We start from the raw sequence: 169,860 nt of genomic DNA, 5'->3' as shown, positions 1-169,860 counted from the left end.
GAGGTCATCATAAATAGCAAGCAACACAACTCGCTTTGGATAATATAAATTATCAAAGCAAATTTAATAATGACGAAACATTAGACGTTTTAATTAAGATAAAATAAAGCGTCGTAAAAGTTCAATCACTGCCACTTATATCTTATATAACTTAAAATTTGGTAAGCTTTACGAAGAAGGGAATATTAAAACTTATGAAAATTCAATTATCATTAGAACAAATGATTAATTAAATTTACCATATAAATAAGAAGTGCAATGGTGTTAGGTGATCGCGATCAAGTTTTATTTTTATCGCATATTACTCTTCAGGTAAATAAGAGAGTTGTAATAAATTGCAAATACCTTAATTTAATTAGCCTTGCGGTCAATTTAGAATAGTTACTCCACAATAAATTGAAAGGAAATCACACTCTGTGATTCCCTTTTATTTTCGAGTGCAAAGAACCAATGCTTTTCGTTAACTAAAAACGCAAACGATTCGCACTATTGCAGTTTCTCTATCCCCATATTGAACAGTGCAAAGCTATAAATATCTGCATTTGTCTCGATTATTTTACGCGTTGGTGTGCCAGCACCATGTCCTGCATTGGTTTCGATGCGAATCAAGGTCGGATTTGAACCCGCCTGTTTTGACTGCAACTCAGCAGCAAATTTGTAAGAGTGAGCAGGAACAACACGATCATCATGATCACCCGTTGTAATCAATGTTGCTGGGTATTCCACCCCTGCTTTTACATTGTGCACTGGCGAATAACCTTTCAGATATTGGAACATCTCTTTACTTTGCTCTGCCGTACCGTAGTCATACGCCCAACCAGCACCTGCGGTAAAAGTATGATAACGCAGCATGTCCAGTACGCCGACTGCTGGCAGCGCCACTTTAAACAGCTCTGGACGTTGCGTCATAACTGCCCCCACTAACAAGCCACCATTCGATCCACCGTTAATGGCTAACTTGTTTGATGACGTTACCTTTTCATCAATTAGAAATTCAGCCGCCGCAATAAAGTCATCAAACACATTTTGCTTTTGCATTTGAATGCCAGCGTTGTGCCACTCTTTACCATACTCCCCACCGCCACGAATGTTCGCTACCGCGTAAACACCACCAAGCTCCAACCAAGCCGCACGTGTCGGGTTAAAAGATGGTGTGAGGCTGATGTTGAAACCACCATAACCATATAGGATGGTTGGTGCACTGCCGTCCATCGGTGTCCCTTTTTTATAGGTGATGATCATCGGCACTTTTGTTCCGTCTTTTGAGGTGTAAAACACCTGGCGAGAGTCATACAAAGCTGGATCAAATGGCGCTTTAGATTTGTAGTACACCTCGCTATCACCATCTTTGATGTTCAGACGATACGTAGTGCTTGGCATCTTGTAGTTGGTGAAAGAATAGTAGACTTCGGTTTCATCTTTTTTACCCGAGAAACCGTATGCGCTGCCAATATCAGGCAATTTGATTTCTCGGATGAGTTTGCCGTTCATGTCGTATTGCTTCACCATCGAGATCGCATCAACAATATAACTCGCAAACAAATTGCCACCCGCGGTAGAAACGCGTAACACATTCTTTGTTTCAGGAATCAAATCTTTCCAGTTTTTGGGCTGCGGCTGACTCGCATCCACCGTCACGACGCGTTTGTTCGGCGCGTTAAGGTTCGTAACCAAGTACAGCTTCGTGCCTTGGTTGTCTATCACCCAAGTATCAGAACTGGTGTTATCTAAAATGGTTTTAAGCGGGCTGTTTGGCTTACTCAGATCTTTAAAGAACAGTTTGTTACCCGATGTCGATACGCTGGCTGAGATAAACAAGTAGCGTTCATCATCTGACGTATAGCCGCCAACATAACGGTATTTCTCTTCCTCAAAGCCGCCGAAAATCAGCTGGTCTTCACTTTGCTTCGTTCCAAGTTTATGAAAGTAGAGCTTGTGTTGATCTGTCTTCGCGGAAAGTTCACTCCCCTTTGGCTTGTCATAACTCGAGTAATAGAAACCTTGATTGCCGAGCCAACTGATGCCGCTGAACTTAATATCCACCAGCGTTTCACCGACTGGCTTTTTGGTTTCTGTGTCTAACACAATGACTTTGCGCCAATCGCTACCGCCTTCCGAAATGCTGTATGCGACCAAAGAACCGTCTCGTGAAAAGCTCACTCCCGCTAACGATGTGGTGCCATCCTCACTAAAAGTATTTGGATCGAGGAAAATTTCTGCGTCACCATCACCTAACTGCCGATAAAGCACATCTTGGTTTTGTAACCCGTCATTTTTGTAGAAATAAGTGAACTTACCCTCTTTGAACGGTTGGCTTTGCTTTTCGTAGTCCATGAGCTTAGTGATGCGCTCTTCAATCTGCTCGCGGTAAGGGATTTTCGACAGATAATCAAACGTCACTGCATTTTGTGCCTTCACCCATTCTGCGGTTTCTAGGCTGAGATCGTCTTCCAACCAGCGATAAGGATCACTCACTTTTGTACCAAAGTAGTCATCGACAACATCCACTTTTTGTGTGATTGGATACGTGATGGCTTTCGGGGTTACTTGTTCAACCGACGACTGCGCCGCTTCATTTGCATGCGCCACAGACAACACACTTCCGAGTGCGAGAGCCGTTGCTAATGTTAGGGTGTTCTTTTTCATGAAATTCCTTTTTATTTTTCTGTTGTCTTTTTGTGCAATACATCAGAACTCTACTATATATCGACAAAATGAATCTAATTTCATTAAACGAGTTGTGAAAGCCATCCTAACTCCCTCATTTCCTGCCAATTCTACATACCGGTAAGTGGCGGTGTAGAGCTTGGGAGCAATACTTAAGAGCTACGATGGCGTTTACCCTCTTTCGTCTAACTCAGTTCGATTTGACGCAAAATCCCAGACTCAGAAGCGAAATCTTGGTCGTGACTAATCAGAACAAATCCACCTTTGTATGCATTTAACGCCTGACTAAGCATTATTTTTGACTCGAGATCGAGATGGTTATCTGGTTCATCAAGCAGCAGCAAAGGCTGGGAGTGTTGATGGCTGACGATCAGCATTGCGAGCTTCATCTTCTCGCCACCGCTTAGTACGCATCCCAACCGAAACACAGCGTCTCGACGAAAACCGATCCCTGCCAGTAAGGTTCTCGCTTCACTTTCCGTCATCTCTTGGCAGGTCTCCATTACGTTCTCAAGTAACGAAAGATTTGGATTCACTGCGCCAAAGTGTTGGTCGAGATAATACAAGGGTGTATTCACTTGCAGCTCACCACTCAGCAACGACAACTCGCCAAGCAACGTCTTTAACAAGGTTGACTTTCCGCAGCCATTTTTCCCTTTGAGATGGACTTTATCGTTCGCAAAAATCTGCAAAGTGATAGGAGTAGAATCCCCAAAAGGCAATATACCTTCTTGTACCGACAACACTTTTCGCGAACGGTTCGGATTATCTGCAAGATAAAGCTTTTGCGCTTTGAGCTGCTCATGTCGCGATAGCAACGCCTGTTCTTTGGCTTGTAAATGCGCTTGTCTGAGTTGCTCATTCTTATTGCGATTTGAGGCGCTGGCGGTCGCGCTATCCTTTTTTCCATCAAGCAAAATTTTGGGCTGACTGCCGTCTTTGCGCAGTTTGTTCCCTTGCGCGGCGCGTTGGTCTGCTTTTTCGCGATTTTTCTGGGCTTGCTCGGCTAATCGTTTTTTCTGTTTATCGACTTGCGCTAACTGCCTTTCGACCGCTTGTAACTCAGTGCGTTTTTGCTCGGCATACACATCGTAATTTCCACCAAAAACCTGTAAGCCTAGGCCCGAGAGTTCCCAAATTTCCTCCATTGCTCGCAGCAGCTCACGATCGTGACTGATGAGTAAAATCGCGCCACCGAAATGCCTCATAGACTCTATCAGCCATTGTTTCGCCTCGGTATCGAGGTGATTGGATGGCTCATCGAGAATCAAAAGCTCCGCTTCGTTTTCAAACAATTGCCATAACTGCAAACGCGCCAACTGCCCCCCGCTGAGCCGAGCACAAGAGAAATCAGGGTCTTGCGGCAAGCCCATCGCAGCAAGCTGCTGTTTGAGTTTCGGTTCAATATCCCACTGTTCGCCAACCAGTTCGAACCAATGATCAGAAACATCACCTTGTTCAATCTGCTTTAAAGCATGCAAGACCGAGTCTGTTCCCAGAAACTGGGCGATCGATTGCTGACCTGAAAGCAAATCAGACGGCTGCTGGCGATACATCATGAAAGAAGAGGGAGAAGTCACAACACCGCTGGCAGGCTGAGTTTCGCCCGCCAAGATGGAAGCCAAAAGCGACTTACCGATGCCATTGCGCCCAACCAAACCAACACGTCGTTTAGTCATGGAACAAGAAATAGACTGGAATAGCGTCTCGCCATTATCAAACTGATGGCTAACATTAAAAGCTTGTAAAACTGGCATAATTTGCCTCCTGTATGACAGGGACAACAGCCGTAGCTATGATTTGAGATTGCAACAAAACGCGTGCACAAACGCATTAAGCTCTATGTAAAGCTCGACGATAAACGTCAAATCAAAAATTTGTCTTGTTGCAAAGAAATATCGGAAAGTGAGCTACGCCTACTAACCCTGCAGATCCAAAAAATCAGTAAAAAATATGGATGACAGGTTTAGTTCTTCATGTTGGCGTAATCTCCTAGAGAAATGATTTGCGAAGTTTAGCGGGTTTTCTGACTAAAAAGCAAGCAGCATTATTTATCAAAACTTTGAACGATTTCGAGATCTTATCTACACAAATTTTGCCCAAGCCATACTATGCTTACAGTAAAGCTAATCCACATAAGGGCGTGGTAATGAAATACAAACATATCCTTGTTGCACTCGAACTGTCCGATGAAAGCACAGTTCTGATCGACAGAGCCGTAGCGATGGCTAACTATCTCGACTCCGATATTTCATTCATCCATATTGATGGAACTCACGGGGAAATTTATCGTGAGCTCGTAGACATTAAAGAGAACCCAGACCAAAGGCCGCTGAATGAGCACTCTATGGAATGTTTGAGAACATTCAGTGAGTACATGGATTATCCACTCAAACACTTCTTCGTGGGTACTGGTGATTTAGCCGATAAGCTCGAAATTACCATCAAAGAGCAAGAAGTGGACTTGCTGATTTGTGGCCATCACCAAGATTTCTGGAGCAAAATCATTTCCTACTCAAGACATCTTATCAACAAGTCACCAGTCGATATTTTAGTCGTTCCTATTCATGATTAATTAGAATTTGACGCTTGCCAAAACCACCAACTTATTTGGTGGTTTTTTATTGATATTGAAACAGCTTAAGCACTTTTCCAAGCTAGCTTGACGGCCATTTATGAGTTACATTTTCTAACCAACCTGCGCTCCTACCGGGCATGGTTATTTAGATAGCAAGGATCCTTATGGCGAATAAAAAAGTATTAATTCTCTTTGCTCATCCTTCCCAGCATCGTTCAGAAGTGAATACTCCACTTTTCAAAGAAGCTCAAAAAATTGAAGGCGTGACATGTGTTGATCTCTATGGTGAATACCCTCGTTTCGATATCAATATCGACCGTGAACAACAACGCTTGCGTGAGCATGATGTAGTGGTTTTTCAATTCCCACTATATTGGTATTCAACCCCAGCAATTTTAAAAGAGTGGCAAGATCTGGTTTTGGAGTATGGCTTTGCTTACGGCACTGAAGGAACCGAACTACAAGGTAAAACCATGCTGTGCGTACTTTCGGCCGGCGGCAAGGAAGAAGCCTATAAAGCCGAAGGCTACAACCATTTTACGATTCGGGAACTGCTCGCTCCTATTGAGCAAATGTCAGCGCTCACGGGTATGCACTACATTGCGCCTCTTGCTTTGTTCGGCGCACGTACTGCCGAAGAAGAAGGACGAATTCCCCGTCATGTCGAACGGTACAAAAGCCTGCTAACAGCATTAGTCGAAGATAGACTGGATGTTGAAGCAGCTGCGTCATTAATCAAACTCAACAGCGCACTTCCGAAGCTCATCAAGGAGGCTTCATGACAGGGATATTCTTACAAGCCTTCGTGTATTTGATTGCCGCTGTAATTGCGGTACCACTTGCCAAGCGTTTAGGGCTCGGTTCCGTTTTAGGTTACCTCATCGCTGGTGTGGTAATTGGTCCAATTATCGGTTTAGTCGGTGAAGAAACAACGACAATTCAGCACTTTGCCGAATTTGGCGTGGTGATGATGCTATTCCTAGTGGGGTTAGAGCTAGAGCCTAAAATGCTCTGGTCAATGCGAAATCGTTTAATGGGCTTAGGCGGCCTTCAAGTTGGCGGTACCATCGCGGCGATTATGGGTATTGCCCTGTACTTTGAGCAGCCTTGGACCATTGCCTTAGCCATCGGCTTGATTTTCGCCCTTTCTTCTACCGCGATTGTTTTGCAAACTTTTAGCGAAAAAGGGTTAACGAAGACAGAAGGTGGACAAAACGCGTTCTCTGTTTTGCTTTTCCAAGATATCGCTGTTATCCCGATGTTGGCCTTTATTCCGTTGCTGGCCCTGCCAGAGTTAGTCGAACAAGCACAAAATGCCGTTCAAACTGCTGCGCAGCATCATGACGATTTAAACCTCGTGGCCGATTTACCGGGCTGGGCGTACGGAATCGTGATCACAGCATCGATTGCGATTGTCGTCGTTGGTGGACACTTTTTAAGTCGACCTCTGTTGAGCTATGTTGCTAGCTCTGGGCTGCGTGAGATTTTTACCGCCACCGCATTGATGCTGGTGATCGGCATCGCAGCACTGATGAGTTTAGTTGGCTTATCTCCTGCCTTAGGAACCTTCTTGGCTGGCGTTGTATTGGCGAACAGCGAATTCCGTCACGAGCTAGAGTCCAATATCGAACCATTTAAAGGGTTGTTGCTGGGTCTGTTCTTCATCACCGTCGGAGCTGGGATCAATTTCTCGGTTCTATTTGGTGACTTCTGGTTGATCATGGCACTGACCATTGGCGTGATGGTATTAAAGGCCTTGGTGCTGTTTATTCTCGCGCTGATATTTAGAGTGAAAGGCAGCAACCGCTGGCTGTTTACCTTAAGCTTGGCTCAAGCGGGTGAATTTGGTTTTGTGTTGCTAAGCTTCTCTGTGCAAAACCACGTCATTCCGTTTGAACTCTCGCAAACGCTTGCGCTGGTTGTTGCTATCTCAATGTTCTTAACGCCAGGTTTGTTCATTCTATTTGACAAATTAATACTGCCGCGTTTTGAAACTCAATCAAACGAAAGGGAAAGCGATACGATTGAAGAAAAAGGCACAGTAATCATCGCTGGTATCGGCCGTTTTGGTCAGATTGTTAACCGCTTGCTTGTTTCTAATGGTGTAACAACAGTGGTGCTCGATCACCAAGCTAACCAAGTCGATAACATGCGCCAGATTGGCACTCGCGCTTATTTCGGCGATGCGACTCGACCAGATATGCTGCACACTGCAGGCATCGAGCATGCGGCTGCGTTGGTCGTCGCAATTGATAACCAAGAATCGAGTGTGGAGCTGGTGAAGTACGTCAAACACACGTACCCCAAAGTAACGGTGATCGCACGCGCCTTTGACCGTGGTCACGGCTATCTTTTGCGTCAAGCTGGGGCTGATATTATTGAATCGGAAACCTACCATTCCGCATTGGAGATGGGCGGTCACACGATGAAAGCACTCGGTATTCATCCCTTCTTTGTTGAGCAGCAAAAAGCGACATACAAGCGTGTTGAAGCACGCAAGTCCGAGCTACTCTACAAAGCTTGGGAAGATGATTCTGAAGGCGAACGTTATGACAACAATTTCCGACAACTGTTTATTCAGTTAGAGGAAAAAATGGCGGAAGAGATGCAAAAAGATCGCCATGACAAACTCTCGCGCTCAGAACGTGGTTGGACGCCACCGCCGAAAGGTTACGCCGATGACTTCAATGAAGATAACGTTCAAGAACTAACACCGCCGAGAGAAGAGCCGCTCTGACGGTAACTTGCTCAATATTAAAAACCTCCCGCTTGGGAGGTTTTTCTTTTTCAGTACAGAGCCACATGCCGTGCAGGATAAAATGATCTTCTCACGAGATTACATAAGATCATTCATTAAAATCTCATACTCTTCGTTTGCTTCTTCCACTAAGTGAGAAAGCTCTAACGCATCAGTAACTGCAAGATTGAACTGCCACGGAGTTGTGTCTTCTTTACCACAGATTCGAGTTTCACACCCACGGCTCTCAAAAGACAAATCATCAAACTCTGTGGTATGGCGCTCTTGAAGTTCTACAATCTCAACTTCTAATTTACCGACAGGGTTAACTTTAACGTGAGCATGTAAATCTGAACTGTTAGACAAACAATAATCTCTATGAACCGCAATCATGGCCGCCTCCTTGGTCTGCCAACTGACAACTCACCCATGAGTGTAGACGAGGGAGTTTGAACGTGGGGTGAAATAATAATGAAGATTGATCTGTCTCATTGGAGTAGACAATTATTGTTGTGCTGGTATGAGCCGGTATGAATCTCATCTGATTTAAATCGTTCCTAGATCACAAGAGTTGGCATTTACCGAGACTTTCCCTATTATCGAAACAAATTTACTGTAGTCATTCTTTAGAGGTCAGTATGGAGCTTGAAGCCGTCGCTAAAGCACTAAAAGAGTTAGGGCATCCTACTCGTTTAAGTATTTACAAAGAAGTTGTCAAAGCGGGATACAAAGGTATCGCGGTAGGCGGCGTACAAGAAAAGCTTGGCATTCCTGCATCCACTCTCTCTCATCATATTTCTAGTCTAGCCTCAGCCGGGCTTCTCACCCAACGTCGTGAGGGGCGAACCCTTTTTTGCGTTGCAGAGTACCAATGTTTAGATGATGTGATCGGCTTTTTAAAGGCTGAATGTTGCGTTAATGAGTGCTCATAACCTCATAGCAGAGGCGAAAGACTTCGGTTTTACATTAGACTTTACCCGTTCTTTGAATGACCGCCGACAAACATAAACACCGAGCTCGCTAAGCTCGGTGTTTTATTTTTTAGTTTTCGACGAGCAACATTGAGGCTTTAGGTGGCACAATTAACTTACCGTCAGATGGAACGTCCTGATCCGTCATCAAATCCACCCAGTCGCCATCCATTTTCAATGCCAAAGACTGCTGACGCTGCGATTTATTAAGCACGACAATGCCTTTGCTCCCTCGCTTAAATACCAGTATATCATCGTTACCTTCAAGAACACTCATCGACTCGCCATGCGTCATATTATGGAATTGGATCATTTTCGCCATTCGCGGATCGTTCCATGCGCCTTGCCATCTTGGCTTGCCATTTTTATCTGTAATACCGCTAGTGTTTAAGTCGGTATAAACCAATGGCACACCACCATCGCGGCCTAGAATGTAGGCATAAGCTAACCATTCGTTTTCCTCATCCATGATCAGATCAAGAAAAACGTCATTGTTAGGAATGTCATGCGTGACAACAAATGTAATGGCGCGACCAGGCGAAAGGGCCTGACCGAAACAGTATGGGTCAATCAACGACTTGAAACTGCCCTTTTTAGCAAACGCCTTAAAAATGGTCGAGAACAACGGGAAATCGTAAGCGCCTAAGCGAGTTTCCTGTAAATACGGCTCAAGAAACAACTGATACTCTTCTTCCGTCGCACCGCCATCGGTAATAATTTCGCCAAATATATGCACATCGCGCGTGATGTCGTCTGTCCAAACACGTTTAAGATGCTCTAACGTCATGTGTTTCGCGGCATCAATACGAAAACCTTTCACACCAATGGCTTTCAGTGCTTTTAGGTAAGCGCGTTGCTGCTCAACGACATGGTCACAAACACGGAGGGTTGGCAAGCCAGGATCGGTTGGTCCACCTGTGATGCGTCCATTTTGTACCTGCCATTTATCTTTCCAGTCTTTAATACCGAACGCTTCAACAAAGTCCTCTTCATCAAAAAGCGGTTGAGATAAGTCGCCAAATAACGTTAGCGACTGATATTTCTGTTTGTTTTGTTGGTATTCCTCCAAGACCTCTTGCCTTGGGTATTGGAGGTCTCGGCGAAGGTGGGCCTCATTTGCCATATGGTTAAACACCACGTCAGCGTAAACCCACACGCCAACTTGCTCCAGTTCACGAACCATACGGATAAAGTCTTTGGTATCACCCAACGCATTGTCGATGACACGGTAATCTTGAGGTTGATAGCGCTGCCACCAGCGATCATCGTGGGCGCTTTTCATTGGTGGCGAAACCAACACGGAGCCGTAACCTAGCTCGTGGATTTCTTTTGCTCGTTGGGCAATGTCAGCATACTTCCAATCAAACGCATGTAAGATAACATTCGCACCGAATGATTGTATTTCCTGTGAGCCACTCATGTTGTTCTCCTACTCGTTTTCACTCACGATTACTTGTTTGCATTTTTTTGTGAATGAATTCAATAGTCGAAATTATAAGAGCTATTCATCAGACGCCCTCACCCTTTTCGCCCTAACTCAAGGCTGAAAATGAAGGCGTAGTGACTCCTCCATTGCCCAAGTAGAAACGGTTCTGGACGTAAACGAGTAGATGACATTCAAGCACACCGCACACAAAACACACTAAGTCATTGTTTTGTATTGAAAAAGATTACATTCAAAATATATGAAAGAAAATGCCCGGGTACGCCCTAAAGGAGGCCAAAGACTAAAAACAGCCAAACCACTCTATTGAGTAACTAATTTTTAATAAAGTGAAACTGGCAGGTGGATCACGTTTGGCGCGTATTCAAAATAGCCCCCTTCTGCGTATCCCACCTTAAAACATGGAAGATTACCGTTTGTATCTATCCCGAAATGACTTCAAAATGCGGAACTTAGCTTATGCCTATTGGTATGAATTACCTTGGAGGGTAATCATGAATATCAAAGAGTTTTCTAGCCTCGTCGGCTTGTCTGCTCATACACTTCGATACTATGAAAAAATTGGCTTACTTAAACATGTCCATAGAAACGCGAGTGGGCATCGAGTGTATAGTGCGAAAGATCTAAGCTGGATTAGCTTCGTAAAGCGATTAAAAGAAACTGCAATGCCACTTGAAGAGATTCTGGAATATGCAAAATTAAGGGAAGTCGGCTCAGAGTCTGTACGACAACGCCAAGCCTTGCTAGAGCAACACCAAGAAAACCTCAAGCTCCACATTGAACAGCAGCAAAAGCACTTAACGGCTCTAGAAGAAAAAATTGCCTTGTATAAAAGCGGAAAAGTTCGTTGACTTAGAGTTAACTCTAACGATTAAGGTATGTTTGCATTTATTCACTAGGAACATATCAATGGAACAATTACGCTTTAACAAAGGATTAGAACTACTCTCTCACATTGATGGCGACGCTGGTCATAACGTCATCGAAAGCTTACAAGATATTTGCCCAGATTTAGCTCAGTACACCATTGAGTATCCGTTTGGCGATATTTATGCTCGTCCAGGCTTAGACCTAAAATCGAGAGAAATCGCAACCGTCGCCGCGCTAACGGCAATGGGGAATTGTTCGCCACAACTGAAAGTACATCTCAATGCAGCACTGAATGTAGGCTGCAGCGAGGCTGAAATTAAAGAAGTCATCTTACAGATGTCCGTCTACGCAGGGTTTCCAGCGGCATTAAACGGCATGTTTGCCTTCAAAGAAGTGCTGGCGGAAAGAGCAGAGTAATCACGACGTTGAAATCAATTTAAAGGCAATTAAAAACGGCCCTTGGGGATCGGGCCGTGATTTAAACAACGAGTGAATTAGCGCTCAGGGGTTTCAAGCAGTTTAACCGCGCAATCTACCGCGTTGTTAATGCCTTGACTACTCTCCAACTTGCCTGAACTTGCGGGACCAAGGGCACAAGAATACAAAGCCAGCTGCTTATCGAACGGCAGATCCAACTGTTCATATAGATTTTGTCGGATTCTTGCATGTTGTTCTGGTTCTTGGTTAGCAAGGCTAATCAACGTTTCATAAATAAGCGTTTTCATGTCATTCCCTTTTCACTTTATTGCACGGGGTGCATATATATTGTATCCGTTTGGAAAGCACAAATCAGAAGCTAGGTCACAGAACGCGTCGCTAAAAAAGTTTATGCGCGCGGTAAATTGTAATACAGACCTAAAGCCGTTTAGAAAAAGAGCAAAGGATAACTCGATAAATCAGCCGATTAACTGGCATTCGCCGCTGTTTGATCACAATGGCATCCGATACAAACAAAAACGCCGCTCTATGAGCGACGTTTTTTATCTCGATTTCAGCTAATCGAGCATGTTTTAGTTGAAGTGCACTAACATTTCAACGTCATCACCTTGTTCTGGTGCTTGAAGAGAGAAGTGCACATAGCCCGCTTCAGTAACAGGAATCGCAAGGTATTCGTTGCTACCTGCATAGTTGGACACGTACTCGTGTTGCTCAACCGTAGGCCAATGCTCCCTACTCGCGTATAGGTCGACATTACCTGTTTGAGAGTGAGCCGTTAGCCATACACGAACCTCTTCAACACCTTCAGGTACATGCACTGCCGCATAACGCTGCTTGTGAACGGTCAGCATTTTTGCTTCACCAGACTCTAATACCACCGGTGCCAAATCGTCTTGCACTTGTGTTGGCGGTGTTTGCGCTTCAACGTCTAAAGCAGCCACAAGATTCACTGAGTCATAGTTATCACGGCCAGTTAAACTGATGTAGTAACGACCTGCTTTCACGTAACCATCCTGCTCTGGCTCAAATACAATCTCTTCATTGCTGCCATCGCCATACTGGCTCATTTCAAAGTCGTAGTAATGCGCAACTTTGTTGTAGCTCATGTAAAGATCCGCATCCCCCGCACCTTCAATAGATACATTAAAGCGAACGGTGTTGGCTGGTACGTCAACGTAGAACAGTTTTTCGCTATACGCTTCGCCACTGAGTTGAAGGCTTTGGTTCGCCGTCAATTCAGTCACTTGTGCTTCAGGTTCTGTTGGCTCTTCTGGGTCAGTACCTGGTTGCTCTGGCTCCACTTCTAACGTATCCAACCAGCGCTCAAACTCTGCGTCATATTGTTGACCTAATGTCGTCACCTGTTGCGCCCACTGTTCAAACTGACCAGTGCGCGACAACGCCAACAAGCTTTCTACGTCTTGCGGATGATTTTCTAGCATGAATCGAACGGCCAAGTAACCCCAACGATAGATACGATTAGTATCGTGAGAATATGTGGTATCAAACACAGTTGAAAGGCTCAGTTTACCGCCTGCAATCAGTTCGATCGCCGCTTGGTAGCCTTGTTTGTAATGCATGTATTCAGCAAAACCTTCCAGCCACCACACGATATGACCGTGGGCTAAGTTATCACTGAACGAGCCGTACTGGTTAAATCGCGCGTCCAAATAGTGCGTGTACTCATGCTCTAGATTCAAGATCGATAAATCTTCGCCATTCGCATAGCGATAAGCCACGAAACGGGCGGTATTGTCCGCTTTTGATGGATTCCCTTCAAGGTACTGACCACCGTTGTCCGTTGTATTACCAAACAGGAACGAAGAATAATCAACGTAGCTGTCGTTACTAGCAAACACCGCCACCTCAACACGATCATTCAAGTCATCAGCGACAGGTTGATTGCCCGTATTCACCACTTGATGGAAGTCGGCTTCTTTCGCAGCCAGTACTTCACACGCTTTCGCAGCTTGAGCATCGGTTAGATCTTCAGAGCGAATGATGGCAGGTCCCTGACACTCAAAACGATTTGGCATCACGCGCGCTGCTAGATCTTGCTTCGCTTGGTCTAGGTCCAGACCGTTTAAGCCTTCAGGAGCGTAGTAGCTCATCATCTCTACGGCAGCAAGCCACAGTTTGTCATGCTCACTGCCCAATGGGTAACGCTGCATCACTTGTTGCATCACAACCAAGGCTTTGCGTTTGGTCTCCTGATCTGGGCTCGCAAGCAAACGACCAGTTTCACGTAATGCATTGAAAACAATAAAGCTCGCATCCGTATCCAATGCCCAAGCGTTATCAGATGCGAATCTCGCTAATGTATCAATATGGTGAGTATTGTTTGCCATGTAGCGGTAGAACTCATCGTTTGCTACATGACCTGCCATAGAACGGAACAGGTTGTTTAAACCATCGACCCATTGCGTGTCCTGCGCGGTTTCACGGTTAAAGTGCATCAACGCGGCCATCATGCTATCCATGGTCAGCGGCAACTGCTTCACGTTATCAACCATCAAAGTCAAGCTCTTCATTGCGCCAACTTGTTCACGGCCTTGATCCAAAGCATGAGGGTTGTTAAGGAATAGGTTCGTCGACTGAGCAAAACGCTGACTCAATGCTTCTGAAAACTCAGGTGTACCTGTGCCAGCATTGTAACGAACGTAGTATGCAGCACGAATAAACTCGCCCAGATTTTCTAGAACACGAGCTTGCTCTGCTTCTCCACGATAGCGGGCAATTTCTTGATCCAACGCGACTTGGATACGGCTTAAGCTCGCTTCGCTGTAAATATCGTTCAGCGTTGCGGAAGGAGCTGAAAACCAAGCGTGGTAGCAATCATACTCAGCACCAGAAACGGCAGCAGCCAAGTCTCTCGATTGTTGTAAATCAGCAACAGCGCACTGGTTTTGTGCAAAAGAGAAGCTAGACACACTCGCTAGCATACAAGCAAGCGCCAAACGATGGCGCGGGAAAAAACGGATATGAGACATAACAACACTCATTGATTATTAACATACATTGAGTGGGGGTTTATATTCTTTACAGCTCAAACAGTGAAATCAGTGTCATAAAATATATGAAATCGCTCCCAAAAATAGGCTTTTTACTCTAAATTTATGGGATCAATCCCAACCCAAGATTTCTCACAATTATCAATAAAAACATTAATTTACCTTTTTCTAAATAACGACTTTATGAGGAAAATTGCCCTTAAACGCCCCTCTTAACTCTTCCAGATAGAGTTCACGACAATCAAAGGTTCTAAATTAAATTTTGATGCTTGATACCATCTATTTTTATTTGTGACTCATTACCAATAAGTCATCGAGTGCATATAAAAAGGTTGGCATTAATGGTAAATTCTCCGCCAAATCAAACACATTTACTCCTCGAGTCATTGATGAGTGAATAAAGCAGATATTTGGCTAGGGATAATACATGTCACTTTGGGGATTTTTGGGAGCGGGGATTGCCTACTTCATGACAACGTTTGCCTTTGTTTTTGGCGGCATTTTTTTGTTATGTGCTGAAGGTAATACATTAAGAGAAACAAAGCGCCAATCATCAATAATGTCCGGGGTTATTGCTTGTACTATTGGAACTTGGGTGCTTGCTTTTGGTGTTTACGTTTACGGTTACTTTTGGGATAACTCTTCTCACTATTATTTTTATTTGCTCGCTCCATGGGGACTTGCCATTTTTGGGGTAAAACTTCGTAACCGCTGGGTTAAGCAATACGCGCGTGTAAAACACGCAAAAGAAGAACAGTGGCAAAAGCGCTGGCGAGAATTATTAGGGGAAGATACTGAAGATCTTCCACCATATACACATGATTACGAGCTCTACTCGGGCATTTGGCAAGCCAATGAAGCGCTCCGAGAACAGTGTTTTGCAGCCCTTCCTCACGGGAAAGCAGTCTACGAGAGAGTGAAAGCCTTCCAAACGATGGCCTCCCCCGCTGGTGACATAAACAATCAAGTTTTGCTGAGTAAACTCGATCAACTAGAGGATGAAATCATTCAAGTTCTTGAGCAACACTCGCAAAAGAAAGTAAGCATTGAAACTGGCGCAGGTACTTTACGCAAAGAGTCAAAACGCAATTTTTATCACCATGAGAATAGCCCAACAGAAGAGCAACTGTACGACTCAATCAACCTCCAACATGATTTGGATCGAGAGCTACGCAACATTATCTATGATCGGCTCGGTTACGATGGCGAAGATGAGTACTTTTTCCTCCAAGCGCCACTCGAAGAGCTTACCGAGAATGAAACCGCAATCAACTGGATGCTCTGGGGTTTAGTAAGCGACCATTTTGCTGTTGACCCATACCAAACGGCGTTGGATCTCAGCCTAATGAATGCGGAACCAAGATGGGGCCAAAATGAACGGTTTGTAATGATTACGGCTCAATAAACGCAAGTACTAAGTCTAACTTTAATACAACCTATTCTGAGACCACCCTCGCGTTGGTTAACTTAGCCAATAAGCCGCCAACACGATCACGCATTTCACGTCTGTCCACAATCATATCTAATGCACCATGTGCCAATAAAAACTCACTTCTTTGAAACTCGTCTGGTAGCTTTTCACGTACCGTTTGTTCAATAACACGCCTTCCCGCAAAGCCGATGCTTGCTTTAGGCTCACCAATATTGATGTCTCCCAACATGGCTAAACTCGCCGAGACACCACCATAAGTTTGGTCCGTCAATACTGAGATATAGGGTAATCTGTGCTCAGATAAGTGGTTTAACGCGGCGCTGGTTTTTGACATTTGCATTAGTGCTACCAAAGACTCTTGCATGCGCGCCCCTCCGCAAGCAGAAAAACACACTAGCCCAGATTTTGTATTAATCGCAGTTTCAACGGCGCGGACAAATTTCTCGCCAACCACCGCCCCCATTGAGCCAGCCATGAAAGAGAATTCAAACGCACAGGCTACAACAGGCAAGCCTAGTAACTTCCCCTGCATCACAACCAAGGCATCTTTTTCTCCAGTCGTTTTCTGCGCGATGGCAATTCGCTCTTTATATCGCTTTAAGTCTTTAAAACCCAAAATATCCTGCGGTTCCAACTCACTTGCCAACTCTTGCTGTGTTCCATGATCCAGAAAAGCGTTCAACCTTTGACGTGCAGCCATTTTCATGTGATGAGAGCACCTAGGACATACTTCCAAATTCTCTTTTAATGCCGCGCGATAAAGTATTTGTTCACATTCAGGGCATTTTGTCCAAACGCCCTCAGGAATAGACGCTTTGCGCGAACCTATTATATTTTTATTCTCAAATAACCTTTCTAGCCAACTCATGAGTACCTCATTATTTATCACCTCGTAGCAGGACATCTGCATCGTTTGCCCGCTCTGACTTTTAAATAAAATTGTATGCTACTCAGTATGAGGATAAAGTGGGATATGCTGGCTTGATAATCCAATAAAGTGGGACAATAGAATGTTTGATGACGTCGACCAAATCTGGTTAAAAAGTTTTCACTGTGTGTATGAAAACAACAGCTTTAAGCGAGCCGCTGAGTGTTTGAATATACCAACATCGAATGTCAGCCGACATATTGCCCTGCTTGAAGAAAAGTTAAACATCAGGTTGTTCAATAGAACGACAAGGCGAATGACGCCTACCGAAGCTGGAGAAGAGCTCTATAGCAGCACTCGTCCATTATTAGAACAACTCAACAACGCGCTAGAAACCGTGACTCGCCACTCGCACACCGTAACAGGAGAGCTACGTATTCTTATGCCAGACACACCTATACTGACCAAAGCGGTTGTCACCTTTTGCACGCAATACCCTTCAATCTCTTTGTCTTGCGATACAACGCTAAACCCAAAAGATGAGGTTATTGATAGCTTTGATGTCATTTTGAGTTTTCATAGAGGGACTTTGTCTGACAGCAATTGGGTAGCAAGGGAAATAAAACGCTGGCCCAGTGCTATTTTGGCTGCGCCTCAACTGCTTAATAAGTGCGGCCGTCCTTACAAAATCACGGATTTAAATCATGTTCCCTGTATCACGACACTTACCGCAGTAAATGGTGCTCCCTGGGTGTTTAAAAACCCCGACGGAGGTCATATTACGCAAACAGTACAATCATCATTCAAAGTAAACAGTGGCCATCTCGCTAAATCTGGCGCGTTATCAGGGCTTGGATACGCAATACTTCCAATAGAATCATGCAAAGATGAGATCGAGAGCGGCAAGCTTGAAGTCATCCCTCTAGAATACGAACCTGAAGATTTAGTGCTTTATGCGCTTTACTCTTCTAGAAAGCACTTAGCCAAGAAAATCTCTATGTTTGTTGAGCACTTAAAACAACACGCGAAACTTAACGCCTAGTTAATCACTAATCATTTATCCCAATAACTATAAAAACTGGCATAGTAGAGCAATTCGACATGCGATTTTCTCAAATAAAAAAGCCAGCAATCGAGATTTACTGGCTTTTGCAAAAGGATTTCCGTTGGCGTTTAAATTCTAAACGCTCCTACGTGACGATCGAGAGTTCTCGATAATTCCGCAAGTTGTTGACTTGATTCTTCCAATTGCTCACTCGCCGTTAGCGCGTTTTTCACGGAGTGACTGACGGTATCCATATTCATGTTAATTTCATTTGCTACCGTCGATTGCTGTTCTGTTGCCGTTGCCACTTGAGTATTGATATCCAAAATAGTGGTCACTTGATCTGCAATTGCCTCTAGTGCTTGTCGAGCGAGCTCCGTTTCTGCAGTGCCTTCTTCAATTAGGGTTCTACTATTACTCATTGAATTAACCGCACTTTGGGCTTCGGTTTGCAACTGATGGATCATATTGTCAATTTCATCAGTGGACTGAGCCGTTTTAGTTGCAAGATTACGGACCTCGTCTGCCACTACGGCGAAACCTCGTCCGGCATCACCGGCGCGCGCTGCTTCAATAGCGGCATTTAACGCTAGTAGATTAGTTTGCTCAGAGATCCCTCTAATGACTTCGAGAATACTACCAATCGACTGAGTGTTGTCCGCAAGGCTTACGATAATATTGGAAGTACTGTTCATCTCGTTTTCAAGATTCGTCATCGCCGTCTTGGTGCGTTCTAACGTCTTGTAGCCATCTTGAGTTTCATTACTTGCCGTACTCGCAGCACTCGCTGCACCAGCAGCATTTGACGCAATTTCGTTGACGGTCGCGATCATTTCGTTCATAGACGTGACAACCAGCATGGTTTGCTCATTCTGCTCCTGCCCTCTTGCAAGCGCTTGTTGAGATTGTCCACGCAGCGCGACAGCGGAATCATTCAGATCCACACCAGTATTTACAACTTGTGTAATGATTTCATGTACCTTGCCAACAAACACGTTGAACGCCGAAGAAATTTGTGCGACTTCGTCATTACCTTTTGCTGGTAAACGAACCGTTAAGTCTCCGTCACCTTTCGAGATGTCTTGCAACGCCTCCTTAAGCGCAGAGAGCGGTCGCATCAGCTTGTTGAGTAGCAGCGATAGAGCCAACACACACAGAACGAAGATCACCACCATGGAAATCAGTTGGGAAGTAATAATTCCATTCGTCGCTTGGCTTACCTCTGTAATAGGAATACCAATATCAAACGTGCCGTACAACTGACCATTCACGTAGATCGGCGCCATGATATCAAACACCCACACTTTCTGGACATCGGCATACCACTTTGAATACTGTTGTACCCCCTTGGTTGCACCTTCAACGGTGTAGTTATCATTGTAGGTTTTATTTAGCTTTTGCTTATCACTGTGAGCAACCGCCGTCACATTGCGATCAATTACGACTGCATAGCTTACGTCTGAACGTTGTTTCAAACCCTCAACGAGCGATTGTAAGTCTTGCATTGGGTTGGCTGAGTTCTCCAAAATATAACTTGCATTTCCTGCTAAAAACTCAGCTTGAACTTGGGATTTGTTTAAGATGATGTCATCGATTTTCTGACTCGAAATTAGGTACGTTGATGCCATACTTGCTACAACAGCAATACCAAACATGGCGCAAACGGCTAATAAGATGATTCTTTTCATTTTAATTGTCTCGGTACAATTCAATGTGATGCTCACGACAGAGCGTTAAGCCTTTCGCCTCTTATAACCAACACAAACTATATTTTTAGCCTGTCTGGCAAAGCTAGACGTAACTTTGTAGCCACTGTATCTGCCTGATTACCGATAACTTTAGAATGAAGGAAGAAAAGTCTTCAAAACGTCACATTTCTACGAGGTTTGGCTGAAAGACAAGAGAGCAATCGCTAACTTAAAGTAAGCGGCCACACTAGCATCGAGTGTTAAAGAAAGAGTTCTAGTTAGAGCCTTGAAAATATAAATAAGCGAGCGCTTCGACCTATATTCTTACAATTCTCCTTTGCTCAATTAAGTTAATTCTATTCCAAACTCTTTGATAACGATGGTCACAATGAAGAAACAAACGATTGAAATAATGACGAAAATTCCCAAAGAGAACCAAAACGAATATCGGCTCAGTAAGAAAGGAAAAACTAGAAACATCGGCAATGTAGGCAGTACATACCAAAAAGTATAAAACGCGTGGTTCGCGAGCTTTTCCTGACCTTGCCCTTCAATATACATCCAAATCAAAGCTAAAATAGTGACCGTCGGGAGCGCTGCAATCAGCGCTCCCGCTTTATCACTTCTCTTGGCAACTTCAGATATCAGCACCACTATTCCTGCGGTTAACGCGCACTTAGTAATCATCCACAACATGAAAGAGCTACCTTTAATAAACAAAAAAGCGACGTAATAATTACAACAGAGCTTAGCTCATTAACGTCGTAAACCCGTGCATGCCCATATACATACCAACGGCACTAATCAAGATCCCCGATAGATAAGGTGCACGACGAGCCACATCGTTCAAACCACCCCACTTCGATGTTGCTTTTTGAACGCCCACTGCCGCGACAACACCAACCGCAACTAAAGTTAACGCTAGACCAATACTGAACGACACCACCAAGGTTGCACCAAGTGTCATGGCTCTAATCCATGTCGCGTACAACCAGAGATCAAAAGAAGCTCAATACCCGTGTCAGCAAAATACAGGGTCAGGTGAATGGTCTTAAAAAATGCTGGAAGCAGAACATGAGTGCCAAGATGTGTTGCAACAAATCGCTGCAATTCGAGGGGCTGTAAATGGCTTAATGAAAGAGGTGATCAAAGGCCATCTCATCGAACACGTCGTATTGGAGGAAGAATTAGAAAAGCGTGAAGCTGATATGGAAGTTGTACTTAAAGTGTTGGACTCCTATATCAAATAACACGATTTCACTAATTTTTTGAAGTGCCATTATCGATTGTCATTAAAATAGATAACGCAAGTCCTAAGGCGATAATTTGCAAATGCCTCGCTCGATATCCAATACATAAACATTATTTTTATAAGACTCGAGTCGCAGCGAACACATTGTCTGCATAGTAAACTCCATGCATTTAAACTGTACATGGAGGTTACTATGCCTGGTGCTTTCGCACATATCACAGCGGTAAATGAAGCTTCTGCTAATAATGCATTGATGAAGTTAAACATACCTCAAGAAGCAAAAAAGGCTTTAGCTCAAAATAAACGGTATTTAGAGCTCGGTTGTGTGAGCCCCGACTATCCTTACCTTGCTCTAATGGATTCTGCGCAAAATAAGTGGGCAGATAAAATGCATTACAACCACGTTGGTAAGCTAATTGATGCTCTTATTCAGCAGGTAAAGGCCGCAGATAACGAACACTTTGAAAAAACCTTCTCATGGTTATGTGGCTTTGTAGCACATGTGGCAACCGATATTACTCTTCATCCTGTTGTTGAATTAAAAGTGGGCCCTTACGCAGAAAACGCCCAGCACCACAGAATTTGCGAAATGCACCAAGATGCTTATATTTGGCCATCCAGGATGCAACTCGGAAGTATTGGCCTTGCAGATAGAGTCAGAGAAAACATCGGCAGTTGTGTGGACCAGAGTAACAACAACCTAATAGATCCAGTTATTCGTACTATTTGGTCTAGTGCCCTTTCAGCTACTTACCCTGAATATGCTAAAGAATGCGAACCTGACGTAAACGTCTGGCACGAAGGATTTCAATCCGTTGTGGATAATGCTGAGGAGTCGCATCGCTTATTTCCCTGGGCGAGGCATGTGGCTTCCAAACTAGGGTTAACTTACCCGCTTCCAAACGAAGTTGACTCTACTTATATTCAGGATTTAGAAACGCCAGATGGTATTAAGCACTACGATGAAATTTTTGATAAGGCGATTAAGACAATCCAAATATTTTGGGAAAAGCTGGCAGCTTCCATTTATGAAAACCAAGATACTGGCTTTTTTGAAAATTGGAATTTAGACACTGGTCGAAATGAAAACGGACAGCTTAGTGCTTGGAGAAATCTATGAAGCTAATCATCGTTATCACCCTTCTTCTCTCATTGACTTCTTGCGCTAACAAATCTCAATATTCTGAAGAAGTCATGTTTGATATGGCCTCGATTTTAAAAGATGTAGCCCAAGCTGTTGACGGTGAGCTCAAGTTTGGAGAAACAGCAGGACTAACAGAAAAAGAAATCTTCGAAAATGCGATGTCAGCTAATCCAGCTCAAATCACCAAACTCTCACAGTTAGCTATCGATGGAAACATTTCTAATTATCGAATTCTTTCAGAGTTTCAAGGTAATAATGCAGTTATGTTGATATGTGACGGAGATATAGCATTAATGGAAGATGCAGGTTGCAACTCAGAATTTGATAAGATCTATTGGGACTCTCCAAAACCTTACTCATGCCAAATCAAACTTGATGCGGCAGCTCTTTGTACTGATTAACAGTAGGGAAAATAGAGGAAATTTATGAGTAATACATGGCTTTAACTTATGCCTGTCATGTATTACTCACAATATGCAGAAACAGGTAATATTTAAAAAGCTCAAGCTTACCTGTAAGAAATCACTACGTTCTGTAAAGCACTTTTACAACATGCCAGCCGAACTTGGTTTTGACTAGATGTGGCGTCAGAACCTCGCCAGAAAAGCACACTTTGTCGAACTGAGGTACCATTTGACCACGGCGGAACTCACCAAGATCACCACCGCGCTTACCTGACGGGCAAGTGGAATACTTCTTCGCTAGTGTCTGAAACTTTGCGCCTTTTTTCAGTTGCTTGATAATGTCTTCTGCTTGCTCTTTGTGCTTCACAAGAATATGTAATGCGGCTGCTGTATTTGCCATTGATCTATCTCTCACTATTCTGGTCGCGCAAGTGTACCCAATCCCTTTTAACACGCCAAACATTTCTTGTTTATACCTAGGCGGCTTCAAGGTTCAAATACATGGGACTATAAAACTTTCGGCATAACAAGATTAAAATACAACCAAGTTTTGCTCAGTTAATCACTATTCTTTAAGAGATTGTCTAAAAAGCTCACATTTGTCTCTCCGATGGTTGAAGCCTTCGTCTGATAAGATTAGATTAGACACAATTCGGTGGTATTTATAAGGTTATTTCATGGCAAAAGTCGTTAGTAAAGCGAATCAATCTCAGGGCATGTTGATGTTCAAACTCACCCTGCAACAGAGTTTCGCGATAGGCACGCTAAAAGTCCGTGAAATCGTTCCGTATATGCCAACCACGAAGATCCCTTACTCGCATCATCACGTCATTGGCACCGTTACAATACGTAACTTAACAGTGCCTGTGATCGACATGTCAGCGGCTGTCGGCTTTCGTCCTATCAGTGAAGAAGAATACAAGAATTGCTACTTGATCGTGACAGACTGTTTGCGAACCGTGGTCGCCTTTATGGTTCGTAGTATTGAGAAGATCATTGAATGCGATTGGAAAGCCATTGAAACCCCACCAGCGAGCGCTGGGAAAAATATTTTCGTAACAGGTATTACTCGCTACGAAGACAAAACGGTTCAGATGCTGGATGTAGAACTGCTGCTTTCCAAAATTTATCCGCAATACGAAAACTCAAAGATCCCGATGCTGACAGATGTTGAACGTGAGCGCCTAAAAGCATTAAGCATTCTTTTGGTGGATGACTCTTCCATCGCTCGTAAACAGCTGTGCGATGCTCTTGATAGTATCAATATCGGATACCAAATTTGTAAAAATGGTTTAGACGCATTAGAACTGATGAAAAGCGAGGCTGAGGCTCATCGACCAATCGATATTTTGGTCAGTGATATTGAGATGCCAGGGCTTGACGGCTACGAGTTAGCATTCGAAGTACAAAATGACTCCGCTCTTAATCACTCATACCGCATTTTGCATACGTCGTTATCGAGCGAAATCTGTGTAGACAGAGCTCACCAAGTTGGCGCACACGAGGCGCTTGAGAAGTTCAATGCTGGTGAGCTGATTGAAGCCATGCTGCGCGGTGCAAAAGAACTAGAAGCCAAAGCTATGGCTTCTTAACTCTTAACTAAACAGCCAAGAAGCAAATTGTCGAATATGGGTGTTTTGCGGCCATTTTTTCGCGCAGAAGCTTTGATGTTCGCAGCTGCTAGTTTCTCAGGTCACTTCTTTGGCATCGAGTAACTACGAGATACAAACTCTGTCTCTTCGACTTGATTGATGTGATTAATATAAGAAGTCAAGCTATAAAGTACATTCGCCAATAAGTTCGCGTAACGAAATAGAATAGGGGCAGGTTGTTTCTTACCTGCATGTTCGATCGCAACTAATGCTCGTACCGTTTTTTTAGCTTGGCAACGGCACAAATGCAATTGACTGGATGCTGGGTGCCCTCCAGGTAGAACGAAACCTTTGAATCCACCATCAATGCGTTGCTTAAGTAATTCATAATCTGCCTTTAGCTCTTCAACTTCCGCTTCTGTAATCGCTAGCTTTCCGCGAACCGAACCATTTAGGTGATAAACATTAGGCTGCATTCTTGTCAGTATATCGCGGCTAAACTCGTCCAGATCCATCGCAAGAACTAAACCAATACGACTACAAAGTTCATCTGCCGTGATTTCAAAGTCACAAACCGGACTGTCCTCGTAAATAAAGGGATAGCAAATCTCGCTCAATTCCTTGCTCACAGGCTTCATGCTTTTGTTCCAATATAAAAAAGGGAGCCAGTATAACCTAACTCCCCTTATGCGTTCATTATTCCGAATGCTCGATATTTACATGACCGATTTACAATCAAGCACTTTCGATTTTCTTGTGACCTTCTTGAAGGTGAACAAAGTCCACTAAATCGTCGCCAGAGACTTGATACGCTTGACCAAAGCCTTTCACAAATAGCCCCGATTCTGGCTTTAAGTTAAACAACACGAAATCCTCTAGTTGGCTGAGACCATCAATAATCTCACCAAAACGCTCTTTCATTTGTCCAACAACTTGGTGCCACATCTCCGTGTCACGCTCAACCACATTTGCCACAGCATCAAAAGTTAAGCGCTTACGAGCAAACAACTGCTTTGAAGATTCTTCATCTTCGATCATCATCAAAGAAACGTTTGGATTTTCTAGAAGGTTACGAGCATGACGAGCGATTTTAGAAATGAGTACGAAGTAGCCTTCCTGATTTTGGACATAAGGCGCGTAGCTTACATTAGGGCGAGCTTCTGCATCGACAGTTGCAAGCTGAAGCGTACGACGCTCCTGACGAAACTCTTTGATCTCTGGCCCTAAACGACCTTGCAAACGCTCTTGTTTAACTTGTTGATCCATATTGATACCTGACTTTACTAATTAGTATTCGAGTTGAGCCTCGATTATGTTTGTGATTACTTTTTCAATTCGGCTTGCAGGGCGCGGAATGCCGTGACTTGATCTTCAAGTAGCTCGCGCTTTTCGTTACGGCCTAAATAAACTTTGAAAATATTGCTTCCGCACTCAGAGAAAAAGCCAAAATAGTGACTCTCTCTGCCCATAAACGGTTTGCTGACCAATGCAACATTTTTAACATTATCTAGCTTCAAGTGACCGTGTAGCTCACCTTCTCTGCCCATTAAATTGTAATAGCCACGCGCTACTTTTCCCTTTGGGAATGGCGCTTTGACTTCAAAAATAGAGCCAAAAGAGTGAACAATAGTCGTCACTGGGCCGAAGCCAACCAAACCTTCTAGAATGCTTTGTGCTTGCGCTCCTGGAGCGATGGCCACCATTTCCTGCGGCAAAGCCGCAACAACCTCAAATTCAGAAATACCGAGACGTTCTGCCATCGCTGCTGGCAATAATTGCGGTTCTTGCTCTAGTAATGCTTCAACTTGTTGTTTGATTGATTCCATATGTTTTCCGTCTTTTTTCAATTTTTTCATTAATTATTGGATACTTTCGGTACGGTTTCGTTCATCTCTGACGTAAGTACCTGAATACAACCTTGAGCCAATGAAACAGCCCAGAAACTACCAGCAAGAGTAAGAAGTAGGCTGCGTTCATGCAGTTCCACTAAACCTTTTTGCTGCCACACTTTAAATAGGGGCATTAAAAATCCGAACGTGTCCTCCCCCATAAACGATGGCAGTTGGTTTGCCTGAACGATACCGCGATCAAACCCGGATTTGAGTGCAGCAAATAGTGGCTCTAGAGGGCTTTGCTTCATCATCATAGCGATGGTGCTTTGCCCTTCTTTGATGGCTTTAATATAGGTCGCCAATGTGCGATGTTGCATCATTCCGTAACCACCGATATTACCTCCAGCGCCACAGCCAATTGGCAGTACCTCTGCATATGTCTTGGCTAAACTGTTGTATAAACTACGTTCACGGTTATCGATTGCCCAATGGTTCACACTCAGTTGCTTCATATGGTGTTTGGCCATAAAGTTCACACCGAGCTCATACATGCCTGCTTTTTCTGGCGTGGTAGCTGGTGGGGGGATTTTTCCTTTTTCTACAAGGTTAAGCATGGGTGCTGAACCACCGACTACCAACTGATATAAGTCCAACCCGTGTGCGCCAGTCGAGAGAAAATCATTTAAATCTTGCTCTAACACTTCTTTGGTTTGATAAGGCAAGCCGTAGAGTAAATCGATAATGACAGGAATTTTGTCATCGTTGGCAATCTCGCTAACTCGCTTGAGCACATCTTCTCTATCATCTAACCGTTTCGCGCTGCGACGCACTTGTGTATTAAAACTTTGCACACCAAAAGAGAAACGATTAAATCCACCGTCGAGAGCGCCTTGGTATAGCTCATCAGAAAAACGGTTGATGCGACCTTCTAAGGTGATTTCACAATCCGCAGCCAAAGGAAAGTGCTCATGAATCGCCTGACCTAACACGCGAACCTGTGCTGGAGACAGATCCGTTGGCGTTCCACCACCGATATACACAGCATGGAAAATACCGTTTTGTGTCCAAGGCAATGCAGCTTTCTCCTTGAGCTCCTGCATCAGTGCGTCAAAGTACTCATCAACCAGTGCGCGGCTCGCAGCATTTTGAAAGAAGTTACAAAAGGTGCAACGTACGCGACAAAATGGAACGTGAATATAAAGACAACGTTTATTGGTCGCTTTAACCGAGTTAGCGGTAACGCTTGAAAAAATCGCCTGCTGCTGAGGTGGAGGTGCAGGCACGCTCGCTCCGCCAGCGTGTGCCGAATGTTTCTTAACAAAGGCAAATCGCAATGGGTCAGGGCTATCGCTTCCCAACACTGATTCGTCAAATTTATCGATATCGACGCTCATATATACTCGCTTAGCTCCCACCATATAAGGGGTAGAGGCTGGTCTTTAAAAATCTGCAAGAATCATAATTTGAGCGTAATGATAATGCAATTGATAATTGATCTTATTTCGGTTGTGAGTAATAATCTGCTCAAGTTTTCATAGTTTCCCGAGATATTCCGTGAACGTACAAAGATATGTCATTGCAGGAGGTGCTTCCCTTGCCATCCATGCCGCACTTCTTTTTGCTTCTCAAGAAACGAAAGTGTTCGCGATGCCTGCTGGAAATCCAGCAAGTTCGGTAAGTTTAAACCTTGTATCGGCACCACCACCTACCGTCGAAAAATCCACGCCAGAAAATGTGGCGCCACCAAAAGAGCCGCAGCCTCAGGAGCAGCCTGAGCCAGAAAAGAAGATCGTAAAGAAACAGGTCGTTAAGAAAGACGCTGTTAAGAAAGAGGTAGTGAAGAAAAAAACAGAGCCGATTAAACAATCTAAGCCTAAGACGGTGGAACCAGCCAAAGCCGTAACAAAACAAGAGAATCAGCCCGAAGCCAAACCGAAGAAAAAAACGGAACCGGCGAAGAAAGAGATGGTCGCTCAGCAAACCGCGCCAGCGAGCCAATCCAAAGGGGCAACGTCTCAACCTATTTTGGTCGACAAACCAACGTTTGTGAATCAACCAACTCAGCCTCGCTACCCAAGATCTGCACAAAGACGCGGTATCGAAGGCGTAGCCTTATATGAAATATGGCTCGATGAAAATGGCAATCAAATTAAACAGGTTTTGATTGAGTCTTCCGGCACAGAATCGCTGGACGCCTCAGCTCTTCGTGCCATCAAACAGTGGCAATTTACACCACATATTTCGGGCGGGCTAAAAGTGGCTCACCGAGTACAAGTACCTGTTCGTTTTAAGTTGGATGGATAATGGAACAACTACAAGAATTACAAACTCAACTTGGCCTAATGACATGGCCTTTGATCATTTGCTCAGCCCTCACCGTCATGATCATTACCGAGCGGTTATTCCACGTTTTGATTAGCCTTGGCGTCGGGAAACGAGCCATTCGCCAAAAGCTCATTGGATTGGACCCAACGAATGGAAACGATCTTGAGACGCTTGCAGAAGAATTGTCGCATAAGCGACCGCTCCTTTATCGTGGCGTTGCCATGTTGCTTGCCCATCACTCTTTCTCAAAGTCTCTAAGAGAAGATGCCGCAGGCATTTGGCTGCAAGAAAAACGTCATCAGCTGCATTCTGGCCTTCGCTTACTGACGTTGATTGGCGTCATCAGCCCTTTGATTGGTTTGCTTGGTACGGTACTTGGCTTAATTGAGATGTTCAAAGGCATCGCTGTCTCAACGGGGAATATCACCCCGAATGATTTGGCAGACGGTCTAGGTTTGGCCATGCGAACTACTGCAGCAGGCCTTATTATCGCCCTTCCTGCGATTTCAGGAGCACAAATCATTGGTTTGTGGGCGGATCGTGTGATCGCCAAACTCGAACACACATTAAACTATGTCAACTTATGGCTTGAAGGTATCTCTCTGCAACACGTGTCGCCAGACAATTCAACATTAGCAGTGCGCTCTTCTGCAAAGGTCGAGGCAGAAGCACAATGATTAAAACGCCACAAGACAACACTCGTAACGACTTAACTCCTGATTTAACACCGCTGTTGGACATCATTTTTATCGTAATGGTTTTCCTGATGTTAACTGCAGCGGTCAAGCTCGATTCATTAGATGTCAATTTACCGAGTACAGAATCTCAGGCCGTTGCAAATGTCGATAAGCAATCCATCACGGTAAATATTCTCAAAGACGAGCCTTACTGGGCCATTAACGGCAAGACATACATCGATTGGGACAACTTTACCCTCGCGCTGCTAGAAGAGAGTAAATCAAGCGATAAACCGATTGTGATTGGAGCAGAAAAAACCGCGAACATTCAGTCGCTAGTTCAACTTCTCGGCTTTTTACAAGAAAACGGAATTCAGGCAACTCAGTTACTCACTGAAGAGCCATCATAAAAATAAGTAAGATAGAGATCCTTTCAAAATGAAGAACACACGTGCCACCATTCATGCTGTTGTTACGGCAGCCATTTCCCTACTTGCGAGTAGCCAACTTTTTGCCAATGAAACACCATCATCAGAGCGTGTTGTTAGTGCAGGCAGTGCCGTCACTGAACTGTTGCTTGAACTCGACGCCAAAGATAGCTTGGTTGCTATCGACGTAACCAGTCAGTTACCAAAAGGCATGGAGCTGCCTAAAGTAGGCTACCATCGCCGCCTTTCAGCAGAAGGGTTGCTCGCCTTACGTCCGACAAAAGTCATTGGCTCTGATGAGATGGGACCGAAAACGGCATTGAACCAATTAAAATCGGCGGGGGTAGATGTAGAAATCGTCAATACCGATGCCAACGTTGAGGGCCTTTACCAACGTATCGATCAAATTGCGAACCTTATGAATCGCCAGGCTAAAGCGGAAGATTTAAAGCAAGATGTGAAAGCACAAGTTCAAGCACTCAATGCAAATCAACCTGCTCAAGCTCAGAAAAAGAAAGTACTGTTTCTACTCATCCATGAAGGTCGACCTGCGAACGTTGCAGGATCAGAAACCACCCCCGATGCAATTATCCAGCTAGCAGGCGGACAAAACCCAGCTGCTGACCAGCTGTCTTCTTACAAGCCTTTATCCACAGAAGCCATGGTAGAGATGCAGCCTGACGTTATTCTCGTTAGCGGTCGCAGCTATGAAACGCTGGGCGGTGCCGATGCGATTTTAAAAGCAATGCCACTTCTCGCCGCAACACCTGCGGGAATGAATAAAAATATCATCACGATTGACGGTCACGCCCTTGTTGGTGGTTTGGGTCTTAAAAGCCTTGCAGAAGCCGAGCGTCTGAATGCGCTGCTTTACCCATAGAGACATGACATGTTGTTAAGACGTATCTCCCTTTCAACGACGTTATCAGTACTTAGTGGCTTTTTAGCATTTGTTGCTATCGCCTCTATTACAGTAGGTCCAATGAGCATTAGTTTCACTGACAGTTTGCGTAGCCTAACAGGAAGCAGTTCTGATCTCGCTCCTCACATTCAGTTGGTGATTAATGAGATCCGATTGCCTCGCACCATTTTGTGTATGTTCATCGGCGCCATTTTGGCAATTTGTGGTGTGGTTATGCAGGGCTTGTTCCGTAACCCATTAGCCGAGCCTGGTATCATTGGTGTATCTGCTGGGGCAGCACTTGGCGGTGCGTTCGCTATTGTTGTATTTGCTGAGTTTAGCCAAAACTATCCGCAACTGATGAACTTAGCTGCGCTGCCTCTTTTTGCTTTCCTAGGTGGTGCGTTGACGACCATTCTCGTTTATAAACTCGGCACAAGTAAATTTGGTACCTCAGTTACGATTATGTTGTTAGCTGGTGTCGCCATCAGCGCGCTTTCAGGAGCGGCGATCGGTTATATGAACTTTATCGCTGATGATCAGATGCTACGAGATCTGACACTTTGGTCCATGGGCTCATTAGCTGGCGCAAATTGGTCGGGGATAGGCCTATCCGCTGTCACGCTGGTCGTCCTATCATTCTGGTTCCAGAAAAAATCGATGGCGCTAAATGCTCTGCTGCTAGGGGAATCAGAAGCAAGACACTTGGGAGTTCCAGTCCAAAAACTCAAAAGACAGCTTATTTTGCTCTCTGCATTGGGGGTTGGTATTACGGTGAGTATTAGTGGTGCAATTGGTTTTATTGGGCTCGTGATTCCTCACTTAGGACGCATGCTAGCAGGCCCCGACCATAGAACGCTACTGCCAATCTCTGCACTCATGGGAGCGCTGCTTCTTACCGCTGCTGATATGTTTGCTCGTATTGCCGTGGCACCAGCAGAATTACCCGTCGGTATCGTGACCGCCTTGATCGGTGCGCCCTTCTTCATCTACTTATTGTTCCAGCAGAAAGGGAAGATTTTGTAATGAACCAGATCGTTTTATCGGGTAAAAACATTTCGATGAAATTTGGCAAGCGCGTTGTTCTCGATGACATCAATATTGATATCCGAGCTGGTGAAGTGACCGCCCTACTCGGCCCCAACGGTGCGGGCAAAAGTACTTTGCTCAAGCTTCTGTGTGGTGAAATCTCTTCAAATCATGACATCGCCTACTTCGGTAAACAAAAGCATGATTGGGAGCCTGAAAAAAGCGCAAAACACATTGCGATGCTTCCACAGCACAGTACGTTGACCTTCCCATTTTTAGCCAGAGAAGTGGTCGAATTAGGCGCGATTCCGCTATCGCTGTCCAATAAAGAAACCACTAAGTTAGCTTTACATTACATGAAACAAACCGATGTACTGCATTTGGCAGAAAGCCTCTATCCATCTTTATCTGGTGGCGAAAAGCAACGATTACATCTAGCACGCGTGATGACACAGCTACACCAATCTGGCGAGGAACGAATCTTGATGCTTGATGAGCCAACCTCTGCGTTAGATCTCGCCCACCAACACAACACGTTAAAGATTGCTCGTGAGGCCGCGAAAATACAGAACGCCGCAGTCGTTGTCGTGTTGCATGACTTGAATTTAGCCTCCCAGTACGCAGACCGACTTGTACTTTTGCATAAGGGAAAACTGGTTTGTGATGACACACCATGGAATGCACTGACGCCAGAGCGCATTGAGCACGTTTATGGCTACCGCTCCATCGTGACAAAACATCCAACTTTAGACTTTCCTCAAGTTCACGCCGCCGCTTAGCGTGTCTCTCTTCTGAGCCGTCTCTTCTGCTTTCCAAACGACAAAGGCCCGCAATAATCATATTGCGGGCCTTTGCTTTGATATTTAATCGAATCTTGGGCTCAAAAGAGCGGCGAGAAAATTACTTTGTTCTGCCTTGGCTTTACAACCAAAGCAGCAAACAAGTGTTCATCTAGCGCTCTCAATTGCTATTACTTACTCATTTGGATCAATGAACGACCAATCAACCACTCGAGCTCTTTGTCACCACCTGCGCCAAACTGGCTTTCAACCATTTTGTATAAACGGTCAATACCGTTAGCAGCAAATTCTTGCGCATTTTCGGCCGTGACAATGTGATGGAATAGCAGTCGTAAAATCGCGAGGAACTCAGCATCTTCCAGTGCTTTAATCCAACTTTGTGAAAATGCACTTAGCCCTTTATCAAACTCTAGGTGTTCAATAAACATTTTAAAGATACGGCCATCCAGTGCGGCGGTGAAGTCCGTTTTCTTAGGGAAGTGATGGCTAATACCGGTACGAGATATACCTGTCTGCTGACTTAGAGTCGTGTACGACATTTTGTCGTAACCTAGTCTTAGTAGCTGATCAACAACGGCATCCATGATCTTTTGGATAGTGATTTCGGTATCTTCTTTACTACGCTTTGGCATATTTTAAGCTCTTCTCTTTGTAAATCCATCTAACTCACTATTAAATGAGGCCAGAATGAAATCATTCTTAGCATTATACCCAAGTTGCCCAAGGCACTTCGTTAAGCGAAACCTAAAAATTGAACCGCTAACACCTGCGCATTAAGGCCATTTGGATATATGTACTGCAACTACTTAATATAAAGTTAAGTTCCAAATCATAACGTCTTTACAGTGCGTAATGTGCAATTTGCAGTTATGTTTTTGTCAATACATGCTACTCAAAATAAGGCGAAAAGTTAGTCTCATCAAAACCTTGCGCCATTTATTCATCGAAACTATTCAAAGACCAAGAATGATAATTATTAAAAATAATCAATCAAGAAATAGTCTTATAAATTGTCCATTAGTTCAACTGGGCTGAGCGAAATCTCGTCACTATGTTCGTTAATTGATTTTAAATGTTGATATATATCACATTAACGTTCTTGATGATTTAGTAATCCAATCTTTAACCCTTACTTAACAAGCGCCTATTCTGTTCTTTTTTTATTCAAAACTCGTCATTTTTGTAGATACAGATCAAATACCTGATAGAATACCCTTAGTATTTACAAGAGGATTCGTTATGAGTGTCGAATTAGAAAAAAACCAAGTATGTGAAGCTTGCGGCTGCGCGGGCGAGATTGGCTTCATCATCAAAGAAGGTGACGAAGTTGCCGACGTAACGGTTTTCGCACAGACAAAAACAGAGCTAGAGTCTGAACTACAAAAATACATTGAGCTCGCTAAATCAGTATGTGCTGATGTTGAATACAATGTTTCTGAAATAACAGAAGAGTCAAACCAAGCGACGGCTCGATTCAAATTTGAAGTAAGTGCTGAAAAGCTTATCTTTGAATTAAAAACTCGCTCAATCGCGCGTTAATGGAAAAAGCGAGCTCTGTGCTCGCTTTTTTATTTTTCCGTTATCCTAATATTAAACAGACCGTTTTTTGGCGTTTATTTATCTTTTTTGAATACCACCCACTTTAACGAACCATTCGTTTCAAAATCGTTCTCAGCTGTACACATCAGTAATACACCCTCAACATTAATCACGGCTCCGGTGGTGTAGGCTTTATCATCGTAGTAACAGATACGCTGACCTACCTTGCCGTCAGCGACCACCAGCGCTTTGCTTTCTGGCGTACTGTATGATTTAGCAAAAGCGGCCCCAGATAGTAGTACTACTACAGCACCAGCGGCAAAAATAGACACTCTTTTTAACTTCATGAAAATCTCCCTCAGACGCTCATGATACTAACAAGGACGCTTGTTCAGTTCTTGGCAGAATCTCATATTCTTCATATCTCTACTGATATTTTTCTCACATTTACTTTTAAATAAACTATATAATCAATCACTTAATCATTCCCTAACTTGCACACTGAAGCAACTCGGCATCGTGAGAGCGTGTATGCTTTCAGATAAAGCCCTAATTTGAAGTTCTTGGGCTAAAAATCAAAAACTGTTAACAAAGTATGCATAATGAGTCTATTTAAGTATAAGATGAGCACTTAAGATCTCTATGTTTAACTAAGTCTCTGGCTATGCGTTTTGTTTCCCTTTTCCTTACCTTGATGCTGCTCTGCTTCCCATCTTTCGCATATGAGCTAGATTACTACTCTAAGTTTGGTCACACCGATAATTACGGTAATCTTGATCTACGAAACAAACCTTACACCCAATTACCTTCTGGGTTAGTGGTCAAAGGCAACTTAAATATCTCGCAAACCCCGATCAAAAAGCTGCCTAAAGGGCTTGATGTTGGAGGCAGTTTGGAAGCAACCAACAGCGCACTCAAAACCATTCGCTCAGGTACAAAGATAAAAGGTTATGCGAACCTACTGGGTAGTAAGATCGAAAGCTGGCCTAGGGGCATCAAACTCGGCGGTTATCTGAACTTGACGGATACACCATTAAAAACGCTCCCAGCTAAACTTCGAGTCAAAGGCGATTTAAGTGTTATTCGCACTCCTATCTCTGCTCTTCCTGAAGGATTGGTGGTTGATGGTAACCTTTATATAGGAGGATCAGCGCTACAAGTATTTCCAGACACGATGACGGTGAAAGGGAATATCTTTTTAGGTGGTAACAAGATCACCAAGTGGCCTAGCAATTTAACCCTTGGCGGGGCCGTTGCTCCTTAAAAAGCAAACAAGAAAAAACCCCGGAAAACCGAGGCTTTAAGGCGTTCATAATCCATCAAGTTCAGCGATGAATACTACTCTTGATTGTTCACTGGGTTGGCATAGCTCGCCACCAAATAAGGTCTTGCCCCTTCAGGTAACTGCTCCAATTTATCCGCAAGATGACGTTTCACCGCCTCTGTGATGATGCTCGAATCTTCACGTCCAGCAGCTAACAAGTTGATTGGGTACAACTTGTAGTTATTGTGAATTTGGCGATCGATTTCACCGGCAAGAGATTCTGGCGTTTCAAACTCTTGCTCAATCACATCACCAAACGCGACATGCACACGGCCTTTATAACCAATGATGCCCTGAATGATGCTTTCGATATCTTCAAATTCACCTTTTTCATAACGGCCATTTTCTGCTTTTTCGTACAGCTCTTTTGCTTTGGCAATGTCACATGGATCATTTTCATAGGCAATCGAGACAGGAACGATTTTCAAAGAACGCGTGTATTCACCAAAGCTGATCTTCTGCTTGCGGCCTTCAACATGGAACATTTTTAAAATCGCAGGATCAGTAAAGTCGTTTCCATCTTTAGCACGACCTTCCTTTTGGGCAATCCAAATTGAATTACCGGTATCAAGCGAGTGTTTAATGTAGCTCGACAGTTGTCCTAATGCTTTCATCATTTCTCTAGGCGCCTTAGCAGAGCGCTTAACGATGAAGCTTTTATTGAGTCGCATTAATTCTGTCGCACATGGCTTCTTCAGCAGGTTGTCACCAATCGCAATACGAACTGTACGGTGCCCACTTTGGTACAAGCCATAGTTTACTAGCGCAGGGTCCATCGCAATATCACGGTGGTTAGAAACGAATAAGTACGACGTGTTTTTATCCAGCTTATCCAAACCAGAAAAAGTGACGCCATCCGTTGTCTTATTCAATGTATCTTTCAGATACTTCTTCACTTCAATCTGAATCGCTTCTACTGAATCAAGCTTGCTCCATTTAGCTTTCAGGTAGATGCGCAGGATCGGGCTCATTAGCGTTTTAAACCACGCTGCTTTATTAGCAAAGCGATGATCGAGAATAGCAGTGATAAATTCATCATCTTGGATTAGACGATCCAGCGCTGCTGGAATTTCTTCGTCATTGTAAGGACGAATTTCAATATAAGGATCGGTATTGGCAGTCATTGTTCATTACATATCAAAAAAAGCTGGCACATTTTACGCATAGTTTTGCTGACAAGCAGCATTTCAACCCATACTTTTAACATGGTCATACCAGTTAGGCTACAATTTCTCATGCTAAAAAATTCTCTCAGCTGGTTGGAATCGTATAGGTTTAACGTTACCCTTAGCGCCAAAAAACACTGGTACTCATAATGAACTACGCAATTGAATTTCACGACGCTAAATACCCCTTTCTTGAAGTAGCTGCGCGCAAAAAAGCACTGAAGCACAGTCTACTGTCTGTCGTAGAAGGGTTAGCCGTCATTAAATTGGGTAAGCAGGAGTATGCCATTGAACCAGGCCAATATTTTTGGATTCCTCAAGGATGTTTGAGCTCCCTCACCTTTTTACCTAATTCTCGTGTATATCGTTGTGATTTTTCTGTGCGTTTAAATGATGACTTCTCACAACAAGCAGGTTTTGTGAAACCTTCACCGCTGCTAAAAGCCCTCGTCGAGAAACTAGCAACAACAGCCGAGCGCTCAGATCTGCAAACCGATCTACTGACGGTAGTAAGACATGAAGTATTGACTCTCTCTCCGAAACTAGCGCACTCAACGTTAACAAAAACCATCAATCAGTGGACGCCTGGTTGTGACATGGACATTTCTAAGGAGCTGTGCTTGGTACTGACACTCCGTGAAGCAAGAAAAATGAAGCTGTCGGGAAAGAAAAAAGAGCAGATTGTCGATACGCTTTTTGCGGGTAACACAGAAGAATATGAGCAACTTTGCTTTTTGGTCTTTGGAGAAGCGCTATAACTCGCATTCTAACGAGCCATCTTTTCAGTATTACGCAGAGTGACGCGCGCAGAAAATAGAGACTCAGATAAAAATAAAAAGGGCGTACATGGATGATGTACGCCCTTTTTATTTTCGCTCAAGGTGACTAGAAGGGAACTTCAATCTGCATCATCCAGTCAGCGTCGTAATATTCGTGCCAACGATAATCAAATCGCATTCTTGGCTGTCCGTCGGATTTATCACCAAAACCCACGCTGAACATCAGGCCATGACTACGGAGCCACTCTTCTGTGTCCATTTTGCTCTCTTCGTCTCGGAGCTCTTCCGGCATCCAAAAACCAAGCCCAAAATAATTCTTTTCTAGATTTTGGGTTAGGAGTGGTGTGTCTTCCGGCTTAATCGCCCACTCTTCCCAATAGTTTTCTGTTGGCCCTTCGAATTTCGCTTCCGCAGCATACCAAATCAACGCATCCGTACTTAATACGCCAATGGAATCTAAAATTTCTTCACAGATAGGAAGGGTGTTATCTTCAAACACAACAGAACGATCAGAAAAATAGTTACACGCAGAATGAGCTTGTGTGACCACAAGCAGCGCACATGCACTAAATACGGCTAATCTGACCATGAAAATCTGACCTCTCAGTTCCCAGATAATGTTTCTTTGTATAAGCCTTTGTTAAGCAACAATTCACAGACGGACGGGGTTGTGTAGGCGTTTATATCTTCACCCGTAACCAATGCGTTACGTATATCCGTGCTTCTGACTTTTACTTTTTCAGGGCACGCCATAACAGTCCAACGTTCCATAATCTCTTCTGCTCTACTAAATTTAGCAAATTTGAAGAAATTATCAGGACCTATGACAAAAGTTATATCGGCTGTTGGGTAGATTTCTTGAATTTTTTCTAACAACGCATAGGTTGTCACACTTTGTCCGGGTTGGTACAAAGCTTGCTCTGCATCAGAACGCCGAACATTAGAAAGCCCCATATCTTTGATGAATGCATCAACCATTTTGCACCGAGTTGGGTAATCGAGCATATTCTTGCCCCAAGCGTGTGCAATGCTAGGTTCAAGTAGCACAAGGTCAAAGTGGCTCAATGACTCAATAACACTTTTGTGCCCTAAACTAGGTGGGTTAAATGCACTACCAAAAATGGCGATTTTTTTCATATCCGGTGATTACCTGGTTGAAGAGAGTTTTCTAATCTGATGATTTCGGTATGATACTACTAATCTTTACAGCTTTTGACCCTAAAGTCGTGTTTATCAGTCTCAATTGCATGGTTTATCACCATTTGATCAAGCGGGCTTTGGTGTCTGAAATATTTGCAGGAAAAGGAACCCTAAATGGAACAATCCATCCGTGATGAAATGCGTGTACTCCCTTCAATTGATCCGCATTTTGAAATTGAACGCCGTATTGCTTTTATTAAGCGTAAGCTACAAGAAGCAGGTTGTAAGTCACTGGTGCTTGGCATTAGTGGCGGTGTTGACTCAACCACGTTAGGTCGCCTTGCCCAGCTTGCAGTAGAACAATTGAATGCGGAATCTGGTACTGACAAATATCAGTTTATCGCAGTACGTCTGCCTTACGGTGAGCAAAAAGATGAAGATGAAGCGCAACTGGCACTCTCTTTCATCAAGCCAACACACTCTGTGTCTGTGAACATTAAAGATGGTGTTGACGGTTTGCATGCGGCGACTGATACCGCGTTGCAAGGGACGGGCCTGCTTCCGACTGAAGCCGACAAAATTGATTTCGTAAAAGGTAACGTAAAAGCGCGAGCTCGTATGATTGCACAATATGAAATCGCTGGTTACGTTGGCGGCTTAGTATTGGGAACAGACCACTCAGCAGAGAACATCACCGGTTTTTACACTAAGTTTGGTGACGGCGCGTGCGACCTTGCCCCTCTATTTGGTTTAAGCAAGCGTCAAGTTCGCGAGTTGGCTGCAACATTAGGCGCACCAGAACTACTTGTTAAGAAAGTACCAACGGCAGATCTAGAAGAACTAGAGCCGCAAAAAGCAGATGAAGATGCTCTGAACTTAACTTATGAACAGATCGATGACTTCTTAGAAGGCAAACCCGTTCCACAGCAAGTGAGTGATCGTCTGGTAGCGATTTACAAAGCAACGCAGCACAAACGTCAGCCAATCCCAACGATTTACGACTAAGCGATATTTTCCGTTCCCTTTAAAACTCAAAACGCTGCTAAAATTAGCAGCGTTTTTATTGAGAAGCGGGGAGCCTTCTCGCTTAGTTTGTTACCGTCACGTCCGTCTCTGGAACAGCACAACACGCCAATACGGTTCCTATCGCACGTTCCTCATCTGTCAACGCAGGCACGTCCGGATGATGCACTTGACCCGACGTAAGCTGAACCTTACACGCGCCGCATAAGCCAGCACGACAGCTATTGCTAACAACCTTTCCTGCGTCTTCAAGCTGATCTAACAACGTTTTCTGATTATTCCCTACAACTTTCGCCCCATTAAAATCGATCGCTATGCTCTTCTCTGGTCTTGAAGTGACTGAAGATACTCCAAACGCTTCTTGATGGTAGTTTTCTTCTGGCAGCCCTTTTCTTAGTAGGAGATTTTTCGCTTTCTCCATAAAACCATCAGGACCACACACAAACACTTGGCGCTGTTCAACATCTTTGATTTGCTTAATGTGTGACAAACTTAAACGCCCTTTTAACCCAAACCAATCAACGGCAGGCTGCGTCAAGCAGATTTTCACTTCTAACCCCGGGTGCTTACGCTTTAACTGCTCCAACTCTGAGCGACAAGGAATATCATTTTCGGTACGACATTGATGGTAGAAAACCACGTTCTCCAACTGATTGTGATCCGCTAAGAAACGTACCATCGATAGCATTGGTGTTACTCCACTGCCTGCAGAGAGTAAGAGCAGAGGCTGCGCTTCATGCGTTTTTAGGTGGAACTGGCCATCAGGTTGTTCTGCCTCTAAAACATCACCGACTTGTAAATTGTCTAAGAGCGAATTAGAGACTCTTCCACCAGCAATACGCTTAACAGAAATAGCATAGCGACCCGGACGAGAGGGGCTGGATGATAAGGTATAACGTCGACCCACGTTCTTACCATCAATATTCACTTCTATTGGCAGGTGTTGTCCTGGCAAGTAATTAGGCAAAGAACCTTTGTTTGGCTCTAACCATAAGGTCACGAAGTCTTGGGCGATTTCCTCACGCTCAACACATGTTAACGTCATGCGCACTGGCGAGTTATCCGCGTAAAACTCCGGTTCTTTATACTCCAATACTTCAACTTTATCGCCTTGACGAATAATGCCCTCATTTCGCGCGACAAGATTCTGACCAAAGAACACACCACCGACATCATTTGCACGGAACTGTTGTAAGGTTTTAAGTGGCTCCTTGCTCTCTCGGAACGTGCCTCTTTGAGTATTCACCGTAGTCAGGATACAGCGCTCGCAAGGTTTGAGAGACTCAAACTCTACCTCACCGATTCGTATGCGCTTCCATGAATCTTCTTCAAACGGCTTGGTATCAGAGACCACTAAGTTAGTACGGAACTGATCCATAGAGTGTTGCTCAGAGCTTCTTCGGTTCAGTTCATCAAGGGAAGCCTGGCTGATCACTAACACCGGATAACCATCGGCAAAGCTAACGTTTTGTCCTAGCTTTTCGCGAACACGATTCGATTGCTCACCACTAAACAACAACTCAACACGTTGACCCAATACACGACTAAACCAATCATCTGCATCATCTGTGGTGGTATATGCAGTAAAGGTGTCTTTCCAAACTGTTGCTGGCGTTTCCTGCATTTTAAAGTCTTGATAACGGATTTTAAGCGGCTCCATCCCCAAACTGCTAAACACAACCCCATCGGATAATAAGGCGGACTTAATGGTTACCATTTGCGGATACTTTCGCGCAGTGATCATCGAGCCATCAGCTTTCGCAATCATAAAACGACGATCGAAGCTCAATCCTTGCTTCTCAACCCATACGGATGACAGCGATAATCCGCCAACTGACTTAACCGGAAAAACATTAATTTGGGATAAAACGGGTTGCGACATGGCCTTCTTCCTACGGGTGTTTTTTATTTGTTGCGGTATTGTATACTCAAATCACATTAAGTTGCAGAGTCTACTGCCTCTTCATCCATCGCAACTTTCTCGAAACCATATTCTTATAAATTTGGTTTTAGTGACAAGTATTTACTACACTCAATATTCGCGTTTTTTAACACCGTTCTGACCAAATACCGTTTGATAAAGTGTGATACGGCACACATAATTCATCTGAGTTATCACTGCCCCCATTTATTGATTTGGAGCTTAATTATGGATACAAGAAAACTGGTTCTGATTTTGTTATGTATCTTTCTTCCGCCTGTCGCGGTGTTTATGGAGAAAGGTCTAAATAAAGACTTTTTGATTAACCTAATATTGACGTGTTTCTTCTTTCTGCCGGGTACGATCCACGCGCTTTGGTTAACAATGAAGTAATCACTTACACTCTCACTCTGTAGAAAAGTGAAAAATGGGATGAAATGTGAGGGCAATTCCTCTATCATCCTGTCGCCTAAGCGCAAGCGTTTGCTCAAAAGCAAATACGGCGCTTGGGCTCCAATCAGACAACTTTTCAATGGTGGGAGCAATTAATGACAACACTGACAATCACTCGTCCTGACGACTGGCACGTTCACTTACGCGATGGGGAAGTTCTTAAAGACACCGTTCGCGACATCAGCCGCTACAATGGCCGTGCGCTGATCATGCCAAATACCGTCCCACCAGTTACTACAACTGAGCTCGCCCTAGCCTACCGTGACCGAATTCTAAAAGAGCAACATGGCGAACAGTTTGAACCTTTGATGGCGCTTTACCTCACAGACAACACCACACCAGATGAAATACGTAAGGCTAAAGCCACCGGAAACATTGTTGCTGCCAAGCTTTATCCTGCTGGAGCTACCACAAACTCAGATTCCGGTGTGACCAATGCGAAGAACATTTACCACGTTCTCGAAGCGATGGAAGAAGTCGGAATGTTACTTTTGGTTCATGGCGAAGTAACACATCACGATGTTGATATCTTCGACCGAGAGAAAGAATTCCTTGATACTGTCCTCGCTCCTATCGTCAATGACTTCCCTAATCTTAAAATCGTTCTAGAACACATCACTACCGCCGACGCAGCAAACTTCGTTAATAACGCCTCAGATAACGTAGCTGCTACCATCACTGCTCACCATCTTCTTTTCAACCGTAACCATATGCTTGTGGGTGGTATTAAACCTCATTTCTACTGTTTGCCAATTCTTAAGCGCGGAACCCACCAGCAAGCGCTGATCGAAGCAGCAACTAGTGGTAGCAAGAAGTTTTTCCTAGGTACAGACTCGGCACCACATGCGAAAGGGGCAAAAGAGTCCGCTTGCGGTTGTGCTGGTTCTTACACTGCACACGCAGCGCTAGAGCTTTATGCAGAAGTATTCGAGAATGAAGGCAAGCTGGAAAACTTGGAAGCGTTTTCAAGCTTCAATGGTCCTGATTTTTACGGCATTGCGCGCAACACAGATACGGTAACGTTAGAAAAATCCGCTTGGGATGTGCCGGAAACGATGCCATTTGGCAATGATATCGTTGTGCCTATTCGAGCAAATGAACAAATTGAGTGGAAAGTGAAGTAACCACTTTACTGACGTTCCATCCATAAAAGAGGGTCATGCCTTTCTGTGAAAAGAAGTCATGACCCTTGTTGTTCTTGTCTTGCTTTGGGCTGTGATTACTAGTGGCCGCGAATTTTTTCTACAGCAGCCCACACAGCAACCACAATCAACCCCGCCACAAAGCCGATAATGCCGTTAAGCAAAATAGGCAGAATCGCTGTAGCAACCGAATGACCACTAAAGTTCATAATAATCGGCTCTACAAAGTGATGAATGGCAGGTACGTTGTGCACTACAATCCCCCCGCCGACTAAAAACATCGCGGCAGTTCCCACAATCGTTAACAACTTCATCAGCTTTGGTGCAAAAGCAACTAAAGCACTGCCGACTTTCGCCATCCAGCCCTTACCTTTTGAGCGAATTTCAAGGTAGAAGCCCAAGTCATCCAATTTCACGATGCCTGCTACTAAGCCATAAACACCAATGGTCATGATGACTGCAATTAAGCTCACCACTAAGATTTGCGTCACAAGGCTCGCCCCAGTCACGGTACCCAACGCAATCACAATGATTTCCGCTGAAAGAATAAAGTCCGTTCGAATCGCACCAGCAACTTTGCGTTTTTCATACTCTTCTATCGACTCGCCAGTATTAACTAACTCTTCTTTTTCTTCGTGCGGATGCGAGTGAGAGAATACTTTCTCAAGCACCTTTTCTGCCCCTTCAAAGCAGAGAAACAAGCCGCCAATTAGCAATAGTGGCATGATAAGCCATGGAATAATCGCGCTAATTAGCAATGCTGAAGGAACTAAAATCAATTTGTTTTTGAACGAGCCTTTCGCAACCGCCCAAACCACTGGAATTTCTCGCTCAGATGCAACACCAGACACTTGTTGAGCGTTTAACGCTAGGTCATCACCCAACACACCAGCGGTTTTCTTTGCCGCCATTTTCGACATTAAGGCGACATCGTCGAGTACCGTGGCAATATCATCCAACAGTGTGAGTAAACTTGCTCCAGCCATTTTTTGTCTCTTATATGAAATTGAGTAAGTAACAAAATGTAACACCAATAAATCACTCATCAAAGTGATGATTTTGCAAAGAATACTATGCCAAATGGTGTTTTATATTGCCGTTAAGATAAGACAGGTCTAGTCTTGTGGTACCTTTCTGCAGTCAAAAGAAAAAGTATAGATGAAAAGTGGATACATTTACCCAATCGGTACCCCTGGCCAACCTTGGAGCGAAGAGGAACGTAAAGCTTGGTTAGCAACGCAAGAAGTAAAACGTAGCTACCAAGATGAAGTCGTCAGTAAAATCGATGCCCTACGCGAGCGTTTTGATGTTGAACAATATGGTGCGCTCTCATACAACGAGGCACGTTTCCCTCTGTTTTGTATCAAAACATGCAATTGGGATTCAACGAAGCCTGTTGTTTTGGTCACAGGTGGCGTGCACGGTTACGAGACGAGTGGTGTACATGGCGCTTTAAAGTTTGTAGAAACAGAAGCAGAGCGCTACGCAGAGCATTTCAATATTGTCGTTGCACCTTGCGTGAGCCCTTGGGGTTACGAGGTGATCAACCGCTGGAACCCAAACGCGATTGATCCAAACCGCTCTTTCTATAAGGATAGCCCTGCCGAAGAATCTGCCAACCTCATGAAGCTCGTTGCGACATTAGGCGATGTATTAATGCACATTGATTTGCACGAGACGACAGACTCCGATGAAACAGAGTTCCGTCCTGCGCTTGCCGCTCGTGATGGCATTGAGTACATCGAGGGCATGATCCCAGACGGTTTTTACACAGTTGGAGATAGTGAAAACCCTCAACCCGAGTTTCAACAAGCGGTGATTGAATCGGTTGCGAAAGTGACTCACATTGCACCTGCAGATGAAAATGGCGAAATCATTGGTTCACCAGTCGTACAGTTTGGCGTTATCAACTACCCAATGGTGAAGCTGGGTCTGTGTGGCGGCGTAACAAATTGCGTTTACGGCACGACAACGGAAGTGTACCCAGACAGCCCAACGGTGACCGACGAAGAGTGCAACGATGCGCAAGTTGCAGCCGTGGTCGGTGGTCTGAATTACGTTCTGGCTCAGTTATAATAAGCGGTTCTTATATTGCTCCGGTGTCATGCCGGAGTATTTCTTGAACATTGCGATAAAAGGGCTAGCTTGGTTATAACCTAACGTCAACGCGACTTCCTTTACGGTCTGCCCTTTACGCAGCAACTCCATAGAATGTAAATATCGCACACGTAAGCGCCACTCAGTAAAGCTCATGCCCAACTCACTCTGGCAATGTCTCGCTAACGTGCGTTCTGTGGTATGCACTTTTGTCGCCCACTCCGCCAAACTGATCTCATCCGTCGGCGATTCTTCTACTGCTTTTAAAATCGGTTCAAGATACTTATTGTCGGTTGTCGGTAAAAAGTGATGTTCGACTTCTTGCTTTGCAAGCTGGTCCAATAACACTTGTACCAATCGCTTGTCTTCATCACTTTGCGCCACGTTAATGTCTCGTTGACGAAAGTCCTCAATAATGGACGACACAATTGGAGTCACTTTGATCAGACTCGTTTTGGTAGGAAAGTGCGCCGTCAATTCAGGGGCAATGTTCAAAGAACAATATTCGATAGGTTTACGGTTGTAACTAGTATGACGGATACCAGCAGGAACCCAAATTGCAAGATGCGGAGGCGCTAGAAATCTTGTATCTTCTGCATCCATCTCTAGGATCCCACCGCTGATCAGCTGCACTTGCCCCCAAGGATGGCTATGAATTCGCGTTTCTGTATTAGAGAGAAAGGCTTCAAAATTCATAAATACATCCGATGGTGCGCGGTCGATTGATAATGAGGGATGAAGATTTCTGGCGCTCTTTTTCAAAATTGTCTTCCTATCGCTTACGATGTCTTTTAAGAGATACTTTTTATTATAAAGACCTGCCAGACTAGCGCCATCAATAATTGTGCTATAGGGTTCTCATGATTTATTTACTTCCGTTTTTCACCGTTATGATTTGGGGTGGTAACTCAATTGTGAATAAGATGGCAGCAAGCGCCATTGAACCAAGTGCGATGAGTTTCTATCGTTGGTTTGTCGCAATGGTACTTCTAGCTCCATTTTGTCTGCCTGCGATCATCAAACAACGACACATTATTCGACCTTACTTAACTAAGCTGGCATTTCTTGCGTTACTTGGCATGGTGCTCAACCAATCACTTGGCTACTACGCTGGTTTAACGACAACGGCTTCCAACATGGCACTGATTACCTCTTTGGTTCCTTTGATCAGTGTGTTTTTAAGTGTTCCTCTGTTAGGCAAGTCTGTATCAATGTTAAGTATCGTCGGTGGTGTGATTTCGCTCGGCGGCTTGGCGTTTATGCTTGGTCATGGTGATATCACCTACTTTTTACATCAAGACATGACCCAAGGTGATAGCCTTATGCTGATTGCAGCCATGGTATACGCGGCTTACTGCGTGCTGCTAAAACGCTGGAAGATGCCTTTCAGTAGTTTGACTCTGGTTTACATGCAAGGCTTCTTCTCGGTTGTGATGCTTACACCACTCTGGCTCTCTAGTGAGCAACTGTTACCAAGCCAAGGCGCGCTACCATTAATCGCCTATGCTGGCATTGCGGCTTCCATTTTTGCGCCGTTAATGTGGGTGAAAGCGATTGATTCAATTGGCGCTGATTCAAGTGCCATGTTCATGAACTTAATGCCCGTGGTTTCTGTCGTACTTGCTTCAACGTTGATTGGTGAGAAAATTTACGCTTACCACATTATTGGCGGGCTGTTAGTCATCTCTGGCGTTATCCTGTCGCAAATAAAAATACGACACAGAAAGCCATTGCCCAATTCTGAGATTGCCTCCACCGCCAATTAATCCCAGTTCCCCAAGCCACAGAGCTACGCTGTGGCTTGTCACTTCCAGCGTTCGAATAAAAGTTAATATTTTGTTTCATTCGCTATTCCCGAAAATTCATCTTACTGCTAAATTGGGAAAACAATAACCCATCAAGGAAAGACAGATGAGCAGTGGTCAAAGAGACATTACCCTTCGCTTTTTAGCAGAACCCAGTGACGTCAATTTCGGCGGAAAAGTGCACGGCGGCGCCGTAATGAAATGGATCGACTTAGCAGCCTACGCCTGCTCTGCAGCGTGGAGTGGCAAATATTGCATTACTGCATACGCAGGTGGTATTCGTTTTGTTGCGCCGATTCATGTCGGCAACTTAGTCGAAGTTAGTGCGAAAGTCATTTATACCGGACGAAGCTCAATGCACATCGCGATTGACGTGCAAGCCAGTGACCCAAAGCAAATGAAAAACAGACTCACCACCCACTGTATCGTTATTATGGTTGCTGTAGATGAGAACGGAAAACCAACCGACGTGCCGAAATGGGTTCCAGAATCTGATGAAGATAAAGCCTTGGAACAATCCGCTATCCGCCTTATGAACATGCGCAAAGAAATCGGGGAAGAGATGGAAGCGCACGTAAAGTATCTCAAGTAACCTACATCCGTTAAGAACGCTATTGACTACCTCAACGTTACTTATATCCAGAGTGTGGAGCAACATCATGGTTTTGCCATTTGCTTCACACTCGGCCTCCTCTGTCATAAATCCTTCACCTAGCTTTGCTTAAATCCATCCACTATTTTGGAGTTGGATAGAGTTTGGATCTTGAGACTAAAAGAAACGACCTTAAGTGAAGAGACGTTGACCAATTTAAAAGCGGTCGAGTACCAGTGGGTAAGAACCATGTACGTCGAGGGGTATAACGAAACAGAAATTAACCATTACATTCAAACCTGCTTTGGCGGTGATGTCACCTTTGCAAATTTATTTCGTCGCGTCGCACTACAGCAAGAAAGCTTATACACGCTGCTTCAATACGTTGGATGTGCCCCCTCCAGTCGAGAGTTTTAATCCTTACCTACCTCAATTTTACTGATACCTGAACTCAGGTTATTTATGTGAAGTGCTACGCAGGGCATTATTCAAGCCCTGTGTAATCCATTTCAAAGCCGCTAATCTTTACCTGCTTATTGAACAACTGTATTTAACAGGTATAAAAAAACCTGAGTCTAAACTCAGGTTATGGTTACAAAAACTGTTAGTGATTGAATCGTAAGGAACTAAGCTAACAGCCAGCTATGCGTAACGCCAATAAAAGCCAAGATATTACTGATCGGCGGCCAAACCAAAATTGTAATATCCATGCTACGTATAAGGGCGACCATGTGGTCGCCCTTTTCTAGTTATTCTTATCAATCTCAGACCACAAGAGATTATCCTTTCACACCACCAGCGGTTAGACCACCAACCAACCAGCGTTGAGCAAGTAAGAATACGGCAGTGATTGGCACTGCTGAAAGTACAGCAGCTGCTGCAAAGTCACCCCACAAGTAGTTTTGTGGATATAGGTATTGCTGCATACCCACTGCAAGTGTGTACGAGTCTACATCAGAAAGTAGTAGTGATGCTACAGGAACTTCACCAATTACCATGATGAACGACAAGATGAATACTACCGCTAGGATTGGCACAGACAATGGAAGCAATACCAAACGGAATGCTTGCCATGGTGTCGCACCATCCAGTGCCGCCGCTTCTTCTAACGAAGAGTCAATACTTTCGAAGTAGCCTTTAATCGTCCAAACGTGCAGGGCGATACCCCCTAAGTAAGCGAAGATCAGACCGCCGTGCGTGTTGAGACCAAGGAATGGGATGTACTGACCCAATTTGTCGAACAACGCGTATAGAGCAACCAATGCCAATACCGCAGGGAACATTTGGAAGATCATCATCGCTTTTAGGATGGTGTTCTTACCTTTGAACTTCATACGAGCAAACGCATAAGCTGATGTGGTTGATAGCGCCACGATTAGGATTGCAGAAATACCACCCACTTTTACTGAGTTCCACAGCCATGTCATGACTGGGAATGGTGGCGGTGTAACTGTACCGTCTGGGTTAGTCACCGAGAAACCTAATGCCAATTTCCAGTGATCAAGCGTTGGGTTGTCTGGGATCAGGCTACCCGTTGCAAAGTTACCTTCACGGAATGAAATCGCGATGATCATCAGTAAAGGGAAAATAATCAGTGCCAAGAATGCCCACATCGCAATATGAGTAGCCCAAACACGATACTTTAATGACTTACCTTGTACCATTGCCATTGTAATTTCTCCTTAGTCCTGAGCTACTTTAGTTACGCGTAGGTTGATAAGTGCCAATGCGCCAACCAATAGGAAGATAAGTGTTGCTACTGCACTTGCTAGACCGAAGTCTTGACCGCCCGCACCTTCGAATGCGATTCGGTAGGTGTAACTTACCAATAGGTCTGTGTAACCCGCAGGTTCTGACGTACCAATCATGTTTGGACCACCGCCTGTCAACAACTGGATAAGCACGAAGTTGTTGAAGTTGAAGGCAAAGCTCGCAATCAACAGTGGTGTTAACGGCTTCAACATCATTGGTAGCGTGATACGAGTAAAGTTAGTAATAAAGTTCGCACCATCAATTGCTGACGCTTCATATAAATCATCAGGAATCGCTTTTAGTAGACCCATACATAGAATCATCATGTAAGGGAAACCAAGCCACGTGTTCACAATCAGAATCATGGTTTTCGCCATGAATGGGTCTGAGAACCAAGCTGGGCTAATACCGAACAAACCTTCCAGAAGCATGTTGATCTCACCAAAGCTTTGGTTAAACAAACCTTTAAAGATCAAGATAGAAATAAACGCCGGTACCGCATAAGGCAGAATCAGTAAGAGTCGGTAAACCGAGCGGCCTTTTAATGCTTCCCACTGAACAACACTTGCTAGAACAAGACCAATTACAAGCGTAAATAGTACGGTGAGTGCCGAGAACACAATCGTCCAGATAAAGATACTGATAAACGGCTCTTTGATACCATCATCTTTCCACACACGCTCAAAGTTGTGCGTGCCAATATTCACCACAAAGCCAGGAGACACTGTGCTACCAACAAACTGACCGTTTTCATCGACAGGTTGGTAGTAACCTACTTCCATATTTGGACGTAACGTCTCTTCAGTACGATTGTTGTAAAGCATTTCACCGTCTTCTTGCAGCGTGTACAAAGGCACAACTGCCGCAAACTTACGTAACCCGCTCATACGGATGTCTTCACCGCTCGGCAGATGCAAATCAACACTGCTCAACGTATTACGGCTCTTAACAATCGTCTTGATTGATTCTTTCTCGCCCGTAGCTTCTTCAATTGGCGACAGGTCAAGATCCGATGCTGAAAGGCTATCTAGTTGAAAAGTGGGCGTAGCAAGTAGCTCACCATCTTTTTCAACCACAAGCTGATGTCCTTGATCCGTTTTATATAAAGTGAACGGGTAGCTATCACCACTTTGATAAGTTCTGTCCAATAGTACGCTCTGCGCACGATCAAAAGAGAGTTGGTTTTTCGCGCTGTAGTTGGTAAACGCCAAACCTATGGTGTACGCCAGAGGGAAAAGAATGAAAAGGATCATCCCTGCGATACCAGGGTAGATGTAACGGTGTGCGTACGTCTTTTTACTACCAAAGATGAACAACGCTAAAGCGGTAAGAATGATCGTAAGTAGTGCAAACGCAATCTCACCGCGTGAATACATAAGGATTGTTGCGTAGCCATTGATAATGCCGACTGTGCCTAAAAGTGACCATTTCATGAACACTTTTTTGCTGCTCGGAAGGCTGGCTTCTGGTGCTGTCATAGCATTTGTACCTTGAACTGACTGCATAGGGAACCTGCTAGCGAATATAGAATAAATATAGAAAAGTAAGGAGGAGTTGCCCCCTCCTTAAAAAGGTCTTACTTAATTATTTAGTCATTTGTTTTTCTGCGTCTGCCAATGCTGCATCGACAGTTTGACGACCATCAACTACGTTGATGATTGCGTTCTTAGCCGCGCCCCAGAATGCGTTCATTTGAGGAATGTTTGGCATAATTTCGCCGTTCATCGCGTTGTCCATTGTCGCAGCAATACGAGTATCTGAATCTAGTTCACGTTGGAACGAGTTAAGCGCTACCGCACCTAGAGGCTTATCGTTGTTAACCATACGTAGGCCGTCGTTTGTTAGTAGGTAGTTCTCAATGAACTCAACCGCTAGGTCTTTGTTTGGAGACGCAGTGCTGATACCAGCCGTTAGAACACCAACGAATGGCTTAGAAGATTGACCTTGGAACTTAGGTAGCGTAGTCACGCCGTAGTTAACGCCAGACTTCTCGATGTTGCCCCAAGACCATGGACCGTTGATCGTCATCGCTGTCTTACCTTGGTTGAATGCAGACTCAGATACTGAGTAGTCCATATCTGCAGAGATCACGCCTTTGTCTACCAAGCCTTTTACGAAGCTCATTGCGTCTTTAACGCCTTCTTTCGCGATACCAGCGTCTTTAATATCGTAACCTTCAGAAGTGTATTTGAACGCGTAGCCGCCATCAGCAGCCATTAGTGGCCAAGTGAAGTACGGTTCTTTTAGGTTCCACATGATTGCAGACTTGCCGTCTTTTTTAAGTTTTGCATCTAGCGCTGCAACTTCTTCCCAAGACTTCGGTGGGTTTGGAACTAGGTCTTTGTTGTAGATTAGAGATAGAGACTCAACCGCAACTGGGTAGCCAATCAGTTTGCCGTCGTAACGTACAGCATCCCAAGCGAAATCAACAATACCTTCTTGAATGTTCTTAGAAGGTTTAATTTCTGCTAGCAGGCCAGCTTCTGCGTAACCACCGAAACGGTCGTGAGCCCAGAATACGATGTCAGGACCGTCACCAGTCGCTGCAGTTTGAGGGAATTTGTCTTGAAGGCCATCTGGGTGAGCCACTGTCACTTTAATGCCAGTGTCTTCTTCGAATTTTTTACCAACTTCAGCAAGGCCGTTGTAACCTTTGTCGCCGTTGATCCAGATAGTAAGTTGTCCTTCTTCGATGGCAGCATTAGCACCAAAAGAACCCAAAGCAACAAGAGTACCTAGTGCTACAGCGCTTAACTTTTTCATGTTCGTATCCTTTTTATATTTTTGATGTAGGGCTAGTCCATTGAGGTTCAGCCGTATTTCGACATATATCATCTGAAATAATCCAATATGTCTCATCCTCCTAATCCCTACGCCCTTACAATTATGACGTATTTTCGTGATCTAAATCGCCAAGGGTAAGAGACTCAAATCACAAAACGGATACTTCCTGTGATCGGTTTCAACTTTAGGTGGTGCAATAATGTGATTTCCGACCAACTGCTTTATTCCTCCTCCTTTTTTACTCCTCCCTACCTACTCCCCCTACAATTATTTCTATTAGGAGGATGTCGCACCTCGCACAATCTTACAAACTTCAGTCATCCAAGAGTGGATGGTAAGAACCCTTTCCCAGCAGTGCCTACGTATTAGGAAAAAGATTTGCTGGTTTTGCATTGCCAGACGAGTGGAATGTCATTATTGGTGTTGTTTGTGGTAATTATTTCACGGGGGAGACAACACGAATAATGTGGGGGAGAGAAACTCGTACTTGGCTATGATGGGTAGCACTTCTATTCAGGACATTTTATTGAAGTGCTACCCTACTTTTCTTACCAACCGCAATAACTTACCGATTCCTACTGTTACTGCTCGCTAGATAATTCATATAATGATGAGCGGTGAATAATAAAAAATTGATCGAGGACGAGCTACATGGCGAGTGTCACGTTAAAAAATGTTTGTAAAGCGTATGGCGACGTACTGATTTCTAAGAACGTAGACCTAACAATCAACGAAGGTGAATTTGTTGTTTTCGTAGGTCCATCAGGTTGTGGTAAATCTACCCTTTTACGTTGTATTGCCGGTCTTGAAGACATTACTTCAGGTGATTTGTATATTGGTGACCAGCGCATGAATGACGTCGAACCATCCAAACGTGGTGTTGGTATGGTATTCCAGTCTTACGCTCTTTACCCACACCTTAACTTATATGACAACATGTCATTTGGCTTAAAATTAGCAAAAGCAGACAAAGCAGAAATCGACAAACGTGTTGAGCAAGCTGCAGAAATTCTACAATTGGGCCACTTACTTGAACGCCAACCAAAAGCGCTTTCAGGTGGTCAGCGTCAACGTGTGGCTATCGGTCGAACACTGGTATCGCAACCTAATGTATTCCTTCTGGATGAACCACTATCAAACTTGGATGCCGCACTGCGTGTAAACATGCGTGCGCAAATCACTAAGCTACAACGTCAACTTGGTTGTACCATGATCTACGTAACGCACGATCAGGTAGAAGCAATGACAATGGCAGATAAAATCGTTGTACTAGACGGCGGTTATGTATCGCAAGTTGGTAAGCCGCTTGAGCTTTACCATTACCCACAAAACCGCTTTGTAGCAGGCTTTATCGGTTCTCCGAAAATGAACTTCATGAGCGTATTCATTGATGAAGTAGAAGCAGAGCGCGTCAAAGTTCAACTATCTAATGGCGTATCTTTCTGGATTCCAGTGGATGGCACGACGGTTAACCGTGGCGACCGCATGTCTTTAGGCATTCGCCCTGAGCACCTATTATCCGCTTCTGATGCTGATGCAAGCATTCACGGTGAAGTGATGATTGTTGAGAAGCTCGGTAACGAAACTCAAGTATACCTAAACCTAGAAGGTGCGGACGCGGACGTTATTTTCCGTCAGCCTGACACGCTCGCAGTCGATACCGGCGATAAAATCGAGATTGGTATTCCAGCACACCGTTGTCACCTGTTCCACAGTGATGGTCGTGCATGCCGCCGCCTATACAAAGAAAACGGCGTAGAAGTCGAATAATTCATTCGTCCTGATTCACAATAAATCCCTCTCACTTGAGAGGGATTTTTTTTATCCTAATAAATATCAGTAATTCGATACTAAATCATTAATCGTTAAAGAATAAGATCACCCGTTTCTTCTACCTTTACATAAACCATTGTCTTTGTACTGATACTTCATTTTTAATACTTTTCCTCATCCCTCATGAGTAAGTACCAGCTTTTTCCTAACCCGCCAAACTTAGCCAAAGGTCTAAATTTCATTCTTATTTCCACTTACCTCAACAACGCAAATTTTTACACTTATCAACGAAATTACACGTGACAAAAAACTCAGAAGCATTCAACAGAATGCTCTGTTCACCAACTACTAATAACGCTCACGACACGGCAATTGGGGGAGACACCCAAGGGCGGTAGCGTGTAAGAAGGGAAACTGAGTCATGAAACAAAAAGGACTTATCCGCTCTCACGAGATGGAGTTCGCTTTTTTATATCGCATCTCAGATCTTGCTGTCATCGTCTCTTTTATGCTGCTTTTAGTGTTCAAAGACATGAATACTGCGATGGGGAAAGATTACGTCATACTGGCTTTTGTTGGAGGCATCTCCTTTCTATTTATGGCAGAAAGCGGCAATCTGTACCGCTCTTGGCGAACCAGTTCGTTTAAAGAGCAGATGATTATTGTCTGTGTTGCCTGGGCAGTAACTTCCGCGCTTATCTTTATTGTTCTGTATTTTTCGGAAGTCTATGACTTATTTGATAACACTATTCTGGCATTGTGGTTTGCGATTACGCCCGCTCTACTTTTGGCATGGCGAGTGACATTCCGTACCGGATTAGCCTATTTAAGAAAAAAAGGATTCAACACTCGTACTGCAATAATCATCGGCCAAACTCCTCACGGCATTACCCTCGCTAATGAAATTCAAAACCACACTGAACACGGTGTACTTTTTGATGGCTTTTACGATGAGCGTTCTTCCGACAGATTGCCAAATTCTGCTTACCCTATTAAAGGGGCAGTTGACCACGCTCTTGAGCGAGCCAAGAAAGGAGAAGTGGATTACGTCTATATCGCAATGCCAATGCACGCAAAAGAACGTATTGCATCGCTTCTTAACCAATTCTCAGACACCACCGCAAATACGTATCTGATTCCTGACTTCTTTACCTATAACCTTTTGCATTCTCGTTGGGCGCAAATCGGCCAAGTTCAAACGCTCAGCGTATTTGATACGCCATTTGCTGGAATTTCTTCCTGGGTAAAACGGTTTGAAGACATCTTGTTTTCGAGCATTATTTTAGCCTTGATCTCTCCAGTCCTGCTCACCATTGCGATTGGCATTAAGCTGACCTCTAAAGGTCCGGTCATTTTTAAACAGCATCGTTACGGCCTCGATGGACGCAAGATTGAAGTCTGGAAATTCCGTTCAATGACCACTATGGATCAAGGCCCTCACGTGAAACAGGCGACAAAGAACGACCCACGCATTACGCCTTTTGGTGGTTTTCTGCGTCGCACCTCTTTGGACGAACTGCCTCAATTTATCAATGTACTGCAAGGGACCATGTCTATTGTTGGTCCACGCCCTCATGCCGTGGCGCACAATGAAGAGTATCGCCAGATTGTTGACCGATACATGCTACGTCACAAAGTAAAACCAGGCATTACTGGCTGGGCGCAAATTAATGGCTATCGCGGCGAAACCGACACCTTAGAAAAAATGGAAAAGAGAGTCGAATTTGATTTGGATTACATCCACCACTGGTCGGTTTGGATGGACATCAAAATCATCTTCATGACCGTTTTCAAAGGGTTCACTGGTGCTAACGCTTACTAAGGTTGAGATTATGAAGAAACTGACAATGGCAATAGCATTGAGTCTGTTTTCAACTGGCTTACTCGCAGAACCGATGGCTTACCAAACCGAGTCTGGCATTGAGTTTATTCCCCTCGTAAGAACTTTCTACGAGGGCGATGACAACATCAACAAAGCGGAGGAATCCGGCAATGTAGAATCGGTCAATATTTGGGGTATAGAGCCAAGCTTATTAGCACGTATAGAAAGGAATCGCTATCGCGCAGATATTTTGTACAAGTTGAAAGCAGGTTTTTCATCCGATGACCGCAACGACTTCGACGATCATACCTTTCAGTTTTCCAACTTTTTTGAGTTCAATCATCGTCATCGTTTAGTGGTTGATTATCGTTTTCGCGCCCAGCATGAAATTAGAGGGGAAGACATTACCGAAGGTAATGGTAGCGCAATAGACTCACCAATTGAGTTCAACCGTAACGATATCAAAACCAATTATGTCTTTGGCTCTAACGGTGCAAAAGGCAGACTCGAATTCGGTTTAGGCTACAGTGATAAAACCTATCAAAACTACCGTGACGGATTACCTGGGCGCCCAAACGCTAAAACGAAATACAACGATTTTCGAGCTCCCAATGCACACTTGGAATTCTATTTAAGGGCGACGCCAAGAACCTATTGGTTGGTTGGGACAAAACAAATAGTAACCGACTATCAGCACCGAAATTCTGCGCAGCCTTCCAAAGATAATAACACCAGTTTCTATTACACCGGTGCCGAATGGGAAGTCACAGGAAAAACCAAAGGCATCGCTCGACTCGGTTATCAAATCAAAGATTTTGACAGCGCTCAACGAGATACATTTAAAGGCTTCAGTTGGGATATCGGCTTTGAATGGCTGCCTCAAGAACAAACTCTAGTCAGCGTGAAAACCACTCAAGCGGCAGTTAACCCAGATCAAGATGGCGATTACAACCTACAAACTCGTTATCGACTGAACCTCAAGCACGATTGGAATAGTTACCTTGCAACTCGCTTAGGTGCTATTTATCAACAAGATGACTATACGGGGATCACCAGAAACGACGATCGCTACACCCTATCTTTTGGTATCGATTATCAAATTAAACGCTGGATACAGCTGCAAGCCGACTGGCAATACCAAGATAAAACCTCTAACCGACCAGGTTATAGCTTTGAACAAAACATTTGGACTTTAAGCGCACAGTTTTCTCTGTAACAAGGATTATTAATGAAGTCATTCATCACATTCATGAGCGTCGCGTTATTGCTATTTAGCACCTTGGTAAACGCTGACTCAAACGAAGAAGATTACTTACTCGACACGGGCGATACCATTTCCGTACAGGTCTACGGTGAAGAAGATCTTACGATTAAAAATATTCTAATAACGTCAGATGGCTATTTTGATTATCCCTACCTTGGCCGAATCAAAGCAATCAAAAAAACGCCGAAACAACTCAAGTACGAAATAGAAACGGGCTTAAAAGGCGATTATCTCATCAACCCAAAAGTGATGGTCACCATCAATAACTTTCGTCTGTTTTACGTCAATGGCGAAGTCAGGAAACCAGGTGGATTTGAATATCGACCAGGATTAACTATCGAAAAGGCCATCGCTTTAGCTGGTGGCTTGACCGACCGAGCCTCACGCAAAGGCATTAACCTCACCAAACATAAAACGGGTCAAACGATAGAGGGTGTCAGTATGCACCGCAACGTTGAGCCTGGTGACATTGTATTTATCGACCAGAGCTTCTTTTAAGTGACAGGGAATCAAATGAACGGGACTCATCCAAATAATCTCCAGATGAACAAAGTAGAACTGATTCGTTTTGGTCATCACTTTAAAGCGATTAAAAAGAATTGGCTAAGCATCGCAGCTTTCACGCTTCTGTTTTCATTAACTTGTACTTGGTATATCTACTCCAAAGCATCGATATACCAAGCTACAGCAACGCTACTCATCCAAGAAGAGCAAAAAAGCGCCCTTTCAATCGAGGAAGTATATGGCGTCGACACGACAAAAAAAGAGTACTTTCAAACGCAAATCGCTATTTTAAAATCGAATCATATTGCAGATAAGGTCATTAGAGAGCTGAACCTAACTCAACTACCGGAGTTCACACGCTCAGGTGGATTAAATCAAAAGATCGACCAAATAAAGTCGATCCCTTTTGTTCAAGACCTACTGAATGTGGCACCAAGCCCAAAAGAAACCGCCCAATTTTCAGAGTCCTATTATCAGGCACTTCAAGCTTTCAGAAGTAAACTCGATATTGAGCCAGTACGTAACACCCAATTAGTCAGAATTCGCTTTCGTTCTACCGATCCTAAGCTTGCTACGACAATCGCTAACGCGGTCGGCCAAGCCTACATTGACGCAAATTTTGAAGCCAAATTGGTCGTTACACAAAATGCGGCTACTTGGTTGACAAATAACTCACAAAAATTGGAGGAGCGATTACGTAACTCTGAGCAAGCGCTGCAAGAGTTCTTGTTAAAAGAAGGGTTGATCGATATAAACGGTATTGATGAAATTTACGCAAATGAGCTAGAAGAACTCACTCGCAAGCTAAATGTCGCTGTCAATAAGCGCATTGAAGCGCAGACGTTAATCCAACTGTTAAAACGTAAATCCTCACAAAGTTTAGACAGCTTGCTGTCAATTGATGAATTCGCTAATCAAGCGCAGATCCGCGACCTCAAATTATCAGAAGCCCAGGCAGCCAAAAATCTCTCTGAGCTGGCACAGCGCTACGGCCCCAAGCATGACCGAATGATTCAGGCAAAAGCGCAGCTTGCTGAAATTCAAGCAAGAACCCAGCAACTCATTCGTGACATTTCCTTCAGCAAGCAACAAGACCTTCTTGCTGCAAAAGCGCAAGAGGACATGCTTAGAGCAGAACTCGATAACAAAAAGTCTGACTTCCAATCGTTAGGGTCACAAAAAGCGCGTTATGAACAGTTAAAACGCGAGGTTGAATCCAATAAGGCACTCTATGAAGCGTTCTTAAATCGTGAGAAAGAGACCAACGCCACCAGCGACTACAAAAATGTCACTGCGCGTTTTACTGACAAAGCCATCATCCCTCTATTTCCGGTAGCACCGCAACGAATCAAACTGGTAGTGATTGCCACCTTTTTTGGCTTTGCCATTGCTTGCGCTCTAGTCATCATCTTAGAAACGATGCGAGAAGTTATCCGAAGCACAGCCGATGTGCAGGAAAAACTTGGTGTTACGTGTTTAGGTGTGATTCCTATGGTCAAAAAACGCAATTTGCGTAAAAACGGCGTCAGTTATACCGCGTATTTAGATGATGAAGAAAAGCTATTTAGTGAAGCTTGCCGCTCCGTCAGAACCTCGCTTCTGCTCAGACTAACCAACACGAAGCAAAAGATATTGCCCTTTACTTCTGCCATTCCAGAAGAAGGAAAAACATCGACCAGTATCAATATGGCGGTGTCGTTTTCAAAAATGGAAAAGGTATTGATCATCGACTGCGATTTACGCCGACCTTCCATCGCAAAACGGTTTGGTATTGCTGAATCAAGCCCAGGCTTAACGCATATCCTGACTATGGATACGCCAATCAAAGATTGTGTTACACATATAGAAGAAGCCAACTTAGATGTATTACCGGCAGGCCTAATTCCGCCAAACCCACAGGAACTGCTAGCTTCTGAACGCTTTAAAAAGTTGCTCGAACATTTTCAAAATAAGTATGACCGGATCATTATCGATACACCGCCCCTACTGTCAGTGAGTGATGCACTTATTCTTGGTCAGTATGCCAATGGTCTGATTACCGTCATTCGCTCAGAATCGACAAAATCATCACTGGTTAACCTTGCGCTATCTAAACAAATACAACACTCAGTTCCATCTCTTGGCGTCTTAATCACACAAGCCAAGACTAAGGAAGGAGAAACGCTTTATGTCCAGAAATACGCCTACTAACTCAAACGCATCTTGGTACCAAACGTTGAAAAGCCAAGAACAACCGGTATTGATCTATCAAATGGGCAAAGTAGGTTCGAGTGCATTAGAACATTCCATTCCTAACTCGGTTCACTTGCACGATCTCATGACTGTCGATGCGAAAAAACAGATATCCCCTGTCAGAGCGCAATTGCATAAACCTCAGATCAACGCGTTAAAGCGACGACTCAAGCGCATAGCGATGAGCCGTATGTTAAGGCGCAAGAAAAAAGTTCGAATAATCTCACTGGTGCGTGAACCGATCGGACGAAATGTTTCAATGTTCTTTCAAGCACTTCCGTTTTGGATGGCGGACAAATACCTAAAAGATGATAGCGCAATCCGTACCGAACGTCCGCAGTTACTCCAAGAGGCATTTGATAAGCACATGAATCATCAATATGCGCTGCAGTGGTTTGACAACGAAATCAAACAACTAACAGGGATTGATGTGTTTAACGAACCTTTTAATCACGAAGTAGGCTATCAAACATACCACAACAACAACTTCTCACTGTTGGTCATTCGAAGTGACAAGCTAGCGAAGGCTAACTCCGCAGTTGAAGACTTTTTAGGTTACCCCGTGGATGTTGTCTATGAAAATCAATCAGACAACAAATGGTACTCGCCACTAATGAAAGAATTCAAAACGCAATTTCAACCTACGCCCGAGTATGTTGAAGAAATGCTGAATTCTAAATTGACGAAGCACTTTTTCTCAAATGCAGAAATCACCGACCTTAAACAGCAATATCTGACCAATTAATCATGAAAACCAAGATTCTACATATTATTAATGATCTTTCTCAGAACGGCGGTGCTCAGAAGTTCTTAGTCGACCTTGTTTTAGAACATAAGCCTGAATACGAAATCAAAATTTTGGTCTTATGTGATGAAAATGATTACTTACCAACGCTATCCGCCCAAGGGATAGAGTGTTTTAACTGGCGCACTTTGTCATTGAGTGAGAAATACTGTTTGCTACGTTGGCCGCATGTCGTTCACGGGCACCTCTACCCTTCCATTTATCTGGCGCTATTGGCGGTAGGTAAAAAACGAATCCAGACTGAGCACTGCTCTTACAACCGTCGACGTGACTATCCGTTGTTTAAGTTCATGGAATATGTCTTGTATTGGGGCCACGACTTGACGGTCAGTATTAGTGAAAAAGTACAAGATGAACTGGTGAAGTTCATGCCTCGCTACCAACATAAATATCACGTGGTGCACAATGGCGTTGATTTAAAAAGGTTTCCTATGATGCCGAAGAGCGCCAGCCACCTGATCGACAAACCAATCATCAAGATTGGCATGGTGGGCCGACTTCACCAACATAAAGATCATGAAACTCTTATCCAAGCACTTGTCCATTTACCGAGACGATACGAGCTCCATCTTGCTGGAGATGGCGAAAAAAAATCGTCACTGCAAGCGTTGGCAACAAAGCTCAACGTCACGCAACGTGTTCACTTTCATGGGGTAGTTTCTGATGTTCCAGCGTTTTTGAACGACATGGACATTTACGTGCAATCATCGCATGTCGAAGGCTTTGGCTTGGCGGCGGTTGAGGCCATGGCAGCAGGCTTACCCATATTATCATCGGACGTACCCGGTTTGGATGACGTCACCGGACGTGCCGAATATTTATTTCAGGTTGGTAACTCAAATGAGCTGAGCCAGAAAGTGCTCCAGCTGTGTGAAAGTGTTGAGCGGTATGACGCTGCAAGTCAATACTCAGTCAATAGGGCCTCTCTCTACACCATCGATAAATTTCGTGAAGGTTACTATGGAATCTACCAGCAGCTTTGCGCCAACAAATAGTTCCGCGCCATCGAGCCACCGAGCCTCATGGTTTGCGGCATGCCTACTGGCATTATTCTTTATTCCCATGAAGTTTCGTGCTGGAGGAGTTGCACTAGCACCTTCAGACATCGTAAGTCTTTTGTCCATTGGTTTTACAGCGTTAGTGGTATTGGAAGGAAAAGCTGGAAAACTCATGCATCCCTGTATGGGGTTCCTTGTACTGTTCACTGGATATGTGTTCTTAAATGGCCTGCTAAATCGCGTCCCCTTAATGCCGCTAGTTATAGAAACCGTGCAATGGCTGGCGATTCTCTGCTTGCTTAGCCTAATGTACGCCTATGGCATGTTTGATGATGAATGGGTAATGGTTTATTTCACTTATCTGCTGTTTTTCATCTGTACGCTCGTTGCCTTATGGCACTTTGCTCAAGACTATCAAAGCGGGTTTAAGTTACTCGGGGTAAGTAAATACGGGTTCGGTGTACTTTGCTCACTACTGTACCTTTATCGGGATAAAATTCGCGCTTTCCACCTTTTGATGCTCGTTGCTTTGGTATTACTGGTGTTGTCGCAAGAAAGAAAAGCACTACTTGGTTTTTGTCTGCTTTTCTTCTTTGACCAGCTGCTCGTAAAAAACCTGATGAGAAAATCGCTTAATGAAACGTATACGTGGACCATTTTATTGGCCTTAAGCTTCATTGTGCTTACTGCCGTCACAACCACACTCTACGTTGGGTTTGAAACGCTAGCGGACACATTGGAAATAACCCAAGAAGACGTGTTATTTGCCAACCAAAGTGAAGCCCGCTGGGTATCGAATCTTCATAGAAAGCTATTACTTGCCAATGGGCTAGATATTTTACTTCAACACCCTATTTTAGGTGTCGGCGCGAAGATGCTGCCCAACTTTATGATCAGTTACTTTAACTATGATGAGCTGGCGATCTACACCCACAACTTTGTGTTAGATACCGCAATTGAATACGGGTTGCTCGGTATCGCCCTATTATTTGGTGGTTATTTTCTTTTTATTCGCTTTTGCTTCCGTAGTCTCAATGACAACAGGAAAAGCCTCTTACTCGCGATATACGCCCTCATCATGGTGTTCTTCGTTGCGGTAAATACCACCATCATTTTAATACTCTTATTACCCGTCATGATAAGCATGAGCCGCGAGTCAACGGTCAACACCATTGCTCATACTTTTCCGGTAAACCATCACCACGAATTTGAATAATCAAGGATAGGATAGATGAAGTATTCAATCTCTCGACAATTTGAAAAGAACCGAGAACTCCAAGCTGACAATTTTGTTTTAGTTTACCAAATGGGCAAAGTTGGCTCATCGTCAATTGAGCACACGCTGGGAGAAAGAAATATCCCGAGCTATCACATCCACACCTTTGATGATCACGAAGAATTTCACATGTATCACAATAAAAAAGACGTGAGTAAATTTTTCGATTTCAAAAACCGTGCGCTCTACCGCTTAGTGCTCAAGCAACGAAAACGTATCTTACAAAAACGCGAACAGATCAAAATCGTCACACTGGTCCGTGATCCAATCGCAACTGTCTTTTCTCGTTTCTTTCAAGACCTCCATTTGCAATTTATCGAAGGCAAAAAGAATGATGCAATTCACCGAGATATGGCAGTCACGTATCAGCACCTCGAACATTGTTTCGATAACTATATCAATCTCAACTATTTTGCGAACTGGTTCGACAACGAGTTAAAACGTAACTTCAATATCGATGTGATGCGTCAAGAACTGGACAATACTCAACCTTTCTTCACATTCAAGAACGAGCAAGCCAACGTCATGCTAATCAAATGCGAAAAGCTCAGCTCTCTCGATAAAGAAATTGGTGAATTTCTCGGGCTGCAAGACTTCGTGCTGAAAAACAGCAATGAAGCGAAAAACAAGTGGTACTCCAATATCCACCAGCACTTTAAGCATCACTACGACTTTTCAAAGCTGTTCTATATGTACGATCTTCCCTTATATCGCCACGTTTATTCAGAACAAGAACGTGATGCTTTCAAGCATAAATGGATGCAGACATCAGGAACAAAATCATCATGAAAAAAGTGCTCCATATTACAGAAGCCTTCGGAGGTGGCGTTCAAACAGCCCTCTATAGTTATGCTCACTCCTCTCGAGATGAGCCCTATCAACATTTCTTGCTAGCCAGAGCTCGAGAAAACGACTTAACCAATGAGAACAACCATCATATTTTCACACAGACCAAATGGGTGGAAGGCGGTTTACTTCAATTTGTTCGCGATGCAAACCACATGATTGCATCACTTGCGCCTGACGTTGTGCATTTGCACTCGAGTAAAGCGGGATTTCTCGGGCGATTTCTAAAACTTGGCAAGGCGCGCTTGGTTTATACGCCGCACTGTTATGCTTTCGAACGTGAAGATATCTCCGAATTCGCGCGCCAGCTCTATAGAGTGCTAGAGAAAGTAAAACTAAGCAAAATTGATGTGGTGGCAGGCTGTAGCCAACGAGAATGTGACCTGGCGATTAGCATTGGCGCGAAACGTACTGAACTGCTCAACAACTACGTGTCCTATCAAAGTGAAGAGCGTTTATTGCGAAACAGACAAGAAGCGCTGCGACTTGTTGTGCTTGGTCGTGTCGCGCCCCAAAAGGATCCGCAATTTCTCATCGACACATTGCAACACCTTAATCGGTATGCGCTTAACCGCCCGATAGAGATCACGTGGATAGGTGGCGGTGAGCACGTACTCGAACAGAAATTACGTACTGAAAATGTGGATGTAACGGGTATGCTGCCTCGCGATGAGGTAGTAGAAAAGCTCAAGAGTTCAGACCTTTACTTACATACTGCAGCATGGGAAGGGATGCCGTTAACTATTCTAGAAGCAGCCAAATTACATCTTCCTATGGTGATTCGAACTATCGGCGCGACCAAAGATCTCAACTACCCCTTTTTAGCGCTAACACCTGAAGAAATGGCCAAGCAAATCGCGCACTGTGTCAATCATTATGATGAAATTGACTTTTGCCAATATACAACAACGTTAAACGACGCCTTCAGTGAAGAAAAACAGCGCCTCGCTCTCAATAATATTTACGGTTAAATGCCTCTATGTTTCACACTGTTCAACAAAAATTACTGTTGATGCCCAGCGGTAAAAAAAGCTTGCTATCTACTGGATTGAAAACCGCAATCACGCGTGTGTTGAGTGCGCTATTTGCTTTTTTACTGACACTGATTGTATCGAAGGCCAGTGACGCTTCGACTTCCGGTCAATTTTTCTTTTTATTCAACCTAGTCTCACTACTCGCAATCGTTTCTCAGCTAGGTTTTGATGTCTCATTAGTTCGCTACAATGCGATCGCCTTTAACAACAAAGAGACACTTCAACAAAGCCATAACTATAAAACAGCACTTTATCGAAGTATGGCGTTTTGCTTGCTAGCCATTGCCGTTTTGTTGGCAGGATTAAATCTGTTTCCTGAACAGCTAAACCAGACCCAATCGCCAATGCATGCGATTACTTTAGGCTTGTTCTGCATACCGTTTTTGGTGCTTGCACAAACCAACAGTCGGGTGCTTCAAGCATGTAGAAAAGTCGTATCATCTCTGTTTGCTTTGCAGCTTGGTGTAAGCATGTTGATGGTCATTTTTGTCTTTGCCCTAGACTATATCGGTCAGCAAAATATCAACAATCTGATGACCGCACTGCTTTTAGCGAGCATAGGTGTCGCGGTCATATCCAGTGCTAATTGGCTGGGCTCAGATCAATATCAAACATCGGCTTTCGTACCAAACAAAAAAATGGTCGCTTCTGCCAAGCAAGTCTGGATTGGCAGTATCTTCACGAACGTCCTTCAATGGGGAAGCCTTGTCATTGCGGGCTTTTTTATCTCAACAGCGGAACTCGGTTTATTAGCTGCAGCTCAACGTACATCACTACTGATTGGCTTTGTGCTGATTACCATTAACTTTGTGGTCGCCCCTATGTTTGCCTCTCTCTACAAAGAACGCCAAATGATCAAACTGCAAAACCTGAGCCGTTTAGCTTGCCGAGCCAACGTTGGTTTGGCCATTGTGCCCGTAATTATTTGCACTCTATTCCCAGAGTTTGTGATGCGGTTTTTTGGTGAAGAGTTTCTTGCTGCTGCGCCACTGTTAGTCGTCCTGTCTTTAGGGCAGTTAGTCAATGTTGCGACTGGCTCTGTAGGGTTTTTATTACTCATGAGCGGTCACGAAAGAACCATGAAATACATTACAATTTCCTCCGGCACAATCTCTATCTGCTTGCTCATTGCGCTTTGCCAAACGTTCGGTGTTATTGGTGCAGCATGGGCGATGGCAATTGGCATGGCAATTCAGAATCTAGCAGCGTTGTACTTTGTAAAACGTTACTTAGGCTTCTTTCCAATAGGTTAATTATGGTTTCAATACTGACACGGATAAGTTTTGTTTTCGTTCTGACGCTTACGGCTTCACTCTCTTTGTGGAAAAGCTCTGACTTACACCATGCCACTTACCTGCAAATGGAAACCTACTTAGGTGGATCGAGTACGCTTCACTTTACTTTCAGTTTATTGATCGGCTTTTTATCGGTCTTCACCTTCCCCTCTTTGGTAAGCTCAAGTAAAGCCGACGTCTTTGGCATCCGCCTTTTGCTACTGCTGTTGGCTATCGTTTCAATGGAAGAAATAAGCCAACTTTTTATTCCAAGTCGCTCATTTAGTTTTGATGATCTCAGTACCAACTGGATAGGCATTATCTCGGGTTACTTTAGTGCCAAGTTGATTCGCGTCCTGCGCACTCGCTCGTTCTCTTGAAATAAGCACCTCAAGGTTATTTGGGTATATAATTACGCCAAACAATCAGACTAACGAGTACATCATGTCATCCCACCCAACCAAGATTACCTTTTTTGAATTCTTAACCCCGTTGATCACATCAGGCAAAAAAACGATTACGATTCGAGATGAATCAGAAAGTCACTACGTTCCAAATACAGAAGTCGAAGTTTTTACCTTAGAAACGGATCGTAAAGTCTGCGATATCAAGATACGTTCTGTAGAGCCACTTAACTTTGAAGATATCAATGAGTTTCATGCTGAACAAGAAGCCATCGAACTACCAAAACTCAAGCAGTTAATTCGAGAAATCTACCCAAACACCGATACGCTATTTGTGATTGAGTACGAGCTAATCAAATAACCTACAACAAACACTAGACGACTGGTCTAATTCATTCTATAGTACGCTTCATGAACGCAAAGACGAACGACACACGCCAACATATTCTCGACGTCGGATACGAGTTAATCGTAAACCGAGGGTTTACGAGTGTTGGCCTTTCAGAGCTTTTAAAAAAGGCCGCGGTGCCGAAAGGCTCGTTTTATCATTACTTCAAATCCAAAGAACAATTTGGTGAAGCGATGATTCAAGACTACTTTACTAAGTATTTTGAGCGTTTAAACGCACGCTTTACCAACACCGATCTGAATGGCTACCAACGCCTAATGAGCTACTTTGAAGAAATGGTCAAAGTAGAAGACGACGTATGTAATGCGAACAAATGTTTGTTGGTCAAGTTAAGTGCAGAAGTCTCCGATCTCTCAGAGTCCATGCGCCTAGCGTTACGCCAAGGTGCTGACAAAACCATTCAAGCAATGGCGGATTGCATTGACGTAGGCATTCAAGATGGCTCTATCCCAAATGGTGACAGTGCTTTATTGGCAAGGCAGATATACTACCTTTGGAACGGCGCAAGCTTGCTGAACAAACTGTATCAAGATCAGGCAGCATTAACGCAAAGTCTGACCTATACTCAACATCTACTGCAAAACACGCGAACTTGCCCATAGTAGGTAGCGTAAAAGTAAGATGAACACCCTACATGTGTTTCACAGTTGGTAATAACTCCTGTGATAGCACAATACACTTTCCCGCTCTATGAGCGGGATATTTTGAAATCAAAACTAGACGACCGGTCTAATCAATAAGTGAGATAAATATGACTAACGCAACAAATCGCAGAATCGTACTCGCGTCACGTCCCCATGGTGCACCAACAAAAGAAAACTTTCGTCTAGAAGAAGTGGCGAAACCGACTCCTCAAGATGGTGAGATGCTACTGAGAACCGTTTATTTATCTCTCGACCCATACATGCGCGGTCGCATGAGCGATGCCGAGTCATACGCCGATCCTGTTGCGGTTGATGACGTAATGATCGCTGGCACAGTTTGTCAGGTAGAAGCATCGAACCACCCAGATTATGAAGCGGGTGAATGGGTTCTTGCATACACTGTTGGCTGGCAAGACTACGCCATCTCAACTGGTGAGATGGTGATTAAACTTGGCAAAGAACCACAAAACCCTTCATACGCTCTAGGTGTTGCTGGCATGCCAGGTTTTACCGCGTATATGGGCTTGCTCGATATCGGTCAGCCAAAACCAGGTGAAACCATTGTGGTAGCAGCCGCGACGGGCCCTGTGGGAGCGACTGTTGGTCAAATTGGCAAAATCAAAGGTTGCCGAGTTGTTGGTATTGCAGGCGGAGAAGAAAAGTGCCGTTACGCCAAAGAAGTCCTTGGCTTCGATGAATGTATTGATCACAAAGCTGACGACTTTGCAGAACAGTTGAAAAACGCCTGTGATCAAGGTATCGATGTTTACTTCGAAAACGTAGGTGGCAAAGTATTCGAAGCTGTAATGCCACTTCTGAATACCAGCGCACGTATCCCACTTTGTGGTTTGATTTCTCAATACAACGCAACAGAACTGCCTCAAGGTACCGACCATCTTCCATTATTAATGGGTAAGCTGCTGACTAAACGAATCAAGGTGCAAGGCTTCATCATTTTTGATGACTACGGACATCGTTACGGTGAATTTGCGCAAGATATTAATCAATGGTTGGCAGAAGGAAAGATCCAATACCGTGAACATCTAGTACAAGGACTGGAGAATGCACCAGAAGCATTTATCGGTCTGTTGGAAGGTAAGAACTTCGGCAAGCTTGTAGTACAGATTAACGACCCATTATAAGGAAGGGATAAATAAATGATTAAACTTCACCATCTCAATCAGTCTCGCTCAAAGCGCATCATTTGGTTACTTGAAGAGCTAAATGTGGATTACGAAATCGTGCCTTATGTTCGTGACAAAGTGACCTTCATGGCACCGCCTGAGCTAAAGAGCGTTCATCCGCTCGGTAAATCGCCCCTGCTTGAAGATGATGGCGAGTTCATCATTGAATCTGGCGCGATGACCGAATATTTGATTGAGAAGTACAGTGATGGTGCGTTGGCTCCTGAGCGTGGGACGAAGGCGCACACTGAGTACCTACAATGGATGCATTTTGCTGAAAGTTCCGCAATCTTACCAATGTTGTTAAAAATCTTTATTAGCAAAGAGCCAAACGAAACTCAATTTCTATCAGGCTATGCTGACAAAGAAGCGATGAACGTTCTGGGTTACTTCGAGCAATCGCTAGAAGGCAAAACTTACCTAGTAGAAGAACGTTTAACTGGCGCAGACATCATGATGTCATTTATTGTCGAGCTCGTGCATAAGTTCGGTTTGGCTGGTCACTTCCCGAATATTGAGCGTTATGGAAAACAACTCGCAACGCATCCAGCGTTTGAAAAAGCTGAGCAAATTGAAGTGAAGTACTCCTAATCATTCCGCCCCTTTGATGTTCAATAAAGCGATATCAAAGGGGCGATTTCCGACGTTAGCCTTGTCAACAAAGCGCAATTCATGCAAATGCCTGCGTGCTCTTTTTACCCTTTTCGCCAATACGTTAATAAACCAATCATAAAAATCAGCTAAGAATCTGATTCTAAGTTATTTTTCATCATCGTTCCCACCTATTGAATTGATAAGCAGTATCAGTTTTTGCGTCCAGCTTTTCCGTAATAATCTTCTCTTCAGTTGCTAAGGTATTGATCCCTGGAGGGGAAGAAAAATGACAAATAAGAAATTAACCACCGCCGCAGGCTGTCCTGTCGCCCATAATCAAAATGTGATGACTGCAGGTCCTCGTGGTCCCCAACTACTGCAAGACGTTTGGTTCCTTGAAAAACTGGCACACTTTGATCGTGAAGTGATTCCTGAGCGTCGTATGCACGCCAAAGGCTCAGGCGCTTACGGCACTTTTACTGTGACTCACGACATCACCAAATACACGCGCGCGAAGATCTTCTCGGAGATTGGTAAAGAGACCGAGCTATTTGCTCGCTTTACCACCGTTGCGGGTGAGCGCGGTGCCGCCGATGCAGAGCGCGACATCCGTGGTTTTGCGCTAAAGTTTTACACCGAAGAAGGCAACTGGGACTTGGTTGGTAACAACACGCCCGTATTTTTCTTACGTGACCCGTTGAAGTTCCCTGACCTCAACCACGCGGTGAAACGCGATCCACGCACCAACATGCGCAGCTCGACAAACAACTGGGATTTTTGGACATCGCTGCCAGAAGCGTTCCATCAAGTTACGATCGTTATGAGTGATCGCGGTATTCCTGCGTCTTACCGTCATATGCACGGCTTCGGTAGCCACACATTCAGCTTTATCAACGCAGAAAACGAGCGTTACTGGGTGAAATTCCACTTTAAAACTCAGCAAGGCATCAAAAACCTGACTGACCAAGAAGCAGAAGCGATCGTAGGTAAAGACCGCGAAAGCCATCACCGTGACCTTTACGAAGCGATTGAGCGTCAAGACTTCCCTAAATGGAAGATGTACGTACAGATCATGCCTGAGCTAGAAGCGGATGAAGTGAACTTTAACCCGTTCGATCTAACAAAAGTATGGTCACAAAAAGATTATCCATTGATCGCAGTAGGCGAGTTTGAACTGAACCGTAACCCAGAAAACTTCTATGCGGAAGTTGAGCAATCCGCGTTTAACCCGGCAGCTATCGTTCCTGGAATTGGCTTCTCGCCAGACAAAATGCTGCAAGGCCGTCTGTTTGCATACGGAGACGCGCAGCGTTACCGCCTAGGTGTAAACCATCACCAAATTCCAGTTAACGCGCCTCGTTGTCCGGTACACAGCTACCATCGTGACGGCGCAATGCGAGTTGACGGTAACTTCGGTTCAACACTGGGTTACGAGCCAAACTACAAACAAGAGTGGGCAGAGCAGCCTGATTATTCAGAGCCACCATTGCGAATTAGCGGCCATGCTGACCATTACGACCATCGTGTTGATGAGGATTACTTTAGCCAAGCAGGTGACCTATTCCGTCTTATGAGCGAAGAACAGCGTCAAACTCTATTCGACAACACCACTCGTGCAATGGATGGTGTGCCAGACTTCATCAAAGAACGTCACGTTAACCACGCCTACCAAGCGGACGAAGCTTACGGCAAAGGCCTTGAGATTGCGCTAGGCTTAAACAAGTAAACGGACACTGCACCAGCAAATGCTGTGATAAGAAGACATAAAAAAGGAGGTGCCCCAAAGCACCTCCTCATTCAAGTTCGTTAATCACACACTAATGTTCAAGGGGAACGATCATGATCAACTTAAATTTCTTCAAGCTCTTTGATACCAAAGAACTGTTTATCTACTACTGATTCTTAGCGACGGCTTTAATCAGAACAGATGTATCCATGCGACCTAAACCATCGCGTTGAAGGTCAGCGTATTGCTCATCCACTTTCTTAGTCAGTGGGAGCTCTAGACCCACTCGCTCTGCTTCTTGCAGACAGAAGCCTAAGTCTTTGCGCATCCAATCAATCGCGAAGCCAAAATCAAACTGATCTTCCGCCATCGTCTTGGCGCGGTTTTCAATTTGCCATGACCCTGCAGCACCGTGCTTGAGTGTTTCAACTACTTGTTCAATATCCAAACCGGATTTCTGCGCGAGTAACAACGCTTCGCTCAAGCCTTGAAGCACGCCACCAATACAGATTTGGTTTACCATCTTACAACGTTGACCCTGACCGTTTTCACCCAGTAGCGTCATCTGCTTCGCGTACACATCCATCGCTGGAGACACACGGTCAAAAATGCTTTGTTCACCACCACACATGATGGTTAGAACACCATTTTCTGCGCCTGCTTGACCACCAGAAACTGGCGCATCAATGAAGTGATTACCATACTTAGCACACGCTTCAGCCAGCTCAACCGCTAGGTCTGCAGAAGTCGTCGTGTGATCGACTAACACTGCATCCGCTTTCAAACCGACCAGAATGCCTTCTTCACCGTAAACAACGCTACGAACGTCATCATCATTACCCACGCAGGTAAAAACGATGTCACAGCCTTCTGCAGCTTCTCGCGGTGTCTCACACGCAATGCCGTTGTATTCTGCAGCCCATTTATCAGCCTTGGCTTTAGTGCGGTTGTATACTTTGGTTTCATACCCCGCTTTGCTCAAATAGCCCGCCATTGGGTAACCCATAACACCCAAACCAATAAATGCTACTCGTTGTTTTTCCATTGCACGCTTCCCTTAGTTCACCTGACTGAAATGTTTTGTAACATGCTACTAAAGAATTGAAAACATTACTCGTGATTTATCCTTCACTCGCGGCACAAATAAAAGCGAACCGCGATGTCGGAGTAAATACCAAAAGCATTCATCAGGGTCATCGAGGAAACATTTCTCAGAAGTAAAATGTTAAGACACTCTACGAGCTTGCAACAAAGCCGTGGCGTTTAACATGGCATCCTTGGTACTGACATCCAAGACTTGGATTTTTCGAAAACGTTCCGGTTCTTTAATCGCCACATCGTGAGCAAAAATCACAAACTTGGCTTTCTCGATGTCTTTCTCGGTAATTCGGTTGATGACGCCATTCGCGCCTTGGGTTTCGACTTTAATCTTAATGCCGAGTGCACACGCTGCTTTTTCCAATGACTTAGCCGCTAAGAACGTATGCGCCACACCTGATGGACAAGATGTGACCGCCAAAACATCCGCCTCACCTTCGCCTTGAACGGAGCCATATACTTGAGAATGACCAGTGTAACTCTCATCTTCGGTGACGGTTTTCTTTAGTGCAATCACGATCAACGCCGTGGTAACAGAGCCCGCAATCGTGCCGATGATGTAACCAATTTTTCCATCCACAACAGGGAGAACAATCCAACCGCCCCACGGTGCATGGTTCATTACGTGGAACATAAAGCCAATCACGTTACCGACGATGCCACCCGCCACAATAGCTGGTAACACTCGCGCAGGGTCACCAGCGGCAAAAGGAATCGCACCTTCGCTAATACCGATCATCCCCATAATACCTGCGGCTTTCCCCGCTTCGCGTTCATCTCGCTTGAATTTACTCGGCGCCAAAAACGTGGCTAGTGCCATACCCAATGGCGGCGTACAAATCGCAATACCGACCCCGCCCATCAACCATGGTTGCGTGTTCACTTGGGTTTGAGCAAACAACGTCGCCACTTTGTTAATTGGGCCACCCATATCAAACGCGGTCATTGCCCCAAGCACGGTACCGAGCATCACTTTGCCTGAGCCCGCCATGCCCGTCAGCACCTCGTTCATGGTGGTCATTGCGCTGGCAATCGGAGCACCTATCACCCACATCACCGCACCGCAAGTAACAAACGTACCGACTAGCGGATAAATAAAAATCGAGCCAAGCGAACTCATGCTGTCTGGTAGCTGAATTTTCTTTAAGAGCCAAACGACAAAGCCAGCAAAAAAGCCGACCACAATCGCACCTAAAAAACCCGTATTGTAATGACTGACCGCAATCCAAGATCCAATCATACCCGGCGCAAGGCCCGGCTTGTCGGCAATGGAATAAGCAATGTAACCGCCAAGAACGGCAGTAAACAATGTCAGGCCAGCAATCCCCATTTGGGCAATATCGGCCAGAATGCCCTCTTGTGGCACACCACCGTGACCAGAGATCATCACCGACAACGACAACAACACACCGCCCGCAACGATAAACGGGATCATGTGGGATGTGCCAAACAGCAAGTGCTCTTTAATGCGGCCAAGTTTTTGCGCCCAAGGGCTCAGAGGTTCTGATGCAAATTCTAAAGAAGTTGGGAGAAATTCATTGGATTGGGTTTGAATATCAATCAACATCTCAAGCGCTTCTTCTCGCGATTGAGCCTGTTTGAGCTTTTCAACAAAGCCGTCTTCGATAATTTTGGTGGAAATTTGTGCCAATACTTCAATGTGATGATGATCATCACCATCTGGAGACGCCAGCATGAAAAACACATCGGACAGCTCGCCATCTTCGGCGCCATAATCAATCCCACTGCGGCTGATCCCGACCGCGACAGCCGGTTTCGCTACAGCATCACTTTTGGCATGAGGGATCGCAATGCCATCATCAAATCCTGTGTTACCGATCTCTTCTCGTTTCCAGATATCTGCCAAGAACTGGCTTTGACTATTGAGCTTGCCGGCGGCCTCTAGCATCTCGACCAGCTCTTTGAGCGCTTCATCTTTGGTTTGAGCTTTTAGATCTAAACATATCGTTTCCAGCTCAATTAGGTTTGTGATGTCCATTGTTTTACCTTCCAATATTCACGCTCGAATATATACCCAAGTGAGTTTGAGATACAGGATCCCCTGGCTCGTATGCGTTCCTACTCATTTTATTTGGGCATAGATTAACCAGTGCCTACCCTTTGATATATAGGACTAAAAGTGCATTAACTGGATTAATGTAACATGAGATTCAAACTGTGATAGAACTCTTGCGTTAATCCAGCTCAAATCAATTCAATCTGCGGTTGCTGTGTTAATATCCACAAAAAATAAAATGGATAGAACATGAAAATCGTAGCGGTGACAGCATGCCCTACAGGCATCGCTCATACTTATATGGCGGCAGATGCACTAATGAAAGCTGCGCCAAAACATAACGTGCAAATTAAAGTAGAAACGCAAGGTGCGATGGGGATAGAAAATCAGCTCACTCCTCACGATATCGCTCAAGCGGATCGGGTTTTGATCGTGTCGGATATTGAGATAGAACAACCAGGCCGATTCGAAGGGACGCGCAAAATTCAAATCCCCATTGAAGAGGTTTTGCTGAACGTCGACAAAGTATTCCTCGTCCACTGCCGCGACTAAATTTGCAGATGAACGAATACCAAATCACCTTTTTCGTCGATAATGCAAATGCCAGTGCGCACCTTGCTCAGCCACTCAATCGAGTGGCAAAGAAGTTCAAAAGTACCTTACATATCATTAATGTAACGCAAAACCGTGTTGCGGAACTCACCAAGTCCGTGGCGATTTTGCAAGCAGGTCTACAACAAGGTGATTTGTGTCAAATCACAGCGATTGGCATTGACGCAGAGCTGGCCTGCTTCGTCATCAAAGACATGATTGCTGAGCACTTTACTGTGGTGGGATCTCATATCAACTATGAGTTTTCTAGCCAACTGGCCGAGCGTTTACCACAAATTTGCCCACCTTGTGAAATCAAATGGCACTACGCCAAAGCGCATACCGAGCTCACCAAGTTTGAATGCCTTAAAGGATTAGCTCAGCTGATCCACCCCATTCATCCCGACGAACTGATTCTTGCTTTTATTAAACGCGAAGAACGCTCATCAACTTGCGTGACTCCGGGGATCGCTCTACCACACGTGATGTTTTCAGGTGTTGACCATATTTCTATTGCTGTTATTGCGAATGAAAAGTCGATGGATTGGGCTTCGAAGATGGGTGATGTTCATCTGGCTATAGCACTGGTGATGCCAGAAAGGCCGACCCGAGAACAGATCATTGCTGCTACTAACCTCACAAGAAATCTGCTTACCGATCAAATGGCGGAACGCCTACTACTAACAAAAAGCAGCGTCGACTTACAGGCGCTGCTGATGTACGCCATGTCGAGGCTGCTCGCCTAAACTTTTCTATGATTTACGCACTCTGACTGAAGGCTTAAATCGAACCACGATATTCCGTCGGCGTTCTGCCTGTGCGGTTCTTAAATACTCGACAGAAATAGTTCACGTCTTTAAATCCACAGCGCACTGACACGTCATTGAGTTTGAAGTTGTATTTCTTGAGCATAAACTTCGCACGATCCACGCGTACCCAAGTAATGTAGTCTGCCAAGGTCATGTGCCCCTGCTGACGGAACAAGCGCGACAAATGGTTCGAGGAAATACTGAATCTCGACGCAATGCTGTCACGTGTGATTGGGCGATGGAAGTTCTCTTGAATGTAGATACAAATCCCTTGATAGAGATCTTGCACACGGCTATGTGATTGCTGCTCGACTGGTGCATCCAACATCGTCTTCGCGTATTGCAGTAATGCTTGCAGTAAAAGCTCATCCATTGGTTTTTTAGTATTCTCACGAGCCAGTGAGCTCAACGCTTCTAAGATGTTATCTATCGCAAATCCTGAGCGTGTTTGGATGCTATGCTTTTGAATATCGTAAAAGTTTGCCTCACCTTTGTGTTTGCTCACCAAACTTAACCCAAGTTGTCGACGCCCAAACAAAATACTTAACACTGAGCAATTGGTATCCCAGTCTGGTTTATTCCAACAGTTAGGTGCAATAAATATCGCGTCGCCTTTTTTAGCAACGATGTGCGTTACTTTTCGATCATGACTTTCCATTTCATTAATATATTCCCCATCCAGAACTAACTCTAGGCGAGGGAAATTAACTTGATAGCTAAATTCAGGCGGCGTATGAAAATCTCCTGCAAACCAAATATTATGAAATGGCTCTCTTTCATTTAATACCGCTGAAATTAAATCATGAAAAATCATTGTCTCACACTCTATATATGCATCAATGATGCTATTTACTATAGATATACACCGGACTGGACTTTTGTGCTATTGAGCAAAATCACACTTCCATTTTAATGTTACAAAAATCCAGTTAACGCATCAAATTTCCAGTAACAAAAACTCTATCAACAACACTCAATCCCTTTTCAAATGGGAGCAAAGCCACATTTCACTTATCGTTTAGCTTCTTATCCATCATGTCACAGATATGCAGCTAGATTTGTCCAGTGAACGATCTAAATCACACTATAGTTAGTCGGTTACAATCCTCCAGTAAATGCATTTTTTCTTCACTACAGTCTTTTTATCAGTAATTTAAAAATACCCCTGAAATAAAAATTATATTTATAGGGGTTCGACAATGATCACCAAACTAATAAATGAAGACTTAATTAATCTTGATCTTAAAGCGTCTTCAAAAGAAGACGTATTTAAAGAACTGGTTGCCGTTCTTCATGCCCAAGGTCGTATTTCTGACCAAACACAATTTCTTGCAGATATAAAAGCACGTGAAGAATTAGGAAATACTGGATTTGAAGATGGCGTGGCAATTCCACACGCGAAAAGCGCCGCTGTGATTGAACCGGCGGTTGTGATCGGCGTAAGCAAATCAGGTATCGAGTACGGCGCGGAAGACGGTTTGCCTTCAAAGCTGTTCTTCATGATAGCTTCTCCAGACGGTGGCGATAACCACCACATCGAAGTACTTGCAGAGCTGTCTTCAAAACTGATTGAAGATGGTTTCATCGATGCGTTCTTAGGCGCAACAAACAGCCAAGACGCACTGGCGCTCCTTCTTGCTAAAGAAGAACCGCAACCAGTGACAGATGCTCCAGCGAACCAAGGTTTCATCGTTGGTGTTACCGGTTGTCCTGCGGGCGTTGCGCACACCTACTTAGCAGCAGAAGCGCTAGAGAAAGGCGCCGCGGCAATGGGTTACGAAATCAAGGTTGAAACGAACGGTTCAATCGGTGTGAAAAACAGTCCAACCGCAGAAGAAATCGAGCGTGCAGATGCCATCATCGTGGCATGTGACAAGCAAGTTGACATGAACCGCTTCGCGGGCAAACGCGTGGTTAAAACCAACGTAAAAGCCCCAATCCGCGATGCTCAAGGACTGATTAATGAAGCGTTAAACGCACCGACCTACCAAGCTGAGTCCAATGGCAATACGCCAGCGTCGGTTGCAAACAAAGCCTCTCAGGCTCGCTCTGACCTTTACCGCTACTTGATGAATGGCGTATCACACATGATCCCATTCGTTGTCACGGGTGGTCTGTTGATTGCCCTTGCTCTTGCAGTCGGTGGTCAGCCAAGTGAAGCGGGTATGGCGATTCCTGAAGGCAGCATGTGGAACCAAATCCTCAACGTCGGTGTGGTTGCCTTTACGCTGATGATCCCAATCCTTGCCGGTTACATTGCTTACGCGATTGCTGATCGCCCAGCTCTAGCTCCTGGCTTGATCGGTGGTTGGATTGCAAATAATGGTTCTTTCTATGGCGCAGACGCTGGTACAGGCTTTATCGGTGCCATCATCGCCGGTCTGCTTGTGGGTTACTTCGTGAAGTGGATTACGTCGATTAACTACCACAAATTCATCCAACCTTTGGTGCCAATCATGATCGCACCAATCACAGGTTCGCTATTCATCGCTGGTCTATTCATCTTCGTTATCGGCGCGCCAATCGCAAGCCTAATGGACGGTTTGACTGCGCTACTCACTAGCATGAGTACAGGTAACGTCGTTCTACTGGGTATCGTACTTGGTGGTATGGCTGGCTTCGATATGGGTGGTCCATTCAACAAGGTCGCATTCCTATTCTCTGTGGGCATGATTGCGAGCGGTCAAACTCAATTTATGGGTGCGATGGCGTGTGCAATCCCTGTTGCTCCTCTAGGCATGGCACTGGCAACGGCGCTTGGTCGTAAGTTCGACCTGTTCGAAGAATCAGAAACCGAAGCAGGTAAAGCAGCAGGTGCAATGGGTCTGGTTGGTATCTCTGAGGGTGCTATTCCATTCGCGGCGCAAGATCCAATGTCAGTGATTCCTGCAAACGTACTTGGCTCAATGGTGGCGGCAGTAATGGCGTTCTCATTCGGCATCACCAACAGCGTTGCTCACGGCGGTCCAGTTGTCGCTCTACTTGGCGCGATGAACCACCCAGTCCTTGCTCTGATTTGTATGGCAGCTGGCGCAACGGTTACCGCAGTAACGTGTGTAACGTTGAAGAAAGTGCGTAAAGCAAAAATGATGCAAGCAGCCGCTTAATCACCCCAACCCCAAATGGCTCCTATGGCTTGGGCAATGTCGCCTAAGCCATGATTTTCTCGCATGGTGACACTCTATGTCTGATTTAACGATGTCCGATACACAAACGATTCAAACTCAAGCTAAGCATCTGGTGTTTTTCCTGATGAACAACGTGATTCAAAACTACGCTTGGGGCAGTACTACTTCTGTTAACCAACTGTTTGGCATTGAAAACCCAACGGGCGAACCACAAGCCGAAGTATGGATGGGCGCGCATCCAAACGGTTGCTCAGTGGTGATGGTAAACGACGAGGAGACCAAACTCTCTTCACTGATTGCTCTAGACATGAATGCTTTTCTGAGTGAAGAAGTCGCAAACCGTTTTGGTGAACTTCCATACCTGTTTAAAGTACTTGCTGCTGAGAAAGCGCTGTCGATTCAGGTGCACCCAAACAAGCAACAAGCAGAACTGGGTTTTGCACTGGAAGAAAAACAAGGCATTCCCCTAACCGCTGCAAACCGTAACTACAAAGATCCAAACCACAAACCAGAATTGGTTTACGCGCTAACCGAATACCAAGCGATGAATGGCTTCCGCCCAACAAGTGAAATCATCAGCTTCTTCTCTGAGCTGGCGATTCCTGAGCTGCAAAGCTTGGTGGATGACCTTATCGACAATCAAACTTCCAAAGGCTTGGCGAGCTTCTTCTCCGGTCTATTGTCACTGGAAGGCGAACAGAAAGAGATGGCGTTGACGGTGCTATTGGCACAAGCTCGCATCACCGACTTACCTCTGTTCAACCTGATCTTGGAGTTAGAAGCGCAATACCCGGGCGACATTGGTTTGTTTGCGCCCTTGCTACTCAACGTCATCACGCTGAAACCAGGCGAAGCGATGTTCTTGAATGCAGAAACGCCACACGCGTACTTGAAAGGTATGGGGCTTGAGATCATGGCGAACTCAGACAACGTGCTACGTGCCGGTTTAACGCCGAAGTATATGGACGTAAAAGAACTCGTTGCATGCACACGCTTCGAAGAAAAGCCATTCGACACCCTACTGCTTGCGCCAATCGAAAACGACGACATGTTGGAATACCCAATTCCCGTCGACGATTTCAAATTCGCGATTGTAAAACAAGCCAACCAACGAACGCTTGATGTAAGAACCGCAGAAATCCTGTTGCCGCTAGATTCCCCGCTCGTGATTACACACGCAAATGGTGAAACGTGTGTTGTAGATAAAGGACAATCGGTTTTCATCCCAGCTTATTCCAAGCAGTACACCTTGAATTGTAAAGGTCGTGTCGCACGGGCTTACAGTTAATATCGCTGATTAAGTTTGCATGTCGTTACTGCCAATAAGCAAAAAAGAGCAGAGAAACGTCTCTGCTCTTTTACTTAATATGCGCTTTTCCCGATAAATTCACGCAATAATCAAATTGTCTAGAAAGGTTTACTGCTTAGCGTGGAACATCGCTTGTCCACTTTTATCTTTATTCGACCAAAAGTTAATATTGAACTGTGCATCATCGCTCATTTCAATACGATGCCAATACTGTGGCGGGCTTGTCGCGAACTGACCTGCGTTGATCACGACGACCATTTCAGGCTCTGTCGCGAATTCATCTGCAAAACCATAATAGGTGACTTGCCCCTCCATTACACATAACTGCCCAAACACGCCTTCGGCTGTGTTGTGATGAGTTAGAAGAGCTGGAGGCACACTGCCTTTGGTAAAAAATGGCGTCGAACGTTGAACCGTCCAGTCTTTCGGAATACGAAGATGTGACATGGTTATACCCTCTTTGAATATAAAATTGTGCTGCTTGAAGCGAGTTACGATTGCGCGACTTGAGACAGTTCACGCAGTAACGGAAAAGCCTGAGCCACTTGCTCACCCGTCACAACAAACCCTGTCAATATGCTTTGTTCATTTTCAGCTTTTGCCACGATGCCAGATTGAGAAATCTGCACATTCCAATTAGCGACAGCACTGAAGTCCCCGGCAAGCTGAATTGGGTAACTCGGCGTTTTGACTTTTACTACCATTGGCGGCAACTTCAATTGCGCTTCCTGTCCAAGCAACTGCTTACCTAAAACATTAGCGCTCAACACGATTGGCTGAAGGTATGGAAGCATACGCCCTTGTATCTCGGCGCAATCGCCCAGAGCGAATACATTGTTCGCAGAAGTCTGCAGCTTAGCGTCGACAGCAATGCCTTTCCCAACCTCTAATCCACAAGCGTTCGCTAATTGAGTGTTTGAACGCAAGCCAGCGGCAGAAATCACTACATCAATCTCGCTCACTTCACCGCTGTTCAAAGTCGCTACCAACGAATCGGCGGTACGATTCACCTCAACAACCCCATTTCCCAACGCCAGTTGAATGCCTTGCTGCTTAAGTTGGATTTCCAGAGGCAACGCCACAAACTCAGGAATAAGATTGGCAAGCAAGCGTTGGTTTGATTCAACCACCGTAACGGCTTTGCCGCTGCTCGCAATATCCATTGCAATCTCAACGCCAATCAAACCACCACCGATAACCATTACGCGCTTTGCTTGACTGATTCGCTCTTCTGCGAGCTGATACTCTTGTAACGAATTGAGCGTTAGGACATCGCCAGAAGCATCACCTCGCATTGGAGGAACAAAAGCTTTTGCACCCGTTGCAAAAACCAGTTTGGAGTACGCATAAACTTGTCCATCTGCTACCACTTGTTGGGCTTGCGTATCCACACTCTCAATTTTAGTGTGGGTTAATAACTCGATATGATGCTCTTGAGCAAACGCTTCTCCCGTTTTTACCACCAGATCCCTCGCGGTCTGTTTTCTACTGAACACATGGCTCAAATCGGGCTTGTTATACTCCGCACCGTCATCAGCGGTGAATACTTGAATTGACACCTGTGCATCCATTCGACGCACAGTTTTAACCAGTTGATAGGCCGCAAAGCCACTGCCTATGATTACAATTGGTGCTTGCATCACAGCTCCTTACCCCTTGAACTCAACAAATACATCTTTACCCAAGTGACACTCAGGGCAAAGGAAGTAGTCCGGAACGTCTGACCACGTGGTACCCGGTTCAATTCCTTGATTAGGCTCCCCCTGAGCAGGGTCATACACCCAGTTACAAACGGTGCAAATCATGCATTGGCAATCTGATGGATGTGCCTCTGAGCTTGGATTAATAAGCTCCCTTTCGACCACGGCTTGCGTTTCTACTTGTACAACGGGCTGTGATTGAACTTGCGGTGCAGACGCAGCCATCATCGGAGCCGCAACAGGACTTGTTAGTGGATGTTTCGCCCACAATTTCGCGATGCTCTTGCCATGTTCACGACACTCACGCATCGCTTTACCATCTGGTCGCCATTTGGTTTTCAAACTCACTGCGGTTTCAAAGCCTGCGTCGGTCAATCGAGCATGGATACGATCCACCGCGCCACCATTCCAACCGTAGCTACCGAATGCAGCGGCCTTCTTCGCTTTAAAGCGTAAACCAGTAATTTCTTCTAGCATGCCTGCGATCTTCGGCATCATGACGTTATTCATGGTAGACGAACCAACCAAGATGCCTTTTGAGCGGAATACGTTGGCGAGAATTTCATTCTTATCATGCTTAGAGACATTAAAGACTTTGACCGCCACACCGGGGTCGACATCGTGAATGCCTTGCGCGATTGCATCGGCCATCATTCGGGTGTTGTTTGACATAGAATCGTAGAAAATCGTAATGCGATCTTCTTGATAATTGTCCGCCCACGCCAAGTATTGCTCGATGATTTGAACGGGATTATCGCGCCATACAATGCCGTGTGACGTTGCGATCATGTCGACAGGCAAGTTGAAGCTCAGCACTTCTTTGATTTTGGCGGTTACCAAGCTGCTGAATGGCGTTAGGATGTTTGAGTAGTAACGCAGACACTGTTCCATCAACTCATTTTGATCCACTTCGTCGTTGAACAAACGCTCATCACAATAATGCTGTCCAAAGGCGTCATTACTAAACAGCACCGCATCGCCGGTTAAGTAAGTCATCATACTGTCAGGCCAGTGCAACATCGGCGCTTCCACAAATACCAATTGTTTACCGTTACCAATATCGATGCTGTCACCTGTTTTTACCGTTTTAAAGTTCCATTCGGGATGGTGGTGATGACCCACAATCGAATCAATCGCCGCTTCTGTACAGTAAATTGGCGTGTTCGGAATCTTCTCCATCAATGCAGACAATGCGCCTGAGTGATCTTCTTCAGCATGATTTACTACGATAAAGTCGATAGACTTAAGGTCGATTTCCATTTCTAAATTTTGGATGAATTGTTGACTGAATCGATGATCGACCGTATCAATCAATACGGTTTTCTCTTCACGAATTAGATAACTGTTGTAGCTGGTACCTTTTGTCATTTTGTATTCTGTACCGTGGAAGTCTTGAACTTCCCAATCGCGTTGACCTACCCAGTGGATATTGTTTTTTACGTGAATTGTCATAATTACTACCTTGAATGACGGGATAAACAAAAATAATTTCTTCTTGTATTGCACTGGGCATGCCAACTTTTAATTACTATACATTTCAATAATTTAATTAAAATACAACTTTAACAACTGTCATTATGACACAGTTGAAAATTGTCATTAAGACACTATGATAGTCATATTGACACAATTGGTATTGGCTATGACTTCTTTAATCGCTCAATGGCTACACATCACGCAAGACCTAAATTCAGCGCTCACTCGGCAAGCTCGATTTGATACCTTATTAACAACGATTCGCGAGATATTAAAATGTGATGCTTCTGCTCTTCTTTTGTATGAAGATCAGCACTTTAAGCCGCTGGCTATCAATGGCTTAGCAAAGGAAGTATTGGGACGCCGTTTTTCTATAAACCAACACCCGAGATTGGAAGCCATTGCACGCGCTGGCGATATCGTACGGTTTCCATCGAATAGCGACTTACCCGATCCCTATGACGGGTTAATTCCGAACCACGACGACAAGCTGCACGTCCATTCATGTATTGGTCTCCCTTTGTTGATCGACGATCAATTGATTGGCGCGATCACTATTGATGCCTTCGACCCGAATCAGTTCGATGGTTTACTCAATCAAGAACTACGCTTTGTAAGTGCGTTAGCCGCGGGGGGCTTGCACACTGCTCTACTACTGGAGCAGTTAGAAACACAAGCAAGCTTGCCACGTAAGTCTTACACTGAGAAACGCACCTTGAGCAACGAAATCATTGGCAAATCTGCTGGGATGAAAGCACTTCAAGAGCAAATCGATGCGGCGGCAGATACCGAGCTATCAGTGTTGATAATGGGTGAAACAGGGGTTGGTAAAGAGCTCGTCGCAAACGCAATTCATCATCGCTCTCACCGAGCCAATAATACCTTGGTGTACTTAAACTGTGCCGCGTTACCTGAATCTGTCGCAGAGAGTGAACTTTTTGGTCATATCAAAGGTGCTTTTACTGGTGCTATCAGTAATCGGAAAGGTAAGTTCGAGCAAGCCGACGGCGGCACACTATTCTTGGATGAAGTTGGCGAACTTTCTCTGGAGTTGCAAGCCAAGCTACTTCGCGCATTGCAATATGGCGATATCCAGCGTGTTGGGGATGACCGACATATTCGAGTCAACACACGCATTGTGGCGGCAACGAACCGTGTTCTGCATGAAGAAGTAAAAGCTGGCCGTTTCAGAGCAGATTTGTACCACCGTTTGAGTGTATTCCCTCTTCATGTTCCCCCACTTCGTGAACGTGAAGACGATGTCGTGCTACTGGCTGGTTTCTTTGCAGAGCAACTACGCAGCAAGTTGGGGCTGAACAGTGTTCGACTCTCTCCCACTCTAGTTCAAGCACTTAAAGATTACTCTTGGCCGGGCAACGTGCGTGAACTGGAACACGTCATCAAACGAGCGGGCGTGCTTGCCAAAGCTAGAACTCAATCGCTGGATATCGAATTGGTGGAACAAGATTTCGATATCAAAGCGTCGAACAATCAGCCCACCACTGAAGAGTCAGGTATACCTAGCTCTTCATTTGAACTGTCAGACGCTGGTTTAAAGCAAGCCACTGACACCTTCCAAAAAGCCATGATTATAAAAGCACTAGAGCAGAATCAAGGAAACTGGGCTGCAACAGCACGTCAGTTAGAACTCGATAATGGTAATTTACACCGCTTAGCCAAACGGTTAGGTATAAAGTAAAAAAGGATACGGACGGTTTGAATTCCGCAAGAAAATCTATCTCGCTTATGTCAAAATGCACCATCACAATCGAAAAGTCTGTAATGTAATGAACTACCAAGCTGCTATTTTTGATATGGATGGTTTGCTACTTGATACTGAGCGCGTCTGTATGCGTATTTTCCAAGAAGCATGTGAAGTCCAAAACCTTCCGTTTTATGAAGATGTTTACCTGTCGATCATTGGTCGCAATGCGGCAGGTATTGAAGCAATTTTCCGCAAAGCCTACGGTGAGAACCTAGACCGCCTGCATCATGAATGGCGTACTCGTTACAATGCTGTCGTCAAACACCAAGCCATCCCATTGAAAAATGGTGTTGTTGAGCTGCTAGAATGGCTGAAAGCACAAGGCTTACCAATCGCAGTAGCGACTTCTACGGCAAAAGAGGTGGCGAAAATCAAACTGGAATTAGCGGGTTTGAGTAAGTACTTCGACAACCTCACCACAGGCTGCGAGGTAAACCACGGTAAACCCGATCCAGAAATCTATTTGTTGGCAGCGAATCGTCTGGATGTAGAACCAAGCCAATGTTTGGCCTTTGAAGATTCCAATAACGGTGTTCGCGCAGCGGTGGCAGCGAATATGGTTACTTATCAGATTCCGGATTTAGTTGAACCTTGCGAAGAGGTAAAACAATTTGGTCATTCCATCGTGCCGTCATTACATGAAGCGTTAGATGCGTTGAAGCAAAATCGCTAAACGTAAACTGCCGCTCTAACTGTTAAAGCTCAGCAATTTGGCTGAGCTTTTTTATGCTTGAGCCTCTCCTCTCACCTTCTCTAATCTACTTCTAATAAACGCCAAGATACTGCTCCAAAGGCTTAATAAGATAGACCTTATCTCTGTACGGGGCGTATTCCTTTCTTTTTTGATTTACCTCACGCCATCGCATGAAATAGGGCCTATGAGTGATCAAATAGTGGAACTAACCAGTACAAGTTTGCAACAAAACGTCAATATACCGCTTGAAGCACGTTTTTCGAGTGAAAATTGGCTGATAATGAGAACTATTGGATGAGATTAATCCAAGTCAGCCCAAAATATAAAATGGAGAGTGTTATATGTCTTTACGTTTATTAGCAGCAACCTTCGCATTAGTAGGAATGAGTTTTGGTGCCCAAGCCAGTGCCGAGTGTGAAGTGTCCCTAGATGCTAACGATATGATGCAGTTTTCTACTAAAACACTGAGCGTTCCAGCCACTTGTAAAGAAGTAAAACTGACGCTAAACCACATAGGTAAAATGCCTGCACAATCAATGGGTCACAACGTCGTTATCGCAGATACCGCTAATCTACAAGCAGTAGGTACGGACGGCATGGCAGCAGGTGCAGAAAACAATTACGTGAAGCCAAACGACGACCGTGTATACGCTCACACAAAAGTGATTGGCGGCGGTGAAAGCACCAGCATTACTTTCAGCACTGAAAAAATGAAAGCTGGCGGCGACTACTCATTCTTCTGCTCGTTCCCTGGTCACTGGGCGATCATGCAGGGTAAATTTGAGTTCAAATAAGAGCTAACTAAGTCAAAACAAGACTCATTATAGGGAAGCCATCGCTTCCCTTTTTATTGCACCTTAGTTAAGCACGTCGATGGATAATCTCATCCAAAGGTACAGGCCTTGCTAAGTAAAACCCTTGAACTTTATCAACCCCACTTGACCGCACAAAGTCATAGTCAGACTGCGTTTCCACCCCTTCCGCTACGACCTCGCAATTTGCAATATGTCCTAACTTAGCAACCAATCGATACAGTTGCCGTCCACGATGATCGTTAGCGTCCAATAGCAGCGATCTGTCTAGCTTAATCTTGTTAAATGGATACTTGAACAAATGAGGAAACGATGCGTAGCCCGTACCAAAATCATCCATTGTGATACGAACTCCCATACTCTGTAGAGCTTTCATGGTGTTAGTTAAAGAAACTTCATTGTCTAATACGGCTTCTTCAGTAATTTCAATTTCAAGCCATTCAGCCGGGATTCCAAAATAGACCAACCTGCCTTGTAAATGCTGAACAAAATCCACTTGTTGAATGGTAGCAACAGAAACATTAATGGCCACTCTTCGCTGATCAGATAATCCCATTTCCTTCATATCCGACAACACCTTTTCGAGAACTAGTTTATCGAGCAGTGGCATAGCATCTAACCGGTGAAAATCTTCAATAAACGTTGGTGAAAGTAAGTTTCCATCTTCATCTTTATATCGAATAAGCGCTTCGTAAGAATACTGTTCCGCATCCTTTGTTGAATGCTGCTTTTGATAAAACATCACCAACTCGCCTTCACGAAGAATGGAAGTTAAACGCTTCTGCGCGGATGACTTGCTGATACTCGATGTGTTCGCATCTTTCACACTACTGAGTAGTGATTTAAATAGGGATTGTTCTAAACCATTGTAAGTATTACTTACACCAAGCTGCCCCACATATTTGCCTGCATAGGCTAGATAAAAAGGTCGATAAATTAGTACACCAATCGCAATCACCACCAGTTGAAGTATCGCCCCCTGGACCTGATGCCCCATTGCAACATAACCACTCAACAGAGGCGGTGTCATCCAGTTCACAATATTTTCAACAGGCTCAATTAAGCCGGAAGCAATTGCGCAGTAGGTGATGATAAAACTTACCAGCGGCACTAATACAAATGGGACGACCAGAATAGGATTAAAGATGATAGGCAACCCAAATAGCAGCACTTCATTGATGTTGAACATCACCAATGGTGCTGCCGCTAACGCCAGTAAAATATGATTGCGCTCTTTAGCGAACAATAACAGACACAGGAGTAAACTGATGCTATTCCCTGACCCGCCCATGGATAAAAATGCGTCGTAAAAACCTTGGCTAATGACGTTAAGCGACGCTTCGCCTGTTTGCCAAGCAGCCATGTTGGCTTCGGTCGCAGCGTATATTTGCTGCTTGATAGCAAACAACATGTTGTGACCATTAATGCCCGCCGCTCCTAATAAGCTCAAGATGGATTGATAAAATAATCCTCCTGTGAACGTCAGCGGATCAAAGTTAAGTCCAGCCACTGTTGTAGTAAAAGCATCCATCACCGCTGCGGTGACATGAGATAAGCTAACCGCAAATAAAACGAATACGAAAAAATGTAAGACATCTTTAAAAAGACGAGAAGAGAAGTCCATTGCTTGAGGATCAAGCAACTCAATTCGGAAACTTTTACAATAAACGTATGACACCGTTGCACTAAAGAGTGCTAATAACGGGTTATTCGGCAACATGTAATTACTAGAAAGGCTGTCATTCTCTATTGAAATTAAATAGAACATGACCAACGAATAAATGATGATAATCGCGCTCGACACATTCACTTTATGCGATAAATAGTAACCAGCCACAATGCAAAACGCTGTGGGATATAAGTTGATTAAAATATCAGAAAGATGGAACAATAACTGAGAAACCTCTGACCCCCCTAGGACTCTAGAAGCGTGACCAAGAAAGATGGCAAGTGCGTTAGATAGCGTCAGCGGTAACAGCAATAAGGCAATAGATGCGAGATCAGTAAGATAAGATTTAGATCCAAGTCGCCATTTATCTGTAAATACCGTTAGACGATGAAGGGGATCAAATACGCGTTCACGACGAGTGTGCATGGTGAGTTCTTATATTAAGTAATAATCATCGGCTGCGAAATAGGCAGCCGTAAATGCAACGGCCAGACTCAGTAACGTATTATTTGGTGGATAATTTTTAGTGTTTCTATTGGCTAAAACAATAGTTTGAATTACCAGTCACAGTGCAAAGATGTCGCAAGTGCAATTTAACGATTATATACCCCTTGATCCAATGAGATTATTATCCTTAACGATAAAAGCCATACCAAGCATCTCGATATGGCTATCGTTAAAACTGATGTATATACCCTAATGACTTCAAGAAGGAGGCTTCGGTGACACGCCCTTGACGAGCGAGTTGATTTGGCTCAGATACACTGTGAACGATTTTTGATTTAGCACGAGTAGAACTTCAAGTCGTAGTCTCGTCTGTAAAACAAATCATTCAATCCCGTGTAATTCTTTCCAGTTACCTGGATGAACCACATAGCCGAACAGGGCATGCCCGCCATAAACCAGCTCGGTTCCTTCCGGGATCCACAGCATCTGACCTGGGTGAACAAGATGTGTCTCACCATTTGCGGTCAGCTCGAAACAGCCTTCAATCACAAAAATAACCTCATCATAAAGCACCGTCCAAGCCACCTGAGCGCCTTCCCATTTAGCAAAGCCTACGCCAATGTTTGGTGAAATTTCTGGGCTTAACGCCCTGGCAACATACGCCATTCCAGGCGTATCACCACGAACATTGAAATCTAGGTTTTTACTATCAACGAGTTTGACTTGCTTCATAATTCACTCCGGCTTTGCCATTTTGCTAATTGGATACGCGTTTTTACTCCCATGCCTAAAAAAGGCTCTGGCGGATTCAAACAAGGCATCCCTGTCACTTGCTGTATGTCATCCAATGATTTAGATGTCGCACCAACGACATAGTCAGCTAACAGCGTTCCAGAAATGGTTCCCCACGCAGCACCAACACCATTGTCACAAGCGCTGGCATAAACACCTTCATCTAATTGACCAAAAAAGTTAGTAAAGTTACGAGAGATGGCATATACCCCACCCCATGTATGAGTAAATGGTACGTCGGCCAGCTCGGGGTAACGCGCCAAAAAGACTTGACGATGATCGTCTCGGATTTGCTCTCTGACTTTATCGTTCATGCTTGAGCCATACTTCGGCACGTGTTTGTAAGTATTGCGGATCAAAATACGTCGATCAGCGGTCATACGTAACGTCGTTCCCGCATGATCTGCTGGAGTTAACCCCCAATTCAGCTCACCTCCGTATCGTTGCATTTCTGCGTCGGTCAATGGACGCGTCCAGCTTGCAAACGTCATCACTGGCAGTAATCTGTTTTTAAGGTAACCAAACTCACGAGTAAAAATGCTGGTGCCAAGTAACAGTTCAGTGGTTTCAACAGAACCACTATCTCCATGTAATACCCAGTAACCGTTTTCTTTACTGAGTTTGCGGATTGGCGAGTTTTCTAATACCTCGACATTCTCTGGAAGACTTTCCCCTAACCCACGCACCAGAGCAGCAGGTTGCATTAAATAACCACCTGGCGTGTAAATTGCGCGGCTGTAGTAATTTGTCCCTAAGACTTTCGCCAGCTCACTACCATTAACATGGAAGTATGGTTCGCCAAGGTCTTTCATTAGGTGCTCAAAGTGATCGAGATAAGCTTCACCGCGCGCCCCTACGGCTCCTTGATATTTGCCCTTTGCTGACCACTGACAAGAAATACTGTGCTTCGACACTAAAGTGTCTAGCTGAGCAATAGCAGAACGGTTGAGCGATAATAACTTTTGTTTGTGCTCAGGGTCGGGATGCTCAAGTGAAAACTTATGAGGCAAATCGATCACAAAGCCCGAATTTCTCCCTGACGCCCCTTGGCCGATACGTTGCGCATCAATCAGTATAATTCGTGCGTTAGGCTGAAGCTCAGCTAAACGTCTTGCCATAGCTAGTCCAGCGAAACCGGCACCTAGCACGGCATAGTCAGCAGTTTGTTTACCTTTTAACGCTGGTTTTTCTGCAATACTTGGCAACGCATGGTACCAACCACATGTTGCATCATCATTGGGTAAATGAATCATCTTCTTTCTCCGTTACGCTGCTGACAGTTTCAATGACAATTGATCTAGCCAAGGACCTCGTAATGACTGTACTTTTCTTCCTAGCAACGCAAAGCCAAGCATCGTTCCCTCAGGAGAATAAAACGCAGCGGTCAATTCATCTGCCTGACTCTCGATATACCATTGTCCCAGTTCGTTCGGGGCAACCGGGAAAATAGTGAGTGGAAGAATCGGCGTTTTTACAATCACAGGAGTTGGCGTTAACGAGATTGGCGTAATATCACCTAGCAAGCTTTTCGCTACGGAAGGAATCATTTGATTAATCGGCGCAATATACGGCTGCCAACCTTGCTCCGTTTCAACACAGTCGCCTAGCGAGTAAATATTCTCATCACTCGTCTGGCCGAATTGATTCACTTTAATGCCGCGGCCCACTTCGAGGCCTGCTTGCTCAGCCAGCGATACATTGGGCTTGAGCCCAACCGCGCTTAGCACTAGGTCTGCTTCAATCTGCTTGCCACTGTTTAGATGCAAAACCGCGCTTGATTCGGACCTTGGCTCGATTCTGGCGATACTGTCTTGTAGAGCCCATTGCACGCCTCGATCTGCAAGTGCGCTTTGTAATGATTCACCCAACTGTTGCGGGATCAAACGCTCCATTGGCCATTGACCCAACCCAATAACTGTCACTTCATAACCGCTTTCGATCAGGTCATTCGCAAACTCACAGCCAATTAAGCCATCACCTAGGATTGCGATGCGCTTTTTGTCTTGCAGCTCCGCTCTGAAACGCCGGTAATCAACTAAGTCGTTCACACTCATAACACAAGAGCGATCACCCTCAATTGGGATTTCAATCGGTGATGCACCTGTTGCCAGTACCAAGCGACTGTAGGCGTATTTACCGATGGAGGTATGTAGCGTTGAATTGGCACGATCGATATGTTCAACGCGGGTATGCGGGTAAACGCGGATATTGAGACGGCTTTCCCACTCCAACGCACTTTCACTTTGTAGCGCGTCGCCGTCTTTATTCATGACCAGTGCATTAGACAAGGCAGGCTTGCTGTACAGTGCGCCATCATCAGCGGTAAAGACAGTGATCGGAACCGTTTCAGATTGCGCTCTAAGTGCCGCTGCCAACTGGTAACCACTGTGGCCACTACCGATGATAACGATAGGGTCAGCTGAAAATATAGGCTGAGTGACTTCAGATGGAAGTGGCTGAGCCGCATTTGGCTGAACAGACGATCCTACCGATACCGAAGACACTGCCGCGACCTCTTCTACTGGCGTATCGTCGGTGATTTCGATCATTTCAAAATCGGCCTTACCCACTAAACAGTCGGGGCATAACCAATCATCCGGCACATCTTCCCATGCTGTTCCTGGTGCAATGCCATCGGATGGCCAACCTTGTGCTTCATCATAGATTAAGCCGCAAATAATACAGAGCCACTTTCTCATCACTTTTACTCCAACTACCTTGTTCAGAATTTCCGTGTTTACAAACCACTGTCAGATTTGTAGCGATTCCATCAACCTCGCCCTAGCTTGTGGTCTGAAATCCAAGCCGGTGCGAGGTGATGAAAATCAAGTTACACGGTAGCTATACGTTGCTGTCTTGCTGCAAACGAATAGCAATATTGCGTGTCTGGACATAGCTATAAATCGCTTCTTGTCCTTTTTCTCGCCCAAAACCGGACAAGCCCACGCCACCAAATGGTGTTTCGATACCACCAGCAAACCATTCATTGATGAACACTTGCCCACCACGCAGTTGCTGCGCCACACGCAATGTTTGGTTTAGGCTTTCACCAAAGACACCAGCGACCAGGCCAAAATCGGTGCCATTCGCGATCTCGATTGCTTCTTGCTCAGTTTCAAACGGTGTAATCACCAACACAGGACCAAACACTTCTTCTTGTGCAATGCGCATATCTGGCGTGGCTTCAATCACTGTTGGTGCCACAAAGTAACCCGATAGATCAGGTGCGTAGCCACCCGTCAGGATGTTTGCGCCGTCGGCTTTTGCTTGCTCTATCATTTCAAGCACGCGTGCTTGTTGATCAGCCGATACCAACGGTGTGATGTCCGGCTGGCTTTCGCCTTGGCCAATGGTTAGGCTTTTTGCCATTTCCACAACCGCCGCTTTTACTTCTTCATAACGCTCTTTTTGAATCAGCAAACGAGACATTGCCGAACAAACTTGACCCGCGTTAAAGAAAATACCGACTTGAACGCTTTGTAAAAGCGTTTCGAGACTCACATCTTTCAGTGCGATAGCGGCCGATTTACCACCCAGCTCCATCACAGATGGTGTGGCGCGTTGCGCTGAATCTTTCAGGATGCGTTGGCCGGTCGGTACCGAACCCGTAAAGACAATTTGATCAACGTCTTGGTGCTGCACCAAATGACTGCCAACGACTGAGCCTTTGCCACATAGCAAGTTAATCGTGCCTTTTGGGAAGCCCGCTTTTTCAATCGCTTTAATCAACAACGTCATGGCAAGTGGAGAAATCTCTGGCGATTTGATCACCACTGCGTTACCTGCGGCTAATGCAGGTGCCAATGAGCGTGCACAAATAGAGACAGGGAAATTCCACGGCACAATCTGCACTGACACGCCAAACGGCACATATTGAGTGAAGTCGACATAGTCTTTACCCAACGGAATTGACGTGCCTTCCAGCTTGTCGGCCATGCCAGCGTAGTATTCGAAGTAACGTGCCGACTCTAAAAACTCATCTTTGGCATCTTGCAAAGATTTCCCATTTTCACGACAGGCAACTAACCCACCTTCATCAACCATTTCACGAATAGCTGCGGCGGCTTTTAACATCCACTCGGTTCTGACGGCGGGACGAACGTCCGAAAGAAGGCCTTGATTGACCACTCGGCGTGCCGCTGCCATTGCGCGATCGGCATCGGTGATAGTGGCTTCTGCAATCGTCGCATACGCTTCGGCTGTGCCAGGATTCATGACGGTCAGCGCTTGCTCTGAATCGCACCACTCACCATCAATATAATTAAGGTAATGCATCATCTTACTGCTCCAGTGCCGCTTTCACTTGCTTTGCCAACCAGGTTTGGAAGAAATGCGTCGGAACATCCATTTCTGGTGAGAACACGCCACCACTAAAGCCAGGTGAGTAACGACCTTCCTGCATACCTTCGACCGCTCCAATATCTTCGCCGAACACGACTCGCCACGACTCAACGGTAGCGGTACGACACGCAGCAAACTCATCTTTCGTTGCTTCATCACCCACATAGAAAACACGTAGGTGCTCAACACTCTTATTCGCAGTGATTGGTTCAATCATCATTGCAAAGGCATGATCGGCTTGAATACCAAGCAACACGTTTGGAAAGAGTGCAACGTATTCTGCATGACGCAGTTTATCTTCTGGCCAGCTTGGAAATTTAGGTAAGTGTGTTCCTGCTGTATCAGAAAGGTTGTACGCGAGACTACCTTGACCAGCAAAGCGCTCTGCAAACATGATGTTGTAGTGATCCTCTAGGCGAGAATAACTGTTCAAACTCGGATGCACCCAAGGTAAGTGGTAAGCCTCGCAGTAGTTTTCTACGGCAAGCTTCCAGTTACTTTTCACTTCGATCTCTAAGTTGCCACCCATGTTCACGCGGCGAAGAAGCCCTAACCCATCTTCACCTAAGAATTGCTGCCAACGTTGCTCTAGCGGCGCGATATGATCTTCAAAGCTTTCTGCATTGCCCGATAAGTTAACGAATACCATGTCCATCCAAACGGCTGAACGAAGTGGCTTAAGGCCGTGTTTTTCACACTTAAATCGATCATCTTTGTGTTTTGCGATACCACCGATGTGTGGTGTGCCTTTTAGATTGCCGTCAAGATCGTACGTCCATGAATGGTAAGGACAGCGAATCATGCCTTGAACTTCGCCTGCCTCATGCACCAGCTTCATACCACGATGACTACATACGTTGTGGAAGACTTGGACTTCACCTTGACGATTTCTCATCATGAGTAGTGGAAGATTCATGAAATCAAGTGGCATCACATAGCCATTTTTAAGCAGGTCTGATGCAAAACCAATGCATACCCAAGTGTTACCAAACACCTGATCACGCTCAAAAGTAAAATACTCTTCGCTGGTGTAGGCCTGATTCGGCATTCCTGTTGCTTCACTGATTGGGTTCAGTACATTATCAACAAGTTCAACAGGAATAATGGTTTGGTTGACATTGCTCATATTCTTATCTCCGAGAGTCGAGTTGCATCCAGTGCGTACAACATCGTGTTGTGTTAGTGGAGATGATTTTGATTAACAACCCAGCAACAAACAAACGACTTTTTCGCCGGGTTTGGATGAGTTTTTGTCATTCGTGCATTGATCTCAAACAACAAAATAACCTTTTAATTAACAAGGTTCTTCTTGTCATGATTAATACTCATTAACCGATGAGTATTAATCAGTTGAAACACAAAAGCCCTCTCTCTACTCTCTTTCAAAAAATTAACAATAACGCAACAAACAATAACGCTAAAACAATAACGCTAAAACAAACGCACTGTGAGGGATGCCTATGAGAGCAACATCTGGGATATTGAAAGGACTCAATCCGACTGTGACTATCGCATCAAAGATCGTCGTTATCGGTTTTGTACTTTTCTGCGCCATTCTCGCCAACCAAGCGGGCCAATACTTCGAAACGATTTCCGGCATTTTGCTGCAGAATATGAAGTGGTTTTACATCGGACTTGTTTCACTCGTTGTCGGTTTTCTTCTTTATCTTATGGTTAGTCGATATGGACATATTCGTTTGAGTAAAGATGACGAAAAACCAGAGTTTAGTTATTTGTCTTGGGTATCCATGCTTTTTTCCGGAGGCATGGGGATAGGCTTAATTTTCTGGTCGGTCGCCGAACCGATGTGGCATTACGCTGACAACCCATTTACTCAAGGCCTGACCAATGAAGCCGCAACAACATCAATGAAACTGACATTCTTTCACTGGGGTCTACATCCTTGGTCTGTCTTTATTATTGTTGCACTCGCATTAGCCTACTTTTCCTACCGTAAAGATCTGCCTTTTACCCTACGCTCTATCTTGTACCCTTTGATTGGCGATCGTATTTATGGGCCTATCGGGCACACGGTTGATATCCTAACAGTCGCGGTGACTGCTTTCGGTATCTCTCAAACCTTGGGGATGGGAGTTATCCAAATAAACTCTGGTTTGAATCAAGCCTTTGGTCTAGACATTAGTTTGGGGATTCAACTCTTTATTATCGTTTCCCTTTGTACTTGTGCGGTTGCGTCGGTGCTATCTGGTGTAGGAAAAGGTATTCGCCGTTTATCAGAATGGAACATGCTGCTTTCACTCGCACTCGTGCTAGTCGTACTTTACATTGGTCCAACTCGCTATATCTTAAATACGCTACTCGAAAGTACGGGGCTTTATGCACAAAACATTGTCGGTATGAGCTTATGGAGCGATGCACAGAATGACTCTGGCTGGCAAAACTGGTGGACGGCTTATTACTGGCCTTGGTGGATGACTTGGGCACCTTTCGTTGGCATGTTTGTGGCTCGTATCTCTAAAGGACGCACAATACGTGAACTTATCGGCGGTGCTCTCATCGTACCAACGCTGATCACGTTCTTATGGATTTCAGTATTTGGTGGTGCAGCGTTGAAGGTAGAGCAAGACGCTCGTGTTGCTCATCAAGAGCAAGTCACTGCGGCACAAGAAGCCAAACAAACACCACCTGCGGATTTTTCTGGCGGCCCGATTCTTGAAGCGACTAAAGCTGATACGACACGCGCTTTGTTTACGCTATTCGACAACCTAGATACAGGTATGTTTGGTAAACTCCTTAGCGTGCTTGCGTGTTTATTACTCGGTACTTATTTCATTACCTCCGCTGACTCAGGTACCTTAGTTCTATGTACCCTCGATGCCGCTGGACACAGTGAGCCTCCTACGTCTATACGCGTATTGTGGGGGATCATGATCGCTGCCATTGCGGGAGTGCTTCTATATGCAGGAGGGTTAAAAGCAATGCAAACGGCCTCCATTATTGCCGGTTTCCCTATCGCGATTTTTATCGCGGTGATGAGCTTAACACTGTTCCATAGTATTCGACGAGAACCTAAGCCATGGGCAATGCTTCCTGAACATGTTCACCCAGAGCAAGAGAAACTTGATGGTCCTGTTGAACCGCTTGTTGAAAGCAAAACGGTAGCTTCTGAACCTATTACTTCAACATCCTCGCTAAAAAATGATTCGACACTCAATCAAGGACCAGCACTCACTTAGTGCGTCATTTCATCCAATCAATTCAAACAAAGCGGGAACTGATATTCCCGCTTTTTTTAACATTACCAAACTCTGTTATTTTCTCTGCTTATTGATTTAAGCTAAGCCTCGATCACCTACTTCATCTGGCAACTGATGCAAAAGCCATTCTCTAAAACGTTTGACGCTTGCTGGGATTAAACCTCTATTTTTAGGTTCAAGCATAGAAAAATTGGAAGGTGTTGAAAGAACATGCTCGACTGGCCTAACCAAAGCGCCGCTTTGTAAATAGTCGTCCACTAATGAGCCCCAGGCTAACGCGATGCCCTGACCATTAATTGCCGCTTGTAACAGCATTGGATAGTTATTGATGTTCATGCGATTACGAGGCGAAATATTTGGCAATCCTACACTCGCAAACCACTGCTCCCAATTCACCCAATCTCTTTGAGACTCTTCCAGATAGAGTAACGTTTTATTGAAGATTTCTTCTGGCTCACTAGGCTGGCCGATTTTCTCTAGATAAAGCGGGCTACACACAGGGAATACTTCTTCTGAGAATAGCGTTGTCACGTCCATTTCCGCAGGTGGAGTGCGACAATAAAACAAGGCGATATCGCAATCTAATCGGCGTAAGTCCAACACATTATCTGAGGCCAATATCCTTATATCGATGTCATCATGTTCATTTTGAAATTGGGCAACCTTAGGCAACAACCACAAGGCTGCCATTGCATTTGTCGTCGCAACCGTGATCTTTTGTTCGCCCTGCCACTTCTTCACTTCACCCGTGATTTGAGCAATATCGAGCAAAGATTGGCTGACAGCTTGATAATATTGAAGACCTGTAGGCGTTAAATTAATGCTTCGATTGGCTCGCGTGAACATAGCCTTGCCTAAGTATTCTTCTAATTGTCTAATTTGGCGACTGATAGCACCTTGGGTCACGTTTAGCTCGTCAGCGGCTAACGTAAAACTCAAGTGCCGCGCCGACGCTTCAAACGCAACGAGGCTATTTAAAGGAGGGAGGGGTTTGATTTTCATGTATCTTCCAGTAAGGCAGTATTGTAATTATTTTTATTCCCGGCAATCTTATGTTGCACGTGGATAATGCCATTCTGGACAACACCTCAAAAACGACAATTTATAAATGATAAAAAATAGAGATGAATCATAAATTGTTGTGAGAGAGACTGCCGTATACAGTTTCGTGGCTACAACGAGCACAAAAAGAGGAGCAGTTACTCCTCTTTTGCCTAACCTTTTGCTCACTTTCTTCGAGTTAGCCCATCTACCCTATTGCCAGTTTAGTACTCGCGTAACGCGCTTTTTTCTTTCTTGGACTGGCTAAGAAGTACGCTAATGTAAGAGGCCCTAATCGTCCCATAAACATCATGAAGATGATCACTAACTCACCTGGTTCGGACAAACTGCCCGTTAAGCCTCGCGATAACCCAACCGTACCCAGTGCCGAGACCGCTTCGAACATAATATCTAACATAGACGCTTTCTCTGTCAGTAACAGCGTGAATATGGCAAACCAAGTCACCCCCACCGAGATCAGAGTCAGCGCCAATGCCTTGCTGATGGTCTCTTTGGGAATCTCGCGTTGAAAGGCATAGGTTGCTTCATCGCGACGCAAATAGCTGTAAGTTGCCAAGACCAATACCATAAATGTCACAACTTTAATGCCACTTGCCGTACTCAATGATCCACCGCCGATAAACATCAACACCAGAATGATCGCCGTTGTGGCATCTTCCAACTGATCGATAGCTAAAGTGTTGAACCCTGCCGTTCTTGGCGTCACCGCTTGAAACCACGATGCCCACCATTTCCCTGCTTCGCTCAAAGGGCCAAGCGTGTTGGGGTTGTCATATTCAATCAGATAAATCACGATAAGTGCCACCACGTTAATGATCATCGTGCCTAAGCTCATCATTCGACTGTAAACGGTGAGTCGATGCCAACGGCGATTGCGTTTTAAGTCAATCCAAACCGAGAAGCCTAAACCACCAATAATGAACAAACTGGTAATGGTGAAGTTAACGACCGGGTCGTCCACGTAAGGCATTAAGCTATCGGCACTCAACGCAAAACCTGCATTGTTAAACGCACTGATGGTGTAGAAGAAACCATGGAACAAACTGGTTTCCCAGCCCAGCTCTTCACTCCAATAAACGCTCAAAATAGTGAAACCAATAAGTTCAACGAGCAGAGCGAACATCAATACAGATTTAGCAGTGGCAATGAGTGTCGATGAATCAGTCTGGTTGAACGCCTCTCTCGCGACTGCTCGCTCCAAAAAGCCAATTTTTCCGCCCAGAGCCAGCAAGGTCACGATAGCAAACGTCATCAAACCTAGGCCACCACATTGAATCAGGAAAGCAATAACCACTTGCCCAAAAGGCGTAAACGCCGTGCCCGTGTCCACCACAACTAATCCCGTCACCGTAATGGCCGATGTTGCTGTAAACAGGCTTTGAATCCAAGTGATGGGCTCTGTGGTGGCAATCGGCAGTTTGAGTAAGACCGTGCCGAGCATGATCAAGCACGCAAAGCTGAGGCTAAGTATTAATGGCGGTGCGCCCAACAATTTTTTGCCCGCTTTGGGTTTTCGCTCGATGGGGATAATAGAGGGATGCCACAAAACCATCTTACACCAACCTTGGAGCGACGTATTTCAGCTCAGCGCGACTACCACAAAGCAACAGCGTGTCGAACTCATTAAGCACAAACTCATCATTGATATTGGTGTAGACGGCTTCTTCGCGCTTCACCAAGATAGGCTGAATGTTGTAACTGCCTCGGCTGATCAACTTAGAAAGCGGCGTATCGTGCAGATTGGATTTAACGTGGATTTCCACCACATACAAACCATGACCCATTTCCAAATAGTTGTTCACCATCGGATAGTTGAGTGCCTGCGCGACTCTTACGCCCATCTCCTCTTCCGGATGAATAATGCGTTGTACACCAAGCTTAGACACGATGGTGTGGTGCGCTTTGGTGCTCGCTTTGACCCAAATGGATTTCACACCCAGATTTTTCAGCGCCAGCGTACACAACAAACTGGCTTGCATGTCTTCGCCAATCGCCACCAACACCACATCACTGTTCGCTAACGCTAACTCTCTGAGTGCGCCTTCGTCTGTTGCGTCACATATGACCGTTTGCGTTAACTCTTCGACGTATTTCTCGACGATTTTCGGGTCGCTGTCCACCCCCGTTACGGTGTGTCCAAGATGAATAAGTTCTAAGCTGGCGGCAACGCCAAACCGCCCTAGACCAATTACTGTAAAGTGAGCCATATCAATACCTAACTGTGTTTTATGTATAGAAAATGCTAATGCGTTAAGGGCTAGACTGATTTTCCGTCACGGAAAATAGGCAACACGAATCCTGTTCGAGTGCCGATAACCAGCACTAAACCTTGGCATTAACGTTGATTAAATTTGGAATTTAGTGGTGCTTGGACGCCTCAAGCACTAAACGATAACCCAGCCCCGGCTCGGTTTTTAATAGCCGCTGTTCGTCAGCACTATCGTTCAGTTTTTTGCGTAGTTGACTCACTAGCACGCGTAAGTAGTGAGTATCTTCGACATGACTTTTTCCCCAAATCACCGCTAGCAAATGAGTTTGCTCAATGAGTTTTCCCGGCTTGAGAATCAACTGTTCAATGAAAGAAAATTCTTTCTTGGTGAGTGGAATTTCCCTCTGATCCAACCAAAATTGGTGGGTGCTTTTGATGATTTTGACTCGGCCAGCCACCAGCTCATCAGCGATGGATTTCTCATCCACCAAATCTCGAACCAGCACTTTGATGCGCGCGATGAGCTCTTTTACGCCAAAAGGCTTGCTTAAGTAATCATTCGCGCCCGCTTCTAAAAGGCGGATTTTTTCCTCTTCTTGATCGCGAGCTGTCAGCACTAGCACTGGCGTTTTATACGTCTGACGAAGCGTAGTGAGAAACTCCGCCCCATCGCCGTCGGGCAAGCCTAAATCTAGCAAAATTACGTGCGGCGAATGCGCTTCGAAACACGCTTTGGCTTCTGCAATGGTACTCGCGCCAATGTAATCAAACCCTTCAGCAGACAGCGAAATTCGAATAAAGGTATGAATGCGAGGCTCATCGTCCACGACTAAAACTTTGTAACTCACGCCTGCTCTGCTCCTTGATTGAGTGGAAGTCGAATGCGGATCAGCGTCCCTTCTGATACTGGCATAGATTGAATCTCTCCTTGGTGTGCGGTGATGATGCCTTTGGCAACCGCGAGTCCCATTCCGGTGCCTGAATCTGCCGATTTGTTGTTCGCGCCGGAATAGAAAAGGCTGAATATTTTTTCCGTATCTTCAGCTTTGATGCCAATCCCCATGTCCCGAACATCAATCACGCACGACGAACCCTGCTTAGAAAGTGAAACCTCAACAGATTCATTCTCTGGTGAAAATCGCATGGCATTATCCAGCACATTAAAAATCGCTTGTTCGATGAGCGAACGACTTACTGATAAATAACCAACGGAATCATCCATATTCATGGAAACTTTCTCGGTGTAATTCGGCAAACGAGAAACCGCATCCCGCACAATATCTGCAATCAGCTCATCTTTTTTGGTAATTTTTAATGTGCCATGCTGGAGCTTAGTCGCCTGTAAAAGGTTCTCGATATATTGGTGCAAACGGTGGCTTTCTGAAGTCGCACTGTCGAGCAATTCTTTGCGCTCTAAGTCATTGAGCTTGGGCATGTACTCGTTGAGTGTGGTCAATGTTCCAATAATGGTTGCCAGCGGCGTGCGTAGGTCATGGGACACCGATAGCAGGATGCTGTTTTGCAGCTTGGTTTGTTTTAACTCTCCCTGCTGGCGACGATAAAGATCCGCAAAGGTGCTGGTGATAAATGCCACCACCATAAACACGACTAAATTAAAAATGTCTTCCGGACGAAACATCTGCAAAGAGTAACGAGGTGTCGTAAAAAAGAAGTTGAAGCTCAGCGCTTCGATCACCGCCGCCGCATAAGCGAATCGCGAGTTGCATTGAAACGCCACTACCACGACCGCTAACTGTAAAATCAGCAGGACTGCGGCTGTAGAGCCAAACAGTTGGTCTAACAACCATGAGACGACAACCGCGCCAACAATCACGGTAGTAGAAAAGAGAAAGGTGTTATCTCGCCATTGAACAAACATAAAATACATCAACCAAAATTCGATGCAGAAACTTTAGCAAAAGCCCATTCGGAGTTCGCGTAAAAAAAGCGTAAAAAATGCAAGAACGACAGTGAGTTATAAACATAATCATCATTAAGTTGGCCTAACTCAATGAATAATCACAAGTTAACGTTGCCCATTAACGCCTACTTACTCGGTATAAACGACAGACACAAAAAAGAGGAGCATTTGCTCCTCTTTCGTGTAGCGTCATATTAGATGACTTGCAGTTGAGCATCACCTTGCTCAGACAAAAATCCGCCGGTTTGATGCTTCCACAACTGAGCGTAAACACCACCCAATTGCAGCAGCTCGTAATGCGAGCCTTGCTCAATGATTTTGCCGTCATCCATTACAATCAAACGATCCATCGCGGCAATCGTTGATAAACGGTGAGCAATCGCAATAACTGTTTTTCCTTCCATCAGAACTTCAAGGTTTTCTTGAATTGCCGATTCTACTTCTGAATCAAGTGCAGACGTTGCTTCATCCATGATCAAAATTGGCGCGTTTTTCAGCAGCACGCGAGCAATCGCCACACGTTGACGCTGACCACCAGACAGCTTCACACCGCGTTCACCCACTTCAACGTCATAGCCAACGTTACCTTGCTCGTCTCGTAGAGATTGAATGAAATCATGAGCATGTGCTTTCTCAGCAGCTGCGATAACGGCATCCATTGAAGCATCTGGATCACCGTAAAGAATGTTCTCTTTAATTGAACGATGCAGCAAAGAGGTGTCTTGCGTGATCATACCGATGTGTTGGCGAAGCGACTCTTGTTCGACTTGAGAAATGTCCTGCCCATCAATACAAATCTTACCGCTATTTACGTCGTAAAAGCGCAGCAACAAGTTGACCAACGTGGACTTACCTGCCCCAGAGCGACCGACAATGCCGACTTTTTCGCCCGGTTTGATAGTCAGATTCAAGTTCTCAAATACTGCCTTCTCATCACTGTAGTTAAAACCTACGTGATCAAAGCAGATCTCACCTTGAGAGATTTGCAAAGGCTTAGCATTTGGTACGTCTTTCACTTCAACGTCGTTTGAAATCGTATTAATACCGTCTACTACCGTACCGATGTTTTCAAACAGTGCGCTAACTTCCCACATGATCCACTTCGACATTCCTTGTACGCGCAACGCAATACTAATGGCAATCGCAATAGCACCAATTGTTACAGCGTGATCTAGCCATAGATAAACCGAAATGGCACTGATAGACATCAGCAGCAAATAGTTGATGGCATCCACACTAAACAGTAAACAAGTCACCATGCGCATTTGGCGGTAAACCGTCACCAAAAACTGCTTCATGCTGCTTTCTGCGTATTCCAACTCTCGCTGTGAATGAGCGAATAGTTTTACGGTAGAAATGTTGGTGTAAGAATCGACAATGCGCCCAGTCATTACAGAGCGAGCATCCGCTTGCTCTGTCGCTACTTGTTTCATTTTAGGGATAAAGTAGAACTGGATAACCGCGTACATTCCTATCCAAATCACAATAGGCAACATCAGCAAACCATCGGCCTCGCCCATCATCCAAAGCATCGAAAGAAAATAAACGCTGATATAAACCAGTACATCCACCAACTTCATGACCGTTTCTCGTACCGCTAACGCACTTTGCATCACTTTGGTCGCAACTCGGCCTGCAAAGTCACGTTGGAAAAATCCAACCGCTTGTTTTAGCAAGTAACGGTGAATCAACCAACGGATAGACATCGGGTAGTTACCCAATAACGTTTGGTGCATCACCATTGAGTGGACAAAACCGAGAACTGGCATCACAACCGCCACTAAGAACAGCATCATTAGCATGCGATCACCCTGATCTTGCCAGAATGTTGCGCGATCTTGATTAGAGAGAATATCGACGAGCTCGCCCATATAACGCAACAGCGTCACCTCAGTAATGGCAATAAGCGCACTGAACACAGCCATAACAAGTAAAGGGGCTTCAAAGCCACGAGTGTAAAAGCGACAGAAGCCAAAAAGTGTCTTCGGTGGCTTTTCGGTTTCCATCTGGGGAAAGGGTTGGGTCAGTTTTTCAAACCAATTGAACATAACAACGACTTTAAGTACCGCGAATGAATTTGCGAACGTTTTACTATCTTTTGATACAAAAGTCAGTAAAATACCGAAACAAAAGTTCAAATGATAATAATTACAATTAAGCTTAGTGTTAATCATAATTGTCGGGAATATATTTATGACAAAGAATAACTTACTGACCATCGCGATCCGTAACGCGTTGGTCTGTGCTTTGGCACCAACAGCAGCAGTGGTTGCATTCACAGCACAAGCTCAAGAAGACGTTGTACAAGATGACATTATTGCAATGGAGACTATTACGGTCACCGCGCAAGCACTTAAAGTAGAAACCCCTGCGGCAGAAACACCGCGCAGCGTATCTATCATTTCTGAAGATGAACTTCGTGTTCGTGCACCGCAAAAATTGGACGAAGCATTACGCTACACATCTGGCGTAACCGCTCAGCCTTATGGTGCCGACAACGACACCGATTGGTTCAAAGTTCGTGGATTTGATGCTACGACTTACCTAAACGGCAACCGCCTCTTCCGCGATGGTTACTACACATGGTTGGTCGAACCTTACGGCCTAGAAAGTGTGGAAGTGGTTAAAGGCCCATCAGCTATTCTGTTTGGTGAATCGGCACCAGGCGGCATCGTGAATGCGGTGCAGAAAAAACCAACGTTTACGCCTCAAGGCGAAGTAAAAGTCGAAGTGGGCAACAACCAACACCAGTCTGTGGGTTTTGACATTGCTGATGAAGCAAACGACGATGGCACAATCCGCTACCGTTTGGTTGGCCTGATGACAAGCCAAGATGGCGAACTGGACGGCACCAATAACGAGCGTTTTTATCTAGCGCCAAGCGTCGAGTTCGACATTTCTGACCGCACAATGCTGACCGTTTTGGCCACTTACCTTCGTGATGACGGTGTGCCAACCAACCCATTTTTCCCAGCGGCAGGCACTCTGATTGTTTCTAACTTTGGCAAAATCGATCCTTCGACTAACCTTGGTCAGCCAAACTACGATAAATACGAACGCACGCAGTTCTCTCTAGGTTATTTGCTAGAGCACGACATCAATGACACGTGGTCATTCTCTCAAAACCTCAACTACGGCTCGAATGAGTTGTACTTGCGCAGCTCTTACGCGTTCTCAAACAACGATCCAGCGAAAGAAGAATTAACGCAAGGCATCGTCTTCCGTGACGGAAAAAACCAGAGCATCACGTTCGATAACAATGCTGTCGGCAACTGGATGACAGACAACGCAGAGCACACAGTGCTTATCGGTATGGATCTGCAATTCCACAAAACCGATGGCGACGAGCAGGACAACTACGCATTTGGCACCATCAATCCGTGGAACCCAGTTTACGGCAACTTCACCCCTCTTGATCCTGCCGACAACGTGAAACGTGAGATTGAGAAATCTCAAGCAAGTCTCTATTCACAATACCAATTGAAACTGCATGAACAGTGGATTGGTAACGTGGGTGTTCGTTACGACTGGGTGAAAACAGAAAACTCTGGCAAAGGCGCAGGCGTTGATCAAAACGAATCTCGTGATGATGGTCAGTTGTCTCTCAGCGCGGGTGTGATGTTCCTTGCAAACAATGGTCTGTCACCTTACGCAAACTACTCTCAGTCGTTTGAAGTGATCAGTACAATTGATACAGCAACCAATGAACTATACAAACCGCTAGAAGGCGAACAAGTAGAAGTAGGTGTGAAGTATGAGCCAGGCTTTATGGATGGCTTTATCAACCTTGCATGGTTCGACATTACGCAAAAGAACGCGTTGGTGACTAACCCTTCAACATGGATCGCGACACAAACGGGGGAAGTGACTTCTCAAGGTATTGAGCTTGAAAGCACGGCGCAGCTAACCGACGATCTAAAACTGATGGCAAGCTACACCTACACTAAAGCGAAAACAGATGAGAGTTTTGGCCAAGGTAAAAAACAAGCCGCACTTATTCCTGAACATCAAGCCTCTGCATGGGTAGACTACAGCGCCTACAGCCTGATTCCAGGCCTCAATATCGGTACTGGTGTGCGCTACGTAGGTGAGTCAAAAGATAACCCTAAAAGCTCGAACCTAACGGTTCCTTCAGTCACTCTTTGGGATGCGTCAATCACTTACGACATCACTTCACAGTGGCAAGCACAGCTAAACGTGAACAACATTCTGGATAAAGAGTTTGTTTCAGGTTGCGATTATTGGTGTTACTACGGCCAGTCTCGCTCTGTTATGCTAAACGCAAACTACCGCTGGTAATTGTACTTCTACTCCCCTCTATTGAGGGGAGTTTTCTCCTAAGAGCCATCCATGTTTCAACTGTCTAATATTGAGATCGTGCGAGGTGGACGTCAGATCCTCGGCATCGAACAACTTAACATCCCAACAAATGAGCTAACGGTCGTTTTAGGCCATAACGGTTCAGGTAAGTCGACACTGGTGAACCTGCTTTCTGGTCAAATGTCGCCAGATAAAGGCACGGTAACACTAAACGATACTTCCCTTTCATCACTTAAAACCAAAGAGTTGGCAAAACAGATCGCCTATTTGCCACAAAAGCTGCCCTCTTCGGCTGGTTTAACAGTAGAAGAGCTAGTGCGCTTAGGCCGCTTTCCGTGGCGTGGGGCACTTGGTCGTTGGAAAGCTGAAGACAAACAGATCATCACGCAGGCTATGGAACGAACAGGAGTTACACCTTTTGCTCAAGCTTTGGCGGATGACTTATCGGGCGGCGAGCGTCAACGCGCTTGGGTGTCTATGCTGTTGGCTCAACAATCACCGATTTTGATCCTAGACGAGCCGACCTCCGCGCTCGATGTTCACCATCAATTTCAACTGATGGCGCTACTGGCAGAGCTGAATCGAACCGAAAACGTAGGCATTATCGTGATCCTGCACGACTTGAATTTAGCACTACGCTACGCCACCCACATAGTTGCGCTCAAAAAAGGTCAAATTGCCTTTGAAGGCAACGCCGACATGTTGCTAGATGAGGAGCGCCTTTCTGAGTTGTATGAGTCACCGATTAAGCTCATTGATCATCCAACTCCAGCCAACACATTGGCGAGCCAAAAGGTGGCTGTTGTATGCGCATAGTGGCTCGTTTACTTACTTTGGTTATGCAATCTGCTTTTCTGTTGGCATTTTTTATGACTAATGCAAATGCAGTCATCACCGTTACCGATGAATATGGTGAGCATAGTTTTGAGCAAGCGCCACAACGCGTTGTTGCCTTAAACTGGGACATCTTAGAACAAGTTTTGGCGCTAAACGTAGAACCAATCGCAGCCCCAAATTTACCAGGCTACCGCCAATGGGTCGTCAATCCAACTGCACCAGAGTCAATTGAAGATATTGGAACCCGAGCCGAGCCCAACTTAGAAAAAATCGCCAGCTTGAAGCCAGATGTCATCCTTGCTGCGTCTCCACAGCAAGACTTGATTCCGTTACTCAAACAAATTGCTCCGGTAATCTATTTACCTAATTTTTCTGAAAATGAGGCCGCAGCTGAAACGGCCATTCGTCACTTTCGTACGCTCGGCAAGCTATTCAATAAAGAGGCACTTGCTGAACAGAAATTGGCAGAATTAGATGCTTCATTTGCGCAGATGCGCCAGCGAATTCGCCACTATTACTCTGCTCCACTCAGCGTTCTTGTGATGCGATTTTCAACTCCGAATACTGTATTACTTGCAACCGAAAACTCCACCACTGACTACGTGGTTAGAAAACTGGGATTACAGGCTCCAATTAAAGAGGCTCCACGCGCGTGGGGCGTAAAGCAAGATCGGATTAATCGACTTCAAAACCTTCAAAACAGCTACGTTCTCTACGTACAACCTTTTCCAGAAGAACGCAAACTGAAAGATTCGCCACTTTGGCAAGCGATGCCGTTTGTAAAGAAGCAGCGGGTAAATTCAGTCAGAGCAGTGTGGGCGTATGGCGGTGCTATGTCTTTGCAATACACCGCTGAAGCGATTACCGACAGTCTAATAGAGTTGGCACCAAAGCAATGAGAACGAAACATTATATTGGTTATCTGGCGCTGATTACGTTACTTAGCGTCTTTAGTCTACAAATTGACACTAATTTATCACTCTTCGAACAGTGGCAATTATTAACAAAACCAGAGGTAGCGAGCGAATTTCGTGACGTATTTTTTACGCAAGCTCAGCTTCCTAGGTTAAGTATGACCCTGCTTGTTGGTGCCATGCTTGGTCTCACTGGCAGCTTAATGCAGCAATTAACGCAGAACAACCTCACCTCGCCGTTGACTATTGGCACCTCTTCTGGCGCTTGGCTTGCATTAGTCGTGGTAAACATTTGGTTTGTTGATTGGGTAGCCGACTACTCTGCATTAGCCGCAATGGTAGGCGCCTTAGTGGCGTTTGGCCTGATCGTATCTATTGCCGGTGTGCGTAATATGACGGGTTTACCGCTAGTCGTTTCAGGGATGGTGATTAATATCCTGCTCGGCTCTATTGCCACAGCCATCATTATTTTAAATGCTCAGTTTGCACAGAATATTTTTATGTGGGGAGCGGGCGACCTTTCACAATACAGCTGGGATTGGTTTGAGTGGTTATTGCCTCGCTGCGCTATCGCAATCGTAATTTTGATCGTCGCACCACGCATTCTGACCTTAATGAAACTAGGACAAGAAGGCGCAGCAGCGCGTGGGTTAGCAGTATTACCTGCTTTTGGCACGTTAATGGTGATGGGTATTTGGCTGGTATCTGCCTCAATCACCGCAGTTGGCATTATCAGCTTCATCGGATTACTGACACCCAATATTGCCAGAGCGATGGGGGCAAGAACACCGCGCGACGAATTGATCAGCAGCATGCTTTTGGGCGCAATGTTGTTAATCATCACCGACTCTGCCGCTATCTCACTAAGCTTATGGTTAGAGGAAACCATTCCTAGCGGCGTAGCGGCTGCAGCTATTGGCGCCCCCGCTTTAATTTGGTTTACTCGTAAAAAGCTGACGGCAACCGATCAACTTAACCTTTCAATGAGCCAAGGAAAAACGGCGCTTTCTAAGCGCGCAGTTTGTAGCATAGTGATAATGAGCATCGTCGGGGTTCTGGTTTACTCATTCGTTACCCATGGTATAAACGGGATCCAATGGTCCGTGCCAGGGGAGTTTCAATGGCAATTGCGCTGGCCGCGAATGTTAACCGCACTTTCTGTCGGTATGGCTCTATCCGTTGCCGGAATCATTTTGCAACGCATTGTTTACAACCCTCTGGCAAGTCCCGATATTCTCGGTGTGTCTTCCGGAGCCACGTTTGCCATTATTACGACTGGAGTCATCGCTGGGTCACTTCTCTCCGCATTTAACTGGGGTATCGCTTTTTTCGGAAGTATGTCCGTATTGATGTTATTGCTGATTATCGGTAAACGAAGCCATTTTAATCCATCTAACTTCGTGTTGTCCGGCATCGCACTAACGGCACTATTAGAAGCCCTCGTTCAATTTTCGCTAGCTCAAGGTTCTGGTGACAGTTACAAAATTTTATTGTGGCTAACTGGTTCAATTTATCGAGTCACAGCCGACACCGCACTGATGCTATGTTTGGCCATAATAGTTCTGCTTACCGCTGTATTCGCGATTTCTCGCTGGCTAACATTAATTTCCATCGGACGACAATTCTCAAATGCACGAGGACTTAACCCCACCGTAGCCAATACGCTAATGCTCACCATCGTTGCTTTATTATGCGCCTTTTCTACCGCTACAGTTGGTCCGATATCTTTTGTTGGCTTGGTCGCTCCCCATATGGCGATGATGTTAGGAGCAAGAAAAGTGAAAGAGCAACTAAGTGTCGGAGCCTTAATTGGTGCAACCCTAATGTTGTGGGCAGATTGGCTGGGACAAATCGCTATTTATCCAAGTCAGGTCGCAGCTGGCACATTGGTTGCTATTTTAGGCAGTACTTACTTTCTGTTTTTAATTCTGAAAAGTAAATTCAGCTAAGTATTCAGGGAATATAGTTAGAGCTGGAGATACCGTTAGAAAAACAAACCCCGCTATGTTTGATAGCGGGGTTTGTTTTAACTGGCGTACGACACTTCTCTATTTTTCACTCACCACAGGAAAGCGCTGCTCATAAAGTTCCATAAAGTCTTTACGAATCAAATGCTCCAAGTGGTTAGCTTTATCGGTCGGGCAGAAAATCATAACATGCAAAATCTGCTCACCATTGATATTGCTAGAAATATGCATATGTGGCTCTGCTCCGGGAAGATCGACCCCAGCGTGTTTTTCGATCATCGCATTGTAGCGATGTGCAACATCACTGAAGTAACTACAATGCTCTTCAATCTTGTCGGTCAAGATTGGTAACAGAGGATACAAATTAACGAAGTCTTTCACCACGATAGAAAAATTGTGGTAGACGTAGCGCTTCATAAAATTGAGGTTCTTTACTGGGTAAGTAAAAAACATACTATTGGGTAAGGTCGCGGTTTTTCCGGTGTAGTGATATTGCCCATGGTGCAGGTCGATCTCTTGAATCACCGTCGCCATCATATTGTGCTCGATCACTTCGCCGCACAGTTTACCGACCTCAATCCAGTCACCGACACGAAAAGAACGTGAGCTTGCTCTTTGAATCGAGCCTGTAAAACACAAAATTATCTCTTTGGATGCCACAACAATGGCAACCGCTATCGCCGTGACACTTAGAGCAAACTCGTTTATTTCTGATTGCCATAAAATAAATAAAATCAGTAATGTAACGGCAAAGGTGCCGTTCTTAGTTCTGGACATCCAGCTGCGCTGATCTTCAGAAAGAAAGGCATGGTCACCACGAATCATCGATAAAATGGTACGACGAATTAACCACATAATCACAAAGATCAGTGCGGTAAAAATCAGTTTATGAGTGAGAAGAAAATCGACGACTAACTGCACTTTCTCCATTCCACGGCTCCCTTAGAATTAAAATACGGCCTAGTAACGGGTAACCATAACAAATTATTCTGTCAGTTGTCCGTGTTCACTCAAGTACTTTTGAGATTACTCCTCTCTAAAGGCGCGATTCATGCTTTCAGTGATTGGCTTTATTAAATAACTTAAAGGCGTTCGCGGTTCAGATAAAATAAGCACTTCCGCGTTCATTCCTGAAGTTAAGCGGTGTTTGGCTACATCTTCTTGCGAAATTGCAATTCTAGCGAGGTAAAAATCCTCTTGGTTTTCTTGTGAAAGCTTATCCGCAGAAATCGTTAACACCGTGCCGTCTAATGGTGCCAACGTTCTAGCATTCAGAGCGGTCAGACGAACATGCGCCTGCTGACCCGGGTTAACTAAATCGATATCTTGAGGATTCACGCGAGCCTCGACTAACAACTTATCGTCTTGAGGAACCAACTCTAATAGCGTTTCACCCGAACCAATCACACCTTTTTCGGTAAACACCTGCATGTTGACCACACGGCCTGCAATAGGTGCATTGATGGTTGTTCTCGCTACAATATCTTGGGCTGAGCGATACTCTTCACGGATGGCGACGATTTCCTTTTTGGTGTTTCGTAGCTCCTCGACAATCTCATTCAGTCTTTCAAGCTTCAACTCTTCAATTTGCGCTTGGTTTTCATCCAACCTTTTGCTTACTGTGAGTGATTGTCTGTCTAACTGACTTAAGGTACTCCGCACTTCCGCCGCAAGACGTTTGAGTTGAAGTAAGGTGGATTTACCCGAAAAGCCTTTTTGAACTAGAGCTTGGTTACTGTCTATTTCTTCGGCGATAAAATTGAGTCTTTCTCTCTCAATTACTTTGGTTTGCTGGAGGTTTTCCAGCTCCAAATTTGCCCCAGAAATACTCTGCTCAATGATGCTCAGCTTACTATCAAAGAATCGCTTTCTCGCTTCAAAGATCTTGTTTTGAACCAGTTGAGCTTCTTGGACGATATCGACGCGAGGAATACTTTCAAGATCATCAGACCATACGATCGTTGGCAATTCATCTAGCTCAGCACTTAGACGGTTTTCCTTCGCTAGAGTATGAATAAACTGACCACTTAATGAATCCAACTTCGCCATAGCTTGCCGCTTAGAGAGTTGAATTAATAATTGACCTTTTTCAACTAAGTCCCCCTCCTGCACGTACAGCTTTTCAATAATGCCGCCTTCTAGATGTTGAATTTCTTGGCGCTTAGTGAGAACAGACAAATCGCCATAAGCAATTGCAGCACTCTCTAATTTCGCTGTCGCAGCCCAGTAGCCTAGGCCACCAAGAAAAATACTTAGCGTCACCACACCAAGTAAAATTGGCTTTCGAAAGCTTAGTTTCGCTTGCGGACTAAAACGATAAACGGTTTCAGACGGATGCTGATTAACGGCTGGCAGTTGATTGCTCATTTCTTACCCTTGGAATATCTGTTCTTTCTTCGCCCATCAAGCGTTTTAATACTTCATCTTTAGCACCGTATAATTTGACTCGACCTTCAGCCAAATACAGCAATCTATCCATTTGTCGTAATGTACTCGGATTATGGGCAATGACGATAATCGTTGATCCTTGCGCCTTTAAATGGGCAATCAAACGTTGATATGCAGCCTCTCCTTCACCATCAAGGTTGGCATTAGCTTCATCGAAAATCACAATAGATGGATCGCCATAAACGGCTCTTGCAAGTGCGATTCTCTGCCTTTCTCCTCCAGATAAACCACGGCCATTTTCGCCAATAACGAAATCATAGCCTTTGTTTTTCTTGAGTATTAATTCATGACATCCTGCTAGTTGCGCCGCCTTGATGACTTTAGCGGGGTCTTCCTCTTTGAAGCGCGCAATGTTCTCCCGAATTGTGCCAGGAAACAACTCTACTTCTTGAGCGAGATAACCAAAATGGGCGCCGCGATCTTCCGATGCCCAAGTAGACACTTCCATACCATCAAGCGTAACCTTACCCGCTAGTGGCTTGATCGTACCTAATAACAACCGAGCAAACGTCGATTTACCAGTACCAGAAGGGCCAATAACTCCGACAGCGACTCCGGGAGGAATAGATAAGCTGATCGATGAGAGTACAGGCTCTGTTGTGCCAGGATGGCGATAAGCAAGTCCAGTTAGTTCATAGTGTCCTTTTGGCTTTGGCAGTGGCATATTCGATTCATCTTGGCGCACGATTGTGTCGATTTCTTTTAGTCGTTTATACGCGCCTTTAGCAGACATAGCACTTCGCCATGTTCCAATCGCCTGCTCCATCGGCGAGAGTGCCCGACTCATTAAAATGGAACTCGCGATCATCGCTCCCGCAGTAATCTCATGTTGGATCACTAACCATGCTCCGCCTCCCAACAAAAAGATCTGTAGTGAACCACGTACAAACTTAGAAAAGTTAGCCATGTAAATGGACTTACCTGCCACTCGCTCTTCGAGCATATTGACTTCATTCACGCGCGACTGCCATTTCTCTAAAAACGCGTTCATCATCCCCATCGCAAGAATTGAATTGGCATTTTGCGTGGCTAGCTCGGCGTTGTTGATATGAGAGATCGCCCTAACTTCACTCTCTTGCATGGTTTTACGCGTCATTAGCTCATTGAGTAGCCCGAGACTAAACAATACGATAGACCCGAGTAACGCGATGTGACCCAATACTGGGTGCAATAAATATACGAACAAAATAAACAGCGGTGTCCAAGGCGCATCCAATAGTGGATAGGGTGCTTGGCTGCTCAAAAAGCTTTTGATGTTCTGAATGTCTCGCAGCGTTTGCGAGGTGTAACTCTTCCCTGTGTGCGATTGGTATTGAATGCTGCGCTTAAGCATAAAAGTGGACAGTTTGGTGTCCATCCAATAACCAAATGATTTACTCATTTGCGCGCGAGCGATATCAATAATCGACATGGTTAGTAACGCGACAATCACGATAATAGTGAGCAAAAGTAGAGTATCGGTTGAATAGGAGGATATCACTCGGTTGTACACTTGAAGCATGTACAAGGGAATCGAGAGGACTAGTATGTTGATAAAAAGGCTAAAAGCGATTAGCAAGCCCGCAAGCGTGCATAGTTTTTGTCTCACTTCTTTGAAAACCGTTTTTTGCACGACTATTTCCGTTTAAATTGAAAATGTAGGCGCTAGCAAAAGCTAGCACCTAACTTAAGACAGCCTCAAATACACTCTAGAATGACCGAGTTAGTTCACCTCAGCGTGACAGAGCCACACAAACTAATCCCATTCTGAGTGATTTAAGTCATTTAGATTGCAAATAAATCCGCACCGTAAGTATTGATATCAGTTTCGGTAACGCCAATGAGTTTCACGGTTAGATCAGCACCATCGGTAAACACGGCATTACCTACAGCATCATAGCTAAAGCTTAAATCACCGAAGTCTGTGACCGAGTCGCTAATAATGTGCAAAGAATCTTCACCAATGGTGAAATCCACAACTTTTGCTTCGCCATGGCCACCAAACTTATCCGTGAACACAAACTTATCGCCATTGCTGCCGCCAACTAGAACATTATCACCAGAACCAGCTACAAGAATATCTTCACCGACGCCGCCATTTAGTTTGTTGTCACCCAACAAACCCAAAAGCAAATCATTACCTGTACCACCGCCGAGGTAATCGTTTCCTGTACCAGCCCTTAGGATGTCATCACCAGCACCACCAGTTAGGCGATCATCACCGTCGCCGCCGATCACATAATCGTTACCGCCACCGCCAACAAACGAATCATTACCACCAAAACCAATAAACAAGTCATCGCCGCCATCGAAATCAGCAAATTGGTTATTTACACCTGCATCGCCTAGATACGTGTCATTGTCACTTGTGCTCATTTTTATTCCCTCTTGTCTTAATAATTGAATAGACCTTTTATTCTATGTCTGAGTAGATTTGTAACAGACATGAGAAGTCTAATAGTCAACCGAATAGGAATAAGTTTGAATATGGGATGATATTTCAGACTGACATTTTAATAATAAATATAAAACTTAGTACTTTATAGAATATTTTCTTTTTATTACAGTAAGTTAATACTAGTACTACAGATTTCGCCTAGCCCAACTTGTTGCTTGCGTACGGTTCTTTACTTCTAACTTTCTAAAAATATTGTATAGATGTGATTTAATAGTATGCTCACTGATAAATAAAGAATCAGCAATTTCCATATTTGAGCCTCCTTCTTTCAACATTTTTAAAACTTGAATTTCACGCCGAGTAAGCTCTACCTCGATAGCAGGCTCGATAATGCTATTCGCTTCTTTTCCTCGATAATAATTAACCAGCTGATCCAGTAATCTTCGAGACAGCCAATTATCTCCTTTTATTATTGCTTTTAACCCCTGACACACCTTGTCCATGGAGTCTCCCGGACCGAATATACCCTTTACATGCGGCCATGAAGCGAGTTCTTCTGTGTCTAAGTCATAACCTAAATTAAGCATTATGGTTCCTAGTACTTTATTACTATCTTTTAAATAAACTAAAGTTTCGGATGGAATCTCAACTGAAAAATCAACAAGCAAAAAGTAGCGTTCCGGAATGAGTTCGTGATAACTAGGGTTTTTAGTATCTATGATCGTTATTTTAGTTTCTATATTTTTAGAAAGCATTTCCTTAAAGTTTTCACTCTGTAAACTTTGTTGAGTGAGCATTAGGACTTCAGGCTTTTCCATATACTGTTCCATAATGTTTCTCATACTTTCAGTGACTTAACATTCTTAAATTAGTCGTTAATCGTCCGCACTTAGTGTGATATGTAAGTGCTAGTCCACAGAGTAAAGTTATTTGCTACTTTTTTAAATTCCAAAGTTATTAAAAAGAGAATCAAAAAAAGTGTTTCTCATAAAAGAAACACTTTTAACACATTTAGGTCACAGTAATGATTAAGAATTCACTAAATTAAATAACGCAATATTTCAAGGACATTACACTGTTAACGAGTTATCCGAAATATTTTCTTTCGCCCAAATAAGTGCTTGGACTCTATTTTTTACTTCAATCTTCTTGAAAATATTGTGTAAATGAGTCTTTACCGTATTCTCGCTCACAAATAGTTGTTCAGCAATTTGTTGATTGGAAGCCCCCATAGAGAGAAAGGTAATTATTTGTTGCTCTCGTTTGGTCAAAATAGCGGGAACATTCTTATTTATCGGTTTGCAGTGGCGACGAAGGTGAGTAATGTATTGCTGAGAAAACTTACGGCTGAACCACATATCCCCCTGAAGCACCTTACCAATCCCAACTTGCAGCGTTTTTATATCATCAAAGGTATAGAAAATACCTGCTAGAGTACGCCAAGCAAAAAGATCTTCAGTCGAAATGGATTGATCACAATTAATTAAGATTTCGAGCGTATCTTTCTGTTGCGACTCTTTAAATTCCGAATAACGCCGAAAGATTTCATCAGTGATCACGCTGCAATCAACAATAATGGCTGACGCTAAAGGCGAATCTAACGCTCCTTGAATAAGAGAATCTGGTGTGATTAGAGCAACACTAATACCGAGTTTGGTCTCCAATACATCTTTCAGCAGAGATGACTGCAGACTGCCCTCCGTGATTAAAATGACATTTCTTGTTTTTTGTTGCTCCATCCTGATCGCATTCCCTTGGTCGCTTTTATTGAAATACGCAATAGATTTAGATAGAGCAGTAGTATTGTCAAGTATGAAAATAACTAGTACTAATTAATAACTCATTGAAGTGTCAATAATTTTTAAGTGGCAAGTCTGTAAGAGGTATTAGCATTTTTCAGGCATTAAAAAAGGGAGCATACACTCCCTTTTTTGTATTTGAGTTGGTGATTTTGTCGCGCCCGTTAGAGCCGAAACCTCACCCTAGCTTAGTGAACTGGAACAGAGTTTTTTTGGTTAAATTTACCAAAGTGTTGCTCTAACACTTCTGGCGTCAACTTACCTTCTGCTTCCAGCTTTTTTAGCTCAGCGACGATCGCTTTTTGCTCTTCTAGCGACGGCAGTTTTACTTCTGGCTCCTGAGCGGCTTCCTGAGAAATCTGCTCTAGTTCTTTTTCGAAGTCATTCATAGTACTTACCTAAATTTAGTTAGTGAACTTTTAAACTTCGGCTATTCTATCCAACTCTATAGCTTGAAGCTACCAACCATCTTGTCCAGACGTGAAGAGAGCGCTTGAAGATCACGACTTGCATCCGCCAGCTCTTCTGCCGTTGCCGTTGTCATTTCATTGATCGCGTTGATTTCTTCAATGTTTTGGTTAATGGTATGCACCACAGTGGATTGCTCTTCCGTCGCCGTCGCAACTTGCGTATTACGATCAGAGATGTCTGTAATTCGCTCAGAAATATTGACTAACACTTCCACTGCTTCATCGGTTGAAGCGACCCCTTCAATAGTGACCGCTTTACCCGCTTCCATAGCACTTACCGCATCTTGTGCGTCACTTTGAAGTTGGTTGATCATCCGTTGGATCTCTTCTGTTGAATCAGCCGTGCGTGACGCTAGGTTTCTTACCTCGTCAGCAACCACCGCAAAACCACGACCTTGCTCTCCAGCACGTGCAGCCTCAATCGCGGCGTTCAACGCAAGCAAGTTGGTTTGTTCTGATATGTCACGAATTACGCCCAGAATCGAGCCAATATCTTTAGTTGTCGATGCCAGCTGCGTGACGACAATATTGGTCGTTTCTACGTCATCAGCTAGGCGGCTAATCACCTCTTTGGCTTTCATAACCACTTCACGACCCGTTTGAGTATTATCAGAAGCCTGATTTGCCGTATCGGCAGCAGTAGCCGCGTTCGATGCAATTTCGCTGATGGTCGCACCCATCTGGTTAATCGCCGCAACAACTTGAATGGTTTGATCACGTTGCTCTTGGCTGTTGTCATGTGTGGATGTTGCTTTCGTCGAAACACTTTCTGCCGCTTGACTTAATGAGCCACTGGTCAAAGCAACTTCTTTCATTGTGGCGTGGATCTTCTCAATAAATCCGTTGAAGCCTTTTGAAAGCTGAGCAATTTCATCATTACCCTGAATTTCAATGCGCTGCGCCAAGTCGCCTTCACCTTGCCCAAGGTCGGTAAAACGATCGGCAATCAGTCGAATTGGTTTAGTAATACTATTTGCCAACCATACGCCCATCAGAATGAATACAACGGCGACAATGATGGTCGTAAACAGCATTTTTTGCGCAGTAGCATTTAGGTCCGCGAAGACTTCATCGACAGGAACTACACCAATGACAAACCAATTCATTGAAGGAACATACAAACTGGAAACAAACGTGTCCTGCCCTTCAAAGTCCACATTAATCAAATTGAAGCTGTTTTTATTCAGCAGTGCACTCGCATTACTACCAAATAGCTTGGTGATAGAAGTTTGGTTTTTACCTTGTTGACGATGTATTTGAATCTCACCCTGTTCGTTAGTGAGGAACACATAACCCGTATCTTCAATTTTAAACCCATTGAGCAGCGCAACCATGTCGTCCATCGACTTTGAAAGACCTGACATTGATGTGCCATTTAAGTCTTGGTAGTTGGCAAACATTTTTACTTCGCCGTTTGCCTCTTGGAAAACGCTCACTGACGTTTCTTGACCAGAAGACGTAAAGCCAAAGAACCAAGCATCTTGAGTTCGATTAAGCTGACGCAAGAACCCGTTTTGATTCCAGTAATATGCCGTTTGACGATTGGCTACCGACGCATCATTAAGTCCGTACTGGGATTTAACGTTATTGAGCTGCTGAACTAACTGAACTTCTACCGACGGGTCGCGGTCTGTATTAGATAGTGCTTCGACAATAAACTCGTTTGTTGCGAGCTGTTTTGCGGCTTGTTGCATCTCTACAACTTCGCGGTCAATTTCTGTATTGATTTGCTGCAGCATCGCAGGTAGTTCGATATCAATAAGACGGTGGCTCAACACATCTCTTGCATGACGCTGAGCCATAACACCAACGATTATTGTTGATGCTAAAACAGCAAACGTAATACCAAGTACAACCTTCTGTTTGATGCTCAAGGAATGAAGTTTCAACATATTCGGACCTTTTAAAAGAATCACTTGTTATTGGCCCCATAAGGGGAATCTGGTGCATATCTCATGACACGCACATCACAGAAACTTTATCGGCTCACATATACAAAACTAGAGGCATTTCTCACTATATTATGAAAAATAAATGTAACGCTCTGTCAGATAAGAACTTTCAGTGATAGCAAGTACTTGCAATTCTCTGCAGCGTCCCAATATTGAAAAGATAAATTGCGAAAGCGCATTGGAACTTTTTCCATCTGGAAAATGACCAATACTCAACACAAAAATCAAATGGATATCGAGAGTCCAAAGCATGCATAAATCTAACTTCGAAACTCTTCAGCAATACCTAGAGTCGCAGATCATTGGTCAGCAAGATCTAGTCAAACAACTGCTTGTTGCCCTTTTGGCAGATGGACATATTTTGGTTGAGGGCCCTCCTGGGCTGGCAAAAACCCGTGCAGTAAAATCACTCTCAGATTGTGTTGAAGGCGACTTCCACCGAATTCAGTTTACCCCTGACTTGCTGCCAGCCGATTTAACCGGCACCGATATCTTCCGCCCCGAAACCGGAGAGTTCACTTTCCAATCTGGTCCTATCTTCAATTCTCTTATCCTTGCGGATGAGATAAACCGTGCACCGGCCAAAGTACAAGCGGCGATGCTTGAAGCAATGGCAGAGAAACAAGTCACAGCAGGTCGCCATACTTACCCGTTGCCAGAGTTGTTTTTGGTCATGGCGACTCAAAACCCGATTGAACAAGAAGGGACTTATCCACTACCTGAAGCACAGCTAGATCGCTTTTTATTACATTTAGAAGTGGAATACCCAGATGCGGAGCATGAGCTATCTATCTTGCGTATTAACCGCGGTGAAGCAAAAGGCGAAACTACCGTCGAGCGCCCAATGTTAAGCCAACAAGATATATTCACTGCGCGTAAAGAAGTGTTGGATATTCATATGGCCGAAACGATAGAGCAGTACATCGTCCGTTTAGTTATGGCAACACGTCGAGCCAGCGAATATGACACTGAGCTGGATAAGTGGTTGTCAATGGGCGTTAGTCCACGTGCCACCATCGCTCTGGATCGTTGTGCCCGTGCGCACGCTTGGCTTGCAGGTCGTGATTTTGTGTCCCCAGAAGATGTTCAAACCATGGCTTATCCGGTTTTGCGCCACCGTTTATTACTGAGTTACCACGCTCAAGCGGAAGGCATTACGGCAAACCAAGTCATTGATAAGCTGCTAAACCTCGTTGGCAGTGCATAAGACGAGGGAGTGATATGTCCACAACGCATCCATTGCCACCTCATGCGAATGGGGTGACATTAACCCTTGAAGAGCTGCTGCAATACCGCACTCAATCTGTACGTTGGTTGCCACCAGCACAAAGTATCTGGTCGCAAATGAGCGGTAACCATACCAGCCGCCAAAAAGGGCGAGGCATGGATTTTATGGAAGTACGCCAATACCAACCTGGCGATGATATCCGCAGTATTGATTGGCGGGTAACTGCTCGTACAGGGAAAGCGCACACAAAGTTATTTGCAGAAGACAAAGAGCAAGCTGTGATTCTTTACCTTGACCTGAGTTCTAGCCTGCATTTTGGGTCTAAGTATATGCTTAAGTCGGTTCAATTGGCTCACTTTGCCAGCGTGTTGATTTGGCTCACTTTGGCTAAAAAGGATCGCATCGGTGCGGTGATTGACGATGGACATCAATGTTTTGAGTTTCGCCCTTCCTCTCTACAAAAACAGGGGCTGCGGATTCTTAATGCTATCGTCGATACACATAACGCGCAGGTGGCTCGTACTGCCAACAACGAGGCTCGTACACTGCCGTATACTCAGGTGATAGAAACACTTCATACACTGATACCTAAGGGCAGCGAACTGATTATGCTCAGCGACTTTGCCCACATAAGCACGGCAGAGTTGACGCAGTTACGTCGACTAAAACAGCACAACAGTGTGAGGGCTATTCAGTTTTATGACCCTTTAGAAAGAGGTGAAACAAACTTTAGAGGTCAAGTAAAAGCCTCGGATGGACAACGTAGTCAATGGTTCAACTTTGGCTCCAAGGGCCAAAGAAAGGAACTCGAAACACACTTTACTCAACACCAAGAAACCATTAAACAGCAATGCCATTCGATGGCGATTCCATTTAACACGCTATCAAGTGGTTGGCCCTTGATTTCACAATTAAGCTAACAAACTGTACAAGCAGCATTTATTAAGCAGTAATAATAATGACAACAAACAACCAAAGCCTAAACCTTGAACCTCTGATTTTACCAAACGCTCCGGATTGGTTTCCGCTCGCTTGGGGATGGTGGGCAGTGCTTGCGGCCACCGTGCTTTTCGTTTTCAGCATTTATCTTTATACGAAATGGCGTAAAAAACGCCTACGCGCGCAAAAGGCAGCCTTAAAACTTTTAACTCAATCTGTCACACCTCATACCCCCTCCTCTGCTCTGGAAATATTGCGTCAGGCGGCATTGAGTCACTTTCCGCGTGAAGAAATCGCGCCATTAACTGGAATCGCTTGGTATGAGTTTCTCGATAGCCATACAAAAGAAACTCGATTCGTAGACAAACAACATCAGTGGCAAGAAGCGCTGTATCAGAAATCCTCTCAAGAAAATCATCAAAGCTTGGTCGATGATTGTGTCTTTTGGATAACTCACGCTTTGCCACCAAAGAAAAAGGCAAATAACCGTGACTGAGCAAACACTCATAACCGATCTTGCCCAATGGCTAAACATTGAATTTGTCTGGTGGTGGGCACTATTTTTGCTGCCTGTCCCCTGGCTGGTATACAAGCTCCTGCCACAAGAATCTCAACAAGCCGAGATCAAATTGGCGTACTTACCAACTAATGAGAATGGCAGCAAGCCTAGGCAAGCCCTGCAAAAATCACTATCAATGGCGATCTGGGTTCTTCTTATCATTGCTTGTGCGCGTCCAGTTTGGTTTGGCGATCCAGTTGAGTTCCAACCCAAATATCGGGACTTGATGTTAGTCGTCGACCTATCTGGCTCGATGCAGCAAGAAGACATGGAGCTCAACGGCGAATACATCGACCGACTCACCGCTGTCAAAAAAGTTCTGTCTGATTTCGTGGCAAAGCGAAAAGGCGACCGTCTCGGGGTTGTTTTGTTTGGCGATCACGCGTATTTGCAAACGCCACTCACTGCAGACCGTAAAACCGTCATGCAGCAGATTAATCAAACCGTCATCGGCCTGGTTGGTCAACGAACCGCCATTGGTGATGGCATTGGTCTAGGCACGAAAACCTTTGTAGACAGTGATGCTCCGCAACGAGTCATGATTTTGCTTAGTGACGGCAGCAACACTGCCGGTGTGCTCGAACCGCTCGAAGCAGCGGAAATCGCAAAAAAATACAAAGCGACCATTTACACCGTAGGCGTAGGTGCTGGTGAAATGATGGTGAAAGAGTTTTTCATGACTCGTAAGGTTAACACCGCAGCCGACTTGGATGAGCAAACACTAACTAAAGTGGCAGAGATGACTGGTGGACAATATTTTCGAGCACGAGATACTGATCAGCTCGAAAAGATCTACGACACGATCAACCAGCTCGAGCCCGTGTCAAACGACACGCAAACTTGGCGTCCGCAGTCAGAATGGTTCCCATACCCATTAAGCGCTGCATTCGTACTGTCGGTATTGTTATTCCTACTGAGGAGAAAACATGGCTGAGTTTATTTTCCTTAACCCTTCTTGGCTTTGGGGGCTCATCGCAATCCCTATTGCGCTCTTGCTCAATCACAAATTTAGAGCAAAAAAATCGACACTGATTGCCCCTCACCTAGCTAAAGTGCTCGGACAAAATACGCAGTCCAAACACTATTTTATTCTCTGGGGCGTAGCTTGGGCGGTTGCCTGTATTGCGCTAGCGGGACCAAGCTGGCAATCCAACGCTCGCCCAAGCTTTGAGTTAAACCAAAACCGCATTTTAGTGCTTGATATGTCTCGCTCGATGTTCGCTACGGACATCAAGCCTAATCGACTCGCGCAAACACGTTATAAGGCGCTGGACTTACTTCCTAAATGGAAAGAAGGGGCTACGGGTCTTATTGCTTACGCTGGCGATGCCTATAACTTAAGTCCACTGACGACTGATTCCAGTACGCTTGCCGGCATTATCGAGAATTTGTCACCAGAGCTAATGCCTTTTCAAGGGGCAAACCTGCCTTCCGCAATTGAATTAGCGCTCAACCAGTTCTCTCAAGCAGGTGTGCAACAAGGCGACATCATCGTGTTAGCTGATGACCTTGATGAGTCAGAACTGTCTCGGACGTTGAATTTGGTCGAAGGTAAAAACATTCGCATCTCAGTTCTCGCAGTAGGAACCGCTAATGGCGCTCCCATCGCCCTACCCGATGGTTCTCTTTTAAAAACTGCACAAGGCACAACAGTCGTAGCGAAAACAAATCTGAAGAATTTACAAATACTAGCAAAGAAAACAGGTGGAATTTTTGTTCCTATTCAGCACACCAATCGCGATGTTGAGAACATTTCAGCCTTTACGAACAACGTTGGCAGTCAACTTTCGGCCAAGCAGAGTGAAGAAGTGAGCACTGACTCTCGCTTAAACGGTGGCTTTTGGTTGCTGCCGCTGTTACTTCTGCCTGCAGCTTTACTGTTCCGACGCGGCCTGATTTGGATGTTTGTGGCAACAATAATACCGATGACTTGGACACAACACGCCGAAGCAAATCCGTTCTTAAATGCCGACCAACGAGGAGCGGAACTCTACAAGCAAGGTGAGTATGAACAGGCGCAAAACCTATTTACAAACCCAAGCTGGAAAGGAGCCGCCAGTTACCAAAAAGGTGACTACGAAGCCGCTATCGAAGCATTTTCTCATGACTCCTCTCCTAACGGCCGCTATAACCTTGCCAACTCTCTGGCGCAAAATGGTCAATTAGAAGAAGCAGCAGAGCTTTATAAAAAACTGCTTGAAGAAAAGCCCAACTTTGAAGCTGCAAAGAAAAACTTGTCGGTTGTGGAACAGAAGCTGAAACAGCAACAGCAACAGCAACAGCAACAGCAACAGCAACAGCAACAGCAACAGCAACAGCAACAGCAACAGCAACAGCAACAGCAACAGCAACAAAAGTCTCAAAACGGTGAAAGGGAAGAGCAAGGACAACAGTCACAAAATCAGCAAGAACCTGAAAATAAAACAGAAAAGCAAAAAACAGAGCAACATCGACCGAAACGAGGTGAAAAGCAGGCTCAGGAACAAGGTGAACCAATGCAGGCTCAAGTGCAGCCAAAAAACACGCATCGGGATGATCCTGAATTCCGTCGTTTAGAAGCAGTCGAAAGCGCTCGCGATCCAAGCTTTTTGATTCGTGCACAAATGCAGCTTCAAGCTCAACAAAAACAACCTCCACAACAATCTCAAAAGGAGTGGTAAGCCCGTGATGAACAAAGGCGTACAACTGATCTTTATTCTTGTGGCCAGCCTATTATCCAGCTTCTCGGTGATGGCACAGACGCTTCAAGCAAGCGTCAATAAAACACAAGTTGCTAAGAATGAAGTGATCAACCTCAGAATCATGGCAGATACTGAGCTCAGCTCAGATGCAATTGACTTTAATGTACTTGAGAACGACTTTTTCTTGGGTCAACCTCGTTATGGGCGCTCCAGCAATAACATTAACGGAAGAAAATCTGTACGTACTGAGTGGAGTATCTCGATTGCGCCGATGAAAGAAGGTGTTCTGACTATTCCGAGCTTTTCCGCAGGTGGTATGAGAACGGAGCCAATAAAGCTTCGTGTCACCGCAAGCCAAGCTGAACCCAATCTCGATGACCTATTTAGCTTTAATATCAGTGTCGACAACAGCACGCTGTACCCTCAGCAATCTGCGACATTACGTATGCAGCTTTTGATCAAAGCGGATACCCGCCGTCTTGATAACCCACAAATTGTGCCTCCACAGATTGAAGGCATGAAGCTTGAAGCGATTGGTGGCTTACAGCAGGGACAAAAGATCTTAAATGGATTAGAAGTAGTGGTCATTGAACAGTCGTTTCGCTTAACGGCGAATCAGCCGGGTACTTACACCTTGATAGGTCCTAGACTGACAGGCTCTTACATTTATGGCGACAGCTTGACGGGCTCTACCAAGATCATGCCAATCAACACCAAAGCTGAGCAAATGCCTATCGAGGTAAAACCAATTCCAAGTGAATTTGAAGGGGAATGGCTTCCAGCTTCAGCGTTAGAAATGACGCAGAGCTGGCAAGACGCTCAAGGTAATACACTGTCGGTTAATGCGCTCAACACTGTCAAACAGGGCTCTTCACTCACTCGAACCATTCAAATTAAAGCTCGCGGAACACAAGCCGAATACCTTCCACGAGTAAGTATTGATTATCCAAGTTCACTACGGGTCTACCCAGAACAGCCTCAATTCGACAGCGCGAGAGATGGCACCGTTATCATGACCGTGAAGCAAGTCATTATCCCCACTGAGGCTGGGTCATATACCTTGCCGGGATACCATTTGAACTGGTGGGACAGCCAAAATGATGAAGCGAAAAAAGCGACGTTACCAGAGCTACAATTAGACATAGAGCAAAGTGACACCGGGCTTATCACGTTGCCGGAATCGCCTCTGCCAACACCACCTGAGTCAGCCATCAGTCCCGAACCAAACAGTGGAGTGAGCAGCCTCTGGCAAACCCTGACATTTATTTTCGCTGGGCTTTGGGTGGCGACGTTAGGAATCGCGATTTGGGCATGGAAGAAGCGTCCTATGACGGCGAGTAAAACGGTTTCGAATACCGAGCAACCTCTTTGCGTTGATGCGTTGAAAAAAGTCATCAATGAAGGGGACGCTGCTAAAATTGAACGCTCAGTAAACGAGTATCTAAACACTCACCGAGACAGGTTAAGCCCTGGTGATGTGCAGGCAGTAAAACAAGAGCTTGACGCCATGAACCAAGCGCGTTTTAGTGCCAATCAACAACCTTGGCATCCAGACTCGCTACTGGCAAAAATTCAAAACCTTGGCAAAGCAAACGTAACAAAAACCGACCACCAGCTAGAAAAACTATAAAGCAAAATGGCAGCTCAAGAGAACTGCCATTTTTCTTGTGCGACCAAACTCACTTTAGCAGTTTTATCTAAAAATCAACCAAACTGTCTCAGTAACTTTGATGTTATGAGCATCACTTATTCAACAAAAGCTTGATGCTCGTACTCATATCGCCTTACGCAATTTCGACCATGACTCTTCGCTTGGTAGAGTGCCTTATCCGACAACTGGTAAAGATGGTCGAAATTAAAGTCTTTGCCTTTCGTTTTGTAGCAAGAATAACCGATTGACACGGTGAGCAACTCCCCTTCTGGGTTGTGTTGGTGTTTGATGCCTTCATCTTCAATGCATTGACGAATACGTTCCGCTCTCTGCTTTACCGCCTCTTGATCGGAGCCGATCATTAGTAACACAAACTCTTCTCCGCCAATGCGACAGAAAACCTCATCTTCACCTTTGGTATGATGATCCAAGATATGACCCACGCGCATTAGTGCGATATCCCCTTCGAGATGACCATAGTGATTGTTAAACAATCCAAAGTGATCAATATCAATCAGGATAAGACCAAAGGACATCGCTTCCTCACACTCTAGCGCGCAATATTTCTGCATCACATGTTCTAACATACGGCGATTGCCAAGACGTGTCAGAGGGTCAAGTTTAGAAAGCACCTCAAGCTGTCGGTTGGCTTCCTCCAACTCTTTGGTTCGGTTCTGTACTTCTAACTCCAGGTTTTCGTTTAATCCGCGAATCGCCTCTTGCGCTTGAGTGCGCTGCAAAACCTCCGCTAGACTGGAAGCGAACATACGAATCACTTCACGTAGCTGAGAAGTCAGCGGCGCGCGCGTCAATAAGTTATCAACGGCAATAAAAGCGATGGGCCCGCTGCTATTCGAAGTCAAAACCGTCATCGCAGCCCAGCCAAAGCCGACAATATTACAGTCATGATAAATAGGAACGGATTCCTCAAATGCGACTTCACTAGGTACGGCGCGAGCTAAATTGATCAACGAAAAGTCTTGTGTCTCACCAAAGAAATAAGACTCATCCACCACATTGCCTTGAATGTCAGTCCCCCAAGTACCTTGCATGTATGAGCAGTTTTCATCGGTCAAAAACACCGCCATCCGATCAATACCAAGATTTTTGATGGCAAAAGTGACGGCCGATTTACATACATCACTGACGGTTGTACAGCGTGATAGCTCAACCATGCTTGAATGCAACATACGCACGTTCTGCTCTTGGCGCTTTCGAATGTAAATTTGTGAGAAAAGGGAGCCAAACGAGTCCAACATCTGTTTTTGATACGCTGTTATCGGCTTGCGATGAATAAAGTTATCAAGCGCGAACCAACCAAATGGCTCATTGCCATCACGTAGAATCAACATCGCGTTCCACCCCTGCCCAACCACTTTACCAGCTGTGTATATCGGCGCATCTTCCACGATCACTAGGTTGCTCTCAAGGCATGACAGCGCAGCGATGTATTCTTCGCTCAGTTGGTGTAAATCGTATTGCGTGTGAAACTCATCAATGGTGATACCTGATTCATCCGTGCCGTACGTTCCACTGAAACTACGCTTTTTCATGTCCAAAAGCATCAGTGTGGAGCGATCAAACCCCAACCGTTGACGTAGCGCTTCGACGGCTTTGTAATACAAATCTTTTAAGGAATCAGGGTTGGAGATCTCGAGAGCAACTTGCTGAACTAACTTCATGTTCTCGATAAAGCGCTCGCGTTGGTTAATTTCATCGACATATTGCGCTTCACGAATATCTCTGTGTCTCATCTCTTGCGAAGCATTTTTCTCGGCGCGAATGCACTGCCAACGCGCCGCTGCAAGCTGCATTGCATCATAGCTTTCTTCATAGATATTGTGTGCCGTGCGAGCATGAACAGATTGAATCAGTAGGTAGGTGCGTTTGATAGGCGTGTTATCGAGCATCATTATGTAACTATCTCCACCTAAATCTTGGGTGTGATTCCAGTTACAAGTATTGATCGCCAGAGGAATGATGCTTTCAGAAGTGTCAAACTGACTTGCCCACTCCCAGAAGCTGTCAGGATAGCTTTGGATTGGGTAAAGCTCCCCGCGAGAGAAACTCACAGAATAACGGGGATTGATTGAAGGATCTTCAAAAATGGCTAAGGCTTGAGGGGAGAACAAACTCTCTAAATGATCAAATATCGCCTCCGCTAATAAGCGATGATCCCTCGTTGAAGACACTTTTCTTGTAAAACTTCTTAAACTCACCCTACCAACCTAATCTACTTTTTTATTCTCGATAAAAAACTACTTAGGCCATCATATGCAATCAATACAATCAAATTTGAGCTGTTAAGTCATTCGCAAAATTATCAGACTTAGTTTCACATTCGAGAGCTCTTCAGCACTTTTATAACCGTATTTCACATAAGTTACATGTTCTATAAAAAGGGGGGATATTTGTGCTTCCTTGCAAGAATTATTGGTATAGGTTGGTGTTATAAATCTGCAGCTTGAAAAGAAAAAGGCCCCTCAAAAAGAGGGGCAAAGTTACCATCGCTTATAGTTATTTAGTTATGCTTGTAAATATGGCGAATTAACCGAAATCACCATTTACGTAGCCTTGAGTACGGTCATCTTGAGGGTTGCTGAAGATCACTTGAGTATCGTTATGTTCAACCAGTTCGCCCATTAGGAAGAATGCAGTACGGTCAGAGATACGACGCGCCTGTTGCATTGAGTGGGTCACAATAACGATGGTGTAGTTCTTCTTTAGCTCTTCCATCAGTTCTTCGATTTTATGTGTCGCAATTGGGTCAAGTGCCGACGTTGGTTCATCCATCAGGATTACGTCCGGCTCCATCGCGATCGTACGTGCGATACAAAGACGCTGTTGCTGACCACCCGATAGACCAAATGCGTGTGACTTCAGACGATCTTTCACTTCGTCCCAAAGTGCTGCGCCGCGTAGTGAACGCTCTACCACTTCGTCAATGTGTTTCTTGTCTTTGATACCTTGAGCACGTAGGCCGTAAGCCACGTTTTCGTAGATGCTCATCGGGAATGGGTTTGGCTTCTGGAACACCATGCCAACCTTGATGCGAAGATCCGCGACATCAATGTTGCCGTAAATGTCTTCGCCGTCCATCGCCAATTTACCCGTAATTTTCACGCCTTCTATTAGGTCGTTCATGCGGTTCAAACAACGTAGAAGCGTTGATTTACCACAACCTGACGGGCCGATAAGTGCCGTTACTTGGCGAACTGGAATTGGTAGGTTGATCGATTTCAGTGCTTGGTTTTCACCGTAGAATAAGTCTAGGTTTTCAATATCAAATTTGTTCATTTTCTTAATCTCTTAAATCTTGAATTCGTGTCTTTTAACGTGCGTTCTTAATTAGTGTTGTTAGTAAGTTGCGGTGTTAAAACGTCTAGCAATCAGTTTCGTTACCATGTTGATCAGAAGAACAACCACGATAAGCACTGTTGCGGTACCGTAAGCCTGATTCCATTCTTCAACGGTAAACAGTTCGGTAGTCAGTTTGTATAGGTGAACGGTTAATGTACGACCGGAGTCCAACAGAGAATCTGGAATACGAGCAACCATGCCTGCTGTCAGAAATACAGGAGCAGACTCACCAATGACACGACCAATACTAAGAATGACCGAGGTTAAGATCCCTGGCATTGCACTCGGAAGAATCAAACGCCAGATAGTGTAAATTTTTGAAGCGCCAAGGCCGTAAGAGCCTTCACGATACGTTTGAGGCACTGCCATTAGTGCTTCTTCCGTAGTACGGATGATCACTGGCAGAATAAGAATACTTAGAGTCAGTGCACCCGACAGAATCGAGAAGCCCAGACCAAGAATTGCCACGAAGAACGTCATACCGAATAGACCGAAGATGATCGACGGGATACCCGCCAACGACTCAGTACAGAATCGGATAATTTTTACCAATCGGCTACCGACTTTCGCGTATTCGGTTAAGTAAATTGCCGTCATGATACCCAGTGGCGCCGCTACCGCGATGGATGCGATAACCATGTAGATGGTCGAGACGATCATCGGGAAGATACCGTGCTCTTCACCAGTACGTGTGTAGTTATCAGTAATGAAGTTCCAATCTACGTGTTGTAGACCATTTGATAGGATGTACCAGATAATCCAGAACAAAAAACCTACCGTTAGTGCTGCCGAAATCCAAACCAAAGCGTTAAAGACGTTATCTTTGAACTGGCGAGCTTGTTTTAGTTTTGCGCGATCCATAATAGTCACCTTTAACGAGCGATTACTTCGCTTTTTCTCGGTTTAGGTAAAGAAGTACAGCGTTCAACGACATGATGAAGACCAGAAGTACAACACCGGTGGCGTAAAGAGCGTTGGCGTGAATACCGCTTGCGTAAGACATTTCAATCGCGATGTTTGCGGTTAGCGTACGTGCCGAATCCAAGATGCCTTCTGGCATAGCAGGTGCATTACCCATCACCATGATGATCGCCATTGTCTCACCTAGAGCACGGCCAATACCCAAAATCACACCCGTCATGATGCCTGAACGAGCCGCTGGAACGAGCAATTTGAAGATTGTGTAGATTTTCGAAGCGCCAAGTGCCAAAGAGCCTTCTTTGTATGCGCGAGGCACAGCTCGAATAGATGTTTCAGATACCGTGATTACGGTCGGTAGAATCATCACACCAAGCACGATGATACCTGCCAAAATCGTGTTACCCGCAGGGACATTAAAGATGTTTTGAATCAGCGGTACGATGATGACCAAACCAAAGAAACCATAAACCACAGACGGGATACCTGCCAAAAGCTCAACTGCAGGACGAATAATATCCGCAAGACGCTTTGGTGCGATTTCGGCAATAAAGATAGCCGTCAGCACACCAATTGGTACACCAACGATTACCGCACCTGCCGTCGATACAATAGATGCAACAATCATTGTCGCAACACCGTAAAGTGCAGGCGGCAGCCAGTTTTGTCCAAGAACGATGCCCGATATACCAGCTTCTTGGAATGCCGGGATACTCTCTCGAACAATGAAGTATGCAATAACGGCTAATGAGACGATGCCGATAACGGCACTGGTTAGGAACAAGCCGTGGAAGATACGCTCTTTCCAGTCTACGCGACGTTTCTCGCGCAGGCCGGGCTTGCTGATAGCTTTAGCGTCAGTATTCATAAGCTTTTCACTATTTGTTGCGATGGTCATTTAAAAAATCTCACGGTTCTGGGCGTTTTGCCGGTGAACACTATGGATAGAAAAGGCTCAGCCCTAAATGGTGGGCTGAGCAAACTTAAGAGTCCCGATAGAATTAGTGAACTGAGATGTAACCGTTTTGGTCAACTAGCTTTTGCGCATCTTCAGTTAGCATCCAGTCTAGGAATTTTTGCGTTTCAGCTGATGGCTTGCCTTCTTTGTAAAGCACAAGGAATGGACGAGCTACTTTGTAAGAACCGTTTTTCACGTTAGCTACCGTTGCATCAACGCCGTCGATTGCTAGAGCATTAACAGTGTTGTCTACAGTACCAAGAGAAATGTAGCCGATTGCGTATGGGTTAGATGCAACCATTGTTTTTAGTGCGCCGTTACCGTTTGCAACTTGAGCTCGTTGAGAGATAGCTGATACCTTCTTACCAGAAATCTTCATTTTAAGAGACATGATGTCTTCAAATGCGCCACGAGTACCTGAAGCCGTGTCACGAGTAATTGCTACGATTGGCTTGTCTGCACCACCGACTTCTTTCCAGTTTGATACTTCGCCTTTGTAGATTGCAGTCACTTGCTCTGCTGTTAGGCCAGGCAGTTTGTTTTGTGGGTTAACAACCACTGCGATACCATCACGAGCAACCACTTCTTCGATTAGTGTTGATTCTTTTTCAGAGTCTTTTAGATTACGAGAAGACATACCAAGGTCTGCTGAACCATTTTTTGCTGCTTTAACACCAGCTGAAGAACCAGGGCCTTGAACTTCGATAAATACGTTAGGGTTCTTCTTCATGTACGTTTCAGAGAAAACTTCCATCAGTGGAGTTACGCTGCTAGAACCCACTGCAGAGATAGTTTCTTTAGCAGAAACAGGAGTCACTGCCATTGCGCCTAGAAGTGCGATTGCACCGATTACTGTCTTTTTCATCACAATTTCCTTAAGTGGCTTTATTGCCGTTGTGTTTCACTTGAACGGTGCTCACTTTAGAATTTGAATATGACAGTTGTGTTTCACTTAGTTGAACCCTCTATGACACGTTGTCATTTCTGTATATTAATTCCGCGACTGATCCCTTTACCGTTTTTAGCTTAGCGCTTTTGTAAATTGCCGCGCGCTCAAAATGATAACTCCATCGATTTTGGTACATTTCATAACAATTGGATATGAGTAAGTCATTGATTTGACGAATATGACAATTAAAATCGAAATGCTTATTTATAAAAAAGATAATAATCAAACCGATAGAGGGTCAATCATGCGTCAATTTCTTAGTACGCTTTCTATTAAACTTCAGGTCTTTTTACCTGTTCTATTCACCGTTGTATTACTCGTCATTGGATTGAGCGTCGGAATCGGCAAGCTCGACCAAGCATTCAATAAGGTTTCCACTTCCACCAACAAGCTGATCATTCATAAAGAGGAACTCAGCGCCATCGTAGACAACACCTACGCCATGCGCATCAAAGCCATTTACAGTCTATTTAGAGCCGAAGATGTCCAATCTCTCAACCAAGAACTGTCTGAACGACAAAACATAAACCGCGTTTTTCTGAATTCCATCGATAGCCTCCCAGGCGTTCAAACCGAAGTGAATACTATGCGCAAAGCCATGGATCACTATGTTGATTTCACGCGCGTCACCATGACACCTCTGCTCACCACCAAACACTCTTCTGGCTACACCACATCCGATTTCAATCAAAAGTACGAATCTGCGATGGCAGAATATCGATTGGCTGGCGAAGCTATGATCAACGCCATCGACAACCTGTCTAAACAATTGAATCAAATCGTCACCGATGAAGTGGAAGCGAATGGCGAACAGCATTCAACCACGCTCACTTACAGTGCGGTTTCACTTGCGGTGATCTTGAGTGCTGCTTCGCTTATTAGTTGGATACTAGCCAGCTATATCGTTGCACCGATTCGTAACCTTCAAGGAACCATGCAAGAAGTCGCGAAGGGAAATCTATTGGTTAAAGCCGAAGCCATCGGAAAAAACGAAGTGTCGCAACTGGCTCAGGATGTAAACCAAACCATCGACAAACTGCGTGAAACCGTGAGTGCATTAGTTAGAATTAGTGAAGATGTGGCATCAGCATCGACCGAGTTAGCGACCGTTATGACTCAAAGCAGCGTCAATTCGGATCAAGAAAAACAAGAAGTTGAGCAAGTGGCTTCGGCGATCAACCAGCTAGAATCTACCGCAGCTGAGGTATCGACCAATGCACAAGAAGCCGATAGCGCATCAAATCAAGCACGCATGCTTACCTCACAAAGTCTGAGCATGTTTGAGGAAAGCACTCGCGCAAGCGAAAAAATGGCAGAACAACTCAACGAAGCCGCAGCCGTCGTGACATCGCTGAAAGATCAATCAGAACACATTGGTCGCGTGATCGAAGTGATTGAAGGCATTTCTGAGCAAACCAACCTGCTTGCACTGAATGCAGCGATCGAGGCTGCACGAGCGGGCGAAAGTGGCCGAGGCTTCGCGGTAGTCGCCGATGAAGTACGTATGCTAGCGGCGCGAACTCAGGAATCGACAAAAGAGATCCAGACCATCATTGAAGATCTTCAACAGCAATCTGGTCACGCGAATGAAAGCATGCACTCTAGCTTAGCCATGTTGTCAGACAACCAAACTCTGGCACAAGAAGTTAGCCAATCACTTGCTAATATCAGTAACGCTATCGCCGATCTGAACTCAATCAACACTCAAGTGGCGACCGCATCAGAAGAGCAGAAACAGGTCACGGCTGATATCAACAACAACTTAACGAACATCTATGAGCTGGTGAGCCAGAACGTAACTGGCATTACGCAATCCGCCGCTGCCGCTCAAGAGCTTTCGGGCTTAGCGGAAAACCAAAAGCACCAACTTAAGCAGTTCCAAGTTTAAACATTCTGCTCAACACGATAAGTGCCAAAGGTTAGAAACGAAAAAAGCTCCGCACTAGCGGAGCTTTTTATAAAGGCAAAGCTATCAATCTTTATTAACGTAATAAGTATTATTCATCTGTCACTAACAAGAGAGAGCTTTTGAAACTTGAGTCTAATGGATCTCTATTGAAAACCTCACCATTAGTCGTATCAAGAGTAGCAACATGCTTACCATCACCATTAGGTGTGTTACTCCAAATATTACGTCCTAAAATATCGTCCTTGTCTGTCAGTGTATAACCGCTCGCAAAGCCTGTACCATTCATCGCTGGGCTATAGCAAGCTTGCTCCGTTAACGATACCAAGTCTTTAATATTTGCTAGTCGCCAATTCTTTTTGCCAGCAAAGTTGTGTAGAGGGTGGTTACCGGACGGATTACGAATTTGTTGGGCCGTAGACAGCGCGAATTGCCATGACATCGTAGCTCGCGTTCCGGTGCATTCTTCGTTTGCTGCATTCCATGTCATACCGACTGGACAGCGCATCCATGTAAGACCTGTTTTTAAGTCAGTTACAGTTCCCTTATCTGAATAAGTGTAACGTGTATTAGGTGCTGTTTTAGCAAACTCAGTCGAACACTCTTGTGCTGCCATTGCTACTTGAGAAGCCAACACAAGAGATAGCGCGGTCATTAGTTTCTTCATCTTATTGTCCCTTAACTGCTACTAGACGGATTGGGAATTGGTAGGAATCATAGGCATCTTCACTTGTACTGCTTGAGCGAATCTCAACGAATGAAGTAGCCCCTCTATCTGCGCCCCGAGAGACAATTGCGGGGAAATAAATCTCACCATCCATGAGCTGTGATGATGTGTCCGTAAACCTAAAACCGTCATGCCAAAACGCACCTTGTTCTAAATAAGGACTACCTATGGTTTGCTGTGGAAAGTATTTAACATTAAAACCATAGACGTTGTATTTTGCATATTCATCGTTCGGAGCAAACAGTGTTTGTTCACCAAAGTCTAGTAAGTCATAAGTTTCACGGTAAGTAGGCAGGCGCCAACCAGTGATTCCACATAACGACTGTTTGTTTATGTACTCAACGTATTGGCTCGTAGTACAAATTTCATCGCCCACCTCTTTACAGCCCGCAAGATCTACATCTTTGCTAAATGGCTTAAATGTTTCAGACTCAAACGCAAATAGGCGGTCTTTAAATTGAATAGAGCTCGCATCCGCACTCTTGTTTTCCCAAACAAGACCAGTACGCTCATCCAAAGTGCAAGACCATTCAGTGGCATCTGAAGCTAAAGCAGCGCCTTGTGAATCTAGCTTAACGAACTTAAAGCCTGTGCCTGTCGACGTTTGCTTCTCCTGTTTGTCGAAGCCGTATTCCGCATCTTGACCAGGGTAAGCAGCTTGAACCTCAGCAACGTCTGCTGCGCCATCAGCAAAATGAAGAACGGCACCCGTATCGTTGCTACCAACCGTTTGTTCAGCAACCGCTGCAATCTCTTCAGCAAATGCACTCACTTCCGCTTCAGACAGAAGATCAGAGGCTAGCGATTTACCTTGGAAGCTAAGACTTTGAGCAAGCAGCGCTACGCCTTTGGTCATTTGTTGTGGTTGCATCGCAGCTAATAGCGCAACCGTGTTTTGCTCTAGCTTGTCTAGCTCGCTGGCTTCTGCGTTAGACATTACCGTACCAGATAGAGAAACGCCGGCATCCGTGAGTTGCGCTTTAACAATATCTTCAGCTTGAGCAACGGTTTTACCGTCAACCACAAGACCTGCGAGCAATGTTGTTACACCATTTACTGTGTTACCCGTTGCTAAGTTTTGGCCTGGAGCCGCAAGACGCAACGTTTGGTTTGAGCCTTGATCAACTTGAGCAAGAATCGTGCTAGTCAAAATGTTCTTGTCGCTTGACGTCAGGGAGAACTTACCAGCATTATCCGTTTTAGCACTCGGTTCAGTAGTATCACAAACGTAGTTCTGGTTTAAATCGATACATACTGGCGTATCAAGAAGTGTACCTGCAGAAACGATGGTGCCAGCTACATTATAGGTCGGTGTTGACGTGTCACCACCAGAGCCACCGCCACAACCAGCTAGGGCTAGTGACATAGCAACGAAAGAATATTGAAACTTCATAAATTTTGTCTTCTTTAGATTTTAATTAACGAGAACGAATCACTCTCACCGTTGAAAGCAGGAAAAGTCCTACCAAGGTCCAAAGCGAACCACTGCCACCTGAACCACCACTGCTTTCTTTAGTGGTATCAGTACTACACTGATACTGAGCAAAGTGACTAACACCCCACTCTTTCAACACCCCAGAGTTCCCTGACACGCGGTCAGATACTTCGAGACGCCAAGTACCCCAACTCGGTTGACCGACAAGTGCTTGTAACTCCTCGTCATACTGAGCGGTGAAGTAACCTTTAAATCCATTGGTATTGCTTGATTGATGGCTAAGTAGCACAACCGATTTACCTTGTGGAGACACAAGCGTCACTTGCAGATCCTGCAGTGAGTCATGTTCGATGTTCAGGTAAACCGCAAACGAATCATCAATCGTGCGTGACTTGTCCGATAGCGTCTGAGAGAACAATCTGTCGCCCTGCTCCGGCAAAGCGGAGTTCACTGGTTGAGGCTGGAAATCGAGCTCTGGCGTACCGTTAACCAGCATCACCTTTTTGCTCCACTGGTGAGTCTTTAAGCCCTCAGCAAATTGGTAATCCAATGAGATAGAGGAATCGAATTGCGTGCCACATGTCAGACCGCTTGGTAAAGCCACCTTCATTGAGGTCAAGTCAGAAAGCGTTTCATCAAAATCGAAAACGGATTCGTTGTTTAGCTGCCATTGCCCTTTGATGCTCGCTTCACGGCCAGTTTGGCTCAGGCTCACACCAACGTCTTGACCTTGTGCGATGTATCGAGCGTCATAGCGAACGCGAAGAGGCGCTTTAAGTAAGTTGTGTTTGTTGAAGCTGTCCGTCAGGAACTGGGCATAGTCTTTATTTGGGAACAAAGTGTTTGCGGCAAACACGGTCGATTCCGCCAGATCATGCATTTTCACGCCACGACCAATGCCATACATGCCTTCAAGGACAATGGCGTCAAACTCGCGGAACACGCTATCGGTGTCATCACCGTATCGTTCAACCGATGCTTTAAGCGCTTGGAACAGTGGCGTTGACCACAGCTCATCGCCGAGTTCACCGCCCACACTAACGTGCGCTGGATACTCTGAGCTCTCGAAGTAACGCGCTCTTTGGTTCCATAAGCTACGAGTTGTTTTGCGTGTTCCGAACATACCGTCCCAGTTGAACACCGTATCTAACTCGAATTCTTGGCCACGGCGAGCTGCGTCTAAATACTGTGTTCGGTAGCTCGCGCTGCCCGCCCAGTAATCACCAACACCTTCTCCAATCGCGCCAGTATGTCCATACGCCCAATCAGGAACGATTTGATAGTGAATACCGTGTCCTAGCTCGTGCAAAATCACATCTGCATCTGCAGCATCTGGAGATACTCCGCCAACGCCTAACATCAGCGCACGCGAACCTGTGTAGTAAGAAGAGTTGTCGAGCGCTAAACCACGCCCATCAAAACGAAGCGGCTCTTCAAATAAGTCATAGCTCAAGCTCGATAAGTACTGCAGTGAGCTATCAAGATGGTAAAACGCCATCAACTGCAAAAAGGCATTGTCGCCAAGTTGAGCGCTTTGCATCGCTTTTACATCAGCAAAAGATTGAACCCCCTCAGGCGGCAAAATACTGCTTGTATCACGCACAGGCTCCGCATCTACCGCAGGTGAAGACAGTAATGCAAGTGCATCCACCTGTTTAACGCGCTCGTTAGCTAGGTAGAACTTGCCACCAGACTGCAAAACTTGAATCTGCTTCTCAACATATTGAAGTGGCTGTGGATAATCCTCTAACGAATTCCACGCAGAATCAGGCGCAGCTTGTTGTTGCAATGTACGTAAATCAGGATCAAAGAGTGAGACGGGAACGGTCACTAACTCACCAGAGCTCAATGCTGGCGGCTCAGTCACTTCCAATCGAACAGGCAGCTCCAGTTCTCCGGCTGGCATCGCCTCACCATTACGAATCACCGTATCTTCAAGGCTTTTGAAAATACGCTCGACTTGGCTGTCTTGGTTAGTCGACAGCACAATGGTGCGTTGCGGTTGATACTGCCCATCGACCCACACATCAAAGTTGTAATGATCTCCGAGCTGAGAACGAGTTTGATAGCGAAACTTAAGTTCGCCAGCGCTAGCGTAATTGGCTTGTAAGTAGCGCAGCGCGTCGGCTTGGTTCGTGACCGTAATAGCCGCGCTAGGGTAATCCCACTCGGCAGCGTTCGTCACTTGAACGCCTGCCAACGCAAGAGAAAGCGCTAAAAGTTTGAGTTTCATGCAGGGCTCCTACTAAAAGATGTACTTCGCGTTAACCGTAAAGTAACGACCTGGTTCCGTTGAGTAGCGTTTGCTCTCATCTGCTATGCCAGCAACGTCTTGGTAACGAATGTATTCTTTGTCGAACAGGTTGATGATGGTCGCACTCAAACGAAAATCTTTGGTGATTTGGTAACTTGCCCCCAAATCAAGCGTGTTCCATGAATCTGTTTGTGCGCACTCGGTCTTTTGTCCAAGTGACGTTTGGCAGCTCGGCACACGATCCATCGAACCAGCCCAGTTCCACGTCGCGAACGCATTAAAGTCTTGCTGCTGATAGTTCAGCCCAACATTGCCCTCGAAAGGTGTGATGCTACGAACGTACTCGCCTTCGGCGTCCTTTCCGTCAACATAACCAAGCTTGGTACTTAGCTTCCAAGACGATGTGAAAGCATACGCGGCAGAAAGCTCGGCGCCGTAGGTTTCAACGCCGTGTAAGTTTTGGTATTGCTTGATGTAGTTACCGAAGTTATCTTGCCCTGTGGTAACTACATCAATGAAGTTTTGGAACTTGTTGTAAAACGCAGAAACGTAAAGTTGCGCGCGGCCATTATCGAATTTGTTACCGATTTCAAAGGAGTCCGAAGTTTCAGCCTCTAGGTCCATGTTCGGTGCAATGACAAACGGCGTTAGCGGCACAAAGTCATGGTTTACGAAGCCATACGCTTTGTCGTATTCCGGAGCACGATAACCGTGGTTATAAGATACATAAGCGATGTTATTGGCAAACACTTCACGAGAAATCGATAGGCTTGGAGATACCTCTGAGCTATCCATGTCTTTTAATGGGAAGCCGCCCACTTCACCCTCACCGTCCGGTGTTAGACGATGCGCATCAAAGCGCAGGCCGCCTGTAATGGTCCATTTATCCAGCTCCACCATGTCTCGAACGTACAGACCAATGTTATAAGCACGAGCAGGAGCGAAAGGTTGTTTGGTCGAAGGCGTTACCCCGTTCCAATCAATCTTGGAATCGCTATCTGTGCGTTCATAATAGTCAGTAGAAAGCTCGATACCGTAAGCCAATTGGTGCTCAGCATTTGCAGCATAAATCGTATTGGTGAAATCACCACGGAAGCCAATTGTTTCGTCAATGAAGGTTTTGTGTTCTAGCTCGCGACGTCTAACAGTCAAACCATTGTGGTCAACTTGTCTAATTAAACGATTCGTGTCTTCCACCACTTCGGTGTGGCGCCAGTAGACCTTTGTATCTAACTCTTCGAACCAAGTTGGATTAATCGGTGTAACCTCTGCACCAATGTAAGCGCTGTACTCTTTTGTCGATTCATCTTCTGCGAAGTCTTCGATATGCCATTTGCCATCCTTCTGTATAGATGGCGAACCTTCCAGGCGTTGTTGGTCTTGCCGATAAAGTTCGGCACGCGCTTTGACCATCACTTCATCATTGAAAAAATGATTGATGGCGTATGACGCGCTGTAACCATCCAAATCGCGGTTGTACAAATCTTGGCTGAAGTTACGCGTCTCTTCACCTTGCCAATACGCCGCGTTGACTAAGCTTTCCGTGTCGCCAGAACGAAATGCCAGATTGCTCGCGCCTTTGTATTTATTGCTGATCCCCGTGTAAGTGCCCGTGGCATCAACATAAAAGTCACGATCTTTTAAAAACTCGCCCGGCTGTTTGGATTTTAGAATCACAGCGCCACCGATAGCACCAGAACCTAAGACTGAGGAGCTCGCCCCTTTCACTACTTCTAATGATTCCAAATTAGAAAGATCAAACGTATCGCGGCCCACTTTGTCATTGCTGTCATTCGCACCAAAACCGTCTGCTGAGCGAATACCGTCACGAATGATCATAATGCGGTTACCCGTCATGCCTCGAATCGTGATGTTTTGTGGACGACCAGCGCCACCCGACACACTTACCCCAGGTTCGTGACGCAGCGCATCATAAAGCTCTGTTTCGCCCTTTTGTTCAATCTCTTCGCTGGTGACAACTGCGACGCTGCCTGCTAGTTCAGACATTGGTTGTTCAATCCGATTCGCCGTCACCACGACCTCTTCCATAGAGAAAACGTCAGATTTGGCGTGCACTTGGCTGGCAGCTAGTACCGAAAGTACTGCCGCTGACACTGGGGTAAGCTTCATTTACTGCTCCGCTTTAGATGTTTTAATTAGTGATAAAAGAAAGGCGTATTCTTTTGCTTGTTGTTCTTGCGCTTGTCGTGGGTCCATTTGGTGGCCCGAATTAAAATCGGTCTGCAACAAGTACGGCCCGTCGCGCTCACTTAGCGCGGAAACCTTGGCGAGATACTTGGCACCTTCCCAGTAAGGCACGCGCTGATCGATCAAACCGACTTGAACCAGCATGGGTGGGTAAGCGTCTTTATGAATGTTGAGAATTGGATCGTACGCTTTCATTAGCGCCAGTTGCTCAGATTTGGTTGGGTTACCCCATTCGCCATACTGCTGTGTGGTCAGCGGAAGTGAGGTGTCCGACATGCTTGCTACCACATCAACAAAAGGTACTTTAAGCACTACACCTGAAAACAATTTAGGGTCTTGATTAACCGCTCCTGCGACCAACGTGCCACCAGCACTTGAACCGATGGCAAAAACCTCTCTATTGCCACGTTCGAATGTTTGCAGCGCCTTAGCCGCCGCGACAAAATCACCAATAGAATTGGCTTTGCGCACACCACGGCCCTGCTCGTGCCACTCATCGCCAAAGTACCCACCACCGCGAACATGAGCGATAGCGTAAATCACGCCTTGGTCGAGCAAGCTTATGACTTGAGGCATAAAGTACGGTTTCATCGTAAAACCATATGCGCCATAGCCGTAAATCATCACAGGTGATTGCGCGTGTAATTTGTCTTTGCGATACGCCAAAGAGACCGGGACAGAAACACCATCGTGCTTGATAAAAATGCGTTGGGAGACATAACGCTGACTATCAAAATCTTGGTAAGTATCTTGAGAATACAAGGTTTTAGTCAGCGTTTTTACATCAAACTCTTCCCACTGAGGAGGCGTAGTCATCGACATGCTTCGTATACGAATCTTGTTTGATTCAAAATCGCCCAACGTACTCAACCAAGCGACATTGCCATCCTGTTCTAATGGCAGTATCACTTTTTCCTGACCTTGGTATGAATACACCGTCAATGTCGCTACGTTGTTCGGCTTACTGAGTGCCACAACTCCTGCATCATAAAGGTAGAACTGGTCAAGCGGTTCACGAGGGGTAGTAAAGCGTTGCCATGTTGCGCTAAGAGGTGCTAGATCGGTTTGATAAAGTGCAAATGTACCTTCAAGGTTGCTGTTGATGTAAACGCGCCCTTTCGCCACATCCGCGTAATATTCCACGCCCGCTTCCGGCACTCTCAGTGAATCGCTTACGGTGCCCGTTTCTAGATCAACGAGCTTCTGCTCTGTGGTTGACTCGTTGTTGCTTTGCAGCACCACGTAACGGCTATCTGCCGCACGGTAGAAAGAAAGTAACCAATCTGATTTGTATTCGTGCCATACAACTGTTTTAGCCAAAGATTCAGTGGAGATGCGTAGGATCTGATGAGGTCGCTGTGTACGCATTTCCTTCGAAACGAGGTAAGCCATCTTACCATCAGGTGAAAGCAATACACCGCTATCGACGTGCGTTGCCAGCTCCGTAGATTGGCCAGAGAGTAAATCAACAACCACGGCGCGATATTGCTCGCTGCCATCAATATCTTCAGTAAAAAGCAACGTGTCTCCGCTTACTTGCCACTGCCCTACTTGATAATACGGATATGCAGATTGACGTTCAGAGAAATCAAATACTGTGTTCTCTTGTGCATACTGGTTCGAACGTGATAGCAACACATAACCACCGTCACGACGTGTTAACGTCCATTCGCGTCCATTTACGATCGACCATGGTTTATCACCTTTATCTGCCACCATGGCTTCCCACTGCGCGAGAAGATCTTGCGTCAACGTCTGATATTTTTTTTGATGCTGTTCAGTCTTACGGTTCTGCTCTGTTAGGTAGGTAAGAACTCGCTCATCTTTACGAGCGTCATCTCGCAACCAATTAAAGTCATTAACGGCAAAGCAAGAACTAGAGGTAATTATGAGCCCTAAAAAAACATGAGTAAATTTCATATAGAGAGCGAATTCATTTATAGGATTAATACAATGGCGCGTATTCTGCCCTTAAATAAAAATGAGATCAATTATCATTTTCATAATCATGTGAAATTTTTATCTAGTATGTGAGGAAAAACGTTTGCTTGGACCGAGGTGATAAAACTTAATATCTCTCTAAATTAGCGATCTATGCTGTTTATATAAAACCAGATAAATATAAAAGCCTAGCAAACACGTTAGTATAGAAAGACATCATTTCGCCTGGAGATAAGCATAAAAAAACCCGAGTGCGAACACTCGGGTTTTGAAAAACTAAAATCAGTTGAAAACTGGTGCGACTTTTACTCTTCAGAGTTTGGTGCCGCTGGCTTTTTCTTCGGGATGAACACATCATCACCCACTGATACGTTTTTGTAGAAACTCTTGTCACGTTTAACAGGTTTCTTAGCCGACTTCTTCGCTTGAGGGCGTGATTTCTTCGCTGTCGCTTTCTTGTTACGGAAATCTGGCTTAGGTGGCTTCAGGCCTTTGAACTTACCTTTCAGATCTTCGAATACTGAAAACTCAAGATCTTGTTGTAGGTAAGCTTCTACACGTTTAAAGCTATCCCAGTCTTTTGGACCAACAAGAGAAATCGCATCACCCTTGTTACCAGCACGGCCCGTACGGCCAACACGGTGTACATATTCTTCAGTATGCTTTGGCATATCGAAGTTAATGACGTGTGTCACTGTCGCAATATCCAAGCCACGAGAAGCGACATCTGTTGTCACTAGGATCTTGAATACCGCTCGCTCAAACTGGCTCATGATCGTATTGCGTTGAGTCTGGTTCAAGTTACCACTCAATGCAACAGCCTTCAGTTTCTTCTCGTTTAGCTTCGCTGTTAGGCGTTCTGTATCATCGCGCGTCGCCGTGAAGATGATAACTTGACGATATTCTGCTTCTGAAAGTACGCGATCTAGAATCACCTCTTTATGATCAAGATGATCACACAAGTAGAATTTTTGCGTGATATCTTTGTGTTCTTCGTTAGAAACACCGATAGCAATACGTTTCGGAGCATTAAGCATTTCAGCCGCAATGTCATTTACGTCGGCGTGATCCAACGTCGCAGAGAACATTAATGTTTGACGGCGACGATGCTTAGCTGCCTTATGGATACGACGAAGCTCTGGTGCAAAGCCCAAATCCAGCATACGATCTGCTTCATCAAGGATCAGCGTTTCTAAACCTTCAAGGTAAAGCGAGCGGTGCTCTAAGTGGTCAGCCAGACGTCCTGGTGTCGCCACGATGAATTTCGGGTAACGGCGCAGTGCTTTCACTTGATCATTAAAGTTCTCACCACCCAAAATCAATGCAGCTTCATAAGATAGGCCAGCAAGCATAGAGCGAAGCTCACCATACACTTGTTTCGCTAGCTCACGAGTGGGAGCAAGAATAACTGCGCGAGGGTCTTTGGCAGAAAACGATTTTGTCTTTAAAGACTTGTGAAGCATTGGTAATACAAACGCCAAAGTCTTGCCCGAACCCGTTTTCGAAGATGCCAATAAATCCTTGCCTGCAATCGCAACAGGAATAGCCTGCTTTTGAATGTCAGTTGGTTTTTTAAAATCGTAGTGTTTTAGGTTCTTCAACAATCGGTTGTCTAGGCCTAGATCTTTAAATTGCAAAGTATTCTCCAATAAATCAGTCAGCGTCTGAGCGCTCTGTAATGTCGTTTCCGCTCTAACGCAGCAAAAAAATAAAGCTCGGTATAATACCGCAAATCATAGGAGTATAGATAGAGATCACACAAACTAATTCCCACGGATGAAAACAAAACATCATTTGCGGCTCAATTAAGAACAAACCCTCGCTTTATTGGTCAGCTGCTTGGCTTAAGATTTAGAGAAAAGCGAGCTCAAGGTGCGCCTCTCGTTCTCCAATAAAACTGCGTAAATGCAGTTATTTGCGCCGAGAAACTTTCATTTGTGTCAATATCGTCTAAATTATTGATATCAGGAACGTGGCAAAAACACCTGCTATGAGAACTGTTGTGGGAATAAGGGAGAGGATAATTCACTCACCTTTGTTAAGCTCAGGTAAAAGTTGACGTCAGGTACTCCATGAAATTCTTGGGTTTTTTTGACTTTTGCTACATCATGTACTGATAAAATGTATCCACATTTAACCTCGCTACTGTATAAAATAATAGTTGGTAGCGAGACTTTCACTATAAGCAAGGAGTTCTTATATGAACAAAACGTTGATCGCAGCTGCAGCAACTTCAGTACTTCTACTAGCAGGTTGTGCTTCTTCTGATGACGCAGCAACAGCAAATGCAGCAAAACTAGACGAACTAAGCAACCAAGTTAGCCAACTAAGCCAAGACGTACAAGCTCTTCAATCTGACGTTCAAAAATCAGGTGCAGCAGCAATGGCTGCTCAAGAAGAAGCTGAGCGTGCTAACGAGCGTATCGATAACATCGCTCAGTCTTACACTAAGTAAGAAAGAATAGCCAAAATTTAAGTTTAAAATCAACAACTTATTTGATTTTATTTCATTGATTGGCGATGGAGTGGCGACACGGTTTTATGTCGCCACTTTGTTTTATAGCTTCTTTCAAATCAAGCTTAAGTGACTGCGTTGGTTTATTTTTCCGTGGAATGAACACTCACCTTTATACGAAATGTAAAGGAATGGATAAGCGAAATCCGCTTTTTTGTGACATCATTTGACCGATATTATCGTAGAGCTTTCCCGTTTTCTTCTGTTCTGTTTTGAAAAATGTAAATCCACTGAATTTCTCTTTCAGACCTTGTCTTGCCTAACTTTACAAGACAGAAAAGAGATCTTTAAAAAACCTTCCAGATCATCAACACAGTGACAAAAATCGTCAATACCATTATTTTTCAATGCCTTACAGTCAATCACTTAATCTTTTCTGATCGTCTATTTTTCAATTTTCTGAAAATAACTGAAATGACTGAAATTCTATATAAGGCAGTACAAGCCATTCTCAGCGATTTACCCTATCCAGAAACGCCTTGTAGCAAAAGGCTTTGTGCTTTACCTGCTTGGCTTTCTGGCCCTCAGGTTTTTCACACATCAAAAACTGAAAAAAAACTGATCGAAAAACCTCGCAGGCGGGTGAGGAGAGTGCGGATTTTGTCATCCGCTCAGTCTGTCCCGTGAGTTCATAACCGTTCATCGCCATATGACTTGTAGCTTTAGTTTGAGACCAACATAAAAAAACGCAGCCGTATGGCTGCGTTGATTGTGTGAAAATCAAGTTCTTTATGTGTGCTAATATGCCTTAAACTTGCTTTCATCATCACCTTGTCCTACGGACTGCATTTCAGAGCAGCTCCATAGCAGCTCGAATTGGTTCAGATCTTCATCGTCTTCGGGAAGAACAATGGTTGAATCTTGAATAACTAGCTTCACGCAACTTGATTGTTTAGTTGGGATACAGTGGTAAAGCTCAGCAACTTTTTCATCATCTTCGACTCCCCAAAGCACAAGCGTTGAAGCGTCTAGAATGAGACACTGGCATGGGACAAAGTCCGGCAAAGCCCCAAACTTAGTTTCTAGATTATTCAATAACTCCGTATCTAAACCATCTCTCTTCAAGCAACCAACGATAGCAAACTGGTAATTTTTCGATTTTCTAACCACTTTACCAGAGAGCCAAGGTTTGTGGTCTTCGTTGACAATTTCTACCCACCAATTCCAGTCCTCAAACATTTTGTAGATCTTCTTATTTTGAGTGTTTTTTTTAAAAGCGAGACACAAACCCACCACTACAAATACTGCAGCTACTAGAGTACTGATTGTCATCCCCTTACCCCTACTTAATGGTTCTTTAAATACAAAAATAGGAAAGAGAATAACAATAATTTCAAACAGTTATTATTCCTAATAGAGTATTCCAGCGAATCTCCCTACAGAATGGTTATTTTGTCTATCAAAAACATGGCATAAGAAGGTAATAAGCCTAATTAATATATGGATAACAATTGTTAAGCTATCAACATTAAAGTCCAAGTGGGTTATCCCCCACCCGTTGGGCAACTAGCTTGTTTGTGTTATCGGTTCGAGTCTTCCCTTCAATTTCATACTATCCTCCCCATGGCCAACAATATCATTCGCTTGGACTGGTGTTTTGGTGCTTGCTCGTCCTGGTGCTACACCGCTGTGTGTATGCGTTGCTAAAGTGTCGGCCAATTCTTTAACCACCTGCATTAGCTCCGATAAAAGAATCAACACATTCTCTTGCTTAGAGCCTATCCAAGTCTTAGGTGATTGAAGCCATTGGTGCTCAGCGGCAATACTTCGGCGAAATTTTCCGATGGTCTCAATCAGTTCGCCAGCGGTAGCCGTTTGCATGTTACCCAGGCTTCCTAACACCAGATCATCTCCTGACAACAAATTAATAGCGCCAAGCGCTTCAATGAGCTTCTTACCATTCACTTCTTCAGTGCTGTGCTCATTTACAAAAAGCTGATGCTGGCCAAACTCACCTTTATACCGTTCAAATTGGTCTAACTTACCAAACGCTCTCTGATTTTGAGTTTGGTCAGTCTGCAGTGTTGTATTTCCTGCGGCATCGACTCGATAACTCACTTCTTCACGTTGCTGTTGTAGTTGTTCACCAGGCTCTATTGAGGGAAGCGCATATTCACGTCCATAAACGCCACGTATGATGGGTCTATCGCTTCGACCATAAGCGAAAGCAATTTCAACCAATGTCCCTTCTAATGGATACGCTAACAATCCGGACTCATGTCCGCTCATGTTAACTGGCAGTGGAATCGAGCGATAAACCGGTACGTTACTATCTGGTTGCAAATTCTCATCTAGAACTTGCACATCAACAGAGAGTCTTGGCCGAAATGGGTCAGATACTTTACCCGCCGTCGCACTGTCTCTGACCGTTTCGACTCGCCCGAACTTTGGCAAGTGAAAGCCCGCAGCTAATTCAGGAAAATGCTGTAGTGTTTCTCGCTTTTTAGGTATGACTTCAGTCTGCTCAGCTTTCCAATACGCCGTCATATCATCCTGTATTAAGTCAACCCGATTGACTCGCTTACCATTCACAACACGACCTGGTCTAAGCATAGGAAACGGAACAAAGGTGACACTGTTACCATTTTGACGACTCGTAAACTCTTCAGGTAGTGGCATTGGTTTGTCGTTGAAATGGCTATCTTGATAGGAGCCAAAATAAACCACCTGGTCAGTATGTTGAAACCACACACAGTCAGGAATAGAAAAAGCCTTAGCAACCTGATCTAAACACTGATAACCCGTTCCCTGGCAAACAAAGTTTGGGATCGCGGTCTTCATGTATTCTTTATTAGGTAGATTAAACTCAAGACCAGTAAGGTGAGAGAGCGCATCAATAACTTGCTCGGCATTTGGATGCTCTAAACTGAGAGACCAACGTTTACTTAAAATACCTGTCAGTTCTTTTACTGTGATTTTTTGGTAGCCATTGACTGTAGATTGGATTTTATCAACATAGCCCTCAAACCAAGGCGACGTTTTGTTTTCATATCCAATATCAAAACGCACCGGCTCGAATAATTCCAGGGGTTGCGTTGCTTCAATTTCAAAGATGGCCACACTACCCAAAGAAAGCTTTAAGCTCACCATGTTACTTGCCAATTTGACTTCTTTGCCGCTTATATACAAGCGCTTCTCTAACTTCATTGAGTCGCCTCCTCTGCGGTGATGAGTGCCTGTTTCAACCGAGTATTCTCTCGCTGCTCTGGCTTGCTTTGCGCTTTAATCCGCTGCTCTTTTTGCTCGGCAACACTGTTGTACTCCCGAAGCTCAAAGGAAACATTCCAAGCCTGTAGAGTTTCATGTTCTCTTGCTTGAATACGTCCAGTGAACTTCACATTGCGAATTTTAAGTGCGAGAGCAATGTCATTGCCGATTCGATAAATACGTCTAGCATTCGCCTCATCTTTGTCCGAAGCAAACGCATAAAGTTGGGTCAGTGTTTCTATACGAATGAATGGAACACGACCACTAAAGGTAAGCTTTTTGCCTTTGTCACCTTGCTCTGCCACATCGGTACCAGAAGACTGCCCACTCATGTCCTGGTCTTTAAACTCCATGGACATTTCAACGGTCATCGAGTCTAAGTTAATTGGCACACCATCTAGAGCTAGCATAATAGCTCCTCAAAAAACGTCATAGGTTCATAGCTAAGCAATAAGCTTGCTAATGTAAATTGATGATTGTTGGGCGTTCCCGCTTGATTCAATCGTGTCGCTATACTTTCCGCATTGCCCTCCACGGAGAACGCATAGATACTTCCTTTCAAGTTCTTCAGGGCGTTGAGCTGAGCCTTGATTTCTTCCATCTTTTTATTGCGTTTCGCTGCTAGTAACTGCAACTTGTCAATTACGTGATGGTCATCGTCTGCTAATGACTCTAGTGTAGCTACTTGGGCACCTTGCCAATGTAAAGCATCATGTAATGGGTTAGCGTTGAGTAAAGCCATCGGCTTAAAGCGTGGTAGAGCGATCGCTGCAGGTTGATGGAACTTATCAACGTCATTGGTATTTAAAGCATGACTTTGCCTAGCTACTTGGCACCATTCAGGCATTGGAAGCAATGATGTAAGCTCAATGAGCTGCCGAGAAAATTGATTCAATTGAGAGGCCGTTACCATTATCGCAATGCCGTGAAGATGGCCGTTTGGTCGGTACCTATCAGCGTAATCCCGCAGCTTATAAGATAACGTTTTAATTGCAGTACTAGGATTGAGGTAACACCCCGAGTCCAAACGGGTCCCCACTTGAAACTGATATGGCGACACTGTAAGTACGGTTCCTGAGACAAGTAAGAATTGAAGTTCACTACGCAGCTTAAGCAAAGCGCTCGCCTCTTCACTTAAAGAGTGACGCCCGTAATTGGCGTCACTTGTATGGTTGGTTAACCGGTTAATCGCTTCATTCATTACGGCGCCGACTGCGTCTGTCACTGACTCAGCCTTGGTTTGAATGTTCTGCGAGTAACTTGGCCAGTTTAATTGGGATAAATGCCAAGTCATAAGTGGCCTTCAATTGTCATGGATTTCTCCGTAGGGCGTTGTGGTCGAATGGCCATCGTTACTACACCATCCTTTACATAGTCGCGCAGCGCTCTCCGGTAGCTTCTCCAAACTGAAGCAGTTAGCGTAGAACGAGGATCGGAGTCTTCATGTAATGTGACTTGTCTATCCACATAAACCATTTCATGTGCCACCCATTGATTTTCTGCTTCAGCAAAAATAACTGGCTCTTCTTGACCAGGAACTGCATCTGGATATGTCCATATGCCATTTGATTGTAAGACAGCGGGCAGCTTCTCGGGTGGTGAAGGGATCTCTATCCATCCATGCGGAGGGGTACCTCCGATAACTTGAAAACACCCCGTTCCCACTAATCCATATATTTTCTCTTTATCCATGCCTTACACCTTAACGCCCACAATCTTTCTCAAATAATGCTCACCTGAATAGGCGGTCACGCCATCGTATTTTAGAGAAGTACCACCTCTAACCGATTGAACTTCTTTACATGTCAAGGTAAACCCGTACTTGCCATCACTCTGCAAGATGATATAAAACTGGCCCAGCTCCATCGCTAATTGCACATCAACAATTGCGCTCAGGCTTAGCCCTGACGCACCTGCATAACCACCTTCGGCTGTCACTATTAAGAAATCGAAGTTTGTAATAGGCTCTGAGGTTTTTAACTTCGTATTATTTGAGGCTCTTCCATTCCACAAAATTGACCGCTTTGTATTTGATTTACTGCTGAGTGCTTCTTGTAAGCCTCGAATGGTAGAAATCGCTTGAGTGCCCGTGTGGTTAGCTCGGTTCTTTAAATGTGCGTCTGTTTGATTTTTCGTAGCTTGAGTGGCGACTCCATCGAGCTTTTTCTTATCTGCTGCCGTCATTACCCCTGCATGAGATGTCGTCACCGCACTTAAAACCGCATCTTTACCCGTAGAACTCTTGATCGTTTGAGTTGTGGTGTTGCGAGATGCCGTCAAGTTAGTTGCGATATTCGCTTGCGCTCCAGCTTGTATGCCATCCAGCTTCTTCTTGTCTGCTGCGGTCATAACCCCGGCGCTCGATGTTGTTGCGGCACTTAAAGTGGCATTTTTACCCGTAGAGCTATTAACCGTTTGAGAATTGGCGTTGCGAGACACGCTCAAGTTAGTTGCTACATTGACTTGAGCCCCACTCTGAATCCCGTCTAATTTTTTCTTATCGCTTGCACTCATCCAACCGGAGGCTGTTTTAGTGGCATTCTTAACATTCTTGTTGATGTATGACGCGACAGACTGAAAGACTCGCTTTGCACTCCATAGGCTACGGTATTCATCCTCACCAGCTTCAGCTTGTTGCTGAGTAACAACATCCCACACGCGCCAATCAGTAACATTGCCATGGGAGTCAATGCCAGCAAGTCGAGCGATGTAATGCTGTTGACCATTTTCATCAACGTAATTACTGAGTTCTGTTTTTGAGCTTCTTACTGTCGCTATGTTTTCCCAACGAGAGAGTGCGCTGCCTTGACGTACCACATCTAAGTACAAGCCGCAGGGAACGCCATCACTGACCACCACCTCTTTTTTTGAGAGCTCAACACGTAACCCTGAGACATAAACAACTCCGGGACTAACAACAAATGTGTTTGACTTTCCTTTAGCGACAACCGAGCAGCCACGTACAAAGGCCGAACAGCCATAATGGTCAAGGTTCGCCAAACGTAAATCATCATCAATGCCCATTAAGCGCGCCTGAAAATCTATCTGCCAAGTTCCTGGATCAACATGAATATTTGCTATCGCTGCAGCGCCACTGTACTCCTGCGCGACGGACTTAATAGTGGTCATGTTTTCTTCTTTAGTTTCCGTATTCTTATACACGATCAAGCCACAGGAGTTCTCAACATGCTTGTCATGGAGGTAAATCGCATTGAATTTAAAACTCGGTGTGGTTGACTGAAGAATGACGGAATACACCAACGTATTACTATTAAGTCGCGCTGCCTGGTCCACTTTTTGACGATGCACGATATACGCTTCACTAGGCAGACCTAGGGCACGGTCAATCGGTGATTCAGCGTCTAAGTTAGGAATATGAGCAAACACAAACTCGTTCATGTTTGTCGTACTACCCGCTGTAATTTTATCCACTAAATAGCGCTCAAACTGAGCAGGGATAATGGTTTGGCTCATACTGTATTATTCCTCTAGTTTTGCACTAAATAGCTGCTGACTTTGGCTGAAACAGGCCGTACGAATGTGCACCTGAATGGGATAAACGACTTCAAATCGATATCGACGGCAAGTTCTCCCATATTGCTCTATGAGCACTTGAACCAACTTGCTGTTTTGCGAGATATCGCCATCACTTAGCTCAATAGTACAAACGTCCCACTGAACTTCGTTTTGACGCTCTTTGAACTTAACGATGCCAATGCCTAACCTTTCAAAAATCCGCTTGAAGCCCGCTACGCTACCTGCGTCTTTGGCGTTCACTTCTGCGTATTTCACTCGCTTTCGAAACAGTGAAAGTGGCTCACTCTCAAACCTTTTGATATCTCTATCCCATGCCATTAATTCCAATGCTTTTTCGTTACAGGTCAACGCATCCATTTGGCGAAGCGGAAATAGTAGACTGCTCCAAATTATCTGGAAGAATGAAAAAACGCCTTTAGATAAAAAGTGAGGTTCTTTGACTTCATCCGCCGTCGTTCTTCCGTCCTGCCACCATGGGATCACAATTTCGGGTAAGCGAGGGGAATGTCGGCTTTGGTCGTAATTTCGAGACTCAGACATCCACGAGTTCCCTAACTGCGAGTGATTTCAATCGAGGCTGTTCTAGCTTGCTGATAATGTCTTTTTGGACTTTTCCGTCTACGGTAAACCTTACCGATTCAACTTCCGTCATGTTGGTATGTATCTCAGTACCAAGCAAAGATAAGCTAAAACGATGCTCAGGTTTCGCGCGTGTCATTTCTGGGTAAGCTGCTGTTTCTCGAAAAGCTGCTCTAATCCTCGCTTCCACTTCAAGAAGTTCATTTACTTTGGTGGCGCTGTCTAAGTTCTCAGCTAAGACGACATCCGCCGTGATCTCATGTTGCGTATCGGGAATGGCTTTACAGGTAAGTACATCACCGTGACCGTGATGCCCTTTAGACATTATGTGCTCATTTAGCTGTTCAAGAACGGTTAGCGGGGTTGGTCCCACTTCCATCAAAATCAATGCTTCTGCTGAACCAGGGGTTATGTCCCCTGTATTTCTAAAATAGATGTTATCACTTCGGATCCCCGCTACGCTGGCGATGATAGAGCGATACACATCATCGATGTGCCATTCACCAGAGCTAGTAAAGGCATTTTGAATACGAAGCGCTAACTCTTCATCAGTCTCTGCATCAGCACCGAGTACAGAGAGCCAGTCAGGTTCATTCACCGCATCAACAATGCCCGGTATCGCTTCAGGAATAATGTTGAAATAGCCCGCCGGCAAGTTAAACGCGGAGCCCGCTTCAAGCGCTTCGACAAGCACCTTACCCTTCAAGTGACCAGCCTCGATGATTCCAGGCTCGATAACTCGAACTTTATACATAACGCCATCTATAGGTAGCGTTTGAATAACCGCCCCTTTCTCAATCGTCACCGCATCAGCAGCACTTGCTTTAGTTAGTGTGATGTAGCCTTGTGCTCTTTGAGCTACTTTCGGCGCGATATTGTGCTCCCAAGCTTTTAGGTCCAGAGCCCAACGCTCAGCGGTTGCCACGAACATATTGGGCATAACGTGCTGAGCCAATAGATGTCTAATCAGCCAAACACATGGCGTGACCACTGCAGCGCGAACCCAACGCCAAAACGGTGACATTTCGGAGTCATTCGAAACCTTGCTACCAGCCCCCACGACTTCTTGTTTTAGTTTGGTTTCAAAGTCCTTTTCGGTAACTGGCACACCCGATTCACTTAGTACCTGAACAAAATTCGTACTTGGTCGTTTACTCATGCTTTCACCTCAAGTTCCCCATATTCATAAGCCTTAGCGGTTAAGGTGATATCACTAGTTTCTGTTTCTCTTGCTGTCGCTGAACCCGGTACCACTCTTACATCTCTCTCAGCAAGTTGCTCAATTTGCACCATTACATCAGCGCGTAACGCTGGGTTTCTTTCTGCAACCAATTGGCGAGCCAATCCTGATTCCATGATCGCGTGCTTAATGTCCTGCGCGATGCTGTATAAATCACTGCACTCTTTAGGCTGTTGGCCTGCGTCCATATCCCAGCCACCCTCGACCACTTTGATATCGTTGTAGCGCTTGCGTTCTGTTAAGTCGTTACCCCACATTGAGCTCATCCCACTCGGCTAATTGGTCTGGTGTTATTCCGTTAGGGGCAGTGATATACACGTCGCCAAAAGAGCTAACTCGACTAGCATCACTGTGATTGGTTGTTTTCATATTGTTCACCACTTGAGGAGGCAATCGTGGCTCGTTGCTCTTCCCTTTATATTCGATAAACGGTTGAGGCGATTGAGTATCTAGGTTTGGAGCTTCAACATTGATGCTTGGCTGAGAAATAACCTGGCTTTCTGCAATTTTGAACGGCGCCATTTGCTCTGGCTTATATCCATAAACGTCTTGGTTCGTCGCTATCGCAGACTCGTAACTCATTTGAGGTTGAAGTAGTTCTAATTGCTTAACTTCTGACGCATCACCCGGAGTTAGGTTCTGTGATATAGGAGTACTGTGTTCAGCTTGGACGGCCGTTGTCATCTCTGGCGTTTCAATTTGGCTCCCCAGTTCAATATCAACACCTGGGATCATATTGAGTAAATCAACGAGTCCTTCGATAGCATGAGCAATAACATCAAACCAAGCCGTATCTTTAAACGCGGAGGTTAAGTCGTCCCACCAATAGATTGCCGCAGCAATACCACCTATAAGCAGCGCTATACCAGCGACAACCCAAGTTAACGGGTTGGCCCAAAGCGCGGCGTTAAATAGCCATGCAGCAGCAGTACTCGCCAGCGTACTAATACGCAGTAGTTTCATGATGCTATTTAAACTCGTCATGGTAACCGTCCAACCAGCAGACATCATTTGCCCGATACCCATGGCAAGCGACAATGTTGCAATCACCCCGCCAAGAGACAGGCCTGCGATAGCGACATAGCCAAGAATTTCAGCAAGCCAAGGAAATTGGTCCGTCCAACCAACAATCACCATTAAGCCGTCAGCCATGGTGCCTACAACCGAATTGATTGAAGGAAGAATCGCACCAAATACCGCAGCACGAACCGCAAACCATGCCGCTTCTAACCGTTCCCACTGATCTGTCATGGTGCTGGCCATTTGCTCAGCCTTCGACATTCCCTCGATTTGACCAAGTTGGTCAATACTGCCTGCGAGTCCTTCGGTATCAGCCATTAATAACTTAATCATGCTAACGGCTTCTTCTGAGCCGAATGCCTTTTTCAAATCAGCTGCTTCAGCAACACTTAAGGTGTCACCATATTTACCTTTCAATTGTTCAAGAATATCTAGCATAGGCAGCATCTGACCTTGGCTATCGGTAAACGACAAATTGAGCTTATCTTGAGCGTTGGCCACACCCGCTAAGAATGCTTTGTATTTGGTACCCGCTTCGCTGCCACTCATGGTTGATTGAAGAGTGCCTAAAATCGCCATCTGCTCTTCGATAGCAACTCCTGCACTGGTCGCATTCGCTCCGATGCTAGTAAAAGCACTACTCATGCCTGAGCCTGTAGTCTTAAACATTTCAACAGACTGCGCGGTCATGCCGGCAATTTGTTTGGACCAAATACCAACCCCAATTTCATCAGCTTGATTTTTGAAAACACCATACATGGTGCCCATATAATCCGTAATGGTTGCAGTATCAGCCTTAGTCGCAGCGGCTAAAACGGCAGAGCTTTTGGTGATGTCAGAAAGGCTATCTCCATCCATATCACCAAATGCTGACTTGATATCATATGAGGCGCCGACAATATCTGTGGCAGACTTCCCGTACTGTGCCGATGTCCAAAGTGCGGTCTTTGAAAGCTTCGTGAGATCCTCATCCAGAACCCCTAACGACTTCACTTCGCCTAGCTTTCTATCCATTTCAATCGCTGGCATCAGCGCATTTTGAATAGCAAAGCCCGTGGCGACTAAACCCGCACCACCTGCCGCCATGTTTTGCATGCCTTGCTTACCAGCATCCATCGAAGCTTGTACTTCTTTAGTAATCCCCTGCAACGGCTTGGTGACTTGATCAACCAACGCTATGTGCATTAACAATTTTTCCATGCTCATCGCGTAATACTCACTCGCTCTTTATGTCTGTTAATGACTAAACAGTCGGCTGATAGCACTCATTACCGCTCTTTCTTCGCGTTCGAACTGGTGTTTGTCCAGCCAGATAGCGCGACTTAAACTTCTTTCGTCGTCTGGTTCACTCGGCAAAAAATGACGACGAAGGGCAAAGGCTTGTTCCAAAGGATTGTCTTCAATCCGCTTTGCCCTATCTGTTATTTTTTTAGTGTGATTTCGATACCACCTTTAGAAGCGTTACTTACCGTGGCATAAAGCTCGATAGTTAAGCCAGGAACGCTATCAAGTAACTCAGTGAGCTCATCTTTTTGCTCTGGGTTCACAGTACGCGTTAAGTACGTATAGGCAGGCGCGACTTTGTTGTTAGGCATCATGTCATTGGTATAGTTATTTGCATCCTGTACCGTTGGCGTAAATACGAAGTCAGTGCCACCGATAGCGACTACGACAGGTTTTGATGTGAAGGTAGGTTTAGTCATTTTTACTTCTCTTCTTGTTTTCGTGCTTAGCACGCCATTGCAAATAATCTTCAATCTGGTTATCACACTCAGTCAGTGCGTTTTTCAGCTTGGGAATGTCGTCGGTAACCACTTCTGGCCATGTCCCTTGAACTTGTGGTTTTGAACAGGGCACCAACATTCCAGCAGGTGGCAATTTCATGAACACCTGCGTTGCGACGGTTTCAGTAGGGTTCGCGCAGGCGGTCAGTAACAGTGGCAGGGATATGGCACTGAACGTTTGCCAGCTCTGTTTTAAGTGCTGCCAGGTCTGCATTGAGTTTTTCCTTTGCTGCTATGTGTTGCCGTTGCCGCTGAACTAACATGTTGTTAGCTTGCTCACTTTCACCCTTCAAAAATTCAATGGTGATTAAGTTGATTTGGTTGTTTGCTTCTGCCTTGGTGAGCTTTTCACTTAATGTGGTTTTCTCTGCTTTGACGGTATGAAGCTGCAGCTTCAGCACCGCGATGGTCGTCACCAACACAGCAATACCAATCCACTTAATCCATTTCCATGCAGCGATCACGTTCTAATCCTCTTCGAGTGACGAGTCCTTTAAGTACAACACCCTGACTCTTTACCCACTCCGTAATGTGACCGCAGGCTTTGGGATAATTGCCATGTTTGATTGCTGCGTAAATCCGAGTGTCAGAGCCGTCCTTATTTTTGCGAAACTTGGTACACCCGAAGTTGAAAACAAAGCTGGTAAATGCGTCAAATTGACCCGTGCTCATTTGCGCTCCTGAAATCCTTTCTGCATTGGTCACACATCGTTCGGCCGATTGAATATTTTTCACCCAGTCGCTCGCGACTTGCTCCAATGTGATTGGCGTATCTGGCACACCATGAGTATTCCCAATTCCATTCGTAGGAATACCTCCCGGACAAACGTAAGGGTTCTGCCGGCATCCCTCTGCATCACCAATCAACTTCAGTCCTTTAGGGGTAATGCGCAGCGTTCCTAAGTCTCGTTCCGATACCACAACTTGCCCAATGGGCTGCGTCAATTCAGGTCCATAAACAGCCGTACCACCTGTTACCAAGCCGATCACAGCGACGACAGAACAAATGATGCGCTTAGTCAGTTTCACTCAGTGCTACTCCTTTTTCGCTAGCAATACGTTGCATTGCTCGCTTGTGCCAATAGTTCAATCCCAGTGCTGCAAGGCCAATCACTAGTGATAAAATGAAATACCACTGCTCAAATGTCAGCTTGCTGAAAGTCATTCCTGCCAATGACACAAGGTAAGCAACTCCACTGGTTAATTTGTCGAACCAATCTTTCATATCGTTACTCCAACTTAGCCTGGCAAGGTGCGCAAAACTGGCATCCCGCTATAGCTATCTGACGCCCTTCAGGGATAGGGTCACCACATTCAAGGCATTCTTTTGCACTCTCTTGTTCGCTTGTCTGCATAGACTGTTTAAGCTGGTTTGCGATTGCCATTTCAGTAAACTTGGTTTCGTTACTACTAGCATGGTCGATAAAGTCAGGCATTCGTTCTCTCTCTGATAGGCTTAAAGCAAACCGCGGGTATCATCATTACTTAGGTATGAGATGCCATTAATGCGAACAAAGTGAGGGCTCGTCACAAAGCCTTTAAGCTTGCGCTTGGTTTTATCACTGCTGTTTGGATCAACACTAAGTAAATCTGAGATTTGAAGCTTCACACCAAACAGCTCTACTTTGTCTTCATCATCGCCAGTATTTGCATAGAACATACAGTCGTGTGGCTTAATACCGCGCCAACTGCCAGCTTCGCGAGCTTTTTGTTGAAGCTTACGGAAGTTGTTCAAGTCCAGTTCATACTCAACATCACAACTCACAGCTCCATGAGTAAATCCAGTGGGAATGCCGCGCTCTTTATCAACAGCAGACTCATCATTGATGGTTGCTGTAGCCGACTCCACATGAACCAAAATCCCCAGCATGTTTATGTCGAAGCTTCGCCCTGTATAACGAGAATTCATTGTTTACTCCCCTAGTCGTTGATTGAGCATGATGCCGATGGTGATTTTCACTGGGCACTCGTAAGGTGTAACTGCGAGTAGAATTTCAACTTCTTCACTATTAACCCATGTAATGGTGATGTCATCGTCTTGAGGTGGTTTGATTTCACCAGGGAACTCGTAATCACCAATTTTTTTCACTACCGCCATTTCACGGAGGTCTTGAGTAAAATACAGCTTTGCGCTGGCTTCACTGCCTGGTGTGGAATTGAATTCTCGATCAGCAATTCGTGCAATTGCTCGTACCCGCACTTTACGTGCTGCTTTCATGGCGACACGAATGTGACGAATATCTTGATAATCACCACCAGGGACATCTAGCGTACGTCCAGTTGTCCAATATTGTCCCGGATAATCTGGATACCACATCGGCACAGCGATTCGAGCAGCTTCTAGTGCTTTAAGTGTTGCTAGCTCTAATGGCTTTCCATCCTTATCTTTTGCTAATTTCATACTGCCCAGAATGCTGCCTGTTTTTACTCGTGCCGGTGAATCAGCAATAGATACTTCTTGATTGGCCAACCGACCTGCATAAATGCCAACTGTAGAGTTTCCTTCGTGTACTTGTGGCACTACGGTGATGTATTCACTTGCAATGCTCTTTGGCACATTCACCGTTTGCGCTAACCACTCGGCCCATGTTTCACCGTCCTCGGAATCATTAATTCCTGGTAAGGAACAGATCATGAAAACTTCTCGGCCAAGCTTGGCTTTAAGTTCATGGCGAAATGCGACTGCATCTTCAAGAGTGGACGCTCCAGTATTTGGCTTATCCAACACAACAGCTTCAAAGCTTGATGTCTCATTGGCTTTAAAAACCGCTGCCTGCCAACTATCTGATGGGTTTAAAACGATCACACCGGCAGTCCAGTTCTGTTTCCCATTTAACTGAGCAGCTTTTAGCGTGAGTATGTGTATAGGGTCGATGTTATCGAATGTGCTGTCTGAAAAATCCGTGGTGTTATCCACCATAATTAGGTTGCGCTCTGTTCCTGCAACTGTGCCGTACACAACAAACAGAAAGTGAAATTCAACGCCCGGGATCGGTCCGCGCATCATGTTCAGAATGTTAATAATGACGGTAGGCCATGCCATGTTTAGTTGCTCCTATTTCGATTCATTTCCCGCTTGATAATCATTGCTGCCCGTTTCGGACTAATGCCTATCAATCGGCGTTCTGGGCGATCTACTTCCCACTTACGTGATGGCGTTTTATTTTCCAGATCACTAATCAGTTTTGCGGCTTCAGCGACGGTCATATTCTGAGTAATGAATTTGAGCGTTGGCTTTTTGCCTCTCTTCTGCCTGCCTTGGGGCGGAAGTCTGTAACCTAAGTCGCGTAACTCTTTCGCTTGCTCTCTCGTTGCCGGGTCGGTTTTCTTTGGTTCTTTCGCTTTCTTGGCTTGCTTGAATCGCTGCTGCAATCCGCTTTCCTCTGCTTCACCTGTATGGTGAGCCAGTGCAACGGTTCCTCGTCTTGATGGCCAACCAACAACCAAAACCCGGTTATTGTCTTTTTGAAAGTGCTTTAGCTTCTTAGTGAAACCTTTAAGCATTTTTCGCCTGCCGTTTTTGCGCTTTGACCACGCTTTACCGTCTGGGTCACGCTGCGCTCGAATGTTTTTTTTGGTCGTTTTAGTGATGTATTTACCAAGCTCTTTCAGCACTCGGGCTCTGGCTTTTTTCTCAAGCTTTAGCAGCTCGAATTGCTCTTTAACTCGCAAATAACTGCGCTTATCGGCCCGTATCTCATACATTGCGGAGAACTACATGTGATAGCCTTTCCGCCTGCCAAATCTCGTACTCTTCAATCTTCCAGCGTTGACCATTCCAATAGATTGGCCCGTCTGGGTCGTCTAAGTCTTCGATGCGGAAACGGTCAGAATCGTTGTCTATCAACCACGCCCCAACATTGGCGAACAGCACCGCTGGGTCGTATTCTTTGAAAGGGAATTTGTCGAAGTAGAAGTCAGCAACATAACGCTGATACAGCAGGTCAAAACCATGGCCCATGTGCTTGGTTTCTAGTTTCAACTCAACCTTGCCCATTTCACATTCCATGCGCTTGGCTATCTTGTCGCCCACAACGCTGATTAAAAATGCGTTTAGATCACGCAGCTTGTAGCCTGCTTGGTATTGCGTTCTCATAGCAAATCCACCGATGAACGGTTCAGCCCTTTCATGTTTCGAATAATGCGCTGGCTTTCTGAAAGTAATTCAGTGCGCACCTCTACGCTTCTGTCTGCGATGTGATCGCCCTTGTCCTTGGTATGAACAGTTGCAATGTCCGGCAGCAAATCAGCTTTGGCTCTCGCAAATACTGCTGATTCGTATTGATATACAACACGGTTTTTATCATTCATTTTCGGAAAAGTAGGAACATCGCCAGCAGTTGCATGCCCCTCTTCCTGATACTTAGCTTTTAAGTCTTCGAGTTGCTGATTAACTTCCGAAACAGCATTAACTAGAGCGATAGCAATACGTTCTGAGTCTTGAGCAGCAGGAATACCGCGACGCTTTTCAAAATCACCAGCATTGATGTTCGGCCAAAAACCGTCATTGGTGATTTCTGTCGCTTGATAATCCGAACCGGAAGATCCCGTAAACATCGTTATTCCTTTTTTAATAAGTGAGCCTCTAGCCACTGGGTCGACGGTATTGAGTTAGCCTATTGGCACTCTTACCTCACCAGCCGAGGCTCGGCGGCGTAGGAGCTGTTACAAGTTTTTGTTGTCTTTAATCGCTCGAATACGTTGTTCTACCTGACCAATTTTGGTTTTCACCCCAATTTTGGCGTACTTCTCATGAGCACACTGCAGTAGCAACAAGGCCTTTTCCAAGGTATCTAAACAACCGATAGACGTCGGTTGCGGCTGTCCTTCTTCATTTCGAAGTAAGTGCAACCCAGCAAACCGATACCACTTGGCATGCACTTCTTCGTGTAGTCGCCATTCGCCCTCAACCTTTTCAAAAACCGCGCTGAAATAAGGCTCGATAGAATGTCCTCTGCCAGACTCTTTTTCCGCCCAAGCTAAAACTTCATCGGCGCACACGGTTGGCCAGTCACGTCGGAAGTTATCTGGTGTAGGTAAATCAAGCGCTATGGCTTTCAAGCACCAATCAATCGCGGTTTCCATGTCGTTGACATCGAACAACCAGATAACCATATTGGTGAAAATTGGGTTCTCGAATACTTCGCCTTTTGCTAGGTAAGCTTCCACGTACGGTTTGTACTTGGGCACCAAAACATCACGCTTATGTTTCACCTTGTCTTCGATAGCATTGAGCTGTTTTAGATACTTGCGGTCTTCTTCAAAATCGATCAGCTTGATGTGCAGGCTTTCGGTATTTGCACTAGCACTCAACTTCGATGCAGAATGACTGACTTGATTTTCTAGAAGCTGACGACGCTGCCTTGCTAAAGGACTAGCCATTCATCACCTCTGCAACGGCTGATTCGACGACTGAAACAGATTCGATAGCAGCGAACTTTTTAAGATTTCCCACAGCGTAACCTTCCATACGGATATGGTTAGATTCAAAACGTAGCTCATCGTCATTGTTTTTCTGGCGACGCTGCTGTGTGTTTGCTTGGGTAAGAACTTGTAGGTTCTTGGTATTGGTAACCCATACTTGGTCAGCCGGGAAGAATGGAGGTGTATAAGCTTTTTTGCCTGCAATAGTTTTTGCAAGAGCTTGCGCCGCTTTATGTTCTGTCGGAGAATTTGCCGCTTCTAGCAAGCGATGTTGTTCAGCCGCAACCAAATCAGAGCCGACCAACACGACAAGATCGGGATCTTGGCGATGCTCTGGAGCAATAGTTGTGTTGATTAAGTCTTGTACCAACGAATCAAGGTTTTTGTACGAATCTGCCGCCGCTCCGGTAGGGTCTAGCTTCGCAGATCCCAAAACTTGGCTAGCTTTCTTCTCTTTAACGACGGTAAGCCAACCTTTGTTTACATCTTGGCCTAGTGGATTAGCAACTGGGTCAGTAGGCGTGGCGATTGATGTACCATTGAAGCCTACACGAAGAATATCCAATGCAAACACTCGAGAAATAGCGTTTAGCATTAGTTTAAGCCATTCGCCTTTCTTCCCAGAGTTTGCCCATTGGGTCATGGTCTCCCAAAGAATATGAGCACCAGAGTCCGTTTTAGTCAGTTCGTAGGTATTACCACTTTGACCCATTTCACGACTGAAACGGCCTGATGACGTACGACCTGTAGAAAGGCCATCATTACCAACATCTACCACTTGACCTTTAATCTGTTGCACTGGAAGGAGAGAGATCATGTTTAAGAATTCATGAGACTCTAGAATTGCCTGACGTAGAGCAGTTTCCATCGGTGGTGTGATGTTAAACGTGCCATATGGGACGTCTAAACCAGCAGCTTGAGCTACGGATAAACTAAACTCCGCTAAGTATTTAGTTGAAACAGCATTTAGCATTAAAATACTCCTTCCATTTTATCACTTGCACCCTCACCACCCGGCTCTTGGCCCGGCACTTCTTGTGATAGTTTGTTAAATTTCGATACCAAACCATCTACTGTTTCTACCAATGGGTTTAGCTTGTCATCCAAAGCTGCAGAGAACTGTTCAACAATTGCCCCTGTATTTACTTCCGGCTCTGGTTCTAGGTTTTGCTGCGAAAACTCTTGTTTGAGTTCATCTTTCAGCTCGGTTTTTAAGGCACTAAATTTTTTATCAAATAGTGCTTCTAGTTGCTCTGGAGTCACGTCAATGTCCTCTGGTTCAGGCTCTACAGGTGTAATTTCTGGCAGTGCCCCGCCAGATTGGAAATGTTTTGCCAATTCTGAGAAAAACTTAGAGATAGGATTTGTTGTGAAGCATTCGGACACGTCTAACTCTTCAAGATCACTACATTCAATCTTGGTCACTTCACCTTGCTTGCGCGAGAACTCAAGGCGGTCTGTCCCTGTAGATGCTGGGGAGTCAGTCACAGCTAGGCCCATCAGGTAACATCGCCCCTCGCCCTTGTAATCAGGATTCGGCTCAATAGATGTAAATAGCTTTTGACCATCTTGGTTAGCGTCAAGCAAATATTGGTTTGGCGTAATCTTGGCGAACAGTCTTAACTTGCCGTCTTTCTTTTCGGCTTTTAGTTGTTCAACTACCCCCCAGTTTTTACCCTCAAACACATTCCAGTGAGAGCGTGCGTGTTCAGGCCAGATCATCGCGGTGTACTCAGAAGTTGAATACAGCGATGCCATGTCTTTAATCCACGCTGCAGTTATTTGGCGACCATCTACAGTAGCCCCCTCAGTTGCAACAATTTTCCAATCACTGGTTTTGCTCATGTTTGTCGTTTGCCTAGTTAAATCACGTCAAATAAATCTCGGTCACGGCAAACAATACGCCTTTGAATGAGTGGTTTCAGCCACTTCAATTCCTTGCAATTCGGATTTAGCCCATATCCGAATTCATCCGAATTTAAGTTAGTCATTTGCAAGTTTTCGGCGCGTATGATGCGCTTATGGCATATTCTCCCGAAATACGACAAGCCGCCCGAGCTCTCTATTTGAAAGCTTGGACGCCACGTGAAATCGCTACCGAACTGAACCTGAATAATGAGCGCATCATTTATTACTGGGCAGACAAATTCGGTTGGCGCGATATGTTGCGTGAACAAACCATTGATGAAGCGATAGCAAATCGAATTCAAACACTGCTTGAACTTGTTGACCCCACTAAAAACCAACTAGACATGCTCGATCGGCTTATCAAGCATCACGCTGCATTAAAGAAACAAAGGGCACAAGAAAAGCAGCAAGGTGAGCAACCTTTAAATACAGGGAATAAAAAGCACGACGGTACAAATAGCCGTAACAGCCAGAAATCTAGCAGTAATTCAAAATCGACCAAGAAACGTAAAAGTAAAAAGAATGACATCAGCGAACTGAGTGAAGAGGACTTTGTCACATGGCACGATTCCCTGTTTGCCTATCAGCATGTAATGCGTAACAACATAAAACAGCGTATTCGAAACATTCTTAAATCCCGCCAAATTGGTGCAACTTACTACTTCAGTGGCGAAGCGTTAGAAGATGCGATTCTGACCGGCGATAACCAGATCTTTTTGTCAGCATCACGAGCTCAAGCAGAAGTATTTCGCAGCTACATCGTTGCTATTGCAAAAGAGTTCTTAGACATAGAGCTGACTGGAAACCCAATCATTCTCTCCAATGGCGCTGAACTTCGCTTTTTATCTACCAATAGCAAAACCGCGCAGAGTTACCACGGCCATGTCTATGTTGATGAGTATTTCTGGATACCGAAGTTTGACGAACTAAACAAACTCGCTTCAGCAATGGCTACCCATAAAAAATGGCGTAAAACCTACTTTTCGACACCATCATCGAAAATGCACCAGGCATATCCGTTTTGGACGGGCGACCAATGGCGAAAAGGCAGAGACTCACGCGCCAAAATTGAGTTTCCAACGTTCGATGAATATCGCGATGGTGGTGTACTTTGCCCTGATAAGCAGTGGCGATATGTCGTCACGATTGAAGACGCTGCAGCAGGCGGCTGTGAACTATTTGATATTGAAGAACTGAAGGAGGAATACAGTAAAGACGATTTCGATAACCTGTTTATGTGTATCTTCGTCGACGGGTCTTTGTCTGTATTCAAATTCTCTGACCTCGAAAAAGGCATGGTTGACTCTGCCCACTGGCAGGACTTCAAGCCGAAAACAAAATCACCGTTTGCTGGGCGTGAAGTATGGCTGGGTTATGACCCTAGCCGAACGCGAGACAATGCTTGTTTGGTAGTAATAGCTCCGCCAGCAGTTGCAGGTGAAAAGTTTCGTGTCTTAGAGAAGCACTACTGGAAAGGGCTTAACTTCCAGTACCACGTGAGTGAAATTGAAAAGGTATTTCAACGCTACAAAGTCACTTACATAGGCGTTGATACTACAGGCATTGGTGGCGGTGTTTGGGACTTAATTAAGAAAAAGCACCCTCGTGAGGCCCACGCCATACATTACAGCAACGAAAACAAGAATCGCCTAGTAATGAAGATGATCGATATCGTAGAAGCAAAACGACTGCAGTTTGATGCCGAACACAAAGACATTGCTATGGCATTTATGGCGATTAAACGAGTGCCGACCAATAGCGGTAACGCTATGACCTTTAAAGCAGAGCGAAGTGAAACAACAGGCCACGCTGATGCATTTTGGGCCATTTCACACGCCATTATCAATGAGCCGCTAGACCACAACACACCAACGAAATCAACCTGGGCGACTGCAGCATGAACAATCAAAAAGAAAAACTAGTACAACAGGAGCAACATGCGGAGTCTGTTTATCACCTTGACTCTACGCCTGAAGCAATTGACTCAACCAGTTGGATGACTTCATATTCTGAGCTTTTCTATAACGACACTGATGGTTACTGGGAACCACCAATCTCACGCCAGGGCTTAGCAGAAACTTCTCGTGCAAACGCCTATCACGGGTCTTTACTTAAAGCTCGAGCAAATTATGTTGCTGCCCGTTTTATTTCAGGTGGCGGTTCAAGACGTCGACAGATTCAATCTTTTTGTAATAACTACTTCACGTTTGGTGATGCCGCATTTTTAAAAATCCGAGACCACTTCAAGCGTGTTGTACGCTTGTTTCCTCTACCGACCATGTATCTGCGTAGACGTAAAAATGGGGACTTCGTTTTGCTAGAGCGAGACAACAAGCAACGAGTGTACAAAGAGAATGACATCATTTTTTTGCCTCAAGAAGACCTGCAACAGCAAGTTTATGGCCTACCTGATTATCTAGGTAGTTTACAAAGCAGCTTACTAAATCGAGATGCAACGCTATTTCGTCGTCGCTATTACAAGAATGGTGCACACATGGGATTCATTTTTTACGCCACGGATCCAAACCTTAGTGATGACGACGAACAAATGCTGAAGGAAAAAATCGCGAGCTCTAAAGGGGTGGGTAACTTTAGAAGTATGTTTGTTAATATTCCAGGCGGTGCAGAAAAAGGTATTCAGCTAATCCCGGTGGGCGATATAGCGACAAAAGATGAATTTGAGCGAATCAAAAACATCACTGCGCAAGACATTCTCGTAGGCCATCGCTTCCCTATAGGAAAAGCAGGAATCATTCCCCAAGGAACGACTAATCTAGGTGATCCTGTCAAAATTGGCAGTGAGTATGCCAAAGACGAAATCATCCCTGTATGCGAACTTATTATGGATGAAGTGAACAACGACCCAGAAATCAGAAACATAAAAAGCCTTCACTTTAAGTTTGATGTTACTACCGGGCAATGCTCACAAAACTGTACATAAACACAGTTTATAGCTTAATATTGAACTGTCAGTCAGTTCAGCCAGGTCATTGTTATGAGAGTTTCTTGCCCAGAATGCGGTGAAAAAAGCCGCATTCAAAAATCAAACAAAATAAGTGCTAAATACGCAGATTTATACTGCTCATGTAGTGACCCTGAATGTGGTCATTCATTTGTAATGAATTTGTCTTATAGCCATACTCTTAGCCCTAGCGCTAAAACCACTTCGCAGTTAGCTTTTAATATTGTTAAGACTTTAGCACCAGAACATAGAGAAGAGTTAAAACAGCAGCTGTCGATTCTATAGCTTAAAAGTAGGACTCTCTGCCTCATCAGCCATCCCAATTATCGACTGGATGGCTTTTATTTTTTCGTCATCCAATAAGTGAGAAAACCGCGGTAATATTCCCTCTAGTAAAACTCGCCCCGCTTCCTCTCTTCCCTCGCCCACAGCACTGACGGCTACCCCATCAATGATTATATCCAGAGCGGATTGAAACAACTGTTTTTCTTTAGACATATCAACACCCTTACCAATCATTAGTGAAATATACTGTATATCCATACAGTTTTCCACAGTGGTTTTAGATACAATTTACTCATTGAAGGATTAGAGAGTTACTTAGACTTCACATTAAACATTCCCGTCAAGCCGTTAATTTAGGTGGACTTTATCGGGATCTTTGGATAAATGAGAAAGCTAAATGACCATCAACTCTGATATGTTACAAATACTTATGAAAGAAAATGAGTACAGCTAATGAGCTCTTATGTAGCAACTGCACAGTTGCAAAACTTTTAACTAGATTTATGAAACAAGTTGATCAAACCTATTGTTTTTCACAAGCTAAATAGGAATAGTTATGCCAGAAAGTTATTGGTTTACAAAGGTAATCCCATCCTGCGTTGCTTGCTCCACGGTTGTAGCTGGTGTCATTCAATTTATACAAGTTACTCCATTACAAATTGAACTTACAAAAGAGAAAGAAAAGGTTAAAGCTCAAACAAGCCTAATCAAAACAACGAAAGTGTATCAAGACTTACAAAAGCTCTACTTGGAAGAAAAAGTAAAGCGAGAAATGCTCGACGAAGAGCTAAAAGGAACAGCCAGACTAGAAATAGAAAAGAGAAAGGTGGAAATAGAACTTCAATCAGTTCAAAAGCAGTTAACTAAGCTCGAGAAATATTCGGATTACGAAAGTTTAGCGGAAAGACTAGCAACCACTGAATTACGCTTAGAAGACTATAAATCAGCACACGCTACCTTATTAAACCAATATGAAAAACTACAGTCAAAACTCTCTCTGAAAGATGATCTTAAAAAATTAAATGAAGAGAAAAAACATCTCGAAACTATCTTAGACTGCATGAGTCGAGGGTGCACTACCAACATCTATTACACGAAGTACGATGACAAGTATGAGCCTGTTGCATTTGAACAGTATCGACGTCAGTTAAATGAAGCTAATAAAAACATTTCTATTATATATTCATCAATAGCGACAAACTAAAGTTGAATAACGTCTACCAAATATCCTTTGATTAAAATAGCAGATTACATCTTGATACTTAGTAACGTTTTTACACTTTAACTCGCATGATTTTACATTGTTTATCTTTGGACTATCATTCATATGCAATGATGCACACCCCAAGGAGAACTGTACAATGACTAATACGCAAAAGCCAGGTGAAAAGCCTAATAAGCCAGGTGAATATGAAGAAAGAGGTCCTAGAGGTGGACAGGTGAACAAGCCTAGACAAGTTACAATAGAACCTGGCGACGATAAGCTACCGCCGACACAAGAAAAGGATAGAACTTGGGTTCGAGTTAACAAACCAGACAAATGATAATCCTAAAAAATCAATCACACATAACTCCCAAAGCTTAAAACATTTGTTTGAATTTGGGAGTTATTTTTAATGAGCCATCACTCAGCTCTGAATTATACAAAAGTGATTACCAAGGAAGGCTGACAAAAACACTATGAAGACTAAACCTAGTTTTTGTTGAGTGACTTCACTCAAAGGTTCCTGTCAGGTTAGTAGAAAATACGATGCCATTAAGCTGGTTTTGTTCGCACATAGCCTTGAATCTTTCTATGCAGTATAAGTTGCTAGCCCCTTCTAATCTTGATTTAAAGATCACTTTATCTTTCACATCATCATCAATGAATGCAAGAACCTCTAACCCATCAGGGCTTCCATATGAGATCTTCTCTACACACTTTTGTCTATCTTCTTTTCCAAAAGTCAGCGATGTATATAAATACCATTGTTCACCTTGATAGTTGACAGGTAAAAAATCCCCGCTTTCAGATAAGCAACTATTTAGAGCTTCATATGCCCTCGGAGATAAAACAAGATATGTTCGTAACCATAAGCTAATATCAGGCAATACAGAGTTATCGGTTAATACATCTTCAAACTCGACCTCCGCAGGCTTCCAAATATCTTTCAGAGATTTATTTTCAACAGCCTGCAATAAGATTCTCTCAAAATAGTCGAAATCCCCCAACTGGGTAGCGATTTCATCTGGGCCAGAACATACCGACTGAAACTTAGTTAAATCATCTGTAATTTTATAAACCGTCATCATCCTTTCCAAACTTCATTCTTAGCTTCCAAGACCTCTTTAGGGTAGGTGCCACTCTTTAACTCCATTTTGACCCGAAGTAAGTTAGCCTCAAAGTGCTGTTTACTCGGAATACCCTTCGAAAATTTGGAACTAATCCAAGTTTCATAATTAAATGTATGGATCGAACGGTGAGCCGGAGACTTAGGTGCTTCCCAGTTAAAGTCCGTATGCTTCGCATAATTTGTTAACCAAACACCATTTACGGGCGCATTTATGCCAATTTTATGCATGTGCAAATTTAATCTTGCGGCTCTCATTTCTGCTTTTCTAAACCTTCCCGAGCCAGGAATGATATGGTGAGGCTCATGGTTTTTAGTTGGTTTAGGCTCTCCTGCAGCGGTTAGATTATTAGCTAGTTTCGTCGTCGGATGATGCTTTTCAACGAACAACTCTTTCGCATTTTTTTTTAAGTTTTCTGCAGAGTACGATTGCAACTTAGCTTGCATATCTTCAACTCGAGCATGAGCAATGAGTTCAATCCTCACTTTTTTCAAAAACCTCAAGTCTTGTGCTTCAAACTGCAATCGTTTTGCTCTTTGCTGTTCAGTTTCACCCGCAGGTGGAGCCACACGATACTTGCTATAGAAATCGTCGACTAACGCATCAAAACGATCTAAGGCCAACTCAGCTGCAGTTGGATTACTAGGACGATTCGTTTTTCGTCCAACTATACTCAAATTATGCTTCATACTCGTATCCCTCGAACAAACAAAGCCGTTGGATAACATTCACATAACTGACGAGCAAATAATCAATAGCCTTTATGTGGCCTA

The 169,860-nt window shown here is 44.8% G+C and carries 159 protein-coding genes and 2 pseudogenes; 70 read left to right on the top strand and 91 right to left on the bottom strand.

Annotated features, from left to right (window positions below):
• Window positions 1-486: 486 nt before the first annotated feature.
• Window positions 487-2,646, bottom strand: coding sequence for a prolyl oligopeptidase family serine peptidase (locus tag NB463_RS18345; RefSeq protein ID WP_258431321.1), 2,160 nt, complete (start codon window positions 2,644-2,646; stop codon window positions 487-489).
• Between the two features lie 206 nt (window positions 2,647-2,852).
• Complete coding sequence (locus tag NB463_RS18340) at window positions 2,853-4,424, bottom strand: ATP-binding cassette domain-containing protein (protein WP_258431320.1); 1,572 nt, start codon at window positions 4,422-4,424, stop codon at window positions 2,853-2,855.
• Window positions 4,425-4,816: 392 nt separating this feature from the next.
• On the opposite strand from NB463_RS18340, the gene NB463_RS18335 reads away from it, so the two are divergent.
• From NB463_RS18335 to NB463_RS18325, 3 genes are all read left to right on the top strand, one after another.
• Window positions 4,817-5,242, top strand: coding sequence for a universal stress protein (locus tag NB463_RS18335; protein ID WP_005392539.1), 426 nt, complete (start codon window positions 4,817-4,819; stop codon window positions 5,240-5,242).
• Between the two features lie 167 nt (window positions 5,243-5,409).
• Window positions 5,410-6,027: an NAD(P)H-dependent oxidoreductase gene (locus tag NB463_RS18330; RefSeq protein ID WP_005392538.1), complete on the top strand. Its 618-nt coding sequence runs from the start codon at window positions 5,410-5,412 to the stop codon at window positions 6,025-6,027.
• Window positions 6,024-7,982, top strand: coding sequence for a monovalent cation:proton antiporter-2 (CPA2) family protein (locus NB463_RS18325; RefSeq protein WP_046873745.1), 1,959 nt, complete (start codon window positions 6,024-6,026; stop codon window positions 7,980-7,982). The genes NB463_RS18330 and NB463_RS18325 overlap by 4 nt, the downstream gene beginning before the upstream one ends.
• 99 nt (window positions 7,983-8,081) lie before the next feature.
• Here the strand turns inward: NB463_RS18325 and NB463_RS18320 are convergent, their stop codons facing one another.
• Window positions 8,082-8,375, bottom strand: coding sequence for a hypothetical protein (locus NB463_RS18320; protein ID WP_005392536.1), 294 nt, complete (start codon window positions 8,373-8,375; stop codon window positions 8,082-8,084).
• 245 nt (window positions 8,376-8,620) lie between these two features.
• Between NB463_RS18320 and NB463_RS18315 the strand changes: the two genes are divergently transcribed.
• Entirely contained in the window at window positions 8,621-8,914 is a 294-nt protein-coding gene (locus NB463_RS18315) for an ArsR/SmtB family transcription factor (RefSeq protein WP_005375388.1), read from the top strand.
• Between the two features lie 109 nt (window positions 8,915-9,023).
• Here NB463_RS18315 and NB463_RS18310 read toward each other — a convergent pair whose 3' ends face one another.
• The gene (locus NB463_RS18310; RefSeq protein ID WP_258431319.1) at window positions 9,024-10,373 is read right to left on the bottom strand and encodes an alpha-amylase family protein; all 1,350 of its coding nucleotides are present in this window, start codon (window positions 10,371-10,373) and stop codon (window positions 9,024-9,026) included.
• Window positions 10,374-10,891: 518 nt separating this feature from the next.
• On the opposite strand from NB463_RS18310, the gene NB463_RS18305 reads away from it, so the two are divergent.
• Complete coding sequence (locus tag NB463_RS18305) at window positions 10,892-11,248, top strand: MerR family transcriptional regulator (protein WP_005392533.1); 357 nt, start codon at window positions 10,892-10,894, stop codon at window positions 11,246-11,248.
• 58 nt (window positions 11,249-11,306) lie between these two features.
• A complete protein-coding gene (locus tag NB463_RS18300) occupies window positions 11,307-11,684 on the top strand; it encodes a carboxymuconolactone decarboxylase family protein (RefSeq protein WP_258431318.1) in 378 nt (125 codons plus the stop codon).
• 77 nt (window positions 11,685-11,761) lie between these two features.
• On the opposite strand, the gene NB463_RS18295 is transcribed toward NB463_RS18300, so the two are convergent.
• Window positions 11,762-11,992 (bottom strand): PAS factor family protein, encoded by a 231-nt coding sequence (locus NB463_RS18295; protein WP_005375384.1) that lies wholly within the window; start codon window positions 11,990-11,992, stop codon window positions 11,762-11,764.
• A gap of 285 nt (window positions 11,993-12,277) precedes the next feature.
• Window positions 12,278-14,695: a M9 family metallopeptidase gene (locus NB463_RS18290; protein ID WP_258431317.1), complete on the bottom strand. Its 2,418-nt coding sequence runs from the start codon at window positions 14,693-14,695 to the stop codon at window positions 12,278-12,280.
• Window positions 14,696-15,143: 448 nt separating this feature from the next.
• Here NB463_RS18290 and NB463_RS18285 point away from each other — a divergent pair, with 448 nt between their 5' ends.
• A complete protein-coding gene (locus NB463_RS18285) occupies window positions 15,144-16,121 on the top strand; it encodes a hypothetical protein (protein ID WP_258431316.1) in 978 nt (325 codons plus the stop codon).
• 31 nt (window positions 16,122-16,152) lie between these two features.
• Here NB463_RS18285 and accD read toward each other — a convergent pair whose 3' ends face one another.
• Complete coding sequence (gene accD, locus NB463_RS18280; protein WP_065645740.1) at window positions 16,153-17,016, bottom strand: acetyl-CoA carboxylase, carboxyltransferase subunit beta; 864 nt, start codon at window positions 17,014-17,016, stop codon at window positions 16,153-16,155.
• A gap of 142 nt (window positions 17,017-17,158) precedes the next feature.
• Here accD and NB463_RS18275 point away from each other — a divergent pair, with 142 nt between their 5' ends.
• Window positions 17,159-18,058: a LysR family transcriptional regulator gene (locus NB463_RS18275; RefSeq protein ID WP_258431314.1), complete on the top strand. Its 900-nt coding sequence runs from the start codon at window positions 17,159-17,161 to the stop codon at window positions 18,056-18,058.
• A gap of 131 nt (window positions 18,059-18,189) precedes the next feature.
• Here the strand turns inward: NB463_RS18275 and NB463_RS18270 are convergent, their stop codons facing one another.
• The 3 genes and pseudogenes from NB463_RS18270 to NB463_RS18260 all read right to left on the bottom strand — a co-directional run.
• Window positions 18,190-19,749, bottom strand: coding sequence for a methyl-accepting chemotaxis protein (locus NB463_RS18270; protein ID WP_258431313.1), 1,560 nt, complete (start codon window positions 19,747-19,749; stop codon window positions 18,190-18,192).
• 345 nt (window positions 19,750-20,094) lie between these two features.
• Window positions 20,095-20,445: a DUF3147 family protein gene (locus NB463_RS18265; protein WP_258431312.1), complete on the bottom strand. Its 351-nt coding sequence runs from the start codon at window positions 20,443-20,445 to the stop codon at window positions 20,095-20,097.
• A gap of 52 nt (window positions 20,446-20,497) precedes the next feature.
• A pseudogene (locus NB463_RS18260) lies at window positions 20,498-20,719 on the bottom strand (nickel/cobalt efflux protein RcnA); the annotation flags it as partial.
• Between the two features lie 8 nt (window positions 20,720-20,727).
• Here NB463_RS18260 and rcnR point away from each other — a divergent pair.
• The 3 genes and pseudogenes from rcnR to NB463_RS18245 all read left to right on the top strand — a co-directional run bounded on the left by rcnR (window position 20,728) and on the right by NB463_RS18245 (window position 22,546).
• A pseudogene (gene rcnR / locus NB463_RS18255) lies at window positions 20,728-20,999 on the top strand (Ni(II)/Co(II)-binding transcriptional repressor RcnR).
• Window positions 21,000-21,194: 195 nt separating this feature from the next.
• Window positions 21,195-22,121, top strand: coding sequence for a zinc dependent phospholipase C family protein (locus NB463_RS18250; RefSeq protein ID WP_258431311.1), 927 nt, complete (start codon window positions 21,195-21,197; stop codon window positions 22,119-22,121).
• The gene (locus tag NB463_RS18245) at window positions 22,118-22,546 is read left to right on the top strand and encodes a hypothetical protein (RefSeq protein ID WP_065645734.1); all 429 of its coding nucleotides are present in this window, start codon (window positions 22,118-22,120) and stop codon (window positions 22,544-22,546) included. Before NB463_RS18250 ends, NB463_RS18245 begins: the two co-directional genes overlap by 4 nt.
• Window positions 22,547-22,670: 124 nt before the next feature.
• Here the strand turns inward: NB463_RS18245 and ppiC are convergent, their stop codons facing one another.
• A complete protein-coding gene (ppiC, locus tag NB463_RS18240) occupies window positions 22,671-23,012 on the bottom strand; it encodes a peptidylprolyl isomerase PpiC (RefSeq protein WP_074189873.1) in 342 nt (113 codons plus the stop codon).
• 214 nt (window positions 23,013-23,226) lie between these two features.
• Between ppiC and NB463_RS18235 the strand changes: the two genes are divergently transcribed.
• Window positions 23,227-24,141 carry a chemotaxis protein gene (locus NB463_RS18235; RefSeq protein WP_005392519.1) on the top strand — a complete coding sequence of 305 codons (915 nt, stop codon included), beginning with the start codon at window positions 23,227-23,229 and terminating at the stop codon, window positions 24,139-24,141.
• Between the two features lie 101 nt (window positions 24,142-24,242).
• Here the strand turns inward: NB463_RS18235 and NB463_RS18230 are convergent, their stop codons facing one another.
• The 4 genes from NB463_RS18230 to hutW all read right to left on the bottom strand — a co-directional run bounded on the left by NB463_RS18230 (window position 24,243) and on the right by hutW (window position 27,367).
• Complete coding sequence (locus tag NB463_RS18230) at window positions 24,243-24,779, bottom strand: ATP:cob(I)alamin adenosyltransferase (protein WP_258431310.1); 537 nt, start codon at window positions 24,777-24,779, stop codon at window positions 24,243-24,245.
• A 97-nt stretch (window positions 24,780-24,876) separates the two neighbouring features.
• Window positions 24,877-25,407 carry a heme utilization protein HutZ gene (gene hutZ, locus NB463_RS18225; RefSeq protein WP_065645732.1) on the bottom strand — a complete coding sequence of 177 codons (531 nt, stop codon included), beginning with the start codon at window positions 25,405-25,407 and terminating at the stop codon, window positions 24,877-24,879.
• Between the two features lie 56 nt (window positions 25,408-25,463).
• Window positions 25,464-25,967 (bottom strand): heme utilization cystosolic carrier protein HutX, encoded by a 504-nt coding sequence (gene hutX / locus NB463_RS18220; RefSeq protein ID WP_047008487.1) that lies wholly within the window; start codon window positions 25,965-25,967, stop codon window positions 25,464-25,466.
• 29 nt (window positions 25,968-25,996) lie between these two features.
• Window positions 25,997-27,367 carry a heme anaerobic degradation radical SAM methyltransferase ChuW/HutW gene (gene hutW / locus NB463_RS18215; protein ID WP_258431309.1) on the bottom strand — a complete coding sequence of 457 codons (1,371 nt, stop codon included), beginning with the start codon at window positions 27,365-27,367 and terminating at the stop codon, window positions 25,997-25,999.
• A gap of 160 nt (window positions 27,368-27,527) precedes the next feature.
• Between hutW and NB463_RS18210 the strand changes: the two genes are divergently transcribed.
• Genes NB463_RS18210 through NB463_RS18185 form a run of 6 tightly spaced genes read left to right on the top strand, consistent with a single transcriptional unit; the run spans window position 27,528 to window position 32,112 of the window.
• A complete protein-coding gene (locus NB463_RS18210; protein WP_258431308.1) occupies window positions 27,528-28,277 on the top strand; it encodes an energy transducer TonB in 750 nt (249 codons plus the stop codon).
• Window positions 28,277-28,975, top strand: coding sequence for a MotA/TolQ/ExbB proton channel family protein (locus NB463_RS18205; RefSeq protein ID WP_005392513.1), 699 nt, complete (start codon window positions 28,277-28,279; stop codon window positions 28,973-28,975). Before NB463_RS18210 ends, NB463_RS18205 begins: the two co-directional genes overlap by 1 nt.
• Window positions 28,972-29,385 carry an ExbD/TolR family protein gene (locus tag NB463_RS18200; protein WP_048625312.1) on the top strand — a complete coding sequence of 138 codons (414 nt, stop codon included), beginning with the start codon at window positions 28,972-28,974 and terminating at the stop codon, window positions 29,383-29,385. Before NB463_RS18205 ends, NB463_RS18200 begins: the two co-directional genes overlap by 4 nt.
• A 28-nt stretch (window positions 29,386-29,413) precedes the next feature.
• Entirely contained in the window at window positions 29,414-30,283 is an 870-nt protein-coding gene (locus tag NB463_RS18195) for a heme/hemin ABC transporter substrate-binding protein (protein WP_258431307.1), read from the top strand.
• A 9-nt stretch (window positions 30,284-30,292) separates the two neighbouring features.
• Window positions 30,293-31,330 carry a FecCD family ABC transporter permease gene (locus tag NB463_RS18190; RefSeq protein ID WP_047008433.1) on the top strand — a complete coding sequence of 346 codons (1,038 nt, stop codon included), beginning with the start codon at window positions 30,293-30,295 and terminating at the stop codon, window positions 31,328-31,330.
• Window positions 31,330-32,112, top strand: coding sequence for a heme ABC transporter ATP-binding protein (locus NB463_RS18185; RefSeq protein ID WP_085344544.1), 783 nt, complete (start codon window positions 31,330-31,332; stop codon window positions 32,110-32,112). Before NB463_RS18190 ends, NB463_RS18185 begins: the two co-directional genes overlap by 1 nt.
• 191 nt (window positions 32,113-32,303) lie before the next feature.
• Here the strand turns inward: NB463_RS18185 and NB463_RS18180 are convergent, their stop codons facing one another.
• Complete coding sequence (locus tag NB463_RS18180; protein ID WP_005392508.1) at window positions 32,304-32,765, bottom strand: TetR/AcrR family transcriptional regulator; 462 nt, start codon at window positions 32,763-32,765, stop codon at window positions 32,304-32,306.
• A 607-nt stretch (window positions 32,766-33,372) separates the two neighbouring features.
• On the opposite strand from NB463_RS18180, the gene NB463_RS18175 reads away from it, so the two are divergent.
• Complete coding sequence (locus NB463_RS18175; RefSeq protein ID WP_074189865.1) at window positions 33,373-33,672, top strand: YfcZ/YiiS family protein; 300 nt, start codon at window positions 33,373-33,375, stop codon at window positions 33,670-33,672.
• Window positions 33,673-33,746: 74 nt separating this feature from the next.
• On the opposite strand, the gene NB463_RS18170 is transcribed toward NB463_RS18175, so the two are convergent.
• On the bottom strand, window positions 33,747-34,019 hold the full coding sequence (locus NB463_RS18170) for a YnjH family protein (protein WP_047008434.1): 273 nt from the start codon (window positions 34,017-34,019) through the stop codon (window positions 33,747-33,749).
• A 317-nt stretch (window positions 34,020-34,336) separates the two neighbouring features.
• On the opposite strand from NB463_RS18170, the gene NB463_RS18165 reads away from it, so the two are divergent.
• Window positions 34,337-34,936, top strand: a complete 600-nt coding sequence (locus NB463_RS18165; protein WP_031780261.1) for a hypothetical protein — start codon at window positions 34,337-34,339, stop codon at window positions 34,934-34,936.
• A gap of 74 nt (window positions 34,937-35,010) precedes the next feature.
• On the opposite strand, the gene NB463_RS18160 is transcribed toward NB463_RS18165, so the two are convergent.
• Window positions 35,011-36,120 carry a 1-acyl-sn-glycerol-3-phosphate acyltransferase gene (locus NB463_RS18160; RefSeq protein ID WP_005392503.1) on the bottom strand — a complete coding sequence of 370 codons (1,110 nt, stop codon included), beginning with the start codon at window positions 36,118-36,120 and terminating at the stop codon, window positions 35,011-35,013.
• A 191-nt stretch (window positions 36,121-36,311) separates the two neighbouring features.
• Here NB463_RS18160 and NB463_RS18155 point away from each other — a divergent pair, with 191 nt between their 5' ends.
• Window positions 36,312-36,920, top strand: a complete 609-nt coding sequence (locus NB463_RS18155) for a hypothetical protein (RefSeq protein ID WP_006742202.1) — start codon at window positions 36,312-36,314, stop codon at window positions 36,918-36,920.
• 127 nt (window positions 36,921-37,047) lie between these two features.
• On the opposite strand, the gene NB463_RS18150 is transcribed toward NB463_RS18155, so the two are convergent.
• On the bottom strand, window positions 37,048-37,530 hold the full coding sequence (locus NB463_RS18150; RefSeq protein ID WP_006742203.1) for a hypothetical protein: 483 nt from the start codon (window positions 37,528-37,530) through the stop codon (window positions 37,048-37,050).
• A gap of 14 nt (window positions 37,531-37,544) precedes the next feature.
• A complete protein-coding gene (locus NB463_RS18145) occupies window positions 37,545-38,078 on the bottom strand; it encodes a nicotinate-nicotinamide nucleotide adenylyltransferase (protein ID WP_074189864.1) in 534 nt (177 codons plus the stop codon).
• 177 nt (window positions 38,079-38,255) lie between these two features.
• Between NB463_RS18145 and nadE the strand changes: the two genes are divergently transcribed.
• Window positions 38,256-39,086 carry an ammonia-dependent NAD(+) synthetase gene (gene nadE / locus NB463_RS18140; protein WP_006742205.1) on the top strand — a complete coding sequence of 277 codons (831 nt, stop codon included), beginning with the start codon at window positions 38,256-38,258 and terminating at the stop codon, window positions 39,084-39,086.
• A gap of 82 nt (window positions 39,087-39,168) precedes the next feature.
• Here the strand turns inward: nadE and NB463_RS18135 are convergent, their stop codons facing one another.
• A complete protein-coding gene (locus tag NB463_RS18135; RefSeq protein ID WP_258431305.1) occupies window positions 39,169-40,986 on the bottom strand; it encodes a hybrid-cluster NAD(P)-dependent oxidoreductase in 1,818 nt (605 codons plus the stop codon).
• A 267-nt stretch (window positions 40,987-41,253) separates the two neighbouring features.
• Between NB463_RS18135 and NB463_RS18130 the strand changes: the two genes are divergently transcribed.
• Window positions 41,254-41,418 carry a YqaE/Pmp3 family membrane protein gene (locus tag NB463_RS18130; RefSeq protein ID WP_005375297.1) on the top strand — a complete coding sequence of 55 codons (165 nt, stop codon included), beginning with the start codon at window positions 41,254-41,256 and terminating at the stop codon, window positions 41,416-41,418.
• A 155-nt stretch (window positions 41,419-41,573) separates the two neighbouring features.
• Window positions 41,574-42,602: a dihydroorotase gene (gene pyrC / locus NB463_RS18125; protein WP_048625318.1), complete on the top strand. Its 1,029-nt coding sequence runs from the start codon at window positions 41,574-41,576 to the stop codon at window positions 42,600-42,602.
• 98 nt (window positions 42,603-42,700) lie between these two features.
• Here the strand turns inward: pyrC and NB463_RS18120 are convergent, their stop codons facing one another.
• Window positions 42,701-43,606, bottom strand: a complete 906-nt coding sequence (locus tag NB463_RS18120) for a DUF808 domain-containing protein (RefSeq protein WP_053809624.1) — start codon at window positions 43,604-43,606, stop codon at window positions 42,701-42,703.
• Window positions 43,607-43,778: 172 nt separating this feature from the next.
• Here NB463_RS18120 and NB463_RS18115 point away from each other — a divergent pair, with 172 nt between their 5' ends.
• Window positions 43,779-44,696, top strand: a complete 918-nt coding sequence (locus NB463_RS18115) for a M14 family metallopeptidase (protein WP_053809625.1) — start codon at window positions 43,779-43,781, stop codon at window positions 44,694-44,696.
• Here the strand turns inward: NB463_RS18115 and NB463_RS18110 are convergent.
• Window positions 44,691-45,479, bottom strand: coding sequence for an AraC family transcriptional regulator (locus tag NB463_RS18110; protein WP_258431304.1), 789 nt, complete (start codon window positions 45,477-45,479; stop codon window positions 44,691-44,693). The genes NB463_RS18115 and NB463_RS18110 overlap by 6 nt on opposite strands.
• A 98-nt stretch (window positions 45,480-45,577) precedes the next feature.
• On the opposite strand from NB463_RS18110, the gene NB463_RS18105 reads away from it, so the two are divergent.
• The 3 genes from NB463_RS18105 (at window position 45,578) to NB463_RS18095 (ending at window position 47,531) form a co-directional block, all read left to right on the top strand.
• Window positions 45,578-46,483, top strand: coding sequence for a DMT family transporter (locus tag NB463_RS18105; protein ID WP_258431303.1), 906 nt, complete (start codon window positions 45,578-45,580; stop codon window positions 46,481-46,483).
• A 145-nt stretch (window positions 46,484-46,628) separates the two neighbouring features.
• Window positions 46,629-47,114, top strand: coding sequence for an acyl-CoA thioesterase (locus NB463_RS18100; RefSeq protein ID WP_005392490.1), 486 nt, complete (start codon window positions 46,629-46,631; stop codon window positions 47,112-47,114).
• Between the two features lie 171 nt (window positions 47,115-47,285).
• Entirely contained in the window at window positions 47,286-47,531 is a 246-nt protein-coding gene (locus tag NB463_RS18095) for a hypothetical protein (protein ID WP_005375277.1), read from the top strand.
• A gap of 362 nt (window positions 47,532-47,893) precedes the next feature.
• Here NB463_RS18095 and malG read toward each other — a convergent pair whose 3' ends face one another.
• The 3 genes from malG to malE form a co-directional block, all read right to left on the bottom strand.
• Window positions 47,894-48,784 (bottom strand): maltose ABC transporter permease MalG, encoded by an 891-nt coding sequence (gene malG / locus NB463_RS18090; protein WP_005375275.1) that lies wholly within the window; start codon window positions 48,782-48,784, stop codon window positions 47,894-47,896.
• A gap of 12 nt (window positions 48,785-48,796) precedes the next feature.
• On the bottom strand, window positions 48,797-50,371 hold the full coding sequence (gene malF / locus NB463_RS18085; RefSeq protein ID WP_053809628.1) for a maltose ABC transporter permease MalF: 1,575 nt from the start codon (window positions 50,369-50,371) through the stop codon (window positions 48,797-48,799).
• Between the two features lie 79 nt (window positions 50,372-50,450).
• Window positions 50,451-51,629, bottom strand: coding sequence for a maltose/maltodextrin ABC transporter substrate-binding protein MalE (malE, locus tag NB463_RS18080; RefSeq protein WP_053809629.1), 1,179 nt, complete (start codon window positions 51,627-51,629; stop codon window positions 50,451-50,453).
• Between the two features lie 672 nt (window positions 51,630-52,301).
• Here malE and malK point away from each other — a divergent pair.
• The 17 genes from malK (at window position 52,302) to NB463_RS17995 (ending at window position 70,439) form a co-directional block, all read left to right on the top strand.
• Window positions 52,302-53,420, top strand: coding sequence for a maltose/maltodextrin ABC transporter ATP-binding protein MalK (gene malK, locus NB463_RS18075; RefSeq protein ID WP_053809630.1), 1,119 nt, complete (start codon window positions 52,302-52,304; stop codon window positions 53,418-53,420).
• A 424-nt stretch (window positions 53,421-53,844) separates the two neighbouring features.
• Window positions 53,845-55,245, top strand: coding sequence for an undecaprenyl-phosphate glucose phosphotransferase (locus tag NB463_RS18070; RefSeq protein WP_005392488.1), 1,401 nt, complete (start codon window positions 53,845-53,847; stop codon window positions 55,243-55,245).
• Between the two features lie 10 nt (window positions 55,246-55,255).
• Window positions 55,256-56,461 carry an outer membrane beta-barrel protein gene (locus tag NB463_RS18065; RefSeq protein ID WP_104972859.1) on the top strand — a complete coding sequence of 402 codons (1,206 nt, stop codon included), beginning with the start codon at window positions 55,256-55,258 and terminating at the stop codon, window positions 56,459-56,461.
• A gap of 12 nt (window positions 56,462-56,473) precedes the next feature.
• On the top strand, window positions 56,474-57,007 hold the full coding sequence (locus NB463_RS18060; protein WP_048625325.1) for a polysaccharide biosynthesis/export family protein: 534 nt from the start codon (window positions 56,474-56,476) through the stop codon (window positions 57,005-57,007).
• Between the two features lie 15 nt (window positions 57,008-57,022).
• Window positions 57,023-59,203: a GumC family protein gene (locus NB463_RS18055; RefSeq protein WP_258431302.1), complete on the top strand. Its 2,181-nt coding sequence runs from the start codon at window positions 57,023-57,025 to the stop codon at window positions 59,201-59,203.
• Window positions 59,181-59,990, top strand: a complete 810-nt coding sequence (locus NB463_RS18050) for a putative capsular polysaccharide synthesis family protein (protein ID WP_048625326.1) — start codon at window positions 59,181-59,183, stop codon at window positions 59,988-59,990. Before NB463_RS18055 ends, NB463_RS18050 begins: the two co-directional genes overlap by 23 nt.
• Before the next feature lie 2 nt (window positions 59,991-59,992).
• Complete coding sequence (locus tag NB463_RS18045; protein WP_258431301.1) at window positions 59,993-61,045, top strand: glycosyltransferase; 1,053 nt, start codon at window positions 59,993-59,995, stop codon at window positions 61,043-61,045.
• Window positions 61,011-62,264: an O-antigen ligase family protein gene (locus tag NB463_RS18040; RefSeq protein ID WP_258431300.1), complete on the top strand. Its 1,254-nt coding sequence runs from the start codon at window positions 61,011-61,013 to the stop codon at window positions 62,262-62,264. The genes NB463_RS18045 and NB463_RS18040 overlap by 35 nt, the downstream gene beginning before the upstream one ends.
• A gap of 15 nt (window positions 62,265-62,279) precedes the next feature.
• A complete protein-coding gene (locus NB463_RS18035; RefSeq protein WP_134645978.1) occupies window positions 62,280-63,113 on the top strand; it encodes a putative capsular polysaccharide synthesis family protein in 834 nt (277 codons plus the stop codon).
• A complete protein-coding gene (locus tag NB463_RS18030) occupies window positions 63,110-64,141 on the top strand; it encodes a glycosyltransferase family 4 protein (protein WP_258431299.1) in 1,032 nt (343 codons plus the stop codon). Before NB463_RS18035 ends, NB463_RS18030 begins: the two co-directional genes overlap by 4 nt.
• 8 nt (window positions 64,142-64,149) lie before the next feature.
• Entirely contained in the window at window positions 64,150-65,457 is a 1,308-nt protein-coding gene (locus NB463_RS18025; RefSeq protein ID WP_258431298.1) for an oligosaccharide flippase family protein, read from the top strand.
• A 2-nt stretch (window positions 65,458-65,459) separates the two neighbouring features.
• Complete coding sequence (locus NB463_RS18020; protein WP_005392476.1) at window positions 65,460-65,858, top strand: VanZ family protein; 399 nt, start codon at window positions 65,460-65,462, stop codon at window positions 65,856-65,858.
• A 64-nt stretch (window positions 65,859-65,922) separates the two neighbouring features.
• Entirely contained in the window at window positions 65,923-66,243 is a 321-nt protein-coding gene (yqfB, locus tag NB463_RS18015; RefSeq protein ID WP_047008452.1) for a N(4)-acetylcytidine aminohydrolase, read from the top strand.
• 50 nt (window positions 66,244-66,293) lie between these two features.
• Entirely contained in the window at window positions 66,294-66,893 is a 600-nt protein-coding gene (locus NB463_RS18010) for a TetR/AcrR family transcriptional regulator (protein WP_006742221.1), read from the top strand.
• A gap of 149 nt (window positions 66,894-67,042) precedes the next feature.
• Window positions 67,043-68,077, top strand: a complete 1,035-nt coding sequence (locus NB463_RS18005; protein ID WP_203342754.1) for an NADP-dependent oxidoreductase — start codon at window positions 67,043-67,045, stop codon at window positions 68,075-68,077.
• 15 nt (window positions 68,078-68,092) lie between these two features.
• Window positions 68,093-68,710 (top strand): glutathione S-transferase family protein, encoded by a 618-nt coding sequence (locus NB463_RS18000; RefSeq protein WP_006742223.1) that lies wholly within the window; start codon window positions 68,093-68,095, stop codon window positions 68,708-68,710.
• Between the two features lie 289 nt (window positions 68,711-68,999).
• Entirely contained in the window at window positions 69,000-70,439 is a 1,440-nt protein-coding gene (locus NB463_RS17995) for a catalase (RefSeq protein ID WP_258431297.1), read from the top strand.
• A gap of 166 nt (window positions 70,440-70,605) precedes the next feature.
• On the opposite strand, the gene NB463_RS17990 is transcribed toward NB463_RS17995, so the two are convergent.
• Complete coding sequence (locus NB463_RS17990) at window positions 70,606-71,484, bottom strand: NAD(P)-dependent oxidoreductase (RefSeq protein ID WP_258431295.1); 879 nt, start codon at window positions 71,482-71,484, stop codon at window positions 70,606-70,608.
• A gap of 180 nt (window positions 71,485-71,664) precedes the next feature.
• On the bottom strand, window positions 71,665-73,536 hold the full coding sequence (locus tag NB463_RS17985; protein WP_258431293.1) for a fructose-specific PTS transporter subunit EIIC: 1,872 nt from the start codon (window positions 73,534-73,536) through the stop codon (window positions 71,665-71,667).
• A gap of 267 nt (window positions 73,537-73,803) precedes the next feature.
• Between NB463_RS17985 and NB463_RS17980 the strand changes: the two genes are divergently transcribed.
• A complete protein-coding gene (locus tag NB463_RS17980; RefSeq protein ID WP_005463048.1) occupies window positions 73,804-74,106 on the top strand; it encodes a PTS fructose transporter subunit IIB in 303 nt (100 codons plus the stop codon).
• 8 nt (window positions 74,107-74,114) lie between these two features.
• Window positions 74,115-74,891, top strand: coding sequence for a PTS sugar transporter subunit IIA (locus tag NB463_RS17975; RefSeq protein ID WP_069549844.1), 777 nt, complete (start codon window positions 74,115-74,117; stop codon window positions 74,889-74,891).
• Window positions 74,892-74,925: 34 nt separating this feature from the next.
• On the opposite strand, the gene NB463_RS17970 is transcribed toward NB463_RS17975, so the two are convergent.
• Window positions 74,926-75,768: a helix-turn-helix transcriptional regulator gene (locus tag NB463_RS17970; RefSeq protein ID WP_005392465.1), complete on the bottom strand. Its 843-nt coding sequence runs from the start codon at window positions 75,766-75,768 to the stop codon at window positions 74,926-74,928.
• Between the two features lie 385 nt (window positions 75,769-76,153).
• Between NB463_RS17970 and NB463_RS17965 the strand changes: the two genes are divergently transcribed.
• Both NB463_RS17965 and manA read left to right on the top strand, forming a co-directional pair.
• Window positions 76,154-78,061, top strand: coding sequence for a PTS fructose transporter subunit IIABC (locus NB463_RS17965; RefSeq protein WP_258431284.1), 1,908 nt, complete (start codon window positions 76,154-76,156; stop codon window positions 78,059-78,061).
• A 76-nt stretch (window positions 78,062-78,137) separates the two neighbouring features.
• On the top strand, window positions 78,138-79,370 hold the full coding sequence (manA, locus tag NB463_RS17960; protein ID WP_258431283.1) for a mannose-6-phosphate isomerase, class I: 1,233 nt from the start codon (window positions 78,138-78,140) through the stop codon (window positions 79,368-79,370).
• Between the two features lie 129 nt (window positions 79,371-79,499).
• Here manA and NB463_RS17955 read toward each other — a convergent pair whose 3' ends face one another.
• Genes NB463_RS17955 through norV form a run of 3 tightly spaced genes read right to left on the bottom strand, consistent with a single transcriptional unit; the run spans window position 79,500 to window position 82,543 of the window.
• Entirely contained in the window at window positions 79,500-79,838 is a 339-nt protein-coding gene (locus tag NB463_RS17955) for a DUF1971 domain-containing protein (RefSeq protein ID WP_006742231.1), read from the bottom strand.
• A gap of 44 nt (window positions 79,839-79,882) precedes the next feature.
• Entirely contained in the window at window positions 79,883-81,031 is a 1,149-nt protein-coding gene (norW, locus tag NB463_RS17950; protein WP_258431282.1) for an NADH:flavorubredoxin reductase NorW, read from the bottom strand.
• 9 nt (window positions 81,032-81,040) lie between these two features.
• Window positions 81,041-82,543, bottom strand: a complete 1,503-nt coding sequence (gene norV / locus NB463_RS17945) for an anaerobic nitric oxide reductase flavorubredoxin (protein WP_258431281.1) — start codon at window positions 82,541-82,543, stop codon at window positions 81,041-81,043.
• A 190-nt stretch (window positions 82,544-82,733) separates the two neighbouring features.
• Here norV and norR point away from each other — a divergent pair, with 190 nt between their 5' ends.
• The 3 genes from norR (at window position 82,734) to azu (ending at window position 85,820) form a co-directional block, all read left to right on the top strand.
• The gene (gene norR, locus NB463_RS17940) at window positions 82,734-84,266 is read left to right on the top strand and encodes a nitric oxide reductase transcriptional regulator NorR (protein ID WP_258431279.1); all 1,533 of its coding nucleotides are present in this window, start codon (window positions 82,734-82,736) and stop codon (window positions 84,264-84,266) included.
• Window positions 84,267-84,354: 88 nt separating this feature from the next.
• On the top strand, window positions 84,355-85,005 hold the full coding sequence (locus NB463_RS17935) for an HAD family hydrolase (protein WP_258431277.1): 651 nt from the start codon (window positions 84,355-84,357) through the stop codon (window positions 85,003-85,005).
• 362 nt (window positions 85,006-85,367) lie between these two features.
• Window positions 85,368-85,820 carry an azurin gene (gene azu / locus NB463_RS17930; RefSeq protein ID WP_258431276.1) on the top strand — a complete coding sequence of 151 codons (453 nt, stop codon included), beginning with the start codon at window positions 85,368-85,370 and terminating at the stop codon, window positions 85,818-85,820.
• A 67-nt stretch (window positions 85,821-85,887) separates the two neighbouring features.
• On the opposite strand, the gene NB463_RS17925 is transcribed toward azu, so the two are convergent.
• From NB463_RS17925 to NB463_RS17895, 6 genes are all read right to left on the bottom strand, one after another.
• The gene (locus NB463_RS17925; RefSeq protein ID WP_258431274.1) at window positions 85,888-87,933 is read right to left on the bottom strand and encodes an EAL domain-containing protein; all 2,046 of its coding nucleotides are present in this window, start codon (window positions 87,931-87,933) and stop codon (window positions 85,888-85,890) included.
• A gap of 402 nt (window positions 87,934-88,335) precedes the next feature.
• Complete coding sequence (locus tag NB463_RS17920; RefSeq protein ID WP_005392453.1) at window positions 88,336-88,686, bottom strand: ethanolamine utilization protein; 351 nt, start codon at window positions 88,684-88,686, stop codon at window positions 88,336-88,338.
• Complete coding sequence (locus NB463_RS17915) at window positions 88,683-89,999, bottom strand: NAD(P)/FAD-dependent oxidoreductase (protein WP_074189840.1); 1,317 nt, start codon at window positions 89,997-89,999, stop codon at window positions 88,683-88,685. The genes NB463_RS17920 and NB463_RS17915 overlap by 4 nt, the downstream gene beginning before the upstream one ends.
• Before the next feature lie 12 nt (window positions 90,000-90,011).
• Entirely contained in the window at window positions 90,012-91,445 is a 1,434-nt protein-coding gene (locus NB463_RS17910) for an FAD-dependent oxidoreductase (protein WP_441351639.1), read from the bottom strand.
• A gap of 142 nt (window positions 91,446-91,587) precedes the next feature.
• Window positions 91,588-93,024, bottom strand: a complete 1,437-nt coding sequence (locus tag NB463_RS17900) for an aldehyde dehydrogenase family protein (RefSeq protein ID WP_258431273.1) — start codon at window positions 93,022-93,024, stop codon at window positions 91,588-91,590.
• 1 nt (window position 93,025) lies between these two features.
• Window positions 93,026-94,213, bottom strand: coding sequence for an aromatic ring-hydroxylating oxygenase subunit alpha (locus tag NB463_RS17895; RefSeq protein WP_005392447.1), 1,188 nt, complete (start codon window positions 94,211-94,213; stop codon window positions 93,026-93,028).
• Between the two features lie 334 nt (window positions 94,214-94,547).
• Between NB463_RS17895 and NB463_RS17890 the strand changes: the two genes are divergently transcribed.
• Window positions 94,548-96,284, top strand: a complete 1,737-nt coding sequence (locus tag NB463_RS17890) for a BCCT family transporter (RefSeq protein WP_258431272.1) — start codon at window positions 94,548-94,550, stop codon at window positions 96,282-96,284.
• Between the two features lie 96 nt (window positions 96,285-96,380).
• Here NB463_RS17890 and NB463_RS17885 read toward each other — a convergent pair whose 3' ends face one another.
• The 6 genes from NB463_RS17885 to NB463_RS17860 form a co-directional block, all read right to left on the bottom strand.
• Window positions 96,381-97,307 (bottom strand): LysR substrate-binding domain-containing protein, encoded by a 927-nt coding sequence (locus NB463_RS17885; protein ID WP_005392445.1) that lies wholly within the window; start codon window positions 97,305-97,307, stop codon window positions 96,381-96,383.
• 247 nt (window positions 97,308-97,554) lie between these two features.
• Window positions 97,555-98,919 (bottom strand): TrkH family potassium uptake protein, encoded by a 1,365-nt coding sequence (locus tag NB463_RS17880; RefSeq protein ID WP_258431271.1) that lies wholly within the window; start codon window positions 98,917-98,919, stop codon window positions 97,555-97,557.
• 1 nt (window position 98,920) lies between these two features.
• Window positions 98,921-99,574, bottom strand: coding sequence for a potassium channel family protein (locus tag NB463_RS17875; RefSeq protein WP_258431270.1), 654 nt, complete (start codon window positions 99,572-99,574; stop codon window positions 98,921-98,923).
• A 151-nt stretch (window positions 99,575-99,725) separates the two neighbouring features.
• On the bottom strand, window positions 99,726-100,424 hold the full coding sequence (locus NB463_RS17870) for a response regulator transcription factor (RefSeq protein ID WP_258431269.1): 699 nt from the start codon (window positions 100,422-100,424) through the stop codon (window positions 99,726-99,728).
• A complete protein-coding gene (locus NB463_RS17865; RefSeq protein WP_258431323.1) occupies window positions 100,421-101,455 on the bottom strand; it encodes a sensor histidine kinase in 1,035 nt (344 codons plus the stop codon). Before NB463_RS17865 ends, NB463_RS17870 begins: the two co-directional genes overlap by 4 nt.
• A gap of 236 nt (window positions 101,456-101,691) precedes the next feature.
• Complete coding sequence (locus NB463_RS17860; protein WP_258431268.1) at window positions 101,692-103,545, bottom strand: ABC transporter ATP-binding protein; 1,854 nt, start codon at window positions 103,543-103,545, stop codon at window positions 101,692-101,694.
• A 145-nt stretch (window positions 103,546-103,690) separates the two neighbouring features.
• On the opposite strand from NB463_RS17860, the gene NB463_RS17855 reads away from it, so the two are divergent.
• From NB463_RS17855 to fhuB, 4 genes are read left to right on the top strand one after another with little or no spacing between them, the layout of a single operon-like run.
• Window positions 103,691-105,796: a TonB-dependent siderophore receptor gene (locus NB463_RS17855; RefSeq protein WP_258431267.1), complete on the top strand. Its 2,106-nt coding sequence runs from the start codon at window positions 103,691-103,693 to the stop codon at window positions 105,794-105,796.
• 51 nt (window positions 105,797-105,847) lie between these two features.
• Complete coding sequence (locus tag NB463_RS17850) at window positions 105,848-106,633, top strand: ABC transporter ATP-binding protein (RefSeq protein WP_258431266.1); 786 nt, start codon at window positions 105,848-105,850, stop codon at window positions 106,631-106,633.
• Window positions 106,624-107,553, top strand: coding sequence for an iron-siderophore ABC transporter substrate-binding protein (locus NB463_RS17845; protein WP_441351638.1), 930 nt, complete (start codon window positions 106,624-106,626; stop codon window positions 107,551-107,553). Before NB463_RS17850 ends, NB463_RS17845 begins: the two co-directional genes overlap by 10 nt.
• Entirely contained in the window at window positions 107,550-109,517 is a 1,968-nt protein-coding gene (fhuB, locus tag NB463_RS17840) for a Fe(3+)-hydroxamate ABC transporter permease FhuB (RefSeq protein WP_258431265.1), read from the top strand. The genes NB463_RS17845 and fhuB overlap by 4 nt, the downstream gene beginning before the upstream one ends.
• Before the next feature lie 99 nt (window positions 109,518-109,616).
• Here fhuB and NB463_RS17835 read toward each other — a convergent pair whose 3' ends face one another.
• The 8 genes from NB463_RS17835 to NB463_RS17800 form a co-directional block, all read right to left on the bottom strand.
• Window positions 109,617-110,465 carry a mechanosensitive ion channel family protein gene (locus NB463_RS17835; protein WP_005392418.1) on the bottom strand — a complete coding sequence of 283 codons (849 nt, stop codon included), beginning with the start codon at window positions 110,463-110,465 and terminating at the stop codon, window positions 109,617-109,619.
• 96 nt (window positions 110,466-110,561) lie between these two features.
• Window positions 110,562-111,902, bottom strand: coding sequence for an HlyD family type I secretion periplasmic adaptor subunit (locus NB463_RS17830; RefSeq protein ID WP_005392416.1), 1,341 nt, complete (start codon window positions 111,900-111,902; stop codon window positions 110,562-110,564).
• Window positions 111,877-113,595: a type I secretion system permease/ATPase gene (locus NB463_RS17825; protein ID WP_258431263.1), complete on the bottom strand. Its 1,719-nt coding sequence runs from the start codon at window positions 113,593-113,595 to the stop codon at window positions 111,877-111,879. Before NB463_RS17825 ends, NB463_RS17830 begins: the two co-directional genes overlap by 26 nt.
• A 152-nt stretch (window positions 113,596-113,747) precedes the next feature.
• Window positions 113,748-114,338 (bottom strand): calcium-binding protein, encoded by a 591-nt coding sequence (locus NB463_RS17820; RefSeq protein WP_005392412.1) that lies wholly within the window; start codon window positions 114,336-114,338, stop codon window positions 113,748-113,750.
• A 207-nt stretch (window positions 114,339-114,545) separates the two neighbouring features.
• The gene (locus tag NB463_RS17815; RefSeq protein WP_080619247.1) at window positions 114,546-115,202 is read right to left on the bottom strand and encodes a LuxR C-terminal-related transcriptional regulator; all 657 of its coding nucleotides are present in this window, start codon (window positions 115,200-115,202) and stop codon (window positions 114,546-114,548) included.
• Window positions 115,203-115,430: 228 nt separating this feature from the next.
• Window positions 115,431-116,099: a LuxR C-terminal-related transcriptional regulator gene (locus tag NB463_RS17810; protein ID WP_258431511.1), complete on the bottom strand. Its 669-nt coding sequence runs from the start codon at window positions 116,097-116,099 to the stop codon at window positions 115,431-115,433.
• A 248-nt stretch (window positions 116,100-116,347) separates the two neighbouring features.
• Window positions 116,348-116,548, bottom strand: a complete 201-nt coding sequence (locus NB463_RS17805) for a restriction endonuclease subunit S (RefSeq protein WP_005392406.1) — start codon at window positions 116,546-116,548, stop codon at window positions 116,348-116,350.
• A 56-nt stretch (window positions 116,549-116,604) separates the two neighbouring features.
• Window positions 116,605-118,521, bottom strand: coding sequence for a methyl-accepting chemotaxis protein (locus NB463_RS17800; protein ID WP_048625359.1), 1,917 nt, complete (start codon window positions 118,519-118,521; stop codon window positions 116,605-116,607).
• Window positions 118,522-118,831: 310 nt separating this feature from the next.
• Here NB463_RS17800 and NB463_RS17795 point away from each other — a divergent pair, with 310 nt between their 5' ends.
• The 6 genes from NB463_RS17795 to NB463_RS17770 are packed head-to-tail and all read left to right on the top strand — an operon-like array spanning window position 118,832 to window position 125,618.
• Window positions 118,832-119,788: an AAA family ATPase gene (locus NB463_RS17795; protein ID WP_005392397.1), complete on the top strand. Its 957-nt coding sequence runs from the start codon at window positions 118,832-118,834 to the stop codon at window positions 119,786-119,788.
• Between the two features lie 14 nt (window positions 119,789-119,802).
• Entirely contained in the window at window positions 119,803-120,729 is a 927-nt protein-coding gene (locus NB463_RS17790) for a DUF58 domain-containing protein (RefSeq protein ID WP_258431510.1), read from the top strand.
• A gap of 38 nt (window positions 120,730-120,767) precedes the next feature.
• Window positions 120,768-121,244, top strand: a complete 477-nt coding sequence (locus NB463_RS17785; protein WP_139059199.1) for a DUF4381 domain-containing protein — start codon at window positions 120,768-120,770, stop codon at window positions 121,242-121,244.
• Window positions 121,237-122,241 (top strand): vWA domain-containing protein, encoded by a 1,005-nt coding sequence (locus NB463_RS17780; protein WP_171058376.1) that lies wholly within the window; start codon window positions 121,237-121,239, stop codon window positions 122,239-122,241. Before NB463_RS17785 ends, NB463_RS17780 begins: the two co-directional genes overlap by 8 nt.
• Entirely contained in the window at window positions 122,234-123,967 is a 1,734-nt protein-coding gene (locus NB463_RS17775; protein ID WP_258516025.1) for a VWA domain-containing protein, read from the top strand. Before NB463_RS17780 ends, NB463_RS17775 begins: the two co-directional genes overlap by 8 nt.
• A 4-nt stretch (window positions 123,968-123,971) precedes the next feature.
• Entirely contained in the window at window positions 123,972-125,618 is a 1,647-nt protein-coding gene (locus NB463_RS17770) for a BatD family protein (protein ID WP_258430694.1), read from the top strand.
• A gap of 116 nt (window positions 125,619-125,734) precedes the next feature.
• Here the strand turns inward: NB463_RS17770 and NB463_RS17765 are convergent, their stop codons facing one another.
• From NB463_RS17765 to NB463_RS17745, 5 genes are all read right to left on the bottom strand, one after another.
• A complete protein-coding gene (locus NB463_RS17765) occupies window positions 125,735-127,858 on the bottom strand; it encodes a sensor domain-containing diguanylate cyclase (protein WP_258430695.1) in 2,124 nt (707 codons plus the stop codon).
• 328 nt (window positions 127,859-128,186) lie between these two features.
• Window positions 128,187-128,936: a phosphate ABC transporter ATP-binding protein PstB gene (pstB, locus tag NB463_RS17760; RefSeq protein WP_005397884.1), complete on the bottom strand. Its 750-nt coding sequence runs from the start codon at window positions 128,934-128,936 to the stop codon at window positions 128,187-128,189.
• Window positions 128,937-128,996: 60 nt separating this feature from the next.
• Window positions 128,997-129,860, bottom strand: coding sequence for a phosphate ABC transporter permease PstA (pstA, locus tag NB463_RS17755; RefSeq protein WP_005397882.1), 864 nt, complete (start codon window positions 129,858-129,860; stop codon window positions 128,997-128,999).
• 22 nt (window positions 129,861-129,882) lie between these two features.
• Window positions 129,883-130,815, bottom strand: a complete 933-nt coding sequence (pstC, locus tag NB463_RS17750; protein WP_005397881.1) for a phosphate ABC transporter permease subunit PstC — start codon at window positions 130,813-130,815, stop codon at window positions 129,883-129,885.
• Between the two features lie 103 nt (window positions 130,816-130,918).
• Window positions 130,919-131,740, bottom strand: coding sequence for a phosphate ABC transporter substrate-binding protein (locus tag NB463_RS17745; protein WP_005397879.1), 822 nt, complete (start codon window positions 131,738-131,740; stop codon window positions 130,919-130,921).
• Between the two features lie 328 nt (window positions 131,741-132,068).
• Here NB463_RS17745 and NB463_RS17740 point away from each other — a divergent pair, with 328 nt between their 5' ends.
• Entirely contained in the window at window positions 132,069-133,712 is a 1,644-nt protein-coding gene (locus NB463_RS17740; RefSeq protein ID WP_258430699.1) for a methyl-accepting chemotaxis protein, read from the top strand.
• Window positions 133,713-133,821: 109 nt separating this feature from the next.
• Here the strand turns inward: NB463_RS17740 and NB463_RS17735 are convergent, their stop codons facing one another.
• The 6 genes from NB463_RS17735 to NB463_RS17710 form a co-directional block, all read right to left on the bottom strand.
• Window positions 133,822-134,397, bottom strand: a complete 576-nt coding sequence (locus tag NB463_RS17735; protein ID WP_258430701.1) for an Lcl C-terminal domain-containing protein — start codon at window positions 134,395-134,397, stop codon at window positions 133,822-133,824.
• 1 nt (window position 134,398) lies between these two features.
• Window positions 134,399-135,850 carry a DUF1566 domain-containing protein gene (locus tag NB463_RS17730; RefSeq protein WP_258430702.1) on the bottom strand — a complete coding sequence of 484 codons (1,452 nt, stop codon included), beginning with the start codon at window positions 135,848-135,850 and terminating at the stop codon, window positions 134,399-134,401.
• Window positions 135,851-135,875: 25 nt separating this feature from the next.
• On the bottom strand, window positions 135,876-138,125 hold the full coding sequence (locus tag NB463_RS17725) for a proprotein convertase P-domain-containing protein (protein ID WP_258430703.1): 2,250 nt from the start codon (window positions 138,123-138,125) through the stop codon (window positions 135,876-135,878).
• Window positions 138,126-138,137: 12 nt separating this feature from the next.
• Entirely contained in the window at window positions 138,138-140,276 is a 2,139-nt protein-coding gene (locus tag NB463_RS17720) for a TonB-dependent hemoglobin/transferrin/lactoferrin family receptor (RefSeq protein ID WP_258430705.1), read from the bottom strand.
• Window positions 140,277-142,274, bottom strand: a complete 1,998-nt coding sequence (locus NB463_RS17715) for a prolyl oligopeptidase family serine peptidase (protein ID WP_258430706.1) — start codon at window positions 142,272-142,274, stop codon at window positions 140,277-140,279.
• Window positions 142,275-142,600: 326 nt separating this feature from the next.
• Complete coding sequence (locus tag NB463_RS17710) at window positions 142,601-143,944, bottom strand: DEAD/DEAH box helicase (protein WP_258430707.1); 1,344 nt, start codon at window positions 143,942-143,944, stop codon at window positions 142,601-142,603.
• A 551-nt stretch (window positions 143,945-144,495) separates the two neighbouring features.
• Here NB463_RS17710 and NB463_RS17705 point away from each other — a divergent pair.
• Window positions 144,496-144,750: an Lpp/OprI family alanine-zipper lipoprotein gene (locus NB463_RS17705; RefSeq protein ID WP_005375145.1), complete on the top strand. Its 255-nt coding sequence runs from the start codon at window positions 144,496-144,498 to the stop codon at window positions 144,748-144,750.
• A gap of 798 nt (window positions 144,751-145,548) precedes the next feature.
• Here the strand turns inward: NB463_RS17705 and NB463_RS17700 are convergent.
• The 25 genes from NB463_RS17700 to NB463_RS17585 form a co-directional block, all read right to left on the bottom strand.
• Window positions 145,549-146,082, bottom strand: a complete 534-nt coding sequence (locus NB463_RS17700; RefSeq protein ID WP_258430710.1) for a hypothetical protein — start codon at window positions 146,080-146,082, stop codon at window positions 145,549-145,551.
• Window positions 146,083-146,316: 234 nt separating this feature from the next.
• Window positions 146,317-147,957 (bottom strand): hypothetical protein, encoded by a 1,641-nt coding sequence (locus tag NB463_RS17695; RefSeq protein ID WP_258430711.1) that lies wholly within the window; start codon window positions 147,955-147,957, stop codon window positions 146,317-146,319.
• Entirely contained in the window at window positions 147,954-148,427 is a 474-nt protein-coding gene (locus NB463_RS17690; protein WP_225495440.1) for a baseplate complex protein, read from the bottom strand. Before NB463_RS17690 ends, NB463_RS17695 begins: the two co-directional genes overlap by 4 nt.
• A complete protein-coding gene (locus NB463_RS17685) occupies window positions 148,421-149,311 on the bottom strand; it encodes a hypothetical protein (protein WP_258430712.1) in 891 nt (296 codons plus the stop codon). The genes NB463_RS17690 and NB463_RS17685 overlap by 7 nt, the downstream gene beginning before the upstream one ends.
• Window positions 149,308-149,709 carry a hypothetical protein gene (locus tag NB463_RS17680; protein ID WP_257082646.1) on the bottom strand — a complete coding sequence of 134 codons (402 nt, stop codon included), beginning with the start codon at window positions 149,707-149,709 and terminating at the stop codon, window positions 149,308-149,310. Before NB463_RS17680 ends, NB463_RS17685 begins: the two co-directional genes overlap by 4 nt.
• Window positions 149,710-149,712: 3 nt before the next feature.
• Window positions 149,713-151,491 carry a phage tail protein gene (locus NB463_RS17675; RefSeq protein ID WP_258430713.1) on the bottom strand — a complete coding sequence of 593 codons (1,779 nt, stop codon included), beginning with the start codon at window positions 151,489-151,491 and terminating at the stop codon, window positions 149,713-149,715.
• A gap of 6 nt (window positions 151,492-151,497) precedes the next feature.
• Window positions 151,498-152,094, bottom strand: coding sequence for a phage tail protein (locus NB463_RS17670; protein WP_258430714.1), 597 nt, complete (start codon window positions 152,092-152,094; stop codon window positions 151,498-151,500).
• A complete protein-coding gene (locus NB463_RS17665) occupies window positions 152,087-153,292 on the bottom strand; it encodes a baseplate J/gp47 family protein (protein WP_258430715.1) in 1,206 nt (401 codons plus the stop codon). Before NB463_RS17665 ends, NB463_RS17670 begins: the two co-directional genes overlap by 8 nt.
• Window positions 153,289-153,630 (bottom strand): DUF2590 family protein, encoded by a 342-nt coding sequence (locus NB463_RS17660; RefSeq protein ID WP_258430798.1) that lies wholly within the window; start codon window positions 153,628-153,630, stop codon window positions 153,289-153,291. Before NB463_RS17660 ends, NB463_RS17665 begins: the two co-directional genes overlap by 4 nt.
• A complete protein-coding gene (locus NB463_RS17655; RefSeq protein ID WP_258430716.1) occupies window positions 153,620-155,599 on the bottom strand; it encodes a phage tail tape measure protein in 1,980 nt (659 codons plus the stop codon). Before NB463_RS17655 ends, NB463_RS17660 begins: the two co-directional genes overlap by 11 nt.
• A 30-nt stretch (window positions 155,600-155,629) precedes the next feature.
• Complete coding sequence (locus tag NB463_RS23965; protein WP_017821181.1) at window positions 155,630-155,782, bottom strand: DUF6890 family protein; 153 nt, start codon at window positions 155,780-155,782, stop codon at window positions 155,630-155,632.
• A 32-nt stretch (window positions 155,783-155,814) separates the two neighbouring features.
• Entirely contained in the window at window positions 155,815-156,096 is a 282-nt protein-coding gene (locus NB463_RS17650) for a putative phage tail assembly chaperone (protein WP_017821180.1), read from the bottom strand.
• Window positions 156,089-156,277 (bottom strand): Rz1-like lysis system protein LysC, encoded by a 189-nt coding sequence (gene lysC / locus NB463_RS17645; protein ID WP_017635439.1) that lies wholly within the window; start codon window positions 156,275-156,277, stop codon window positions 156,089-156,091. The genes NB463_RS17650 and lysC overlap by 8 nt, the downstream gene beginning before the upstream one ends.
• A 22-nt stretch (window positions 156,278-156,299) precedes the next feature.
• Window positions 156,300-156,641: a hypothetical protein gene (locus NB463_RS17640; protein ID WP_258430720.1), complete on the bottom strand. Its 342-nt coding sequence runs from the start codon at window positions 156,639-156,641 to the stop codon at window positions 156,300-156,302.
• The gene (locus NB463_RS17635) at window positions 156,616-157,206 is read right to left on the bottom strand and encodes a lysozyme (protein ID WP_258430721.1); all 591 of its coding nucleotides are present in this window, start codon (window positions 157,204-157,206) and stop codon (window positions 156,616-156,618) included. Before NB463_RS17635 ends, NB463_RS17640 begins: the two co-directional genes overlap by 26 nt.
• Window positions 157,193-157,402 (bottom strand): HP1 family phage holin, encoded by a 210-nt coding sequence (locus NB463_RS17630; RefSeq protein ID WP_017635442.1) that lies wholly within the window; start codon window positions 157,400-157,402, stop codon window positions 157,193-157,195. The genes NB463_RS17635 and NB463_RS17630 overlap by 14 nt, the downstream gene beginning before the upstream one ends.
• Window positions 157,403-157,406: 4 nt before the next feature.
• The gene (locus NB463_RS17625; RefSeq protein WP_017635443.1) at window positions 157,407-157,613 is read right to left on the bottom strand and encodes a TraR/DksA C4-type zinc finger protein; all 207 of its coding nucleotides are present in this window, start codon (window positions 157,611-157,613) and stop codon (window positions 157,407-157,409) included.
• Between the two features lie 20 nt (window positions 157,614-157,633).
• Window positions 157,634-158,086, bottom strand: coding sequence for a phage protein (locus NB463_RS17620; RefSeq protein WP_017821175.1), 453 nt, complete (start codon window positions 158,084-158,086; stop codon window positions 157,634-157,636).
• Between the two features lie 3 nt (window positions 158,087-158,089).
• Window positions 158,090-159,220, bottom strand: coding sequence for a DUF2586 domain-containing protein (locus NB463_RS17615; protein ID WP_258430723.1), 1,131 nt, complete (start codon window positions 159,218-159,220; stop codon window positions 158,090-158,092).
• Window positions 159,221-159,222: 2 nt separating this feature from the next.
• Window positions 159,223-159,882 carry a phage virion morphogenesis protein gene (locus NB463_RS17610; protein WP_017635446.1) on the bottom strand — a complete coding sequence of 220 codons (660 nt, stop codon included), beginning with the start codon at window positions 159,880-159,882 and terminating at the stop codon, window positions 159,223-159,225.
• Window positions 159,875-160,273 (bottom strand): phage tail protein, encoded by a 399-nt coding sequence (locus NB463_RS17605; RefSeq protein WP_258516024.1) that lies wholly within the window; start codon window positions 160,271-160,273, stop codon window positions 159,875-159,877. Before NB463_RS17605 ends, NB463_RS17610 begins: the two co-directional genes overlap by 8 nt.
• Window positions 160,270-160,734 (bottom strand): head completion/stabilization protein, encoded by a 465-nt coding sequence (locus NB463_RS17600; RefSeq protein ID WP_104974964.1) that lies wholly within the window; start codon window positions 160,732-160,734, stop codon window positions 160,270-160,272. Before NB463_RS17600 ends, NB463_RS17605 begins: the two co-directional genes overlap by 4 nt.
• 108 nt (window positions 160,735-160,842) lie before the next feature.
• Window positions 160,843-161,559, bottom strand: coding sequence for a phage terminase small subunit (gene gpM, locus NB463_RS17595; RefSeq protein WP_258430727.1), 717 nt, complete (start codon window positions 161,557-161,559; stop codon window positions 160,843-160,845).
• Window positions 161,552-162,574: a phage major capsid protein, P2 family gene (locus NB463_RS17590; RefSeq protein ID WP_234499370.1), complete on the bottom strand. Its 1,023-nt coding sequence runs from the start codon at window positions 162,572-162,574 to the stop codon at window positions 161,552-161,554. Before NB463_RS17590 ends, gpM begins: the two co-directional genes overlap by 8 nt.
• Entirely contained in the window at window positions 162,574-163,446 is an 873-nt protein-coding gene (locus NB463_RS17585; protein WP_258430731.1) for a GPO family capsid scaffolding protein, read from the bottom strand. The genes NB463_RS17590 and NB463_RS17585 overlap by 1 nt, the downstream gene beginning before the upstream one ends.
• A 176-nt stretch (window positions 163,447-163,622) precedes the next feature.
• Here NB463_RS17585 and NB463_RS17580 point away from each other — a divergent pair, with 176 nt between their 5' ends.
• The 3 genes from NB463_RS17580 to NB463_RS17570 are packed head-to-tail and all read left to right on the top strand — an operon-like array spanning window position 163,623 to window position 166,756.
• Window positions 163,623-165,410, top strand: a complete 1,788-nt coding sequence (locus NB463_RS17580; protein WP_258430732.1) for a terminase large subunit domain-containing protein — start codon at window positions 163,623-163,625, stop codon at window positions 165,408-165,410.
• Window positions 165,407-166,450: a phage portal protein gene (locus NB463_RS17575; RefSeq protein WP_017635452.1), complete on the top strand. Its 1,044-nt coding sequence runs from the start codon at window positions 165,407-165,409 to the stop codon at window positions 166,448-166,450. The genes NB463_RS17580 and NB463_RS17575 overlap by 4 nt, the downstream gene beginning before the upstream one ends.
• Window positions 166,451-166,504: 54 nt before the next feature.
• A complete protein-coding gene (locus tag NB463_RS17570; RefSeq protein ID WP_017635453.1) occupies window positions 166,505-166,756 on the top strand; it encodes an ogr/Delta-like zinc finger family protein in 252 nt (83 codons plus the stop codon).
• On the opposite strand, the gene NB463_RS17565 is transcribed toward NB463_RS17570, so the two are convergent.
• A complete protein-coding gene (locus tag NB463_RS17565; protein WP_017635454.1) occupies window positions 166,751-167,014 on the bottom strand; it encodes a hypothetical protein in 264 nt (87 codons plus the stop codon). The two genes, NB463_RS17570 and NB463_RS17565, sit on opposite strands and share 6 nt — an antisense overlap.
• A gap of 298 nt (window positions 167,015-167,312) precedes the next feature.
• Here NB463_RS17565 and NB463_RS17560 point away from each other — a divergent pair, with 298 nt between their 5' ends.
• A complete protein-coding gene (locus NB463_RS17560; protein ID WP_258430735.1) occupies window positions 167,313-167,960 on the top strand; it encodes a hypothetical protein in 648 nt (215 codons plus the stop codon).
• A 157-nt stretch (window positions 167,961-168,117) separates the two neighbouring features.
• The gene (locus tag NB463_RS17555; RefSeq protein WP_017635456.1) at window positions 168,118-168,300 is read left to right on the top strand and encodes a YjzC family protein; all 183 of its coding nucleotides are present in this window, start codon (window positions 168,118-168,120) and stop codon (window positions 168,298-168,300) included.
• Window positions 168,301-168,469: 169 nt separating this feature from the next.
• Here NB463_RS17555 and NB463_RS17550 read toward each other — a convergent pair whose 3' ends face one another.
• Both NB463_RS17550 and NB463_RS17545 read right to left on the bottom strand, forming a co-directional pair.
• A complete protein-coding gene (locus tag NB463_RS17550; RefSeq protein ID WP_258430736.1) occupies window positions 168,470-169,045 on the bottom strand; it encodes a hypothetical protein in 576 nt (191 codons plus the stop codon).
• Window positions 169,045-169,776: an AHH domain-containing protein gene (locus tag NB463_RS17545; protein ID WP_258430737.1), complete on the bottom strand. Its 732-nt coding sequence runs from the start codon at window positions 169,774-169,776 to the stop codon at window positions 169,045-169,047. The genes NB463_RS17550 and NB463_RS17545 overlap by 1 nt, the downstream gene beginning before the upstream one ends.
• Between the last annotated feature and the right edge of the window lie 84 nt (window positions 169,777-169,860).

Origin of the sequence: Vibrio sp. RM-41-2B, from assembly GCF_024744415.1 — a bacterium.
GTDB lineage: Bacteria > Pseudomonadota > Gammaproteobacteria > Enterobacterales > Vibrionaceae > Vibrio > Vibrio diabolicus.
Note: the sequence above shows the minus strand (reverse complement) of the source record. Positions and strands in the feature narration are given on the sequence as shown.

Excerpts from the sequence above, each read along its gene's own strand:
- NB463_RS18345 (WP_258431321.1), bottom strand. The coding sequence starts at position 2,646 with ATGAAAAAGAACACCCTAACATTAGCAACGGCTCTCGCACTCGGAAGT.
- NB463_RS18340 (WP_258431320.1), bottom strand. The coding sequence starts at position 4,424 with ATGCCAGTTTTACAAGCTTTTAATGTTAGCCATCAGTTTGATAATGGC.
- NB463_RS18335 (WP_005392539.1), top strand. The coding sequence starts at position 4,817 with ATGAAATACAAACATATCCTTGTTGCACTCGAACTGTCCGATGAAAGC.
- NB463_RS18330 (WP_005392538.1), top strand. The coding sequence starts at position 5,410 with ATGGCGAATAAAAAAGTATTAATTCTCTTTGCTCATCCTTCCCAGCAT.
- NB463_RS18325 (WP_046873745.1), top strand. The coding sequence starts at position 6,024 with ATGACAGGGATATTCTTACAAGCCTTCGTGTATTTGATTGCCGCTGTA.
- NB463_RS18320 (WP_005392536.1), bottom strand. The coding sequence starts at position 8,375 with ATGATTGCGGTTCATAGAGATTATTGTTTGTCTAACAGTTCAGATTTA.
- NB463_RS18315 (WP_005375388.1), top strand. The coding sequence starts at position 8,621 with ATGGAGCTTGAAGCCGTCGCTAAAGCACTAAAAGAGTTAGGGCATCCT.
- NB463_RS18310 (WP_258431319.1), bottom strand. The coding sequence starts at position 10,373 with ATGAGTGGCTCACAGGAAATACAATCATTCGGTGCGAATGTTATCTTA.
- NB463_RS18305 (WP_005392533.1), top strand. The coding sequence starts at position 10,892 with ATGAATATCAAAGAGTTTTCTAGCCTCGTCGGCTTGTCTGCTCATACA.
- NB463_RS18300 (WP_258431318.1), top strand. The coding sequence starts at position 11,307 with ATGGAACAATTACGCTTTAACAAAGGATTAGAACTACTCTCTCACATT.
- NB463_RS18295 (WP_005375384.1), bottom strand. The coding sequence starts at position 11,992 with ATGAAAACGCTTATTTATGAAACGTTGATTAGCCTTGCTAACCAAGAA.
- NB463_RS18290 (WP_258431317.1), bottom strand. The coding sequence starts at position 14,695 with ATGTCTCATATCCGTTTTTTCCCGCGCCATCGTTTGGCGCTTGCTTGT.
- NB463_RS18285 (WP_258431316.1), top strand. The coding sequence starts at position 15,144 with ATGTCACTTTGGGGATTTTTGGGAGCGGGGATTGCCTACTTCATGACA.
- accD (WP_065645740.1), bottom strand. The coding sequence starts at position 17,016 with ATGAGTTGGCTAGAAAGGTTATTTGAGAATAAAAATATAATAGGTTCG.
- NB463_RS18275 (WP_258431314.1), top strand. The coding sequence starts at position 17,159 with ATGTTTGATGACGTCGACCAAATCTGGTTAAAAAGTTTTCACTGTGTG.
- NB463_RS18270 (WP_258431313.1), bottom strand. The coding sequence starts at position 19,749 with ATGAAAAGAATCATCTTATTAGCCGTTTGCGCCATGTTTGGTATTGCT.
- NB463_RS18265 (WP_258431312.1), bottom strand. The coding sequence starts at position 20,445 with ATGTTGTGGATGATTACTAAGTGCGCGTTAACCGCAGGAATAGTGGTG.
- NB463_RS18250 (WP_258431311.1), top strand. The coding sequence starts at position 21,195 with ATGCCTGGTGCTTTCGCACATATCACAGCGGTAAATGAAGCTTCTGCT.
- NB463_RS18245 (WP_065645734.1), top strand. The coding sequence starts at position 22,118 with ATGAAGCTAATCATCGTTATCACCCTTCTTCTCTCATTGACTTCTTGC.
- ppiC (WP_074189873.1), bottom strand. The coding sequence starts at position 23,012 with ATGTTTGGCGTGTTAAAAGGGATTGGGTACACTTGCGCGACCAGAATA.
- NB463_RS18235 (WP_005392519.1), top strand. The coding sequence starts at position 23,227 with ATGGCAAAAGTCGTTAGTAAAGCGAATCAATCTCAGGGCATGTTGATG.
- NB463_RS18230 (WP_258431310.1), bottom strand. The coding sequence starts at position 24,779 with ATGAAGCCTGTGAGCAAGGAATTGAGCGAGATTTGCTATCCCTTTATT.
- hutZ (WP_065645732.1), bottom strand. The coding sequence starts at position 25,407 with ATGGATCAACAAGTTAAACAAGAGCGTTTGCAAGGTCGTTTAGGGCCA.
- hutX (WP_047008487.1), bottom strand. The coding sequence starts at position 25,967 with ATGGAATCAATCAAACAACAAGTTGAAGCATTACTAGAGCAAGAACCG.
- hutW (WP_258431309.1), bottom strand. The coding sequence starts at position 27,367 with ATGAGCGTCGATATCGATAAATTTGACGAATCAGTGTTGGGAAGCGAT.
- NB463_RS18205 (WP_005392513.1), top strand. The coding sequence starts at position 28,277 with ATGGAACAACTACAAGAATTACAAACTCAACTTGGCCTAATGACATGG.
- NB463_RS18200 (WP_048625312.1), top strand. The coding sequence starts at position 28,972 with ATGATTAAAACGCCACAAGACAACACTCGTAACGACTTAACTCCTGAT.
- NB463_RS18195 (WP_258431307.1), top strand. The coding sequence starts at position 29,414 with ATGAAGAACACACGTGCCACCATTCATGCTGTTGTTACGGCAGCCATT.
- NB463_RS18190 (WP_047008433.1), top strand. The coding sequence starts at position 30,293 with ATGTTGTTAAGACGTATCTCCCTTTCAACGACGTTATCAGTACTTAGT.
- NB463_RS18185 (WP_085344544.1), top strand. The coding sequence starts at position 31,330 with ATGAACCAGATCGTTTTATCGGGTAAAAACATTTCGATGAAATTTGGC.
- NB463_RS18180 (WP_005392508.1), bottom strand. The coding sequence starts at position 32,765 with ATGCCAAAGCGTAGTAAAGAAGATACCGAAATCACTATCCAAAAGATC.
- NB463_RS18175 (WP_074189865.1), top strand. The coding sequence starts at position 33,373 with ATGAGTGTCGAATTAGAAAAAAACCAAGTATGTGAAGCTTGCGGCTGC.
- NB463_RS18170 (WP_047008434.1), bottom strand. The coding sequence starts at position 34,019 with ATGAAGTTAAAAAGAGTGTCTATTTTTGCCGCTGGTGCTGTAGTAGTA.
- NB463_RS18165 (WP_031780261.1), top strand. The coding sequence starts at position 34,337 with ATGCGTTTTGTTTCCCTTTTCCTTACCTTGATGCTGCTCTGCTTCCCA.
- NB463_RS18160 (WP_005392503.1), bottom strand. The coding sequence starts at position 36,120 with ATGACTGCCAATACCGATCCTTATATTGAAATTCGTCCTTACAATGAC.
- NB463_RS18155 (WP_006742202.1), top strand. The coding sequence starts at position 36,312 with ATGAACTACGCAATTGAATTTCACGACGCTAAATACCCCTTTCTTGAA.
- NB463_RS18150 (WP_006742203.1), bottom strand. The coding sequence starts at position 37,530 with ATGGTCAGATTAGCCGTATTTAGTGCATGTGCGCTGCTTGTGGTCACA.
- NB463_RS18145 (WP_074189864.1), bottom strand. The coding sequence starts at position 38,078 with ATGAAAAAAATCGCCATTTTTGGTAGTGCATTTAACCCACCTAGTTTA.
- nadE (WP_006742205.1), top strand. The coding sequence starts at position 38,256 with ATGGAACAATCCATCCGTGATGAAATGCGTGTACTCCCTTCAATTGAT.
- NB463_RS18135 (WP_258431305.1), bottom strand. The coding sequence starts at position 40,986 with ATGTCGCAACCCGTTTTATCCCAAATTAATGTTTTTCCGGTTAAGTCA.
- NB463_RS18130 (WP_005375297.1), top strand. The coding sequence starts at position 41,254 with ATGGATACAAGAAAACTGGTTCTGATTTTGTTATGTATCTTTCTTCCG.
- pyrC (WP_048625318.1), top strand. The coding sequence starts at position 41,574 with ATGACAACACTGACAATCACTCGTCCTGACGACTGGCACGTTCACTTA.
- NB463_RS18120 (WP_053809624.1), bottom strand. The coding sequence starts at position 43,606 with ATGGCTGGAGCAAGTTTACTCACACTGTTGGATGATATTGCCACGGTA.
- NB463_RS18115 (WP_053809625.1), top strand. The coding sequence starts at position 43,779 with ATGAAAAGTGGATACATTTACCCAATCGGTACCCCTGGCCAACCTTGG.
- NB463_RS18105 (WP_258431303.1), top strand. The coding sequence starts at position 45,578 with ATGATTTATTTACTTCCGTTTTTCACCGTTATGATTTGGGGTGGTAAC.
- NB463_RS18100 (WP_005392490.1), top strand. The coding sequence starts at position 46,629 with ATGAGCAGTGGTCAAAGAGACATTACCCTTCGCTTTTTAGCAGAACCC.
- malG (WP_005375275.1), bottom strand. The coding sequence starts at position 48,784 with ATGGCAATGGTACAAGGTAAGTCATTAAAGTATCGTGTTTGGGCTACT.
- malF (WP_053809628.1), bottom strand. The coding sequence starts at position 50,371 with ATGCAGTCAGTTCAAGGTACAAATGCTATGACAGCACCAGAAGCCAGC.
- malE (WP_053809629.1), bottom strand. The coding sequence starts at position 51,629 with ATGAAAAAGTTAAGCGCTGTAGCACTAGGTACTCTTGTTGCTTTGGGT.
- malK (WP_053809630.1), top strand. The coding sequence starts at position 52,302 with ATGGCGAGTGTCACGTTAAAAAATGTTTGTAAAGCGTATGGCGACGTA.
- NB463_RS18070 (WP_005392488.1), top strand. The coding sequence starts at position 53,845 with ATGAAACAAAAAGGACTTATCCGCTCTCACGAGATGGAGTTCGCTTTT.
- NB463_RS18065 (WP_104972859.1), top strand. The coding sequence starts at position 55,256 with ATGAAGAAACTGACAATGGCAATAGCATTGAGTCTGTTTTCAACTGGC.
- NB463_RS18060 (WP_048625325.1), top strand. The coding sequence starts at position 56,474 with ATGAAGTCATTCATCACATTCATGAGCGTCGCGTTATTGCTATTTAGC.
- NB463_RS18055 (WP_258431302.1), top strand. The coding sequence starts at position 57,023 with ATGAACGGGACTCATCCAAATAATCTCCAGATGAACAAAGTAGAACTG.
- NB463_RS18050 (WP_048625326.1), top strand. The coding sequence starts at position 59,181 with ATGTCCAGAAATACGCCTACTAACTCAAACGCATCTTGGTACCAAACG.
- NB463_RS18045 (WP_258431301.1), top strand. The coding sequence starts at position 59,993 with ATGAAAACCAAGATTCTACATATTATTAATGATCTTTCTCAGAACGGC.
- NB463_RS18040 (WP_258431300.1), top strand. The coding sequence starts at position 61,011 with ATGGAATCTACCAGCAGCTTTGCGCCAACAAATAGTTCCGCGCCATCG.
- NB463_RS18035 (WP_134645978.1), top strand. The coding sequence starts at position 62,280 with ATGAAGTATTCAATCTCTCGACAATTTGAAAAGAACCGAGAACTCCAA.
- NB463_RS18030 (WP_258431299.1), top strand. The coding sequence starts at position 63,110 with ATGAAAAAAGTGCTCCATATTACAGAAGCCTTCGGAGGTGGCGTTCAA.
- NB463_RS18025 (WP_258431298.1), top strand. The coding sequence starts at position 64,150 with ATGTTTCACACTGTTCAACAAAAATTACTGTTGATGCCCAGCGGTAAA.
- NB463_RS18020 (WP_005392476.1), top strand. The coding sequence starts at position 65,460 with ATGGTTTCAATACTGACACGGATAAGTTTTGTTTTCGTTCTGACGCTT.
- yqfB (WP_047008452.1), top strand. The coding sequence starts at position 65,923 with ATGTCATCCCACCCAACCAAGATTACCTTTTTTGAATTCTTAACCCCG.
- NB463_RS18010 (WP_006742221.1), top strand. The coding sequence starts at position 66,294 with ATGAACGCAAAGACGAACGACACACGCCAACATATTCTCGACGTCGGA.
- NB463_RS18005 (WP_203342754.1), top strand. The coding sequence starts at position 67,043 with ATGACTAACGCAACAAATCGCAGAATCGTACTCGCGTCACGTCCCCAT.
- NB463_RS18000 (WP_006742223.1), top strand. The coding sequence starts at position 68,093 with ATGATTAAACTTCACCATCTCAATCAGTCTCGCTCAAAGCGCATCATT.
- NB463_RS17995 (WP_258431297.1), top strand. The coding sequence starts at position 69,000 with ATGACAAATAAGAAATTAACCACCGCCGCAGGCTGTCCTGTCGCCCAT.
- NB463_RS17990 (WP_258431295.1), bottom strand. The coding sequence starts at position 71,484 with ATGGAAAAACAACGAGTAGCATTTATTGGTTTGGGTGTTATGGGTTAC.
- NB463_RS17985 (WP_258431293.1), bottom strand. The coding sequence starts at position 73,536 with ATGGACATCACAAACCTAATTGAGCTGGAAACGATATGTTTAGATCTA.
- NB463_RS17980 (WP_005463048.1), top strand. The coding sequence starts at position 73,804 with ATGAAAATCGTAGCGGTGACAGCATGCCCTACAGGCATCGCTCATACT.
- NB463_RS17975 (WP_069549844.1), top strand. The coding sequence starts at position 74,115 with ATGAACGAATACCAAATCACCTTTTTCGTCGATAATGCAAATGCCAGT.
- NB463_RS17970 (WP_005392465.1), bottom strand. The coding sequence starts at position 75,768 with ATGATTTTTCATGATTTAATTTCAGCGGTATTAAATGAAAGAGAGCCA.
- NB463_RS17965 (WP_258431284.1), top strand. The coding sequence starts at position 76,154 with ATGATCACCAAACTAATAAATGAAGACTTAATTAATCTTGATCTTAAA.
- manA (WP_258431283.1), top strand. The coding sequence starts at position 78,138 with ATGTCTGATTTAACGATGTCCGATACACAAACGATTCAAACTCAAGCT.
- NB463_RS17955 (WP_006742231.1), bottom strand. The coding sequence starts at position 79,838 with ATGTCACATCTTCGTATTCCGAAAGACTGGACGGTTCAACGTTCGACG.
- norW (WP_258431282.1), bottom strand. The coding sequence starts at position 81,031 with ATGCAAGCACCAATTGTAATCATAGGCAGTGGCTTTGCGGCCTATCAA.
- norV (WP_258431281.1), bottom strand. The coding sequence starts at position 82,543 with ATGACAATTCACGTAAAAAACAATATCCACTGGGTAGGTCAACGCGAT.
- norR (WP_258431279.1), top strand. The coding sequence starts at position 82,734 with ATGACTTCTTTAATCGCTCAATGGCTACACATCACGCAAGACCTAAAT.
- NB463_RS17935 (WP_258431277.1), top strand. The coding sequence starts at position 84,355 with ATGAACTACCAAGCTGCTATTTTTGATATGGATGGTTTGCTACTTGAT.
- azu (WP_258431276.1), top strand. The coding sequence starts at position 85,368 with ATGTCTTTACGTTTATTAGCAGCAACCTTCGCATTAGTAGGAATGAGT.
- NB463_RS17925 (WP_258431274.1), bottom strand. The coding sequence starts at position 87,933 with ATGCACACTCGTCGTGAACGCGTATTTGATCCCCTTCATCGTCTAACG.
- NB463_RS17920 (WP_005392453.1), bottom strand. The coding sequence starts at position 88,686 with ATGAAGCAAGTCAAACTCGTTGATAGTAAAAACCTAGATTTCAATGTT.
- NB463_RS17915 (WP_074189840.1), bottom strand. The coding sequence starts at position 89,999 with ATGATTCATTTACCCAATGATGATGCAACATGTGGTTGGTACCATGCG.
- NB463_RS17910 (WP_441351639.1), bottom strand. The coding sequence starts at position 91,445 with ATGAGAAAGTGGCTCTGTATTATTTGCGGCTTAATCTATGATGAAGCA.
- NB463_RS17900 (WP_258431273.1), bottom strand. The coding sequence starts at position 93,024 with ATGATGCATTACCTTAATTATATTGATGGTGAGTGGTGCGATTCAGAG.
- NB463_RS17895 (WP_005392447.1), bottom strand. The coding sequence starts at position 94,213 with ATGAGCAATGTCAACCAAACCATTATTCCTGTTGAACTTGTTGATAAT.
- NB463_RS17890 (WP_258431272.1), top strand. The coding sequence starts at position 94,548 with ATGAGAGCAACATCTGGGATATTGAAAGGACTCAATCCGACTGTGACT.
- NB463_RS17885 (WP_005392445.1), bottom strand. The coding sequence starts at position 97,307 with ATGAAAATCAAACCCCTCCCTCCTTTAAATAGCCTCGTTGCGTTTGAA.
- NB463_RS17880 (WP_258431271.1), bottom strand. The coding sequence starts at position 98,919 with ATGGTTTTGTGGCATCCCTCTATTATCCCCATCGAGCGAAAACCCAAA.
- NB463_RS17875 (WP_258431270.1), bottom strand. The coding sequence starts at position 99,574 with ATGGCTCACTTTACAGTAATTGGTCTAGGGCGGTTTGGCGTTGCCGCC.
- NB463_RS17865 (WP_258431323.1), bottom strand. The coding sequence starts at position 101,455 with ATGTTTGTTCAATGGCGAGATAACACCTTTCTCTTTTCTACTACCGTG.
- NB463_RS17860 (WP_258431268.1), bottom strand. The coding sequence starts at position 103,545 with ATGTTCAATTGGTTTGAAAAACTGACCCAACCCTTTCCCCAGATGGAA.
- NB463_RS17855 (WP_258431267.1), top strand. The coding sequence starts at position 103,691 with ATGACAAAGAATAACTTACTGACCATCGCGATCCGTAACGCGTTGGTC.
- NB463_RS17850 (WP_258431266.1), top strand. The coding sequence starts at position 105,848 with ATGTTTCAACTGTCTAATATTGAGATCGTGCGAGGTGGACGTCAGATC.
- NB463_RS17845 (WP_441351638.1), top strand. The coding sequence starts at position 106,624 with ATGCGCATAGTGGCTCGTTTACTTACTTTGGTTATGCAATCTGCTTTT.
- fhuB (WP_258431265.1), top strand. The coding sequence starts at position 107,550 with ATGAGAACGAAACATTATATTGGTTATCTGGCGCTGATTACGTTACTT.
- NB463_RS17835 (WP_005392418.1), bottom strand. The coding sequence starts at position 110,465 with ATGGAGAAAGTGCAGTTAGTCGTCGATTTTCTTCTCACTCATAAACTG.
- NB463_RS17830 (WP_005392416.1), bottom strand. The coding sequence starts at position 111,902 with ATGAGCAATCAACTGCCAGCCGTTAATCAGCATCCGTCTGAAACCGTT.
- NB463_RS17820 (WP_005392412.1), bottom strand. The coding sequence starts at position 114,338 with ATGAGCACAAGTGACAATGACACGTATCTAGGCGATGCAGGTGTAAAT.
- NB463_RS17815 (WP_080619247.1), bottom strand. The coding sequence starts at position 115,202 with ATGAGAAACATTATGGAACAGTATATGGAAAAGCCTGAAGTCCTAATG.
- NB463_RS17810 (WP_258431511.1), bottom strand. The coding sequence starts at position 116,099 with ATGGAGCAACAAAAAACAAGAAATGTCATTTTAATCACGGAGGGCAGT.
- NB463_RS17805 (WP_005392406.1), bottom strand. The coding sequence starts at position 116,548 with ATGAATGACTTCGAAAAAGAACTAGAGCAGATTTCTCAGGAAGCCGCT.
- NB463_RS17800 (WP_048625359.1), bottom strand. The coding sequence starts at position 118,521 with ATGTTGAAACTTCATTCCTTGAGCATCAAACAGAAGGTTGTACTTGGT.
- NB463_RS17795 (WP_005392397.1), top strand. The coding sequence starts at position 118,832 with ATGCATAAATCTAACTTCGAAACTCTTCAGCAATACCTAGAGTCGCAG.
- NB463_RS17790 (WP_258431510.1), top strand. The coding sequence starts at position 119,803 with ATGTCCACAACGCATCCATTGCCACCTCATGCGAATGGGGTGACATTA.
- NB463_RS17785 (WP_139059199.1), top strand. The coding sequence starts at position 120,768 with ATGACAACAAACAACCAAAGCCTAAACCTTGAACCTCTGATTTTACCA.
- NB463_RS17775 (WP_258516025.1), top strand. The coding sequence starts at position 122,234 with ATGGCTGAGTTTATTTTCCTTAACCCTTCTTGGCTTTGGGGGCTCATC.
- pstB (WP_005397884.1), bottom strand. The coding sequence starts at position 128,936 with ATGAACAAATTTGATATTGAAAACCTAGACTTATTCTACGGTGAAAAC.
- pstA (WP_005397882.1), bottom strand. The coding sequence starts at position 129,860 with ATGGATCGCGCAAAACTAAAACAAGCTCGCCAGTTCAAAGATAACGTC.
- pstC (WP_005397881.1), bottom strand. The coding sequence starts at position 130,815 with ATGACCATCGCAACAAATAGTGAAAAGCTTATGAATACTGACGCTAAA.
- NB463_RS17745 (WP_005397879.1), bottom strand. The coding sequence starts at position 131,740 with ATGAAAAAGACAGTAATCGGTGCAATCGCACTTCTAGGCGCAATGGCA.
- NB463_RS17740 (WP_258430699.1), top strand. The coding sequence starts at position 132,069 with ATGCGTCAATTTCTTAGTACGCTTTCTATTAAACTTCAGGTCTTTTTA.
- NB463_RS17735 (WP_258430701.1), bottom strand. The coding sequence starts at position 134,397 with ATGAAGAAACTAATGACCGCGCTATCTCTTGTGTTGGCTTCTCAAGTA.
- NB463_RS17730 (WP_258430702.1), bottom strand. The coding sequence starts at position 135,850 with ATGAAGTTTCAATATTCTTTCGTTGCTATGTCACTAGCCCTAGCTGGT.
- NB463_RS17725 (WP_258430703.1), bottom strand. The coding sequence starts at position 138,125 with ATGAAACTCAAACTTTTAGCGCTTTCTCTTGCGTTGGCAGGCGTTCAA.
- NB463_RS17720 (WP_258430705.1), bottom strand. The coding sequence starts at position 140,276 with ATGAAGCTTACCCCAGTGTCAGCGGCAGTACTTTCGGTACTAGCTGCC.
- NB463_RS17715 (WP_258430706.1), bottom strand. The coding sequence starts at position 142,274 with ATGAAATTTACTCATGTTTTTTTAGGGCTCATAATTACCTCTAGTTCT.
- NB463_RS17705 (WP_005375145.1), top strand. The coding sequence starts at position 144,496 with ATGAACAAAACGTTGATCGCAGCTGCAGCAACTTCAGTACTTCTACTA.
- NB463_RS17700 (WP_258430710.1), bottom strand. The coding sequence starts at position 146,082 with ATGACAATCAGTACTCTAGTAGCTGCAGTATTTGTAGTGGTGGGTTTG.
- NB463_RS17695 (WP_258430711.1), bottom strand. The coding sequence starts at position 147,957 with ATGAAGTTAGAGAAGCGCTTGTATATAAGCGGCAAAGAAGTCAAATTG.
- NB463_RS17690 (WP_225495440.1), bottom strand. The coding sequence starts at position 148,427 with ATGCTAGCTCTAGATGGTGTGCCAATTAACTTAGACTCGATGACCGTT.
- NB463_RS17685 (WP_258430712.1), bottom strand. The coding sequence starts at position 149,311 with ATGACTTGGCATTTATCCCAATTAAACTGGCCAAGTTACTCGCAGAAC.
- NB463_RS17680 (WP_257082646.1), bottom strand. The coding sequence starts at position 149,709 with ATGGATAAAGAGAAAATATATGGATTAGTGGGAACGGGGTGTTTTCAA.
- NB463_RS17675 (WP_258430713.1), bottom strand. The coding sequence starts at position 151,491 with ATGAGCCAAACCATTATCCCTGCTCAGTTTGAGCGCTATTTAGTGGAT.
- NB463_RS17670 (WP_258430714.1), bottom strand. The coding sequence starts at position 152,094 with ATGTCTGAGTCTCGAAATTACGACCAAAGCCGACATTCCCCTCGCTTA.
- NB463_RS17665 (WP_258430715.1), bottom strand. The coding sequence starts at position 153,292 with ATGAGTAAACGACCAAGTACGAATTTTGTTCAGGTACTAAGTGAATCG.
- NB463_RS17660 (WP_258430798.1), bottom strand. The coding sequence starts at position 153,630 with ATGTGGGGTAACGACTTAACAGAACGCAAGCGCTACAACGATATCAAA.
- NB463_RS17655 (WP_258430716.1), bottom strand. The coding sequence starts at position 155,599 with ATGAGCATGGAAAAATTGTTAATGCACATAGCGTTGGTTGATCAAGTC.
- NB463_RS17650 (WP_017821180.1), bottom strand. The coding sequence starts at position 156,096 with ATGACTAAACCTACCTTCACATCAAAACCTGTCGTAGTCGCTATCGGT.
- lysC (WP_017635439.1), bottom strand. The coding sequence starts at position 156,277 with ATGAAATTGCCACCTGCTGGAATGTTGGTGCCCTGTTCAAAACCACAA.
- NB463_RS17630 (WP_017635442.1), bottom strand. The coding sequence starts at position 157,402 with ATGAAAGATTGGTTCGACAAATTAACCAGTGGAGTTGCTTACCTTGTG.
- NB463_RS17625 (WP_017635443.1), bottom strand. The coding sequence starts at position 157,613 with ATGCCTGACTTTATCGACCATGCTAGTAGTAACGAAACCAAGTTTACT.
- NB463_RS17620 (WP_017821175.1), bottom strand. The coding sequence starts at position 158,086 with ATGAATTCTCGTTATACAGGGCGAAGCTTCGACATAAACATGCTGGGG.
- NB463_RS17615 (WP_258430723.1), bottom strand. The coding sequence starts at position 159,220 with ATGGCATGGCCTACCGTCATTATTAACATTCTGAACATGATGCGCGGA.
- NB463_RS17610 (WP_017635446.1), bottom strand. The coding sequence starts at position 159,882 with ATGTATGAGATACGGGCCGATAAGCGCAGTTATTTGCGAGTTAAAGAG.
- NB463_RS17605 (WP_258516024.1), bottom strand. The coding sequence starts at position 160,273 with ATGAGAACGCAATACCAAGCAGGCTACAAGCTGCGTGATCTAAACGCA.
- NB463_RS17600 (WP_104974964.1), bottom strand. The coding sequence starts at position 160,734 with ATGTTTACGGGATCTTCCGGTTCGGATTATCAAGCGACAGAAATCACC.
- gpM (WP_258430727.1), bottom strand. The coding sequence starts at position 161,559 with ATGGCTAGTCCTTTAGCAAGGCAGCGTCGTCAGCTTCTAGAAAATCAA.
- NB463_RS17590 (WP_234499370.1), bottom strand. The coding sequence starts at position 162,574 with ATGCTAAATGCTGTTTCAACTAAATACTTAGCGGAGTTTAGTTTATCC.
- NB463_RS17585 (WP_258430731.1), bottom strand. The coding sequence starts at position 163,446 with ATGAGCAAAACCAGTGATTGGAAAATTGTTGCAACTGAGGGGGCTACT.
- NB463_RS17580 (WP_258430732.1), top strand. The coding sequence starts at position 163,623 with ATGGCATATTCTCCCGAAATACGACAAGCCGCCCGAGCTCTCTATTTG.
- NB463_RS17575 (WP_017635452.1), top strand. The coding sequence starts at position 165,407 with ATGAACAATCAAAAAGAAAAACTAGTACAACAGGAGCAACATGCGGAG.
- NB463_RS17570 (WP_017635453.1), top strand. The coding sequence starts at position 166,505 with ATGAGAGTTTCTTGCCCAGAATGCGGTGAAAAAAGCCGCATTCAAAAA.
- NB463_RS17565 (WP_017635454.1), bottom strand. The coding sequence starts at position 167,014 with ATGGATATACAGTATATTTCACTAATGATTGGTAAGGGTGTTGATATG.
- NB463_RS17560 (WP_258430735.1), top strand. The coding sequence starts at position 167,313 with ATGCCAGAAAGTTATTGGTTTACAAAGGTAATCCCATCCTGCGTTGCT.
- NB463_RS17555 (WP_017635456.1), top strand. The coding sequence starts at position 168,118 with ATGACTAATACGCAAAAGCCAGGTGAAAAGCCTAATAAGCCAGGTGAA.
- NB463_RS17550 (WP_258430736.1), bottom strand. The coding sequence starts at position 169,045 with ATGACGGTTTATAAAATTACAGATGATTTAACTAAGTTTCAGTCGGTA.
- NB463_RS17545 (WP_258430737.1), bottom strand. The coding sequence starts at position 169,776 with ATGAAGCATAATTTGAGTATAGTTGGACGAAAAACGAATCGTCCTAGT.